Here is a 230,686-nt window from a genome sequence, read left to right as displayed (position 1 = left end):
ACGCGTACCAATAAGAGCCGTTGGAATAATTGGTGCGCCCGTTTCCAGTGCCAGACGAGCAACACCCGTGTGACCCTTGTACAAACGGCCATCAGGGCTGCGTGTACCTTCAATATGAATGCCGAACAGGTGGCCTTCTTCAAGAATGTCACGTGCGTGATTCAGAGCACCCAGCGACTTCGAACCGCCAGAACGATCCACTGGGAAAACGCCAGCGCTCGTGAAGAACCACTTCTTCAGACGGCCCTTAAGACCCTTGCCTTCGAAGTAATCCGACTTGCCCATGAAGTGGATCATGCGAGGGCACGTCAGTGGCAGCAGACCATCGTCAATAACTGCTAAATGATTCGCAGCAATAATGGCGCCACCATGCTGTGGAATGTTCTCAAGACCCTCAACTTCTGGCTTAAACCTGTGGCGTGCAATGGGGCCTAGTGTTTTCACAAAAAACCAATACAACATCGTGAGAACCTCCAGTTAGATGACGCACGGCACTATTACAGTGGTTAGATATGACTGGACTCAACAATAGCAACGATGGGGACGAAACAGGCATGGATACACACAACCATGACCAGAATCAGTCAGCAAACGGGGGCAAAGCAGTGCAGCAGCCTGCTTCCAATGGTTCTGATGATGCATGGCAAGCCTTTATGGCTGAGCACGAGGACGATTTGAACGACGTCAATAACTCTCGTGCTGCCAAAAAATTCAACCGCAAGGCGCAACAAAATGAGCGCAAAGCAACCAAGCGTGCACGTAAACAGATGATGTTGTCTGTGAATGAACTCAGCAATTCCAATTTTGTCGGGGGTAAACCCGCCGGGCCTCGTGATTTTACGGGTTCGAGTTGGCTTGATACCGATGATGTTATGGATCGTCATGGTTCGCCATTTGTGCCGCCAAATCCAGATCTCAGTGGCGTAAACCGCGGTCGCGCTGCACTGTGGGCTGTGCTCGTCGCTGGCATCGCCTTGATTCTGATTGCCGTATTGCTGCCATCGTGGGCTGGCTTTATTGGTGTGCTTGCAGCGCTGTGTGTACTCGTGGGTGCTGGTGGCTTAGTCATGACGCATAAGGGTCATGATGAAACAAAGCAAAGTTGGGATGACGACGGAGCCCGCGTATAAACGTGTGCAGAATAACCGGTCACGGACCTGGATCAAACCGGGCATGACCTAAGACAGCACTGTGCATAAACCGGGCATAACAAAAGCCGTAACAAACTTGGATTAAGCGATTGCTCAGAGTTTGTTACGGCTTTGCTTGGAGTACGACTTGTGCTGCGAGCTACTGGTGCTGCGCGGCCTTCATTTCTTGCCTCTTATAGCGACGCGCTGTGTCGATCCACGTATTGAGTAGCTGCTCTGCCTTGCCGCTGTTTAGGGCCTCTTCTGCGAGCTTGTAGCCTACCGAGAAGCGTTCAGCAAGTGAACCATCGGCAGGAACTAAATGACCATCAGCCACAATGGCTGCTGCAGCATTCAATAATGCCGTGGTGCGGAATGGCACATCTTTACCAGCAACGAGATCACGAACAGCTTCCGCATTGACTTCCGGATATCCGCCACGCAAATCATCCACAGTGACGCGCTCAAGACCGAGCTCTTCGATTGGGTCGAAGGTTTTCTTCGTCACTTCCCCATGACGGAACTCCCAAATATCGATTGGGCCCGTTGGAGCCATTTCATCGAGTCCCTCAGCTGAGGTGAACACCATGCCGCTCTGGTTGTTAGCTGCATAGACTTCAGCCATTAATGGGCTAATCTCGCGATCTGCACAACCAATGGCCAAATGATCTGGTCGTGCAGGATTCGTCAGAGGACCAAGCACGTTAAATACTGATGGCACGCCCAGTGCAGCACGAACTGGGCCCACATGACGCATAGAAGGGTGGAACGTCTTAGCGAAAGCAAACGTAATGCCAGTTTCTTCGGCGACCTTGGCCACATCTTCTGGTGTCAGGTCAATTGGTAGGCCGAGCGCTTCGAGGCAGTCAGCGGCACCACATTTCGACGATGAAGCACGATTGCCATGCTTGACCACAGTTACACCTGCTGCTGCAGCCACAATGGCACCCATCGTAGAAAGATTAACCGTGTGTGCGCCATCACCACCAGTACCCACAATATCGGTGGCCTCGGTATCAATGCTCAGTGGCACGGCATGAGCAACCATAGCTCGTGAAGCACCAGCAACTTCTGGTGCAGTTAAACCGTTGAGCTGCTGCGTTGCGAGTACGGCGCCAACAATAGCCGGATTGGCATTGCCTTTCATGAGGTCATCAACAAACCACTCGGCTTCATCGGCGTTGAGATGTTCTTTGTTCATTAGCTTCATCAACAGCGATTTCCACATGATTTGTGTCATGATGATGTCTCCTTGGCTCAATGCCGCGATTGCGGCAGTGGCCTCATTCTAACGATTTGAGCCCTAGTAATACGGACTAGTCCACATCACGAAACAAAAGAGCGGCACTCCCCTATTTCCAGAGGAATACCGCTCTTTGTTAGCAGTTCACATACTGAGATTGTTACTCAGTTCGTGGTGCTCACTGCTCGTTCTGACCGTGGCACTGCTTGTACTTACGACCCGAACCGCATGGGCACTGAGCATTGCGACCCGTGCCTGGGAACGTGCGACCATCAGCCCATGGGGACTTGAGCTCATTGCTCTTTGGACGCTTGGACGTTGGTACATCGCCATCAGCATGCGACACTGGCTTTGGACCGGTCACGTGGCCTTCACGCGTGTGATGATGAGCTTCCTTCTTCTCTTCGAGCTCTTCAGCCGTTGCCTCTTCATCAGCATCATCATCTTCAAGATCTGGATCAGCTGGTTCGCTGAGCTCCACCTTGACATCGCGATCAGCATCTTCGAGCGACGTGTCAATGCCCTCAGACTGCTCAGTTTCGTCAACAGCCTCTTCGATCTCAGTGTTCATAACATCGTCGGCGTTCACGGTAACCGATTCATCCTCGGTCACATCCTGCGTGTGAGCCACGCTCTGGATGTCCACGTTGAACATGAGCTGGATCGTCTCCTCCTTGATTGCTTCAATCATGGAGTTGAACATCTGGTAGCCCTCGCGCTGGTACTCAACGAGTGGATCGCGCTGGCCCATACCACGCAGACCAATACCGTCCTTGAGGTAATCCATCTCGTAGAGGTGCTCACGCCACTTACGATCGAGCACTGCCATAACCACACGGCGCTCGAGCTGACGCAGATCCTCATCGCTCAGTGGCTCAGCGAGCTCGTCGTACTTATCCTGTGCATCCTCAACAAGGACCTTGAGCACAGCCTTCGTAGCCTTTTCGCCCTTGAGACCTTCGCAAGCTTCCTTGAGCTCATCAGCGTTCAGCGTGCATGGATACAGATCCGAAGCTGCCTTGACGAGGCCTTCGAAGTCCCAATCACGTGGCTTATCAGAACCGCGGTTCGCACCGTTCACGTAGCTCGAGAGCGTATCGGAAATGAAGCGCTCCACGTCTTCGTGAATATCCTCGCCCTGCAGCACAGCCTGACGCTCAGCGTAAATCACCGTACGCTGCTTGTTCATCACGTCGTCGTACTTAAGCACGTTCTTACGGATTTCGAAGTTACGCGATTCCACAGCCTTCTGAGCCGTGCGCACGCCCTTCGAAACCGACTTCGACTCGATTGGCTCGCCTTCTGGCATGCCCTTAGCCATAACGCGTGCCACAAGCTGCGTGTTGAACAGACGCATCAGATCGTCTTCGAGGCTCAGGTAGAAGCGCGACTCACCTGGATCGCCCTGACGGCCGGAACGACCGCGCAGCTGGTTATCAATTCGGCGAGATTCGTGGCGCTCAGTACCGAGCACGTACAGGCCGCCAAGTTCCTTGACTTCCTCGTGCTCTTCCTTGACCTGGTTCTTAATCTCCTGCAGCGTTTCTGGCCACAGACGCTCGTACTCTTCTGGCGTCTCCTCTGGCGAGTAGCCGTCCTTCTTGAGCTTGGCATCAGCGAGGAACTCGACGTTGCCGCCGAGCATAATATCGGTACCACGGCCAGCCATGTTCGTAGCCACGGTCACAGCGCCCTTACGGCCTGCAACTGCAACCACAGCAGCTTCCTTATCGTGCTGCTTAGCGTTGAGCACCTGGTGATCAATGCCAGCAACATCGAGCAGCGACGACACAATTTCCGAAGACTCAACGCTTGCCGTACCGAGCAGCACAGGCTGACCCTTCTTGTGACGAGCAGCCACATCGCGCACGATTGCAGCGAGCTTTTCCTTCTTCGTGCGGAAGATCAGATCGTCCTTATCCTGACGAATCATTGGGCGGTTCGTAGGAATTGGCAGCACGCCGAGCTTGTACGTACCCATGAACTCAGCAGCCTCGGTCTCTGCAGTACCGGTCATACCTGCGAGCTTGTCGTACATACGGAAGTAGTTCTGCAGCGTAATCGTTGCGAACGTCTGATTCTCTGCCTTGACCTCGACGTTTTCCTTAGCTTCGATTGCCTGGTGCAGACCCTCGTTATAACGACGGCCTGGCAGAATACGACCCGTGTGCTCGTCAACAATCAGCACTTCGCCGTTCGAGACCACGTAATCGCGATCGCGCAGGAACAGTTCCTTAGCCTTAATAGCGTTGTTCAGGTAACCGATCAGCGCCGTGTTGTTTGGCTCATACAGGTTGTCGATACCGAGGAAGTCTTCGACCTTCGTAATACCTGGGTCGAGAATGCCGACGACCTTCTTCTTCTCGTCGACCTCGTAATCCTCATCACGGTTGAGCTTGAGCACGAGCTTGGCGAACTGACGGTACCAACGCGTCACGTCACCCTCAGCTGGACCCGAAATAATCAGTGGCGTACGAGCCTCATCGATCAGAATCGAATCGACCTCATCGACGATGGCGAAGTGGTGGCCGCGCTGTACGAGCTCACCCTTCTCCCATGCCATGTTGTCACGCAGGTAATCGAAGCCGAACTCGTTGTTCGTGCCGTACGTAATATCAGCGTTGTACTGCTTACGACGCTCAACTGGTGGCTGATTCGTAATAATGCAGCCTGCGTTCATACCGAGGAAGCGGTAAATACGACCCATGAGCTCGCTCTGGTAGCTTGCCAGATAGTCGTTCACGGTAACAACGTGCACGCCCTTGCCTTCGAGTGCATTCAGGTAGCTTGGCAGCGTTGCCACCAGCGTCTTACCTTCACCCGTCTTCATTTCTGCAATGTTGCCCCAGTGCAGAGCAGCACCGCCCATCAACTGGACGTCGAAGTGACGCAGACCAAGTGTGCGCTTCGATGCTTCACGTACGGTTGCGAATGCTTCCGCCATAATGTCGTCAAGCTTGGCGCCGTTATCGAGCTTCTGCTTGAATTTTGCAGTTTGGCCCTTCAGCTCGTCGTCAGACAGTGCGCTGATCTCGTCCTCCAGAGCGTTCACCGCTTTAGCAACGTTTTCCAGTCGCTTAATCTGGTGACCCTCACCCATTCGCAGGGCTTTGTCAACAATGTCTACCACATTCACTCCTCAAGTTCGGTAGTGCAAAACAGTTCAGAGCTTAGTCGACTCTTACCCCCTTCAACATATTTTTCGACCTTTTTATTCAATTATTTCCGCAAAACACACAAAACGTCCCAAATTTACTAATCTCCGCGTCTCTACGATGTCCTCAACAAATATCTCCACGAGCATCTCAACAAGCATCCACTCGAGGATCTCAATACGACTCATTCCAACCGGCACTGCATCACACATACCCTTGCTCACCGTCCCCGTTAGCTCTAATGCAGCAGCACTATCCCGCAACATGGTTCAGCTCCATACCCGTCTTAAACGCAACAAAGGGACCCTTGTGGGGTCCCTTTGCGAATTAAGTCAGACAGCTATTAATCAGCCGCGAGCTTCTTGCTCCTTCTTGACATTTTCTGCCGTGTCAATCTCGAACACACCATAGCTCCAGCCGTGGCGGTGGTAGACGACCGATGGGCGGTTCGTTGCCTTATTGACGAACAGGAAGAAGTCGTGACCAATCAGTTCCATCTCGTACAGAGCCTCATCGATAGACATTGGCTCTGCGATGTGCAGCTTACGACGAATGACAATTGGAGTATCTCCAACCTGGACCTCGACGGATTCGCCAGGACCAAGATCAGAAGCAACAGCTGCTTCTGGGCTGTTCTCCACATCGGCATCACCTTCGATGTCGGTACGCTCTTCAGCTGGTGGCACGTCAAGTTCAGCAGGAATTGGCGTGTATCCGCGACGGTGATTCTTACGACGATCACGCGTACGACGCAGACGCAGAGTCAGCTTGTCGAGCGCCATATCAAGTGCACTGTATTCTTCGGCACTTGAAGCCTCGGCACGCACGACGGTGCTTCCAGCAATCACAGTGATTTCCACACGCTTTGCAGTGTCAGCCAGACGTGGGTTGCCTTCATGGGAAACCACGATCTGCACGCGCTGCGTGTCTGGAGCAATAGCGGTCACACGATTCATCTTGCTTTCAACGACGTCACGGAACCTTTGCTTGATTTGCGTGTGGCGTCCGGTAATGACGATATCCATGTGGACCTCCCTAGACTTAAGCGGCAAAGCCGCTAGGCGGATCGCTCGAGGAGCCCCCCGAACGATGTAAAACATATTGTAGTAGACATTTCCTTTTATAGGGAGGGAAATCTGAGAAGAATCTGACAAAAATCAGAAATAGTTAAGAAAGTGAAAACGTCGACTCACTTATTAAGCAATTTCTCCACATTTGTCATCGTCTAGACTAGACTGTTCTGTTTGAGACCTCTTGATGGCCGCGACCAGCAATGGTTGAGGAACTTCCGGGCTCCATAGAGCACGATGGCGGATAACGTCCGCCCAGGGCGACCTGAGAGATAGCGCAGCAGAGAATAGACCGCCTGTGTGATTCGTCATATAGGTAAGGGTGAAACGGCGGTGTAAGAGACCACCGGGTTGCTGGTAACAGTTAACCGCATGGCAAGCCTCATCGGGAGCAAGGCCAAGTAGAAGGCAGGGCTGCTCGTCCATATGCCTTCGGGTAGGCTGCTAGAGCCTGTCGGCAACGTCAGGTCGAGATGGATGGTCATCCGTATTGCTTCGGCAATACGACAGAACCCGGGGTAAAAGAGGTCTCATTCAACTCTTTTTTATTTCATTATTCAGATCAATCTTCTGCTGATACTGCGCCACCCTATTGCGCACTTTTCGCAGCAGTCTTGCAACAGCATTTACATAGTTGCTCCTGCAGCAATGGTTCTGCAGCTATCTGCAGCAGCATTCTCATCAACGCTGTTTACACACTCTATTCTTGTTACTCGCTGCTCCTCTGATTTCAGGTATTCGAATGCACTGAATCTACGCAATCTGAGCTTTACCTAGTTTTAAGATTTGAGCGTCTCAATATGTAATATCTGCGCGTCGATTGCGCTATTGGAAACAGTTCTCGCTCATAGAACAACTTTTCGCCAATATTACTTATCGCGGAAAAGTTCATCAGCAACAGGCCTGAGGTCAGCACCACTATGACCTTTGCGTGCCCCTGCACTCCAGAAACGACGCAAACGTGTCTGTCGTTCAAGTCCTTCAGTTTTACGAGCAACCTGCTCGCCAAGCTCCCAAGCACTTTGTGCGAACGCTCCATCTTCGCGTGCTTGCTGCAGTACTTGATCAATAGCACTACGATCAACGCCCTTGCGCTGCAGTGTTTGGCGAGCTCCACGCTCCCCCATATGTTTGGCAAGGCACGTGCGTAGCAACGATTGCGCAACCGATGCATCATCAAGATATTGAATTTCGATGAGTCGATTAATAACATTCGTCACAATCTGCTCATCAAAACCACGTTCAGTTAACCGTTCGCGCATCATACCAGTGGAACGCGAGCACGAATCAAGCAATCGCAACGCTGCTTCCATACAGGCTTGCTGGTCCTGCGCATCTTGTGCAGGTACAAATGCAAATCCACCATGACGTGAGCGACGTTTACGTGGATACGATTTGCGCTTACCTGAATGTCGTGCGCCGAATCGTTGATCAGCGTGCGGCTCCTGCATATCAGTATCAAATGGTGGCTCTGCAGACGTTATATCTGCTCCCCCATTTGCTGACTGAGCCTGCTGTTGTTGCAGGAATTCTTCGACACTAATCATGGCGATCCTTATGACTTTTCCATTGCGCCATGCCATACAACATCCAGTTCATTGGATACATGACCCAATAGCATGCATGGCATGCCAGAGACTAGCATGCCATGCGCAATACGGTTGATATCTCCCACTAAATCGTGAGTGGGATTCATCAATGTTGTTCTCAAGTTTGTTTGAGAACCTGTTACTCAGCTGGCTCCTCAGCTGCACCTTCCACAAGCTGCTGATCTGGATCCAGCAAGCCGAATGCTTGCTTCACTTCACGTTCGATCTGATCGGCAACCTCAGGCGTTTCCTTCAGGAACCTACGCACATTCTCACGACCCTGACCCAGCTGGTCACCATTGTGTGTGAACCACGAGCCCGACTTCTTAATCACATCGGTCTGCAGGCCCATATCGATAATCGAGCCTTCGCGCGAAATGCCCTCGCCATACAGCACATCGAATTCTGCCGACTTGAATGGTGGAGCAAGCTTGTTCTTAGCGATCTTGACGCGCGTACGGTTACCAACAGCTTCGTCGCCAGCCTTAATCGTCTGAATACGACGGATGTCAAGACGCACCGAGGAGTAGAACTTCAGCGCCTTACCACCCGTTGTGGTTTCAGGGCTACCGAAGAACACACCAATCTTTTCACGCAGCTGGTTAATAAAGATTGCCGTCGTACCTGCCTGAGACAGTGCACCGGTCATCTTACGCAGTGCCTGGCTCATCAGCCTTGCCTGAAGGCCAACATGGCTATCGCCCATATCGCCTTCAATTTCTGCCTTTGGCACGAGAGCCGCAACGGAATCGATAACAATAACGTCAAGAGCACCCGAGCGAATCAGCAGGTCCGCAATTTCCAGAGCCTGTTCACCATTGTCTGGCTGCGACACAATCAGAGCATCGGTATCAACGCCCAGCTTGCGTGCATACACAGGGTCGAGAGCATGTTCAGCATCAATGAATGCTGCAACGCCGCCGTTACGCTGTGCGTTAGCAACAACGTGCAGTGCCAGCGTCGTCTTACCCGAAGATTCAGGGCCATAGATTTCAACAATACGGCCGCGTGGTAAACCGCCAATACCGAGTGCCATATCAAGTGCGAGCGAACCCGTAGGAATGACCTCTACGTCTTGTTCTGGGCGATCACCCAAACGCATTGCCGAACCCTTGCCGAAGTTCTTCTCGACTTGCTTCAGTGCTGCATCAAGGGCTGCTTGGCGTTTAGGATCGACAGCGCCATCATGCGCCTTTTGCTTCTGGTCATTTTTCGCCTGGGCCATGGCCGTCTCCTTAGATTTCTTCACACGTCTGTAAATGCAACGTCTTGTGTTTCCACGCTAACGCGCGTTGTTCAACGTAGCAATTGCAGTCAAGCGTTGTGCATAAACGAGCAACTTTCCACATCACGGGGGTTAAGTTGCATTCGCTCGCTGTTGCGAACTCGAGTATAGCACGCATACGAACATATGTTCGAATAATTTTCTGAGGGTTAGTGAAAGTTCAGTAATAGTTATTGGAAATCCACGGGCAGCGGTGGTGCCACATGGTCTTTACCCCATCGCTTCGAATCAGGGATATCCATTTGATCACACAACACGTTCCATACGGTTCGTGGCTCAACTCCAGCCTCTAATGCTTCTACCACAGTCATGCCATGTAATTTGGTTAATCCTTGATCATGAGCAAGTGCACGCCCATACGAACGACCAAGTACTTCTTCGAGCAAGAGCCAGAATTCACGTTCACGCATAATTGCTAACCGTAGCGCAAAGCATTACCTACTACGCACCCTTTCGCTGTGATAATTCCCACACGCTGTATTCAACACTCTCTAATCACGCATTGTTCCCAAACACACAGCTGATACTTGATGCCGTCATAGAGTTCGTCAGGCATACCGAATTCGACATTACGAATTATGCATCACGAATTTGGCATCACAAATTAGGTATAACGAACTGGGCACAACCAATCGCACATAACAAAAGCACCTCGCTACTGAGGTACTTACAGTAACGAGGTGCTTAGGATGTCTGCGTGGGCTCATCATCTTGATGAGCGTGACATTGGGCTCAGGATTCCACAGAGTCCAGATAGTCAGCGACGAGGCGCAGCATCTGTGACGTGGACAGGCCCAACGATTCAGAGATCGAAGCTAGCAGCTCGGAGCTAGCTTCCTTCTGTCCGCGTTCAACTTCGGACAGGTAGCCGAGCGAAACGCCAGCCTTCTCGCTGACCTCTCGCAATGTCTTGCGATCGCGAGTACGCAGGTCGCGCAGAACGTGACCGATCGCCTCTCGGAGCGACACCTCCTTGATATCGCCCATGATCTCGCGCTTACGCACGACAGAACGTGGCTTCGAAATTTCGGCATCTTCTTCTTGCCACATGCGGGCCAAAGCAGCTTGACGCTCATCCTTCGCCTTCTTGGCTGCACGTGCACGCAGCACTTGCTGCTGAGCGAACATGACAGCTCGGCGCTGTGCTGGCGTCAGTTCACGCATGCGAGCACTGCCGGAATGAGCCGGAGAAGGAGTCTCTACGACCTTCTGCGTCTCAATTGTTTCTTTCACTGCCATTGCTGCTTCCACGATTGCTCCCCTTTCGCTGCCTAAAACTCAATTCACTACTTAGTACAGAAACCCTTTCTGTGAAGATGCTGTGAAATGTCTCAGGTTTTCCAAAATACAGCAGACGCTCCTGTGTCTAATTATTTCTCTATTCCCTTGCAATTGCAAGCGTATTACAGAATGCGGAGATCTAATCCAGTCATCACAAATATTCGGGAACGACACGCCGACAAACACTAGTCCTGCTGGTTTATCGCCATCTGGACCAGGTCCAGCAACGCCTGTTGTGGACAATCCGATAATGCGACCTTCGTACTCTGGCTGGTCGAATAATTTTGCCGTGAGCTGTGCCATTTGTAAGGCTACTTGAGGATCCACTGCACCGTACTGTTCGAGGCGTTTCTCATCCACACCGAGCACACTATGCTTGGCTCGAATATCGTAGGTGACTGCTGATCCTAAGAACACGCGGCTAGCACCAGGAACACGCACAAATGCATCAGCGAGCAAACCGCCCGTTAACGATTCTGCACAAGCAATGTGTACGTTGTGCTCGACACACCATTGCAGAATATCTGCGGCAATTTGATCGCATTCATGCTGCAACTCTTCAACGGTGTTGAGCTGTTCAGCAACAAATGATCTCGTTTCATTGGATTCAAGTTCTACGTTGCTCATCATGCCTCTTTGCGATGTTGAAACTCACTGGGTATCTCTGCTACCACTATGGCGCAATCCCCCAACGTGTTGCACCACACCTGTGTTGTGACTTGTGCAGAAACAAAAACAACTCTGCATGGGGTAACCCCAGCAGAGTTGTTCAAGAACTAGATGTTCAGTACGTTACATGTGCCGTACGTTTGCTGTTGCGACTCAGGCCTGCTTCTGCTTGCCCCAGCCGAACGTGTTCGACAGGTACTCCCAACCCGAGTACAGGCACAGAATCAGTGCGAAGTAGATCAGCGTGTACATCAGCACCTGGTAAAGACCCAGCCACAGTGGGTGGCTCAGACCTGCGAACGACCACACTGGCAGCGTCAGCATGCCAAGGCCGATGCACTGCGTCAGCGTCTTGTACTTGCCAGCCTGTGATGCTGCAATAACCTTGCCGCCTTCTTCAATAACGAAGAAACGCATAATCGTAATGCCGATTTCACGAATGCAGAACAGCGCCGTTGCAATCCAGCCGAGTACAGGGTTACCAAGCTCCGTGAAGCATGCTGCCACAATGAGCGTGCCCAGAATCAGCAGCTTGTCAGCAATAGGATCAAGCAGCTTACCAAGCTCTGTGACCTGGTTGTACTTGCGGGCCATCCAGCCATCGATTTTGTCAGTTGAAGCGGCGATGATGAACACCACGCCTGCCCACCAGCGCATACCCATGTTGCGCGAACCCCATGGGCCAGCGTTGACATACAGGCACAGGAATACAACAACAAGGATGATGCGCAGGAAGGTCACCAGATTTGGTGGAGCATTCCAACCATCCCAAAGTGACTTTTTCTCTGATTGAGTCTGTTCCTGCACCATTCTCCACCTCATCATGAGTTAAAAATTCGCAGCTTCTCGAACTGCAAACGCATACAAGCTCCCATAATAAAACTACGATGTGTCAAAACAACACATCGTAGTTCTTATAGCACAGCGCGGAGCTTATCTTCTGCGCTCTTTCGTCGCTTATTTGCTGCTCATTCGCTGCTCATTCATTGCGTTCAGACTGCAGCAATCAGCTGAAGATTAGGCCGCTTCACTCTGCCCCGAGGTTTGCAATGAAGTGGTTTCACCCTTAATAAAGGCCAATACCTGTGGCAGGTCTTGTGGCTGCACAAGCACTTCCCTAGCCTTAGATCCTTCAGAAGGTCCAACCACGCCACGCGATTCGAGCAAATCCATGAGTCTGCCTGCACGAGCGAAACCAATACGTAGCTTGCGCTGCAGCATCGAAGTGGAACCGAACCGGTTCGTAACCACGAGCTCAGCAGCCTGCAACAGGTCTTCCATATCGTTACCGATTTCTTCGGTTGGATCTGCCTTCTTGGTATCAGCTTCCTTGGCCATCTCTTCAATATCTTCGCGGTAGTGCGGCTTGCGCTGCGTGCGCACAAATTCAACAGCACGGCGAATTTCCGATTCGTTAACCCACGAGCCCTGTACACGAATTGGCTTAGCCGATCCCATTGGCAGGAACAGTGCATCACCCTGACCAATCAGCGTTTCTGCACCAGTGGTGTCGAGAATAACTCGAGAATCCGTTGCCGACGAGGTTGCGAAGGCCAAACGCGAAGGAATATTTGCCTTGATCAGACCAGTAACAACATCAACCGATGGGCGCTGCGTTGCCAGCACCAAGTGCACGCCTGCTGCACGAGCCAACTGCGTAATACGCTGAATCGAGCTTTCGACGTCATTCTTGGCCACCATCATCAGATCAGCCATCTCGTCGACGACCACAAGCAGATATGGGTATGGAACAACCTTGCGTTTCGAACCAGCTGGTGCATGCACCTTACCTGCGCGCACTGCTTCGTTGAAGTCCTTGACGTGGCGGAATCCGAAGAATTCGAGGTCGGAGTAACGTGCATCCATCTCTTTGACAACCCATTCGAGTGCCTGAGCTGCCTTCTTTGGATCCGTAATAATTGGCGTCAGCAGATGTGGAATACCCGAGTATGCCGAAAGTTCAACGCGCTTAGGATCGACAAGAATCATGCGTACCTGTTCCGGTGTTGCGCGCATAACAATCGACGTCAGCATCGAGTTAATGAAACTTGACTTACCAGAACCAGTAGCACCTGCGACGAGCAAGTGAGGCATCTTCGTCAGGTCAGCCGTCACGAAGTGGCCTTCCACGTCCTTGCCCACACCGGTCACCATTGGGTTTGGATCGTTGAGTGCCTTGTCGGAACGCAGCACATCACCCAAGTGCACAATCTCACGATCGACGTTTGGAATTTCAATACCAATTGCCGACTTACCTGGGATTGGTGAAAGAATTCGCACATCCGTACTAGCGACGGCGTATGCAATGTTCTTCTGCAGGTTCGTAACCTTCTCGACCTTAACGCCTGGGCCGAGTTCCACTTCGTACTGCGTCACCGAAGGACCACGCAGGAAGCCGATCACCTTAGCATCCACATTGAATTCGTGGAACGTATTCGTCAGTGCCCTAATTACCTGATCATTAGCAGGCGTACGAGCAGCGTGAGGCTTACCCTTGGCCAGCAGATCAAGATTTGGCAGCTGGTATGGAGCCAGTACTGCTTCGTCTGCTTCATCTTCATCAGAGACGCCATCATCGTCACCCATGCTGACTACTTCTGGCGTCACTGTAGCAGCTGGTGCTGCGGCGGATGCAGCAGGTGCGCTGCCCAGCGTGCCCTGAGCCAGTGCTGCCGTTGGCACGATTTCTCCCGTAGCCATGTTGACTTGCTCAGCGTTCGTCTCATCGAGCGCTGCCCAAGGATCATGTTCTGGGGCCAACGTTGGTGGCATCACCATCGTTTGTGCGAGTTCAGGTGAATTGTAATTACTGTGGTGGTTTGATGGCACAATTTCCGTTTCAGCCGTTTGACCGTGCTGAGACATGGCGTGCTGGAATGCTTCATCACCTGCGTATTCGTCCAGCATTGGATCGGACTTGCGATCATGCTTGCGCTGGAACAGACGCTTATACCATGGCACCTTTGGTTCTGGTGCTTCGTCGTAATCCGTGCCGTCATGCAGTGGCACGCCTGCTGCGAATTGCAGACCATTGGAGTCCATGTAATCGTCAGAGAACTGCGAATCCATAACGGCTGTTTCCGTACCGTCGGCATTGTTCGAGGTGCCGCTCGCACGACCCGTGAGCGAACGCACACGATCTGGAATATCAGTAACATGCGTACGGGTCAGCAAAAGCACGGAGAACAGTGCCACGATCACGAACACAATAATTGCAAAACTTGGAGAAAGTCCCCATGCCAGTGGCGAGCCGATGACGAAACCTAACAGGCCGCCAGCGGAACGAATAACAGGCCACGAGAAGTGATGGTCGGACGCAGCGATGATGATGTCAACAATCGAGCACAGTGACCACAGCAGCAGGAACCAACCTAAAATCACGCGTGGGTTGCCGGAATCTTGACCAGCGTTACGCATGAGGCGGATGGCAATAATAAAGAGCAGTACTGGAACGACAACGCTGAACATGCCGAACAAGCCGGATGCGAACGTGTGCAGTGCCTGGCCGAATGGGCCGGTGACGCGGAACCATTCAGATCCGCAGAAGAACACCGATAAAATCAGCAGCACAAAGCACAATCCATCGCGGCGATATGCGGGATCGTATTCGCCTACGCTGACGCGGCGGACGCCTGCGCCGATTGCGCGAGGAAGGGCAAGGAGAATGCGCTTGCCGATCGATTCGTATGCTTCATCGTCGACTGATCGTTGTGATGAGGAGCGTGTGCTTCTCGGCGAAGAGGACGAACGTTTTGGGGAGGATGATTGTGCCATAACATTCCAGATTCTACTTGTTCACCGTCCATTTTGTATATGGGGTAATATTTAGAATTTTTTTGCGCTAGACTCGGGGGCATGACACCAGCAGAACGTGCGAGCGTAGTCGCATTTGCATTAAAGAACTGCGCGATAGAAGCAATGACGCCTTCAGAGCCGATGCTTGCTGGTCTGCAAAGTTACGAGGATGGCGATTTAAGTGCTCGTCAGCTCGTGCAGTTTGCCGACGAATATGGAGCAAGTCATCGTGATGCTGTGCTGGCACGCACAGTGTGGCTCGCCGATGAGGGTTGGGATCAGTGCGGCGGCCTTGATGAGCTGATTAGCATTCACAAGCGTCTCTACAGCGATGTGTTTGATGACGCAGGTCAGTTGCGTACTGAGCAGACTGCAAGGCGATGCAATTGTAATGTATCGTTCTTCCCTGCCGATTTTATTGAGATGGGCGCTACGAATATTGCCAGCGAAATGGCCGATATGCATGAGTTCCGTGGCCTTGATCGTGATGATTTAATTCAGGCTTTGGCTCACATTTATGATGAGCTCGGTTATTTGCATCCATTTGTTGGCGGTAATGCAGCAGTGTTGCGTATTTTTATTTCGCGCCTGACTCATTTTGCCGGTTGGGATCTTGATTGGGGCACGGTAACGCGCGACGAATATGAGCATGCGAAGCACTTGGCCTATAACGGCGACACCTCAGGCTTCTATAAGATGTTCGATCGTATTGCTCGCCCAGCAAATCTGAGCCGCATTTTCTTGGTCTCTGGTTGGGATCAAGGTCCAGCACACTGACGGATTGAGGCTCTGCGCTGTGTGCCTCAACTACGCGCCTCAGCTGTGTACTTCGCCTAAATGATGCTGCACATATTCGTCAGCATGCATATCGATAGCGTCGTAGTCACCTGCGTCAGCATGGTCAATAATGGCCATGGCATTGTCAACGAGCTCTGGGTTTAAAGCGTTGAGCCAGTGAATGCGCGGATCACGGCCGAACCAACCCATTTGCTTGCGTGCCAAGCGCTTCGTCTTTTGTGCAATATCGGCCTTGGTTTCGTCCAAGGTGCGCATGCCATCTAAGTAATCAATAACCTGCAGGTAGCCCAGAGCACGCGAAGCCGTCGAACCAAGCTCTGGTCGAATACGCTCGACTTCAGCCACAAAGCCTTCATCAAACATCTGCTGTGTACGCAGGTCAATGCGTGCATCCAAATCAGGGCGCGACAAATCAAGACCAATTTGTACCGAAGGAATCACATACCGATACCTCGGCAGATTCGCTGAAAATGGCTTGCCTGTAATTTCAATAACTTCAAGCGCACGAATCGTACGACGCACATTGCGTGAGTCCATTGCTGCTGCAGCTTTTGGATCTTTCTGCTGCAACTCTTGGAACAGGATGCCCGATCCTTCTTCTTCGGCGCGCTGTTCAAGCTTGGCGCGCACTGCTGGATCGGTTCCCGGGAACGAAATCTCATCAATTGCTGCACGTGCGTAGAGACCCGATCCACCCACGAGAATTGGACGGATGCCTTGGCTCTGCAACTCAGCAATTGTGTTACGTGCAAGGTCTTGGAACTTGGCCACAGTCATCGTTTCGGTTGGCGCAATAATGTCAATCAAATGGTGCTTGACTTGCGCACGTTCCTCGGCGCTGGCTTTGGCCGTACCAATATCCATGCCTGTATACATTTGGTAGGCATCAGCATTAACGATCTCGGCTCGCTCCCCGCGTTCAGCCAGTCGTTTCGCTACAGCAATACCAAGGCCTGTTTTACCCGACGCAGTTGGTCCCACAATCGATACGACTCGTGGGGTTTGCGTTTGGTTGGTGTTGGTGAATTGCTGTGATACGTCCATAACTTCTTACACTACAGTCGACCGCGTAACGGCTTGAGGTACGAAGCACTCAAGTCGCTACGCGAGAAATAAAAAAGATGACAACAAGCCAAACGTTAGTGGCGAACGCTATAGGTCTGGCCGAGGCTCAGATCTGGATCAGCGATCAGATTGTGGCGAGCAGCGTGCGTCACTGTTGCCGTAACAAAATCGCCAATCTGAGGCATATCGAAACCTTCTGGCACGCCAATATGCACAAGCTGACCCGTACGCTCACGGCCCGTAACACGATGCGTAGCATCATCTTTACGTCCCGAAACGCCCGTAACCATAACCTCAACGTCCTTGCCCTCGAACGACGCAAGATTCTCAGTCGTAATCTGCTCCTGTACGGCAAGCAGACGTTCCAGACGATCCTGAGCCACCTCGTGAGGCACCTGTTCCATTGCGGCTGCTGGCGTGCCTGGACGTGGAGAATAAATAAACGTGAATGCCGAGGCGAAACGAGCGCGCTTGACAATATCGAGCGTGGCTTGGAAGTCCTCTTCGGTCTCACCTGGGAAGCCCACAATAATATCGGTGGAGATCTGAGCGTCTGGCATTGCTGCACGGATTTTGTCGAGAATCGTCATGAACTTTTGCGTACGATACGAGCGGCGCATAGCGCGCAGAATGCGATCCGAACCCGACTGCAATGGGAAGTGCAGCTGGTGCATAATATTTGGCGTTTCAGCCATAGCTTCAATAACATCGTCAGTGAAAGCTGCTGGATGAGGACTGGTGAAACGCACGCGTTCTAGGCCTTCGATATTGCCGCAGGCACGCAGCAGCTTGGAGAAGGCGAAACGGTCGCCAATGCCGTAACCGTACGAGTTCACGTTCTGGCCGAGCAGCGTTACCTCTTTGGCACCCTGTTCAACGCAGCGCTGCACTTCAGCAAGCACATCACCTGGGCGACGATCGTGTTCTTTACCGCGCGTGGTTGGCACAATGCAGAACGTGCACGTGTTATTGCAGCCCACGGAAATAGAAACCCAGTTCGAAACCTTGTTAGCGCGGTCAACAGGCAGATCACTTGGGAACACCTTGAGATCGTCCACAACCTTGACCTCCGGCTTGCCAGAAATGCGGTTCTGATCAAGCAATACTGGCAAATCGCCAATATTCTTCGTACCGAATACGGCCGAAACCCATGGGGCCTTTTCACAAATGCGTTCGCGGTCGAGCTGAGCCATGCAGCCGCCAACAGCAAACTGCGCATTTGGATTGCGCTTCTTATTGAAATTCCAGTGGCCAACGGTGCCATACATGCGTTCTGCAGCATTCTCACGCACAGCGCAGGTGTTGAGCACAATTAAGTCAAGATCTTGATCTTCGATCTGCTGCTGGGTTGCTGGTACGTAACCGTCTGCTTCGAGTACGCCGGCAATACGTTCGGAATCGTGCACATTCATCTGGCAGCCGAGCGTATGAACGTAGAACACGCCCTTACCGCGATTTGCTGCTGGCTCATCGCTTGTGGCACTTTCTCGTTCTTCAAGTGTCATCATCTCTTCATCCATGCGCCTAATGCTAGCGTGCGACCGCGGACCAAGCGAGTAAACTCATGTCGCCTTTCATTATTTCTGCACGAGTTCTTCAGAACTCTCCCGTCCACGATCATCACAAAGTCGCTACAATATAGGTCGTGATATTAGATCGACAAAATCGCCTGAATTCTGCAGAACTGAGCATGCGCTTGAATCAGTTGGTAGATAAAGGTACCGATAACCCTCCAAATCAGTTGTTTGAGGTTGCGGACTTTATTAATCAGATGCAAGTGTATGAAGGTGCTATGTATGAGATAAGCACCAAGCTTGAGATTCTTGATACCGAATTCCAGGTGATGTTCGAGCATGACCCGATTCATCATATGGAACGCAGGTTGAAGTCTGTGGACTCAATTATGGAGAAGCTCGAGCGTCGAGGCCTGCCAAAGACGATTGAGGCCATTCGCAATAATCTGTTTGATGTCGCTGGTATTCGCGTGATTTGCAATTATCGCGATGATGTTTACTCTGTTTCGAATTATTTGTCGGCTCAGTCTGACATTCAGGTGCTGCGTGTGAAGGATTATATTCGTAATCCAAAGCAGAACGGCTACCGTTCATTGCATGTGATTTATGCGGTGCCTGTGTTCTTGTCAACTGGTGCGCATTACACGCCTGTTGAAGTGCAGTTCCGTACGATTGCTATGGATTATTGGGCTTCGCTTGAGCATGCGCTGCGTTATAAGTCCGATATTGATGATGACAAGTTGACTGAGCATGAGCAGACGCTGCTTGATTGTGCTCGTTCGCTGCAGAATGTGGAAACGCAAATGCAGTCGATTCATCGTGACATTAATGGTGCTCCTCAGGGCGTTGATGCTCCTGTGGAAAGGCCTCATGCTGAAGAAACTGACGATCGCAGCGATTTCTCGTGGCTGTGATCTGCACGTTGCATGCAACATCTGAAATCAGCAATGTCTGAAACCAGAAATAACTAAAACAACTTACGTTTGTTACACAAAACTGAAGGGTCCTGCTCCGTTGTGGAACAGGACCCTTCTGTTTATGGGTTAAGCGTTATTCGTGGGCTGCGATTAGTCGCGGTTGCCAACGAGGCGCAGGATGTACAGGAACATGTTGACGAAGTCGAGGTACAGGTTCAGTGCGCACAGCACAGAAATGCGCTTAATCATTTCTGGACCCTGTGCAGCGTAAGTGGCGAATGCCATCTTCATGAACTGCGTATCGTAAATCGTCAGGCCTGCGAACAGCACAATGCCGATTGCGGTGATGACCATCATGCCCGTGTTGCCTGGGAACAGGAACATTACGAGCAGCTGTCCTACGATCAGTACGATCAGACCAATGAGCAGGATTGGGCCGGCCTTGAGCATGTTGCCCTTGGTCGTCAGACCGAACATCGTCAGTGCGAAGAAGAAGCCTGCGGTTAATGCGAGTGCGAATCCAATGGTGCCTAGATCATAGGCCATGAAAATCGTGCTCAGTGTGAAGCCCATCAATGCTGCGAATACGTAGAACCAGACGCGAGCCTTAGATGCTTGCATATTCATAACACGAGCACCCAAGTAGATGGCCAAGCCGATTTGCACGATGGCAACGAGAATGATGCCAAACATGCCGGTGGCACGCAGGAATGCAACATAAGCACCCGTGATCTGCGTCAGGAATGCAACAGCTGCGGTGATGAGCAGACCAATGGTCATTTCTGCATAGGTGCGCGTTACCGAATCGTGTGTTGCACGCTCATAGGTTGCTTGCGAAGCTGCATCCATTGTGGCTTGTCCGTAAGCGTTTGGGTTTGGGGCGTATGCGGATGCCTGTGCATACTGAGGATTGTATGGCTGGCCATATGGCTGCTGCTGGCCGTAAGGCTGCTGCTGGCCGTATGGTTGCTGGCCGTAAGGCTGCTGACCCTGATATCGGTTGCCGTTGCCATTTGGTTGTGGTCCGTATGACATGACTTGTTTCCTTTTCTTAACTGTGTGGCCCTAACTTTTGCCACGTTGTAGCCATAGCGTTCTGGCGTACATTCTACGGCTTCATTGCTGTATAACTCCGAACATTAGCAACAAACTTACTGAATATTAACAGTGAAACTGCCCTATGGACTCCAACAAATCGGGGTCACCCCGTATTCCGGAAACTTTTGTCCATTTCTAGGGAAAGATAAGACATCGCTTCCTTGGCCGACTATAGTGACGATCAACCGTTTGAAGGCTTTCACTGTTATAGAGAACAGCAGTAAGACCGTAAGAACGGCCACGTTTCACCACACGAAGGAGTATGGCATGGAACCTATTAGGGCAATTCAGTATGGTTGCGGCAAGATGGCGCAATACACGGTGCGATATATGCATGAACACGGCATTCATATTGTTGGTGCCATTGATATTAATCCTGATGTTGTTGGTATGGATGTTGGTGAGTTTGCCAATATTGGGCCAATTGGTGTGCCTATTCGTAATGATGCCGATGCTGTGCTTGATGAGTGCGATGCTGATATCGCTGTTGTGACGCTGTTTAGTTTTATGGAAGACATTGAGCCAATGGTGATGAAGTGCTTGGCTCGTGGTGTTTCTGTTATTACGACTTGTGAAGAGGCTATTTATCCTTGGACCACTGCCCCAGCAATTACGAATCGTCTTGATCGTTTAGCGAAGGAGCATGGCGCCACATTTGTGGGTTCTGGCATGCAGGATTTGTATTGGATCAACATGGTTGCTGGTGTTGCTGCAGGTTGTGCATCGGTGAAGAAGATTACTGGCGCAGTCAGTTACAACGTTGAGGATTATGGCTTGGCTTTGGCGCAGGCTCATGGTGTTGGTCTTACGGCGGAACAGTTTGAGCAGGAGCTCGCGCATCCAGACACTATTGTGCCAAGTTATGTTTGGAATTCGAATGAAGCCTTGGCACAGCATTTAGGTTTGACGATTCGTTCTACGACGCAGAAGTCAGTGCCATATTTCTCGGAAACTGATGTGTATTCCGAGACTATGGGTAAGACGATTCCTGCTGGCATGTGTATTGGTATGTCTGCTGTGGTGACGACGGAAACGAATCAGGGTATCACCTTAGAAACCGCGTGCATTGGCAAAGTGTATGGCCCCGATGATGGTGATATGTGCGATTGGACGATTAGCGGTGAACCAGATTTGGAATTCCATATCACGAAGCCAGCAACAGTAGAACTGACCTGCGGCACGATTGTGAACCGTATTCCTTCTGTGCTGAATGCTCCAGCAGGCGTTCTTACTGTCGATCAGCTTGATCCGTTGAATTACATGAGCTATCCAGCCTCATGCTATGTCAATGATTAAGCCTCAGTAGCGTGTAAAAGCCGGCTTTGCAGCAATGTGTCATGCATTGTATGATCAGGGTTCTTTCCTGACTCTGGCTTTTACCTTCCCCGCGCTGCCTGCTCCTTGTGTGTGCTAAGCAGGCAGCGCTTTTGTTTCTTTTTTAAGGAGCCCGACATGGATGCCACCACACCAACACCGATGGCGGTTACTGTACAGCATTTAGTGAAACGATACGGAACGCATATAGCACTCAACGATCTTGATCTACATGTCAATAAACGCGAAATCTTTGGGCTACTCGGACCGAACGGCTCCGGAAAAACAACGGCCATCAACTGTATTTTGGGACTACTCTCCTACGATTCAGGATCGATTCACGTATTCGGGCAAGAACTGACGCCAGCGAATTATGCATTAAAACGACGTATTGGTGTGGTGCCACAAGACGTTGCCGTGTTTAACGAGCTCACCGTATTAGAGAATATTCGCTACTTCTGCTCCCTCTATATCAACGATCGCAAACAGCGCAACCAACTCGTAGACGAAGCTATTGCGTTTGTTGGGCTCGATGATTATCGCAAGTTTAGGCCAAAAGCACTGTCCGGAGGCCTCTTAAGGCGACTTAATATTGCATGCGGTATTGTGCACCGGCCAGACCTTATTTTCTTTGACGAACCAACTGTGGCTGTTGATCCACAAAGTCGTAACGCCATACTCGATGGCATTCAAGAACTCAACCGTCAGGGTGCAACCATAATTTATACGAGCCACTACATGGAAGAAGTGGAACAACTCTGCAATCGTATTGAAATTATTGATCATGGCACATGCATTGCACTGGGTACTGCAGAAGCACTCAAAAATTCTGTACAAGCTGGCGAGCGCATCGTTATTGAAGCACCAGCGCTCGCGGAGCATCCTGATTTGCAAACAAGTGTGCTTCAACGGTTGCGAGCGCTTCCCTTCGTTATTGAAGTGCAGTATGCCAATACAGAATTAACTGTTGAAGCACAGCGTGGTGAACACAATCTTGTGGATGTGCTCAGTGTGCTGCATAACGATGGCATTCCTGTAGGCCATGTCAGTGCTCGTCCACCAACGCTTAATGACGTGTTCCTTGAACTTACCGGTACAGAACTCCGTGACTAAAGCAGTGTAATCATCCTCAACGGTGAGGAAAGGAGGCGACGATGTGGCAGACATTTCTGATTACGATGAAAACCAATCTGCGTGAAAAGTCAGCGTTGTTCTGGCTGTTCGTATTCCCTATTGCGTTAGCCACGATGTTTAATGGCATGTTTGCCAACCTTGGTGAAGCCTATGACATTCATCCCCAGCCTATTGCCGTGGTACAAGACCGTGCGTATTGTGCAAATCCATTTACGCAAACCTTTATCACTGCTATTAGTCGTAATACGCAGCAACTAGAGTCTTCTTCAGCGTGCGCTCCTAATACGGTGCAGCAACGTCCGCAAACACAAACCCTGATTGACGCGCATCCTGTAGCTACTACTCATGAAGCTATTGATTTGCTGAAGCATGATGATGGCATACTCGGCTATATTCAAACCAATACCAAGGGTGAACTGTCTTTAACGATTAGTGCATCAACGGCAATCAAAGCTGAAGGTATACAAGACGCTTCTGATGTACATACAGGACTCTCCATAATTAATACGGCGCTCGCCTCGTTTAATCAGATATTGCAAGGAGTCACAGCAGTCGGCCAACAAAATCCACAACTGCTAGCGAACCCACAATTCCATGAACAGCTCATTAAGCGCGCAACAGCGTCAGTGACCCATGAGGTTACCCTAACTAATTTCAAGCCCGAAGAAGCAGCACGTTTCTTCTATGCACTGCTTGGCATGGCCGCACTCATGTCCATGAGCTTCGCCATTAACGCAGTAGCATTATGCCAAGCAAACCTCTCGGCATTAGGCCTGCGCCGATCGATGAGTCCACAACCAAAATATAGGCAACTATGCGGCATATTCCTAGCAAGTTGGCTGTGCTGCAGCATAGCGCTGATTGTATCCGTTGCTTATATTCGCTTCGTTTGCCACGTATCAGTCGGCGGACGCGAAGGCTTGGCGGTTATTTCCTGTATTGCAGCAGCCTTCCTAGCCACAGCCATGGGCATACTCATTGGCGCACTGCCAAATCTCTCACTCAACGTCAAAACAGGAATAGGCACAATGCTTGCCTGCATACTCTCCCTGTTCTCAGGACTCTACGGTCAGTTCGCCATGGAACTTTCCGATCAAATCAAACGCAATGCACCGCTGCTCGCAACACTGAATCCAGCACAACAAATAACCGACTTGTTCTATGACATTCTGTTCTACGACTCCGTTATGCCATTTCTCCGCACCATAAGCATCGTCGTCGGTATGGCCGTGATCTGCATTGCTGGCGCATCACTGATGTTGAGGAGGCACCGTTATGCACACCTATAACACTGCATTACGCGTTATGCGCTCGCATAAGATCTACATCATTATTTATTTAGTCTTTTTGTCCATCATGATGATTGGCATGTGTCAACAAATGGCATCATCTTATGCCACCAAAGTCGGTAATACGTTCACGCCAGACAAACCAATGGTATCCGTTATTGACCGAGACACTACCGATCAGCGCTGGAAGCACAGCCTCGAACAGGCGCTCGGTTCCATGGCAACCATCGTAGAGATTCAAGACACCGATGAATCCTTACAACAAGCAGTCGCATCGAACTACACCGATTTGCTAGTCATCGTGCCTCACGGATTCACCGACCAATTCCTTGACGCTATTACCAATAACACCGAACTGCCAAACGTAGAAACCGTAACAAGCTACACCTCAGCAACTGGTGCACTCACCACAATGGACGTCAACTCGTTCTTCACACAAACAGCGCTTGCGGCACAGGCGCAGCGTGATAGTGACGCATTGGTATCTGCAGCTACGGCGGCCCCGTTCAATACTGCAGAACTCAATAAGGCAATGAAACAAGCTGTTGATTTGATGACTAGTGAGAGTGCGCACCCACCGATTCGCGTCGCGCAGCAAACGCGAACGGAACAGGTGTCACAAGATGATGCGGCTCTGCTGACGTTTGGTATGTGCGTAAAATTTGGCCTCTACCCTATGATGTCGGCCTGCGCTGTTTTGTCGGCAGTGATGATGCTAGCATTTTCCAAGCGCGAGGTGCGCATGAGACTGTATCTCGGCCCACATCGTCAATGGACGCTGACGCTGCAACAATGGATTGCTTGTATTGTGCTCGGATTCATTTGCACTGCCGCCTATGTGCTGCTCAGTATGGGCATGATTCTGGTTAATGGCATGCATATCGGCTCGCTGTTCAATGCAGCAGCAGGTCATGGCGTGCATTTCATTGGCGCTATATTGGCACTAGCTATGTTCGCTATTGTTGGTGTTTCTTTTGGCGCCATGATGGCTGCATTCAATATGCCAGAAACTTTCTGCAATGGCTTAGCGAACATTTTCGGCCTCATTATTATGTTTACCTCTGGCGTTGCAATACCGCTGAGTATGACGCCAAGCTACATGATTGCGATTGGTAAAGCACTGCCAGGTTGGTGGACTTGCGCGGCTATTGATAATGCGCTTGGTATTGATACGGCAACAGCAACACACTGGTCAAACTATGCTTCGAGTCTTGCACTGGTTACGGCTTTCGCTGTGTTGTTCTTGTGCATCAGCCTTGTTGCGGCACATCTTCGTGCGAGCAAACCATCGGTTGCACAAGCCTCAGCAACACAACTGGCAATGTAATGCAACACTAGCGCGTCAGAACTAACGCAGCAATATATTACAGAAATATATTACAGAAATATTCTGCAAAAAATTGCGTTTTATACATGCGCTATTACAGCTATTACACTATGAGGGCTGCATGGAAACCAACGCAGCCCTCATTATTGTGCATCGCATACATTGCTATACCGATGAGGTTGCTATTCCGGAAGAGAAACTACCACTCCACGGCTTTCTTCTTGACCACCATATAATCGATATTTCAGATAGAATCCGTTGGTCTGTTCTGAAACCTTAAAGAAGCCACGCGTTGCTCCATATGCTGAGTATTTACAGTTCGAAGGCCATGTAATGTAATGGGATTGCGTTATTAGGGAGTATGAGTACGTATAGTAAACGCTCTCATACCAGAACAACGTTGACACTCTTTGGTAACTACCAGGGGAAAAACCACTCTGTACACCATTGTTATATCTGGAATAACCAATAATTGCTTCAGTGTTACCAAATAAATTCATGTTTGCAAACTTGGTATATATTTTTGCCGTGAAATCTGTATAGTCAAAAGGCCTATCACCAAAATGCCTCAGGTATCCATCAGCTTCATTGTAATAATTTTTAATGGGAAAATCACTCGTCTTATTTCGCGGTCCTGCTGATAAGCACATTTCGAAATGGTCTGGACCATCGTCCCAAATTCTAAATCCGCGAGTCGATCCACGAGGCATTTCGTGAGTACATCCACGCTCGAATTCCACATTAGGTGAACTACTCTGCAGAGGCTCACCATTTTCATCGACTATTTTGATTCCTGAATTATCAGCAATCGTAATGTCTTGATTACTCGTGACCTGAGTCTCAGCAACAGCAGTATTCGGCATGCCGCTCAATAGCACAATTAACGCTAAGCCTGCAGAACAGGAAACTTTTCCTATACGTTTTTTCATGATCGTTCCACCACTTTCATACCCCACCATTGGTTAGGGTTGAATTCATTGGAATTACAGTGATTCAACATGGAAAAGCACACTAGCTCACTAGTGTGCTTCCAATTGCTCACTAGAAGGTAAATTGTATTCATTCTTATTTACTTCAAGATGAACACACCATGAACTGCATAGGAAGAAATTGTAAACGTGCAGGACAGTTTACTTAGCCAAATGTTACGAAGTTCCACTGCGCAGCTGTATTACTACGGGAGCACTACTGCTAGTGCATTACTGCAATGACTCCTGAGCAGTGAGCAGCTCAATCCCCGCAGACTGCATTTGCGCGGCTGCAGCTTTGCCCATTTCAGCGCTTACAGGCAACGTTAGATCAGTCAATACGCGTGTATGATATCCACGCTGTTGCGCATCAAGAGCAGTATCTTTCACACAATGCGACTGCGCCAAACCAATAACATCAACATCAGTTATCTGTGCTTGATGCAATGCAGCATCAAGCGTATGCCCATCCTTGAGTAGTTGCTGTACTTGCTCAGGTGTTTGCATATGCTCAGTGGCGTCTTCTACACCTTCAAAACCAGAATATGCGGCACTGTATTGGCCTTTATAAAAATGGTGGTCAATAGCGAGCGCAGCAATTTGTGGATGAAGACGAGCATGAGGTGTGCAAGCTACGCCATGTCGTGGCCAACTATCTATAAAATCGGGCGTGGCTGACCAATGATTACCTGGTTTAATGTGCCAATCCTGCGTAGTGCACACATAGTCATAGATATCGCGATGCTGCTCAATAAATGTATGAATACGCTGGGCTAATGCATTGCCTCCCATAACTGCAAGTTCGCCACCCTCACAGAATGTCGGCTGCATATCTACAACAATTAATGCTCGCCTCATCCACAAATCCTTCCAAAAAGGTACGAATACCTTTTAGTATGGCAAAATGTTAGGCATCATGCGGCAAACTTTTCAGATTCTTCGCTAGTTTAAAGTCGTTGTCTGTTTGAACTCTCCTTCCACGAAGGAGTCTTTAGTTTTATATGTCATTCGGATAATGTGTTTCTGATGTTTCTTTGTTCTCGTGTAGGACTCACGCGAATCTTCAAAAACAGCATACCGATACGATTCCGGACACTCATACGTATGATCGGTAGAGAAGGTCTCTTCAATAATCTGCGTATATTTAAAAGTCAGCTTGTAATTTTGCGTCCACTCCGCGAACTGAGCATAAAGATTCTCCTGATACGATGCGCTCGTTGGAGCATATCCTAAACGAATCGTATATGGGTTTTTGTCTGCATTGTCTATCGCTATGCCGAATTGTCTCGTTACCCTCAGTTTTTTGAACGGGCTTGTTGTTGATCCGTCAGCACTGAAATACTGAATGGAATCATCTACAGGATACATAAATTGGTGTTTTCCGTCTTCTGATCCTTTTACCTTTATTTCAGGTCCTATAGCTGTACAAATAAGAAATTCTCCGTATTTTCTCGAAGAATCCGAATGCTGCACCTCATACCATTCCAAGTTGCGCTGAGTGCCAAAGGGCATCTTGCGAGAGCATCCACGTTTAGGAAAGTCTTGCGAGGGATCTTGCAATATTTTCTGCAATAGATTCATGCTGCTGGATTCTTGAGCCATAGCAGCGCTACTAGAAAATACACAACATAATGCAGCTATTGTTGCTGTTATACCTACGAAGATTTGTTTTGTTGAACGTTGCATTGTAACGCTCCTTCATATCTTTACCTACTGAAGCTCCTGTGCAGCTCTACTGCTGCATATGCGTATAGGTGCACTTCACTTCTTCGCCGATTACACATGCCCCATCAACGATTAGGGCTGTTTTTCACAAGACTACGAAGTGATTCTTCATCGACACTTACTGGTCTTCCGGCTCGGTACAACAATACTCATGCTCACTGAGTAACGAGTGAACTCCACGTAAACCACAGACAAACAAAATGAAAAGGCTAGACAAACCAGACGAGCAAAGCAAACTCTCGTCATGGGGATCACTCGTCATGAGGATCGCTCGTCATGCTGCTCAATATTCTCTTAATTACTGCGAATTCTGAGTACAGTGTTATGCACCTATTTCATGCTTCCAAGCAAAATATTGTTCAGCTTTACTCTGCCAATACTCTCGGTCTTCATCGGTTATTTCGCGAATCTTACGCGCAGGATTTCCGGCTACAATCGTGTGGTTTGCAACATCCTTAGTAACAACAGCTCCTGCACCAACAACCACATCGTCACCAATAGTTACGCCAGGGCAAATTGTGGCATGGCCACCGATCCATACGTCATTACCAATCGTGATTGGTAAACCGCCCTCGAGTTTTTGATTTCTTACTTCAGCATCTACCGGATGATACGGCGTATACAACCCGACCTGCGGCCCAATAAATACGTTGTCGCCAATCGTAATGGGCGCTACATCAAGAAAAATACAGTTCATATTGGCATAAAAATTGTTGCCCACGCGAATATTTGAGCCATAATCACAGTTAAATGGCATCTCAATAAATAGCCCTTCACCTGCCTCGGCAAAGAGTTCATGGAATAGCCGGTTTCGCTCGTCAAAAGCATCATAATCTGCACGCTCAAGTTGCTGAATAATCTTGCGTTTGCGCATATTGTTTTGAGTGGTATACGCATCGTGTGAGATATACAGTTCTCCAGCAATCATGCGCTGCCAGTTTCCCGAGGGCTCTGGTTGAGCTGCCGTTGTGCTGTGTTCGGTTTTGTTCGTCATACTTCTCAGTGTTCTCTTGATTACTGTGAAACCAAACAAAGCAGCCAGCCAATGCTATGAGCATTGACTGGCCAAACTATGATTGTTCTACGATGCGTACTGCAGCTTATTGCTTCATCAGGTTACGCAGCACATACTGCAAAATGCCGCCATTACGGAAGTAATCCGCTTCACCTGGTGTATCAATGCGCACAACAGCATCGAATTCCGTATGCGAACCATCGCTATGTGTGGCATCCACATGCACCGTATCTGGGGTCACTCCCTCATTGAGCTTGTCAATGCCCGTAATGCTATAGGTTTCTGTGCCATCTAGTCCCAGTGAAGTCGCCGACTCCCCTTCTGGGAATTGCAGAGGGAGCACACCCATACCAATCAGGTTGGAACGATGAATGCGCTCAAAGCTCTCTACAATAACGACCTTTACACCGAGCATGGCAGTACCCTTTGCTGCCCAGTCGCGCGATGATCCAGTGCCATATTCTTTACCGCCAAGCACCACAAGCGGCACCTTATTGGCAAGATAATTGCGCGATGCCTCATAAATTGTCGTTGGCTTCATGGCCAAGAAATCGTAGGTGAAGCCGCCTGGGGTAATTTCCTCACCGACTGAGCCAAGCAACAAATTACGCAAGCGAATATTGCCAAACGTGCCACGCACCATAACTTCGTGATTACCACGGCGCGAACCATAGGAATTGAAATCCTTTTGGGCAACACCATGTTTAATGAGATACTGCCCTGCTGGGCTCGAAGCCATAAACGCACCTGCCGGCGAAATATGATCGGTCGTTACCGAATCGCCCAAGAACGCGAGCACACGTGCATCATGTACATCTTGCACAGGCACAGGTTCAGCAGTCATGCCATCGAAGAATGTTTGACGACGCACATACGTGGAATCGTCATTCCAATCGAATAACTCACCTTCTGGCACATCGAGGCCCTGCCAACGCTTATCACCTTCGAACACGGACTCATAGTCATTCAGGAACATATCGCGATTGACATTTTGCGTCACTACTTGTTCAATTTCAGCATTCGTAGGCCAAATATCCCTTAGAAATACATCATTACCTTCGGCATCTTGACCAAGTGGCTCGGTCTCAAAATCAAAGGCCATAGTGCCTGCGAGCGCATAGGCAATAACCAGTGGCGGCGAAGCCAAATAGTTCATTTTGATATCTGGGCTAATACGGCCTTCGAAATTACGATTACCCGACAGTACGGCAGTAACCGTCATATCGTGAGTATGAATGGCTTCAGAAATTTCTGGCAGTAATGGACCCGAGTTACCAATACAGGTGGCGCAACCGAAGCCCACGAGCTGATAGCCCAGTGCATCGAGATCATCTTGCAGCCCAGCCTGCTGTAAATAGTCAGCAACAACTTGTGAACCTGGAGCCAATGACGTTTTCACCCACGGCTTCGGCTGAAGACCTTTGGCCACGGCATTACGAGCAAGCAATCCAGCAGCAATCATGACCGAAGGATTTGAAGTATTCGTACATGACGTAATCGAAGCAATGGCAACATCACCGTTAGTCAGTTCAAAATCACCACGGAATGCTGTGCTGACTGGAACTGGCGTACGCGTGGTTTGCTCAGTGACATATGCAGGTAGCGTCTGTTCAAACTTCTGCTTGGCTTCAGTTACACGAATACGATCCTGTGGACGCTTAGGACCTGCAATCGATGGCACCACTGTAGAGAGATCAAGCTCAAGATATTCAGAATACTGTGGCTCCACATAGTCAGGATCCTGCACATCATGCCACAGCTTGTTAGCTTGAGCATAAGCCTTCACGAGTGCCACTTGTTCTTCTGAGCGGCCCGTCAAGCGCAGATATTCCAGTGTGACTTCATCGATTGGGAAAATACCACAGGTTGAGCCGAATTCGGGGCTCATATTGCCGATGGTTGCTCGGTTGGCTAGTGGAACTTGCGCAATGCCTTCGCCATAGAATTCCACGAATTTACCGACCACGCCTTGTTTGCGCAGCATATCGGTTATGGTCAGCACCACATCGGTGGCAGTAACACCTTCTGGGATGGAGCCTTTGAGTTTAAAGCCCACAACGCGTGGTACGAGCATCGAAATTGGCTGGCCGAGCATAGCAGCTTCTGCTTCAATACCGCCTACGCCCCATCCGAGAACGCCAAGGCCATTAACCGTCGTTGTATGCGAATCAGTGCCGACGCAGGAATCGAGATAAGCAAGCGTGGTACCGTTCGACTGCTGCTTCGTCATTACGACGCGAGCTAAGTATTCAATATTGACTTGGTGAATAATGCCTGTTCCTGGCGGTACCACACGGAAGTTCTTAAATGCGCCTTGGCCCCAACGCAAGAACTGATAGCGTTCGCTATTGCGCTCATACTCGATATCCATATTGGCTTGTACAGCATCAGCCGTGCCGTACTTATCGATTTGCACCGAATGATCAATAATCATATCGGCCTGCACCTGAGGATTAATAACCTCGGGATTACCGCCAAGCTGTTGCACGGCATCACGCATCGTTGCTAAATCAACAATGCATGGCACGCCCGTGAAATCCTGCATAACAACGCGTGATGGCGTGAACTGTATTTCATGGCTTGGTTCTGCAGCAGGATCCCAATTGAGCAAGGCTTGTACATGCTCATCAGTGATATTGGCACCATCTTCATTACGCACTAAATTCTCAACAAGTACTTTGAGTGAGTACGGTAAATGATCAATGCCTGGCAGATCTGCAATACGGTAGTAACCAACCGAAGTTGAGCCTACGGCAAGTGTATCGAGCTGTGTATTACGCAACATGAAGCCGCTCCGTCCTTTTGAGTTTGAGCCATGTTTTGCGTTTACAGCCTACTTGCGTGAGATTAAGCGATGATAAGTGCGCCTGACATATGAGACAGCAGCAAAAAGCTGAGGCAATACCTTAGGCACGAGCCAAACACTCAACGCAAACAGTATGCCTGCAGCAATTACTGCCATAACAGCAGGCAGTATCACAGCACCAGTTGGCCAATGCAATTCGAAGAACTGCGAAATAAATGGAATACTAATGCCAATAGCCGCTGCTGCAGCAAAACCGAGCACGAGCAGTCCTCGCCAAGAATTCAGAGGACGAGCCACACGAGCCAACACCAGCATGCCCATAAACAGCAGCACGCAAGCACAAATCGAACGCAACGACATACGATCCACTGCATTCGTATCAACATGCCAGCCCATCCAATCAGGAATGAACCAAGCAGCCAGCAGCACTGCCAATGCTGTTGCAATGCCACATGGCAACGCGAAAGCGAAAACACGTCGCAGGAATCCTGGAATATAACGCCTCGTATTTGGTGCCAATGCCAGCAGGAATGCTGGAGCACCAATCGTTAACGCACCAATATACGAAATATGACGAGGCAAGTATGGATATGGAATTGCCGTCAGCACTACACCGAACGAGATCAATGCCGAATAAATGGTCTTGACCAAGAACAAGCTTGCAACACGTTCCATATTGGCCATAACCTGGCGTCCTCGAGCCACAACATCTGGCAGATGCGAGAACTTCGAGTTAACAAGCACCACTTCTGCCACAGCCTTCGTTGCAGGAGCAGCGTTACCCATAGCAATACCCAGATCAGCTTCTTTAATAGCCAACGTATCGTTGACGCCATCGCCAGTCATAGCCACAACATGCTGACCCGTATGCAAGGCCTGCACAATAGCCTTCTTCTGTTCTGGTAGCACACGACCCAGCACATCCACATGTTCAAGTGTTTGTGCCAGCTCATGCACATCGCTTGGCAGTTCACGCGCATCCATAGCCACTGGCTTCGTGTCGCCAGTAAGGCGAACCTTGGCAGCAATAGCACCAACAGTTACTGGGTTATCACCAGAAATAATGCGGCAACGCACACCCTGCTCGCGGAACCATGCCAGTGTGGCTTCTGCATCCGAGCGTATACGTTCCGAGCACAGCACCAATGCGACTGGCTGAGCAGTCTTATCAATTTGTGGATCTGCCTCAATACGCTGTGCCAATGCATCGTCAGATGTTGGACGCACATGCATAATCAGCAGCACACGATTACCCTGGTTGGCGTGCTCATTGACTTGTTCAAGCAGCTTCGAATAATCGCCATCGAGTGCTGAGAGCAACACTTCAGGAGCACCCATGTACCAAACGCCCCGGCTGTCATCAATGCCCATAACTGGAGTGTCATAACCAATGGCACTCCATTTGCGAGCGCTGGAGAATGGCACACGATGATCGACCACGGTTGGCTTCACGCCTTGTTCGCCAAGGCCCTCAAGCACAGCAAGGCCCGTACCATTTGGATTTTCCTCATGAGCGAGGTCCATCAATGCTTGGCGAATAGCTGCCATGTCTGGTTGGCGGAAATCAGAGGAATGAACAGCAGTAGAAACAGCGAAATCTGCTGGGTCGAGCGCAACGATGGAGCCGAACGCAATACCACCGTCGGTAATCGTGCCTGTTTTATCCAAGTTCAGGGAGTCCACGCGAGCGAGCGTTTCAACCGAGTCGAGGTCCTGCACAAGCGTAGACTTGCGGGCCAAACGGATGGCAGCTAACGCAAAGTTCAGCGAAGTCAGCAGCACGAGGCCTTCAGGCACCATGCCAACAACGCCAGCAACAGAAGAAACAACAGCCTGACGCCACTGGCCAGTCTCGAATGCGTGAGCCCAGCCGCCGACCGTGTTCATCTGCGTGCAAATGAGCAGCACACACAGCGGGACGACGAGGAACGTCATGAACTTCAGAATCGTATTAATGCCACGGTTCAGATCAGAAATATTCTTCTTATACACCTTGGCTTGAGCCGTGAGCTCTGCCGCATAACTATGCGCACCAACAGCCGTAATACGAGTTAAGGCCATACCCGAAACTGCAGTCGAGCCCGAGTAAACAGTGTCGCCCACTGACTTGCGCACGGTGCGCGATTCGCCCGTGATCATCGATTCATCGAGCTCAAGACCCCATGTTTCAAGTACTGTCGCATCAGCGGGAACCTGCTCGCCGGAGCGCAGCCACATCAAATCACCGAGCACAATATCGTTATGGGAAACGGCAATATCTTTGCCATCGCGGCGCACCATGTAATCGGAGGCCACCAGAATTGACAGCTTATCGAGCGTATGCTTTGCACGCAGCTCAGTTACAATACCGATGCCCGTGTTAATGATGATGACAAAGCCAAATACGGCGTCCTTCCATGATCCCGTAATCAGTACGAGCACCATGGCAGTGAAAATTATGCCGTTGAAGAGTGTAAAAACGTTGGCGCGAACGATGTCGGCTAGCGAACGCGAAGTTTCATCTTTGACTGCGTTCGTTTTGCCTTGCTGCACTAGTTGCTGAACTTGGGCCGTAGTAAGGCCCTGTTCAGCAACTTCAGGAAACGTATCCTGCGCTTGGCTCGGTTTCGTTTGCTCTAGCGTTTGGCTCATGGTTCATAAGCCTAGCCCACGTCCCCTGTTTGCGCAGCATAAAAAGCGAAAGATTTGGTATATTCTCAGCTGATTCGAAGGCGAAGAGCTTCCGAAAGCTAAGAGCTTTCGCAGGTAGAAAGCTTCCGGCAGCTGAGAGCTTCAGTATTCCGCTGTTAGGAGCTCAGCCCAGTGTGCTGACTGTGATGTCTTTGTCGTGCGCATCATCAGCAGCAATTTCGGTGAGCACTTGGTGCAGTGGCTGCGCATCCATCATGCGATCATTGACGCGCAAAGCGGCTGCGTACAGTGTTTCATCTTCTGGCTCGTTGACTGGATTGAGCAGCACAACAGCCACGCCTGCTTCGCGAGCATGCTGCAACGCTGCAGTCAGCGCTTCCCTATTGTTATCGGTCAGCTCGAGGCCTGAGATCATAGCTATATGCATATGCCTATGAATCACATCATCAATGCCAGCAACCTGAGCCTGCGTGAGTTCGTCACCAGTTTTGTGCTCGGTTGAAATGTAGGTGGCGTCAATGCCGTCACGTTCGCATGCCGACAATACCTGTTCATCGGCGCCACCATTTGGATTACCAATCAGGCCAACAGTTACCGTGGTGCCTCCCTGCAGTGCATCATGCGTTGGGGTTGCGTTCACACTCTGGGTGTCTCCCACAGCCTGATTACTCGGCGTGCACGCTGCTACAGCCGACAGCGTTCCGGCAGCAAGGAGCACTGCTGCAACTGCGCTTATGCCAGTGCGCAGTGCTCGGTTTGGGTTGTGTTGAGATTTATTGTTGTGTTCCACACATGCCATGCTAAACCATATTGAATCATTTACGACGCTTAGTACGTGTAAATAATGCAACGGTTTCTACGTGATGAGTCATTGGGTACATATCGAACGCGCGAATATCGGTCAGTTCGTATCCATGCGAGGTCAATGTTGCTGTGTCTCGAGCCAAGCTTGTGGCATCGCAAGCAATATAGACAACGGCCTTAGCCTTTGATTCAACAATCTGCTTACACACCTGAGCACGAGCGCCAGCACGTGGTGGATCAAGCACCACCACATCTGGGTGCTCAAAGCCTTGTGGCACATGGTGCAGTGTCTTAGCCACATCACCGCACAGTGCCGTAATGTTGTGCAGGCCTGCATGCTTAATGTTCTTGCGAGCATGCTTCACAGCCTTTGGCGCACCTTCAATGCTGAGCACGCGCGTATCGGTGTGATCGGCACCATCAACAGCACCAGCAAACACAGCCAGAGGCAATGTAAACAGGCCAGAGCCCGAATACAGATCCCAAATAACTGGGTTCGTCTTGCCCTGCAGTGCACGGCGTACCAAGTACAGCACGTGTTCTGGCAAGCGCTGTGGTGCCATGCGATGCATCTGCCAGAAGCCACCTGCATCCACGTGATACGTGAATCGCTTACCCTGCACATCAATGCATTCGGTCAGTTCGCGACGGCCCTGCATCAGATGATCATCAACAAGAATTGCATAGTTGTCGCCAACAACCTTGCTCAGCCAATCTTCATCGGCATCAGCAGACACGAATACATCGCGAGGCTCTGGCACTGCAATACGAATATGTTGGTTTGGATCGTATTGATGCGTCCAAATATCCTTATGCTTGGCAATTGCCAGCAATGCCTGGCTGGCCAATGGCATATCGTCGATTGGCACACGCACATTCGTTCCACGACGATGCATCGAAGGATGGCCTTCTGCATCGGTTACAAATTCAATACGAGTACGCCAATGCAGACCGCCAGTCAGATCTTCTCCTGGCATCTCTTCAATAGGTACTTCGGTTTCGACATGGCCAAGACGCTTCATCTGCTCAGCCACAATTGTCTGCTTCCACTTGAGCTGGCCTGCGCGGCTGACATGAATTAGATCAGCGCCACCAACGCCGCCGCCGTCCTTTAATGGACCAGCAAGCTTCCACGGAGGAGATACACGATCAGGACTTGCTTCGAGCACACGTGTGACTTCGCCCGTCCAGAATCGGTCTTCTCGTTGGTGTGGCTCATCGAGCTCAACCTCAACCAATTCGCCAGGCAAAGCAAAGCGTACGAATACAACTCGTCCATCGATGTGGCCGACGCACCGACCTTGGTCTGCGTATCGTTCTATCCACAACGTCTTCTGCACAGGAACTCCCTCCCCCGTTTCGCAGAAATACAGCCGGTCAATTATATGTTGCGGACTCAACAGAACAGCGCTCAGAAAGCAGCGGCAGATGAATAATTCAATGACAAAACGAAAGAATAACGGCGCTCAACGCGGCTGAAATGATGACACGGCGACCGAAATTACTCGGTCGAACAAGTCCACCAAAAAACAAAATGCTGATCAACAACATCTCAATCGTTGATCAGCATTATCTAAAACTGTTCAGTTGTGCACCGCTACTCTGCTGAGCTTTGCTGCTCTGCTTGAGCCTTAGCAGCTTTCTCAACCATGCGATGATGATGCAGCGGCGTGGCCACAATCAGATACGAAATCCAAATGGACAACGCCCAGAATGGAATGCCCATAATCAGACGCGTCATACCGAGCCAGCCCACATAGTTGAGCATGTACAGTGGTACCTGCACCACTAAGCGCAACGTAAACAGCGCAATCCAGAGCCATGTAATCGTGCGGTAGGCGCGATACAGCGGCTTATCGTTGCGCCAGCTAGCAAGCCACTGACCGAAGTGCTCGGTTGGCAACGTGCGCACAAACTCGACCACAAAGCCAAGTCCCGGCACACGCACGATCAGCGAAATGCTCAGCAGCACAATATAAAACGCATTCGTTAAGAAGCCGAACGTGTAATAATTGCGTGCCTCGTGACTTTGCCAAGCCCATACCAAGCAGATTGCAATTGCAGCAAGGCCGGAAACAGCGCCCATAATGGACTGACGCTGAATCAGACGAATCACGAGTTGCAACACAGCAAGCACAGCCGATGCCAGAATCGTCAATTCAAGACTGTTCGGCATGCCGAGGTTGCTCGTTACTAAGAACATAACAACGAACAGCACGCCTGGCAGCATCGATTCGATAATGCCTCGAGGACCGCCAATAGCAGTCAGAATCGAGAAATCATCATCCTCACCAGCAGATGCGAGCGAGCTTAATCCTGTACGAGGTTTCGTTACCTGATCGCTCATCGCAGCTCAGAGAACATAGGGCCGCGAGACAGCGTCGTCTTGGTCTGCGTCTCGTGGTCGGAATCCGTTGGCTTATCTGGGCGGTCGAGCGATGGCAGATCGTTCGATTCCTCGTCACCCTCTGCTGCTGCATGGCGCTCTGCTGGCGTCAGTGGTGGGTGCATTGGCAGCAGATCACGTGGAGCCAGTGGTTCCTCACCACGTTCCACAACGACGAGCGACAGGAACTTGTTGAGCGACTTGGCGTCGAGCGACTCAGGATCAGTTGCTGCCGTACCCGAGAAAATAGCACGCATCATCCAACGTGGACCATCAACACCGGCAATTCGCGTCATCACCGACTTGCCCGAAGCCACGGTCACTGGCAGCATGACTTCCTTGCCGAACACACCGTCAACAGCCTGTGCCTTCTCATTGGCATCAAGCAGATCCGTACGCACGTCGTCCCACAGCCCCAGCGTCTTAGGAGCTGCGAATGCTTCCATTTCGAGGCTCGAGTTGCCGAACGTCACAATCGTGCCTGACACCTGCCTCGTTTCACGGTTCACCTTCACGCGCAGCTGCATGCCCTGCATAAATGGCAGGTAGTATGCGCCGAGCGACAGGTAGCGGTCATAGTCTGGAACATGAGCATCCTCAATGTCCCATGGACCGTACTTCTCGCCACGGCCTTCGTACTCAGCTACAGCTTCGGTTGGGTACTCATAGGATTCTTCAGTCGTGTTATCGAAATCGTCGTTCTCCTCGGTTTCGTTCACATCCTGCTTTGCATCCTCAAGCGTCTCTTCGGCAATAGCTTCAGCTTCTTTCTTCTGCTTCTTCTTGCCAAATCCGAACAGTCCCATGAGATCCTCACTTCTGACGCATGTCACTGCGTCGTGTTCTTTCGTTGTGCACCCTCTCCCGTTCTCGCTCAACTGTATGATGATTTCTGTTCAATCACACTAACGATAATGATTGCGGGTGCGCGTATTCACCAAGCCCTAGGCTACCATCGTTTTTCAGTTTGATGGGGGTGTTCATCAATTCTTCCCATATATGGACACCACTAGTACTAACTCCAGTGTTTCCAAGGTGCCCAGAGCCTCTACCTATTACGACACTTTTCTGCAGCATTTATTCCTGCCAATATTGCTGTTGATCAGGCCGCCAACACTATTGGTGTAGTAGCTCTCCCACTGGAAGTTGACCAGCAAACCCGTCTGAAATTACCCAACAAAAAAGCACAGATACTTGATGTACCTGTGCTTTTGTGCGGTCAGTGTTCTACTGAAACGACAGAGTCATTGACTCGAACAAATCAGACGTCATACGTAATAGACAGTGGTGCGTGATCAGACCAGCGCGTGTCATACGAGCTTGCTCGATCAATAACAAAGCCGCGTGCCGATTCTGCCAGCTCTGGCGTGGCGAAGTGGTAGTCGATGCGCCAACCCGTGTTGTTGTCAAAGGCACGACCGCGGTTGCTCCACCACGTGTATGGGCCCTGAATATCGCCAGCTAAGTTACGAACCACATCAACGAACTCGTAGTCATTGATGAGCTTCGTTAAGAATTCACGCTCTTCTGGCAAGAAGCCTGCGTGCTTCTCATTCGACTTTGCGTTCTTAATATCCAGTGGCGTGTGAGCAATGTTGAAATCGCCAACAATAACGCTCTGCTTGCCACCATGGGCAGCTTCTTCCTGCAGCTTGCCCGCATGCTCAAGCAGCAGGTTCAGCATACGGAACTTCTGTTCCATCTTGACTGGATCATCAGTGTTGCCAGCATGCATATACAGATCGCACACCGTCACTACATAACCCTGTGGCGTCTTAACGTCCATTTCCAGCCAACGACCCATATCGGCTTCTGCATCGTCTCCTGGAATACCAATACGACGATCCAGCACCTCAAGGCTCGACAGCATGCCAACACCTGCACGACCCTTATAAGCGCTTGGCTGGTTCAGCGTTACCAGCTGATCAGGTTCTGCAATACGGCCTGCAGCCTTATAGTCCTCGGCATACTTTGCAAAAAATGGATCAATAACATCTTGTGGTGCACGCACCTCTTGCATGCACAGCACGTCTGGCGTGTGCTCAGCCACCCAGTGTTCAAAGCCCTTGCGTTCAGCAGCTCGAATACCATTCAGATTCGAGGTTGTAATTGTCATGCTCATGGTGACTCACACTACTCCACCTATGGGTCGACTGAAACGTAGTTCCGCTTATGGGATTGGTTGATCAACGTCAAAGGTCCTGTACTCCACTCGAGAATTAATCATGCTCATGTACGTTGGCATGAACATGGCCAATACAAACAAGTAGCGAGTGAGTAACCGTCAAATCTGGTTACTCACCCGCTACTGTTGTGCAATGAGAATCACCAATCAGTCAACTGGCGACTGCGCCGGAACCTGTTCTGCTAGCTCAGACGCATTCTGAGGTACAGCTGGTTGTGCCTGTTGCGGCACTGGCTGCTGTACTGGCTGTTGCACCGGCTGTGGCATCGGTTGTTGAACCTGCTGCATAGCCGACACAGGTACCGATTGCGGCATCATTTGCTGTGCTGGCTGTGCCACTGGTGGTTGTGTCACCATCGCCTGTGGTACGACTGGCATTTGCACTGCAGAAGCAGGAACCGTATGCATGACGACCACACGTGGATGGCGAATAAACTGACGCACGTGCGTGTAGTTATACATCTGAAGAGACGTACCAACGATTACGAGCGCAATGCCAACAATGGCAACAGCTATACCAACATGTGGTCGAATATTGGCCACATCATACGTCCCATTTCCTCCAGCAAACTTCTTCCATGTGTCATAGCAAAGGAACATATTGGCCACGCTCGAGGCAATACCCAAAATGAATGCAGCTAAATCTTTTTGAACAAGTGTCAGAACCAACGTAGCCACTACGAGGATCAGCACGGGGAATAACGTGGACATTCCATCAGTGGAGAAGGCGCTTGCCGATTGCACTCCACCGTACTCAGGTGTTGAAGTAGTTTCATTACCCAAGCTATACGCAAGATCGTTTAAACTATCCTGCACACTTTCGTAGAACGAATTAATCACATAATCGCCCTGCACAATTGGCAAGAACATACTAATTGCGACAAATGCAGAACCGAATGAAGCCAAGAATGCACCATAGGAAACAGATAATGGCTGCTTCTGGATATGCAAAGTCTGATGGCGCTTTACCGAGGACAACACCAGCGACCAAATTCCTCCAACAAACAACAGAATCATTGCTATAGGAACGAGTCGCATACCGATGCCACTGTAATAGTGGAAGGTCTCAGTATCCTCAAAATCTTCCAAGGTTGAGAAGACAAAAGACATACCAAGATAAGAGCCCACCACGCTTACTACAAACGCAGCAATACGAGCACCCAACACACTGCAGATCACAGCTGCCAGTGCCAGAACAATCAGTGCAATGGTCCAAGGCTCTCCCATCCAGCTCCACAGCGAAATGTTGCCAACTTCTTCTTCATAGAGGAATGGAATAGGCAGAGCAACCAGCAAAAGAACGAAGCCTATCACCGATGCAAATGACCCAAAATCAAACTGGCGATTGCCGATCATAAATGTACGGCTCATCACTCGCCACACCGAAGCCAAGGAATTATTCGATTGCTGCTGTGCAGATCCCACAGCAGATCCATCCACAGTTGCATGCTGCGTTGTTTGAACATGCTGTGGCTTATCAGCCGGAGTTACAGGCTGTGCCTGATTCACAGACTGTACTTGATTTACGGGTTGCGATTGATTCGTCGGCTGGGTTTGTTCAGGTGGTTGTGGCTGTGTCACTGATTGGGACGATGTGTTCTCAGGGAGCTTCGTACCACAATTAGTACAAAACCGAGCTCCATCAATCTGCTTGGTACCGCAAGAAGGACAATACATCAGAATCTAATATTCTTTCTCTCTAAAACTGAATGAAATACGTATGTACCGCTGATTTAGTGTTCTGATGGCTGCTGCTGTGCCGGCACATTCATCTGCTGCGATGCCATCTGCTGCTGAGGCTGCGATGACTGCTGCATAGCATTTAGCACATCAGTTTGTGGAGCACTACCGTGCTGAGGATCAGTAGACTGCGCATTCATCTGTTGCACCGATGGCGATAGATTGGGCATAGGCATGCTGCGCATTGCAACTGATTGAGATCGGCAAATCAGCTGACGCTTATGCGTGTAGTTGTACATCTGAATCGATACACCAACTGCTAACACAACGATTCCGATGAATCCAAGATAAAGACCACCATTAGGGTGTGCATTGGTATATTCATACGAATCCACAACAGTGAGGAACGCCCTTCCCGTATGGATCAAGGTAAGCAATGTTCCTGTGGTCGACAGAATACCGGTAACAAATGCAGCTAAATTCTTTTGAGCCAATGCCAACACCAATGTGGCAATAATCAGCAACACCAAAAGCAACAATGCCGCTTCTAATTGGTGCATTGCGGACAGATCATAGGTATCGCCAGTATCTGGAGATTCTGCCGAATAGTAATCGTAATCTGAATCGCTGCTACTGTAATCGGCACTATTTACGTGTGCACTACCAATTGGAAGAATAAAGCTGATCAGGGTGAGTACTGCACCTCCCAGTACCATCCAAGCGCCGAAAGCATACTTCAATGGATTCTTAGGATTATGCAATGCCTTATGACGATGCATTTCAAACAGCACCATTGTCATAATGCTGCCAATGAGAATAAGGATCACAGCAATCGACAGTGGGAACAGGCCAATACCCACCTTAGAGTCGAATGCTGCCACACAATACAGTGAATCGATAATCCAATATCCGCCAATAGAAGCACTTACTGCACCTAAAACAAATGCTGCAACCTGCCAATGCAAGACTCTGCTCACCAATGCAAGAATCAGAGCAATGAACAGAATAATCGCCTCATACGTTACATAATCCCAGAACGAATACCAAGGTCCAGTATCATCTGCGAGGAATGGCAGTGGCATTGCAATAAGTGCAAAAACCATACCAAGAATCATCAGTAGCGAGCCAAGATCCATCTTGTGCTTGCCAAGAGTCATCGAATAGCCCAGTGCATTCTTCGTTACTGCTGGTGTCGGATTGCTACGAGGCTGTTGCACTGCATTTTGCTGCATTTGCACAGTAACTCGATATGGTTGCTGCTGCATCTGAGGAGCTGCCTGTACTGGCGTAGATTGCGGAACAATAACAATAGGCTGCTGCTGAATAAACTGCTGAGCAGGCTGTGGCTGAGCACCTTGCATAGGAGGTGTAACAGGCTGCTGCATCTGATTCGTAGGCTGAGGCTGATACGCAGGCTGAGGCTGATACGCAGGCTGAGCCTGATATGTAGGCTGAGCCTGATTTGTTGGCTGAGACTGCTGCGCTTCTGGAAGCTTCGTACCGCACTGAACGCAGAAACGAGCTCCATCAGGCTGCTTCGTACCACATGAAGGGCAATACATTAGAATATTGTTCTTTCTTCTCTATATATAAATTGGGGCTAAATAGACTTTTAACCTTATTTATCTCTTCCCTATCTATAGAAGTAACACATCTCGACTTCCCTACTCTCACATAGAAAAGTGTGCGTCAGTACGCTTCAAATAACATTCCAAATTTAAGAATTTTTTATTAATGACGCCAGAGAAATCAAAAAGAAAAAAGCAATACAGAAGAAAAGAACCTCAGCAGAACCTCTGAGAAAACGCTCTTAGGAAATGAATCAAGGAATCCAGAAATCAGAGAGGAAGAAACGATAAGAGAGACAGAAATAAGAGAGAAGAGGAAAAGAGGGAAAGTTAAGAGAAAGAAGGTCTAGCAGGTATAACCAAAGCCCTGCATGAATGCATCGAAAGATGCAAAGCATACAAAAATCCCATTCGTTACTCGAGCGTTAGCTTGGCCGAACGGCCTTGAGTGTCTCGAATAATGAATGGGATTTTGTTATGAAGTGGAATCAGAGATCCAAACCAAGCTCCAGCTTGCCACCAGGAATTGCGTCGAGCAGGTTCCTCGTGTACTGCTGCTGTGGGTTGTTGAACACGTCATCAGTCGTGCCGTGCTCAACCAACTTGCCGTGCTGCATAACAACAACATCATCAGCAATCTGGCGAACCACTGCGAGATCGTGCGTAATGAACAGGTAGCTCAGACCACGTTCTGCCTGCAGATCGTTGAGCAGCTCAAGCACCTGATCCTGCACGAGCACGTCCAGTGCGGACACAGCCTCATCGCAGACGATAACGTCTGGGTTCAGAGCCATTGCACGAGCAATAGCAATACGCTGACGCTGACCACCAGAAAGCTCGTTAGGATAACGCTGCATCACAGCGCTTGGCAGCTTGACCAGATCAAGCAGCTCAGCTACACGAGCGTGACGGCTCTTCTTATCACCAATGTGGTGAATACGCAGAGGCTCTTCGATCGAACGATAAATCGAGTACATAGGATCGAGCGAACCGTATGGGTTCTGGAACACTGGCTGCACGTGACGACGGAAGTCGAGCAGGTCCTTGCCCTTGAGGCTCGAAATATCCGTGCCTTCGTACGTGACCTTACCGCTCGTTGGATCGAGCAGCTTCAGGCACATGTTAGCCACAGTCGACTTACCCGAACCAGACTCACCCACGATTGCAAGCGTGGTGCCACGCTTGAGCTTGAAGCTCACATCGTCAACAGCCTTGAACAGTTCCTTCTTACGAGGAAGCTTGAACTGCTTGCACAGGTGATCAACTTCAATAATCGTTTCGCTCTTCTCGAGCTTCTCAGCGTTAACCTGGTGCTCCATAATCGAGCTTGCATCTTCACCGCGGCTCTTGACCGAGATGATGCGCTGCGAAGCCAGCGAAGGAGCAGCAGCAACCAGACGCTTCGTGTATGGGTGCTGTGGGTGCTGAAGCACTTCAAGCGATGGACCAGATTCAACAACCTGACCCTTGTACATAACAACGATATGCTGAGCGCGCTCTGCAGCCAGACCCAGATCGTGCGTAATGAACAGCACTGCAGTGCCCAACGAATCGGTCAGCATCTGCAGGTGGTCCAGAATCTTCTTCTGCACGGTCACATCAAGTGCCGAGGTAGGCTCATCAGCAATGAGCAGCTCAGGACGGCAAGCCAGACCAATAGCGATCAGTGCACGCTGACGCATACCACCCGAGAACTCGTGTGGGAACTGACGAGCACGCGTTGCAGCATCTGGCAGACCAGCCTCATCGAGCAGACCAGCAATACGGTCCTCGAGCGACGAACCCGTCACATACTTCTTAGCAATGTACCAAGCGTCGTCATCCTTAACGCCCGACTTAATCAGAGCGTCAGCCACACGCCAACGGGTTTCCGAACCAGCAACCCAATCGCGCTTGAACTGAGCCATACGGCGGCTCAGCTTCTCGCCTTCGATGCCGATCTCAATCAAAGCCTTTTCAGCAGCCTCAAGCAGTGCTGGCAGCTCCTGCGAACCAATGAAGGTCTCATCGCCTTCGTTGTTCACGGTAACGTCTGCATCAGCAAGAGCCTTCGACAGCTTGGAACGCTTCTCATGGGAAACGTCCATATTGTTGGCCTTCAGAGCTTCCTTAACCTGTGTACCAATACGCCACACAGGGTTCAGGTTCGACATAGGATCCTGAGGAACAAGACCCATCTTGGCGCCACGCAGAGCGACGAAGTCCTTTGGCTTGTAGCCGGAGATTTCCTTGCCCTCGAACTTAATCGAGCCACCAACAACGTGACCAGTGCCTGGCAGCAGGCCGAGCGTTGCCATTGCGGAAGTCGACTTACCAGAGCCAGACTCACCCACAATTGCGACCCACTGGCCTGGGAATACGGTGAACGACGAGTCACGCACAGCGTGAACTGGCTTACCGCCTTCACCCGTGAAGTCAACCTGCAGGTCCTTCACTTCCAGCAGTGGACCATGCTCAAGCTGGACAGCCCTCATTGCCTCTTCAGAGGACTGAGCGCCCTCGGACTGGGAAGCTGCGTTTGTATTTGCAGTTGCTTGTGTCACTTTGTCCAATTCCTCCACGCTCACTCCGTACGGCTCTTTGGATCAAGTGCATCCTTGACAGCGTCACCAAGCATGATGAATGCAAGCACGGTGATTGCCAGTGCCACGGATGGATAGAACAGCACCATTGGATCAGTACGCAGAATCGACTGCGCCTTAGAAATATCGCCACCCCAGCTGACCGTCGTGGTTGGCAGACCGATACCAAGGAAGCTCAGTGTTGCTTCGGCCACAATGTAGGAGCCCAAAGACGTTGTTGCAATAACGATGACTGGTGCCAACGAGTTTGGAATAATGTGGCGGAACAGATTGCGCATTGGCGTAGAACCCAGGGCGGTAGATGCCGTATTGAACTCGAGGTTCTTCGAAGACAGCACAGCACCACGAGCGATACGGGCAACAGAAACCCAGCCGAACAGTGCCAGCACCAGCACGACCTTCCAGATCGAGCTCGAAGAACGGAACATCTGCAGCACGACGATTGCGCCGAGCAGCATTGGGATTGCCATGAAGATATCAACAAGACGGCTCAGCACGCCATCGACCCAGCCACCGCAGAAACCTGCGATTGCACCGATCAGTGCACCTACGAACACCACGATAATCGTCGTCAGAATACCGACGGAAATCGAAGTACGCGTACCGTACACGACGCGGGCGTACACATCGCAGCCCTGCAGATCGAAGCCGAATGGGTGGTTTGCCGAACTACCTGCCAGCGAGTTCTCCAGCGAGCAGTAGTTTGGGTTCTCCTTCGTGAACACCGATGGGAACAGTGCCACAAAGACGATGAAAACAATCAGAATTGCCGAGACAATGAACAGTGGGTTCTTGCGCAGCGTACGCCAAGCATCGGCCCACATGCTCGTAGCAGGTGCGGACTCATCGATGCTATCGACTTCGCGCAGTGGCGTCTCGTCAAGAGGAGCAACGTAGCGCTCCTGACCAGGCAGTGTTTCGATTGGTTGTAAACGATCAACAGCAGACATCGAACTCCCCTATCACGCGTAACGAATGCGCGGATCAAGAGCCGCGTACAACATATCGACGAGCAAATTACATACAACGAACACCAGCGTCAACAGAGTGACGATGGACACAACCATGTTCGCCTCTCCCTTGAGAATGCTCTGATAAGTCAGGAAGCCAATACCGTGAATGTTGAAGATCTGTTCGGTGATCATTGCACCGCCCATGAGTGCGCCAAGATCCTGACCCAAGTAGGTAATAACAGGAATCAGCGAGTTACGAAGAATGTGGCGGAACGTCACCGACGAATTCGTCATGCCCTTTGCACGAGCAGTACGCACATAATCAAGCGACACATTCGATGAAACTTCAGAACGAGCCAAACGAATAATGTAAGCCATCGAGACCGAGCCAAGCACCATGGCTGGCATCAGCAAATCAAAGAATCCAGGATTCGATCCAGCGGTCACTGGCAACCAGCGCAGCTTCACACCAAACACATACTGACCAACAAAGCCCGTAACGAACGTAGGTACCGAGATGAGCAGCAGCGAAACGATCAGAATGACCGAGTCATACCACTTGCCCTTCTTCAGACCAGAAATAACACCAAACACCACACCGAAGATTGCTTCGAAGCAGAAGGCCATAACAGCCAGCCTGATCGTCACAGGGAATGCACGTGCAATTTCGTCAATAACTGGCTGTCCTGCAAACGTCTGACCAAAGTCGAGCGACAGTGCGTTCTTGAGGAACAGCAGGTACTGCACAATAAACGGTTTATCAAGATTATATTCTGCGCGGATCTGGGCTGCGACGGCTTCATTGATTGGCTTGTCGCCGAACATTGCCTTGACAGGATCGCCAGGCAGTGCGAATACAAGCGCATACACCAACAGTGTCGTACCAAGAACCACTGGGATCATCTGCAGAATGCGTCGCAGAAGATACTTTCCCATTCATAGCTCCTTATGCCTAGACCGGCTGGCAAGCTCGAATGCCAAAACCACATCAAATGATGCTCCGGTCGCTAAATACCCCTATAGAGTACCGCAAGGGCGGAAAAAGCCCCCCTCTTGTTGCGGTAATCGAGCGAAAGGAGGGGCCCGAAGGCCCCTCCCGAAACACCCCCGTAAGCCTAGGCGTGCTTACGAAAATGTATGTTTTTCTCAGTTCTTAGTGATTTCGTTATAGATTGGCGTGTTCTGCCAGTCCATAGTGAAGCCCTTCACACCGAGTGCTGCAACACCGTCAGCATTCGAGTAGTAGAGCGGAATTGCAGGAAGCTGATCGAGCAGAATAACCTCTGCATCCTGGTACAGCTTGATCTGCTCTTCGCTGTTCGTGCAGGCCATTGCCCTGTTGAACAGGTCATCAACCTGTGGGTTCGAGTAGTCACCATCGTTCGAGCCCTTACCGTTACCCGACTCAGTGTCGTAGAGCTGGTAGAGGTAGTTCTCCATCGATGGGTAATCTGGCTGCCAACCCGTACGGAAAGCACCCTTGATCGAACGATCGGTCACAGCGTTACGGAACTCCTGGAACGTTGGCATTGGGTTCGTCGATGCGATGTTACCCAGCACCCTGTTCACAGAGTTGACGATTGCATCGAACACTGGCTGTGCGTCACCGTCAGCGTTGTAAGCGAACGTGAGCTTGCCATCGAACTTCGAAATTGCGTCAGCCTTAGCCCAGAGTTCCTTAGCCTTATCTGGGTTGTACTTCAGATTATCGGAGTTCTGCAGATCCTTGGAGTAACCAGGAATAACTGGGGACGTGAAGTCCGTAGCGACGGTACCAATGCCGCCGAGAATCTTGTCAACAATGCTCTGGCGGTCGATTGCCATCGACAGAGCCTGGCGACGCAGCACACCTTCTTCAGTGTTGGTCTCCCAGTGCTTGAGGTCAGAAGGAATCGTGAACGTCTGGCTCACAGAACCTGGCTTGTTGTAAGCAATAACGCTCTTATCCTTCTGGAACTGCCTCTTTGCCGATGCAGGAACCGTATCCATCACATCAAGGTTGCCGCCCTGAACGTCAGCGTATGCCGAGTCTGGGGACGTGTAAATCTTGAAGGTCACACCATCGTTGAGTACCTTTGCGGAACCCTTGTAATCAGCGTTCTTCTTCAGAACGATCTGAGACTGGTGATCCCACTTATCCAGCGTGTACATACCATTGCTGACTGGCTTCTCACCGAATGCCTTTGGATCCTTATAGAAGGAGTCTGGCAGTGGAGCGAATGCTGGGTAGCCAACCTTCACTGGGAACACGGAATCTGGACGAACCATGTCAACGGTGAACGTCTTGTCATTTTCGACCTTGAGGCCGGAGAGCTGCTCGTCTCCCTTGAGGCCCTTTGGATCCTGGAGCTCGTCGTAGCCCTTAATCATCGAGAAGAAGGAAGAGCACTTCTGGGCATTCTTTGCGTTAGCCGTGTAGCTCCATGCCTTCGTGAACGACTCTGCGGTCACAGGCGTGCCGTCGGTGAACTTCCAACCGTCCTTGAGCTTCACCGTGTACTGCGAAGCGTCGGAGTTTGACGTAATGGAGTCAGCGACTTCCATTACAGAATCACCCTTAGCGTCGAAACGAACGAGGTTAGCAAACAGCAGCTGCAGGACGCGGCCACCACCCGATTCGTTCGTGTCGCCTGGGATCAGTGCGTTCTGAGGCTCGGAGTTATAAGCCGTGATGACATTGCCAGAGGAAGCAGAATCAGATCCGCCACCACATCCGGAAAGCATCATGCCTAAAGAGCATGCGATCGCTGCAAGCGCGATTGCTTTCTTCTTCATAGTGTCTCCTGTCTGGTTGAGGCCCCGAAGCGGATAACTCCGGGCAGAATCCGCGGCAACCATGCCAACGGCATGGCACGATTTCTGTGTGACTATAGGTCGATTGATTCTTCTATATCATTCGCCCACAGTGCTAGCCATGTACGTTTAGGTAGCTATTCTACCTTCACAATTCCTCACCTTAAGCGGGAACTTGTTTCATTTAAGTTATCTAAATGTGGCTTTGCGCACGGCGCAATATCGCACACCTATTTTGTGCAAAACAAACTGGGAACGCTTGCAAGCACAACAGATACTATGGAATAAAACACTTGTGTGTCAAGGTTTTTGTCCAAAGCCAGAACAACATTTATACGAATTTTTTAGGCCCGCGGGAATGCTTGCGCATAACGCTGCTTCAATTGTCCAATAGACACATGCGTATATCGCTGTGTAGTTCCGAGACTTGAATGGCCTAATAATTCCTGTACTTCACGTAAATCTGCTCCTCCATCGAGTAAATGTGTAGCAGCGCTGTGACGCAGTGCGTGAGGTGAAATATCAGGCACTCCAGCACGCGCAGCTTCGCGATGAACAACCGCTCGAACAATGCGTTGATTAATGCGAGAGCCTCGAACTCCTAAGAACAACGCTTGCTCAGATTGATCTGACGCAAACCGCGGTCTTCCAACGTTTAGCCACGTATCGAGTGCTCGTTGTGCTGGTACACCATACGGCACTACGCGTTGCTTATTACCTTTACCGGTTACACGAATTGTGCGGTTCGTCATATTGACATCTGCAATATTGAGTCCCGTCAATTCGGCCACACGAATACCCGTCGCATAAAGCAGTTCGAGTATTGCACAATCTCGGATAGTGGACACTTCCCTACGTTCGTAACATAACGATGTACTGTCCGCCGCCTCGTGTTGTGCTTCAACGGCTTCTGCATCAACTTCATCCATCAGCCGTTCTGCTTGTTGTTCATTTAATACTGCAGGCAGCGGTTTTGCAGTTTTTGGAATTTGCAATACTGCAGCAACATTATGCGCGCATACGTGATGCTCGGTTGCCCATACAAAAAATTGACGTACAGAAACCGTTCGTCGAGCCAAACTCGATTTAGCAATATGTTGTGCTTCAGTTGCCATCCAATTACGCAACATATCGAGCGTAATTGTATTCCAGCTTGACGCTCCTAGCTCAGTGACATAAATACAGCAGCGTTCTACATCGCCTACATAAGCACGCACGGTATGTTCACTTAACCCACGATTTGCAATTAAAAATGTTGCATACTCATCTAATGTTTGCGCATACCATGCTGTTTGCTGACTGCTGGATTTCATATTGCTCATAGTAGAGCGCCATAATAACTGCGCTACACTAAGGGAAACAATTCCCCTGCTGCGAATATTCACATGCAGTAATAATTGCGAGACACAGTTACACTAGTACATATGGATAATGCTGTGTTGCCTTATGCGACCACAACACTACCCCACTACGAAGGCCCTCTGTGGTTTTCGAATAATTAAAAACAATAAAAAAGAACGTAACCGTTGAATGACGAAAATCCCCCAAACGTAACGAAAGTACGTATCAAAAGCTGGTGTTGAACTTTGCACAAGAATCGCAACAGAACCGGGTGCACAAAGGAGAGAATATGAATACTACTGAGCAACCGAACACGACTGATCCAGTAGTTGCTCGTGCAGTTGATTTATTTAAGCAATACGGCACTGATGACAATGCAGTTATTGCACTGAATCATATTAATGTGGAATTTAAGCGCGGCGAGCTCACGGCAATTATGGGCCCTTCTGGCTCAGGCAAGTCGACGCTTATGCATTGCATGGCTGGACTTGATACGCCTACGTCGGGCGATGTGTTTGTTGAAGGCTTGGAAGTCTCGTCAATGAACCAGCGTCAGTTGACGAAACTGCGTCGTAAGGAAATTGGATTTATTTTCCAGTCGTTTAATCTGGTGCCAACGTTAACGGCTAAGGAAAATATTCTGCTGCCATTGCAGATTGCAAAGCGACCTATTGATATGGACTGGTTTAATAAGGTTGTTGACGTGGTCGGCTTGGCTAACCGCCTTGATCACCGTCCAAGCCAGCTGTCTGGCGGTCAGCAGCAGCGTGTGGCTTGTGCTCGCGCCATGATGGAGCAGCCAAGCGTTATTTTCGCTGATGAGCCTACAGGTAATTTGGATTCGCGTTCGAGCCGTGAAGTGTTGAGCTTCTTGCAGCAGTCAGTGCGTGAATATGGTCAGTCAATTGTTATGGTGACGCACGATCCTCGTGCTGCCAGCTTCGCTGATCGTGTGCTTGTGCTGGCCGATGGTTCGATTACGAATGACATGCAGCACCCAACCTATGCCGAAATTCTTGAAGTCTTCGCTGATCGTGAGGAAGAAGAAGGCGAAGAGGAACAGCGCGCAGAGGGTGAGGCTCGCTGATGATTCGAATTGGTTTACGTGATGCCAAAGCGCATTTGCATCGCTTTGTGATGTCGATTATTGCCATTGCACTTGGTGTGGCTTTTGTTATTGGTGCATTCTGTTTCAGGGGCATGCTCAATGATCAGGTCAGCCAAATGATGGCAACGAATGCTGATGCTGATGTCTATGTGCGCAGCACGATTGTCAGTGATAAACACGAGCCAAATACCGAGGTTAAGTTCTCAGATTATGAGTCGTTGCCAGTGTCGCTGCTCAAGGACGTGCGTGATGTTCCTGGCGTGACCTATGCAGGTGACGCTCAGATGCTGACGAATATTGTGCTCGTTGGCAAGAACGGTACGGCTGTTACTACCATGGGCCCGCCAACTATGGGTATTGGCGTGAGCAAGGGTTCATGGCGTGGCGCCAAGTTAACGCAGGGTCACTGGCCAGAAGCTGATAACCAGATTGTGCTGCATTCTGGTGCTGCTGAGCAGTCGGGCTTGAAGGTTGGCGATACCACGAAGGTCGTGTTCCCTGATGGCCCTCGCGATATGAAGGTTGTTGGCACGTTCACCACCGATACGGCACAACTTGGTGCGGTTATTGTTGGCCTCGATCCTTCGCTCGTGAAACATTATGTGGAACAAGAGGGCGAATCCACCGATGAGGCTTCTCGTTTTACGGTCTATGGCAATGCAACAACGCCACTGAACGAGCAGCAACAGCAGCAGCTCGCTGATCGTATTAATAAGGCACTGCCAAAAGATAGCCACGCAATTGCCGTAACCGGTGATTCGCTGCGCAATGAAACGACAAAGACTACGCAGGATGCACTGGGCTTTATTCAGCCGCTGATTCTGATCTTCGCTGCAATTGCACTGTTCGTGGGCTCGTTCATTATTGCGAATACATTCACGATGATTGTGCGTGAATCGATGCGCGGCTATGCACTGTTGCGTTCAATTGGCGCCTCCCCTGCTCAGGTTTTTATGACCGTTGTTGTGCAGGCAATTGTGCTCGGCTTGATTGGCTCGGTTATTGGTGTGTTCCTTGGCTGGGGCATGCTTGAACTTATTGCCAAGGGCATGGGCAGCATGGGTATGCCTTTGTCTGGTTCCCCTGTGCCAAGCGTTGCCGACATTATTATTGGTGTGCTCGTTGGCATTGTGGTCACACTGATTGGTGCTTCGCTGCCTGCTCGTCGTGCAGCTTTGGCTCCACCAATTCAGGCTATGAACGAGACCGTCAACCCAGAAAAGCCAGTTCGTCGCCGTGGCGTTATTGGCCTGATCATGATTGTGCTTGGCGCCCTCGCTTGGTGGTTCGCTTATGCACTGGCTACTACGGGCACGAAGGATACGGCATTCTCTGCCTTTGACGGCTTGCATGCCGGCTGGCCGCTTGGTGTTGGTGCAGGCCTTGTAGTTATTGGCGTTATTGTTATTGGTCCAGCTATTGTGACGCCTGTTTCGAAGGTGCTTGGCTGGATTCCTGAGCATATGTTTAGCGTGACAGGCCGTCTGGCTACGCGCAATATTGCTCGTTCGAAGCGCCGTACAGCAAACACTGCTGCCGCTCTGTTTGTGGGACTTGCCATCGTCAGCTGCATTGGCGTTGTTGCAAGCTCGGTTAAGGTGTCGCTGCACGATCTTGTTGATAACAACTTGAACGCCAATTATGTGCTCAAGTCGGCTTCTATGACCACGAGTCTTCCGAAGAAGGCTATTGAAGAGGTTAAGCAGCTTGACGACGTCGACAAGTCAGCTCGTCTGGAAACGCTTATGGGCGTGAAGTATGACAACAAGATGGTTATGCCTATGACGACGAGCGCTGACTTGTTCGAGTCGATTTCCCGTATTCGCGACAGTCAGGGCGACCCGGTGCAGGCATTCAAGCAGGGCGAAGCCATTGTTGGTAAGACAATGGCTGAAGACCATGAGTGGAAGCTTGGCCAGACGATCACGTTGAAGGCTGAGAACGTTGTGGTTGATGAGCAAGCTACGGCTCAGGCACAGCAGCAGTACATGGCCGACGTGCAAGCCCGTGTTCAGGCCGCTCAGCAGAAGGCTCAGCAGCTCGCTGCCGCTGGTGATCTTGCTGGCGCTCAGGCACAGGGTCAAGAGGCTCAGAAGATTATGGAAGACGCTCAGCACGTGGATCCTGCAACACTGGTGCGTACAACGAAGAAGGTTGTGCGTGAGAACGTTCGTATTGGTGCCATTGCTAATGAAGCGCTCTATAACGACAGCATGTTCCTGCCTGCTTCGATTGCTGACAAGTTGACGCCTCAGGCCATGCGCTTGACACAGCAGATGTACGTGTTGGCTAAGCCTGGCACCGATCTGGAAACACTGCATAAGCAGCTGACCGATATTGCTAAGCCGTTCTACACGATCGCCGTGCTCGACCGCGACCAGTACAAGTCGTCGTTGAGCGAGACCGTGAACCAGGTGTTGGCAATTCTCTATGCACTGCTCGCACTGTCGGTGGTTATTGCCATCTTCGGCATCGTCAATACGTTGGCTTTGAACGTGTCGGAACGTACGAAGGAAATTGGTTTGCTGCGTGCTATTGGTACGTCACGCGGCCAGATCCGCGGCATGCTCGCCATTGAGGCAGTGATTATGTCGGTGTTCGGCACATTGCTCGGCATTATTGTTGGCGTGGGCGCGGGCTTTGTGATTCGCGCCGTGTTCTCGAATCAGGGCATGACCACGCTTTCGATTCCGTGGGCTACGCTGTTGCTCTTCCTTGCGCTGTCTATTGTCGTGGGTCTGCTCTCGAGCGTCTCCCCTGCGAGCCGCGCACTCAAGCAGCCGGTCCTTGACGCTGTGAAGTCTGAGTAACTGGCTCAGTGAGTGAGTTGCCGCGCGCTTCCCACTCATGTAACACAAAAACCCCTGCAGTTTTCGTAAGCTGCAGGGGCTTTATTATTGGCCAGTATTGTTACGTTCTGGCTTGGTATTCTCTTTTTTTATTTCTGTTAGTGCTGACTAATGGCGCCGTTCTCAATAATCGCGCGGTAAGCAGACGTGAAACGCACAATATGTTCGCCGCGCTTCGCTGATTCGAGCATATCTTGACGCCAGTTTTCTGGATCAATATGCAACGTATCAAATGTCACTTCGGTTTGCTCACCGTTCTGCTGCTTGCGCTTTTGAGCAGCCTTGTAAGCACGGTATTCATCACCGTCGCTAAAGAACTGATCGATTTCTCGATCGGCCTCTGTTCTATTCGTGCCAGATGCCACATGAGCATCAAGTGCATAAGAAATAGACATGAGGCGTTCTGCGTATTGGCGCAGCAAATAGGCCACGTCGCCGCTATTTTCTTCGACCATAGCCTTCGTACGGTTTGGATCCGTTAAGGCAACGCGTGTCATATCGCGCCAAGAGCCTGCACTTAATGCGGCTGCAATATTGCGATCGCTGCTATCAACGAGCATATTAATTAATGCTGTTGCTGCCACATGAGGCATATGCGAAATCAATGCTGCTGCACGATCATGCGTTTTGTCATCAAGAATAATCAGACGGTTATGGCTAGCACGCGTAATCATGCTGGCCACGGCCATAACGCGACGGTAATCGGTGTGATCGCAGAACGTTACAGCCCACAATGCGTTATGGAACAGATGCTCGTTAGCAGCCTTCCAGCCAGAAAGCTCATTACCGCACATAGGATGTGCACCGACATAGCAGCTTTCGAGGCCAGCCTTCTTAACTTGGTCGCGCACAATGCCTTTAACCGAACCAACATCAGTCAGCGTGGTGTGTTCCATATCAAGCGATGTCTTCAACACGTCAAGCACTTCTGGCATAGCAGCCAAAGGATTGCACAGTACGAGCACATCTGGCTTCGCTTGTGCTAATTCGCTGAGCTCGTCGAAGCACTGAATGCCGACTTCGCGGGCATGCTCATATGGGTGTTGGCGAGGGTTCCAAGCTAAGACTTCACAGCCTTCACTATTGAGTCGCAATGCAAGAGAGCCGCCAATAAGGCCTAGGCCAACAATGCCTACGCGTGCAGGAGCAGCAAGGCCGTCCTCTGCGCTGGCTTTGCTCTCTTGTTCCCATTCGTTCACGGATTCGTGATGCATGGTGTTCACCTTTCCTGCATCAATGTGCTTGGAATTACTATTTACCAGAGTAGTTCGTGTGACGATACTTGTTCATCTTCGGTATCACTGCATAAACCACCTTGCGGTAGCATCCATTCCGTTACTGGTGGCGTAGGCCGTTCCATATGCGGGTAGACGGCTAGAGTTCGCACCCAGTCACCATGCTGTAATACCTCATGCAACGTTTCGCGGAAATTCAACTCCCAAGGAGCCGAATCGAGCGTTGCAATAAAACTGTAGGTTCCCTGATGTCCTTTTATTGGACGGGAAATAAAGCTCGTCATATTGAGTCCAGCGTCTCGCAAGCAGTCGAGCAAATTGGCGAGCACACCAGGGCCGGTGACGAGCGGAATGAACGTCACAATGGACTCGAATGAGCGTGACGAATCGTGGCGCAGTTGCTCAAGCAGTTGACGTACTTGTTGTCGATGAGCCGTGACGAGGAACTCCGTACGGCCATGGCGGAAGTCTTGCACGGCCGTACCAATGCGATGCAAATGATAGAGCTCGCCGCACAGTGACGGACCTAATGCAATGGCACCAAACTGAAGATCGCGGCAGCCTGCAGCATTCGAACTTGCAGGAACGCGTTTGAGCTGATGCTGCTGAATGAACTGCATGCACTGTGCCAAGCCATGACTGTGTGCCGTAACCGTCTTGCACAAATCGAAAACACTACACTGCCGGTCTTGTGCTGCTTGCCACGTTGCTTCAGTGACATAGGCATCAAACGTAATATCAATGCCTACACGCAGAAAACCGGCCATATCATGTGCATCAATGAGCATGTCAAGGTTTGGAACAACATAGCCTTCTACATTGTTTTCCCAAGCAATTATGCCCCAGCCGTCACCGTGCTCTACATGCTGGGCAATTTGCGAAACGTATTCGCAGGCCTGCAGTTCAAGTTCAATCTCAGGCAGTGCCGTATGGAGTTGTTCAACTGCCGTCAGTGCGGCTTGTTGCGTAAACGTGCCTTCGGGTCCTAAGTAGAACAATGTGGTCATCTACTACCCTTTCCTTCGGCATGCGATAGGAAGTACCCTCGCTCTGACGAGCATAAATGATGAAGCTGAATCGTGCTTAATTATGCTTATTGTGAGGGCCAACGTGGAATGCTGCGTAATCCTGATTTGAACGCTTAATCATTGGATTATGCATGTCATGATGTACTGCTTCGTGCGGCATATCTGCCTCATCTTCATTACCGTCTGGAATATAGAACCAACGATTTGGCAGTACAGCCATAACGATTTGCAAAATAACAACGCCTAAGAACCAGATCAAGCTGGCCTCACGTGAGAGGAATGGCAATACTCCACCAGAAATAGACAGTGGAATAAGCACATCACCTTGCGATACATACACAGCAATAAAGCCAACTGTGCTCGAACACACAATGAGATGTAATGCTAAACCGGTAACGCCGCCACGCGAGCGTGCGCACCAAGCCGACATACCAACGAGCAGAAAACCAAGCACAAGGCCAATTGGAATGTTCTGTGTAGCACCAAGACGATGCACGAGTGTGCCAATAACACCTGAGCCAAAAGCAGACAAGACGGTCACACCCGCACGGCCGCCCGTACTTAAACGATGGGACCAAGGTGCTTCCGTCTTGTCAAATGCTTTTCGAGTCATGTGCTCTACTTTAGCGACTTATTGTACAAAATAAATCACTTATTGTTGGCAGCGTTGTTTGCACGGCGCTGCTTTGCACGCCACTTGTACCAATCTTCGCGGTTCAGAATGATCTTGCGAATACGGATTGCTTCTGGCGTGACCTCAACGCACTCGTCCTCGTTTGCGAAGTCCAGCGACTCCTCGAGGCTCATCTTGATAGGAGGCGTCAGCGTTTCGAGCACGTCTGCAGTTGCAGAACGCATGTTCGTCATGTGCTTAGCCTGCGTGATGTTCACATCGAGCTCGTCAGGCTTGTTGTTAATACCAACAACCTGGCCCTCATAGACCTGAGACTGTGGCTCAACGAAGAAGTTGCCACGAGCCTGCAGACGCTGCATGGCGTATGGCGTTGCAGTGCCCTGACGATCGGAAACCATCGAACCGTTCTGGCGCGTCACGATCTGGCCAGCCCATGGAGCGTAACCAGCGGAGATCGAAGCAGCAATGCCAGTGCCGCGCGTTGCGGACAGCAGTGCCGTACGGAAGCCAATCAAGCCACGGCTTGGCACCGTGAACTGCAGACGGATCCAGCCCGAACCGTGGTTCGACATGGACTCCATGCGGCCCTTACGATCAGCCATGAGCTGGGTAACCGTACCCATGTACTCTTCTGGAACATCGATTGTCGTCGATTCCATTGGCTCGCATAGCTCGCCATCAATCGTCTTCGTAACAACCTGAGGACGACCAACGGTCAGCTCGTAGCCTTCACGACGCATCTGCTCAGCGAGCACTGCCAGTGCGAGCTCACCACGGCCCTGCACTTCCCATGCGTCAGGACGATCGGTTGGAATGACCTTAATCGACACGTTACCGATGAGCTCACGATCGAGGCGGTCCTTGATCATACGAGCCGTCAGCTTGTGATCCTTGCCTTCGGTGCCAGCCAGTGGCGAATCGTTCGTACCGAACGTCATCGAAATTGCTGGATCATCAACGTGGATCAGTGGCAGTGGACGTGGATCCTCTGGGTCCACAATCGTCTCACCGATCATAATGTCGTTCACACCAGCCACTGCGACGATGTCGCCAGGGCCAGCGGACTCCACAGGCTGACGCTCAAGGCCCTGCGTACGCAGCAGCTCAGAAACGCGGAAGTTCTCGATCGAACCGTCCACACGGGACAGACCGTAGGTCTTGCCCTTCTCCAGCGTGCCGTTGTAAATACGCACGAGGCCCAGACGGCCAAGGAAGTCAGAAGAATCAATGTTTGCAACGTGAGCCTGCAGAGGTGCGCCCTCTTCGTACTCAGGTGCAGGAATGTTCGAAATAATCGACTCGAACAGTGGCTCGAGGTTGTCGTTGTCTGGCAGAGCGCCATCAGCAGGCTGATCGGTCGATGCGTAGCCAGCCTTTGCAGCGCAGTAGATAACAGGCAGGTCGAGCAGAGCGTCGAGGTCAAGGTCAATGCCTTCCTCAACAACGTCCTGTGCCAGGCCGAGCAGCAGATCGGATGCTTCGCCAACGACCTCGGAAATACGAGCGTCTGGACGATCCACCTTGTTCACGCACAGGATCACAGGCAGCTTAGCTTCGAGAGCCTTACGCAGCACGAAGCGGGTCTGTGGCAGTGGGCCTTCCGATGCGTCCACGAGCAGCACAACGCCATCAACCATCGAGATACCGCGCTCAACCTCGCCGCCGAAATCAGCGTGGCCTGGCGTATCGATGACGTTAATCGTGATGCCTTCTGGATGACCATACTTTGCAGCCAGTGGACCCGTGTACTGAACAGCCGTGTTCTTCGCAAGAATCGTGATGCCCTTTTCGCGTTCCAGATCATTGGAATCCATAACACGATCAGGCACTTCTTCGCGCTCATTGAACACATTGGACTGCTGGAGCATGGCGTTCACGAGCGTGGTCTTACCGTGGTCGACGTGAGCCACGATTGCAACGTTACGGATATCACCGCGTACTGCCATTGATTAAGCCTCTCTTCAATCAATCCTCAGATATCTTGCGATTGCCGTGCATTGTGTTTCCCTTGATAATGCACGGTGCGAGCCCAGATTGTGTAGGCCCGACAACGCTTAGAGATTTCGCGCATACTTGACATGCGCGCAAACGTAAATATGCTACGCCCGTAGGGAGACGTTCGCGAACATGCGAAGCTTTGCTCACCTACGGACGTAATTCGAGAAGTCAAGAAACGCGAAACGTTAGTCTTCAAGCTCCTGACCGGTTCGTTCTGGAAGGAACAATGCTGCGACGCAAGCAAGCACAAACGCAACAGCAAATACAATAAATGCCACCGATTTATTGCCGCCCGAAAGCGTGAGGAACCAAGGCATGAGCAGCGGCGCAATTATGGCTGCCACTCGCCCGCACGCGGCAGCAGCCCCCGAGGCTGCACCACGCAAGCGTGTCGGATAAATCTCAGGAGTTACGGCATACATAACGCCCCACGCGCCCAAGTTTGATGCCGACAGCAGGCAGCCGAACACGAGCACCTGCCAAACGGCTGTGGACTGCGAGAACAAGAACGCAGCTACGGCCGAAACGCCCAGAAACACGGCCAATGTGCGGCGGCGACCCCAGCGTTCGACGAGCCAAGCGGCCAAGAAATAGCCCGGCAGCTGCGCAATAGAAATCGCAAGCGTATAACCAAATGACTTCGTTAATGAACCGAACTGATCGGCCAACAGACTTGGCATCCACGTGAACGCACCGTAATACGAGAAGTTCACAAAGAACCACGTGGCCCAGATCGCAGCCGTAATGCCTAAGAACTTGCGACTGAACAGTTCCCTCGTACGAATACGCGGCATCGGTTTCGTCTCATGCAAGTCGCTCTGAGGACCAGCAGCACTGACACTTAATGCAGCCTCGGCTTTAGCCAACATCAAACGCTTCGTATCCCCTGCTAACTCGAAATAGCGAACAGCCTGCTCAGCCTCAATTTGGCGGCCGCGAGACTCAAGAAATCGCACTGACTCTGGCAGCTGTCTGCGCACAACAATCGCGTAGAGCAATGGCACAGCTCCAATCAGTAGCGCCCAGCGCCATCCCCAATCGCCAGAAAACGGAATAACAAAATAGCCAATCAGTGCAGCAATAATCCATCCCACGGCCCAGAACGATTCAAGAAGCACAGTCATGCGGCCACGCTGCCTGGTCGGAGAGAATTCCGATACCAACGTAGACGCCACTGGCAGCTCGGCACCTAATCCCAAACCAATGACGAAACGCGCGGCCAGCAATGCCACCAGTGACCAAGCAAAGGCCATTGCACCATTCGCGATGCCGAACACGATTAATGTGGCGGTGAAAATAGTTTTGCGCCCGAATCGATCAGCTAAATAACCGCCAAGCGCGGCACCAATAGCCATACCAATAAAGCCAATCGAAAGCACCCATGACTTCTGCGTAGCCGTCAGATGGAATACAGGGTCAGCAGCAATTGCTGTGACGACGAACGACACCAAGCCAACGTCCATAGCGTCAAACGCCCAGCCCACGCCAGAGGCCACGAGTAGGCGGCGGTGGGCTGCATTGAGTTTGAGACGATCAAGACGCTCATTACGCGTCAATGTTGCATTGTGACCAGCTGCTGCTGTGTTGGGGGTAAACGAGGACATAACTCTCCCAATAACGTTCTCTCTGCTGTCTTCATCAGACTACGAGCGGCACGCATGAGCATTAGGCCCAAGGGCCGCATGCTGAAATACAAAATGCTTCTGAGCAAACCAACGATGCTCAGAAGCATTTCAACATAAGTAATAAGTTACTAACGAGTTAGCAACGAGTTGCTGTGCAACTGTTAGGCCACAATCCCCTTGGCCACGAGTTCACGAGCCACCTCACGGTATTCGCGAGCCGTCTTGTGGTTTGGCGCGTAGTACGTAATTGGTGCTGCAGCCACATTGGCGTCAGGCAACTTAATCGAGCGCGAAATAACCGAGTGGAAAACCTTGTCGTGGAAGGCTTCATAAATACGCTGCAGAACTTCGTCGCTGTGCAGTGTACGCGTGAACATCGTGACGAGCACGCCGTACACCTCAAGCGATGGATTAATACGCATCTGCACTTTTTCAATCGACTGCATCAGCAGTGCAACACCACGCAGTGCGAAGAACTCAGCAGCCACAGGAATAATCACACCGTCAGCAGCAGTCAGTGCATTAACGGTCAGCAGACCCAGCGATGGCTGGCAGTCGATAATAATGACGTCGTACTCGTTCTTAATCTGACGCAGCACACTGGCCAAAACCTGTTCACGTGCCACTTCGGTAACGAGCTGCACTTCTGCAGCAGAAAGATCAATATTTGCCGGCATAACGTCAAGATTGTCGTACTTCGTGTGCTGAATCACTTCATGCACATCCATACGAGGATTGAACAAAGCCGTATACACCGTGTTTTCCACGGCATTCGCGTTAATACCTAAGCCAACGGTGGCAGCACCCTGAGGGTCAAAATCAACAATCAGCACTTTGCGGCCATATTGTGCCAAAGCGCCTGCAATATTAATTGAGCTTGTTGTTTTGCCTACGCCACCCTTCTGGTTGCACATAGCAATGACTTTAGCGGGCCCATGCTGAAGCAAGGCCTTAGGTACAGGGAATGTTGCGTATTCCCTTCCGAGCATATCCGTAGGCATACTGTTTACTCTATCAGTTCGTATTGCTGTTCTGGTCACTCAGCATAATCGCAGTCAGGACTACTGCAACGCTGAGGGCCAACTCTTCATGAGATCTGCAAGTTTCGTAGACTTACCGCGCACGTGGATGTGCCAACGCGTAGGTTTCGATCAACGATTCTGGACTCACATGTGTATATATTTGCGTGGTTTGCACACTGGCATGACCAAGTAATTCTTGCACTGAGCGTACATCAGCGCCACCCTGTATTAAATGCGTGGCGAATGAATGGCGCAAGGTGTGTGGATGAATTGCTCTGCCGAGTTTCGCAATCTGCGCAGCTCGCTGCAAAATCTCCCATGCCGACTGTCGAGACAGTCGCGCACCACGCTTATTCAAGAACACTGCACGTCGTTCCGGAATTGGCTTCTTTGAACGTCGTTCCAGCTGAGGCCGTGCCTGGTTGATATAGCTTTCGAGTGCTTGTGCCGCATATGATCCGAACGGTACGAGGCGTTGTTTATTACCTTTACCAGTCACGCGCAGCACTTGCGATTCCATATCAATGTCATCCAAGTTCAGGCCAACGGCTTCGCTGACGCGCGCTCCTGTGGCGTATAACAACTCAAGTAACGCACAATCGCGCCAGCCAATCGGGTCATCAGCTCCCGTAATACCCTCGGCTGGGTGAATTGCATCAAGCAACTGCTGTACTTCTTCAATAGTCAGTACGTCTGGCAGTTCTGACGCCGTTTTTGGTGCGTGCACGCTTGCTGTTACGTCCGCTTCAACAGCCGCTTCTTGAACAAAGAAACGGTGGAACATATGCATGCTGGCCACTCGCCTAGCAATGCTGCGTGTGGACTGACCGAGTCCGTTCAGCTCTCGTACATACTGTTCTGCCAGTGCCGTCGTAATTTGTGCGGGATCCTTCACGTTCTGTTCGTTCAGAAACGTAACGTAACGCTGTAAATCGGTGCGGTACGCCTGCAAAGTTGCTTGAGAAACGCCGCGCTCCACGTCCATAAACATCAGGAACCGTTGTGCCCACTCGTCTAGTGTGCGTTCGTGCATACCGGCTCCTTTCTTGTCTTGCGTTTGGCCGTGTCTACTCTACAGATCTTTTGTATTTCTGTTGTTGCAACATAACAGAAAACCCCACCTCATGGCGGGGCTTTCTAGTTAAGCAGCTTTTCTAGCTTCGTAACGCTCAGGCGTTGACTGGAGCGTTAACGTCCTCAGGCAGAGCAGCCTTAGCCTGCTCAACGATTGCCTTGAACGTCTCAGCATCGGAAACAGCGATCTCAGCAAGAGCGCGACGATCGAGTTCAATGCCAGCCAGGTGCAGACCCTGGATGAAGCGGTTGTACGTCATGCCTTCAGCACGCACAGCAGCGTTGATGCGCTGGATCCACAGCTTGCGGAAGTCAGCCTTGCGAGCCTTGCGGTCGCGGAAGTTGTAAGTAAACGAGTGGAGCAGCTGTTCCTTAGCCTTACGGTACAGGCGGGAACGCTGACCGCGGTAACCCTTAGCGCGTTCGAGAACGACGCGACGCTTCTTCTTGGCATTGACAGAGCGCTTTACACGTGCCATGTGATTTCCTCTACTTTCCTAAAGTCCTCAATATTCTGCTCGGAGCAGTTAAGCTCACTTAGCGAGCAGACCCTTCATCTTCTTGGCCTGTGGCGTGGAGAGCGTCTTGTTAGCGCTCAGAGCACGACGCTTACGAGCAGACTTGTGCTCGAGGTTGTGGCGCATTGCGCTACCGTTGTGCACGACCTTGCCCGAGCCGCTGAGGCGTACGCGCTTGCGTGCTGCGGAGTTACTTTTCATCTTCGGCATTGCTGCCCTCCTTGTGTATTTCCTTGCTCAAGGCAAGTTATTGCTTGCGTAATGGAAGCTTTATGTTCAGTCCTGAGAAGCGATTGCTTCTTTAGCTTCTGCCGCGGCCTTAGCCTGAGCTTCTTGCTTAGCTGCCAAACGAGCAGCCTGACGAGCTTGGCGTTCTGCACGCGATTCAGCGCCACGACGACGCTGCTCGGACTGCGTGTGCACCTTCTTGCCACGAGGAGCCAGCGTCATAATAATGTTGCGGCCCTCTTGCTTTGGTGCGAATTCAATCGTGCCAGATTCAGACACCTCGTCAGCCAAACGCTGCAGCAGCTCAACACCGCCGATAGGACGAGACTGTTCACGACCGCGCAGCATGATGGTGACCTTCACCTTGTCGCCACCGTTCAAGAAGCGCTCAACGTGGCCCTTCTTGACTTCGAAATCGTGATCGTCAATCTTGAGGCGGAAGCGAATTTCCTTCACTTCTGCGGTGCTCTGATTACGACGCGCTTCGCGCTGCTTCATCTTCTCGTTGTACTTGAACTTACCGTAATCAATGAGCTTGGCAACAGGAGGCTTCGCGTGTGGTGCCACCTCGACGAGATCGAGGTTCGCTTCCTTTGCCAGGTTCAGAGCGACGGAAGTTGCGATAACTCCCACCTGTTCGCCGTTCGGTCCGATAAGGCGCACCTGGGAGACGCGAATCTCGTCGTTGATGCGTGGTTCGTCGCTAATGATGACTCCAATCCTCTGCAATCCAATTGCTTAAGTGAGAGCCTCTTCCTAAAGCTTTATGCTGTCGAATCCGCACATGGGCGCACGTCAATAAACCATCAACATGGTTTACATCAAATACATACGGTGCTTATTGCACTCAAACATGCTCTGCATGTAGGCCTATGCCTTGGACCCGAGGCCATAAAAGGACTCCAGGTGGGTTTCCCACTTTCTTGATTTCTCAAGCCTCATGCATAATACCACACCCCTAGACCAATGCGTGTTGCATCAGGGGTTTGGTGACAACCCGTTCTTTACTGCTTGCCAATATGAGCAGGACGCTCTGGAATTGGCTTAATTTTTACGATTTCTGGTGCATGAATCGTCACATGCTCTGCAGGGCGTGATCCATTTGCTGCTGCATCACGATTGAGCTCAAGTGTGTGACCATCCCAGCTCTCTACATGACCAACAAAATCACGGAACTTCATGCGATGATCCGTAGCATCAATACCCAATGCAGTGCGTACAACAACACGGGCACCCGATGGAATTCTTTGTGGCAAACTCATAACTTCTACCCTATTGCACTTCGCGACGATTGCGGCAAAACACATTTACAGAGTTGAAAATGGCAGAGATGCAAACCCAGAAATAAAAAAGGGATAAAAACAGAATTACAGAGCTGACAAGAACAAACTCAGCGCCAGATGAAGCACTATATATAAGGTCGTTGCGTAGACTGACGTAACAACACCACAATGTGACCAGAAAGAAGCGAGCATGCAGCAGACGCAATCGTGTGTAGTTATGGCAGCCGGCGAATACTATGACGAGCCAATTGCGTTACACGAGGGCGACATACTCATTGCGGCTGATGGCGGGCTCGATCACGCACGTCAAGCAGAACTTGAGCCGGACTATGTTATTGGTGACTTCGATTCTGCTCAGGAATCAGAACGCACTGTGGCGGCTGAGAATGACCATGTATTGGTGTTGCCACCACAAAAAGATGATCCGGACTTACTGTCGGCACTCAAATTTGGATGGTCACTCGGGTATCGAACCTTCCATATTTATGGTGCGCTGGGTGGTCGTATTGACCACACCATTTCCGCATTGCAAATTACAGCATTAGTGGCGCAACGTGGCGGTACTGCTATTCTGCATGGCAATCGACAGCACATTACGGCACTTTGTGATGGCTCCCTGACCTTTGAAGCAACGGATCTCACAGCAATTACCAAACATGAACCTGCTTACGTTTCGGTTTTTGCACATTCTGATGTTGCTCATGATGTGACGGAAACTGGCTTAAAGTACGGACTCGAGCATGCTGAATTAAGCAATCAGCAAGTCAATGGATTGAGCAATGAGCTGCTCAATGCAACGTCAGCAACTGTTAGCGTTAACGAGGGCACATTACTCATTACTTACCCTGCTGGTATAGCCGATCCAGAACACCACGTATCGCACGAATTTGAAGGAAATCTAGGCGATTTAGACTTCTCAATTTCTGCTGCACTTCGCGTTCATTAACCCCTAATTGCGCTCAAAGAGTTATGAAATAAGACGAACAATCACACTGTTAGTCAAATAAACCGACTACTGTAAATGATGTTGGTTAACCAAAGGTTTTCGAATACTTGACACACTCGCATGCAAATACGAGATGCAAGTTTTGAAGACTGGACCCATAAGGGAGAAACTACATGACAGTGAAGATTGGTATCAACGGCTTTGGTCGTATCGGCCGCCTCGCATTCCGTCGTATCTTCGAGCTCCAGGCTCGCGGCGGCGAAGCTGCAGGCATCGAAGTCGCAGCTATCAACGATTTGACGACTCCAGCAACGCTGGCTTACCTGCTGAAGTACGACAGCACGCACGGTGTGTTCCGTCACGACGATGGCACTCCAGTCGACGTCAAGGCAACCGAAGACTCCATCATCGTTGATGGCAAGGAGTACAAGGTCTACGCCGAGAAGGATGCTAACAACATTCCATGGGTGAAGAACGATGGTGTCGAGTACGTTCTCGAGTGCACCGGCTTCTACACCTCCGCTGAGAAGTCCCAGGCTCACATCAACGCTGGCGCTAAGAAGGTCCTGATCTCCGCTCCTGCAAAGGACGATGTGACCCCTACCGTCGTGTTCGGCGTGAACCACGACATCCTCAAGGCTGATGACGTCATCGTGTCTGCAGGCTCCTGCACGACGAACTCGATGGCTGCTATGGTCAAGCTGCTCGACGAGAAGTGGGGCATCAAGGCTGGTTTCATGACCACGATCCACGCTTACACGGGCACCCAGATGCTGCTCGACGGCCCTCGTGGTACGAAGACGGGTCGCAACCTGCGCGCTGCTGCAATCAACACGATTGCTCACTCCACCGGTGCTGCAAAGGCAATCGGCAAGGTCGTTCCATCCGTGAACGGCAAGCTGCAGGGCCACGCACAGCGTATCCAGGTTCCAGATGGCTCCGTCACCGAGCTGACGACCGTCCTCGAGAAGAACGCTACCGCTGACGAGATCAACGCAGCATTCAAGGACGCTTTCGAGAACTGCGAGTTCTACGGCTACAACGATGAGGGCATCGTGTCCTCCGATATCCTCGGCGACACCCACGCTGGTGTCTTCGATCCAACGCAGACCGACGTCAACACGATCGACGGTATGACGATGGCTCGCACCGTGTCGTTCTACGACAACGAGTACGGCTTCACGTCGAACATGATTCGTACGCTGCTGTACTTCGCTGAGATCTCCGAGTGAGTATCGCTTAGCGACTAGTAACTCTCAGTAGTACTAGAAATGGCCGCTTCCGGAAGGGAGCGGCCATTTTTGTTAACTGTATATCAGTTACTCTGCGATATACGTCAACATACGTTGCGTAGTACTCGCAAGTTTATTTTTTTATTACTGTGATTGCCTCACCAGGTTGCAATTGGTCCAAACTGAGCATTCAGTACTTTGAGTAAATCATGAGGATTCACGCCAACGGACATACCTCGTTTACCACCAGAAACGAGGATTTCATCAAATTGCTCAGCGCTTTCATCAAGCACTGTGGTGTGATGCACTTTCTGGCCGAACGGTGAAATACCGCCAACAACATAGCCGCTTTCTCGCATTGCGACTTTTGGATCAGCCATTTGTGCTTTTTTCAATCCAGCAGCGCTAGCCAATGCCTTTAAATCCATATGACCAGAAACAGGCACAACGCCAACAATGCGCTCTGAACCTGCATCAGCCATAAGTGTTTTGAATACCTGATGCTCATCAAATCCGAGCTTTTTTGCGGCTTCAATGCCGTATCCATCGTCCATATGATCATTGGAATGCTCATATTCATAGACTTTGAATGGCACGCCAGCTGCTTGTAATTGCCTCAACGCCGGTGTGGAAGCTGCACCTTTCGCATGTTTATGTTTCGCCATGCTGCCCATCATAAGATCGGCTCATGATGCAGCTCCACGCTCTTCGCTACAAGGAAGCAGCCATTGCACGCACAGGAGCTGGCAGCACGAAGTGCATATTCTCCCCTGCTCCGGCAACCGTATCGAGATCAGTAAAACCGAGCTGCTGCAGATGTTCAATAACACCCTGCACCAGTGAATCAGGTACCGAAGCACCAGAAGAAATACCAACAGCCTCAGCGTTAGCAAACCACGAGTCATCGAGCTCAGAAGCATCATCCACGCGATGAGCACGCGTCGTGTCACCAAGTGCGGAAGCAGCGACTTCCATCAGGCGCACCGAGTTCGACGAATTTGCCGAGCCAACAATAACCATAACGTCAACGTGCTCAGCCACGAGTTTGACTGCAGCCTGACGGTTCGACGTTGCATAGCAAATATCGGAGCTTGCTGGTTCTTCAATCCATGGGAACTGCTGCTTCAATGCCGCGATAGTATCGGCAGTCTCGTCAATGCTCAGTGTAGTTTGCGTTAGCAGAGCAAGCTTTTGCGATTCATCGAAGTGCAGCTTTGGCACATCGTCCACATGCTCAATCAGATGCACATGCTCAGGAGCCTCGCCTACAACGCCAACTGCTTCATCGTGGCCCTTGTGACCGATGTAGACGATTTCATAGCCTTGCTTGACGAAGCGCTGCACCTCACGATGGACCTTGCCCACCAGAGGACACGTGGCATCAATAATATTCAGGCCACGACGCTTGGCTTCAGCTTGCACAGTTGGCGATACGCCATGTGCAGAAAATACAACGGGAATACCTGCTTGTGCGGCTGCATCAGGAATTTCTGCAAGCTCTTCAACGAATACTGCACCCTGATCAGCAAGTTCTTGCACTACGTGCTTATTGTGCACAATCTGACGTCGCACATAAACAGGCGGTAATCCATCCGGACGAGGCGTATGGGCTGTTTTCAGGATCGTTTGTACGGTCACGATGGCTCGATCAACTCCTGCGCAGAATCCGCGCGGATCAGCGAGCACAATACGCTTTGCCATATATCCAGGCCTTTCCTCGACGTTCATGAGACGTCTCTTGACAAAATTGCGTTTCAAGCTTAGCTAAACATCTTGATGCATGGAAGGGGTTCACCCATTACACTATGAGATTGATACCGTTCACATAACACAATGGAGTGAAATGACTACAGTACAAACACCACGAACAGGACAGCAGTTTTCGATTCACTATGGCGACTACGAAGCCGTTATTACCGAGCTTGGTGCCGCACTGCGTGTGTTGAAGTATCAAGGCAAAGATGTTGTTGTTCCAACCGACGCTAATGAGCTCGCCAACTGCTGCCAAGGCCAGATTCTGGTCCCATTCCCTAACCGTATTGAAGGTGGCACCTACGAGTTCAATGGCAAGCAATACGATCTGCCAATTGATGAACACGAGCGTAATAACGCCATCCACGGTTATGGATACCGCGCCTATTGGAAGCTTGTTGCACTGACCGAGTCTGCTGTTGATCTGACGTGGCGTATGCCAAACCTTGAAGGCTACCCATTCGATATCACCGTTGTTGCCTCGTATGAGCTCAAGGCTGATGGCCTGCACTTGACGATTAAGGTCACGAATAACGATACGAAGCCAGCTCCATGGGCTCTGGCTATTCATCCTTGGCTTGCCAATGGCATTACGAACTATGGCGATGCTATTGATGCCGATAACGCTCAGTGCACGCTGCAAATTCCTGCTGCAACGCACGTTACCGTCAATGAGAACCTGATTCCAACGGGTACTGAAGCAGTAGATGGCACGAAGTATGACTTCCGCGAGGGCCTGCAGCTCACGCAACAGCCATATGATGATGCACTTACTGATGTTGAGCACGATGCCGATGGCTGGACGACGGCACTGTTCACGCGTACTGATGGCTTGGTGACTCGTGTTGCTGGCGATAAGACGATTACGAGCTTCCAGGTGTGCACGGGTACGGGCTTCCCTGCTGAGAAGCATCCTGCTGGTGTTGCTGTGGAGCCTCAGACGGCTTATGCCAATGCCTTTAATACAAAGAAGGATCTGATTGAGCTGGCTGCTGGTCAAAGCAGCGAAACTCATCTGCAAATTGGTATTGTAGAAGGCGCACGCTGACCTCAGCAGATGAAACGTCTCGTTATTGTGCGATAATCCGTTGAGGCTTGTAGAAATCGTTCAACCAAAGGAGACCATCATGGGTATGCGTGGCCGTAAGCGCAAGGATCGCCGCAAGAAGAATGCTAACCACGGTAAGCGTCCAAACGCCTGAGTTGCATTCGCTGTAAAAAGCTAGTCTTTGCTACAAAGGGCTCGAACCAATCGGTTCGAGCCCTTTGTCTATATATGCCCAGCAATGCTCACTCACATTGCCAGTTTTTAGTACTGCGTTATGCTGCACCCCATTTGCAGATCGAACTCAGTGCTCAATATGACGATGAATAATCGTCGTATGCATGTGATTGCCATGCGTTACCTGCGTCACTTGCGTAATATGCGTCACGCTTGAAGCGACACGCCGTTCTTCGCAGCAGCGATCCAGCGTGTGCTGAATGCGCTCATACAGGCATGCTGGTGCTACTTCTGGACGCAGAATATCGCGCATGCGTTCAATAAGATGTGCTTCCATCGCATCACAACAGGATGCGTCGAAACACGCATTATCGTCACAGACGACGTCGAGCTGATCATCCTCTGCATTCATTTCTTCGAGTTCTTCGCTCATATCCGTTTCAGATGAACCGTTCTGCAAAGCGTGCATTTCAATTACGTCAGCAAGGAATTGCGGCTGAGCATTGGTTTGCTCGTTGATGGACATGGTGTTGTCGCTCATTACTCTGCTTCTCCCTTTGCCTTTTTGCCATAGCCACGTTCACGCGCATATTGTGCAAGCTCTTGCTTCAGCTGCGTACGAGCACGGTTCAGACGGCTCATCACCGTACCGATTTTGACACCCTGCTCCTCGGCAACCTGCTTATATGGCTTGCCATCAATAGCAGCGTCAATAAAAACTTGACGGCGCTCTGGTGGCAGATTATTTAATGCCTTCATAATCTCTTCAGGTGCAAAAGCGTCAAGATATTCCTGTTCTGCAGATTTCAGCTCTGAGGGAGCATGACCTGCTGCCGCATAAATATCCCAATCGTCGTATTCACCCGTGGCATCATTCGCACGCTGTGGGCGGCGCTTTGCCTTGGCATACTGGTTGAAGAATGCGTTCTTTTCAATCGTCGTCATCCATGCTTCAAAGTTCGAGCCTGGACGGAATGAGTCAAATGCCTTAAAGCCACGTTCGAACGTGTCTTGCACAAGATCCTGTGCGTCTTCGGCATTATTCGTAAATTTCATAGCCTGGCGATACAACGCGTCAACGGCTGGAAGAGCTAGCGCTTCAAAGCGTGCGCGTCGCTGAGCTTCTGATTCCACAAGGTCCGTTCCGGTGCCTGAGGCAGGAGCTGCGATCGCAGTACCCGTTGACGTAAGCGCATCCGACGGCGTCACGTCGGTATGCGAGTCGCCAGCAATGTTCTGCTGGGAAGTCTGGTCTGTATTCACAGAACTCAATATTAGTGAACGAAACTGTACATTAGCTGCACGCAATATCATGGCTTGCAGAGAACTGCACAAAAAACGGCGAGCTGAGTCAAACGCAAGGCGACGCCACACTGTGCTGTCGTCGGGCTAGAATGCCCAAGACAGGACTTTGGACGAAAAGGGATGAATTAGATGGCTTTGAGTCTCGAATCTGCGGCGTCATTACTGTTCGAGCATGGCTTGCTGCGTGAAATTATTACGCGAGATGGATGGACGCTGAATCCTGCCGATGTGGCAGATTCACAGAAGCAGTTTGCGGGGTTGACGTATTCCACGAAGGAAGTTCGTCAAGGCTCAATGCTCGTGTGCAAGGGTAATTTCAAGCCTCAGTATCTCAATGGTGTTGATGAGGCTGGTCTTGCTGCGTATGTGGCTACTGAAGATTTCAGTGAGTACACGGCTGCTCCTGGCTTAATTGTTAATAACGCTTCGCAGGCACTGAGCCTGCTGGCTGCTGCCTACTATGACTATCCGCAGGATGAGCTGACGGTTATTGGTATTACGGGCACAAAGGGTAAGACGACAACGGCTTACTTTACGCAGGCTATGTTGAACGCATTGTCGGGCGGCAAGTGCGCGCTGTTCTCGTCGGCTGAGAACTGCGTGGATGGCAAGCATTATGTGGAGTCGGATCTGACGACGCCTGAGTCGCTTGACTCGTTCCGTATGATGCGTCAGGCTCGCGATAACGGTATGGAATATCTGGTTATGGAAGTTTCCAGCCAGGCATACAAGGTGAATCGCGTCTACGGTTTGCATTTCGATGTGGCCGGCTTCTTGAATATCTCGCCTGATCACGTCTCCCCTATTGAGCATCCAACGTTTGAGGATTATCTGTACTGCAAGCGTCAGATTATTGCGAATACTTCCGCTCTCGTGCTCGGCGCCGAGTGTGATCACGTTCGTCTGCTGCTGCAGGACGCTCACTTAAACGATGTTCCAGTTACGTTGTTCGGCACTGAAGATTCCACGCTTCCGGATGACGGTCAGACAACGCCGCTTGGTTTGATTACTGTTGGCGCCGCTGACGAACGTCATGAGAATTTTGATATTACGATTTTTGGCGATGCGCGCGGCAGTATTTCGCTGGCCATGGATGGCGACTTTAACTATCTGAACGCTGCCGCTGCAATTGCATTAATTGAAGCTGCTGGTGTGCCATTTGATACCGAAGTTGCGATTCCTGCTCTTGAGCAGGTTCGTATTACGGGCCGCATGGAAGAGCTTAAGGATTCGCAATCGAATACTTATGCGATTGTTGACTATGCACACAATGGCATTTCAGTGAAGTCGTTGCTTGATTTCGTTGATATGCGTTGGGGTAAGCAAGATCCTGTGATTACGCTGGTCACCGGTTCTGCTGGTGGTAAGGCGTTGGATCGTCGTCAAGAGATGGTTGAGGCTGCTCAGCATCGTATTGACGAGTTTATTTTCACGTCTGATGACCCAGATAGGGAATCTCCACAAGATATTTGCGAAGCTATGGCCTCGTATATTACCGATGTGAATGTGAATAGCACTATTATTCTTGATCGTGCTGAGGCTATTGAGACAGCAATTCAGCAGGCTCGTGATGATAAGTCTGGTCGATTGCATGTTATTCTAGCGCTCGGTAAAGGTGAAGAGCGCTGGATTAAAGTGCAGGGACGCCATGTTGAGTATGAAGGCGATGCTCAGCTCGTAACACGGTTGTTCCAACAGCACTGATAGCTCATACAAGGAGAAACTCATGATGATTATTGAGCGCGTACCTGCTGCCACTATGGAGCAGGAAGCGCAGAACTTAGGCCTTGATTTGCCAATTGAGCAAACGGCCGTATGGGCTGATTACCAGTCGGAAGTTCCAGGACGTACGCCTTGGGGCTCGCTGCTCGTGCGCGATAGCGAACAAGAAGGCAAGATTGTTGCTGTTATTTCGCTGATTCGCATGGATACGCATGGTTATTCGTATTTGCGTGCTGGCCATGGTCCAGTGTGGCAGGAGAAGCCAACTCAGCAGCAGGAACAGCAGTTCATTGATGCACTCGTGAAGTTTGTGCGCACGAATGACCGTCATATTGCATTCCTGCGTATTGATACGTGGTATGACCATGCCAATGTCAAGCCAGTGCTGTCAACAGTGCCATACAGCGAAACTGTAGTTGTGGATCTGACCGGTACTGAAGATGACATTCTGTCTCGTATGAAGAAGCGCGGCCGTCGCGATGTGCGTAAGGCTATGCGTGAAAGCCCTGCTGAGATTCAGAATGAAACGGCTCAGGCTCTGGCTGATTTCACTGAGTACTACAAGGTTATGGTCGATACGGCTCAGCGTGATGGCTTCGCCCCTGCTCCTATGAGCGATTACATTGATATGCTCACGAAGCTTGGCAAGAATGCACGTCTCTATGCTGCTCGCGTCAATGGCGAAGTGCATGGTTGGACGATTATTACGACGCATGGTAAGTCTGCTGTGTACTACTACGCTTGCATGGCTTCTGATGCTCGTGGTGAGTTCATTCCAGATAAGATGCTGCTGCACGCCATGCTTGATCTGAACTCTGAAGGCTTCACGAAGTTCGATCTGATGGGCATTGGTAATGACTTTGCTCCTTCGCTAAAGTCGCTCAATGGCTTCAAGACGAAGTTCGCTAAGGATACGACGGTGGTTGCAGCTGGTCATGATATTCCACTGCACAAGTGCCTGTACAGCATGCTTACGATGATGAAGAGCGTTCGTGACAAGCTGCGCTCATTGAAGCATCACGAGAAGTAAAAATACAGCTAATAGTTGAGCCCCAGCAAGCGTAACAACTTGCTGGGGCTCAACTTTTCAACAGCTTTCAGGGCTCCAGACTCAGCACAACTCACTATGCTGAGCCCAGTCTCCTACTCTGAATCCGACTCAGTGCTCCGATTCCGTACCGTCGTCAAGCAGCGAATCGAGTTGATCGTCATCGGCACGCAGATCTGGGCCGAGCAGAATCGACTTAATATCGGTGGCATCGAAATCTGGGTTAGCGTCGGTTTCGAAATCGAGCTCGGCAGCATCCTCAAGCTCAGGATCTTCTTCCTTGCGAGGCAGTGGATCGACACCCGTCTGATGTGCACGCTGCTCAACGGTCATCTTGAGCTCAGGATTCACCGTTTCCTTAAGCAGCATACGAGCGTCGCCAGCCGTCACGAAACTACCGCAGATCAGCACGCCGTGACCGTAGCCCACGCCCACCTCATCTTCAGCGTCCACACGGTTCACGGCTTCCTGAATTGCACTTGGCAGATCAGCGATAGCCGTCACACGAGACTCACCGAACACGCGGTTTGCAATTTTCTCGATGTCTTCAACTGGCATCACGCGATCGCGCCACGAATTCTCAGTGACAATAACTTCGGACAGCAGTGGCTCGAGCACGCCCAGGTACTCCTCCACCTGCTTATCCTTCATCATGCCAACAACGCCAACAACCTGCTTGAAGTCGTAATTCTCTTCAATAGCTGCGCGCACTGCTTCTGCCGAGTTGACATTGTGGCCGCCATCCAAAATAATCGTTGGCGAATTACGAATCTGCTCAATACGACCAGGGATCTTCACGCCACCCAGCGCTTCAGCAACCAGATCACCATCAAGTGGTCCGTTGACTGGAATAACAACTTCTGCTGCACACAGTGCTGCGAGCGCATTATGAGCCTGATGTTCACCGAACATAGCAACTGGAACGTCTTCATACGTGCCATTTGGTGTACGCAATGTAACAAGCTGGCCGCCGACTGCTGGCATACGGCGTACGACTTCGGATTCTTCTCCATCGCGCACCAAGTGGGCATGCATTTGTGCTGCAGCCTGCTCAATAATTGGCATAACTTCCATCTCGTGAGGCTGCTTGTTAATAACAGCCGTGCACGATTCCTTAATAATGCCAACCTTTTCTTCAGCGATCTGCTCAACCGTGTCACCAAGCCATGCCATGTGATCCATATCGATTGGGCCAAGTACTGCTGCATCAGCGTCGAGCACGTTCGTGGCATCCCAACGGCCACCCATGCCAACTTCCACAATGGCAACATCCACTGGTTCGTCAGCGAACTTCCAAATAGCCATTGCCGTCAGCACTTCGAAGAAGCTCATACGAGGTGAACCTTCTTGGTCCATCTTCATATCAACGAGTGCAACGAAGTCCTTGACCTGGTTCCACAGTTCCACGAAATCTTGTTTGGAAATGCGCTGACCATCGATAGCAATGCGCTCGGTTACGCTCTCAAGATGTGGTGAGGTGTACAGGCCGGTGCGCAGACCATAGGCGCGGCAAATAGCTTCAGCCATACGAGCCGTGGAGCCCTTACCATTCGTACCCGTCACATGAATAACGCGGAACGAATGCTCAGGATTGCCGAACAAGTCGAGAATCATGCGCATACGCTTGAGATCAAGATTCGTAGTATTGCGTTCGCTTGGACGCGACATAATGCTGAGTTCAACAGCCCTGTAGGCTGCTTCAATACGCTGATCTTCTGATTCGTTTGCTTGCTCAAAGTGCTGTGCTGAAACCATGAACGACCTTTCTGGATTCATTGCCGTAATACGAGCCCGCTCTATTCTAGAGTTGTGTCTACCCTCGCCGTGAACGGGGGTATCTTCGCTCATGCTTATTACGATGGAGTTTAGTTTCCTAATGAGCACGCATGCCTATGCGCTAAGCCGATCCATACGTGCCCACTGGATTGTTCACAAAGGAGCACAATGGCTGAAGTCATCACAGCACAAGATAAAGAATATGAGGCCCGCGAACAGGCCATGGCCCCAGGCGAGGACCAGGATATGGCAGATCGTGTTAACAATCGTTCGTTGAGCCCACGTTCTGCAAAGTTCGTTGAGTTCATGTCTACCGGTTGGGACGATAACGAGCCAACGATTGAACGTTATGAGTCCGCATCGTATACGCCTGCTCGCCTGGCTAAGCTGGGCGCTGCATTCCCTGGCGAGCGCCTTGTGATTCCTGCAGGTCAGCCAAAGGTTCGTAACAACGACTGCGATTACAAGTTCCGTCCAGATTCTGCATTCATTTACTACACGGGCTTGGGTCAGGATTATGAAGCTGGTTCGGTGCTCGTGCTGAACCCTGTGGATCCAGACAGCAAGGAAGCTGCTGACGGTCAGACGCACAAGGCTGAGCTGTTTGTGGCTCCTCGTGCTAACCACTACACGACTGACTTCTTCCAGGATGCTCACTATGGCGAGTACTGGGTTGGTCCACGCGCAGGTCTGAAGGAAATGGCCGCTATGACGTGCCTTGAGACGCATGATATCGCTCAGCTCAAGGACGCTCTTGGCAAGGATGGCGTGCAACTGCGCGTTATTGAAAAGACTGATCCTGAAGTCACTGAGCTCGTGGATCAGGTGCGTGCCATGAATGGTTACGATGATAAGCCAACGAACACGGCTCACGATAACAAGCTGCTGGAATTCGCTTCTGAGCAGCGTAAGTGCAAGGATGCTTACGAAGTTCAGGAGATTCGTAAGGCTGTGGCTGCTACGAAGCATGGCTTCGATAACATTCTGCGTCGTCTGCCTTCTGTGCTCGATAAGCCTCGTTCGGAGCGCATGCTTGAGGGTGCATTCAACGCTATTTCTCGTGAAGAAGGCAATGAGGTCGGCTACGACACGATTATTGCTTCTGGCGTGCACGCTCCAATTCTGCACTGGGAGCGCAATACGGGTGTTGTTGGCGGTTCTGAGCTGCTGCTGATTGATGCTGGCGTGGAAGTCGATAGCCTGTACACGGCTGACATTACGCGTACGTTCCCAACGAATGGTAAGTTCACGGACTTCCAGAAGCGTCTGTACCAGGCAGTGCTGGATTCGCAGCAGGCTGGTTTCGAAGCCGCTAAGGTTGGCGCAACATACTCCGATATTCACCATGCATGCATGCGCGTTATTGCTGAGCGCCTGCACGAGTGGGGCATTCTGCCAGTTGATGTGGAAGAGTCGCTTTCCCCTGAAGGTCAGCAGCACCGTCGTTGGCTTGCTTGCGGTGTGGCTCACCACCTGGGTCTTGATGTGCATGATTGCGCACAGGCTCGTTATGAGTCGTACCAGGGTGCTCCTATTGAGCCTGGCATGGTGTTTACGATTGAGCCTGGCCTCTACTTCCGTGAGGATGATCTGATGATCCCTGAGGAGTACCGCGGCATTGGTATTCGTATTGAGGACGATGTGCTGATGACCGAGGACGGTCCTGAATGGATCTCCGCTGGTATTCCAAAGCAGATCGACGATGTTGAGGCTTGGATGGCTCAGATGGCTGCTGAAGCTCGCTGATAGCTTGAAATCGTTAGCCGGTAGCGAGATGCGCATGTCGTCAAATTTGCCGGTTTTACGATAACAACTACACGAGCTCACATAAAGAATGGTTCTTTATTCTTTATGTTTGCCAACTCAATTCGTTTTATGAGGCACGCTGTTGACCTAGCAGCGTGCCTCACATTATTGGAAGGAAAGGTTGATGGCGCGCACAGTTGCAATTCTTGGCGCTGCAGGACGTATTGCTAAGCTTGCCGAACCGATTCTGCTCGCGCAAGGACTTGATTTAGTGCTGTACGCACGCCATCCCCAGCGCATCAATAGTGATGTTCGTAAGAGCAGCCATGTGCACGTTGTACAAGGCGAAGCTATGGAAACCGGCAAGCTTGCTGAAGCTGTTGAAGATGCTTCTGTAGTTTATGCCAATTTCACGGGAGGCACAGGTCACGATCGCCCAAGCATTGTGGATCAGGCTGAATCCGTTGTTGATGCTATGAAATCACCAAAGCATAAGCGTTTGGTTTGGGTTTCTTCATTAGGTATTTACGATGAGATTCCTGGCATGTATGGCCAGTGGAATCGTGCCACACTCGGTCACATTCTTGTTGAATATGCCGAGGCAGCAAAAGTAATTGAAGATAGTCATCTTGACTATACGATTATCCGACCGGCATGGGTCAGCGATACTGATGAAGTGACTTACGAAATTACGGATAGTAAGGCCCCAACTCAGGCGACGGAAGTGCCACAGCTGTCGGTGGCCAATATTGTGTCGGAAATTATGAACGGCACATTCGAACTGCAAAGCTGATTGCTGTTGAAGCCTCACTGTTGTTGAAACCTCACTGCTCTTGTCGGTGAGGTTTTGTTTTATGCTGGGACGTATGCGTATTGTTTTGCAGAAAGTTTCACAGGCCCACGTTGATGTTGTTGACGAGCAAACCGGTGAAGTTGATCAATCATTTACGCCACAGCATATTGATACGGGTTATATGCTGCTGGTCGCAGTCAAAGACACTGATGGTGAAGCTGAAGTAAATTGGCTCGCTAAGAAAATTGCGCATCTTCGTGTTTTTGAAGATGCGCAAGGCAAAATGAATACGTCGTTAACCGATGTACACGGCCAAGTATTATCGATTTCTCAATTCACACTGTATGGCAATGTGCGTAAGGGAAATCGACCAAGCTTTATTGAAGCAGGCTCTCCTGCTCATGCTGAGCAAATCTGGCATGACTTCAACCACGCATTGGCCGCATATGGATTTGATGTGTTTGAGGGCCGTTTCGGTGCTCATATGCGAGTTTCGTTAACCAATGATGGCCCAGTAACGATTTTGTTTGATACCGAAACCGATATGCCGAAGAAGAGTCACTGATAGCGGGTTACCCGAGCATAACCCAAATCGTGATCAATAACCCAATCGTACATATGTAATTTGCCGTCCGGCGTTCTTGACATAGCATATGCATTAATCCAAGTGAAAGCGAAATCTGCATTAGTGCCTGCTGCTGAGATATGCTCTCCCTCACCGTCAATGCTCGTGGTTTCAGATAGTTGAACATTACAGTATTTATTGTTGGGATTGAGATCATAGGTGTAATCAAAATTTATGGTGCTGCCGTAATCAGTTTCCAACGAGACCGAGCAGGCACGGGAATCTTCATCGCATATTACTGGCCCTACTGATGTCGAGATCATACGCGCTGGATGCATAATCAGCTGCGTACCATGTCGATCTTCCTCGCAAGGATTATCGACCGGCTTGGTAATTGCCTGAGCCGGCATTGCGCATGACAGACTCACCATAATTGCTGAAGCTGCCATAGCAACTCTGAAACACCAATGTCGATTTGTCATCTGAGTTCATCCCATCCACTGCCAGCATCGCTATGCGATGAGCAGTTCCTGGCCTATAAGTAAGAGTCACCACAATGACTATCTTCTTATTAAGCGAGTTCTTATTAAGCGGTTTACGCAGAAGGTTGTCACGACGCTAACGTCATCGTGACAACCTTTGGAAAGGCTTCCAGCATCCTTAAGGTTGGACGGAAAATACATCCTGTCTACCAAGGACTCCGTATTATGTTAGAAATCTCAGGTCGTTAAATCTGATTTTGTCCAAATGCTATATCAATACGTAAGCACCGTCCTGATACCTAATCTGCCAGGTAATCTTCTGTAAATCCCTACCATGACGAACAGTTGCAGAAAAATCAATGCCACTGTGCTGTTCTACAAAGGTGTATCCAATGATTCGAATCTCTTCTCCCTCAGCAGGATTCTCGGTGTACACGAGCACTTTATTCTTAATAACAGCTTGGCCTGATTGTATTTCCGCCTTGAATGGGAAGCTGATTTGAGAACCGCGTGGAGTCTCTAACTGCGCGGTGCAGGACAGATTCTTATCACAGTCGATCCTGCTTTTTGATAGATCATTCGCAACAGCCTGAACCACTGTGCCATTAGTAGTCAAATTCGTTGGTGCAGCCTGTGCAGGGGCTACCATGGTGGTGCTTAGGAGTACTGCTGACGCGGTAACGGCAATTTTCGAAAGCATAGAGTTCATTTTCATAATGCGCCTCCTCATATGATGTGGGCATAATATGAGGCTGCTTCTTTGCCAGTAATTCTGTATATCATGGCGAAGAAGCAGCCATCTTTAGCAAAATTACAAAACGAAAAAAGGAATTACGACTCGAGAGCATTGACAACATATTTATTGCCGTCATACGTAATAGCCCAGTTGTAGCACTCCCCTTCATGCCCCTTCTGGATGGCAGTTGCCGAAACCTTAATCGTGCTCCTCTGATCTGTGATCTGATAACCAGTCACTTGTACTGCTTCGTGCACTTTGTGATTGTAATAAATCTTGAAGTGAAGAGTCCTTGACTGGATTACCGGAGCCCCTTCTTTATTAATGTGGTAACCGAATTTGAACCTTATCTTCGTTTCGGCATTCGTCTTCAGTGTCACCACGCAAGTGTGATGGGAAAAGAATTGATCGCAATCGATTGGTTCCTTAAAGAAATTATTAGTATCTGATACCAGTACATTATCTGTATCAGTTGGAACCATAGTTGTCTCTGCTTGTGCAGGAACAACCATAGCTGTACTCAGCATCATTGCGGACGCAGCCATTGCCACCCCGGACAATACCTTAGTTTTATTCATAGTGTTGGCCTCCTCTGAGACTCTCATATGCCAACCTGTATCTGTAACTCGATGCGGGAATGCTACATCGAAAAAGCAGATCAGTGAGCATTGTTAAGAGTTCTCGACCGTATTACTTATGGCTCATCAAGCTTCTGGACTTTGATGGCCTAGTAATAAGTTTGGCACAGCCTTTTAGCAATCACAAATTCAACGAGTATTCACTGAGATCAGATTGACAGAACGTATCTCTATGTGCTTGAAAATACGCCGATCCGTAGCACGAATACAATACGCAGTAGGTATTACTGACTAGACACGCGATGACTCATGGATCAATGTATGTGTCTGTTCCAGATCTAGAGAATAATTCGCGAAATTCGAATGAATAAAAGAAGATGAGCAATATGATGTTTTCAAAGATGAAACAGAAGCTCCAACGATGGAAGACAGGCGCCAAGTTTGCCAACAATTATTCCAACACCCTAAACACGAAGAATAAGCATTGGAATAGTCGAGAACTTCGCAAATTCATTCGCAAGGCAAAGCATGCTACTAGCGTTGTCATTGACACTGAGACGATTGGCACTGATGATTCACTTGAAATCATTGAGTTTGGCGCTATTCTACGTAAGAATCACGAAACAATATATGAATATGATCAGCTCATTCAGCCACATATGGCCGTGCCAAATGCTATTACGCTCTTAACAGGCATAGAACCACTAGATCTGTTATATATGCCTCAGGCGCACCAAGTTATTCCGCAGATTATTAAAGCCATTGAGCCACTAACAATTATTGGCCATAATATTGCATACGATTTAAACGCACTACGTATTGTAGGTAGAAGACTCAATATTGAGCCGAATTTTGAGCATCGCGATGATACTCTGACAATCTCACGTAGCTTATTCCCCGATTCTCCGTCACATACCTTGCAGACAGTAATGCAACTACTTGGTATAGAACGTTCGCAACAACATCGCGCTATAGATGATGCAAGAGACACGTTGGAATGTTACGAACTCATGGCTAATGAGGGCGCCAATGTATCAATTAGTCAAGAAACAATTCAAGAAATTGAGAAGCAGCGAGACATTACTCGTGCGCGAAAAACCCAAATATTCTTTAAGGGTGCATATCTTGATCAATCTGATACGACACCAAAAAATCAAGCACCCGATGGCCAGCAGATAATCACCGTGGAATGCGGTCTCGATATTAATGGTGAAGAGCATTTTCAACCACTACTATCCTCATATGGCTACGATGCATGGCTTTATGTTTGGGTTGAAGAAGGCATTATTGACACAGGCAAGAATGCAGGCTATCCAACATATTGGGTCTCACTTGATGGCAACCGTATTGGGCATATTACGAAGTACCAAATGGAGCGCCATTATGGTCAAATACCATCTACTGGCGCAGTTATGCTCGCGCATATTCGTAATCACGTTAAAGATAAAGAAAAAGGTATCTATCAGATCCGCGTTCAATTCCCATATCCAGATGAGCCTGTCGAATTAATCCGAGACGAAACCTATGTAAAGAAAGTACAAGATACAGTATCTCCTCGCTTTCAAACTGCTGCAGCAGCTGTTCCTGTTAAAGTCACTACCGTACCTGTACAAGATCGCGTGGAACAAAGGGTATTCGCCAATACGAAACCACATAAAAAGGTATTATCGACTCGGGGTGAGGTAATTGAAGTCACAGTAAATTCTCATGAGCTTGGAGCTTATGAGAATAATACATGGCTCTGGATGATCGCTCGTCCAACCGACAAAGGATTTACCTTACGTTTATCTGGAGCATTAATTGCTGAGATCGCACATGCTCCTATACAATCCATTGATCCGTCAGGTTGCGTTGTAGCGGTTCACCTAAGCAAAGAAGAAGACGTATACGCACTTCAGGTATGTGTGTAGAAACTCCTCTGACCGCCCACATACGTGTAAGCATTTTGTATCGCTGCATGTTGTAACTTACGCAGCAATTATAAAGGCTGTTTTGCAATGCACATGTGTTATGCATTGCAAAACAGCCTCAGTTTATTTTAATAACGGTAAAGCAATTATTACAGCTTGAATAGGTACGTGCTCGAAGTGCTCACTTCAACGTATACGTATCGGTGTCGAAATCAAATTCAAGAGTCCAGCTGTACGTGGTATACGTGCCATTCTTCAGCTTTGCAGTTGCATTCACAACAACCTGTTTGCCGTATCCCTCAACTGAGCACTCAACCTTCGTCACAGTCTCATACTCCGACGATTCGAAATCCGTAGTGATCGAATCGGCATTAACAGATGGCAGACCATGATAGGTAAAGTACTGGAAATTCACATAAATCGTGCTGCCGTTATCCGTGTGCAGGATGTTATTGCTGGCAGCGCCGACATAGTTTTCTGCAGTGCTCACGACCGTAGCGTTATCCGTTGCAACTGGTGCAGCATTAATAGTTGCTGCCTGAGCAGGTGCCACCAAAGAGGTGCCGAGAAGAAGTGCGGATGCAGCGAGTACGATCTTTGAAGTGGTTGTTTTCTTAATCATATAATTATTCCCTTAATTGATTTCAGATCAGTATTCAAATGCATAAAATTGTGTCTACTTTTGAGAAATAATAAATCTCTCACATAGCAGCTCAATAATGCGAATATTGAACACCTAATTAATATTTCATCTCATCAAGTGATGTTTTCACTTTGACGGCGTAGTTAAGAGTATTGCAGACGTTCACAAGATATACAAATAACCATCTCTCCATACGGACAACGTTTTCACAGTGCAGCTCTATAGGTAACTTCCACGCCTTATTTATCAATTAATTAGGCTAGATAACAACACGAAAAAGGCTGCTTCGCAATACATATTGCTATGTATTACAAAACAGCCTGAGATGAATCTCACTGACTAGTGCTATGCCAGCATCAGATGTAACCGTTTACCGAAGTGCCAGATCACCAGAAACGATCAATAACAATTTGACCGTTCACATATTTAACAGTCCAGTCTATGAAATTGCCGGTTCCACTACGGCTATTCCACGTATGTGCCCTCACATTAATATGTGAGTTATCATCTGCTATTTCAAACTTTTTTAGAGTAATTGACTCATGAGATACGGTCGAGCTACGAGCTTCAATACTCGAATAGCGCACATCGAAAGTAGCAGCACCTTCATCATTTACAGAATAATTTAAAACGAAATGAATACTGCTCAAACTATGAGTATACAAATCTACATCACAGGTGTGGGTGCTCCATGGCTCCGTCCCGCAAACGATAGTATCTTCCTGGAATGTAATTGCATTGTCATCAATGTCGGTTGGAGAAATGGTTGCTGCATGAGCAGGCACCACAGCAGAAGCACTTAGCATAAGTGCAGAAGCTGCCATTGCAATTTTAGAAACAATTGCTTTTTTATCCATAATGTTCTGATCCCCTCAGAATACCCACATGTGTTTGCCTCTGTCTGCCATCGATCCTTCGCTTACGCGATTAGCAGTCCCGCAAACTCCATGGGTTTAGCTTATTGAATACTAGAAAGCTCACCATGCGATATCGCTTTAGTGGCTTATGTAGAAGTATGACATAGCCAAAGTGTATTTGCAATTCCTTCACCAAATACCCCCCGTTTACGCTAAAAATCCGCTGCATTTACGGCGTGTTCACAAGCGCCCTCATCCGGTGGAAATGCGTCTCAATAGCAACAAAAAAGGGACCCAGCTTGAACAGCTGAATCCCTGAAAGTGGAGCCGCGGGGGATTGAACCCCGGTCCGGTAGTCGTACCTTCGGTCTTCTACGTGCATATTCTGTTAGCCAATTCGGCAGTTTTTCTGCCCCTAACAGATCACAGACGATTGTTAGCGAGCATAGTCTCAGTTAAAGTCCCTAAACTCCGCTGAAACGCCAGAGCTTAGGCAAGTCTTCTAAACGACGCCTAGCTTCTCCCCGAAGACGAAGGAGAGTAGACGGAGCGGCTGCTCACTGGTTAATCCTGGCGTAAAAGCTATCAGGCAGCGAGAGCGAACTCAGTGCGGTTAGATTTAGCACTTATTCTTTTGATGGGGGCATCACGAGCGGACCCATCGTTCTCGACACGCTTCCCCGAAGCGAACAGACCACCGTCGAAACCAATCGGCCCCTTCACTTCAAGTGAGGTACTTGAATTATCAAACATTTCCAGCACTAGGCCGGACTTCTCAATATAGTCCGCTAGTGGAACAGCCGCAAGCTATGCGAGTCAGAGCATAATTTGCGGCTGTTTTCTTACCGAAGCTTGAGTATTTCCAAACTCAGATGTAGCGCCGAATTTACTTAATAATCGGCCTCTGCGCAGCACTGACGTTAATTTCTGTCTTATCGCCAAGCACATTCGGATCGTTCAAGATCTTATCGACAACAGCCATCTTGAGCTTCAAATCAGCACTGCTACCCCACTGGATCGTAACGCCCGTATTGAGCTTCGTCGCAATTGAATCCTGTGTTGCAGCGGTCACCTCAGTTACCTGCGAACGCAACCATTCTGGCATTGCATCAAGAATAGTGACCGCATTAATAATGCCCTTATTCTTAATCGCCTTTTCTGCATTGTCGACCTCAATAACAGGAATACCTTCGACGGACTTGCCTTCAACCGTATTGAGCACACGTGCATGATTATCGACGGCAATCAGCTGATCCGTGCCCTTGATTTTCAGCATGGCTGCTGGTCGTTGAGAGACAATCGAAACTTCGAACTTGTTCGGGAACGTCTTCGTGGCATGAGCTTCCGAAACACCTGGAATGTTACGCAAATCCTGCTCAACATCGGAACCAGACACGAGCAGCAACGACTTTCCTGCTTGCGTTTGAGCAATAGTCATAATGCGGTTTTCGTTCACCCAGTCATTGGCACCCGTCACCGTAATATTCGACGACTCAAGCCTCAACACTGGCGAGAAGAACAGTAGCCACACGAGCCCCACGATCACGGCCACAATACCCGTGCTAATACCAACACGCTTGAGCACGGTCAGCAGCTCAACCTGCTTGCGTTCCTTCTGTCGACTCGTAAAGTCCAGCACTTTTGGACGCACGACCAGACCCAGCGAACGCGTTGTCTCATCGAGCGTCTTCTTGACGGCGTCTTCTGACGGCATTGTGCGGGCATCCACAAAAGAGCCCGGCTTGCTACGGTTAATCAGTTCATTTGGCTGATCATCGTGCTGCAAACCGCCTGACGAAGCCGTACGTGGCTTGCGCTCAACAGTTCCATTCAAGCGACTCAGCCTGCCCGGCTTGCTCGACTTCGCCTGATTCTTACGATCTGACTTATGCAAACGGTCGCGCAGGCTCACCAGTGATTTTGCTAAACCACTGGTCGTCTTACGATCACCATGTTGCGTTGACTGGCGAGCTGACTGAGCCTGTAGCGCGGAGTTCTGTGCAGACTTGCGTGGCACTGTCCTCTGCACAGTGCCGCTGTGGGCCGTCCTCCCCTGCGTCTTTCGCTGTCCCGCTTGTCCCCTCTGCACTGCTTTCTTTTTCTGCAGTGCTTGAGTTTGCTGCAGCGCACGATTCTTCTTCGACGTCTGACGCTTTACTTCACCCGTTCGTTGCGCACTACTCGCGGAGCGCACGGCCCTTGTTTGGCCAGTGTGCTCCTGAGTATAAGCAGATCGATTTCTGCTTAACTTCGCTGAACGAGTCAGATGCGTCTGCTCAGATGGTCGCTGAGACGACGATGACGACGATGCCGTGCGTGGCTTGCGTTGAACCATGCATTTACTCCAAATTCATTGCCGAGGTGCGCAGCAGCTCGAGCAATTCATCATCAAGCTTCGTAATATCGCCAGCACCCACAGTCAGAATCACATCACCTGGCTGTGCATGCTCAACAATAATGCCTGCAGCATCATGCATATCAACAATATCGCAAATCCAATCAGAACCTTCATGTTCTACATCTGCTGCAGCAGCCACAATCGTATGTGCCGTAACGCCAGCAAAGTCTTCCTGACGCTCACGAGCAGGGAAAATAGCCGTCACAATAACATCATCAGCCAAGCTCAGCGCCTCAGCGAACTGATGAGCGAACTCCTGCGTGCGAGAGAACAGATGAGGCTGAAACAGCACGTGAATCTGAGCATCAGCAAAACGACGACGCGTTGCCGTCAGCAGTGCGGCAATCTCGGTTGGATGATGAGCATAGTCATCAATAACCGTCACATCTTGAGCTGCGCCCTTAATCTCAAAACGACGAGCAGCGCCATGGAACGATGCAGCAGCCTGAGCAGCCACAAATGGATCCATACCAAGCAGCGTTGCAGCAATAATTGCAGCCGTTGCATTACGAGCGTTATGCAGACCAGGAATAGCAAGCTGTACTGGCAGAACCGTAGCCTGCTTGGCAATACGAGCAGGCAAATCAATGACAAAGTGCTCAGCACCATCGGTTGACGATTCATGCTCATCGCTGATCGACACATACATAGCGCCGCCCAAATCGCCGAGTTCATCTTCGCTTGCAGTGCCATACGCAATAGTGCGTGCACGCGTTGCAGGATCCATCGCACGCAGCACTTGACGTGCGCCAGCATCATCGGTGCACAGAATAACAGCCTGCTGAGCATGCGAAGCATGGTTGACGAATGCTGCGCGGTAGTTTTCGACCGTGCCATAGTGATCCAGATGATCTGCTTCTACATTCGTAATAATGGCAATGGATGGGTGGTACTTTGCAAAGCTGCCATCGGATTCATCAGCTTCTGCTACGAAAACTGAACCTTGGCCAGCGTGGCCACCATCAAGCGTCGTACCATCAGGTCCCTGAATCGAAGCACCAATGGCGTAGCTTGGATCCGCCAATTCGCCGCTACCAGCGTGCACCAACAGATGAGCCAGCAAAGCACTCGTCGTGCTCTTACCATGCGTACCAGCTACGGTCACAGCCTTCGTGCCGTGCATCAGCCAAGCCAGCATATCGCTGCGGTGCACAATCTTGGCACCCAAACGAGCAGCTTCCTGAATTTCTGGATTCTCCGGCTTAATAGCGCTCGAATACACTACCGTGTTCACACCTGCAATGTTTTCAGCACGCTGACCGAAGCGCACATCAACACCAATAGATTCCAAGCGCTCAGTACGACCGTTTGGTGCACGATCAGAACCCTGCACATTACCCTCACGCTGCTGCAGCATTTCAGCCAATACGCTCATGCCAGCACCAGCAATACCAATAAAGTGTGTACGTTCCAGTGGTGCCTGATCCTGTGCATCATCATTCAAACCGAATGCATCAATTGTTGGATCAAGCGTGACATCAATCATGCTGTGCTGTTCCATGGTCCCTCCTGACGGATTAAGGAAGCTTCACGCGATGAATCCTGACCTTGTGAATTCCTCGACTAACTGCACATATTGTCAGTCATGTTTCTGGGAATTTACTCAGTCAGGATTCGTAAACCTACGTTGTTATTGAAAGCCACCGGCGTATGACCAGCTTCATTGTGTACATACCCCGGTGGCTCTAAGCATTGTTATGCCTCGTGCTGCTCGTGTTGTTCTTGCTGTTCGTGCTGTGCAGCCGTATCAAGCACAATGCGTGCCATACGCTCTGCAGCATCACGAATGCCGTACTGCCATGCTTGCGTACCGAACGCTTCAAGCAGTGCAAGATTCGACACCAGCGGCGGAATGTGCTCACGCACCCAATCCGACGTGAACTCACTATCTGCGCACATAATGCCACCACCTGCGTCAACAACAGGCTGAGCATTGAAGCGCTGCTCACCATTACCGATTGGCAGTGGTACATACACAGCTGGCAGACCAAGTGCAGTCAACTCGCTGACCATACCTGCGCCAGAACGGCAAATCACGAGATCAGCGCAGCCGAAGGCGTGGTCAATACGTTCCAGATATTCGGCAACGTGGTAATCATGACCTGGTTCGCTCTGTTCACCCAGACCAGTTAATGCACTCGAACCAGCCGAATGTGCCACGTGTGCTTTTACCTCGGCGCTCTTGCCCTTACCAGTCAGATGCACGATTTGTGCATGAGCTAGCAGTTCCTTTGCAGCGCCCGAAACAGCCTTGTTCAGGCTGACCGCGCCGAGCGAGCCACCAGTGACGAGAATAATTGGACGGTTTGGATCCAGACCCAGAGCCTGAGCTTCTTGTTGACGCACTGCTGCACGATCTTCTTGCATACGCTGTGCAAGCTCAGCAATGGCTGGACGCAGTGGCAAGCCAACGCGCTCAATCTTCGTATCCCTGCCACCCTGCAGACCCGTGTTCGAGTATGCAGTACCGACGAATGTAGCCCAGCGAGCACCAAGCTTGTTGGCCATACCTGCACGAGCATTCTGCTCGTGAATAATAATTGGCAGACCCATCTTGTGTGCTGCGGCATAAGCAGGAGCCGAAGCATAGCCACCAAAGCCAACAACTACATCGGCTTGACGCTCCTCAAGAATCTGACGAACGCGCTTCATTTCCTTGTGCCACTTTGCAGGGAACTTGAACAGATATGCATTTGGTTTACGAGGGAATGGCACCTTCTCAATGGTGTCCAGTTCAAATCCTGCTTGTGGTACGAGATCTGCTTCAAGACCAACTGCAGTACCCAGCGTGGTGACCTGAGCCTGTGGATCGAGACGACGAATTGCTGCACCTACAGCAAGCAGTGGGTTCACGTGACCCGCTGTACCGCCGCCAGCCAGAATAATATGCTTCGATGCTGTTGCCATGCTTATCCTTTGTTCCTGTTCTCTATGCCACTGTATCGCCGTGCGCCGTCATCATTCCTAGGCTCAGCGATTGTAGAGCATCACACACGCGTTAATTCAGCATGAATCTGTGGCTGATTGCGCATTAATGAATCGGCAGTACCTGCTGCGAGCAAGCACATGACCAAGGATGAACCACCTGCAGAAACGAATGGCAGTGGCACACCCATCACTGGCAGCAGACCAATAACCACACCAATATTGACAATGGCCTGACCCATAATCCACACAGCGAAGCACAGCAGAGCAATCGAAATATAACGATCCTTCGTGCTGCGAGCAATGATGAACATGCTCCAGCCCAAAATAACGAACAGGATCAGCACAATCGTGGTGCCAATAAAACCGGTTTCCTCACCAATAATGGCGTAAATAAAGTCGTTATGTGCTTCAGGCAGATAGTTCCACTTTTCTCGCGAGTTACCAATACCCACGCCGAATAAACCGCCAGAACCCAATGCATATTTAGCATGCACGGACTGGTAGCAAATACCTTGAATATCATCGGCCGAGCACTGCGTATAGGTAGCAAGAATACGAGTCATTCGGTTCTTACTCGAGAACACGAATGCAGCAACCAGTGCTAATGCTGCACCAGAAATAGCAAGCAAAGGCTTACCTGGGAATCCGCCAATCCAGAAGCCCATCAGACCAATCAGCAGCACAATAAGACCGGTGCCCAAATCCTTACCGATCATAATGGCGCCGAAGCCAGCAACATAGCCAATAATTGGCACCTTGAATGCCATAAGGCGCTCTTTAAACGTTGCGTCCTTCGGTAGCTTCTCGAACTCTTTACGAGCTTCGATCATGGCCTTTGGCAGCCACAAGCACAGTGCATATTTCATGAACTCTGCAGGCTGGAATGTTAATCCGCCAATGCGAATCCAACCAGCATTACCCTGCACCTCAGTGCCCAGAGGCGTCAGCGTTAACAGCTGCACAAAGAATGCCAGAATCAGCACAGGCTGGCTAATGCGCTTATACAGGCTTTCCGGTAGACGCATAGCAACGAATGCAATAACAACGCCAATAACGGCGAACATTGCTTGTGAAATTGCCTTCGTCCATGGTGAAGCACCTGCAGAAACCATCGTGACTGAGGAGCTAGAGAACACCATAATCAGGCCGAAAATAGTCAGCACAGTCACTGACATACGGAAGCCGTGATAGCAGAAAATAGGGTTCAGTAAAGCGCGCCAACCATGGAATTGCTCAAAATTGGCGTGTGCTGAACCAGTTCCCTTACCGCCAGAGCCAGCACCTGCAGCACCACGATTGGCAGCAGTTGACGATGCTGCTGATGGTGCAGACGCTGACTGAGACGTACGGAAAGATGAAGTGCGGGACTTCGTAGAACGCGTTTTTCGAGGCGTAGCAGTAGGCGCAGAAGACGAAGAACGTGTACGAGGTTTACGCGTGCTCATGCTCATCCACCCAGCGGCGTGCATCATTAGCAAACTGATCGCCGCGATCAGCGTACGACTTGAACTGATCCATAGAAGCGCAAGCTGGAGCCATCAGCACCACATTGCCAGGCTGAGCGTAGCGTGCTGCAGCTTCTACAGCACGAGCCATAACCGTGTTTTTTGGTTCAGGATCAATGACGGTGACTGGCACATCTGGAGCACTCGTCTTCAGTGCTTCAAGCATTGGTTCCTGATCAACACCAATAACGGTCACGCCAACCAGACGATCGTGGTTGTCGGCAACCAGCTGCTCGAAACGACCACCCTTAGCAAGGCCGCCAGCAATCCACGACACTGAGTGATCAGCAAACGAGCCCAGCGAAGCAGCTGCTGCATGAGCATTCGTAGCCTTCGAATCATCAATAAAACGAATCGAACCTTCAGCGTTCTTATATTCAGCCACGCAAGCAATGCGGTGGCCGCCTGGATGGAACTGCTTCAATGCTTCAACGCACTTCTGCGCATCGGCACCAAAGCCGAGTACCAGAGCCAAAGCAGTTAATGCATCAGCAAGCAGATGAGGATACACAGTGCCATCTGGCTCACGCAGATGCTCGAACTCGCTAATAGGAGCCACCATAATTGGTGCATCTGGCTCGCTACCAGTCAGACCTGCATGGTCAACAATCCAACCGTCAGCAACGCCGATTTGACCCAATTCAGGCTTATCCAGCGTGAAGCCAACACGATCGCAACCTTCTGCGGTCTGGGCAGCCTGTGCAAGCTTAGTAACGCGCTCATCTTGTGCGTTGTACACAATCGTATGCGTTGCATTGTGGAACACCTTGGACTTGTCATGGGCATAGTTCTCCATGCCGCCATGCCAATCCAAGTGGTCAGCTGCAATATTCGTAATCGTGGCGCACTTCAGAGCCAACGAATCAGTGAAATGCATCTGGAACGAGCTCAGCTCGACGCACAGCACATCGTTGGTTGGATCCACTGCTGCTAACGACAGTGCGTTACCAATGTTGCCAACTGCTGGTGCCTTCAGACCGCATGCAGTCAACATTTCGGCAACCATTTCAGTCGTCGACGTCTTACCATTTGTACCCGTAATACCAATCCATGGAGCTGGCTTACCCGTGCGCTCGTTTGGCACACGCAGGTTCCAAGCCAATTCCACTTCGCTCATAACAGGGACTTGTGCCTGCTGAGCAGCCAGAATGAATGGCGTACGTGGGTTGAACACAGGAGACACGCACAGCGCATCAACATGCGTCCAATCAACGGCACCAAAATCAGATACATCAGCCTGCTCGTTGCGCTCATCAACCGTGATGACATGAGCGCCGCGATCAGCGAGCACCTGAGCCATTGCGCGTCCAGAAACGCCTAAGCCAGCTACAACAAATGTTTTATCGGTGCAATCCATTGCATTCCTCGATTCGAAACGGAGAGCCAAGTAACTTGGCTCCCCTATTTGACGGTTAAGCAGAAATAACTAAGCCTTCAATTACATAAGACCCGAGCGAGCAAGCCAGTCAGCGTAGAAGATAACAACGCCGACGATAACGAGCAGCAGCTCAACGAGCCAGAAGCGGACGACGACCTTGCCTTCGCTCCAACCACAAAGTTCGAAATGGTGGTGAATTGGGGCCATCTTGAACACACGACGATGCGTCATCTTGAAGAAGCCGACCTGAATGACGTCACTCAGGGCTTCCACAACGAACAGGCCACCCAGAATCAGGGCGAGGAACTCGGTGTGCGTCACAATCGAAAGAGCTGCGAACAGGCCACCCAGAGCGAGGGAACCCGTGTCGCCCATGAAGATGGCAGCTGGGTTGCAGTTGTACCACAGGAAGCCAAGGCAAGCAGCTGCAGCGCACAGTGCGATCGTAGCCAGATCCATAGGGTCAGAAACGGCGTAGCTGAAACCAGCGTGACCCAGACCAACAAGGTGGTAGGCCTGCCAGAATGCGATGGCGCCGAAGCCCATGAACGCAATCATCGACATACCCGAGCACAGGCCGTCAAGGCCGTCCGAAAGATTAACAGCGTTCGTCCATGCAGCCATTAAGAAGTTGACCCAGATCACGAACAGCACAATAGACAGGAATCGACCAGCGAAATCAAAGCTGACGAATGGTGCTTCGATGAAGCTCATACCCGACTGAGCAACTGGAATGCCGTTGCGCGTAGGCACCAGCAGAGCGAGCACAGCGAATACCGTAGCGAAAATAATCTGGCCAATGAACTTGCCGCGCACAGTCAGACCTTCGCTCTGCTTCTTGCGCACCTTAGCGAAGTCATCGATGAAGCCCAGCAGGCCCATCGACACCATTGCGAACAGCACAAGCACAGGCGACGACGATGGCACCGCTCCAGTGCTGAGGTAGCGGAATAACGATGCTGCGCACCAGCCCAGCACAATGGCCAACACAATAACAATGCCACCCATCGTTGGCGTACCACGCTTCACCAGATGCGACTGAGGTCCATCCTGGCGAATGTACTGGCCGTAGTTGTGCTTGTGGATCAGCTTAATCAGCAATGGCGTGCCGACTAAGGTCACCACCAAGGAAACTAGGATGCCGATGATGACGGATATCACGAGTGTTCTCTCCAATCACTGTCGTGAGTTTACGTGGATCTAGGTTCTGAAAGTGTAAACTGTTTCTCTCTGCCGAGCGGCGCGGCAATGCGTACCGCTGTGCAGCTCATCAGCATGCGGCAACGATACGCGTTACAAACCTGTCGTTCGACTCGTGACTATAGTGCGCTCACCTGAAGTGTTCAGCCCAACGCTCTGCCAGCGATGCCAGACCAGATGCATGCGAGCCCTTAAGTAACACCACGGTATTCGATGCGTCGGGGGAAGACTCGCGGCTTGTCGCAATTGCGTCAAGCATCTGCTCGGCTTCGTCAATGCTCGAGGCCACAGCAACTTCAGGAGCTGCTGCTTCGACTGCCTCAGCTGCTTCAGAAGCTTCTTCGGAAACTTCTTCAACGCCCTGAGCCAAGTGAGCAGCCAAATCCATAAGATGAGCGTCTTGAATGTTGCCCACGGCAATTACGGCGTCCACACCCTGCTCGCGTGCATAACGGCCAATTGCCTTGTGCAGCTCGTGCTCGTTGTCGCCGAGCTCAAGCATGGCACCAAGAATGGCAATGCGCGTCATAGGCTTTGCTGCATTAAAGGCCATCAGACCATTAATGCCAGCGCGCATCGAATCAGGGTTTGCGTTAAACGAGTCATCAATAAGCATGAACTCTGGCTTACCTTCGCGTGCCACAACATGCTCTTCCATGCGGTGTGGGCTAATCGAGCGCACATTCTCGAGCACCTGCACAATGCTGCGCAGTGGCAGGCCATAGTATTCAGCGACTGCAGTTGCAGCCAGTGCGTTCATCACGTTGTGCTCGCCTGGAATGCCCAAGCGCACCTGCTGGTAAGCGCCATCGGTTTGACGCAGCGTGAAGACTGCATGACCCGTTTCGTCCATGTGCACGTGATCTGCAGACACAAATGCATCGTGCTCTGCAGCGTGTTCCATGCCGAACCACGTAACCATGCCTGGAGCAAGAGCATCCATAGCAGCCACATGTGGATCATCAGCGTTAAGCACCGTCATGCCCTGAGCACGCTCGCCGAGCACAATTTCGGACTTAGCCTGAGCAATACGCTCGACCGAACCGAACTCGCCCAAGTGGGCCGTACCAACCTTGAGCACCACCGACACATCTGGTGGAGCGATTTTTGTCAGCTTGGCAATTTCGCCAACATGGTTAGCGCCCATCTCAGCAATGAGGAAACGCGTAGTTGGGCCAACCTTCAATGCCGTTAGTGGCAGACCCAGCTCGTTATTGAACGAGCCAACAGGAGCAACTGTTTCGCCAAGTTCGCTGAGCAGTGCATGCAGCAAATCCTTGGTCGTCGTCTTGCCAACCGAACCCGTAATGCCAATAATCGAGAACTCTTCTGGCTGTTCTCGACGCATCTGCAGGTTACGACGGGCCAAATCTCCTAATGCTGTCACAGTATTTTCAACCACAATTTGTGCCACAGAGCTCTCCGCAATTTCGTGATCAGTGATTGCGGCAATGGCGCCAGTTTTGCCAAGGTCTGCCACATAATCATGACCATCAGAATGCTCACCGCGGATAGCTACAAATAGCGTGCCCTCCTTAGCAATGCGTGAATCGATAACAACATTCGTTGGTTGTTGGTTCACGTCAGAGTTTGGCGCAAGGACCAGCAATCCGTTGACAGCTTGAGCAATCTGCTCCAAAGTCATGGACATCATGTTCGTAGCTCCTTGGTATTTAGGTCTTACTTCCGGGGGTTCGGAGGTTGAAGTTTGGTTTATTGGTTTTTGGTTGGGGGGGTTAACTCACTCGGTTCAATACGTCAGTCAATACGTCAGTATTGATGTGCTCCTGCAGTATGGAACTGCGTATTGAACAGCTTGAACAACTTGAACAACGTTCTGTGTTGTAGTGGCTACGATATTGACGCAACCAGTGCGTTACGTGAGGTTTGTTTGTGATTTCGCTATAAAGCTTGTTACAAAATGCTCGTGCTTAGTGGAACTCCCTTGTTACACGCAGTGCGCTACGAATACTGTTCTTTCGCACGCCAACAGCCAAGCCAATAGCAATTGCGAACGAAAGCGGACGTACCAAAGCAGGCTCTACGCCAGACTGCAAAGCCAGCGTATCGGATTCTTCAGTACGCAAAACGAATCGTGTTTGCTTCGAAATAGCGCAGCCATACTTCTCGGCTGTGATTTCCATAAACTCTTGCGCACGATCAGGCTCTGGAATGCCGTCGCATGCAATCACATCAACAGCCACCGACTGCAATGCATCTTCTTGCAACGTGTCATCATTCATCGTCACAATCAAAGCCGCTGCCCCATCTTCGGCGCAAACGGCAATGGCGCGCTGCATGCTGAGCACATCAACGGGATAGCTCAAATCAAGGAAACGCTCCAGTAATTGTGAGTCATTGGCATTAATAACACCAACTGGGTTGCCCAGCATATGCAGGAAGCGTGCGACTTCGCTGACTTCGTGTTCAAGCAACGCAGCATCTGGCCCAGTCAGTGCGAACACTGCCAACGCGTCAGAAGGATTACCTGCCATTGTGGATGCAATACGAGCGAGCTGAGCACGCGTAATATCAGCGAACATCAGTGGCATATCCACGAGCGACTTGCCATGCTTAACAAGCTGTGGCTTCATAGCCAGTGGCAACAGTGCCGAGTACGCACCGTTTTCACATGCCTCGTTAATATCAGCCAAGCTCACCTGCTGGCATGGCACATACATAGCGCCTGGAGTTACGGAAGCAACATCGTCAGCCAGAGCCGTAATGGTCACATCACCCGCATACGAAGGTACTAAATCAAATCCATGATCTGTTACCAAATCCCCTAGCGTCATGCGCTGGGAGACCGCCTCTGTGACAGCGCTCATCGACGTCTCCTGTTCCTTACTTCAGTAACTTCAGTACTGTTCGTTCATAGCTAGGCGTTACTGACCTAGCTATGACTCGCTATGCTTACTCGCTTCAATCCCATGCTACGCGTTGCACTACATACCGCTTGTTGCCTCACCATTCCGTAGGGATTGCGTCGGTACGTGGTGGCGAGTTTGGCACCTCGTACTTCTGCATCAGGAACTGGCCAATCTGTGCCGTCACAGGACCTGCTGTAACACCACCGAAGACACCCTGAGGATCCTTTAATGCCACAGTTACAACGAATCGTGGATTATCAGCAGGAATAATGGCCGAGTAATCGGAGATCATGCTCGTCAGCTTGCCGTTAGCGCCTGGAACCTCAGCAGTACCCGACTTTGCAGCCACGCGGAAGCCATTCACCGAGGCAAACTTGCTATAGCCTTCCGAAACGGATTCCATAGCGTTAAGCACATCCTTAGCCACCGACTCGTCAATCACGCGCTCGGTTTCGCCTGCTGGCTTGATTTCCGTAGTCTTGCCCTGTGCATCAGTTGTTGCCTTAATAATCGACTGTGGCTTAGCCACGCCGTGATTAGCAATAACCGAAACAGCCTTCGTAATCTGCAGTGCATTCATCGTGTAGCCCTGACCGAACAGCACCGTATTACGCGTACGACCATCCCACTGGTTTGCAGGGCGCAGAATACCCTTCGACTCACCCGGCAGATTCAGACCAGAAGGCTGGCCCACGCCGAACTTCGTCAAATACTTGTGGCGCAGGGCATCCGAATAGTTATCGGAGGCCATAATCGTGCCAACGTTCGAAGACTGTTTCAGAATGCCTGCCAGCGTCCAGTTTTCAGTACCGTGCACTTCTGCATCTTCGTACTTCTGACCTGCAATGTTAATTGTCGAAGGCACTGAGAAGTGGTCACCCATATGGTGCAAGCCCTCTTGCAGCAGGCCCGACATTGTAAAGACCTTGCCGATCGAACCAGGTTCGAACGTCTCCGACACTGCGCGAGACACATTGAGCTTGGCTTCGTCACTACCAGCCTGCACTTCATCAGTGTCAGCCAGTGCACGAATTTCGCCCGTCTGCACGTCTTCAACAACAGCAATGCCCCAAGCAGCGTTGTTCTTCTTCTGCGCTTCCTTGAGGATCTGTTCAACCTGCCACTGCACATCACGGTCGATAGTCAGCGTCACGTTCTGGCCGTTGACTGCTTCTTTCGAATCAGTCATCGTGCCAGGAATTTCTTCGCCGCCATTGCCGACCTGATAAATTTCGTAGCCGTCCTGACCCGTCAGCAGCGAGTTTTCGAGCTGCTCAATACCGGAGACACCCTTACCTTCTGCATCAACGCCGCCCAGCAGCGTGCCCATCAGTGTGCCGTTCGAGTACAGACGTTCGTTACTGCGCGTGCCGTAGACGATGCCGCCCAGGTGCAGCGCGTCAATTTTGCGCTTGACTTCTGGAGTGACATCCTTTTTGAGCACAACGTACTGTCCCGTGCCGGAAAGTTTGCCGCCTAATTCAGAGACATTCATGCCAAGCACTGGTGCGAGCAGCTGCGACACTGCCGCTACCCCACTCGTATTGAGCGGCTTACCGTCGATGGTCTGGCAGTAATCCTTCGTAGCCTTCGTGCACGCAGTTGGCTTAAATGCTTGAGCTGCTTCAGGGTTACCAATAATCGTGTAGCGCTCCACGCTCTGCGCAAGCACTGTGCCATTGACGTCGGTTATTTTACCGCGCTTAGCACTTAACACTGTTTTATAGGTACGGTTGGCCTGAGCCTTCATGGCCATTTCATGGCCTTCAAACAGCTGCACACGAACCAGCTGAGCAATAAACACAATAAGTACAAGAGCGAATGCCAAAGCCACCCAGACAGCACGCTTTATAATTTGTGTATGTCCGTAATGCGCCGTACGACGCGCGGCATTTGGTCGACCTTGAGGACGATTCATCGTTCTCCCTCTGGATGACTTGGCTTGTAGCCTTGAAGATCAATGGTGATCGAGCCATCAGCTGGTTGCATACCCATATCGTGGGCTTTCTGAGGCAAGGAGGCTTCGAGCTCATCGAGTCGAGCCTGATCTTCCTCAACGTCTTGGTTAAGCACAGTAATGTTGTGCGTAACTTGGGCAGCTTCAAATGAATTCTGCACCATTTGCGTTCTTAAGAACAGCGAGCCCAACAGGCAAGCGACTAAGAACACAACAGCAACAATGACGTGCACCATTGGAGATGACTTCGTCTTAGTCCAATTCCAAAACGCTGCAAAAGATTCCGAAAGCTTATTACGCTGTTCTGGTTTCGATCCCTTAATCAGCTCAAGCTGAGGTCGTTTCGAAATACCTGCGTAAGCACTTTTATCTTTGCGGCCTGCTGGTGCGACGCCCGAGCGCGTCAAACGTGGCTGCGGCGAGGTCATCGGCTCCTCCTATGTGCTTTACGCTTATTGTTCTGGAAATGATGGCGTGGGCCTTCATTCTCATCAAATGCTTCGTGGGTAAAAGTTGTACGCCAACGTTGTGGAATTGGTCGAGTCAGTTCTACGGCTCGCAACCTGACTGATGCGGAACGTGGGTTATGAGCAATTTCTTGCTCATCAGCCTTAATAGCACCACGCGTCAGTGCCTTGAAGAATGGCTGCGCATCATCTGGAATTACTGGCATATTCGCTGGCACATCAACGGTCAGACCCTTATTCATAAACGTCTTTACTGTGCGATCTTCGAGCGAGTGATACGACTCGACGACAAGACGACCACCAACTGCCAAATGGTTAGCAATCTGTGGCAGTGTGCGGCGGAGCTTATCGAGCTCACCATTGACTTCAATACGCAGTGCTTGGAACACACGCTTTGCAGGGTTACCAGTACCACGATGAGCACGTGGAATAACATCATCAACCAAACGGTTCAGCTGTTCTGAAGACACGAGTGGCTGCTGCTGACGCGTCGAAACAATACGGCGAGCAATCTGGCGCGCAAATCGCTCTTCGCCATATTCCTTGAAAATACGAGTCAAATCAGCCTCATCATATTCAGCCAAAATGCGCTGTGCCGTTAATGGTTGGCTCACATCCATGCGCATATCAAGTGGTGCATCATGGGCATAGCTAAAGCCACGTTCAGTTTCATCGATTTGAAGGCTCGAAAGTCCTAAATCCATAAAAACTGCTTGCACCGTAGAAATTCCGTGCGATTCTACAGCCTGAGCGAACTCATCAAATGCGGCATGTACAGGAATAAAACGGTCAGCCAGACCTTCATCCTTCATGCGCTGTGTAGCCAGCGAAAGTGCTTCTGCATCACGATCGATGCCAAGTAATGTAGCGTTAGGCGCTGCCTTCAAAAATGCCGTAGCATGGCCAGCCAAGCCCAACGTGCAATCAACAACAACTGATCCAGGAGCGTTGAGCGCAGGTGCTACGAGATTCACGCAATCGTCAAGCAATACAGGTTCGTGAATCTGCGTAATCTGATTCATCACCACTCCCACTCTGGTAAAACATCATCTGCAATATCTGAATAGCCTTGTTCCTGAGCTGCCAAATATTCATTCCAAGCCTCGGCATCCCAAATCTCGGCTCTCGTTCCAACACCAATGACTACAATTTCGTTTCCTAAATGTGCGTAATCACGCAGCATTTGTGGTACTAAAATGCGTCCCTGCTTATCTGGCGCCGTATCCACAGCTCCCGAGAGGAACACACGTAAGTAATCTCGTGCAGCTTTGTTGCCCATCGACGTCCGCTGGATTTGCATGGCAATGCGTCGGAACTCTGAGGCCGGCAGTAAATAAATGCAGCGCTCTTGGCCTCGCGCCATGACCATGCCTTCACCAAGTTGGCTACGAAATTTCGCAGGCAAAGCCAGACGTCCTTTTGCGTCAATTTTTGGGCTATACGTTCCGAGTAATAACGGGGGCATTGCCACCCCACCCATGGATTCAGTGTCCGAAAGCGGTGTTTTTGGCTGATTTTCAACGATTTGATCAGTCATCATCCACCTCCTTTTGCGTACACGAATCCTGTGTCGCGACGAACTGAGACCACTTTACCCCACCATTCACCCATTTTCCCCACCAGAACGCCTCCCGTTTCAAAAAGGGGGCATTACTAAGCCGCAGTAAGCGCGAAACGACGAGTCGCGTGGATCTATTGTGAAAGTTTCTTACGCTAACTGTTACAACAGAAAACTGACGCTACACATGCCCAAAATCGTTGTCTGTGGGGCAAAGTGGGGAACAAATATCATCTCTAAGAAAAGGTCAGCTCTATCACAAACTTGCAGCACTCCCCCAACTGTGAATCAGTGCACTGCTCAACTGCGGGAACTCAAAACGAAAAACCGTAGCAGGGATGCGCTAGAATACTTTGTCTTGAAATACGAAACAACGTTTCTGATGGGGTGTTATGTCTAACTATTCCTCGCAGCTCGAAATCGAGCAGCGTGCTGTTGATCGTGCCTACAACCGATTGGACGATCTTCGTGCTCAAGCAAGGCAACGACTTGATGCAGTACGTGCTGCTGGTTCACATGGCTCCCCTACACAACGCACTGAGCGTGATTCCTTTGCCACGATGTATGAGGATCGTCTTACACAGTTGCGTTCTGTTGAGGACCGACTGGTCTTTGGTCGTCTCGATAATACGTCTGGCGATCGCCGTTATATTGGCCGCATTGGTTTATCCGATGAACATCACGAGCCAATTTTGACTGACTGGCGTGCAGAAGCTGCGCGTCCGTTCTATGAGGCTACGCCTTCAAACCACGGCGACATTGTTATGCGCCGTCATATTACGTTGCACTTCCGCGAAGTTACTGGCGTGGAAGATGAAGTGCTTGATGTGCATTCGGCACATGTTGATGAGGCTTCGCAAAGTGGCACGCTCACTGGTGAAGGTGCTTTGCTTGCTTCGCTGAGCTCTCGCCGCACGGGCAAAATGACCGATATTGTGGCCACAATTCAGGCTGAGCAGGATGCCATTATTCGTGCTGATTTAAAGGGTGCTGTTGTTGTACAGGGTGGCCCTGGTACGGGTAAAACGGCAGTGGCTCTGCACCGTGCTGCATATTTGCTCTATACACACCGTCGCATGCTGGACCGTTCTGGTGTACTCGTTATTGGTCCTAGCTCTACATTCCTTCGTTATATTGATCAGGTGTTGCCTTCGCTTGGTGAAACGGGCGTGGTGTCTCGCACTATTGCCGATCTGATTCCAGGAGTGACGGCAACACGTGTTGATGAGCCATACGCAGCAAAGATCAAGGGCCAAGCTCGTATGCACGAAGCTATTCGTAATGCTGTTGCTGGTCGTGAACGCGTTCCACAGCAGTTGCCGGTCATTAGTATTAATGGCATTCGTATTGCTATGCGTGCTGAAGATATTCGTGAAGCTATTCGCGATGCACGCCGTACGCGTCAGCCTCATAACAAGGCTCGTGAAACATTCGTCCGCGAAATGCTAGAGACGATGCGCCGTCGTTATGTCGATGAGCTCGATTACGCACCAGAGGCTGAAGAGCTGCGCGATATTATGTCGCAGCTGCGTATGAACGATCAGCTGCGTATTACATTGAATTTGGCTTGGCTGCCTATGAATGCGCAGTGGCTGCTTGACCAGCTGTTCTCCAAGCCAGAACAGTTGCATCGTTATGCGCCTTGGCTCAATAAGCAGCAGGTTCAGGCTCTGGTTCGTCCAAAGGGATCCGAGCTGACGGTTTCTGATATTCCGCTGCTTGACGAGGCCCTCGAATTACTGGGACCTGATCCTCGTGAAGCAGCTCGCGCCGCTGCTCGTGATGCTGCTCGTCAGCGCGATGAGCAGTTTGCTCAAGAGACACTGGCTCAGGCAGGTATTGGTTCTGGCATTGTATCGTCGTCGATGCTCGTTGACCAGATGCAGGGGCTTGATGCTGAGTTAACTGCTCAGCGTGCTGCTGCTGATCGTGAATGGACCTATGGTCACATTGTTGTTGATGAAGCGCAGGAACTGACGGCTATGGATTGGCGCATGCTGATTCGTCGTTGCCCTTCGCGTTCGTTCACGATTGTTGGCGATGTGGCACAGACCAGTGCTTTGGGTGGTACTCGTGACTGGGCTCGTACGATGGATCGTCTGTTTGGTCCTGAGAATTGGTCGTTGAATGAGCTGACGATTAATTACCGTAACCCTAAGGAAGTGTCGCAGCTTGCTGCCGAGTTTGCTGAGCGTGAGGGCCTGTATGTTTCTACGGTAAATGGTGTTCGTACGATGCCTGATTCTGTGAAGCACGAAGTGTGCGATGATCAGCAGGCATTGCTCAAGGCTACGGGTCAGCAGGCCGCGCAACTCGCTTCGGAGTTTGTGCAGGCTGATGGCACTGGTCGTGTGGCTGTTATTACGCCTATTGCGCTGCATGATGAGGTTCAGGCTAGCGTCAAGCAGGCATTGCGTTCAGCTATGACGGATTCGCAAATGCAGCAGCTCGAACAGGGCGACGCATGGGATCATCAGGTCAGCGTGGTTGGTGCACAAGATGTTAAGGGTCTGGAATACGACGCAGTTATTGTTGTGGACCCTGGCATGATCGAACAAGAGGCTCCTTCTCGACTGGTAGCTGCCTCTGATTTGTATGTCGCTTTGACGCGTCCAACGCAACGACTGGTTATATTGCGGACACGTGCTGACGAGAAAACCATTACCGTGTAAGTTAGTGTGCATGCCAAAAGCACTTCTCCTCGAAAATATTCATCCCCTTGCCGCCGAAGCGTTGAGCAAAGACGGTTTTGACGTGGTAACTATGAAGGGCGCATTGAGCGAAGATGAACTCATTGAGGCTCTTGATGGTGTGGACTTACTCGGTATCCGTTCGAAAACAACGGTTACGCCAAAGGTCATTGACGCATGCCCTCAGTTAACAGCAATTGGCTGCTTCTGCATTGGTACTAATCAGGTAGATCTCAGCTATGCTGCTAATCAGGGTATTGCTGTATTTAATGCGCCATACTCGAATACGCGCTCTGTTGTGGAACTCGTTATCTGCGACATTATTTGCTTAATGCGTCGTATTCCAGCGCATACACATTATCTCAAGCATGGCGTCTGGGATAAGTCTGCTACGGGCTCGCATGAAGTGCGTGGCAAAACACTTGGCATTATTGGTTATGGCAATATTGGCTCGCAGCTTTCTGTGCTCGCCGAAGCCCTTGGCATGCGCGTTGTCTTCTACGATTTGGAAGAAAAGCTGGCACTCGGCAATGCTCATCGCTGTGAAACGCTTGATGAGCTGCTTGAGCAGTCTGATGCTGTAACACTGCATGTTGATGGACGTAAGTCGAATACTGGTTTCTTTGGCGAGCATCAGTTTGCACAGATGAAGCAGGGCGCTATTTTCATTAATGCTTCCCGCGGCTTTGTTGCTGATCTTGTTGCATTGAAGAAGTACATTGACAACGGTCATATTGCTGGTGCTGCTCTTGACGTCTACCCTACTGAGCCAAAGGCTAAGGGTGATCCATTTACTTCTGAATTAGCCGATGAAGACAATATGGTGCTCACACCTCATATTGGTGGCTCCACTCTGGAAGCTCAGAAGAATATTGGTACGTTCGTAGCCCAGCGTCTGTCGGATTACTGGTTCAAGGCTTCTACGATGCTCAGTGTCAATCTGCCACAAATTACTGTTGGTGATTGCAAGAACGAAGCTCGTGTGGCTCATCTGCATAAGAACCTGCCAGGTATTCTGGCTCAGGTTAACCAGCACCTCGGCGCACAGGACATTAACGTTTCTGCTCAGTCGCTCGGTACTGAAGGTGAAATCGGTTATGCCGTTATGGATGTTTCTGCTCCACTGAGCCAAGAAACTATTGAAGCGCTCGAAGCCATTCCAGGCACGATTCGCGTTCGAGTCATGCAATAACCACCACAATACGTATAGCAAGAACCCCGCTGTAACATCAGTATTCGTTACAACGGGGTTCTTTGATTATGCGATTACTCCGTACTTGCTTAAGTGGTACCCGCTTGAACAGTTAATATTCAAACGATTCTTGCTTGAGCAATACCTACTTGAGTAGTACTTGTTTTAGCGATGCATTGTCCGTGTTGAACGCGAATTACTTATTCGCCTTCTGTTCATCTTCGGCGCGCAAATCGTCAATAGCACGCTGGAAATCATCAAGGTTCTTGTAGTTCTGATAAATGCTTGCGAACCTGATATAACCCACGACGTCAAGTGCACGCAGTGGCTTCAAAATTGCTTTACCAACAACATCCGATGGAATAGTTGCTAAACCTTGTGCACGCAGGTCTTCTTCGACTTGCATACCAAGACGCTTTAAATCTTCTTCTTTAACAGGCCTGCCGTGGCATGCGTTGCGCACACCAGCAATAATCTTCTCGCGGTTGAATGGCTCAACATCACCAGAACGCTTCTTCACGAGCAGCGTGGTTGTTTCCATCGTGGTGAATCGATTATTGCAGTGCAAACATTGACGACGACGGCGAATAGAAAAACCGTCTTCGCTAATGCGCGTATCAATTACTTTTGTTTCAGCGCTGTGACAAAAAGGACAATGCATACATATAACAATAGTCTGTACAACGCCAACACCTGTTTATTGCTCAATAATGGGCACTTGGAGCTGCTGTCCGGCAATGATGGTCGCATTTGGTAGATGGTTCATTGTTGCAATTGTATGGACGACTTCAGAGACATCCTCAGCACCATCGCTCACCTGCTGCGCGATACCCCATAATGAGTCACCAAGTTGCACAGTATAACTTACCGTTGCTGTGGCACGTTCGGCATGTGCTGGCTCAGCATCCGCCACAAAAGCGTTGAAACCAAAGGCAATTGCGCAGATCATAACTGCGATCGCAATGTATTCCATAACCGTAAAACGCGACCGCTGTGTTCTGCTTTGGCTCTCTCCAACCCGCATTGGTAAGGCTTTCATAACTGAACCCTTTCGAACATTTGTTCGTCTTCTCAATGCACCCCATATTCGCACATTTGTTCGATTGAGTCAAAGCTTGATTCGAACATCTGTTTGAAATTCAATGATTTTCGCGGTATGCTTAGGCGTGTTGCAACGAAAGGATCAATCATGAGCACAAACAACGCCACTCAGCCTCAAGAGCGCGAGCCGTTGACTACTCGTCAACAAGTTGTGTTCGATGCGATTCAAGACTTTATTGAGCGCACTGGTTTTGCACCAAGTATGCGCGAAATTGGTGAGGCTACTGGGCTGAAAAGTACATCGTCTGTACTGCACCAACTCAATGTATTGGAAGCCAAGGGCTATATTCGTCGCGATAGCAATAAAGGCCGCGCCATTGAAATAATTGGTCACAAGCCGAAGCCACGTGTGGAAACTACGGTTGCCGACATTTCTGTTGCCAATATGCCATCACTAGAGCAATCATCTGATGTGCCACTTGTTGGCGCCATTGCAGCCGGTGTTCCTATTACTGCCGAACAGCATGTTGAAGATGTTATGCGTCTTCCAGTCAGGCTCACTGGCACTGGTAATTTGTTCATGCTCGAAGTACATGGTGATTCCATGATCGATGCCGCAATTTGCGATGGCGATTATGTTGTTGTGCGAGAGCAGCACAATGCTGAAAATGGCGATATTGTTGCAGCTTTACTTGGTGATGAGGCCACAGTAAAAACATTTCGCAATGACAACGGCCACATCTGGCTCATGCCACATAATCCAAGCTATTCCCCTATTGATGGAACGCATGCACAGATTATGGGCAAGGTCGTCACCGTACTGCGTCGAATTTAAATCAGCACTTCCACCCGTCACAGTGGTCCTCTTATAACAGCGATCCGCGTATAGCGATGACCACTCATAACAGCGATTCACATATAACAGTGATCCGCTCATAACAGTGATCCGCTCATAACAGTGATCCGCTCATAACAGTGATCCGCTCATAACAGTGACCCGCTTATACACAAATAGATGTTTCACAAATTTTGCGTGAAACATGATGTGCAGGGTTGGAAGCAAACCACGTCTTTAAACAACAAATGCCACTACGAACCAAATCGTAGTGGCATTTGCTTATACGCTTTATGCGGTTACTGCAAACAGCAGTCCCCTGCCGCGCTTATCGACTATCAGAAGCCGAACTGAGCAGCAGTCTCCTTCAGCGTTGCAGCAGAACGCTTCAGAGCCTCGAGCTCGGAATCGGACACTGGCGTGTTGATGCGGGAGTTCACACCGTTGCGGTTGAGCAGCGTAGGAACAGACATGCACACATCGGAGATGCCGTGGAAGTCGCTCAGCAGCGTCGACACAGGCAGGATGCGGTTGGTGTCGTTCATGATGGACTCGATGATGTCCACGCCGGACATAGCGATTGCGAAGTTCGTTGCGCCCTTACCGTTGATGATCTTGTAAGCAGCGTTCTTCACTTCCTGGTGGATCTGCTCGCGAACCTCAGCATCGAATGGCTTCTGGCCTGGCAGTGGCTGCCAATCGGTCATTGGAACGCCACCGATGGTTGCGGACTGCCACAGTGGGACTTCGGAGTCGCCGTGCTCACCAGCAATGTAAGCGTGAACGTTCTTGACGTTGACGCCCGTGTGCTGAGCAATCAGGAAGCGAAGACGAGCGGAATCGAGGTTCGTACCGGAGCCGAACATCTGCGTTGCTGGCAGACCCGAGAGCTTCAGGGAAACCTGCGTCACGATATCCACTGGGTTCGTGATCAGCATGTAGATTGCGTTTGGAGCAACCTTCACGAGGTTAGGAATGATCGACTTCATGATGTTGATCGTTGCGCCTGCAAGATCCAGACGGGACTGGCCTGGCTTCTGGCGTGCGCCAGCCGTGATGACAACCATATCTGCATCGCGGCAAATCTCAGGATCGTCAGATCCATCGATCGAAACGGTTGGGTAGAAGCTGGAGCCGTGCTGCATATCGAGCACTTCAGCCTCAACACGATCCTTTGCAATATCCTCGAGCACAATCTCGCGTGCCACGCCGCGCTGAGCTGCAGCGAATGCGAGTGTGGAACCGACGGCGCCTGCGCCGACGATAGCAAGCTTCGTTGGCTTAATTGGTGATTCTGCCATGCTTTCAACCTCTCACAATGAGAACGCGCATGCGTGAACATGCTTTGCGCTCTACTTTGTTTCTATGGTTGCAAATCCCTACGTTTATAAGGGATTGCACAAATACTCATTGATCACTGTAATCAATTGCGCAGACCTGTAGCCAGATTGCTGAACCGTTTCAGCGATACGCCGAGCATGTTCATGTCATTATTCGGCATCAGGAAGCGCCTGATCCATAATCGCTGCAGCGAGGCGGTCATCAACCGAAGCTACAACAGCCATGCCGTCATCACGGTAATCAATCGAATGTAACTGGCCGAACTCACGAATACGGTTGACTAATGAACCTGCTGTATACGGCAGAAGCGCTGTAATTTCAACGTCTGGACGCGGCAGCAGTGACTCAACTTGCTCGCGAAGCGCAGTCAAACCCTCCCCCGTTGCCGAGGACACCACAAAAGCGTCGGGCATTAATTTGTGAATTCGCTCACGTTTTGGCTCATCGATAAGATCGGCCTTATTAAAGACGACAAGCGTAGGAATACCAGCCACGCCATCAATGTCCTTGAGCACATCGTTGACGGCGTCAATCTGCGAGAACGGATCTGGATGAGAACCGTCCACAACGTGCACAATCAAATCAGCTTCAGCAACTTCTTCGAGTGTTGATTTGAATGCTTCAACAAGCTGCGTTGGCAGGCGGCGTACGAATCCAACCGTATCGACGTAGGCGTAACGGCGGCCGTCCTCAGCCTTGGCACGGCGCACAGCCGTATCCAGCGTTGCGAACAGTGCGTTCTCTACGAGCTCCGACGAGCCCGTCAGACGATTCGTCAACGACGACTTTCCTGCGTTCGTATAGCCGACCACAGCCACGGTCGGCAAGCCAGTGCGACGCCTCGAGCCGCGCTTAACCTGACGAGAAGGCGCCATTTGCGCAATCTGCTTGCGCAAACGGGCAATACGCGTACGAATAACGCGGCGGTCCATTTCGATCTTCGTTTCACCTGGGCCACGCGAACCAATACCAGCGTCAGCACCTGCTGCACGACCACCGGCCTGACGCGACAGTGCCGCACCCCAACCACGCAGACGAGGCAACATATATTGCAGCTGTGCGAGCTCAACCTGAGCTTTACCCTCTCGAGACTGCGCATGCTGAGCGAAAATATCGAGAATAACTGCCGTGCGGTCGACGACTTTCACGCGTGTCACATCTTCGAGTGCACGTCGCTGGCTTGGTGGCAAATCCGCGTCAACAATAATCGTATCGGCCTCGTTCACAGCCACAATGTCAGCAATTTCGCGCGCTTTACCCGAGCCAACATAGGTTGCGGCATCTGGCTTGGCACGATGCTGCAGCACACCATCTACAACTTGAGCTCCAGCAGTTTCTGCGAGCGCGGCGAGCTCTCGTAACGATTCTTCTGCTTGAGACTGCGTCGTCTCGCGGCTCGACCACACGCCAACGAGCACTACGCGTTCAAGTCGAATCTTTCGATATTCAACTTCGGTAACGTCTTGGAGTTCGCCCAAGCCGGTGACATGTTTCAGTTCGTTTCGTGACTCGCGTTCGCGCCAGAGCTCGTCATTGTGCTCGGCATAGTATCCCGACTCAGTTTGTGTGTCGAGAAGCACGTCTGAGCTTGAGGTCAGCACGCCTGCATCGTTCGCGTTGTGTTGCTGCTCGGTCGACTCAGTCGGCTTGTTCTGCTGCTGCGTTTCGACCACCCCTTTCTCGTTGTGCGCGTTAAACTCGTATCGGTTTATTATCATCGTTTTGGAAGACTTTTTGTGGGCCTGCTGAAGTAGTGATATTTATTTCCCATGCTGCAGCACATAGGTATGCTCACGTTGGATTGATCGGCAGGTACGTATGGCACAGCATAATGCACAACAGCACACAGCAAAAGCATCTGGCGGTGAGCAATATTTCAATGCCACGCCTTCGTCTCCTGATGTGCGTGTGGCTCATGAATTTAGCGTGCGTGATCACGATGTTACGGTGCAAACTTCGCATGGTGTGTTCTCGGCTGATCGCGTTGATTTAGGTACGCGCGTGCTGCTGCGTCATGCGCCTGAGCTGCCAGCAACGGGTAACTTCTTGGACCTGGGTTGTGGCTGGGGTCCTATTTCTCTGGCTATGGCATTAGATGCACCTGAGGCTGCTATTTATGCCGTTGATGTTAATGAGCGTTCGATTGATTTGACGAAGGCGAATGCTGTAGCTAATAACTGCTCGAATATTCATGCGGGTAAGGCTGAGGATGTTCCTGCTGATATGCAGTTTGACCGTATTTGGTCGAATCCTCCTATTCGCATTGGTAAGGATGCCTTGCATGAGCTGCTCATGACTTGGTTGCCAAGACTGACGGTGGACGGTTATGCCTACTTGGTTGTGCAGAAGAACTTGGGTGCTGATTCGTTGATGCCTTGGTTGGCTCAGCAGCTTGGTGAGCACTATGAGGTTTCGAAGTATGCCAGCTCGAAGGGCTACCGCGTTATTGAAGTGCATCGTTTGGCTGCATAGTGCTGTCCAGCCAATAAGGCGTTACGGCATTACGGAAACCCAGCAATGCAGCAATGCAGCAAATCCGGCAATAAGCCAATCAGGCGATGAAATTTTTTTGTAATGCACTGTGTTGCATGAATAAAGCGTTCCAACATGAGGAGAAGCTAAGTTAACTGTGGGCATGAAATTTGAGTATCCGCAAGAACTGCCCGTAAGCGCAGCAAAAGATGAGATTGCGCATGCTATTGAGCATTCCCAAGTGGTTATTTTGTCTGGCCAAACAGGCTCTGGTAAAACCACACAGCTGCCAAAAATTCTGCTCGAGATGGGCCGTGGCTCGCATGGCAAGCAGATTGTACATACGCAGCCTCGTCGTTTGGCTGCTCGCACCGTTGCTGAGCGTATTGCCAGTGAGCTTGGTGTTGGCTTAGGTGATGAGGTCGGCTATCAGGTTCGTTTTACTGATGAAAGCTCAGCTCATACGCGTCTGCGTGTCGTAACCGATGGTATTTTGCTCGCACAGATTCAGCGTGATCCAAAGCTGATGCGCTATGACACGATCATTATTGATGAGGCTCATGAGCGCAGCTTGAATATTGACTTTTTGCTTGGCTATTTTACGGCACTGCTCCCCGATCGTCCAGATCTGAAGCTCGTTATTACATCAGCAACAATCGATTCGGTAAAGTTCCAGAAGCATTTCGAAGAAGCACTGCATAAGCCAGTTCCTGTTATTGAAGTGTCTGGCCGCACCTACCCTGTGCAAATTGCCTATGAACCACTGGGTTCAGCTCCTGCCCTGATGAATCATGTGCCGGGATTTGTTGATGGTGTGCGCCCAGGCGACGATTCGTATGGCACGGACGATGCTGCTGATGATACTGATATGCCAACAGCTGTGGCTCGTGCATGCTCGGAGCTGCTCATTATTTCGTCGCATACGAATGGTCCTCGAGACATTCTTGTGTTTGCCTCCGGCGAGCGCGATATTCGTGAATTTGAGCAGGCACTGCATCATCATCTGGGTCCTCGTGCCAGCGATATGCGCCGCTCGGATGCGGTTGAAATTATGCCGTTGTTTGCTCGTTTAAGTGCGAAAGAGCAGCATCGTGTGTTTGAGCCACATGCTCATCAGCGCATTGTTATTGCTACGAATGTTGCCGAAACATCGTTGACCGTGCCGTCGATTCGTTACGTGGTGGATCCTGGTATGGCACGTATTTCGCGCTATTCGAAGTCTGCTAAAGTGCAGCGTCTGCCGATCGAGCCTATTTCTCAGGCAAGTGCCGATCAGCGTTCGGGCCGTTGCGGTCGTGTGGCTGACGGTATTGCTATCCGCCTGTATTCTCGCGAAGATTTCGAGTCCCGTCCGCGCTTTACGGAGCCTGAGATTTTGCGTACGTCACTGGGCGCTGTGGTACTGCACATGCTTTCGGTGGGCGTCGCTTCGTGCGCTGAAGATATTACTGATTTTGGATTTATCGATCCGCCAGATATGAAGGCCGTGTCTGATGGCTTCAACGAGCTGACTGAGCTGCGTGCGATTAAGCGTAAAGATGGTCGCACTACGTTAACGCATATTGGTCGTCAGTTGTCGCGACTGCCTATTGATGTGCGTTTGGGCCGCATGATTATTGAGGCTGCTCGTTCTACAACGCCAAATACGTTGGCTGCTGTCATTGTTATTGTCGCGTTCTTGAGCTTGCAGGATCCTCGTGAACGTCCTGATGCTGCTCGTGACGAGGCTGATCGTATTCATAACCGCTATGCCGATCAGACGAGTGACTTCTTAACTGCGCTGAATATTTGGGATCGTGCGTTCCAAATTGATGGCGAAATGTCGAATCGTGCACTGCGGCATTTGTGCAAGGACGAGTATTTCAACTTCTTGCGTATGCGTCAGTGGAAGGATTTGGTTTCCCAGCTGCGTCAAATGTGCCATGAACTGAAGTTCAAGGTAGGCCAGCCATTACCTATTTCGCGTCCTTCGAACGATATTCGTGCATTACCGATTAATCAGCAGGCTGCTCATAGTCTGATGTGCTCGTGGGATAGCGAAGGTATTCATACGTCAATGCTGGCTGGCTTGCTTTCCATGATGGGTATGCAAGTGGTGCATGAACCTAAGGCTTCTGATTTCACTGGTCTTAAGGGTGCTGCTCGTGCCAAGGCTATGAAGCGTGCACAGAAGATGGCCAAGAATGACTATCAGGGTGCTCGTGGTACAAGGTTTGCTATTTTCCCTGCATCGGCTTTGCATAAGCAAACGCCTTCATGGATTATGACGACGGAGCTTGTGGAAACGAGCCGTTTGTGGGCACGGTATTGTGCGCAAATTGATCCTGTCTGGGCTGAAAAGCTGGCTGGTAATTTAACGCGTACGACGTATGCCAATCCACATTGGTCTGCTTCGCGCGGTGCGGCTGTTGCTGATGCCAAAATTCTGCTGTACGGCTTGCCTATTGTGGCACAGCGTACTGTGCAATGGGGTCGCATTAATGCGCTCGAAGCACGTGATCTGCTGATTCGTCAGGGTCTCGTTGAAGGCGATATTCAACAGCGCTTCTCGCATGATGACTTTATTCAGCACAACATCAATGTGCTTGAGGACGCTGCAGAAGATGCAAACCGTACGCGTCAGGTTGCACAGACGGTCAGTGATGAAGATCTCTACGATTTCTATAACCGTATTCTGCCAAACTCGGCTGTTTCGGTTGCCGATCTGGCGAAGTGGTGGAAAACCGCATATAACGAGAATCCTGAACTGCTGAACTTTGATCCAGATCAGGTAGAACGTTTGCTCGATCAAGATGCACCAAGTCTTGATGACTTCCCTGATCATTGGCATACGGTTGGCTCTGATGGTCGCGAAATCAATTTGCGCTTGAGCTATATCTATGACACCACTGCCGAGAATGATGGTGTCAGCGTACATATTCCAATTAGTGTGCTGTCGCGTATTAGTGCTGAGCAGTTTAGCTGGAATGTGCCTGGTTTGCTCGATGAGTTGATTGTGGCATTAATTAAAGCACTGCCAAAGGCGTTGCGCGTGCAGTTTGTGCCGGCTCCTGATACGGCTCGTCGTATTCGTGTATGGATTGATGAGCATTATGACGCACTACCAGGTGCTCATGAGTCTGCCGATCAACAGTGGCCTGATATTAGCCATGTATTTACGCAGGCTGCTATTGCTACGGTTGGTGCGCAAATTCATCCTGAGGTACTTGAAGGTCTGATGGATCGTTTGGCACCGTATTTGCGCATAACGTTTGTTGTTGAGCAGCCTCTGCCTCAGGGTAAGGGTCATCGCAAGCATGGTCGTGGCCGTGTCAAGGTGCTGGGCCGTGGCAAGAATCTGCAAGCTTTGCAGCATAAGTTTGCTCAGGCCGCTCAGGCTAGTGCACGTCAGGTGGTGCAGCGTCAGGCACAGCAAGCTGCTGATCAAGGCCGTATGGTTGCTCAGGCAACACTGTTGCAGAAGGCTGGTGCTACAACAGCATCGCGCGCTTCGATGCTGTGGAAGGCCGCACTGGATCAGCTGCGTATGCCAAGCGAGCGTATTTCTTCGCGTTGGCTTGGTACAGAAGCGTTGATGCTGGCTGCTGCCCCATATAAGTCAACCAAGGATCTCGTTGAGGATTTGCAGTTGGCTGCTGTGAAGCGTCTTATGCCAAGTATTGCCAAAATTCAGAACGATGAGGCATTAGCTGAGGCCGTTGCTGATGTGGCACAGATTTTCGAAGACACCGTGTATGGCGTAGCACAAGATGTTATTCAGATTCTGAAGCGTCATGCTGAAGTCGAGAAGGCTGTTTCTGGTCCTGCTGATTTACCGATGTTAGCTGTTTTGCAGTCGATTCGCGAACATGTCAGCTCGCTTGTGCACGAAGGCTTTATTGGCGCCGCTCCCCCAGAGTCATTACCACGTATTGAACGCTACTTGCATGCTGATTTGATGCGCTTGCAGAAGGCTAAAACCGATCGTAATCGTGATGTGCGTTGGGCTTGGGAAGCCGATGAGGCAAAGCAGCTCGTGGATAAGGCATTGGCTAAGGCCAAGGCTGAACCAGCTGGTCCTAAGCGTGACGAAATGATGGCTAAGGCACAAACAGCTCGTTGGATGCTCGAAGAGTTTTATGTATCGTTGTGGGCTCAAGAGCTCGGTACTGCTCAACCAGTCAGTATTCAACGCATCACGAAGGCTTTGCGATAGAGAGGGTCGCCATTGGCACAAGCAACGGGGTCGAAGCGACCACAGAAATCAACAAATAACAATCGCAAACGTAAGTCGTGGTGGAAAACGGCGAGCGCTGTTGAACGAACGCGAGTGCTGCTGATTACGGTACTTTCGGCAATACTGGCCGTCGTACTCGTCGTTTCGTGCGCGCAGTTTGTGCACTACCGTATTGAAGTGCAGCATGCGCAGACGGTGCAGCATGAGCTCGAAGAGACCTACGATTTTGATCCGGGCAATATTATTTCGGACGAGGCGTTCTTTGATGGCGATTCGATGAGCGCTACGGAAATCCAGACGTTCCTCAACGACAAGGGCGCGGCCTGCTCGGGTGACCAGTGCTTGAAGTCGAAGTGGTTCGATACGGAACCGCGACCAGCCAACGAGTACTGCAAGAAAATTGATTTGCGAGGTCAACAGACGGCTGCAACGATTATTGCTGCAGCAAGCGAGGCCTGCTCGGTTTCACCAAAGGTGCTGCTGACTATGCTGCAAAAAGAGCAGCATCTGGTGAGTGCCACGGATATTAGCGATTTCCAGTACAAGTCGGCTATGGGTTTGAGTTGCCCGGATGATGCTGATTGTGATCCGGCGTATGCGGGATTCTATAAGCAAGTTGCGGGATCGGCCGAGCGATACCAGTACTACGTGCAGAACGAGCAGAAGTATGGGTATCATGCAGATTCGCTGAACTATATTCAGTACAATCCGAATGCGGCATGCGGTGGTTCGCAGGTGTGGATTGAGAATAAGGCTACGGCATTGCTCTACATCTATACGCCGTATCAGCCAAATCGTGCTGCGTTGCAGGCTGGCACGGGTGAAGGCGATCAATGCTCAACCTATGGCAATCGTAATTTCTCGATTATTTATTCGAGCTGGTTCGGAGATCCTCGCAAGAAATAACGAGGTAGCTCAGTACGAATAGCGGTACAACAGGTACCACGGAACTCACAAGAGGCGGCGCTGATTATTCAACGTCGCCTCTTGTTCTATGTCGCTTGGTATTCAAGCGCAGTGTTCTTAAGCTGATCTCTTAAGCCAATCTCAGCAGACTATCCCTGAGATCGATCTCTTCAGATGCTCGGCTCGAAGCAGACTGCTTTAGAGCTTAGCTAAGTAACGCTGCAGCTCAAATGGCGTAACTTGGCTGCGGTATTCTGCCCATTCCTGACGCTTGTTACGGATGAAGTAGTTGAACACGTGCTCACCGAGTACATCGGCCACGAAGTCTGACTTCTCCATAATCTTGACTGCTTCTTCAAGCGACTCTGGCAGTGGCTGAATGCCCATGGCCTGACGCTCTTGATCCGTCAGCTCCCATACGTCATCACTCGTTGGCTCACCCAATGTCATCTTCTTTTCGATGCCATCAAGACCAGCAGCCAGAATAACCGAGTAAGCCAGATATGGGTTGCACACCGAGTCCAGTGCACGATACTCAATGCGTGCTGAGTTACCCTTGCCTGGCTTGTACATTGGGATGCGCAGCAGAGCCGAGCGATTGTTATGGCCCCAGCAAATATAGCTTGGTGCCTCGTTGCCACCCCACAGGCGTTTATACGAGTTGACATACTGATCGGTAACAGCACTAATTTCTGCAGCATGTGCCAGCACACCGGCAGCGAATTGACGAGCTGTCATCGACATATTGAACTCTTGGCCAGCTTCATAGAATGCGTTGGCATCGCCTTCGAACAGGCTCAAATGCGTATGCATGCCGGAGCCTGGTGCATTAGCCAGTGGCTTTGGCATGAAGCTTGCATGAATACCGCGTTCCAGAGAGATCTCTTTAACAACGGTACGGAACGTCATAATGTTGTCGGCAATCGTCAGTGCATCAGCGTAGCGCAAATCGATTTCATTCTGACCTGGACCACCTTCGTGGTGCGAGAACTCTACCGAAATACCCATTTGCTCGAGCATGTTAACCGTTGCGCGACGGAAATCCATGCCTGGGGAACGTGGCACATGATCGAAGTATCCACCCTCATCAATTGGCACTGGAGGCTGTGACCAGTCCTCTTGCTTCTTGAACAGATAGAACTCAATTTCTGGATGAACGTAGAACGTAAAGCCCTTGTCTTTAGCCTTCGACATAGCGCGCTTGAGCACATGACGAGGATCAGCTAATGATGGCTCACCATCAGGCGTTAACACATCACAGAAAATACGAGCGGTTCCCTGCGGACCACCGCGCCAAGGCAGGATTTGGAATGTGGATGGATCTGGTCGCAGGATCATATCGTCCTCTGACACACGCGTCATGCCCTCGATGGCAGACCCGTCAAATCCAATGCCCTCTTCAAATGCTGCTTCAAGCTCTGCGGGCGCAATGGCTACTGATTTCAGCGTACCCATAACATCCGTAAACCACAGTCGGATGAAACGCACATCGCGCTCCTCCACTGTACGGAGTGCATATTCCTGCTGTTTATCCATAGTGTTCATGCAAGCAGCCCAATGTTACGAAATGATTTACCACACTCGCTCACGGACAAACTTTCACATTCTTCAATGCCGCGATGCTTTGCACGAGTATCTTGCCATCATCACAGGGAGGAATGAGGCAAAGTATTTGCTGCACCACAACGAGCCACATTAGCGGTAGATGCGCCAGTTGCGCACACAATGCTGCAAGACCAGCGCCTACAGCAGGACCGGTTACTGCGCATACGATTGTTTTAAGCACGGTAATTGGTTGCCCAGTCGCTGGTGTGGGCAGCACAGCAATACTGAACAATTGTTGGACAATACTCACCTGTAGCTGTGGATTGCGGTATCGCAAAACAGCAATATGCGCATACTCATGCAGTACTGTGCACGTTGGCATCAGTGCTGCTACTACAAGCAGTTGCGACACAAATGGATTCGCATACGGTGAGCATTGAAATACCGTACCGAGTACAAGTAACGGAAAAAAGGGAAGGTAGCAATGACCCGCAACCCGGAGCAACGTTGCACGTATTGATTGCGTTGATACTGTCATTGCATACCTTCCCGCTCGGAGTGATCAAGGTATTATTGCGCTGCGACTGGCTGCACCTGCTTCTTTTGCTTCACGATGGAAGCGACCAGCAGGACAACAAAGCTCACAACAATGCAGCAGCCCATTAAGCCGTAGGTTGTTGGGCCATTGGTTACGCCAAAAGTAAGGCCTAGGGAGCCACCATCGAGCACTGACGTTGTGTCCATGTACATGGCTCCGCCAAGGAATTCTTTACGCACACCACCTTGTCTTGGTGTTGTTGCCAGAGCAAAAACAAACCAACCTAATACGGTAAGCATCCATAACGCCATGCCAGCGCAGATTGAAGAGAACACCAGTTTAAGATTACGCATTTCGAATTCCTTTTCGATACGTTGTTATGCCAGAAATTGAGTAGACCACGATGGCTGAAACCATTACGGCACCTGCTGCAATAAGGGCCCAGGTTGGGAGCTGAAGCAGGCTCACCATGGAGACTGCCACGATTGCCACCAGCAACATTGCGGCTAAGCCGAGTAATGCATTTGCAGGATTATCTCGAGCCATTGGGAAGATAATGCCGACCATAGTGCAGCTCATGATGGCAGTAAGTAATGCACCATAGGAGCATGCATAGGTCATCATGCTGCAGCCACCCCACGGCAGCAACACGACTGTAACAGCAATCCATGCCAGGGTTGCCACAATAATCTGCGAGCCAATCATGCATACATAGGTGTAGGCGCATGAGCTCTGGTGGCGCTGCCATGGTATACAAATGCCATTTGCGAATTGAGACAGACCCGCAAATGAGAACAGTACCGTTGCATAGAGTGCCGCTTCGCTATGGCCTGTGAACACTGCCCCAACTACGCAGACAGCACACAGTGCCACGCTCATCAGCATATCTTTTGAGCGAATAATATATGCAGCAAATAATGCTAAGTCGCTCTTGCTGACCCATGGGATTGGGCAAGCCACATACACCGACTGTGCACTAAATTGCTTGGGTGCAATCACCAAGCTGATAATCAGCAAAGTTGATGCACATACTGCTCCTGCCAGAACACTCACTCCATTACCGAAGCGTAGTGACAGATCGGAGAACAACGAGAGTACCGACCATGTTGTTGATCGTTCTGTCCAATGCTTCTGAATCTGCATAGTCATGGCGAATGTTGAGCTATAAAAAGCGAAGCTCATCATTGCTATAACAATGGTGCCCACCATGCCGGTGTAACGAGAAAGTCGCAGCAGGGCCATGATGCGCGCAATGCAGTTCCAAACGAAGTACAGCAAACTATAGGCCACAACTGATGGGATTATAATTTGCGCAATAGCAGTAGAAACTGCAGCAATACCACCCTGTCGAATCATTGTGAACAAGAATGCGAGCAGTCCTATAAATACGCAAATACTGACCACGGTGAATTCGCAAGCTAACAGTGTTGCACTGCGCATCTTGCCCGTAATAGGTAAATGATGCAACAGCTTGGCAGCGCCATCTGCCTTGGCAAACGTCACTTTGACCAGCAGGAAGCCCAGTAGCACAAACAATACACTGTTCATCAAGTACAGATTCATCAAGAATGGCCTCAGCCAATCTGCATCGAATACACCTTGCATAAATTGGTCCGTCAGCAGTGCAGCGAACACAAGCCATAACCCGCCGAGTACAACCAGACCGATTCGAACCGACTTCATCCTGAGTGCTCCGTAGCTCAGTACAGTGCGCACGCAAAACTTCATCAGTAAACGATAGGTCAGCCCAAATTGGCGAAGGCTTAATACATGCGATGTCATCAGATTGCCTTCTCCATCACTGCAGTACGGTACCAATTTGGAATACCACCAAATTGTTCATTAATCTGTTCATATGGAAGAGGTGTTTGCAATGCCCCATTCCACATCAATGCGATCGCATCGCAGAGCTCTTCCAGCAAGGCAAAATCGTGACTGCACAGCAGTACCGAGCAACCCTGTGCTCGTAACTTTTTAAACTCTTGAATGCATACGTACCAAGCGTCAATATCAATGCCATTAAGCGTTTCATCCACAATCGTCAAAGGACACTGCAGTAAGAATGCACAGCTCAGCTGCGTCTTCTTCTTCATGCCATGTGAATAGGTTTCAATAAGTCGACGCTCCGCTCCAGCCATACCGAATTGTGCAAAATATTCGGCGACTTCGGCTGCCTCGACTCGTGTGCCATATAGCCTGGCCATGGTTTGTATATATTCAAGTCCAGTTAAAAACACGGGGATATCGTCATTACTACCCACGTGCATAATCGCTAATTTTGCCTGCTGAGAAGAGCACGGCGAACCTTGGAGTTTCATGCTGCCCTGTTGCATTTCAAGCATGTCACAGATCAGATTAATTAATGTTGTTTTACCCGAACCGTTAGGGCCAATAAGACCCATAATCGTCGATTCTTCAACATGTAAATCAACATTCTTTAAGATCGTGCCGGACTTAGAATATCCGAATGACACATCGTTAATATGCAACATAATTCATCAAACCCCAAGAATTTCGAACTCTTAATTGGTACAGTGCACTCTGAGCTCGAAGCCGAAATCTACCCACACGAAGCCTCCGGTGAAGGTGCCGTGACCATTGGTGATACACCAAACGGACATCGCGCAAGCAAGAGCAAAGCCAATAGTCATGAGCACAGCAAGCAGCACTAAATACCAAGCGCCATAGCGCTGGCTCACCCATAAATTAGGATTTAGTAGCTTAAGAAGTAGCCATCGAGTTCGGTCCTTCATAGTTATTTCTCCTGATTTTGCGCATAATTGCAGCACAAAAATGCTGTCAATATGCGGTTTGTTGAGGGTTTCCGGTCAGTCGTTGATCCGGTCATTTCACTGTATAGGGGTACCCCCTTTACACTATCTTCAAATATCAATATTCGAGACCAAATTCTTGATAATCAATACAAATAAAACAAAAAGGCCAAGCAGCATGCTTGGCCTTTCAACGATTTCGAGCTTGCTACCCGATCAGAAATTACTCATACGAACTTTCGTTTTTATATGAATAATCATATTCATTTATATTTAGCTGCGCGCTACTTTCAGAGCCTCAGGCAATGTAAATGCCTTGGTATAGAGCGACTTACCAAGAATCGCAGAATCCACACCCAATGGTTCGAGTGCCTTCAGATGTTCCAGATCAGCGAGCGCCGAAATGCCACCGCTGGCCGTAACTCGAGCATTCGTCGCCTGAGCCACCTCAGTGAGCAGGTCCAAGTTTGGCCCAGTCATCATGCCATCACGGTTGACATCGGTAACCACATATCGTGAGCATCCAGCTGAGTCGAGCAGCTCCATCATCTCGAAGAGATCGCCGCCCTCTTTGACCCATCCACGTGCGGCAAGCGTATGCCCACGTACATCAAGGCCAACAGCAACCTTGTCACCATATTTGGCAATCTGCTCGGCCGTCCAGTCAGGATTCTCAAGTGCAGCCGTACCAATATTGACGCGCGATGCTCCTGAATCAATAGCCTCAGCAATCGAAGCATCGTCACGCATGCCACCTGACATTTCAATATGAACTTGGTCGCCCAATTCTTTAACAATTGTGCGCAGCAGCGGCCTGTTATTGCCCGTACCAAATGCTGCGTCTAAATCAACAAGATGAATCCACTCAGCACCGAGTTCCACCCACGTGCGCGCAGCCTCGAGCGGTGAGCCATAATCCGTTTCCGATCCCGATTTTCCCTGCGTTAGGCGCACAGCCTTACCGTCGCGCACATCAACTGCGGGCAGCAATGTTAATGCCATGCCGTTCTCCTTAATCGTGAGTGGTTACTCTCTTTTTTACAACTTTTTATTCCTGTTTATTTGTCAGTGGCTGTTACAGCACACTGACCCAGTTCCTCAGTAATTGAGCACCAGCTTGGGCTGATTTTTCTGGATGGAATTGTGTAGCAAATAATGGGCCTTGTTCAAAAGCGGCGACGAATCGGCTACGGCCATACGTGCACCACGCCGTTGTTATATTGTTGCCGCAATCGATATTGTGCTGCGTAATATCAGCTGGAGCAATCTCATGTGCTGCATAGGAGTGCACATAGTAAAAACGCTCCCCTTCTATGCCACGGAACAGCACAGAATTTGGCTCAGCCTCTACAGTGTCCCAGCCCATATGTGGCACTACATCAGCATCAAGCAAGCGTACTGTGCCATTAACTAAGCCAAGGCCCTCAGCCAACGTTGGCTGTGGTTCTTCGATTGTTTGATGTTCAAGCGACTGCGCAATGCGATCAATTTCTTGTTGTGCTTGTGTATTTTCTTCGCCGTATTTGAACATAATTTGTTGGCCGACGCATACACCAAGCACAGGGCGGCCTGCACGCAGACGATCAAAAATAACGCGATCTCCTGCTGCAGCTTTCAGGCCTTTCATGCAGGCCGCAAATGCACCAACGCCAGGAACGACTAAACCATCAGCCTCAAGTGCGGTGTGATAGTCCGAAGTCAACGTTGCATCAAGACCAAGGTTTAGCAGTGCACGCATCATCGAACGTACATTGCCAAAGCCGTAATCAAACACCACCACTGAGGTCATAGGTGTTCCTTTCCGATTTATTCGATTGAGGAATTGCCTCCACGGCCATAGCGCGTGTGAGCCGAAATAATGGCCAATGCCTGATCCCTTGTCAGATCACCTGACGAATGGAAATGCACGCCAGAAGACTTGAGCTCATCAAGCGTGGTAATGCCAAGCATTAAATCTTCAACAAATGGTGGCGTCGTCGTGAACAGCAGCGGTGGCGCATACTGTTGACCTGCTTCACCTTCGAAATACATCGTGGCTTCGAGCTTGTCAGCACGGTTCACGGCGAGTACGGCAACTAGGCCAGACACCACAGTCGTCAAATCCTTGGCAGCAGCTTCCGGACCATCACCATCAAGATTGTGCAGAATAGCAACCGAGCCTTCAGTTGCATCCACACAATCGGCAGCAATATCAGCCAACTGGCAGAATGCGGCCAGCAGTGAGGCACTCGTCAGACGAGTCACCAGCACAGCCTGCTTAGCTTTATTGCCCAGCAGTCCCTGCAGTTCATCTTCGAAGTTCACCTGTGGTTCCTCGCTAGTCGAGGAATCAATCTGCTGATCAGCGGCCTCTGCGGCAATGGATGCGGCAGAGTCGGCAACCGACGCAGCTGAAGCATCGGCAGCAGTCTCAGCGGCCGAATCTAAATTTTGAAACTCCTGCTCAAGTTCAGCGAACGCAGCTTCAAGATCTGCATCATGAAACTCGTTGAACTGATCGTCGTTAGTGTTCTCAGAACGAGACATCACAGCGCTCCCTTAGTGCTTGGAATACCGTCTACGCGCGGATCCAGCTCAATAGCAAATCGCAACGCACGAGCCAAAGCCTTGAACTCAGCCTCAGCAATATGGTGCGGATCACGACCTGCAATAACGTGCAAATGCAAACAGATACCAGCATGAATCGCAATTGATTCCATAACGTGGCGTACGAGCGAACCCGTAAAATGACCGCCGATCATGCAGTACTCGAAGCCCTCAGGCTCGCCCGAGCACACGCAATATGGTCGACCCGACACGTCAACAACAGCTTTGGCCAGTGCTTCATCAAGCGGCACCGTGGCATCGGCAAAACGGCGAATACCACGCTTGTCGCCAAGCGCTTGACGCAGTGCTTCACCAAAAACAATGGCTGTATCTTCAACCGTATGATGCGCATCAATATCCGTGTCGCCATGAGCGCGGATCGTCAAATCAATAAGCGAGTGCTTACCCAAAGCCGTCATCATATGGTTAAAGAACGGCACTGAAGTTTCAATGTCGGTCTTACCAGTGCCATCGAGATTCAAGCTGAGCTCTACGCTCGACTCGCTTGTTTCGCGCACGATTGAAGCCGTACGTGCCACTGCTGGCCTCCTTCATGTTGGAATGTCAGTATCTGTTAGGCAGTATAGCCCGTCATTTGTTCTGCAGCTCGTAAACTTGCTGTAAGAGCTGCGCGGAATTGCGCCATTTCTTCATCGGTTCCCATGCATACGCGCAACCAGCCTTCAGGGCCAACCACGCGGATCAGCACACCGCGCTCAAGCATCTGCTCAAAAATGAGCTCACGCTCTGCCAAATGGCCGCCGAACAAAATGAAGTTCGACTGCGATGGCATAACCTGCAGAGCCTTACCCTTATAGGTTTGCGTCGTCAGCCACTGTGCCGTTTGCTCACGCGTTTGACGCAAATGATTGACTTCAGCAAGCTGCTCATCCGTGTGATCAAACGCAGCCAAGGCGGCAGCCTGTGTGATGGCCGACAAGTGATATGGCATACGCACAATGCGCATACAATCGATAATGCCCTTGTCAGCTGCCACATAACCCACACGCGAACCCGCAAACGCAAAAGCCTTGCTCATCGTGCGGCTGACTGCCAAGTTGTGATAGTCGTTGACGAGCGTTGTTGCCGAAGGAGTGCCTGGATCACGGAACTCGATATAGGCTTCATCGACCACGACAATCGGATGCGTTCCCGGCTGTGCACCAGCCACCGTTGCGCTCTGGCTTGCCTCGAGAATCTGCTTGAGATCTTCGATTGGCAATGGCGTACCCGTTGGATTATTTGGGCTCGTCAGCACCACCATGGCAGGCTGAAGCTCATGCATGGCTTGAATGGTATCCACAACATTGACCGTGAAGTCATCGTTGCGAGGAACGGTTTGCCAAGCCGTAAACGTATCGCGCGCATATTCGGGATACATCGAATAGGTTGGCGCTGGTGCTAGCGCAGTACGACCTGGGCCACCGAATGCCATAAACAGCTGCAGCATAATCTCATTCGAACCATTGGCGCCCCACACCTGCGCAGGCTGCAAGCGCGCATCAGATTCGGCCTTGAGATAGTCACAGAATGCCTGGCGCAACGCTTCGTGCTCGCGATCAGGATATCGGTTCACACTACGAGCTGCTTCACGAATGCGCTGCGCAATTGATTCGACCACATCGGCCTTAGGCGCATATGGATTCTCGTTGACGTTCAAGCACACAGGAACGTCTAACTGAGGAGCACCATATGGTTCTTCACCAATCAGATCATTGCGCAGTGGCAGATCAGTTGGAATTGCCGGCTCCCCTGCATTCGCATCTGCTGCTGCATCCATTAACGCATTCGTTTCTGCTGTCACTTCAGACCAGCCTCCGTCTCTTGTGCATCAAGCGTTTCCTTGTTATATGGGTCGTCTACAAAACGGCTCAATACACTCTCACCATGCGCTGGCAGATCTTCCGACACTGCAAACGCATTGACGCGGGCAGCCAGTTCCTTCAAGCCCTCGCGCTCATATTCAATAACTTCAACAGGCTTCATAAACGTGTGCACGCCAAGGCCCGCAGCAAAGCGAGCCGTGCCGCTGGTTGGCAACACGTGATTCGAACCCGACATGTAATCGCCGAGCGGTACTGGCGAGTAGTTACCGCGGAAAATAGCACCAGCATTACGAATACGTGCAATAACCGCATCTGGGTCGGCTGTTTGCACTTCCAAGTGCTCGGCTGCGTACGCATTCGCAGCGTCAATGGCTTGGTTCAGATCGTCGGTCACAATAATGCCCGACTGCTGGCCTGACAGCGACGTGTGCACTCGTTCAGCATGCTTCGTGCGAGGCACGCGAGTTTTCAGTTCTTCCTGCACGGCGTCAGCAAGTTCGGTACTGTCCGTAATCAGCACGGAACCAGCCAGTTCATCGTGTTCCGCTTGGCCGATCAAATCTGCCGCAACCCAGCCCGGCTTGGCAGTTTCGTCCGCAATAATGGCGATTTCTGTTGGACCAGCGACGGCGTCAATACCAACAATGCCTGATACGAGGCGCTTTGCAGTGGCCACGAAAATATTGCCAGGACCAGTGATTTTATCGACTGGCTCACACAACACTGGATTTGCTGGATCATCTGGATCAGTTGCACCATAAGCAAACATGGCAATAGCCTGAGCACCGCCAACGGCATAGACTTCATCAACGCCGAGCATGGCACACGTAGCCAGAATCGTACGGTTTGGCCAGCCATCAGGATCGTTACGGTTTGGTGGCGTAGCAATAGCCAGCGAATCCACGCCTGCAGCCTGTGCAGGTACGGCATTCATAATGACTGAGCTTGGATAGACGGCCTTTCCACCAGGCACATAGAGACCAACGCGCTGCACTGGAATCCAACGTTCAGAAACGCGAGCACCATTGGCTAAATCTGTGTGGAAGTCTTCTGGCACCTGGTTGGCAGCAACGGCGCGAGCACGACGAATCGACTCTTCAATAGCTGCTTTGACTTCTGGGTCGAGGCTGGCAATAGCCGCTTCCATAACGTCAACCGGTACCCGCAAATGTTTTGGAACCACATGATCGAAGCGGTCTGCATATTCACGCAATGCCTTGGCACCATTGGCCTTGACGTTATCGAGGATTGGCTGTACCAATTCCGTGGCCTCATCGGTGCCCATCTCAGCTCGAGGCATTGCCGCGAGCATCTGTGCACGGGTGAGGGACTTGCCGCGTAGATCTATGACGCGCATGATCGTTTGTTCACTCATACCGCATCATCGTAGCAACGTTTCTCAGTAAATGATGTATAAATTGTCAATATGCGTCACATCTTGAGAAACGGGGGCATACAGGTAGTTTTTCTTTGCTATTGACGCTTCTCCAGTAATAAAAAAGAACCAAGCAGATTTGGAAACCTGCTTGGTTCAACGAAATATCAGACGGACTCAATCGAGTGAGGGCCGAACAGAATCTTAATTTCGGCGAACAAACTCGTATCCCTCTTCACACGGAAGCGGTCACCCAACGTCAGCACGCGAGCGTTATCCTGATCATCCATAACAGCAATTTTGACTTCGCTGTAGCCAGGATGGTTCGTCAGCGTCTGGCCGAGCTCGTTGAGACGCTGGCGGTTGAGCGCACGCACTGGCAGTGTAATAACCAGCGGACGCGAGTCCTCATCTTCCAGATCAGCAACTTGCATTTCGGTGGCACGCAGCGAAACGGTTTCATCACGCACATCCACAGTGCCTCGAATCTGAATAACCGTATCGACGGCCAAGTCATTAGCGTTAGCTTCATACACCTTACCGAACAGCATGCACTGAATCGAGGATTCCATATCCTCAACCGTGATCAAAGCCCAAGCGTTACCACGCTTCGAAACCTTGCGCTCCACATGCGTAACCAGACCAGCGATAGTCACCTGCGTACGGTCTTCCATAGCAGGAGCACGATCGATGAGCTTTGCAATCGACATTTCACGCAAGCCAGCCAGTACAGACTGCATGCCGCTTAATGGGTGGTCAGACACGTACAGGCCCAGCATCTCGCGTTCGAAGTTGAGCTTCGTCTTCTTATCCCACTCATCAACATCTGGAATGTCAATGCGCACGTCGCCCATGGCATCGGTGTCTTCTGTACCGTCAATATCGGCGAACAGATCAAACTGGCCTTCAGCCTGCTTGCGCTTAATGTTGACATACGAATCAATAGCAGCTTCGTGAATCTGGAACAGCGCACGACGGTTTGGCTCAATCGAGTCGAATGCGCCTGCCTTAATCAGCGATTCCACAAGCCTACGATTCATGGCGTTCAGTGGCACGCGCTGAATGTAGTCCATGAAGTTCACGAACTTACCCTTGGCAGACGAGCGTTCCTTAATAATCTCCTGCACTGCGGCTTCGCCGACGTTACGCACAGCGCCAAGGCCGAAACGCACAACGTCACCAACTGCTGCGTACTCGTACAGCGATTCGTTAACGTCTGGAGACAGCACCTTAATGCCCATACGACGAGCTTCGCCGAGGTAGAGAGCCGTCTTATCCTTGTTGCTCTTGGCGTTCTGCAGCAAAGCAGCCATGAACTCGACTGGGTAATGAGCCTTGAGATATGCCGTCCAGTACGAGATCAGACCATAAGCAGCCGAGTGAGCCTTATTAAACGCGTAGCCTGCGAATGGCAGGAACACGTCCCAAACAGCCTGTGCTGCTTCTTCGGAGTAACCGTGGTCCTTCATACCCTTGAAGAATGGGACCTTCTCCCTAGCCAGCACTTCAGGCTTCTTCTTACCCATGGCTCGACGCAGCACATCTGCCTTACCAAGCGAGTAACCTGCAAGAATTCGAGCTGCGAACTGGATCTGCTCCTGATAAATAATCAGACCGTAGGTCTCTTTCAGAACTGGTTCCAGAGCCTTCTCAACTTCAGGATGAATTGGCTCGATCTTCTGCAAACCATTCTTACGCTTTGCATAGTTCGTGTGCGAATCCATACCCATTGGGCCTGGTCGGTACAGTGCAATCAATGCCGAGATATCTGCGAAGTTATCTGGTCGCATCATCTTCAGCAGCGAGCGCATGCCGTCGGAATCGAGCTGGAACACACCCAGCGTCTCACCACTGGAAAGCAGGTCGTACGTGGCCTTGTCGTCGAGTGGAATCTTCGTATATTCAATAGGCTCTTTGCCGTTGTTCTTAATATTACGAAGCGTATCGTGGATCACTGTAAGGTTGGAAAGACCCAAGAAATCCATCTTGACGAGGCCAAGCGTTTCACACGTGTGGTACTCGAACGTCGTCGTGATCGTACCATCAGTACGCTCAAGCAGTGGCGACGTATCGGTAATAGGCTTCGAACCCATAATCGTTGCACAAGCGTGCACACCAGTCTGACGAATCAGGCCTTCAATGCCCATAGCCTGATCGGTAATGCGCTTAACATCTGGATCCGAATCGTAGAGCTCACGATATTCGCGGGCTTCGGCGTAACGCTTGGCGTCTGGGTTGAAAATATCCTTAATGGCAATATCCTTGCCACCCGTCTGAGACGGTGGCAGTGCCTTCGTCACGCGGTCGCCCATCGAGAATTCGTAGCCCATAATTCGAGCCGAATCCTTCAAAGCCTGCTTCGTCTTAATCGTACCGTAGATAACGCACTGTGCGACCTTATCGTGGCCATACTTATCTGCCACGTATTCGAGCACGCGCATACGGCCTTCAGGATCGAAGTCGACATCGATATCAGGCAGCGAAACACGTTCTGGGTTCAAGAAGCGTTCGAAAATCAGGCCGTGGCGCAATGGGTCCAAATCGGTAATACCCATAGCGTAAGCGACCATAGCGCCTGCTGCCGAGCCACGACCAGGGCCGACCATAACGTCGTGGGACTTGGCCCAGTTAATGTAATCAGCGACGACGAGGAAGTAGCCGCAGAACTGCATCTGGCAGATCGTACCGCATTCGTAATCAGCCTGCTTGCGTACCTCGATTGGTGGGTTACCGTCGTAGCGCTTTTCCAAGCCTTCTTCGACGCGGCGCAGGAACAAGCTCGTCTCATCCCAGCCTTCTGGGCAGTCGAATTCAGGCATGAAGGCGCCATCTTCGTGATCGTCGAAAATAACGTTGCAGCGATCAGCGACTTCAAGTGTGTTATCGCAAGCTTCTGGCAGTTCCTTGAACAGCTCACGCATTTCTTCTGCTGGACGCAGGTAGTAACCTTCACCGTCGAACTTGAATCGACCTGGCTCATCAAGCGTGGAGCCCGAGTTAATGCAGAGCATAGCGTCCTGAGCGGAAGCGTCTTCTGGCATCACGTAGTGGGCGTCGTTCGTAGCCAGCAAAGGAGCATTGAGCTTCTTAGCAATAGTCAGCAGATCCTTGGTGACATTGTGTTCAATGGCCAGATTGTGGTCCATGAGCTCAATGTAGAAGTTTTCGCGACCGAAAATATCCTGCAGCTCGCCTGCTGCACGCAAAGCTTCGTCGAACTGGCCTAAGCGCAGACGCGTTTGAATAATGCCAGATGGGCAGCCAGAACCGCAGATCACACCATCGGAGTAGGTCTGCAGCACTTCTTTATCCATACGCGGATAGCGCATGACGCGGCCTTCGAGATTAGCCACGGAGCTAGCCTTCATCAGGTTGACGAGGCCTTTGTCGTTTTCTGCCCACAACGTCAAGTGGGTAATCAGACCGCCGCCGGACACGTCGTCACGGCGCTGATCTTCAGTACCCCAGTGCACGCGGGACTTATCAAAACGGGAGGTTTCTGGCGTGACATAAGCCTCAATACCAATAATTGGCTTCACGTCATTCGACACTGCCTCGTTCCACAGCTCATAGGCGCCATGCATATTGCCGTGGTCGGTAATGCCGACTGCGCTCATACCGAGTTCTTTTGCGCGATGCACCATATTTGGAATTTTGGAAGCACCATCGAGCAAGGAATAATGCGTGTGATTATGCAGATGCACGAAGTCGGCTGTTTGTGTCATGCGTTCCAATGTACGTGTCGAATTCGACTCCGAGCAAGAGTGAAATGAGAAGATTTTGTATAGGCCTCAAAGAAAGGCCGAGAAAAGGGCGATAAATGCGCGAATTTATGGTATGAGCTCCTCAGCTGCCGACACGCCGTGCCCTCGTCGACATGCGTACAACGCTGTTGCGGCGATGTATGCCAATCCCCTAGCGTGAATGCTTAAGGAGGTGAATCATGCAGTGGCAATGGCAACAGCAACGGCAACAGCAACAACAGCTACAGCAAAAACAAAAGCTTCAGAAACGGCAACAAGCACAACGCTCGTGGTGGCGATTTACTGCGCTTGCACTGCTTATCACGATTGCCGATGGTATAGCCGTGATCGGGCTAGAAAGGCTTGTTGCAACGGATCCTGCGCATCCGTTGATGTTTGGCCCAGCGCTGTTGCAGCTTGGCTGCGTTGCAGCGTTCTGGCCATGTTGTGCTGCAACAATGGTGTTGTTGCTCATTGCTGCAGCAACGGCAGCGATCAGGCGTCGGCGAGCTCGCGCTGCTGTTGACGCTGGCGCATCACATCAAGAGCATGATCCAGATCCGCCGGCAACGTGCTCCTCACCGTAGTCCACACATGGGTGCGTGGGTGGCGGAATTCAAGCTGAATAGCGTGCAGCCACTGACGGTCTAAGCCGCAAGCTTCGGAGAGCTTTGGATTAGCGCCATACATTGGATCGCCCACGAGTGGATGGCCAATGGAAGAAAAATGTACACGAATCTGGTGTGTACGACCAGTTTCGAGGTTAATGCGAGCCAGCGTTGCTTCGCCGAAGCGCTCGAGCACATCCCAATGCGTAATGGCATGCTTGCCAAGTGGTGTAATGCAGAAGCGGAAGTCACTAACCTTGGCGCGTCCAATAGGAGCATCAATCGTGGCTTTATCTTGTTTGAGGTTACCCTGCACTAGTGCTTCGTAGGTTTTGACGACCTCATGCTCGGAGAACTGACGACGCATTTCTTTGTATGCCAGCTCAGACTTGCACACGAGCATCAGGCCAGAGGTGCCAACGTCAAGACGTGACACAATACCTTGCCTGCCAGGAGCGCCATAGGACGTAATATGCACGCCACGGTCGAGTAAGCTGCCCAGCACCGTTGGACCAGTCCATCCAATAGAAGCATGAGCTGCTACGCCAACTGGCTTGTCAACAACAACGACGTCGTCATCTTCATAGACAACAGCCATATCGTGAGCAATTGGTTCGACCTTGTGCTCTGGCTCTTGCTCGATGATCTCAATCATGTCACCAGCAAGCAGCTCCGAAGCTTTATCAACGTCACGGCCCAACACATGGGCAGCACCGGAGGTTACGAGCTCTGCAGCCTTTGCACGTGAAAGGCCTGTCATCTTAGCTAATGCCACATCAAATCGTTTACCGATTAGCATGTCTGGTGCCGGCAACAGCCGTGTGCTCATAACTTATACTCCCCCTCTAGGTGCATCTGAAGTAATTCAATCGTATGCGTAGCAGCCGATTGCAAAGAAACGCTACGAATTACTTGGTAGAGGCCGCCTGATTGGACTGCGTCTGTTCACTCGTATCTGCAGTGCCGTTGACTTCGTGAGCGTCAGAGAACTTAACGTTGCACAGGATCATCAACACAATGCCAATGCCTGCAACCATGAGCTCAATATCGGCCACATTGCCTACGGACCAGCCGTAGTTCAAGAAGTCAACAACAGCGCCGTTGAGTACATCCGTGGCGTTGATCACGCGGTCAATAAGATTGCCGAACGCGCCAGCGAATGCCAGAGACAAAAAGACAGTCCACAGCATTGATGTAGTGCGCCATGCAAGAACAATTAAAACAATGCATGCCGCAATTGCGAATAGCGCAATAATCCATGTATGTGACGCTAAGAATCCGAGTGATGCACCTGGATTAAATACGAGTGTGAGGCGTAACAACGAGCCCAGCACAGGAACAGTACGTCCATCAGATAACGCGGTCAGCGCCCACAACTTAGTCAGTTGATCAAGCACAATAGCAACAATGGCGATGCATGCAAAGACGGCCGCGCGTCGTGCACGCGGCCGTCTTGCTGAACTAGCGAGTTGAGTCATAGGCTCTTGTCAGTCAGTTGTTCTTATCTTCAACCGAGCTGTAGTTGTTCGTATCCGAAACCTGAGCCTGCAGCTGCGACAGGAACTCGGTCAGGCGCGAACGGTACTCCGTCTCGAACGTCTTCAGGCCCTGGATGTTGCCCTGAATGACCTTGGCCTGCTGCTCGAGGTTCTCGCGAACCTGAGTTGCATAGTCATCTGCAGCGGAGCGGGTCTTCTTGTCGTAGTCGTTAGCACGCTGCTGAGCTTCTGCTTCGTAAGCGTCGACTTCGTTGTGACGATCGACGACGTACTGATCAGCTTCGCTCTTCTTCTGCTGTGCGTACTGATCGCCCTCAGCCTGCTTGCGCTCTGCATAAGCGTTTGCATCGTTAGCCTTGGAATCAGCGTAGTTATCAGCTTCGCTCGTCTTCGTTGCTACATAGTTGTTAGCTTCGTCAGTACGATCTGCGAGGTACTGGTCAGCTTCCTGGTGCTTGCTCTTCGAGTAAGCGTCAGCATCAGCACGAGTCTGCTCGGAGTACTGGTCTGCATCGTTGTGGACGCGTGCCTGGTACTCATCAGCCTCAGAGCGCGTACGCTCAGAGTAGTTGTTAGCCTTCGTGACGAGGTCTTCGTACTTGCGCTGAGATTCTTCAGTGATCTCGCGAGCCTTGGCCTTGCCCTTGTCAACGTACTGATCGTGCAGCTGCATTGCCAATGCAAGCATTGCGGTTGCGCGCTCTGGCTCAGAGTTAGCTGCTGCTGCAGCGCCCTGAATCTTCTGGAGGCTGCCCGTCTCAGTTGCTGGCTCCATCTTGGAGACCTGGTCGCGCAGCTGCTCTTCACGCTGCTTCGACTCAGTGAGCTGCTGAGAGACTTCCTTAAGGTGCTGCTCGAGCTGCTGAGCACGAATCGTCTGCTCGTTTGCAGTTTCGAGCTCGTGACGCAGACCCTCGGAATCAGCACGGAACTGATCGCGCTGCTTCGTGACCTCGGCGAGCTGTGCTTCGAGCTCACCCTTCTTCGAGTTCTTTGCGGTCTGAGCCGTCAGCTGATCAATCTGAGCCGACAGACGCTCGACCTGACCCTTGAGCTGCTCGTTCTGGGAAGTCAGAGCCTTGTTGCTCTGCTCAACTTCCTGAACCTTAGCCTGAGCAGCTGCTTCACGCTCCTGAGACTCCTTGAGTGCAGCCTGAGCCTGCTCCTGCACCTTAGCAACAGCCTTCTGAACATCGTTCGAAGAAGCAGCCTCAGCAGCAGCCTTAGCCTGCGACTTCAAGTTGTTGTTCTCAGCCGTCAGCGACTCGACTTGAGCGCTGAGCTCAGAAATCTTTGTATTGAGAGCAGAAACTTCAGGACCGAGTGCCTGAGTGGACTGTCCACCTGCGACTGCTGACTTACCGAGTGCTTCGACGGTCTCGGTTACCTGGTCGAGAAAATCGTCGACCTCGTCAACGTCGTAACCTTCCTTAAAACGCACAGTTTGGAAGGTGTGCTCCCTAATATCTTTTGGCGTCAAAAGAGCCATGAATGTGTCACCTCTCTTCGGGGCATAGCCTCGCTAGTTGGTCTTAATAAGAGACTGTATCACGAAGCCTTCTAATTAACACTATAAAAAGCGCTTTCTTTGGCCGATTTACCATTAAATGATGATGCGTAATACTATGAGCGCAAAATACAGCACTAGAAAACTCGTATCAAAATAAATTGGCCCAAGTGGGATCGGCTTGATATATCTGCGTAGCCATCGTAATGGTGGTTCAGTCAGCTGATACACAATACGCACAAGCGTTGAGGCAATACCTCGAGGCGTCCAACGCGTGAGCGCCATAACCCAATCAAGGATCATGCGGATGAAGAGCACCGCGATATAAGCCTCAAGCAGCCAATCGATGATGCGCAGCATAATGTACAACAAGCCAAACAGCATGCCCATAAGACTACAAAAATACATGGGACATGAGGAGTATTCTCACAAATCACCTACAAACTTTGTCACTAAGCGTACGGCTTTAAGCGTCTCTATTGTTGTAAGCAGCTATCAATGATTCGAAACCGATCGAAGGAGTACGCCATGGAGATTGATCCTATTCTTGACTACTGCAAAGCCACCTATGGCACACTCCCCGACCGACCTTGGATGAAGTATCCAGACTATCTCGTCTTCCGTCATGCTGATACGGGCAAGTGGTACATGCTGATTATGGAAATTTCAGCACAGAAGCTTGGGCTTGCTAGTGACGAACCAAAATGGGTAGCCAACCTCAAGTGCCCACCGACGCAAATTGATGATCTTGTGCAAAAGCCTGGCATTCTGCATGCATATCACATGAATAAGAAGCATTGGATTTCGGTGCTGCTGGATGGCACAGTCGCTCAAGCAGAAATACAAGATCTTATAGATCAAAGTTACGAACTTACCGAGTGAGAAAACCCACAGAAAACAAGAAAACCTCCGGCATAAAACCAGAGGTTTCTTCGTAAGTGAGAGACATTACCGAAATGGTAATGGGAACGACGAATCAGTCAGCGAACAGCTCAGAGTCGAGTTCGTCATCCTTGCTGACAATGTTCACCGATGGTGGGCTCAGCAGATAGACGCGCTTCGTAACGCACTCCAGCGATCCCTGCAGACCGAACACAACGCCAGCCGAGAAATCGATAATGCGGTAAGCGTCAGCCTGTGGAACACCCGTCAGGTTGAGCACGACTGGCGTGCCGTCGCGCAGTGCACGGCCAACCATCTGAGCATCCTTGTATTCCTTCGGATGAATCGTAGTAATACGAGTCACTCGATTCTGGAATGGCTTCGAAAGCTTATACGAGGACTCCGAAGAAGTCGACGTCGTAGCGATTGGCTTCACGTCTTCTTCAGCGGTGTACTCAGGCTGTGCAATGTTGTCTTCCTGATCGAACGACTCATCGTCCTCATCAACAACATCAGACATGCCCAAGTAAGACATTGCGTTCTTCACAAATCCAGCCATACCAATGGATCCTTTGCAGTCAGCGTTTCAATCAACGCAGGAAGTCTGGGATATCGAGCTCACCCATGTCGTCATCATCATCGTTCGTGTACGTCGTGTTGCCAAAGTTCAGAGACTGCTCGTTGTTCTGAACTGGGGCGCTTGGCTGTGCCTGAAAAGGCACGGTTGCTGGCTCTTCGTGAGCGACTGGCTGCTGCATAACAGGAGCTGGAGTCACAGGAGCTGGCGTCACTGGAGCTGCAGCAACTGGCGTTTCTGCAGTGTGAGGAAGCTCTGGCTTGGACTGGTTGTCAGCAACGAGCAGATCAACGTTAGCTGGCTCTTCTGCGTTCTTATCCCTGTCGAAACCTGCTGCGATCACGGTCACGCGCATTTCGTCACCGTAAGCATCGTCGAGAGCAAGACCAAGGATGACCTGTGCTTCAGGGTGGATGTACTGACGAATAAGCGTTGCAGCAGCGTTGATCTCCTGCAGCTTGAGGTCCATTGGGCCAGCGATGTTGATGAGCACGCCCGTAGCGCCTTCGATGCTCTCTTCGAGCAGAGGCGAGCTGATAGCGATTTCTGCAGCCTTCGTAGCGCGATCGTCGCCGAATGCGGAACCAACACCGAACAGAGCAGAACCAGAATCCTTAAGGATCGAGGTGATGTCCTGGAAGTCGACGTTGATGTATGGGTTCTGGCGAATCATGTCGGTGATGCCCTGCACACCTGCAAGCAGTGCGGTATCAGCCGTACGGAATGCGTCAACAATGCCGATCGAGTTGTCGGACAGCTCGAGCAGACGATCGTTAGGAATGACGATGATTGCGTCAACTTCCTTGCGCAACTTCTCAATACCGAGCAGAGCCGAGTTAGCACGCTGAGGACCCTCGAAGCTGAATGGTCGAGTTACGACAGCGATGGTCAGTGCGCCCTGCTGGCGTGCTGCCCGTGCCACGATTGGAGATGCACCAGTACCAGTGCCGCCGCCCTCACCGCAGGTGATGAACACCATATCGGCGCCCTTAACGGCAGCTTCAATCTCTTCCTGATGATCCTTTGCTGCCTGTGCACCCTTCTCAGGATCTGCACCTGCACCCAGGCCACGATTCGTCTTATCACTCAGCGAGATCTTGGTCTCTGCGTCAGAACGCATCAAATCTTTTGCATCGGTATTAATTGCAACGAATTCAACATTCTGCAAACCCTCTGCAATCATGCGGTTAATAGCATTACCACCTGCACCGCCAACACCGACAACCTTGATGTAAGTCTTGTCATTCAATTCGGTCTCTGGCTGGGTAATCTCGCTCACCATTGTCTCCTGTCACTCACGGTCTTGCACCACTGTAACGCACAAGCATGAATATTTGCTGGAAAAAACGACACTAAATTCTTTAAAAGGGCACTTCGTGCCCCCTTCAGGGGTATCCAGTCGTTATTTCAGCATCTCTGCGCGCAAAACGCAATTCAAATTTCAGTAACTTGCATCCATCGGATCATCACCGAAGAGGGCTTCACGCTCATCATGCGTTGTAGAACGCGAATCGAGCCAGCCATACGGCAAATGCACCTTCTTAGCGAAGCGCACTCGTCCTCGAGGAGCATCCACAATTCGAGGAGCAAGCGTTGCATCAAGATCAAGCGTGTCAATAATGCGCTGCATGTCTGCAAGGGATTCACTTTCCATAAAGGCGCGGCGCACACCGCCACCTACTGGGAAGCCCTTCAAATACCAAGCAATATGCTTGCGCATGTCATGAACTGCCATTTGCTCATCGCCATCGTGGAACTCAGTCATAAGCGTTGCGTGACGCATCATGACTCGTGCCACTTCACCAAGCGTTGGATTGACGCGCTCGTCAGAGCCAGCAAAGGCGTTCTTAATATCAGCGAAGATCCAAGGACGACCCTGGCAACCACGACCAATTGCTACACCTGCACAACCGGTCTGCTCCACCATGGCCATAGCGTCTGAAGCACCCCAGATATCGCCATTACCAAATACTGGTACGTCGAGCTCATCTACAAGTTCGGCTATACGAGTCCAATCAGAATGACCGCCATAATATTCCGCAGTAGTACGGGCGTGTAGCGTAACCGCCTTGCAGCCTTCCTCCTGCGCAATATGGCCAGCTTCGTGGAAGGTTTCGTGCTCGTGATCAATACCCACACGAATCTTTGCCGTAACTGGAATACCAGCCTTGTCACACACGCCAACAACGCGTGAAACCACATCAGCAAAGAGATCAGTCTTCCATGGTAGAGCCGAGCCGCCACCGCGACGCGTCACCTTTGGGACTGGGCAACCGAAATTCAAATCAACATGGTCGGCCATATTATTGTCGACGACCATTTGTGCTGCCTGCTCCATAATGGATGGATTCACACCATAGAGCTGCAACGAACGAATACGTTCAGAAGGAGCGAAACGGCAAAGACGCAATGCCTTAGGGTTCTTAGCCACCAGTGCTCGTGCCGTAATCATTTCTGCAACATAGAGTCCGTGAGGACCATATTCTTCGCAGATCACGCGGAATGGCCAATTCGTAACTCCTGCCATTGGCGAGAGAATAACTGGCGTTTCTACATGCACTGAGCCCAAGTCCACGGCATTCAGCTTCGCTGGTGCCTTTGCTGGCAACTCCTGTTCGCTGGTACGTGGATCAAAATGTGTGGTCTCATGGGCCGTGCGCAGCACGGTCTCTTCAGCATGTTTGCTCAACTTGCTCCCCTGCTATCGAGAAAAGAGATTTGGGTAATACACGGATTAACGCAACCGTATGCGTTGCCACGTATTTCACATTGATGTTGTACCTGATGAAATACCGTAAGCCATGGCCGTTCCTCCGACCATGGCTTACTACTATATGTTCACATTCGCTCTACAAAATAGCGATTTTGTTCTGAGCTATTGCACCAATACGTGGCTCAACTTGAATCAGTACAGACCGCCAGCTTCAGCGATGTGCACGGACTCTGGCCATTCCTTGCCGCCAAGAGCCACTGGCTTAAGAGGCACACGCGTGTGCTTGTCTTCGATGCGTGCACGCACGTAATCGGCAACCTTATCGAGTGCCACGCGCTCCTGCTTCATCGAATCGCGCTCACGCACGGTCACAGCCTGATCATCAAGCGTATCGAAATCAATCGTGATGCACAGAGGCGTACCAATCTCATCCTGACGACGGTAACGACGGCCAATAGCACCGGATTCGTCGTAGTTGATCATCCAGTCGTTGAGGCGCAGATCTGCAGCGAGGTTCTGAGCCACTTCCTGCAGCTCAGGCTTCTTGCTCAGTGGCAGCACAGCAGCCTTGTAAGGAGCCAGACGTGGATCAAGACGCAGCACGGTGCGCTTGTCAACGCCGCCCTTCGTGTTTGGAGCCTCATCAACGTCATAAGCATCCACGAGGAATGCCATGAGCGAGCGCGACAGACCAGCAGCTGGCTCAATGACGTATGGGATGTACTTCTCGCCAGTTGCCTGGTTGAAGTATGCAAGATCCTCGCCCGAGTGCTCAGCGTGTGCTGACAGATCGTAATCGGTACGGTTTGCAACGCCTTCGAGCTCGCCCCAATCGGAGCCCTGGAAGCCGAACTTGTACTCGATATCGACGGTGCGCTTCGAGTAGTGAGCCAGCTTCTCCTTTGGATGCTCGTAGTGACGCAGGTTCTCTGGCTTGATGCCAAGATCGAGGTACCACTGCGTACGAGCGTCGATCCAGTACTGGTGCCAGTCTTCGTCCTGGCCTGGAGCCACGAAGAACTCCATTTCCATCTGCTCGAACTCACGCGTACGGAAGATGAAGTTGCCTGGCGTAATCTCGTTACGGAAGCTCTTACCCGTGTTAGCAATGCCGAATGGTGGCTTCATACGGGACGAGGTCATAACGTTCTTGAAGTCAACGAAAATGCCCTGTGCCGTCTCTGGACGCAGATAGTGCAGCGAGTTCTCGTCCTCAACTGGGCCGAGGTTCGTGCGCAGCATCATGTTGAAGTCACGTGGCTCAGTCCAGTTACCGCGAGTACCGCAGTTAGGGCACACAATATCCTTGAGGCCGTTTTCTGGAAGCTGGTCGTTGTGCTTTTCTGCATACGACTCAATGAGCTTATCTTCACGGTTGCGCTTGTGGCAGGTCAGGCACTCAACGAGCGGATCGTTGAACACGGAGACGTGGCCCGAAGCCACCCACACCTGCGATGGAAGAATAACCGAGGTATCAACGCCCACAACATCTGGACGCGTAACAACCATCGAACGCCACCATTCGCGCTTGATGTTGTCCTTAAGGGCTACGCCAAGTGGGCCATAATCCCATGCTGAACGCGTGCCACCATAAATCTCACCGGCAGGAAAAACGAAGCCCCTGCGCTTAGCGAGGGAAACGACTTCATCAAGTTTACTAGCCACAATGCACCTTCTGGGTTGAACGGTTTGGGGTTTTGTATCAACGTCTCAGCCTATCCTCACGTTCTGACGCAATGCCGGTTATGTATGTCTTGCGTCACAGTTTGGTGCATTTGTTCATTCTGTGAGCACAAGCTGAGCTTTCAGCTCGATTCCGTCCAGTTGTGCCATTACGTTCAAGTCCTGCAGGGGTGCCGCCTCAAGCGGCTGAGAATGGCTGTGATGCCTAACCCTTAGAACCTGTTGGCTAACACCAGTGTAGGGAGCACGATTTATGAATTTGCCGGCACAGCATCCACTTCGTCAAGCAATTGCCCAGGCTGTTCAGGACGTTAAGTCGCAGTCGCCTATGGCCCCATCTTTTACGAATTTCGTCACGATGAATTTTGTGGCCAATGCTCAGCTTGCTTGTGGCGGTAGCGCAGCAATGAGTTTTATTGCTACTGAATTCGATGCCATCGCCGCTTTGGCTAAGTCCGCTTATATCAACGTTGGTACGCTACTGCCAAGTTATAGTGATGCGCTGCATGCGATTACTGCAGATCTCAACGAGTCCGCGAAGCCGTGGGTGCTTGATCCGGTTGCTGCCGGCCTTGGTCAAACGCGCACCGATATTTTGACTGATATGCAGCACAATCCGCCAACTATTGTGCGCGGTAATGCGTCAGAAATTATTGTGTTGGCTCAGCTGTGGGGTTTGGATTGCGGTTCATCGTCGCATGGTCCTGAAGGTGTTGAGTCTGCCGACGATGTGCAGTCAGCAATGGAACCAGCCCGTCTGCTCGCTCGTTTTATGGCTGAACATACGCCGTCTGGCCAGGCTGCTGTTGCCGTTTCTGGTGAAGAAGATTTGATTACTGATGGCACGCAGACGTTCCGTTTACATGGTGGCAGCCCGCTTATGACGAAGATTACGGGTGCCGGCTGCTCGCTCGGTGGCGTTACGGCAACCTATTTATCAGTCGCTTCCCCACTCGTTGCTGCTCTGGCTGCCAGCATGCTCTATAACGTTGCGTCCGATGCTGCCGCTCAGGCGCTGGACGCGCTCAATCAGTGCGATTCGTGCGCTCCGGTTCGTCAGGCTCTGCCGGCAGGTCCGGGAACGTTCCAAGCGTTGTTCCTTGACGCACTTGCCGCAGCCACTGCTGAGCAGGTTAGTGCTGCTGAGATTTCGGAGTGCTGAGTAGTGCAGCACGCTGTCAGAAGTTCACTGGACTGCAGTCCGTTGTTCACAGTTGCTTCGTTCATCTGCAGTTCAGTTGACTTCTGTTGTATTTTTCGTATTGCGACTTGGCTTTCCAAGCGTGCAATCAATGCGTCCCTATTACCTCAATGGAGCAGGTGAGTAAATAATGAATATATTTCCATACCGATCGATGCGCGATTGCTTTGATTTGCGCTTCTATTTGGTACTCGGCCCAGATGATACGAATGGTCGCGATGTAGCTGATGTGGTACGCGATGCTTTGCGCGGTGGTGCTAGCTTCATTCAGTTGCGTGCTAAGCATGCTGATGTACGCGAGATCGTAGATATGGCCGAGCGCATTGCTGCTGTTATTGCCGAAGAAGGCAAGGATCAGAGCGTGGCATTCGTTATTGACGATCGTGTGGATGCTGCTCTTGAAGCTCGTGCCAAGGGTATCAAGGTTGATGGCGTGCATATTGGTCAGGACGATCTTGATCCTCAAATGGCCCGCCATCTCTTGGGTCGCGATGCAATTATTGGTCTGAGCGCTAAGACTGAGGATGATGTTCGCCGTGCTGAAGCGCTGCCATTTGGCACTGTTGATTATTTAGGTGCTGGTCCTTGGCATGAAACCAGCACAAAGCCAGATTGCATTCTTATTGATGACCATGGTGCGCGCCATACGCTTGCTGCAGCTTCGATTGATCATTTGCACTCGTTAACGCGTTTGCCAATTGTTGTGGGCGGCGGCGTCAAGCTCAACGATATTGACACATTGGCTTGTTCTAAGGCTGACGGTTGGTTTGTTATTACGGCTATTACGAAGGCTGAGGATCCCGAGCAGGCTACGCATGAGCTCGTTGCCGCTTGGCAGCAAGTGCGTGGTGATCAGATGCATGATCATCCAGCAGCAGAGCTGCGTCGTACAACGCTACCTGCAGCAATGAGTGTGGCAACAACGGATTCGTCAGGTGGCGCCGGCATTCCAGTTGATTTGAAGACGATGATGGCTTGTGGCGTATTTGCCGAATGCTGCGTTTGTGCTATTACAGCACAGAATACGAAGGGTGTCACGCATATTGAAGAGCTTTCCCCTGTTGCAATTCGCAAGCAGATTGATGCTGTGTTTGACGATATTCCACCTCAGGCCGTCAAAATTGGCATGGTGCCAAGTATTGAAGGCATTACCGCTGTAGCCGATGCATTGGAGGCCAATAAGGCCGTCAATATTGTGGTAGATCCAGTTATGGTTGCCACGAGTGGCGCCAAGCTTATTAACGATGATGCTATTGCTACGTTGACGTCTCGTCTGTTCCCTATGGCTACGTTGATTACGCCAAATCTGCCGGAAACTCGTGTACTGCTTGAGACAATTGGTTCTGACCTAGTTCCAGAATCGGAAGACGATATGGAGCAGGCAGGTCACCTGATTGCTGAGCACTATAGTTGCAACGTGCTCGTCAAGGGCGGCCATGGTTTGGCTGATGCCAATGATTTGCTCGTGCGCACGGATGGTGCCACGCAATGGTTCTATGGCGAACGCATTAACAATCCGAATACGCATGGTACTGGCTGCACGCTGTCGTCTGCAATTGCTGCCAACTTGGCTGCTGGTGCAAGCCTTGAGCAGGCTATTGAGCAAGCGAAGCTTTATGTTTCTGGCGCTTTGAGACAAATGCTTGATCTGGGCTCTGGTTCGGGTCCATTTGATCACGCCTGGCAGTGGCGCTAATGCTGTAGCCGGCCGCTCGGCCGGAGAAATCAAGAAAACCAACAGAAATGAGCTGAACATGAGCGAGCCGATCCAAGCACGCGTTCCTGTTGATGAGCACAGTCATAAGCGACTCAATACGGTTGCGGCCGTGTCGATTGCGCCGAGCGGCGTGGCTGATGAGCGCGACGGCGTGCGCGACGAGCTGAGTGCCTACGTTGCGCAAGTTGTGGCCACGATTCGTCAGTCAGGCTTGCCGAACGAGACGAACGCAATGTTTACGAATATTGAGGGCGATCTCGATGACGTTATGCGCGTTGTGCGTGACGCAGCGGCCGTACTCGCTGAACAGGGGTATCGAACCGAAGTCAGTCTGAAACTCGATATTCGTCCTGGCTATGAAGGTCAGATTGTAGCCAAGCATGAGCTCGTCAACGAATTACTCGAGCAGTAATCGAGTATTCGTTGAACAGGAATCGACTGTAAGTGTGCATGGCAGCAGCCCAACACTTGTGCGTATACCGTACGAGTTACGAGCGCTATTTCGTTAGAAGCTTGTATTTGTTGGGGTGCTGCCATAGACTTCAGTTCGTATTTAACGTTTCTGGCCTTGCTGTGCGCGGACTCCTCACCTTGCCGAATGAACGCACGCGGCCGCGAGCACGCGTTTCGTGCAGAAAGCAAGGTGTCACGTGGATCAACGCGACGTAGTAGTAACTTCTGGCTCAGTTTCGGAGCCATCCTCCCCTTCTCTGGCATCTCGTCTTAAGCTCAATGTTTGGGCACCTCCAACGCTGACGATTATTGCGCTGCTGGTTATTTGGCAAGTGTGGGTTACGGCTGCTCAGGTTCCGGCGACACTACTCGCTTCTCCCGCATCGATTGTGCGCGCAATTGGTCGCAGTTGGTCGACGCTGTGGCCGGCAACATTGATTACTGCTGGCGAAGGTTTTGCTGGTTTCGTTATTGCTGCGGCGCTTGGTATTCCGCTTGGTGTGCTGCTGTTCCGCTGCAAGGCTGCTAATGCTGCGCTGTTCCCTCTGTTGGCTGCCGCGCAAACGTTGCCAATTATTGCTATTGCTCCACTGTTCTTGATCTGGTTCGGTTTTGAGCCAGTTGGCAAGGTCATTATTGTTGCGATTTTCGCAATTTTCGCGATTGTTGTGCAAACAATTCGTGGCTTGGATCGCGTGCCTCATTTCTATGATGATGTGGCACTGACCTGTGGTGCAACGCGTACTTGGACGCTCTGGCACGTTGACCTGCGTGTGGCTGCTCCTCAAATTTTTGGTGGTCTTCGCATTAGCGCTGCTTATGTGTTCGCAACTGCTGCAACAGCTGAATACTTGGGTGCGCGTCGTGGTCTCGGTATCTTTATTCAGGCCGCTTATAATTCGTTCCGCACGCCTCTTATTTTTGCTGCCGCGTTCATGATTATTGCCATGACCGGTGTGCTTATGTTGCTTGTTCATATTGCCGAAAAGCTGCTTATTGGTAGCGCTCAAGACAATATTGATCCCGATGCCGAAGAGTAATTTCTAGCCCTGTTTGTATTTCAATTTTTCTAGTTTTAGTTCTGTTTTGCCTCGCATAACCGTTGAAAGGATGCTATGACGAACCGATTCTCACACCTGCGCACGGTGATGATCTCACTCGTTGCTGCAGTGAGTGCTCTGCTTATGCTCGTTGGCTTAGGCGGCTGTGGTCATGCTCAGCAGTCCACTGCTAGCTCCGCTAAGTTAACGCCAGTAACGTTCATGTTGTGGTGGACGCCAGATACGAATCATATTGGCGTTTACACAGCTTTGAATAAGGGCTACTACCGCGATGCAGGTTTGGACGTGTCGATTGTAGCTGCAGCTCAAGCTGGTAGTGAGCAGGCTGTGGAAAACGGTGCTGCTGACTTCACGCTTTCTACTATGACGAATCTTGCTAACTACTCCACGCAGGGTGCTCATTTGAAGGAAGTACTGCAGGTGCAGCAGAAGCCAAGTGCTATCTGGTGCTCGCTTGCTTCGAATACTGCTATTAAGAGTCCAAAGGACTTTGATGGTAAGACATTCGCTACGTTCGGTTCGAGCGAATCCGATGCTGTGGTGCGCGAAATGATCCGTCACGATGGCGGCAAGGGCAACTTCGACAAGGTCACTGTTGGCACGAGCACGTTCCAAACGCTTGAATCGGGCCGCGCTGATTTCGGTGGCTTCTATGACACGTGGGAAGGTGTGCAGTCGCGTATGAATGGCCCTGCACTCAACTGTTTCACCGAGCCTGATTACGGTATTCCTGGCAACGCTGACACAATCGGTCTGGTCACGAGTGACAAGCTCATTAAGAAGGATCCAGAGCTCGTTCGTAAGTTCGTTCAGGCTACGAAGAAGGGTTATGAGTACGCATATGCTCACCCTGATGATGCTTCGGAGATCTTGGTGCACGAAGCTAAGGATGCCAATCTTGAACTCGACATGGTCAAGACGAGTATGAAGACGATCACCGATGGTGACTACTGGGGTCCTCGCAACGATTCCTCGTTCGTCTTCGGTACGCCAGATACTGCAGGCGCTCAGCAGTACTTCGACTTCCTTGCCAAGAACGGTGCTTATGAAGATGCTGATGGCCATACGCTGACCAAGGCTCCTCAAGCTACTGATGTCAGCACTTCAGAATTCCTGAAGTAATACAAACCACTGAACAGGAGCTCACACTGTTCTAGCGCAAGACCACAAAGGGCGTTGTCCATAACTTCTCGAGTTATCGGCAACGCCCTTTTTGTATATGTTGACAGTCGTAATGCTTGCAGCCATACTGCTTCATCAGTTGATTCTTATGGGATTATTTGGGTACTTGAGTGAGTGTCAGCATGCCTGCATCGCGCATAGCATTGCGCATATTGTCTACGCGCTTATCTGCATCAGGTACCTTGTCATCATCAGAGACATCTCCCACAATTAATTTCGCTTTGGTAAAGCTGTCGAATTCCTTGGCGCTAGCTGGATCATTATTCACTCGCAACAGTGGAACCGCGCTTATTGAAGCAATGCCTTTATCACCAAGTACAACCTTGTTGAACTCAACATTTGATGCTTCCAAATTATTTACTAAGTCATATTCAACAGTATTTGGGTTCACGATAACAAGCGTTCCCACTCCACTCTCGCATGGCTTCCATTCCGTTATTGCTTTATATGGATCGTGACCTTCATACGAGAAATATTGCAGAACTGGGCATTGATCAGAAATGATATACCCATACGAATCTTTGCCTGTATAGAGTGTTCCGTGGAGTTGATATACCTTCCCGATTGCAGTTGAGAATTCTTCGGCGTCACTATCGTCCTCTCCTAATAACGATGCGCCATAATCATACGGTTTTTGCGTAAATTCGTATTGCACGCCAGCTTCAGAAACATAGGTATTACCGATGATGGCAGTGACGCTATTGGCACTTGTTGATCCACAGCCACTTAAGCACAATAAAGTTGTTAATGCTGCAGCAGTTACGCTGATTATTATCCCCTTCTTCATGGTCCCTCCTTTGGAGCCAAAAAGATATTGTCTTACCTCAATACGTTCGCCGTTGAACTCGTTCGAGATATCCCAACATAATAAACGTCATATAAATGAAAAATCTCCTATCTTCCACATCTCACAAGAGACATGAAAAATAGGAGATCTCCATTGAGGTTGTTCTACAACCTAATGCTCAATCACTTCTTAACGCCACCAAAGCGACGATCACGATGAATGTAATCATCGATTGCACGCCACAGTACTTCACGGCCGCAGTCAGGGAACAGCTCTGGCACGAAGTCAAGCTCTGCATAGGCTGCTTCCCAAGGTAGGAAGTTACTCGTGCGCTGCTCACCCGAAGTACGAATAACCAGATCGCAGTCTGGGATATCTGGGTTATAGAGATGCTCAGCAACCATCTTCTCGGTTACGCGGTCACCAGAGATCTTGCCGTCACGCACTTCACGAGCAATTGCTGCACAAGCATCAGCGATTTCTGCACGACCACCATAGTTAATGCAGAACACTACGTCGATTACCTTGTTGTTCTTCGTAATCTCCATAGCGTCTTCAAGCTCGTCAATAACGGACTTCCACAGCTTTGGCTTACGTCCGCTCCAACGAACACGCACGCCCCACTCATTCATCTGCTTCACACGGCGGCGAATAATGTCACGCGAGAAGCCCATGAGGAATCGCACTTCTTGTGGGCTGCGCTTCCAGTTTTCCGTAGAGAACGTATAGAGGCTTAAATAGCGCACACCAGCTTCAATTGCACCTGCAATTGTGTCGAACACAACAGGTTCTGCGGCCTGGTGGCCATCCGTACGAATAAGTCCGCGCTGCTGAGCCCAGCGACCATTGCCATCCATAATGACACCCACGTGACGTGGCACTGCCTTCTTTGGGAAGTCTGGAATGATGCTTGGATCAGAGAAAGGTGCTGCTGGAATATTCAGCGACGTGTAATCAACGTTCTCAAAAGCCATGGTTTCCAATGTACCAAGGGGACTGTTCACTGACCACACTGCTGTGCTTACTGCATAGGGTCTTGCAACGAATTATTGCAATCGCATCGAGCGCACTGGACGTTCGAGAATCTGTTCAGCCCATGCTTCTACATGAGTTGTTGTGCTCACGAGTAACTGGTTGCGATCAAGCGCATTCCAGTCTCCTGCAAGCAGGGCAATGAGTTGTAGTCTCTCCCCTTCTTGCAAGCGACGAGCATCTGGCGTTCGATCAGCGGCACACATAACACCGCCAGCTCGTACGGAGAAATATTTCAAATCAGTCGTTCTGCCGCACACAACGCACGAGTCAAGTCGTGGCGTCCAACCTGCTAGTGCAATGGCACGTAACACATACGAATTAGCGATCAGTTCTGGCGCATGCTTGGCGGTAGCTAACGCATTTAACGCACCAGCTAACAGCATGTATTGAGCACCTACTGGTTCATGTTCTGTGGAGGCAAGATCAGAAATAATCTCAACAATGACAGAAGCTGCAGTAAAGCGATCGTAATCAGCGGTAATTGGGGCGGCATATGAAGAAATCGACTCGGCCTGACGAATCGAGTCGAATGTGCGACCCTCGTTGAGCAGTAAATCGGCACGCATGAACGGCTCGAGACGCGCGCCAAAGCGAGACTTCGTACGACGAACGCCTTTGGCGACGGCTCGAACTTTGCCGTGATTGCGAGTCAACAGCGTAATAATACGATCAGCTTCGCCGAGCTTCGTCGTGCGCAGCACAATGCCTTCGTCTCTGTATAACGCCATAGTGATCCGATTCTACTTAGAACAGGAACAGGCCCCAGAAGGCGAAGAACTGCATAATCGAGAGCATGGCAATAACGGTGATCCAGAACAGGACCTTACCAAACTTACGGCTCGCAATAACGTGGTTGGACTGTGCCTGAGCCACGAGGTTCTGGTCCGGCACAATCTTGCTCTGCTTGCCGCAACGAATACTACGCACGCGCAGATAACCGCGCGTATCGGCTGCTTCGATCATGCGCATAAAGACGCGCGACCAAATCCAAACGGCAATAACGCACACCACCTGAATAAACGGCCAGCTCCAGAACATCATGCCTGGATCCTCTTGCGGTGCGTCACCCCAAGCGAGTTTGACGACGCCCCAGACGACTTCGCCGAATCCAGCGAAGAACAGAATAAGCGTGGCCATAGTGCCGACGGTGACCCAGAGAAGCGTGCGCCCGAAGCCGTTGCACAGGCCCAGCACTGGGCGGCGCTTATCCTTTGGCTTCGTTAGCTTGATAATCCACTTGACAAGAGCCATAATCCAGCAGACGATTGCGGCGAGCAACATAATGAACATCAGGCCGAATACGAACGTGGCGTAAATTGTCATACCGCGACGGGCATGCAAATCAAGCGGCACGGCAATCGACTGATACAGTGGCGAGCCAGCAATTGGTTCACTTGTTTGCTTCAGCCCGCGCGACGTACCAACAGCCCAGTCGATAACGTCGTTGACGTAGTCGTCAGCGAACGGTGTATTTGGCATGGATTCGTCGCCCAAACGCAGCACGTGGTTAGCAACTGGATAGCTGCGAACCGTAACGTTCCAATTGTGTGCGCGGTGAGCGTTGGCCCAGATTTCCTTAACTCCCTGGACCTGTGCGGTCATCACATCTTTAGAACCATAGGCCACCAGCGTTGGAATCGAATAGGCTTGTGGATCCATTGGGTTGATGTCCATGTTGTGCACGCCATACATACCCAAATCGAACGAGAAGACTCGGCGCACAATTGACTGGTAGCCATCGTTAGCACCAACAATCGCGAAGTCCTGTGCTGCAAGGAAGGCAATAGCTTGACGCGGTGCGAACACCATTGGGCTGAGCAGCACTTGGAATGCAATGTTGTGATCCTGCTGCAGTAAGTAGCTTGAAATCCACGTACTTTCTGAGGACGCGTAAATACCAACATTATGTTCGTTGACATCGGGGCGATTACGCAGCAAATTAATCGTCTGATCATAAGCTGCTGCGGAGCCCGGATAATCACGCGTAATGTCGTTCGTTGACCACACTGGCTTATCAATCACTGCAGTGACGAAGCCTGCTGATGAGAGCGCTGTGGCAATGTCGCCGTAGGAGTTATCACAGGTGCCATAGCCAGCACCATGCATAAATACAACGCCAGGCAGATTCTTGCCGGCATCTTTTGGTGCGCGAATTAAGACTTTAATCATCTGGACTTCGCCAGTGGATGGTTGCTTCGCCTCTATGGTTTCGTAGTGCGACGCAACCTTGTATGTATTGCGCTGTGGCAGAGTCTTACCCGTGGTGTTGTCAAACGTCACAGCCGTATTCGGTGTTAACGTATCCAAGGTTTGGCCTGCTGGCTCATAGTTCCATGGGATGCGCGTTTGAATCGAAACGAGAATGAGCATGGCCATAAGCATGATGAAAATTGCACCATTGACCATGAGACGGCGTATTGGTGTCCAAGCTGGGCGTGTAGCAGATTGTGCTGATGGCTCCACAGGGGCTTGGGCGCTCATATCTTCTCACTCTCTTATCTGGTTCGTGTGCATGGCCTTGGCTCGTTGAACTGAGCAATGAGCCAGAAGCATGCGTTATTGAAACAGCAATAGTCAAATTGTAAGACGCACTATTACCGTACCAATAAGTGAGCCGCCACGAAGGCGGCTCACAAAGTTCAACAGGTTACTGTATCTGTTGCTGGTTGGCTGATCAGATCTGCGTTACTGGCAGCACCACTGGCGTGCCCTCTTGATCCATCGAAGCAGCCATCTCGTTGGCGTACTTGAGCAGCGTCTCAACGATCTGATCTTCTGGCACAGTTTCCACAACCTTGCCCTTAATGAAGATCTGGCCCTTGCCGTTACCCGAAGCAACACCCAGATCAGCTTCACGAGCCTCACCAGGACCATTCACGATGCAGCCCATAACAGCCACGCGAATAGGTGCCGTAACATCCTTCAAGCCGTCGGTCACAGCATTTGCAAGTTCAATAACATCAACCTGTGCACGGCCGCAGCTTGGGCAAGAAATAATATCGAAGTGACGCTCACGAAGACCCAAGTATTCGAGGATCTTGCAGCCGACCTTCACCTCTTCGACTGGAGGAGCAGAGAGCGAAACGCGAATCGTATCGCCAATACCTTCAGCGAGCAGAGCGCCGAATGCGAGGCACGACTTAATAGTGCCCTGCCATGCAGGACCAGCTTCGGTCACGCCCAAGTGCAGTGGCCAATCGCCCTTCGAAGCGAGCAGACGGTAGGTTTCCACCATCGTGACTGGATCGTGGTGCTTCACCGAAATCTTGAAGTCATGGAAGCCGACGTCCTCGAACATGCGAGCTTCCTTCAAAGCGGACTCCACCAGTGCTTCTGGCGTTGGACCGCCGTACTTTGCGTAGAGTTCCTTATCAAGCGAGCCAGCGTTCACACCAATACGCAGCGAAATACCTGCATCGGTTGCAGCCTTGCAGATCTCAGGGCCAACTTCGTCGAACTTACGAATGTTGCCTGGGTTGACGCGCACAGCAGCGCAGCCTGCGTCAATAGCCTGGAACACATACTTGCTCGAGAAATGAATATCGGCAATCACTGGAATTGGCGACTGACGCACAATAGCCGACAGTGCATCAGCATCTTCCTGCTTTGGCACAGCCACGCGCACAATATCGCAGCCAGCAGCAGTCAACTCAGCGATCTGCTGCAGCGTTGCACCAATATCAGCAGTACGAGTGTTCGTCATCGACTGCACAGAAATTGGAGCACCGCCACCGACTGGCACATTGCCAACCATAATGCGACGCGAAACGCGGCGCTTATGCAGAGGGCTTTCGCTGATATTTGGTTCACCAGTTTTTCGGAATCCGTTGTTTAGAGCTGTATTCACAACGCCTTCTTCGTATTGCAATGGCGCACAAAAGCGTGCGCCATCAGTGTTCTCGTACAAATTCTCTTGGGGGAATTACGCATGGTGATGCTGCCCAGCATCGCATAACGTGCGAATTCGTATCGGTTTAAATAGTCTTCATGCTTGCTTGGCAATGAGCTCGTTAGCACGCTCTCTTGCTTCGTGCTCGAGTGCCACCATTTGTTCAACAGACTCGAACAAAGGAGCGCTACGCAACTCACTATCCATGTCATCAAGCACAGCACGAACTGTGTCCACAATGCCAAGATACGGCAGGCGGCGGTCTAAGAACGCATGCACTGCCTGCTCATTAGCAGCATTGAGCACAGCCGTATGCTTTTCAGAAGCTTCAAGGCAATGACGGGCAAGGTTTACTGCAGGGAACGCTTCGTTATCCAGAGGTTCAAACGTCCACGTTGCAGCCTTTGTCCAATCACAAGCCGCTGCTACATTACCTAAACGGTCTGGAGCAGACAAGCCCAGAGCGATAGGCAGGCGCATATCCGGCGGCGAAGCCTGCGAAATTGTTGCGCCATCAACAAACTCAACCATCGAGTGCACAATCGACTGCGGATGTACCGTCACATCAATGCGCGATGGTGGCACATTGAACAAACGACTTGCTTCAATCACTTCAAGTCCCTTGTTCATCAGCGTTGACGAATTAATCGTCACCACAGGACCCATGTTCCACGTTGGGTGGTTCAGGGCCTGCTCAGGAGTGATATCAGTCATCTGATCACGCGTCATACCGCGGAATGGACCGCCCGAAGCAGTCACAATCAGCTTGGCCACTTCAGCATGAGTGCCAGCGCGCAGGCTCTGCCAAATAGCCGAGTGCTCAGAATCCACAGGGTTAATCTGTGCTTTGCGAATCTGCGCATCAAACAGCAGATGACCACCAGCCACAACCGACTCCTTGTTAGCCAAAGCTAACTGAGCGCCCGACTGCAAAGCAGCAATCGAAGGTTCCAAGCCGATTGAGCCCGTAATACCATTCAGCACAACGTCTGCGTCAGAACCAGCCATGTCCACAACGGCCTGCTGGCCTGCTGCGACCTTCGTAGCCGTTGCACCAGCTGCGGCCAGAGCTTCACGAAGTGCTGGCAAAGCCTTTTCGTTTGCTACAACCACATATGGCACATGGAATTGTGCAGCCTGCTGGGCCAACAGTTCCACATGAGAGCCACCTGCGGCAAGACCTGCCACCGTGAACTCTTCGCCATGACGGCTAATAACATCCAGTCCTTGCGTACCAATCGAGCCCGTTGAACCGAGCACGATGACACTGCGCTGCTGCATTACTTACCCCTACTTCTCTTGTTCGTCGTCATCGCCAAACGATGGGAATGACAGATCTGGAATATCCATATCAAGATTTGGCACATGGAAATCAGACATCGTAGGGAACATATCAATATGATGAGGCTCTGCAATGTCGGACTGCTGCTTCACGTCGCTAGTCGAGGAATTCACATTCTGATCTGCAGCGACTGGAGCGGCGGCAGAAGCGGAAGCTGGAGCGGAAGTCTGCACTGGCGCTGGCGTCTGCACAGCAGAAGCCTGAGCAGCCTTGGCAGCAGCCGCAGCCTTAGCCGCGCGCTCAGCTGGCGTTTCCGTACGTGGAGCTGGCGTAATTGGCTGAATCTGAGCCATCTTGATCGACTCGCTAACGTGAGTGAGCTTTGGAGCTGGCGTCGAATCATAATCACGCTGCGTCTGGCCGAACGAAGGAGCCGTAGTTGGCTTCGACGAAGCGGCGTGAGCTGGCGTGTGCTCAGGAACGTGCTCTGGAGCAAACGATGGTGGCACTACGTGGCCAATAACCTGCGTTGCCTCGCCATCCGACGGTGCGGCAGCAGAAGCCGAACCAACTGCGGACGTAGCAGCATCACCAGCAGCACCAGCACCAGCAGCTGCAGCGGCAGCCATCGACTGGGACGTAGCGAAAATAGCCTGCTCAGCCTTCTGCAGAGCGTCAAAAGGCGTCTGCTCCTGATCAACTGCATCCAGAGGCGATGCATGATGCGATGCCATAGGAGCCGAAGCAGCAGCGTTCTGATGTGCCATCGATGTCAGATCGATTGGCTCAGTCTTTGCTGAAGCAACCTGTGCAGCATCATCTGCATCAGGAACGTTTGCAAACAGCGAATTTGGCTCGTTCAGCGATGGCTTACGCGTCACGCGTTCGGCCGTTTCTGGAGCCTGCATACCCGTGTTCTTGCCGTACAGGCGTGCAAACGATTCCAGACGGCTCAGCAGCTCAACGCACGAGTTCAGGAAGAAGTCCACCTGACGCTCGTCGTAACCCTTCTTACCGCGGCGCTGCGTAAACACCGTGTTTGCCACGCTCGTAGCCGTAACGCTTGGCTTCACAGCCTCAAACGATGCTGGATCATCTGAGGTGTTGTCGTTACTCACTTCTTCCTGCAGTTCAATTTCTGCAGAATCAAGAATCGAATCGACGAGTGCGTCAACCTGCTTGCGATCGTACGAAGGCATACGAGGTGCACCTGGAGCGAAACGCTCGCCCTCTTCACGCTGTGCGTGCGAATCGAGCGTACGGAACAGGCGCTCAGTCTGTGCCTTCCAGGTCACGCGACCGTTCGTCGTAATTTCAATATCGGTGATCTTGTCGGCAACGGCTTTGGCCAGACGGTTCAGCGTCTGATCGACCTTATCAATACGGTAGCCGCCCTTGACTAGATCAAAAGAAGCATTCTGAATATCACCGAGCATCAGGCTCATACCTGGCTGCTCGTAACGCATGTGTGCCTGCTCAAGGAATTCGTCAACCTGCGCTGGGTCATAACCCCACTGACGCTTCTTGACGCGAGGCAATGATGGCATAGCCTCGACTGAATCTCGTTCATCAAGCTGAGACGTCTGCTGGTCTTGAGACATCATGGCCATACGCGATCCGTCCTCCCCTTGCCGTGTAGGCAACGTTCATTTTTGCAATACACTATCCACCACCCTACGTCGTTGTTACGACGCCGTGGCTTATATACAGCCCTTGAAGAATAACAGTTGCCAGTTTCTTGCGAATCGATTAACAACCGTTTTCGCTGTCCAATAGTTTTGGACTGTATTCTCCATTTCTACCTTATTTTGAGCTGTTTTATTTCTGTTTTCACCACACTTGCACTATGTTTCACGAAGCGTTTCACGCACATATTTAAAAAAATTCTCAAAAAACGCGTGCGAAATGGTCGAAGTGTGGTAAGGTACTTACCGCAGCACATTGCAGAACATGTGTTCGGGCGATTAGCTCAGTTGGTTAGAGCGCCACCTTTACACGGTGGATGTCAGGAGTTCGAGTCTCTTATCGCCCACCTTTTAAAATCGTTGAAATTCCAACGTTTTAGGCAGTCTTCGGACTGCCTTTTCTCGTTTCTGGACGGTTTTTGGCAAGTTTTGGCAAGTTTTGGACAGATTCTAGACAGATTTTGGACAGAAAAAATTTGCGGATAAACGAAACCCCTCATGTATCAACGTCATGACACATGAGGGGTAAAAAGACTAAATTACTTATGCTTCCCACACTACGTAAGTTAGAAGTGGGCTATATGTTCGCTCAGCGACCCTTGCCGAATGGGCGCAGATGCACACCATTCCAATCGGCGCTTACGGTCAGTGGCGAAGAAGCATTCATACCAGCAGTCTGGGCTGCTGCCTGCACCACACCGGAGCTAGCTGCACCTGGGCGACCTGGCTTTGGCGTCAGAACCCAGAATGGGCCATCTTCACCGAGCACAGCGTTGGCGTCCACAATCGTGTTGGAGAGTTCATCTTCATCGTCGCCATCACGCCACCAGAGGATTACGCCGTCAATCGCGGCATCGTAATCTTCGTCGACTAGTTCCTCACCCGTCAGCTTTTCAATATTCTGACGGACAGACTCATCCACATCATCGTCCCATAACCATTCTTGGATGAGGTCTCCTTGCTGGAATCCGAATTCTAGAGCGTTGTCAGATGCTGTTTGGTTCACGTGGCTTAATATAGCAAACTAGTGGAACAGCTCATTTTATAAGCTCAAAATATCTGCATTTACTGCACACAACGTACATATCTCTTGGGTGCACTGAACTCACGTATTGCAAGGGATTCGCGTTTATGTGCGATCACTGCACCGTGCACTGCGGCAAAGAATCGCCCTGACCCTTACCAATAGCAACAACAGCCTTATAGGCTTCATCGAGCGTGCTCACGCGTACGTCGCGCAAGCCTTCTGGCACATGGCCCACAACTTGGCTGCAATTATCAGCAGGAGCTAAGAACCACTTGGCACCCGATTCCTGGGCACCTACCATCTTGAGATCAATACCGCCAATTGGGCCCACTTTGCCCTCAGCATCAATAGTGCCCGTTCCAGCAATAATCTGGCCGTTCGCTTCGTTTTGTGGCGTCAGCTTATCAACAATGCCGAGCGCATACATCATGCCAGCCGAAGGACCGCCAATATCTTCAATATGTAGCTTGACCGAAACACCACTCGTATTCACACCCAAATGCTTAGCAAGTGCGAGACCAGCCGCTACTGCAGCCTGCTGCGACTCGTTCATCTGAGAGTCAGATTCCTTCTTGTATTCGTCCGCCGTCTGCCCCACTGGCACCACGACTTCTTGCGGAATCACTTCCATACGCTTAACGAACCACGCCAGAATAACTTCTGCTGAATTCGTTGGGTATCCTGGCACACCAGTTGCATTCACTGTGGTCAGCAACAGCTCACCACTCGTTGGATACGTTTTGGCGCCATCAATAGAAATCACTGCATGATCGCCCTGCTTGCCGAGCACATTTTGCGTTGGCCCCGGCATTTGGATTGCGTATGGACTTGGCAGGAACAACATCACAATCGCAAGAATTACAGCGAACAGTCCCGTGAAATATTTGAGTGGTTTGCCCTGAACATAATGGCGCAAACGGTTCATCAGACCCTTGTGGTCGTTCGTCTGCTGCTCACTGTGCTCAGACGTCTGTTCCTGCGTTTGCACTCGTTCCTCGATCCTGCAATGTTCTGTTACGTCGTTTATTCTACGTATTTATTTCTGTTCATGCGAGACTGTGGGAATCAATGACCCTATTGCACTGTTGTATCTATCAGAGTGATTGGGACTTGAGTCTCTACAGAAGTAAAGCATCTGTCCCAATATTATGATGTGAACAGAATAAGCTGCGTATGCAAATGCAGAGGAAGGTGGCATGTGCATGGACGAGAATGCATTGCGACAGTGGCTCATTGAATGCTTTGGCCCTATTCAGGGAGAGATGGCTTGGAATCAGGTAGCAAACTTACCGGAAGATATTAAGCAGCAGCTGCTGCAGCAGGATCCTTCGCAACTGCCTGACCCATCTCAGGTTCAGGCCATGATGCAGGCATTCGGCGCGAGCGGTTTGGGCTCATTCTCCGGTATGCAGCAAGTGGTTGAAGATGGCCCTATTAACGTGAAGCTTGCTAAGTCGTTGGCTTTACAGCAGGTTGCTTCTGCTGGTAGTGATTCCTCGGTCAGCATGGTTGAAGGCCAAGCACTGCGTTCAGCTATGAGTGAGGTGAACCTGTGGCTGGATTCGGCAACGAATATGAATCCTGTTGAAGGTGCTGCTCAGGCTTTGACGCGAGCTGACTGGGTTGAAGGCACGATTGATGCCTGGGCCAAGTTCGCTGGTCCTGTTGCCGAATCGATGAATGACGCTTTGACGTCTGTTATTGGTGAGCGTCTTGGTGACTTTAATGGCGAGATTACGGGCATGTTTGCTGGTCCTGTGCCTATTCCGATTCCAGAAGGCATGAATGATCCAAAGCAACTGCTCAAGATGTTCGCTAATACGTCGTATGCCATGCAGCTGGGTCAAGCAGCAGGCTCGATGGCACTCGAGGTGCACGGTAGCTACGATCAAGGCATTGCTCTGCTCAAGAATGCTGCTGGTGGCTTGGTCATGCAGAACGTATATGACTACGCCAAGGATCTGGAACTCGATTCCCGCGAAGTCACGGCTTTCTTGGCACTGCGTGAGGCTGCTTATGCCCGCCTATTTGCTAATGTGCCTTGGCTTATGTCTCGTTTCGAAGCCCTGATCGGCAAGTATTCGCGCGGTGTGACGATTGATCTTGATGCTATGGAAGAGCAGCTGCGCGATGTTGCTGCTATGGATCCTGAGTCGCTGAGCGGCGCTGTGAACCTGACGAATGTTGGTTTGACCGACTCCCCTGAGCAGCGTGAGGCTATGGCTTCGATTGAGTCGCTGCTAGCTCTTGTTGAAGGCTGGGTTGACACAGTTGTATGGCGTGCTGGTATGGCACATCTGCCACACATCGAGCAGCTGCGTGAGATGACGCGTCGTGAACGTGCTGTTGGCGGTCCTGCTGAGCGCACGTTTGAGTCGCTGATCGGCTTGGAGCTGCGTCCGAAGCGCGTGCGTGAAGCTGCACAGCTGTGGGAGTCGCTGACGTTGCAAGAAGGCGTTGAGTCGCGAGACGAGAAATGGTCTCACCCTGATCTGCTGCCTCAGCTGCCTGCCGAACAGAAGGATTCGAACGAAACTGAATCCAAGAACAACGAAGAGCAGGCAATCGACTGGGATTCCGAACTCTCTAAGTTGCTCGAAGAAGATGCAGAAAGCCAGCAGAACTTGGAGAACTCAGCAGATGCTGATGTTCAAGAGAATGCTGATGCTCAAGATAATTCTGCAGCTCCAGAACAGTCTCAGCCATCAGAAGATGCTGAAGATCCTGAAGCTCCAGAAAACCCTGAAACTCCAGAAGATCCTGAAACTCCTGAAGATCAGGCTCCTTCACAGGAAGCGTGACGGCGTGCGATATTGCGTTGAAGACTCGTCTTTGCGCTTCGCATAGCTGAAGTGCAACGAGTCTTCGGCTCGCGTCACACCAACGTACAGTAAGCGACGTTCCTCTTCGAGGGCGTCGCTTTCTAGATTCTGACCGAATGGAATCAAACCTTCCGAACATCCAATGATGAATGCATGCTTGTATTCCAAACCCTTCGACGCATGAATCGTGGAAACTGTTACAGCACCAGTTGTAGCCTGCAGAATTTTGGCCTGCTGCTGCTCTTCGAGATCTTCGCGTTCTACATCGCTGAGTGCCGTATATTGCCAGCCCGCGTCGCTACGCACCATCGTGCCTAGGCCTTCTTGGTGCAACGCATTGACCACAATATGCTGCTGCGCATTAATGCGCGTCAGCACAACAAAGTCGTTTGGCGAAGCACCGCGGTTCACAAGTCGGCGAATCTGTGCCGCAATTTCGCGCGCTTCTTGCTCATCAGTTTCGAAAGTACTGTGGGTCACACGACCGGAACCTTTACGCACTGCTTCCAAGCGCAAATACATACTTGGGTCTTCTGCCCTACGCAGCACAGCATTAGCACACCGTACAATACGATCAATTGATCGATAATCCGTGGCCAACTTAATATCAGCCTGCAGTGGGTTGAATTCTTCACTGAACTGCTGCAAATACCAGCTGGTTGCTCCAGCAAACGAGTAAATCGTCTGGGCAGGATCACCCACCACGCAGACGTCCGTATTGGTATCACCAAGCCAAAGCTTCATTAAACGGTGCTGCAGTGGCGAAACATCCTGATACTCATCGACCGTAAGCCATCCAATATCTTGACGAATGATTTTGGCTGCTTCCTCGTAGTCTTCTATAACATGGCAGGCCAGCAACAAAATATCGTTGAAATCAATCTGGTTGCGGTTTGTTTTCTCTCTTTCATACAGCTCATACAGCGTAGCGAATCGTTGCGCATCGAACTGCTCTGGCAAATGGCGATGCATGACTGAAGCGACGCGCTCATAGTCGTCTGGAGCAATAAGGCCAACCTTGCACCAGTTAATTTCTGCAGCTAAATCGCGTACAAGCATTCGATCGGGATGCGATTCATTCGTTAAACGCTGCACTGCTGAAGCCACAATGTCATTGAGATCATCACTGACCCATGGCATCGGTGCATCGGAAATAATTGGCCAGACCTCACGTAATTGATGTAATGCTGCCGAGTGGAATGTTGCCGCTTGCACACTACCTGGCACATTAAGCTGCGTGAGTCGATTACGCATTTCTTGTGCAGCTTTTACCGAAAACGTCACAGCGAGTACGCGATTTGGTTCCCACGCATGGGTTGCACACGCATAGGCAATACGGCGTGTAATCGTACGAGTCTTACCAGCACCTGCAACTGCAGAAATACGCACTGCTCCATTAACACTCTGCGCGGCAGTGCGTTGTTGCACATCAAGGCCTTCGAGCAGCTCAGATGGTTCATAGTGTTTTGGTGCTGTTTCCATGTTCGTCATTGTGCCACGTCTCGGCTTGTGACTCGAATGATCACGCGTGGCGCTGAGCTGAAACTCCACCATGTCTCCATATTTTCTTGGGATACTGTATTACATTGGTACTGTGAGCAAAATGAATGACTACAAACTTGCGGCAATGGCTTCGTACGCCATGCCGAACCTCAGTGTTACTGGCGTAGGTAAAACAGGCCAAGAGAACGACACTGATGAAGAGGCCGGTATTAAGCAGGCGCTGATTCAAGATGCAGCCGGTCGTATGTACAACGTGTATGTGTCGCAAACACGCGCAGGTAAGAAGCGTCTTCGTGGCCGCGCTCAGGCCGCCATTATGATTGAGCGTTCGCGTGAAATGTACGGTTTAGGATTCGATATTGACCATGCCGTAGCATTCCGCGCATCTAAAGACGATGACGATATTTCTAGGCCAAGTGTGCTGTTAACTGCACACCCTGATGGCATGTCACGTCCACTTTCTTTGCTGACTATTGATGATTGTGCCAGCATTGGTACCGCAATTGGTGCTATTCATAAGCTGCGCCCACGGTTTGTGGTCGAAGCGAAGTACCCTGCATTTGCAACAAAGCGTATCCAAGGCCAGCTCACATCTTGGATCCGCAATTTGAAGGCACAGGGCCATGTTCCAGCAGAAATCACTGATAGCTGGGCTCGCATTATGAATACCGAAGGCATGTGGAACTTTGAAACGGTTCCTGTGCACGGCGGCTTCTCTGATGGTGACATTCTGTTCGACGGCTCGATGATTACCACGATCACGAACTGGCAGGAACTGCAGATTAATGATCCTGCACGTGATTTGGCTTGGATTTTCTCGAAGCTTGATGAAACGCATCGTAATGCTGTGTTGACGGCTTATGGCCGCATTCTTGGCAACCGTCTTGATGATCTAATTATGCTGCGTGCCAACCTCTGGGTGCAGATGGGTCAGGTCGGCGAGTTCATTGGCGCTTTGAAGACTGGCGATAACACGCGCATTATGCAGTTCAAATCGCAGGTCGATCGCTTGGCACATCAGATTGCTGTGTCGAGGCACCACGTGCAGGCTCGTACGGGTCAGCTTGCTGATGATGATACGAATACGTTGACTGTGAATACGCTGCTTGAAGCTCGTGCTAATCAGCAGCACAAGGCACAGGCAATGGCTGCTGGCATGCGTCCTCATACGAATTCAGCAGTTATGGATGCCACGGTCAGCCGCGAAATTACACCATCGAATACGCAGGATCATTTCGACGATACCTATTCGTCGGATGCTACAAACAATCCTGATGCAACGGGTGGCATGCATGTGGTGCTTGATGAGACTGGCGAAGCTAGTGTGACGGGTGCAACCGAAGTGCTGTCTGCTCCTGTTATGCCAGGCTCCCCTGTTGCTTCGGTCTCACCTGCTGCTTCTGACGACACGGCAAGTGCATCGTTCCGTTTCAGCACTGGAGACGGCGAATACGTTCAGGTGTCTGATATTACGGGCGAAGTTGTGGCTGTGCACCCATCATCTGATACTCAGGCCAAGGTCAACAAGGTTTCTACGAATACGTCGCAGCACAGGGTTTCCGTGAACTCTGCAGAAACAATTGCTGCTGCAGCTTCGATGGCTCAGGATGCTGATAAGGCCAAGAGCAAGAAGTCCGATGCTGAGACGCTGTTGATTCCGCTGCTTGAGCGTGAGGAGCGCGCACTGCGCGACGCACAATCTGGTCTGAAGCGATAAATACGCGACTACCACTACCGATAACTACGGTTTTATTACTACTGGTAAGGAGTAACGCATGGAAATTGAAATTGGCATTCAGAATGTTTCACGCGCCGTTACGTTCACGACTGATGCAACTGAGCAAGAGGTCAGCAACACGATTAACGATGCTCTGAGCAAGCACGAGCAGATTGTGCTTAAGACCAATGATGGCCGCACGATTATTGTGCCAGCCGATTCGCTCGGCTACGTCGTCATCGGCGCTCAGGCCAAGCACGTTGTCGGCTTCGGCAACCTCTGAGTTGTAGCTCACTCAGCTCACTTCTGGAACGCGGTTAGATCACAGCGATCGAGCCGCGTTCTGCTATTTGTGCGACCGTTTCGTCATCGGTGACGTACTCGCCTAGTTCATTCGGCTTACCTGCGCCATGCCAGTCCGAACCGCCCGTTACGAGCAAATGGAACTGACGAGCCAGACCCAGCAAACGCTGACGTGCTGCTTCAGGATTACCGCGATGCCACACTTCCAAACCATCAAGGCCTTGATCAGCGAGCGCCTTAATTGCCTCATCACTTAACACATGCGTATTGCGTCCAGGATCAGCAGCATGAGCAATTACAGTAACGCCGCCTGCTGCCTTAATCGCTTCAACAACTTGCGAAGCCGTTGGCGACGGTGTTGGCAAATAGTACGGGCTCGACGATGACACTGCCCCAGCAAATGCTTCACTACGATTCTGGTAGACACCAGCTGCCACAAGAGCATCGGCAATATGTGGACGACCAATTGTCGTGCGCTTACCTTGGCGCACCTGAGCCATAACGTCATCCCACGAAATTGGCAGATCCTTGCTCATGAGCGCGACCATACGCTTCGTACGCTCGAGCCTGCCCTGCCTCGTCGCTTCAAACAGTTCACGAATATGTTGCGCATGCGGATCGTATAAATAGGCCAGCATGTGCACAGAGACACCATGGTCATGTGCTGTAATTTCCGTGCCGCGAATCAGCGGCTGGCCAATCGTTCGCGCAGCCTGTTCCGCTTCCTGCCATCCCGCAGTCGTGTCGTGATCGCAAATTGCCACGCCGTGCAGGCCTTTTTCTCTCGACAGCCTCACGAGTTCCGTTGGTGTCTCGGTACCGTCCGAGAACACAGTATGGCAGTGCATATCCCAGCCAGTTTTCGGTGCTTCAGTCGGTATTGTGTACTCGCTCATACTTGCTATGGTACGCATGAAACTTGTGAAATGCTGCACTTTATGCTGCAGCTCACAACTTTTCTGGGTTTTACTGTGATTATTATTGATTTCTGTGATTGGTGTTGAGCTCAACATGCACACTAGTGAGCACGTTTCTAGATGCAATTGTTGAACTATGTATCGTTGGCATTATTGAGATTGCAGCGGTAACAGCAGCAAACACAGCAATAATTCTAAGGAGCTTTCGATGAACGAACAGTCGGAACTGACTGAACTTGAGCCGCGCGGATGGCGACACAGCGCTGTCTGGACGTACCTGATCATGCTGCTAGCAACGGGTACAGCGCTGGTTGTGTCTTTTATTCTGTCTGCAGAGACGTTGCAGATGGCTCGTGAACCGCATCAGTTGTTGTCATGTGATGTGAATGCTGTGCTGTCGTGCTCGACGGTGGCACAGTCGTGGCAGGCTGAAATTGTGAAGTTTGGCGGTTTGAGCTATCCGAATGCGTTCTTTGGTATTGCTGCTGAATCAGTGTTTGCCACTATTGCTGTGCTCGGCTTGGCTAAAGTGAAGATGCCTCGCTGGTTTGCTATCTGCACGTGGCTTGGTGGTTTGGCTGCTCTCGCCTACTCATACTGGCTGACGTCGCAGTCGATGTTCGTTATTCATGCCATGTGCCCTTGGTGCATGGTGCTCATGTTCTCTACGACGATTCAGTTCATGGCCTTAAGCCATGCCACGGTTACGGTGCAGTGTCTGCCGCGTAAGGCTCAGGGTTTGCGCAAGTACTACCGTTTGAACTTTGATCTGATGGTTGATGTGCTCTGGGTTGTGGCATTGTGCGTACTCATCATCGTTGTTGAGGGCCCAATGCTATTCGCTCACTGATCGCTTGTTTGAGCTCAATCGGGCATTCATACCTTCATCGTTCGGTAGCAAAAAGGCTACATGCGGATTCCTTTGGGAGTAGTTGCTCCCGTTGGAATGGCATGTAGCCTTTTGCTATTGCAGTTTACTATTGCAAATACTGCAATCAGAGGATCTCGATCGATTCAATCATGATTGGCTCGAGAGGACGATCCATACCGTCGGTTGCCGTAGCATCGATGTGGTCCACAACCTTCTTCGAAGCCTCATCAGAGACCTCGCCGAAAATCGTGTGGTGGCCGTTGAGCCATGGCGTTGGAACGGTCGTGATGAAGAACTGGGAGCCATTCGTGCCGTGAGGCTTGCCATCCTGGCCGAGGTGCAGGCCAGCGTTGGCCATTGCCAGCAGGTATGGCTTGTCGAACGTCAGTTTTGGATCGATTTCGTCATCGAACATGTAGCCAGGGCCGCCCGTACCCGTGCCGAGTGGGCAACCACCCTGAATCATGAAGTCCTTGATCACGCGGTGGAACGTCAGGCCATTGTAGAAGGCCTCGTTCGAAGGCTGGCCCGTGAATGGGTCGGTCCACTGCTTCTTACCCGATGCAAGACCGAGGAAGTTCTCCACAGTGTGAGGTGCCTTCTCATCGAACAATGTAATAGCGATGTCACCTTCAGAGGTGTGCATAATAATGTTGGTCATACCTCGTAAATTACCACCCCTACTTCCGAAAAGCTGGGTTGATACTCAAAGACTGCTGAATATCGATCTCAATATGTGGGTTATGAATACTGCAGGAGCACGTCAAGACGGTGCAGGAATGCGGCCATATCTTGGCGATAGGTCTTGGTTCCTGGCTCGAATCGCCATGTTCCATCACCATTGTCATAGCCTGCAACAATACCCGTAATGCCGAGCCAGCGAATGCAATCGGAATGTGGTGTCGATTCGTCTACATCAGTAAAGTCTCGACGCTGATTTTGCGTATCGCGGCCTGAGTATTCCATCAAGCGATGCAAGAATGCTGCCATATCTTGGCGATAAACCCCAGTCATTGGCTCATATCGATAGCCGTCCTTGCTCTTATATCCTGTTGCAATACCTGCATGTGCAAGCCACAGAATATCTTCAGCATGTGGCGTGGTCTTACTCACATCTTTGAAATGACGCCAGTCTTCCTCAGTAGGCTTCCACGTCATTGCATCGCCAAGGTTATTCTTCTTGGCCACACGACGAAGGAATGCAGCCATATCCTGACGGCATACAACGCTCATTGGTTCGAAACGCTTCGCGTTTCCCGTAGTGTCATAGCCTTCAGCAATTTTGTTATTGAAAGCCCATGCAATATCTGCAGCATGAGGCGTCCACTGCTTCACATCGCTGAATACATCACTATGTTCGTGAGTGAACGCAATCTTAGCGTCCCAAGCCTCGTCATCGTCCAATGCATACTGATAGCTCACTGTTGAAGGATACGAATCTGGAATAAGCACGGAACCAATTAAGGTGCCGCCTCGTATATTGCTAATCTTCGATACATCAACATGAGGAGAAACCTTGAAAAGATCTATTTGTTCCTGAGCCACCGGATACACACGCTCTGGATCGCTGACCTGACCCTGGCTAAAGATATTTGGCGCCATGGCAAGATTAATGCTCAGCAGAGGATTCTTATCTACAACGAGAAGGTCAAGTCCACGCTGAGAGCCATCAGACCGTACATGGACCTGTGGCAAGTCCAAACAGGTGATTTTATTGTTCTCTATATCGAGCCAATCAAGCTCTGGCAGAGCTCCCACGTCCAGAGTAGACAAGTTATTATCACTCACGGTCAAGGACTGGAGTTTCTGATTCTGCGAGACATTCAACGATGCTAGCTGATTCAGGCCAATTTTAAGACTATCAAGCACCGTATTGTGCGACAGATCAACTGCGGCCAGCTTATTGTTCGTTGCATCAATGCTGCGCAACTTTTCATTGTGCGCTACATCAAGCGTGGATAAGTTATTCGTATTAACTTCCAGTATCTCCAAATTCGGCTGATTCGTCAGATCAATCGAAGAGATTTTATTGTGGCCTAATTCCAGATTTTGCAATGTTGTAAGCGCCGCAATATCAATTGATTCCAACTTGTTATTAGAAACGCATAGCGTGAACAGCTTTGTGTTCTTGCTCACATCAATGCTGGCTAGCTCATTTTGTGCAAGTATAAGCTCTTGCAGGTTCTGATTCTGCGTAACATTGATTGAAGACAGCGAATTCCAGCCCACATCAAGTTTGAGCAGCTCTGGATTGTGAGTAGCATCCAATGTCTTCAACTTATTCTGGATAAGCTGAAGATCGGTTAACTTCGTATTGTTCGATACATCAATATCCGATAGCTTATTACTGGTCAGATTTATCCTCTTCAGATCTGGATTATGACTTAAATCCACTTCTTCAATTGAATTAAAGCCAGCAAGAAGCGATTGCAGTTTCGGGCATTTGGTCACATCAAGCGATGTCAGCAGATTCGATTCAATGGCCAATGTAGTTAAATTTGGATTGTTCGTTATTATCAGATCTTTGATCTGATTGTCAGAAACAACAAGGCTTTCGAGTTTATGATTCTTCGAAGCATCAAGCGTATTACGGAGCTCGCTGTAACACACATTTATCGATTTCAAATTCGGTACAAATTCAATGCCCTGCAACGACGATAATGCTGGTCCACTATCTGTGTCATACCGAAAGTCAGTGACCGCTTCTCGTTCTGCTTGGGTAAGCGTCCCATCATGTTCTGTATCCCAGTTCTCTTCAACAAATGTGCGGAACGCTGGATCTGGGAAATTGGTTTCATTAATTGCAATGTCACCTGTTGGTTCATCTGCTAAAGCGATTCCGGTGCACAGCGGAGTGGCTACCGTGGCTAAGACTGCAGATGCTGCAATTGCAATTTTCTGTATGCTGCCCTTCACAGGCCTCACCTTCTCTCATCAGTTGGGAGAATGCTTATATAATGTTGCGAACCTCAATACAAGGCTCACCAACAACATACCCCCTTCACACCCGAAAAAGCGAATCAATATCTAAAAAGAGACTGCAGTATTGAGACACTTCTCGTTCAATACTGCAGTCTGTTGTTATGAAGAGTCGATAGCTACTTCTTACTTCTTGACGAACGTATCAAGACGATGCAAGAAAGCAGCCATATCTTGGCGATACACCGTAGTCATTGGCTCATAACGCCACGTATCATCGGCGTTCTTATATCCTTCTGCAATACCAGCACCGCCTAGCCAGCGAATATGCTCAGCATGAGGTGTTGCATCAGTTACATCCGTGAAAGCTTTCGCTTCCACTGGCGTATCATCGCCGGTAAGTTGCACAAGGCGATGCAAGAAAGCGGCCATATCCTGTCGGTATACCTTAACTTCTGGTGCAAAATAACGGGTACCATCTGGACCCTCATATCCTGTTGCAATTTCGAACTTAGCGAGCCATAAAATATCTTCAGCATGAGGAGTCCACTCATGTACATCAGTAAAGAGTAGCCAATCCTCTGCAGCTGGATGCCATGCATCTGCAGCAGTAATGCCAATGTTTACGGCAATACGACGAAGGAATGCGGCCATATCCTGTCTATTGACATGCCACATTGGTTCAAAACGCGATGATCCATCCGTGTCAACAAAGCCGTGAGCAATTTTATGTTCTGAAACCCATTGAATATCCTCATGATGCGGCGTTGTTGTGTTCACATCCTTGAAGCTATATCGAGGCTGATCAGTGAACATAACTCTGGCATCCCACGTCGTTCCATTTGAAATGTATTGGTACGTTACTGTTGATGGATACGAATCTGGGACCAGCGTATTGCCAACAATACGACCGCCGCGCACGCCAACAACACTGTCCATAATCATCAGTGGCGCTACATCACGAAAATCAAGTTGCTTTTCCGATGTGTAGTAGGCGGCATCTGGATCTGCAAGATCTCCTCTATGGATTTCTCCTGGAATCCCAGCAAGATCAAGATACAGCAGTGGATTCTTCGCTACCGTAAGTTTTTTCAAGCCTCTTGCTACTCCACTACTATCTTCATGCTTCTGAGGTAAGAACAGACTCGTCAGATTATTGTCAGTAATATCCAGTTCAGCAAGATTCGGATTTTGTGTAGTGTCTAATGAAGTAAGCTCATTGCCACTCACTGAAAGTTCAGTAAGTCCTGGATTATGAGAGACATTAATAGACGTCAATCCAAGACCATCTGCTGACAGTTCCGTAAGCCTCTGGTTGTGTGATACATCAATTGAAGAAATCTTGGTATTGCTGATATCGAGAGATTGTAATTCTGGGTTATGAGAGACATCAAGAGACGTCAAACCAGTCGATCTCACCGCAAAATTACTCAGAATAACAAGCTGAGAAACATCTACCGTAGGCAGAGGATTATAGTCCACGATTACATCGCTCAGCGACTGAATATCACCAAAATTAATTGACTCAAGCTGGTTTACAGTAGCATACAAAGAATGCAGATGAGTATTCTTCGATATATCTATACTCGATATGCGATTTTCAGAAACATTCATCGTCTCGAGCTCAGGATTCTGCGAGGTATCTATAGCTGATAAGTTATTGTCACTTGCTGAAAGAGAGTAAAGATCTGGATTACGAGAGATATCTAAGCCGCTTAACTGATTACTATCAATACTCAAGTTTTGTAGCTGTGCATTACTCGCAATATCCAAACTCGATAATTGATTCATGCTGAGATTGAGATTCTGAAGCACAGGGTTTCCCGTAGCATCAAAAGACGATAGCGCATTCGATCTAGCATCGATCATAGTAAGTTGCGGACATTGCGATGTATCGAGTGACGAAATCTGATTCTCTGACGCAATAAGAGCCATTACATTTGCATTTTTCGATACATCAAGAGACGTAATTGCATTATCAGAAACATTTACAAACACAAGTTTCTGGTTCTGTGAAATATCGATATTATCTTGAAGGTTGTTACCCATAAGATACAAATTTCTTACTTCTGGGAAGAACTCAATACCCTTCAACGAAGTTAATTGATATCCTTCTTCTTCCGAGACATATCTCAATTCTGTTACAGACTCACGCTCTTCTTGCGTAAGAATGCCATCACCCTCTGTATCCCATTCTTTTTCCACATAATTGCGGAATACCTCATCTGGGAAATTGGTTTCATTAATTTCGATATCACCGGTAGGTACTTCAGCAATAGCAGTTCCAGTGAGGAATGGAATGCATGTCATACTCAGTGCAGCAGTTGCTGCAATTACTACATTTTTTACACTGCCCTTCATTGGACTCACCTTCTCTCGAACATAGGGAGAATGTTGCATTAGTGTTTACAGCCTGCAATAGGCTTAGCCCCTAACATACCCCCTTCACAATCGCAATCACGAAAGTTTGTCCGTTATTCATTTTGTGAGATAGAAAATAATCAGGAATCTTTTTCTGTTATTTCAAATCGTAGAAATAGTAAAAAAGCTGTGCTACAGCGTGAATTCTTGCGCTATAGCACAGCTCTATAAAACTGTGACGTGATCTTACGTTATAGCAATGTCACTGTTGCAACAAGTGTTGCATCGCCTGTGAGTTGAATAGCATTATCAGTTACATCAACACGCAGCAAACCACCACGAACAGTGATATTCCAGTGGCTAATACCTGTTCGGGTATAGAGAGCAACTGCTGTTGCACAAATGCCAGTACCGCAAGAGAGCGTCTCACCACAGCCGCGTTCATAAACACGCATCGTGGCTTCGCCCTCATCAAGATGTTCATCCATACTGTCGATGCGCACGAACTCAACGTTCTGACCATCAGGCAAGACCGGCTTCACGAGTGGAGGCTGCGTCAGATCAAGCTCGTCAATAACAGGTAACGATGATTCTGCATCTTCAATAACAGCAACCACATGTGGGTTGCCCATATCAACAAACGTGCCCTGTGCTTGACCAGCTTGGCCCATAATTTCGACGGTATAGGCATTGCTCTCCACTGCACGTGCAGCGCCCATCTCAACACGGAACACATGCTTGCCCAAGTCAAGCTGCTTGCCGAGTGAAGTGAGTACTTTCACACCAGCACGAGTACCAAGTAACAATGGTTCATCGGACTCAATCAGATGCTCATGCTGAGCAAAGAGTGCCGTTGCTCTTGTTCCATTGCCGCACATTTCTGCTACGGAACCATCAGCATTGCGGTAGTCCATAAACCACTGCACATGCTGGGCTTCGCACTGCTCGAGTACGTCAGCTGGAAGATCTCGTACAAATTCTGGCTTAGTTACGCGAATCACACCATCGGCGCCGATGCCGAAGTGACGATCGCATAAATCCATAACTTCGCGCTCAGTAACGTTACATGTACCTTCTGCGTCAACATATAGCAGAAAGTCATTGCCCGTTGCATGCGCTTTCATTAATGTTTGAGGCTTCGTCATGCCGCCGATTGTAACCGATGATTCGTGGAAACCCTTGGAATTAGGCGTATTGGTGAACGGTTAATTATGAAACACTCTGCTGCGTGCAGCATGGCGAGTAGGCTAAAAACCGCATGAGTTGCGCATGAAGAGCGCATTTACGTAACGTTCAGGAGGTTCACATGACGTCATCCGCTCCCATCGGTGTTTTCGATTCGGGTTTAGGTGGCCTGTCTGTAGTTCGTCAGATGCGTAAGGATCTACCTAACGAGCATATTTTGTATTTTGGCGATTCCGCCAATGCTCCATATGGCACAAAAACTCCTGAGCAGGTTCGCGATTTATCGTATGCCATTGTGGAACGCTTCCAAAAACAGGGTGCTAAAGCCATTGTGATTGCTTGTAATACGGCAACCTCTGCTGCAGTGAATGATCTGCGTGAAGACTTTGACTTCCCGATTATTGGTATGGAACCAGCATTGAAAGTGGCTTGCGACCGCGGTCATGGCAAGCGTCAGCGCATTATTGTGGCTGCTACCCCACTGACGTTGCGTGAGCGCAAGTTTGCTGATTTAATGCAGCGCTTCGAATCGGACCATACGATTTACCGACTGCCTTGCCCTGACCTGGTGGAAATTGTTGAACATGATCAGCTCGATAACCAAGAACTTGTCGATGCCACGTTGCGTCGTTATTTGGCTGATTTTGATTTGAATGAAATTGATTCAATTGTGCTTGGTTGCACGCATTTTGTGTTCTTCCGTGATGCATTCGAGCGCTTGGTTCCCGAGCACACGGCCATTATTGATGGCAACGAAGGCACCGTGCATCATCTGCGTGTAGTACTTGAATCGCTCGGCAAACTTGCGCCTGAAGATGAAACAGGCACTGTTACACTAGCAAACTCGGATACATCAGCACATATGGCTGATCTGGCACAGCGTTTACTGAACCGTTGACACTGGTGCCTGAGTTGCTACTGACGGTTAAGCAGAAATAAAAATGCTCCATACAATACCGCAGCACAACTGAACAGAACAAATTCCACGAATCACAAGGAGGACACCATGGCAAACGCAACTGCCAAAACTGCACTCATTGATGTTGGTGGTGGATATCGAGCTGTGTATAGCTGCGGTGTTGAAGACCGCTTAATGGCCGATGGTATTGAGTTTGATCATGTGTACGGTATTTCGGCCGGCAGTGCCAACTTGGCCTCGTTCTTGGCACGCCAGCAGACGCGTGCGTACACGTTCTATACGCAGTATGCAAACCGTAAAGAGTATGCGGGCATGCATGAGTTCGTGCACAATCACAACTTTGTGAATTTGGATTATGTCTATAGCACGCTCAGCAATCATGATGGCGAATATCCGCTTGATTACGAGGCTTTTGTACGCAATCCAACGAAGTTTACTGTGGTGGCCTGCAATGCCATTGATGGTTCGGCCAAGTATTTCGATAAAAGCGATGTAAGCTTCGATAACTTTGATGTGTTGAAGGCAAGCTCGGCTGTGCCAGTGGCCTGCGAACCATACATGGTGCATGGCATTCCGTATTACGACGGTGGTATTGCCGATCCTGTTCCTGTGCAGCGCGCACTTGATGATGGCGCTGACAAGATTGTTGTGGTGCTTACGCGTCTACCTGAGCCTCGTGAAGCCCATGCTGACGAGCTGTCTTCCCGCGTGCTCAAGCGTATTAATCCTGTGGCCGGCGAACGCCTGGCTATGCGATACAAGACCTATAACGATGAAGTTGCTTTGGCTCGTGAATTGGAAAGCCAAGGCAAGGCCATCGTCATTGAGCCACATGATATTCATGGTCTGTCTACGCTGCATCGCTCGTTTGAGGGTATTGAAGCGATGTATCGCGAAGGCTTCGCTGATGGTGCTCGAGTCGCTGAATTCCTAGCTCAGTAGCGGCTTCGCTTGTTGCGCCGTCAGCACATACCGAGCATACATTCAGCATTATTGCGGACTTGCTCTCTATAACGTTCCAGTAGAACGTTGCATGGCCTGCCCTGCTGCCCTGTCTTGGGCTCTGGCATATATGCAATGAAGAACGTGAATTGTTGAACTACTGGAGGAATGATGCAGGAGCGCAATCTCGAGCAATCCGCAGATGCTGCTTTGGTACAACCTACGTTCAGCTCTGCTGCCGATGTGCAGCAGCAGGCTGAGCGTATGCGCGAATACTTTGTTTCTGGTGCTACGCGTGATATTACGCATCGTAAGCAGGCACTTCGTACGATGAAGGCTTGGCTGAAGTCTCATGAAGTTGAAGTGCTGCAGGCATTGCATACCGATTTGGGTAAGTCGGCCTATGAGGGTTACATTACCGAGCTCGGTTTGGTCTATGAAGAGATTGATACGATGCTCAAGCATTTGGCTGAGTGGTCGAAGCCATATACGGTGAGCTCGCCTATGCCCGTGTTCCCTGCTACTTCAACTGTGGTGCCAAGCCCATATGGCGTTGTGCTCGTGTTGAGCCCTTGGAACTACCCACTGCAGTTGGCTCTGGTGCCAATGGTGGATGCTATTGCTGCTGGTAACTGCGTAGCTTTTAAGCCAGCTCGTGAATCAGCTGCTACGTCAGCCCTGCTCGTGCGCATGGCTGCTGAGGCCTTTGACTCTCGTTTCATTTGCGGTATTCCAGGTTCTGCTGGTGCTAATGAGTGGATTGGTCAGACGCAGTGGGATTACATCATGTTTACGGGTAGCCCAAGCGTTGGCAAGCTCATTATGACGCATGCTGCTCAGTTCTTAACACCTGTGACGCTGGAACTCGGCGGCAAGAGCCCTTGCATTGTGACCGAGGACGCCAAGCTCGATGTTGCTGCGAAGCGTATTGCTTGGGGCAAGGGCATTAACTGCGGCCAGACTTGTGTGGCTCCTGATTATCTACTCGTGCACGAGTCAGTGGCTCGTGAGCTGGCAGAACGCATTGCTCACTACTGGCAGCAGTTCTATGGTGTTAATGCACTCGAGTCGGATATTTGGCCTCATATGATTTCTGAGAAGCACTTCGACCGCGTTATGGGCTTGATTGAGCAGCATAATCCAAAGGCTCAGGTGTTCTGCGGCGGTAAGGGCGATAAGGCCACGCTGAAGATTCAGCCAACGATTATGACTGGCGTTACACTCGATGATCCAGTTATGGGAGAAGAGATCTTCGGCCCTGTGCTGCCAATGATTACGTACTCGACGCTTGATGAGGCCTTCGCAATTGTGCGCAAGATGCCACATCCATTGGCTTGCTATGTGTTTACTGAGTCGAAGACTACGAAGCAGCGCGTTGTTAACGAGCTGCAGTTCGGTGGCGCCACGATTAACGATGTGTGCCTGCACTTGACGAATAACAACATGGGCTTTGGTGGCCTTGGCAACTCTGGTATGGGCGCTTACCACGGCAAGGTTGGCTTCGATACGTTTACGCACTACAAGTCGACGCTGGATCATGGCACCTGGGTGGATCCTGATGTGCGCTATCCTCCATTCACGCCGCAGAAGAAGCAGCTGGCTCGTACGCTTATGAGCTGAGTCGGCACCGCACGCTGCACAATACAAAAAGAAACTGGTCGTCACCTTGCAACTCCGCAGTTGCTCGGTGGCGACCAGTTTTGTATACGTACGGTATTGTGTATGAGCACCTTGTGTATAAGCACCGCATTGCGGCGCGACTACTCAGTTTTCACACAATGTTTCACAGTGCGATGTTCGTGATTTTTGAAGCAATGTATCGGCGCTGCCATTCTAGGCATTGATACGTTTGTGTTGCATCAGACAGTGCACGATGCTGCTCCGTATCAGCAATGCCATAGCGCACAATTAAATCGGCAAGCCTATGGCGTTCCGATGGGAACAGACGCTTATCAATTGACATCGTGTCGTAGCTTGGCTGCCTGAACTGCGGACCTAAAGCGGTTCGCATTGCAGCCATAGCCAAAAATGCCACATCAAAGCGCACATTATGGCCTACGAGTTTATCGTCACCCACCCAATGCACAAAGTCACCAATAACATCACCGATTTCTGGGGCATCGCGCACCGTATCGAGTGTTATGCCAGTGAGCTGCTCCACTTTTGGAGAGATCTGCTTATTTGGACGAATGAGCTGCGAGAATTCCTCTGCAACACGACCATTGCGCACACGAACGGCACCGATTTCCAGAATATCTTCATAACGTGGGCTAAATCCTGTTGTTTCAAGATCAAGAGCCACATAGTCCGTTGGTAACTGTGGCGATAGCAATCGCCTAGCCGTCATTATTTCCGCTCCTCGCTGCCCGGACCAGAACGCCATACTTCACCGCATGCTCGCCTACTCCGAGAGTATGTACGAATGTATCAGTGGTTCTAAGCATACCTATTTCACTCGCATGCGGTAACCAACTTGCGCGAACATTCAGCAAATTATTACGTTTCGCAAGACGAGCACCAGCGAAAAATGGCATAGCACAGCCACAGCATAGGCCTGAAAACAGGCTACAGCGGTGGCTATAAGGCAAATGTAAGAGCAGCCTTAACACAGAATCCAGATCAGACTTCAGAAGCGATCTTCGTCGTCAATATACGACGTCGTTTCGCCAATAGCCTGAGCCAAGCTCTCACGCGTTGCTTCAAATGCCTCAGCATGCTCATCAACTAAGTGCTGGCAGTACTCATCGAGTTCGCGACGAGGCAGCACCAAACGCATTTGATACCATGCGCCGTTACCGTGGCACGACGTACTCAAACCCTCGTCAAAGAATCCGAACTGCTCGTAGTAGCTCTTCAGACGTTCACGGCACGTCAGCACGAGGCCCTTACGACCGCTAATTGCCGAGTCGAGAATAACGCGGCGCAGCAGGTAGGCTGCACAACCGTGGTTCTGGTAAATAGGCGCCGTATCGACACCGAGCAGGAACTGCCACTCGCCCTCTTCTTCATGCACGTTTGGGTCCGTGAACATTTCGTCGGTTAAGTCAGTCTGATTCGTCGCTGGTCCGTTAATGAAGCTCATGAGCGTACCTTCTTCAACCTGCGCTGGGAAGGTAGCGTCGATGTCATCGTCATCAGTATTGATCATGAGCCAGAAGTGATCTGGGTAGCATTCGATACGGCCTGCGAGCACTTCAGTGTCCGCTGCCTCGAGCGGCGGGAAACAAGCTGTTTCCATCGTCGCGAGCGCATCCAAGTCATCCATGGTTGCGTGTCGAATGAGCATGCTTTTTGCACTCTTCTCTCAGGGACTCGAGCTAGTCCAGTTACTCTTTTTCCGCTCGGAAATCCTGTGTAAGGGATTTATACAACCAAGACACTGTAGAAGACCTTACAGACACGAGCCCCCGTTGTCTCACTTTTGTGGGTCACACACGCCGCGTCATAATCACATAAATAACTCCTGCAATACCCGCAATTACAATCAGAACGAGCATAATGCGTTCGGCGCGCGTAAACAGCTTGCCCTGAGCGTCTTGCGTGTTTGCACGGTGCCTTGCGAACACAAACAGTGGCGTACCGATGGCGTATACAATGCAGGCAGCCATCACATAATCAAGGCCTGCCACAATCGCAGCATAGAGCATGTAGAACGTGCCGAGCACGCCGATAACAAGACCGTGCTTGCGCGTGAAGCGTGCATTAATTGGCCATATGTGATCCCTGCGGGAGATACGCCACAAGTACATGGCGCAGCAGAGGTAGCAAGGAATCGAGAGTACCGACACAATCGAAATCATCAGGTTCCATGCGCTGCCTTCAATGTAGTGGCAAGCGATGCACAGGAACTGGCAGATCAGCACCGTGTACAGCATGGAAATGCGTGGCGTGCCATTGCTATCGGTTTGTGCGAGGAACGATGGCATCAGACCATCGCGTGCTGCATTCAGTGGCATCTGACTCAGCATAAGCAGCCAGACGAGCATGGCGAACAGCACCGAGACAATAACGCCAGCATTGACGATCCACTCGCCCCATGCGCCGTAGATCTGGCCCAGAATTGCAGCAACCGAAGGTGAAGGCAGCTTGGCCAGTGCAGGCTGTGCGTAAACGCCAAGTGGCAGCAGCGAAACAAGCATATACAGCACAAGAATGCTAATGAAGCCAATTGTCGTTGCGCGGGACACATCACGCTGGCTACGTGCATTAGCAGACACAACAACCGCGCCTTCCACACCGTTGAATACCCAGAGTGTGACGAGCATCGTTTGGCGTGACTGTGCATATACCGAGCTCAAATCAAATGGTGCTGGCTGACCCGATGGCGTCCATCCCCAGAAGCCGTGGACGAACTGTGGCATGCGGAACAGCACAATCATTGTGACAACGAATAATGCCAGTGGGATCAGCTTGGCAATTGTGCCAGCGACGTTAATGCGTGCGCCGGAGCGAATGCCGAGGCGGCCCATGAAGAATGTAGCCCAGAGCACGAGCGATTGCACAAGAATTGCTGGAATCGTTGTACCGCCCGTAAAGACGCCTGGGAAGAAGAAATCAAGTGTGCTCGTAATCAGAATGCCGTAGGCCACCAGTGAGACGGTGTTCGTTGCCCAGTAGCCATAAGACACCAGGAAGCCGACGAATCGACCGAATCCGTGATACGCGTACGAATACAGACCATCGCTATATTCTGGTCGCACTGCGGCGAGTACGCGGAATGTGTCGGCAATAAACCACATACCGAGGCCGGTAATAATCCAAGCCAGAATTTGGCCACCTGCTGACGCATGCATTGCCATATTCTGAGGCAACTCAAATACGCCACCACCGACCATTGCCGAAATAACGACTGCGGTAAGTCCTAATAGCCCAACCTTACCTGCTGCACCACTATGCTTATGCTCGTTGGATTCCATGGTCTGACTTGCTGCTGCTGCAGCGATGTTCGAGTTGTTTTGCATTGGTGCTGACTCGTTCATGTCACCTCCGAAATCCTTGTAGTGCAGATATAACGTATTCCAGTAGACCACGTTAAACGTTTTCAAACGCGCCATGTCGCGCACAGCTGACCAATGCCGCTGCGTATTTTGCACACATTTTCATCAAGATGGAGTTCCGATCCAGTTTCGGACTCTGTTTGGTATGCAACACCTTACATTGCCATAATTCCCAATACGTCTCAGGGATTTTCGTTCATGTTGTGGTTGCCAAACGTTCAGATTTTGTAAATACCACGTTCACATACTTCGCTATTACAAAAATTTTACTTACAATAGATCACAGTTGAGAAACGCACTATACTGCGAGTTCAAACTGATTATAGTGAGAAGAACAGCGAGATTGAGGGATAGTTATTCTTCAACGATATGCCTAATTATGGGGACGTAAGGCATAGGGAAGGTACAACTTTTATGGAGTTCGCACCATCAAATCAGCCAATGGGCCATACATCGCGTGTATGGCCGTTGTTAGTTAAGGGCTTTGCCGCAACGGGCGCAGCAGTTATGCTCGGCTCGATGGGCATAGGAACAGCTAATGCTGCCCAAACAACAACACGTCAAAATTTCTTAAGCGAAGCACCTCAGGGTCCTTATGCTCTGGATGACGATACCCATATGGCTCCCGTCGGTGCAGAAGCCCAAGCATTGCGCACACGCTTCCTGTTTGCACAATTACTGAACGCACAGCTTCCATCGCCAACGCTTGAAGAGTGGAATGAGTACGAGCTTGCTCGTTTGGCTGACGAAGCCTATCTGATTACGAACGCACAGACCGAGCGTGCGGAAAAGGCTGCTAAGCAGCAAGAAGATGAGCGTGCTCAGGCCAAGTCAGCAGAGGAAGCCAAGCAGAAGGCGCAAGAAGAAGCCAAGCAGAAGGCTCAGGATGAGGCTGTTGAGCAGGCTAAGAAGCAGGCATATGAACAGGCCCAAGCTGAGGCAAAGGCCGCCGCTGAAGCAGAGGCTAAGGCAGCTCAAGAAAAGGCTGCTGCCGAAGCCGCTAAGCAGCAAGAAGAAGCGAAGCGTCAGGAAGCATCTGACAAGCAAAATGATGCGCTCAAGACTGACGCTTCCCCTGCAACTGATCAGGCAGCTTCGTCACCAGAATCCGGTAGCGGTAGCAGCAATGCGCAGGTTAGCAGTACTCCAACTCCTGTAAATACAACGGAAATTGCAAACGCCAAAGCGCAAGAAAAGTTGCAGCAGATTAGCGCTTGCATGTCTGTTCATCTGCACAACAAGAACGAAGAAGCACGTAAGCAGGCTGAAGAACAGCGCGAGAAAGATCAGCAGCTGGAAGACGAGCGCATTGCAGCCCCATTGAATGAGGGCTGGGCCTCTGGTCTGAACGACGTGCTTGATGTTGATGCACTGTCGGTTGACGTGGAAGCTCAGAAGGCTAAGGAAGAGCGCGCGAACCAGGATCCTGTTGAGCAGGCTAAGCAGGAAGTTGACGAAGCACTGAAGGTGTGCACTGCTGAAGTGAATACGGCAATGCGTTTGGGTCAGCAGTATTCGGCAACGTCCTCGGCTCGCGGCGGCAGCTCTCCTCATTCAACAACATGGGCTCTTATTCGTAAGCTCTACGCACGTGGCGACCGCTCGCATGTTTCGAGGCCACACGGCAATGGTGGTGATTCCGGCCGTAATGCTTACGCATTGGGTAACTGCACATGGTATGCCTACGAACGCCGTAAGGAACTGGGCATGCCAGTCGGCAGCTTCTTCGGTAATGGTGAGCAGTGGGCTAATAGTGCCAGCAAGCTTGGCTATAGCGTTTCGTCGAAGCCTACGTACGGCGCCATTGCGGTGTTCGGCCGTGGTGACTTCGGTGCATCGACTCAGTATGGTCATGTGGCCATTGTTGAGAAGGTTAATGCCGATGGCTCGATCATTATTAGTGAGATGAACGTGACGGGTTACGACCAAGTGTCTACGCGCGAATTCACCGCGTCGGAGGCCTCGAAGATTACGTACATTCACTAATCCGAAGAGTCACTCGACTCCCCGACTCAGTTTTCCTGCAACACTTTCCTACACAACTTGATAACTCACGCACCAATGGTGAATTTCACTACTGGTGCGTGATTTTTATTGATGTGCATCGGTTGCATATGGCAGATGCATGAACTCAGGCACCTGATACCACTTCACTGGATACCCAGCGCCATGCGCGCAGAACACAGAATCTGGCGTGTGTTCAAGATCCGATTCCGCATCATAGGTGCTTTGTTCCAGAATCTCCTCAGCGTTATGAGCTGGTCGATATCCATCAAAAACAAGCGTTAAACGGCCACGACCATGCGTGTACTGCGAAACAGTGAGCGCATAATCCTGCAAGCCAACGGCTGGTGCAACACCGCGGACCAAAGCCATATCGGAGTTACCTGCCCCTGCCCCAGCCGAGGCAGAATCCGAATCATCGCTACTGTCGAACGAACCGCCCATGCGCTGCACATCAGCCATAGCACGACCAACATTCTCAAGCGGCACTTCAATCGAGAATCGCAGCCATGGTTCCAGCAGTACGCAAGCCGAACGCTCCTTGAGCTCCATCAGCGCCTGACTAATTGCGCGATATGTCGCCTGACGGAAATCACCGCCCTCGGTATGCTTCAGGTGCGCACGAGCAGCAACCAGCGTCATTTTCACGTCAGTCAGTGGCGAACCAGTCAGCACACCCAAGTGCTCACGTTCCACGCAGTGTGTCAGAATTAAGCGCTGCCAATTGCGGTCAAGCTCGTCTTCATTCAATGCGCTAGCCACTTCAATGCCACTACCCTCAGGTAATGGTTCCAGCAGAATATGCGCTTCTGCATAATGACGCAGCGGCTCAAAGTGACCCACACCTTCTTGTGGTTCACTAATCGTCTCTTTATAGAGCACCGAGCCAGGTCCGAACGACACTTCGAGGCCAAAGCGCGAGCGCAATAGCTCTTCAATAACTTCCAGCTGCACGCGACCCATCAACTGCACATGAATCTGTTCGAGACGTGTATCCCACACCACATGCAGCAGCGGATCCTCGTCGCCAAGCGTATTCAGCGCGGTCAAGCACTTATGAATATCCTCATCGCCCGGCAGCAGAGTATAGGTCATTACTGGCTGTAAAACCGGCGCAGGCGCATTGGACTCGAAGCCTAAGCCCTCACCTGGGAACGTCTGCGTCAATCCCGTCACCGCAGCAACTGTGCCAGCTGCAACTTCTTGCACCGTTGTATATTTCGCGCCCGAATAGGCACGCACTTGATCGACCTTGTCTTGCCAAGCCTGGCCGTGCAAATCGGTGCCCTCAAGTTCCGTTTTCGCACGCAGCACGCCGCCCGTGACTTTGAGCCACGTCAGACGATTGCCTGAAGCATCGTGAGAAATACGTACGACGCGAGCGCCAAACTCGTCTGGATACTCGGGTTCCGTTACAAGTTCAGCAAAGCCGTTCAGGAACTCCTGAATACCCTCGAGCTTCAGTGCCGAGCCAAAGAAGACAGGGAATAGCGAACGATCAGCCACCATCGTGCGAATCGTGTCAGTCTGGATCGCACCTGTTTCTAAGTATTCGTTCATGGCTTGCTCGCTGAGCATGGCCACTTCTTCGAGTTCTGCAGATGGAGTACCCAGAGGCTCATTCTGATCTGCAGCTCGGTCCGTGCCCCCATTCACATCCGCATCTGCTGCCTCACCTATTCCGCCGCGCATATCATGCAGCAGCGTTGTGGCCCTTGCGCACGAGCTTGAAAGCTGATGTTGCAGCGCCTCAAGCACAGTCTGTTCGTCGGCGCCCGGCATATCCATTTTGTTAACGAATACAATCGTTGGCACCGCGTAGCGCTCGAGTAGTCGCCACAGCGTTTCCGTATGCCCCTGCACGCCGTCCGTTCCGCTAATCACAAGCACGGCATAGTCAAGCGCGGCTAGCGTTCGCTCGGTTTCGGCTGAAAAATCAACGTGGCCTGGCGTATCGAGCAGCGTCACCTGCAGTGGTTCTTGTGTTTGCTGTTGTTTCTTTATTTCTGTTGCAGCATCAGTAGGTGTTATGTGCAGCACTGCTGGTTCGGTGAAAATCGTAATACCACGTTCGCGTTCAATTGCATCGGTATCGAGGAACGCATCACCATGGTCTACACGACCAAGTGTGCGCACTGCTCCTGTGGTATAGAGCAAGCTTTCTGACAATGTTGTTTTACCAGCATCTACATGTGCCACAATGCCTGCTACAACGCGTTTCATGAACGCCGCTCCCCTGCTTTCCTAGACGATGGCGGTACTGAGCGTGAGTTTAGCAGCAGCTATGCGGCAACCTGTGCGAACTCTATTTCCAAACCATAATCTGTTAAGGAAGCATCCTCAGCCCATTGCTGCCAACTTTGCTGTTTACCGTTAGCCTCCCATTGCACGTGCTCAACCTTGAGATACGGCAATGTATCACTGTCACCTAGTTGGGCTCGAGTGAGCTGATGCAGCAGCGTGGCTCGAGACAAGGTAATTGTGGATACGGGCACTTGTTTAAACACAGAGTCAGTATAAGGATTTAAGAATGGTGTGCCATCCAACGCTAAGAATTGCAAGCTTGTGCAACGACTGAACATGCTCGTCGTGTCATAGAGTGACTTACTGCTCAGAGGGTTCGCATTGAGATCGGTAAGCTTTTTACAACTCAGGAACATACGTGCGGTGTCACGGAGTCTTGGCGCATATATGTTCCAATGCACTTGTGTTATGCCAGATCCTTTAAACATGTCAGCTGCATAGACCCATTGGTTCGCTGTTTTGTCGGCATCTGAGCAATTGATGAAGGCTTTCTTCAGATTCTTCGTATGCGCGAACATCTGCGAAGAATCTTCTATGCGATTAAACGGAATATTGAAATTCTTACTATTTGTGGTTGCTGCTCCATAGAACAGGCCGAACGCATTAATGCTATGCTCGCCAAAATCGCATTCTGAAAAATCAACAAATTGTAAGTTCGTTCCTGCAAACATCTGGCTGAGATGAATAACACTATGCGCATCAGGGAGCTTATCGAATTTCAGATTACCAATATTGCGCACGGCAGTCAGCGATTCAAAGCCTAAGAACATGTCTTCAAGCTGGTGCTCATTATGGATAGTCACAGCGTGCGCGAACCTCACAAAACGTACTTTCGCGCGTATGGAATCCATACGAGGAATATGCTTCGTAAATACTGGTGTACCCATTGCAACCTCTGCATCTTGCTTTGGAGCAATGATTAATTCCTGGCCTTCCGCATCGATGTACCAAGGCGTGCCGCCCCAGTTACCTTCCATCGGATCAAGTGAGCCATTATCGTTTGCTGGAGACTCATCAGTGGTATTCGTTGCTGAGGTCTCGTCATCACTCGTAGTATTCGCTTTCTTATTAATGCTCTGATTGAAGGTCACTGATATTGCTGGATCGATGGTGGTGTTATCAGCCCATTGATGCCAAGTTTTTGGCTCATCACCAACGGACCATACCACTGCGGTATCGTTCAGTAACGGTAACGTGTTCGTCTCGTTATAAATCGAAGTAATGTGCAGATTATAGAGATGATTCACTGAGGCCTTAGTGAGCGTAATAGTGTGCAACGTGCGCGAGACACCAGCAAAGAGTTGGTCGTGGTAGCCGACCACAAAATGCATATTGCGCATGGAAAGTGTTTCCAGTTTATGGCAATCCGAAAATGCTTCGTCCGCTTCAGAGATCGAGCTACTTTGCATGCCATCGAGATCTATTGACTTCACGCTACTCAACGTGAACATGCGGTTCATCGTTGTAATGTTTGGTGCGTATAGCTTCCAAACTACGGTTTGCAAATCCTCGCAATTCTTAAACATTTCCGTCACATCAGTCCACATTGTTGCCGGGGCAGCATTGAGTTCATCCTCAATAACAACGTTGTGGAGTTGAGAGCTATGGAACATACCAAGTGCGCACCCGATATGTGCAAATGGAATATGCATGCGTTGAATATCGGTTACTGCGGATTCAGCAAACATAGCCGTAGCATCAATAACATGGTCATGCAGTTGCATCTGAGCAAAATCAACTGAAGTCACTGCAGTGCGACCAAACATGTTACGGAAACTGACCCAGCTGCGCGCATCAGCAAGTTGGTCGAACGAGATCCGATCGATATGTTCTACAGTTTTGAGATGTTCAGCCGAGAAAAACAGCTGATCAAGAGCATTAGGATCCTGAATGGCAACACGATGCGCAAATTGCACAGTTTCCATATTTTGCTTCGTTGCCTGTTCTGAGTCATCACCAGTTAAGAATTCTGCAGTATTCCAGTCCACAACAGCATCAGCATCTGGAGCAATAACCAGCGTTTTTGTTGAAGGATCATAGGTCCATGGCACACTGCCCCATTCACCCGAGGTTTTTGGTAGTGCATTATTGGCTACGCGTGACTGCTCGGCTTTGAGATAATCCCATTCACTGAGCTTCTCTTGTGCATCGGCATCAGCATGAGCATTGTCATACACATGTGTTCCATCGTCATTTGCTTGGGCTGTTGTACCGAATGCTTGGGCTGCTGTATCTGTTGCGGTTTGCGCGGATGCACTGTGTGTCAACAGGCTCGTCACAGTAAGGGCAACAGTCGCTATAAGAGCACAGCTGCAGCGTACAGCACGTAATTTGTTCCGTATTGACATTGTTACCCCTTCCCCATTTCGCGCTCGGTCTTGCAATAAGTACCGACGGCATTGGTGTTGGTATTGGTACTTCTAGAACTCGTACTCGCGTAACACTTATTCATCCGCTATGCGATGCAGCATCATAAGATCTGTATCGTCATAGTCATCGTCAAGGAGCCATTCTTCTAACGTTTGTTGCTTCTGCTCAGGCTCTATTGCATTCTGCTCTATCCATTCCCATTCATCGTCTGCATTCCGTTCAAACGGGAATGCATAATAGCGATTCTTATTGCTCACGTCATAGAGCTGATTGAGAAATTGATGCGGCACTATGAAATCTTCTACAGGAGCTTTATAGAGAAAATCTTTAGAATCTTGAAGCTTATAAATATTGATATGAGGCAGGAAATTCTGCAGCGAAACAGAACGTAAGCTCCTACAGTTCGCGAACATCGCAGTGACCAGCTCAAGTTTTTCTGATTGAAGAGCATCCAAGTTCACTGCAGTTAACGATTTGCAATTATTAAACAGACTCTTCGCACTTCTAATATTTGGTCCACGAAGCTTCCATTCGATTGATTGTAGAGCTTCATCGCCGTCAAACATTCGATCAATAGCAGTCAGACCTGGCGCCACAGTTTCTTTACCCTCATGCGTCAGACTAATTTTTTGTAGCTGCTTCATATCGCTAAACATGTCATGTGCTTCAATAACATGATCGAATGGAAAATTTAGCTTGCTTAAATCTACTGACTTTGCTCCTCTGAACATATCGTCAGTAATGATGCGACGGCCACCGAAATCAAGCTGAGAACAATCGATATTTTGAATATTGGTTCCCTCAAACATCGAATTCAGCCAGATAATGGCATCGCTTTTCATTCGTTTAATTGTTTTCAGGTGTTGCAATCCCTCAATAGTGGTGAGATTCTCTGCACCTTTAAACATTTCACGTAAATAGCTTGGATCATCAATCCATATATCGTGCCGAATACGAATGGTCTTTGTTAGACGCAATGCTTCGAAATCTCTAGGATCCCTCCTCAGGAATTTACCTGGATTCTCACCAACATTCGTATCGTTATAGGTCGCCACATCCATAACTTTGTTGCCTTTATAGAAGTTCCAGGCAACATTGCCCCAGTGACCATAATTACTCGGTATTACGTTCGACGTATCTGATGTATTTCCACTAGTCTCATCAGAATCAGTGTGGTTAACTGCGGACTCACTTGTGGTTGCAGCATTGGTTTGCGAATCAGATACGTGCTGTACTACGGTTGCCTGTGCTGATGTACTAGGCGCTATCGTTACTATGACAAACAGTAAAGCTAGCACTCCTCGATGGAGTCGTCCATGAGCTTTCATGACTTGTCCTTTCCGAGCACACACATTTTGCTATGCCATCCGCTGCTGTTTGCAGTCGAATGCTTATGCCAAGTACTTGTGCTGCTTTGGAACATGGTTACTTCCCTACTCGCGTGAAAGTAACATTTTCTCGGTCAAACAGTGATCTATCGGTAGCCCATGCGGCCCAATTCTGTTGTTTGCCTTTGGCTTCCCACATCACACTGGTGTTGCGCACATATGGCAACGTCTCATACTTATATGTTTTATTACGCAGCCCATAGGCAAGACTCAGCGTCCGCTTCGACACCGTAAGTTTGCGTACTGGTGAGGTGTTGTACATGGCAAACGCATCAACAATACCTTCGGATTTCTCGGGATAGTTCTGTAGCGATACTTCCTCAAGATGGTTGCAACCAACGAAGAGCCGTTGTGCGTTCTGTATCTTAAGACTTTGCATGGCATCAAGATTGACTTGCTTTAAGAGATTGCAGTATTCGAATGCGGAATCGATATATTTCAGATTTGGCATACGTTGCTGCCATACCACGTCTTCAAGCACTATATCTGCTTTGAACATTGACCTCGCTGATGCAGTGACTGAGAACAATGGCGTGCTCTCACAATTATTGAGTATCGCATGCTTCAGTCTGCGCATATTCGCAAACATGGAATCCATGTTGTAAATCAAATGATATGGAAGCCTAAAATCTTTAAGTGTCTCTATGGTGCTACCCGCATACATGCCTTCAGCGTTAATACCGCAAGCCCCCATATACATCGGATCACGGCACGTATCGAATCTACTCAAATCAACAGGTTTAAAGTTTGCTCGCGTAAGATTCGTTCTTGCAAACATATAGGCAAAACTCACATATTGCACGTCTGGTGCAAGATAATCGAAGTGCAACTTACCCAAGTTGCTGACAGAGTGAAGACGAACTGCGCCATCAAACATATGTTCTAACTGATTTGGCTCGCTGATATATATGTTGTTGCAGAACACAGCCTGCGTCATCTCTTGCTTTATTATTCGTTCTTTATCATTGCCCTCAAGAAAAATACCAGGGTTTTTATCGACAACAGTTTCGTGATCAAGCGCTATATACAACGAATATGTCTGCTTCTGTGTATTGCGCACATAGAACCAATACACACCACCCCAATACCCAGTCTGTGTTGCGTTTACATCACTGAGGTCCAACGTACTTGGGTCAATCTCATCCAGATTCACTTCATCCAGATTCGTTCCATCTAGGTTGGCTTCATCTCGATTATGTATATCGGTGCCTATCCCCGCTTGCTGATGTAAAGCGATTGATGCTTGTTCTCGCGTCGTAAGGGATTTTTGTCCCGCATAGGCATTGGGAACGGTAGCAGCAGATGCGCAACACAAAATAACGAGGATACTGGCAATAATTGGTATCCAGTGAAATCGCCGCATATGGTTGTTCGTAATCATCTGAAGTTCCTTTACCAATCTGCAATCACATGAAGTCTTGGTTTGTTGCGAGTACTGTTACAGAACTCGCGTGAACGTAAGTATCTCGGTATCTTCGAGTGCTGTATCTTCCATCCACTGTTTCCAGCTTCGTGATTGTCCTTTAGCGGTCCATAGACTCTCAGCATTGTCCATGCATGGCAGAGCCCATGAGGGATCATATGGATTGTGGTAATTCTGGTCATAGAGGTATCGCAAGGTTGCAATCGACATAGTCATAGCACGCACATCGTTATCGTCTAAGAACATTGATCCGACCTGCATACTTGCGGGAGTAATTGGCAGATCCTGGAAATTCACCTCTTGTAGGTGATGGCATCCTTCAAACATGCCCGTCATGCTTTGTTGTTGAGATCCCTGCGTACTCAAAAAATCAACGCTGAGTAACGAGAAGCAATATTTAAACATCTCGTTCATATTGATCATATTGGAAGCTGACATATTCCAAATGACCTGTTCTAACGCAGTACAGCCGTAGAACATTCCTTCAGCATTGCGAACGCCAAAGTTGCTCTCCGACAGTTGACTGTCAAAATCTATGTACAGTAGGTTCGGCATTTCTGCAAACATGTAGTACGCATCTTCAATATTGCCCCATGGAAGATGGAAATATTCAAAGGTATTAGCATGAGATCCTCTAAACATTTCTCGTGCAATAATTCGTCGGTTTCCTATTTTCCATCGTGCAAAATCAGTATGAAGCTCGGCCGTATAAGCAAACATGCTCGTCAGATCAAGAGGCTGCGTTGCCGAAATCTCACTGAGCTGTATACGCCAAAGATTTTCTACTACGTTGAGACTGCAAGCACCTTCAAACATATAGGCCAGTTGTGATGCATCTGTAATAGTGACCTTATGCATGAATCGCACAGTTCGCATGTCCATTTTTGTTGCAAGTTCGGCATCGTCAGCAGTAAGGAACGGGCCATCGTTATCTACTAGAGTTGCATCCTTCTTCGGAGCAATGCTCAGCACTTTTGATCTTGTGTTATAGGTCCAGTCAACACCACCCCAGTTACCTTCTGTAGCAGGACCATCATTATGAGTTTGTTCCGCATCAAGCGCTGCTAATGCTGCTGTGGTGTGATGCTGTTCAAGTTGATATTGATTGGTAGAAGACAGCTCAGTCTCATACGCTGTTGCGAACCCACTCGGTACCATGGCGCCAAAAACCATGGCGATTATGAGTGCCGCAATTCCTAGTACCAGTTTTGCTCGTCTCATGCGGGTACTTATCAGCAGCGGTCTGCAATGAGATCGTGCTCTTCGTAAGTCACTATCCATCGCTATCTCCTCTGATACCAATAGGCTGCATCCCTGCATCTGCTCAATTTGAGTCAAATTCCCAAGGCGTCACCAATTTTCAGTCATTGCCAACATTCAGTCATCGCAAATACTGAGTTACCATCAATACTCAGCCGTCACCAATACTGAACTTTCACCAATATTCGATTCTTCATGAATATCTGATGCAGTATTGGTACCGGTATAGTTTGCGTGCATGTGCGATATCCAACGTCGGACTCGCTTAACATTCATTGTAGTAGCCGTGAATACCCGGTAAAAGTTTGATCTGTAGTAATGAGCACTCAGCATCCACGTTTGTTCTATACGTTTGTTTTACATATTCATTTGAAGTACGCAGAACAAGGTTGAACCTTGTCATATATGGCAATAGAGCAGTTAGTGAGTATGAGACCTCTGTTTGGCAGGAAGTCTCATACCCACCGACTCACTCATGCATTATGTGCCTAGTTCACCGCGGAATATACCGTGTGAAATCTATACCGCTTTGTGCACTAATAGAGGTATCGTTCTTCCATCCTTCCCAGGTTCTGCGCATATAGTAGCCGTTCCACAGAACGCTAGAATCATAGATGTCTGGCAATGAGGCACAATCCGTATGTTCGAACTGCTGATACAGCTGATCGAAGGTGTATTTAGAGAACGATATCTTCTGTATTGCTGTATCACGAAAGATATTGTTATAGTCCTCTGGATCGTAGCTCGTCAGCATAGTATCTATTAATCGAACTGTGTCTAACTTTCTACAGCAATAGAACATATCGTCCATTATCTGCACTGACGTAGCCGCCATACCATTCAAATGTGCGCCGACGAGCTCACGACAGTATAAGAACATGCTACGAAGATTTGACAAGCGCGGCGAGGCAAGTTTCCAGTTCACGCTGGTCACACTTGAATGTGCAAACATCTCCTCTGCGGTAGTCAAGTACATTGCTTTACTTCTATCCGGCCCAGCAATCTCAACATGGTCTATGCCTTGCGCCTGGCTAAACATACGCTCTGCATTCGTTACGCGTTCATATGGAATATGGAAGCTATCAACGTTCGTAATTGTTGCTCGCTCGAACATACCGCGTGTATTAATGGTATGCTTCCTGAAATAGACTTTGCTTAAATCAAGTTTCTGCACATGAGTTCCTGCGAACATGTTTCTCATTGACAGTGTGCATCCTGTATCGGGAATCTTGCCAAAATCAATGTTTTCAAAACCTTCTACAGATTCTAAGTTGCCAAAATTGGAGAACATTGCTTCTAACTGATGAGCTCCATGAATACGCACAATGTGGGCAAAACGAACAGTTTTCGTTAGATCCCTAAGCTCATCAATATGCTGGTTATCAAAGCTGAACATAGGTGTTCCGAAAGCAACATCTGCACTCTTGTCCGGTGCAAATACCAATTCTCCGGTTGTGCGATTCAAGGTCCACGGTGTACCGCCCCAGTCACCATTGATAACAGAATTCTGTTCTGACCAAGTTTGACCGCTCTGCGATTGAGGTGCTGCTTGTGCAGTATCTGAACTGTCAGCATGCTGCGGCTCTACTGCTGTAAGAGGTTCAGTAAGCGCCGCTTGACTACTTATCATGAATCGAGCAGAGCTTTCATCAGAGAGAGCAATAGCCTTGGCCCAAGCTTGCCATGACAAGGACTTATTCTCAGCATTCCAACGCACATTGGTCTTCGCAATATGAGGCAGCATATTCGATCCCAGCGCTTTATTGTTCACTGTATAGAGGTATTTCACTGCTGCTTTTAACAAGGTAATCGAAGTCAGTTGCGCAGTATTGGCAAACATATCTGTTGAAATACCAGCAAGAAAATGCGTTCCTGTAAGGTCTACTGTTTTCAATTTGGAACAATCCGTGAAAAGCTGGCTGCTGTATCGCATAGCAGAGCTTTGCATGCCATTCAGGTCTGCTTCTTCTAATGCTCCACATCGTGCAAAGGCCCACGCTAGTCTTTCCAGATTCGGCGTAGCAAGCTTCCAAACCACTTTGCGCAAATGGTCGCAATTTTCGAACATACCGTAGGCATCAGTAAACCATTGAGCAGTTTTGACACCAGATCGTCCAGCAATATTTATGCGCTCGAGGTTACCTGCGCGCCAGAACATATCGCGTGCAGTGCCTATACGCTCAAATGGAATATTGAAATCTGTTGTGGCTACTGTTGTAGCCTGCGCAAACATAGAGTTTGCGTTAATAATATGGTCGCCAAAATCCCACTGAGAAAAATCAACCGATTGTATGTTGGTCCCAGCGAACATATACGACAAATCGATCCAGCATTCCTTCTCCTTTGGGAAGTATCGCTTGACCTTAAGATTATGAATGTTTTGCACCGTTGTCAGATTCCGAGCATTTCTAAACATTGAAGCCAGCTGACTTGGATTCCAAAGATCAATAGTGTGATCGATTCGCACGGTTTCTACTTCGCTCTTGGTAGCGAGTTCACCGTCATTCTTGGTTAGGAATTCTGCGGTACCGTATACCACATGCGTGTCACCCTGAGGGGCCATTACCAGCGTTTTTGTTGCCACATCATAGGTCCATTCAGCACCTCCCCAATACCCATGAGTTTCTGGCGCTGCCCCATGGGTTTGCAGCGGTTGCAACATTGCTTCTTGATGATCTTGATCAAGCGACTGACCAGTTTCATCAGGGTTATCAGCTAATACATCCTGCATTGCGTCATTATGCTGCGAAACTGTTGTATCTTGTGCCGATGCCGCTCCAGTCACTGAGCTCATCAGCATACACATACTTGCAGTTACGAGTGCGCACCATTGGCGCCAACCACGAATCCTACTCATCGCTGTATCCCCTTTGGGCATCGCAATACTAGGTAAAGTCATGCTGTACTATGCATGCCAATTTCACTAGTTTGCTACTGATTGTTCATACCAACGCAATATCCGAAGTCGAATTTGCTACAGCCCATTATATGTAATATGAAGCTTAGGCAAAAACTTGTGCCCATCAATGATTCCCAACTGCAAGCATCTATATCGGGGGTACTCATAGTAAAGGCTTACTCCAGCAGTAGAGACTGATCCCAGTAGTACAAGGAAGTTCCGCAGAGCAGCAAAAAGCTCACCGTAGCAGCAGTACTACTACGGTGAGCTTCAATGAAATAAACCAGAAGAATTAACTAGAAGAAATGAAGAGGTACTCCTTTCTTACCTACTCATCAACTGCTCAGCAAACTACTCGGCAAACTTCTCAGCAAACTGCTCAGCAAGCTGTAAGGCCAACTACTAGGCAAGTTTGAGATTCATCGTTGTGTCTGCGCTGATCGTCTGATCTGCAGCCCATTCGCCGAACGTTCGTGGTCCTTCGAGACCGTAGACACCCCACTGAGCATCCTTCTGATCGGTACGTGGCAGCGAGCTATAGCCATGTGCGTCAGCCTCATAGAGGTTATCGAGCGAGGCCTTTGGCAGGATCAGCCAGCTCACCTTATTTGCATTCTCGAACATGCCCATGGCTTCTGCCTTAGAGAGATGCGAGAAATCAGAACTCATCATCCATGCGTCTTCCAGGTTCTCGCAGTTACGGAACATGTACTGAGCGCTCTTCACATGCTGAGCCTTAACGAAATCGAAGTTGATGCGCTTCACACTCTTGCAGCCATCGAACATCTCATTAGTCTGCTCAAGGTTTGGAGCTTCAACATTCATATAGAGCGACGTCACATTGGTGCAGTCCTTGAACATTGCATTAGCAGACTTCAGTGCAGGAGCTGGAATAGGACCAGAGAAACCGCCATAGGTCACCTCAGTGAGATTGGTGTTCTCAGCGTACATTGCGTCTGCAGTCACAATATGATCAACAGGAAGATTCGTCAGATTGAGGTACTTACTTGTGGCGCCCTGGAACATACCAGAAGCATTAATGTCATGGCCGGCCATGTTAATACCCGCAAAGTTTGCATCTTCAACAGCCGTGTACTTGAACATGTCCATAAACGACACAGTCTTGCCTTCTGCTACCTTCTCAAAATTCAGAGAATTCAAGCCCGTTACTGTCTTCAGATGCTTTGCATCTGCAAACATAGAGGTCAGTTGCTTAGCATCTTCAATAGTTACGCCATGCAGATGAACCGTTTCCATTTCAAACTTTGTGGCCTGCTGATCTGCGCCGTCCGTCAGGAACACCTCAGTGTTCTCTGGTACGAGTGTTGGCTTGCCATAGCCGCCAAGTTCGAGTGTCTTCGTTGCAGTGTCATAGGTCCAAGGAATTTTGCCCCAAGTGCCCGAAGTTGCTGGATCAGCATCAGGATTCACAATCGAAATTGTCTGAGACGGCATCGGTGCCGCATTAGCAGAAGTAACACCCACAGCAAGGCCCGACAGTGCCAAAGATCCAGCAAGTGCCAGAGCCGAGAAACGCTTCATAGTCTGAGTATTCAGCATAATAATTGTTTTCCTTTCAGCAACGCTTCAGCCCTTGCGCTACGGTGTCTTACTCGTATGCCAGTTATCACCCCGATCTCGGGCGCCATTGGAATTGCGTTCCCGAGACACTGCATACCATTCGTTAGACCCGTAAAGGTGCCGACGATTGCTTATGTAATTTATTGTCCCCCTCAAAATTCAAAAACGATAGGCATACTCATTAATATTTACCCTCGTATGTGGAGCCCTTCACTCCGTTTGAATTTTGGTTTTTGTGTTCATTACTGAGCACATGATTTACTCTATGCCAGAATCATCTTCACAAAATATACTTCTCGAATTCTGGACATCAGATACGACGTAATCTTACGAAACGTCAATAAACAGTAGGCATTCGAGTTTCCCTCGCTCGAACGTACTGTCTCCCCTTTCTTGGTCTTGGAGTGATTTATCTTAGTTTATCAACAAATCGCAGCCAATTTCCCCAAATCACAAACACGTTACGTACAGTACATAATTATTTAACTTAACAATTAATTCTTTATAGATACGAACACCTTAAGCGGTACAGAATTGGCACTGCAGTGTATACAAAAATTAAAAAATGTCATTTTTCTTGAACAACTCAAACGGCGGTAGCAGAACGAGCAGCAGAGACTACGAAAATAATAAAAAAGCTCACCGCAGCATAACTCCTGCGGTGAGCTCAACACGTCGCCACTGTCAATATCAGATGTCGCCGTAATAACTCGTTACCATCGTCAAATTAGGCTTATATTCATACAAATTAAGCATCTAAATCCAATGTACGATTGCCATCAGTTTGATATGCTGCCCACTCAGCAAATGTCAGATACTGATCGAGGCTCTCATCGTACCATCGCAAAGCTGGCTGCGCATCGATTCTCGGCAGCCTACCGTTATCCCCGTAACGATACAGTTTGCTCAGTGTTTCTTTATCAATAGAAAAATGTTTGATTTTAGGCGCGTTAGAGAACATGTTGATGGCTCGGAAGCCTGAGCTAAACTTGCTGCCACCCAACAAGGCATGCTCCAGCGACGTACAGTCTTGGAACATTCCTCCAGAATCAAGAATGTTCTGGCTTTTCAGATTATTCAAGTCCGCACTCGTCAATGCTGTATCACCAAAGAACATATTGTAGGTGCCGATTACATTTGGTGCTTCAATTCGCCAATCTACTTCCGAAAGGTTTTTGCAGTCCATAAACATTTGATTTATGGCGGAGAGCATCGGTGCTTTTACTACTGTATCTGGATAGCCAACCGTTATATTTTTTATGCCAGAGCAAGCAAACATATTACTTGCACTCAGCAGATTTTCCCAAGGTAAACCCTTCATCGCGAAATCCGCAATGGGGTTGCCATAAAACATGCTATTCGTCTTGAGTGGCCTCTTACCGAAATTTACTCCAGTAAAATCAACAGAACTTACCCTGGTTCTGCTGAACATAGAAGAGAGATCCACTACATCTTCTTCAGGAAGTAGCTCGAGCGAGAGTTTACCTAAACCTTCGACTTCTGAAAGAATAGGACAGTTGCTAAACATGGATTTCAACACATTTTTATTGGCTAGTTTGACTCTATGTGCAATAACAACTTTTTTCACATAAGTCTTCACAAACCATTCCTGAATACTTTTTTCAGCGTCTTCCATAAATGGCGAATCGCCAGATGTGGAATCCCGATCTGGAGCAATAATCAAGACTGCATGTTTAGCGTCATATATCCAATGGGTATCACCCCAATCGCCACTCCAGGACTCAGTATTAGCAACAGCTGTATCAGCAAGCGCAAGCGTATGAGTACGGTTCGCCGTTACCTGCGCATCAGTGGACGCGAGCTCGTAATTATCTTGAGTTACTTCATCAGCCTGCGCTGTACTCAGACCGACTGTAAAACCCGTTACTGTAAGCGAACTAGCAAGTGCGAGCGCTGCCATTCGCCGGGTAACACGTGATAGCGAGATCATTGTTTTCCCTCTGTTACTCCATTTTCATTCGCTTATTACCGTTCATGCTGTGCCATAGTCCGTATTGTGGCGCCATTGTGGCCCTTGCAGTTGCACTTTGAATCGGTATGTGTTGCTTATAACAACACGTCGTTCTCAACATCAGATTTTCAAGAGATTGTGCAATACCCTATTAGAGTTTGCTCGTTACCTCAGTGTAGAACACAGTACCTGGTTCATGAACATAATGCCCTACATACGGGCACTATGCCTCAGTATTGTGTCTCGGCACTGTGGCTCAGCACTGTTGCTCATCACTGTTATTCAGCACTGTGGCTCAGCACTGCTCCTGTTTTGGTAAATCCAATTCCAACTCATAATCCTGATCAGGCTGGTACATTGCCCAATCAGTAATAGACATTTCCAGCCCACTATCTTTATCTTTCCATTGGTACCGTTGGAACTGTGGATCGTCGTCTCTCGGTAGCCCGTGCCTAGCAGCTTTATAGATTTCGGCAAGTGCACTCTTATTAATGACAAAATGGTTTATAGGTGCGTAATACATCGTATAGGAGGCACGACCTGCCGTGAACTTAGTGCCTTTCATTTGGAGACTGGCCAGCCTGTAGCATTCGCCGAACATTTCGGTGATACAGGCTAATTGGCTGCTCTTTAAGTTATTGAGATCAATGCTTTCTAGCATGCCATCTTTAGAAAACATGAAGTCCGCATCTTTGAGATTTGGCATAGTTACATTCCACTGTACGTGGGTAAGAAACGGGCAGTTCATGAACATAGCTGTAGCTGTGTCGATTGACGGTGCCTCGACTACTTGATCCGGATACCCGATCAACACACTTGATATTTTGGCACCATTAAACATTGACCATGTAGAAGAGACCTTTTCCCACGGTAGACCTGCCAAATGTAACTCTATAGGTTCTTTTGCATAGAAGTTCAGTTTAAGGAACATATACGATGGATTAAATTTCGAACAGGTACTGAAATCTGCTCCAGTAAAATCAACATTTTGAACCTTGGTTCTCTCGAACATTTGATATAGCCTTGGATTACTTCCCTTTTTAAGGTTCTCGTAGGATATGTTGCCAAGTCCTTCAACCTCTTCGAGATGTAAGCAACCCTCAAACATTGATGCAAACGAAGACTCACTGGTTGCCTTAAGCTTGTGCGCAATAACAACTTTTTCTACTGTTATTCTGATTGCCCATTCCAACGACCCCTCCTTGCCCTCTAAGAAACGAAAATCTGGAGCCGTAGAATCTGCATAAGGAGCGATCGTCATCGTCTCATTTTTGTTGTTCAATAGCCAATACGTTTCACCCCAATATCCTTCTATGTAGTGATTCTCTTCTGTAGAGTCTGGGTCCTTCTGTTGTTGCAGTGCTTCATCGAGAATTTGATGTGCTAAAGCAACATCGTTTGCATCTGCATCGGCGTCAACATTGATGTCTGTACTGGTATTGACATTGGCATCTCTATTGACTGCCATGGTATGGACGCCAAGCCCTGTTGCTGCAGGGAGTTCATCAGCATTTGCTGAGCTCACACCAATAACGCCAGCAAGTATGAGCGAACTTGTAGCGGTAAGTGCTGCTATTCGTTTGGTAAGCCGTGCCAGTGATGTCATTATTGTTCCTTCTTGTAATGCTCGTGCGCTTGCTGCTGTTTATGCTGTGCTGTTGCACATGCCGTGCTGGTTTGCCAAGCTTTTGCAGTCACATTTTGTCTGATTATGCGCTGCCTAAAACACAAGCTATTCATAGCATCGCGCAATACCCAATTCGGATTTGCTTACTATCAATTATAGATAATGAAATACGCTGCTGAGCTACAACAGGACCTCATAATTGAGGGACTACACACTATGCAGATTGAGTTGGCAGTCCTCTTCAGGTTTGTATGTAGCCCAATCAGTAATGCTCATTGTCAGATTCAAAACATCATCTTTCCAAGCAATCTTGGGATCTCCTTCTCTTGGCAAGGTTTGAGCTGATCCCAGTGCATATATTCGAGCAAGTGCACTCTTGTCAATAGAAAGATAATGCATAATCGAGCCGCCAAACATCCAGCCCACGCAAGCATTTTCAGAGAATTTACTGCCTAGCAGGGAAACTCTGTCAAGACTTCGACATGCTAAGAACATGTCCCTAACAAAAGATAATTTCTGACTCTTCAGATTACTGAGATCAATATTTTGCAAACTGGTAGCACCATAGAACATGTACCCCGCATACTGCAGATTAGGTGCAATCATATTCCACTGCAAAATAGAGAGACTATGTGAATTGGTGAATATATTATTGGCGTCAATAAGCTTTGGTGCTTCAACTACTCGTCCAGGATATCCAACGGTGACATTCTGCAATTGAGTATCTCTGAACGTACCGTACAAGCTCGAGACCTTCTCCCAAGGAAGACCTTGTATTGTCAACGTAGCAGCTTGAAGATTTTGAAAGGTGCTGCACAAATCAATACTGCGAACATAGCTAAAGTCCACTCCAGTGAAGTTAACACTACGAACTTTTGTATCTTTGAACATAGCGGCGAACGTCACGCCTTCATACCATTTCATGCGTTCAAGAGATAAATTATTCAGTCCCTTGACCTCTTCTAGATTCGGGCAGCTTTCAAACATGCATGCCAGAGAATCCGGACTATAAACAGTCAATTTATGTGCAAATACAGCTTTTTTCGTTAAAGTCTTCACGGCCCACTCTATTGTTCCTTTAACAGGAAGCCTCATAAACGGGCACGCTGGAGTCTCTGCCTCCTGGTCTGGGGCGAAGGTAAGTATTCCTCGAGATGCGTCAAAGTCCCAAGGTGTTGGACCCCAATCACCACGTAAACCATTGCTGTGTGCAGTGATTAGGCCATCGGATGCATTTCGTGATGTTGCTTCAGACAATGATTTTGAAGCCCGTTGCGCATCTCGATTGTTTTGTTGTTGCATTGCTTCTTCGATAATGTGCTTTGCTTTAGCAATATTCTTAGCACTGTCAGTCTCATCAGGATGAGTAGCTTTTCCAGTCTCATCAGAATTGTTAGCCTCAGTAGCATTGCCAGTATCTACAGCAACACTGGTTTGATGAGACAAAGCCACATGCGAACCAGAATCTGTTGTTCGTATTACAACAGCTTGTGTTGAACTCACACCAAGAACAAAACTTGTCAAAGTGATTGAACTCGTAATCGCGAGCGCTGTCAATCGTTGTGTAAGCCGCATAAACGAAACCATTCATTTCCCCTCTCATAGTGCTAAGCGCTTGCTACCGTTCATGCTGTGCTGTTGCTCATACTGTGCTATCGCTCCAGCTGTTGCAGTCACATCCTGTTTGGTTATGTGCTGTTTGTACCGCAAGCAACTCATAGGATTTGCAATACCCAAATCGGGTTTGCGCATTACATATTGTACGAATTGTGATGAAATTGTGAAACTCAAGAAGCCTCAATACGGACATATAAAGTCACATCACATAAAGATTGCCCATGGCACTACAAAGAGAAATCAAAAATAGAAATCAAAAGGAAAGTTCAAAGAGACGTGCCAATCGAACGGCAACTCGAGCAAGAAAAACGGGTCGCCCCGCGAGGGAGCGAACCCGCAACAGTAGAAATAAAACTCAGGCGAATACCTCGAGATGACCCGTCGAAGTGTCGGACCAGCCTGAGTTACGAGCGATTCAGAAAATGCTCACTCAGTTACTTGGCTCCGTATCTTCAGAGACATACCACCAAGCAAGTTCCTTAGCGTTGACCCAAATGGACGTGGTTTGACCGTTTGCCAACACAATATCGATAACAGCTGGAGATCCGCCATCCACACTGCCGGCAAGATCATCCATCACGCGATTCGGATTCACTCCAGGAGCCAACGTGAACGGTGTCGCTGCAGACGCCACGTGTAATTTGTAATTCATAGGAGCCTCCTTGATGAGTGATCGCAATCATAGAAGTCGTTCAATCGCGACCATCATAAGGGGCCAAGCATGAGAGTTCGCTGACGGGTGGAAACTAGCAGTTTATTACTGTTACTTCACCCATTTTTATTTCTTGCTGCTCCCATACTGCAGAGCAGTTTATATTTTCTTTTTATTCCTGTATTCACCCCAGGTGGCATAAATTCACGCACCTCTCAAGACCCAAGCATCAAACCGCAATGAGCCGGATCTTTAAGCTGTTGAATCATCTCTTCTGCAACTGGGATTGACCATTCATACCAATGCTTCATGCCGTGAGAGGCCTTATCCCCTGCTACGAGCATGACAGCTTCGCGGTCGGGGCCAAAGCAGAACAGAATGCGATAAATATGGCCGTGATACTTTGCAATTCTGAGCTCTTTAAGTGCATGCGTGGTACTGCCTTCTATGAGCTTGACCAATGGCATGCGCAGCTGAGGCCCTTGCAAAGCAAGCTCATGTAAAGCCATATCAACACGATTTCGTGAATCTTCATCGAGTGAATCAAGCCAATCTTGTATTCGACTCAAGTCCAACTTACACATAACAATCCTTAGAATTGCATCAAAGCGGCTAGCATACGCCGTTAGATGGCAGCCATATCTGTGATTTTAAGTCGATTTTTCTAAATCCACTCAAAACTTCGCAATGGATAATTAATAACATTGGTTAAAAATATCCGTGCTAGTACTTTCAAATAAAACCCTATAGATATGTTCATGTTCTGAATTCACTAATACACATTTATATTCTGCAATACGATTTGCAACTCTCTTTGGAATACACTTATCTTTAGGGATTATCTCCGCTCTTGCGGGCTGGGAATTAGCTTCCTTCACTCTTAATAGACTTGCTATCCCCGATGGTGCAGCGTTCTCGTAGCTGGGAATTAGCTTCCTTCACTCTTGATAGACTTGCCATGCCATGCAATGCCCTTGGGTATGCGCTGGGAATTAGCTTTCCTCACTCTTGATAGACTTGTGATAACCCAAGTCAGTGGCAACAGTTTGCTGGGAATTAGCTTTCTTCACTCTTGATAGACTTGTCACAAAAATGTCACGCGTGACAAAAGTGTTGGGAATTAGCTTTCTTCACTCTTGATAGACTTGAATTGCCAACCAACAGTATGTAGACCGCGCTGGGAATTAGCTTTCTTCACTCTTAATAGACTTGTCAACAGCAAACGCTGACTGATGAAGTCGCTGGGAATTAGCTTTCTTCACTCTTGATAGACTTGAACGGCTACGACTCCGTCGGTGAAGCTCGCTGGGAATTAGCTTTCTTCACTCTTGATAGACTTGCATCGTGGACGCTATCGCAGACGCTAAGGCTGGGAATTAGCTTTCTTCACTCTTGATAGACTTGAGCCATGATCGATGCAGTAGAACCAGCTGCTGGGAATTAGCTTTCTTCACTCTTGATAGACTTGTGCACGTTGCGCGCCATCTGCCACGTGTGCTGGGAATTAGCTTTCTTCACTCTTGATAGACTTGGAGCGTCAGCCAGCGTATCCACGCCATCGCTGGGAATTAGCTTTCTTCACTCTTGATAGACTTGGCGTATCGCTAATCCTGGCAGTGATATGGCTGGGAATTAGCTTTCTTCACTCTTGATAGACTTGGAGTCCGAACAGCATAGGGGTGTCACTGGCTGGGAATTAGCTTTCTTCACTCTTGATAGACTTGATAGCTGGTCAAGAGTGAAGAAATTCCAGTCTTTTCCTCACTTTTTACGTTTAAAAAAGTAACAGTAACTCTGGCATTTCGTCGTTATCTTCCTCAGTTCCATTACAAAAATGAACTGCCTTCGACCACTGATTATCGCTCACATGCAATATTCGAACTTTCCCATGCTCCGGTATATTTGCTAAAACTTCTTTAACTGTTGTTCGATTACCACTTTGCGTAGGAGCGTATCTCGCATATACAGAAAATTGCACCATCAAATACCCCATGTCCAGCAGTAAATGTCTGAACTGCGTCGCAGCGCGCCTTTGCGCCTTCGTTTGGACCGGAAGATCAAACATAACTACACACCACATTCCACCGCTCTCTTCATCTCTCTTCATTGAATTCTCCGAATCTTGGAACGGATAATGACTTTATTCTTCCCTCGCAATACAAGCCGAATTGCTGAGCAAACTCAGTCAAGGAGCTTGGTATAGTGCTACCTGACTGTGCAAATTGAAGATTTGTTGCATTGACGAGATGCTTCTTTACTAAAGGGTCTTCTAAAGTCGCTGTTTCAGGCAACTGATATACCTCATGATCAATAGCTGGCCTATATGGCTCAATCAAATCATCGGCTAGGCAATAATAGTTAGACCTATTGTGGTGGCTCACTCCGAATACTGGCGATAATCCAGCCGTTATTATCGCTCTAATCACATGGCCGCGAAGAACTGCATATGCATAGTCCAATAAAGAATTTTTCCCAATACCAGATCCAGGTTTTCTCCTGAATCCGGATTCAAACACTCTAGACCAGTAGAACCGTGCCGCCGTTCCTTCTGCATTGGAGATATCACCCGACCGCACCTGCTTGGCGAGCTCGAATAATGTTCCTGCTTGCTCATCACCAATCAATTCGAGACAATGAGCCTGTCCATATATTTTTGCTTGGATTATTTTCTTCCACGCATTCTTTTGTCTAGGTAACGACATAGAAACTTGTGCACGATGACGTTGCGTAACAATCGTGGGAGTATCACACCAACTATGCAATGCAGATACAGGTATGCCTCTCCAGTCACAGATTAAAACGCTAACACCATATTGCGCCAATTCATACAATAATGCAGTTGAGCAGTTTGACCTCTGTCCGACTAGAAGAACTGCGATTTGAGCTAGTGGAATCTCACTCGTTTCCCCAGTCTCATACTGGGATACAAGGAGGCGCCCGCGAGCATATTTCAACCGGCCTTCCAAATTAGTACAGTCAATCACTCTCCAGGCGCCATTTTGCATGATTGTTACCCTCCTACTGCAGTTCCCAAGAAACCGGGAGATGGGCTTCTGAAGTTATACGCTGATCACCTAACGCATTGCGGCGTAGAATCCGAGCATGGTGCTCTGCCACGACGCCAAATGTTGGCCGCCATCCATTACCAAGGATTTGGCATACTGATTTTTCAACGTTTTCGATATTCTGCAATCCCTCTGAAGCAAAATACAGAGGACGTAGCTTCAATCTTGCAGCTTCTGGCATTCCAACGAGAACCCATTTATTTGCAATGCCTGGATTAATACTCGAGTCAGGCCTTGCAAAATCCAAAAAGTCACCAATCTGGCTTTTCTCTGCTTCTCCAAAGTGCAGCTCAATCACATCATTAATTAAGAGATATCCAATGTACTCAGCATCTCCTCGTGCAACTGCTTGAGTAGTTTTCGGATCCGCATACCTCATGGAAATACTCTGCGGAGGTAATGGGCACGTGAACAAATCATCATGGCGGTACTTGAGAAGGTCTGTTTGGAATACTCGAATCATGCCGAAGAATTCCTTCCTCTTACCGTTCTTCTGGGTTTTCCAGCAGCGGTAAACGCGGGCGTGGTGAATTGCAGATCCGATATCTGCTGAACCTTGCTGCACTGCAATTTGGGCAGCTGGACCTGCGAAGAATTCAACATTATCAGCCGGCCCAAGGTGATGACCATTTACTTGAATAGTACGATCAAGGTTTTCTGGCAGGCCTTCTTTCTCATCGTAATCAGGCAGACGTGTTAGAGCGCAGTATTGTGCAGGCGTCGCTGAACGTCGAATAGTTTCCGCATCAATAGCATCTCCTAGAGGAATCTTCTTCAATGCGTGAATCGTTGCATCGTGCGCAATCGAATTACCAAGCGCAAGACGCTGCGGATACAGCACATGTACTCGATCAGCATCTAACGCATCATTTAATAAATTAACAAGCGAATTCATTGAGCCCAGCCATGCTTGGAACAAGTGGTATCCACGCGCGGATTCTGTAGGATAATTACGCCAATCTCCAAACACGACGTCTGGAGTATTCGTAATCATCTGCGAACGCCTTAAGTTATCTCGTTCAGTAAGAATCTGAGCAACTCCTGGCCTCATCATGGCGATAACTGCTGCATCAATGGCATGATGACGTCGATCAAGACGCGTCTTCGTATGACTATGAATGAAGTGAATTCGTCCTTCAATGCCCGAAGCTTTTCGAGCAGACGCGGTAATGCTTCCTCTGAATACACCTACCTTTGTTGCATCTGGTTGTGCATCGTTACTCCGGTTGAAATGCCAGTCAATGCGTCGGTGTAATTCGTCAGCCATCCATGCAACAGATTCAATTGACCTATTATCAATAGGATCATCTAGCTCAGTTTGCTTTAATCGCGAGATAATTGACTGTTTGAAATTCGTAGCTTCGCGCCCACGATATTCAAGCGGATTAATGTTGAACATCTTGACACGATTGATGGCATCTTTCAGTGATACACCGCGTTCTTTTGCACTATCCGTTGTGCACCATACGGCAAATGGCGTATTGCTCTTTGCACGGTTACAGTACTCACATACAGCTGCAAAATTATTGCGTGTATTCGTGGAGCCAGTTCCGCGTCGTGGAACAATATGATCCATCTCGCAATCGAAGAACGTAATAGTTCGGCCGCAATAGAGACACTTCCCATTCTGACGAGTAATGGCTTCGAGCCGTCGAACATCATATTCACGAACTGTATCTACACCAAGAGAAGCAAGCTGCTGCTTAATTTCATCACGATACTTCGTTCGGTCAGCAATCGAACGCTCATATTTGTTCTTCATATCGCGTGCAGTCTTCGTAGAATTAAAGCCTCCGCGCACATGTTCAATCTGAATCGATGCTGGCTTGCCCCATCGTTGTTCAATATTCATCAGATAGCGGTTTACGATCTTCAGTACACGATCAACAGCAGGATTACCAATTGGCGCACCAATTGCAGGTTGAGCAGGACGCCAATCATCAGAAATATTAAATAGGACCTTCCTCGCCTCATGCAAATCATCTGCAGTAGTCAGCATTCGCTCGGTAAGCGCTTTCAATGTTTTTGCTGAATATGCAGCACGACCAGCTGGAAGATCCACGGTATCTAGCTTTGCCAAAGTATCGTCGTCAAGCTGCTCAATGAAATCAATAGCCTCTGCATAGCGTAGTTCATCACGAACCTTGTCAATATCCACGGAATTAGAAAGCAGCTCAATCATGGCTTCGCGAGCATCATCATTATTCGTATCCCACCACTGCTGAAGACTCTTGCGTAGCTTTGAGTCTTTAAGAGCAGCAATACGCTGCGTTGTTACAACGACTGGAGGTCGGGATGATACTCGGTCTTCACCATCTTCGGTCTGCTTGCCAACGCCCTTAAGATTATGCCGAGTAATTTGGAGCTGTTCTGCAACGTCACCCCAAGTGACCTTATCTGAAGTTTGCTGCATTAAGAATTCATAGACATGCTGCTTTTCTTCAACCGTCAGAGGTCGCTCAGCACCATTTTCTGCAATCCTAATATTCGTCAGCATATTGAGAATGCGGTAGCGCTGGAATGCAAGTGATGCCTTCAGAGCACGTTTCTGCGATGGGTCAAGTGGATCAGAGCCAACGCGTTCTGTTGCTGAACCCTTAGGCGACTTAGCAGCAAAAACAAGCCGAATAAGTTCTCGAATTTGGTCTTCTGGAATACGCTGCGTAGAGAGAATTTTACGCACTTCATAGGCATTATCAGTCTGCATTAAGCGCTGATGAATAAGGCCTTCACGGTCGCCGATTTTCTTAGATCCAGTTGAAGTCCTTACACGGATTGGGCGTCCATCGTTATAGTCGAGTACAGCACAAATCAGCTGAGCAGGAGTTGCATCTTCAGGCAATTCCTGACCGCCACACTGTTGCTCAGCTGCTTCACGCAATTCAAAATACTGGTTAGACTCTGGTAACTGTACATCCAGCAGATTTTCAATCGCCATATACGGATTACGCCAACCGCGGTGATTAGCAATATGGCGCATTGCAATTGAAATAGCATCCTGACGATCTTCATCATCTTCGATATACGCAGTTGCTGCCTGGTCACGGACTTTCCAAGCCTCGAACCAATCCAATTCGTCGGCTTCATAAACTGGATAGTTGTGGCTGATGAGCCAATTGTCTAAGGCTTTCAAACGCTTAACACGGTTTCGGCGCATACGACGTGTACGCCTTGCAATACCAGCTTGTTGCCTTCTACTATCTGCAGTTTTCTGCGACTGTGGATCCACACCACCATCATGGATAACGCTTTGTGCATTTAAAATACGCAGAGGATTATCGTCTGAATCAACTTCAATTGCAGCGAGTCCTACAGAATTTAAACCGACATCAATACCAACTCGATATCGAAGATTTTTCATCGCTAACTCCCTCTTTGACTTCGTCGTCTTAATACTTTACATAGTGTACACCACCATTTAGGGGGCATAGGAAGAAGAGAATAAATTTTTAGCAAAACGACTTTATTTTTATAAAAGAACGTTGAATTTTCAGCTGCCTCATTACAGATTCAATCTCAAAATAAAAAACGGGGAGGGATGAACCCTCCCCTGCGAAATAATTCGCTTAGCATTCAAGATGACTAACGAGGTCATCCTTACTGGGAATTAGCAAGATTCAATATACCAGTATTACCCCCTAATTTCAAATTACATCGTGAAACATCTTGTGGAATTACGTTCGTACTGCATAGGAAGCATCAACTGCACTGTTATTTAGGTACATTTGAGCACATCATCCTATCGCAAATTTGCGTTAGCTACGCGTACCAAAACCGAGCAGTATTTCTCGGGCTGCCGTTACATCAATAAGACGCGGTGTATTGCCAGCAAATCGCTCATGCACTACTGCATCAATATTCGAGAGCAGCTCGTCTTGCGAAATGCCGTAATCAGAGAATGGGTGAAGGCCTAAAGTCTCATCACGGAATTTCTGAACTGTGCTGCATGCAATTTCAGCAATTTGTTCGTCAGTGCTCTGCTCCGGATACTCTGCTCCAAAAATCTGGCCGATTTCGCGAACCTTTTGCAGACGAACTGGTGCAACGAACTTCATCACTGCAGGTAATGCATAGCCGACAGCTTCGCCGTGCACAATGTGGTATTTCGATCCCAACACATGTGCAATGGAATGCCCTGCGATGGTGCCGCAATTATTGAGCATCCATCCTGCGAGCGCTGAAGCTACTTGCACTCGTTCACGTGCATATCGGTCTTGTCCGTTGTGCACAGCAGTTGGAAGATATTTGGCAAGTAGGAACATAATCTTTTCGCAAATTGCATCCGTCACGGGACTTGCAAGTACAGAAAGGTATCCTTCTGCAGCATGGCAGAATGCATCAAGGCCACAGGCAATAGTTTGCTTTTGTGGCAAGGTCAGAGTCAGTTCCGGGCACAGCACTGCGTATTCGCTGACTGCAGGGTCTGCGAGTACAGCAAGCTTCTGGTCATCGCTCGTCACAATCAGCGCATTCGATAGCTCACTACCAGTACCCGATGTTGTTGGTACTGCAATCAGGCCTGGGCATGTACGCATAGGCTGTTGTGGATTGGTGTAATCGAGGATATTACCGCCATTAACGCGCACAATATTGATGCCGCGGGCCACATCAATTGAGCTACCTCCGCCTATTGCAATAATGCAGTCAGCCTCATGCTCACGAAATGCATCGACGCCCGCACTAATGGTTGAGGCAAGTGGATCTGATTGTACTTGGTCGAAAACTGCTACATCTGTACCAGCATCACGTAATGCTGCAATTACCTGTGTTACGAGCGGCATGGTTATAACAAACGCATCGGTAACAATAAGTGGCCTTGTATACTCTGCTGTGCTCAGAATCTCGGTCAGTGTTGTACTGAGATCGCTGGTGCACACGACTTTAACAGGCTGCAATAATTTGATATCCATACAGCTTCCCTTAGAACTCTTTTATCAATAAGACAATCGATTGATTATTCGCCAATAGCAGCTGCTGCAGCATCAGCGTTTTGGCAGAATTCGCGAACCTTCTCAATGTCCTTTTCCATGTATCCGCCGTCGTACTTGATACTCGTCTTGGTTAATGAGTCGACGCCATAAGGGTGGCACTGCGTAATAGCTGCTGCAACGTTATCTGGGCCGAGGCCGCCAGCCATAATGACTGGCTTGCCGCATTCTTCAACAATGCGCTTATCAATAGCCCAATCATGCGTTTGACCACTTGCGCCAATACCCGTGTCAGGAGCTAGACCAGAATCAGTCAGAATGAAATCGCAATACTTGGCGTATTCCTTGGCACGATCTACAGCGGACTCGTTATCTACAAGTACTGCCTGCATGAGCTGTGTATGTGGTGCTACTTCACGCAGTCGCTGAGCAAAATCCTCATCGGCTGCATAACCATCGCCTGCAATATGCAGAATATCTGGTTGTATTTCTTCGGCTAACTCCAGCATCTCCTCTGGGTCGTTGGTCAACATGATGGCTACTGACTTCACACCGCGGCGAGCGCATTCATCAAAGATGCGATGTACGCGTTCCAGTGGCACGCGATGTGCAGGAACGCCGCCATTCTGCATTGGTACAAGTCCAATATGATCAGCGCCAGCATCCATGGTCTGTACAGCTTCGTCGTACTGAATCAGCGAGTAGATTTGCTTCATAACCTTCATAGTTCTTCTTCCTTCTTTGCAATGAGAACATTGATGGGTAAAAATGGGGGTAAATTCTGCGCTACTGCTAGGCAAGCAGTGCTAGCTTCATACGAAGCCGATCCACAGTTAAATCTGGGACCGCTTTAGTGCATTCGAGTGCAACGCTTGATGCTGCCTGAGATATGCGACCAAGTTCTTCCAGATCTCGTGCAGGATTATCGAAATAGCTCCATGCAATAGCAGCCATACCTGCATCTCCAGCACCGTTTGCTGTAGCAATTTTGGTTGGGAATGGCGGCACTATAACAAATTCATCTGTTACAGATGATTCGTTCTGCACTCTTCTTGCGCAAAGCATGCCACGTATGCCCATGGAAATACAAACAGTTGCTACGCCTCGGTCCAGTAATGCAGTTGCTGCCGCTTGTGCTGATTCCTCGTCTTGCACAGCAATGCCAGTGAGCTCTTGAGCCTCGAGGTGGTTAGGCTTGAGCACACCCATATGTGCCAGTACATGGTCGAAATGATGCGCTTTAAAAGTGGAAACGGTGTCTCCTAGTAGCGGCACAGTTACATGGTCGCCAAGCCAAGTCAACGTGTCTTCTGAGAGATTAGCTTCAACAACGCAGAGTGCAGCATTATTGATAAAGTCAATTCTCCTCTGCAGAAACTCTGGCGTCATTTCTTCGCAAATACCCATATCGTTTACGGCTATCTGCATATCCCCTGTCTCATCTGTGATAAACAGATAAGTCGAAGTACGACGATCATTAATGCATTCGGCATGACTCAAATCAATATGATTCACTGCACATGCAGCAGCAAGTGCTGCACCATTTTCATCGCCGCCATACACAGTCACCAGTGACACTGGGACTCCAAGATGGGCGAGATTCTGCGCAATATTCTGCCCTACTCCGCCAGGCGAGAGCGTAACCATGCCTGGATTCGAGTCTCGTGACACGATTTTGAGGCCTGGACGTCCGCAGATATCCATATTCATGCCACCTATAACCACAACATATCTATCTTGCGTTATGTCATAGTTATCTTGTTGTTCCCAGTCCGATACCGGATCGGCATACGGATGAACTGCATGAATCGGGGGCTCATTAAGCCATTTCTGGCTAATATTTCGCTCGACCATTTGCACTCCTTCGTGCGTGAGATGTAATACAACTCAGGTCAATAACAAGATCACATCTTCGTTGATGTTCTCTTATTTATTACAACCAAAATACATAGTAGTCTCTTCTTACTAATTGTTTGGCTGCGCGATTCTTATTTCATGCAGAATTTCTGCCAATTGAAATTAGAACAGCATATAGCTAGAAATCAACTTCGCCACAGAAAAATCGTATGCACTATCGAAATTACTCATGCTCAAACTAACAGAATGGCAACAATAAAAACATCACCAGAGTAATCACAATGATGCGTCACTCATTAGGAAAAGCAATAGGGCTTGTATGCAATACATACAAGCCCTACCGTTGTTAATTATTTGCTAGCAAGCGCTAATAGTTCAGCACTTCTCCACTGCAACACCAAGCTCTTCGCCTGGCGCAACTTCCATGGAGTCTGCCAGCGTCTCTGCGCTGATCAGATCGCGGAACTGCTCGACCTTAGCAACGTCGGTTGCTGGCACGGTCAGCTTCAGTGCAATGTGATCAGAGACGTCAAGGTCTGCTGCTTTACGAGCATCCTGCACGGCGCGGATGACGTCGCGAGCATAACCCTCAGCGAGCAGATCATCGTTAAGTGCCAGATCGAGCACCACAAAACCGCCCGTTGGCAGAATCGAGGAAACCGTCTCAGCGCTCTTAGCCGAGTCAGCTTCTTCAATACGCTTCGAAAGGTCGTACTCGTTTGGCTCGAGTGCAATAGGACCATTTGGCGTATCCATAATTGGAGCACCAGTCTCGGCATCGGTGTGCCACGAACCAGTCTTCGAAGCCTTAATGACGAACTGCACCTGCTTGCCCAAACGAGGACCAGCAGCGCGAGCGTTAACCTTGAGCTCGTCAATAATCTTCAGACCATGCGAAGCTGCTTCGTCGAGCGTCAGCATCTCAATATTCTTAACGTTGAGCTCGCCTTCCAGCAGTGGGATGTAGCCGAGAATTGCAGAAATGTCATCGGCAACCACAGTCATGTTAGCCAGTGGCTGACGCACGCGCATCTTAGCCGACTTACGCAGCGACAGTGCCGTAGACACAATCTCGCGCACCTTATCCATTGCAGCCACAAGAGCGCCATCCTCAACAAGAATCTTGCCAAGTTCGGTGTCTTCGCCCGACTTTGGATCAACCAAGTATGGCCAATCACCCAAGTGCACGGACTCTTCGCCCGTCAGGCCACGCCACACAGCTTCAGCTTCCATTGGAGTCAATGGAGCAAGCACGCGCATGAAGCACTCAAGCACGGTGTACAGCGTATTGAATGCGTTCTCATCCTCGTTCCAGAAGCGTTCACGCGAGTTACGGATGTACCAATTCGTCAGCACATCGATGAAGTCGGCTGCTTTGGCACATGCATCGGCGATAGCGAATTCGTCGAGATCTGCAGAAATTCCAGAAACCATCTGGCGAGTACGCGCCAACAGATAGCGGTCCATCTGAGGGAGACCTGGAACTTCGTCAGCAGACAGCAGACGAGCGTCGTAACCGCGACCGCCGTTTGCTGCGTTGGCGTAGAGCGTGAAGAAGTAGTACGTGCTCCAAACCGGCAGCATAATCGAACGGACGGTGTCGCGGATGCCCTCTTCGGTGACAATCAAGTTACCGCCGTGCAGAATTGGCGAGCTCATCAGGAACCAGCGCATAGCGTCGGAACCGTATTTATCGAAGACGCCGTTGACATCTGGATAGTTACGCAGGTGCTTACTCATCTTCTGACCGTCGTTGCCGAGCACAATGCCGTGGCAGATGACGTTCTTGAACGCAGGCTTGTCGAACAGAGCCGTTGCCATAACGTGCAGCAGGTAGAACCAGCCACGCGTCTGGCCGATGTACTCAACGACGAAGTCACTTGGGAAGTGCTCCTCGAAGTACTCCTTGTTCTCGAATGGGTAATGGAACTGTGCGAATGGCATCGAGCCTGACTCGAACCAGCAATCAAGCACGTCGGTGATGCGGTGCATCGTCGACTTACCCGTTGGATCATCTGGGTTTGGACGCGTCAGCTCGTCGATATATGGACGGTGCATGTTGATGTTGCCGTCGTGATCGCGAGGGTAATCGCCGAAGTCAGCCTTCAGTTCGTCGAGCGAACCGTAGACGTCGACTCGTGGGTAGTTAGGATCGTCCGAAACCCACACTGGAATTGGGCTTCCCCAGAAACGGTTACGAGAGATCGACCAGTCACGTGCGTTAGCGAGCCACTTGCCGAACTGGCCATCCTTAACGTTGTCAGGAATCCAGTTAATCTGCTGGTTCAGTTCCAGCAGACGAGGCTTGATTTTTGTGACTGACACAAACCAACTCGACACAGGCTTGTAGATCAGAGGGGTACCGCAGCGCCAGCAGTGTGGGTAGGAGTGCACGTAGCTCTTCTCCTGGAACAGCACAGCACGCTGTTCCTCAGGAATCGAAGCCAGTGGACCATCGCCAGCACGCAGGTTACGCAGAATTGGCAGGTTAGCATCGAAGACGCTCATGCCCTCGTAATCTGGGACTTGGCTCGTGAAGCGGCAGCCGGCATCGAGCACGTCGCAGCTCTTGATCTCGTGAGCCGTCAACGTATTCATATCGTCTTCGCCGTATGGAGCCTGGTGAACGATGCCCGTACCCTCGGCCGTATCAACGTAGTCAGCCGTGAAGATCTGGTAGGCGTTAGGACCAGGCACGCCACCTTCAGCGCGCGCTTCGTCGTTATTGAAGTACGGGAAGACTGGGTAGTAGCGCCAGCCGACCATATCGCGGCCCTTGAGCTCGCGCACGACTTCGTAGTTCTCGCCGAGTTCCTTCGTGTAGGAACCGAGCAGAGCCTTCGCCAAGTAGAAGCGCTTACCTGCGAACTTACCCTCAGTTGGAGCGACCTCAACATAGTCGATGTCTTCACCAACAACGAGTGCGAAGTTCGTTGGAATCGTCCATGGAGTCGTCGTCCAGAACACGGCATAAGCGTCAGCCTCATCCTGCAACTTGACTGCCACGGAGACGGTCGTATCCTGACGATCCTGGTAGACGTCGGCATCCATGCGCAGCTCGTGTGCACTCAGAGGAGTCTGATCCTTTGGGCAGTAAGGCAGCACGCGGAAACCTTGGTATGCAAGGCCCTTGTTGTAGAGCTGCTTGAATGCCCACATAACCGATTCCATGTAAGGCAGATCAAGCGTCTTGTAGCCGTGATCGAAATCAACCCAACGGCCCTGACGATCAACGTAGTCGTGCCATTCGTTGACGTACTTAAGCACGGACTTGCGGCTTGCCTCGTTGAACTTATCGATGCCCATAGCTTCGATCTGATCAACGGAATCAATGCCCAGTTCCTTCTGAGCCTCGAGCTCTGCAGGAAGACCGTGCGTATCCCAACCGAATACACGGTTGACGAGATGGCCCTTCATCGTCTGGAAACGAGGAATAACATCCTTAGCGTAACCAGTCAGCAAGTGGCCGTAATGAGGCAGGCCGTTTGCAAATGGAGGACCGTCGAAGAAGACGAATTCGTTGCTGCCGTTCTTACCGGCAGGGTTCTTATCCAGCGAGCGCTGGAAGGTTTTGTTCTTTTGCCAGTAGGCCAGCACGTCTTGTTCAAGATCTGGGAAGCTTGGGTTTGGTGCAATGTTGGCACCTTGTTCACCAATGGCTGCCTTTGGGTAGATGTGCTGGGAGTTGTTGGCGCTTTCAGGCGTTGCAGCCTGCTGTGATGGCTGTGATTCGCTCACCATGGCTCCTCGTGTAGTAGGGACTTCACCACCACGAGGACGACGATCCTGCATTGTGCGCAGTGACCACCGCGGTACCACCTCGTTTGCCGAATAGTACGATTCGTGCTATTCGACCGCTTGCGTTGGGCTGTTTCGGGCCTACCCGTCGGTTCTACTAAGTGCTTGCGGTACGTGCTGAGTTGCTCGTTTGCATACTCGTTTGCATACTCGTTGGAGTATGAGCTTGCAGCACGTTGTTTGCACTGTTCTTCCGATAGCTCCCCGTTGATGGCGGATCATCGCTATTGTGCGCGGCTAGTCTATCACCAGATAACCCCACCGCACAGAATCTGTTTCGTTTATGGAGTGACTACGAATAATGCTGCAATACTGATGTGGTTCGGTATTGCAGCATTACTCTTGGCTAGGTTTGTGACACGGTTTCGAACTGACTGTGTTGGTCTAGCCTAAGTAGGTTCTACGCAGTGTTGGTCTACTCCGAGTAGGTCTTATGCGGTATTGGCTACTCCACATAAGCCTTGTGTAGCGTTGCACTACTCCAAATAGGTCTTACGTAGCGTTGCGATGTCGTCGTCGGTTAAGCCGATTGGACCTTGCAGGTAACCGAGCAGTCCGCCGTATGGTTCTGCGGTTTGCATCATCGTGTCGAAGTACACCGGTGCGGCAACCAAGAACTGTTCAATATCAATATGAATATGCTTTGGCAGATACTTCTGTGCACGTTCAAGCATTACTGGCGTTTGACGATCCATATAGAGGTTCGTCTGCAGATAATCATCGCGAATCGTTTGATCATCAACGCCGAGTGCAGCCAGAATCAATGCTGCTGCAATACCCGTACGATCCTTACCCTGCGTGCAATGGAACAGATAAGAACCCGGTTTATTGACGAGCAGGTTCATAATCTCAGTCCAGCAAGTTTGGCTTTCTTCCGAGTTCAGCAGCTGTTCGTACAAACTGCAGATGAATGAGCCCGGCTTGAAAATAACGCCGCGCAGCTGGGCAATGAGTTCACGTCGCTCGGTGAATCCTGGGATCTCGTAAAGGTCCCACGTTGAGAGCAGACGATCGCGTTCTGCTTCACGCTCTTGACGTGTACGCAAATCAATAATGTTCTGCACGCCAATCGTCTTTAAGGTAACGAGATCCTCATCGCTAGCGTGATGCAGGTTTGCAGAACGCAGCAGCATACCGGACTTAACGATGTGACCGTCTGTCGTGGTAATACCGCCTAAATCTCGGCAGTTCTTAATACTCGTGAGTTCCAGCTTCTTGGAGACTTCACGGTACTGAGCATGGTTGATGCCAGCGAATTGGTCGCTGGCATCAGAATGTTGGTTGCTGAATTTCATATGTTTATTATCGCAGGGTGCTGGCGTCGTCTGTCCAAGTTTCATCAAGTGCTTGTGCTTCGGCGAGCTTGTCGTCGAGCTGTTCTTGTGACTTTGATGGCTTGTGCTCAGCAGAATCGTTTACTTCGGTTTCTTGTACGATGTGCTCCATGTCCTTGACCTTCTGTGGGTCAATGGCTTCCAAATCTTCCATTGGCATAGCACACGCTCCTTTTCAAACTGAAACGGAACTTCGTCCGCTATCAGATGCTTTGATCAACCGTTTTGCTGGTAATTTCAAAGGAACTCACCCAGTCAATACTTTGACTAGATGAGTTCGTAGGTGAAAAGTACTGATTCACAAATTGTAGCGAATCAGATGAGGCTCGATCAGTGGTTGCGGCCAGTCTCTTCAGCTTCAGCAATTTCGTGCTTGTCATCGCGCTCTGCACGAGCGGACTCCCAGCCTTCCTTTGCATCCTTAACCTTGTTCATCAAATCCTCGCCTGCAGCCTGGAACGAATCACGCTTCTCAGCAATGCGCTGTTCCATCTCTTCGAACTTTTCCTTGTTCAGATCCACCATCGTGAGCCTCTTTCCTTTGTTTGTTGATTCCATTAGAGGCTCTGAACCTTATTGCATTCTGAGAGTATTCCGAGAATACCGAGAATCTGGCCACTGGAACGCTACGTAGCATCAACAGAAATAAAGAGAAAACCAACCAGCCTAAACCCCGCAGCCATAAGCGGAAGCTCAGCCAAACAGAGCACAGGAAAAACAAATAAATAGATCAACAGAAAATCAAAACAACAGAAAAGCAGAGAAACTTCTAAGCAACTAAACAATCAAACCGCAGAGCAGTAAAACAATTATGCAATTAAACAGCTAGACAGATAAACAGCAAAACAGCTGTGCAAATAAACAATTAAACAGTTGAACAATTAAACAATTAAACAATTAAACAGCCGTCCAACGAAATAGCTCAGCAATGAACCGATAAGACGACAAAATACAGCGACAAAGCATATAAAAATGCTCCGCGAGGTGACCTTTTGTAAGTCACGTCGCGGAGCAGTTAGAAGGCTCAGACTGAATCAACAACTGCGAACTGGCAGGGATACCAATCAGCACAATGCCAATCGGTGCAAAACCCGTCATTCGAACTGCCTATCGACGAAGATCGCAGCTCTTGGAACGCAGTTTTGAATTCAGCGCATGCTACTACTCAAGTTCCACAGAACCCGTGTAGAGCTGGTAGTACTCGCCCTTGAGCGCGAGCAGTTCGTCGTGCGAGCCGCGCTCAATGATGTTGCCGTGATCGAGCACCATGATGACGTCCGAGTTGCGCACGGTCGACAGACGGTGAGCAATAACGAACACGGTGCGGCCCTTCATCAGGTTATCCATACCCTGCTGGACCACAGCCTCGGTGCGCGTATCGATCGAGCTCGTTGCCTCATCGAGGATCAGAGCTGGCGGATCGGCGACTGCTGCACGAGCAATCGAGATCAGCTGGCGCTGGCCCTGAGACAGACCAGAGCCGTCGCCCGAAAGTACGGTCTGGTAACCCTCTGGCAGCATGCGGATGAACGAATCAGCATTCGTCAGCTTTGCAGCGGCGATGCATTCTTCGTCGGTGGCGTCGAGCTTGCCGTAACGGATGTTGTCCATCACGGTGCCCGTGAACAGGTTGACGTCCTGCAGCACGATGCCGAGCGAGTGACGCAGATCTGGCTTCCTGATGTTGTTAACCGAGATGCCGTCGTACAGGATCATGCCCTGCTGAATGTCGTAGAAGCGGTTGATCAGGTTCGTGATCGTCGTCTTACCAGCGCCAGTTGCACCGACCAGAGCGATCTTCTGACCAGGCTTTGCGAACCACGTGATATCGTGTAGCACAACCTTGTCTGGGTTGTAGCCAAACACGACGTCAGTAAAGCGTACATCGCCGCGCATCAGCGTCAGGCGACCGTCAGGCGAAGTAATAGCTTCTTCGCGAGCGTTCTGGGCAACCTTTGCTGCCTTAGGACTCAGCTTCTTAGCAGCCTCGAGCGAACGCTGGCCGTTATCGGATGGCTCACGCTTCCAAGCCCAGTGGCCCGTGACGTGATCAACCTCAGTCATCGTGCGGCCGTCTTCGCCAAGTTCAACGTTGACGAGCTGAACCGTACCCTCATCAGTTTCTGGCTCAGCATCCATCAATGCGAAGATTCGCGAAGCACCTGCCAGAGCCATCATGACCATGTTGAACTGCTGCGACACCTGGCCGATTGGGTTAATGAACGAGCGGGACAGCGTCAGCAGCGAAATAATCGTACCGATGGAGAACGTTGCGAAACCGCTCAGGCCGAAGTTAGCCCAACCGTTAATACCTGCAAGACCACCGAAAATAGCCGACAGCACGTAGAGCAGATAGCCCAAGTTACCAATAACTGGCATCGTGACGTTGCCGTAGGTGTTTGCCTTTGCCGAAGCAACGAAGAGCTGATCGTTGCGATCATCGAATTCAGCCTGCATAGCGTCTTCGTGGTTGAAGACCTTAACGACCTTCTGGCCGTTCACTGCTTCTTCAACGAATGCGTTGACGTCGCCAAGCACCTGCTGCTGGCGCACGAAGTAGCGGCCAGAGCGGCTGACGAGAAAGCGAATCACGAACACAAGGCCGAACGTGAAGACGAGCACGAAAATCGTGTATGGAACACTCAGCCAAAGCATGGCAACGAGTGCAGCCAGTGCCGAAATAATCGAGCTGAACATCTGTGGGAACGACTGGCTAATGGCCTGACGCAGCGTATCCGTATCGTTCGTGTAACGGCTCATCAAATCGCCGTGTTCATGCGTATCAAAGAAGCGGATTGGCAGCGTCTGCATGTGCGAGAACATGTCGTCACGCACAGTCTTAAGCACGCCCTGTTCCACGCCGACAAGCAGGTACTGGAACAGCCACTGGCAAATCGTACCAACGGCGTACAGGCAGCCCATGAGCACCAACGCCTCGATCAGTGGCGTCCAGTTTGGGTTGGTCTGGCCGACGATTGGCAGAATGTAGTGATCAATCAACGTCTTCAGGAACAGAGCCGATGCGGCCTGTGCTGCTGCCGAAACAATAATGCTCAGCACGACGATGATGACACGAACCTTATAGTGCCAAATGTACTTAAACAGTCGCTTTGTGGTTCCCTTGGCTGCCTTTTGTGGACGGCCCATGGGCTTGAGCTGAGGTTCTTGACTTGGCTGCTGTGCGTCATCGTTGAGTACGACGTCATCACTGATATCAGCCACTGCTGCTGTTGCTGAACTCATCGAGCCTCACCTCCCTGCTGTTCGTTGGTTGCTGCATCGGTTGCGGATGCTGCCTTCTGGCTGTCTGCTGCTACGAGTGGCGTATTTGGCAGATCGTTTGAGCCGCGCTTATCTTCCATAAGCGTTGCTTCTGCAGTGGCTTCGCTCTTGCGGAGCTCACCTTCTGCCGCAGCGTCGCCGTTCTGCTCAGCCTGCTTGATTTCGCTTGCAAGCTCGTCGACCTTACGCTGAGCAGCTTCAGTTTCCTGCTCGTGGTAATCGCGTGCTTCAGCATCGAGATCTTCATCAGCATGCTGCTGAGTCTGCGACTCATAGATATTGCGATACTCTTCGCAAGTCTTGAGCAGCTCTTCGTGAGTACCCTGATCGAGCACACGACCCTCATGCATAACGATGATGAGATCAGACTCTTCAACCGATGCAAGACGCTGAGCGATGATGATCTTCGTTGTATCAGGAATCTCGTGCATGAATGCGTTACGAATCGACTTATCGGTCTTCGTATCAACTGCACTCGTGGAATCGTCGAGGATCAGAATCTTTGGCTTCTTCAGCAGTGCACGAGCAATGCACAGACGCTGACGCTGGCCACCAGAAACGTTCGTACCACCCTGCTCAATGTAGGTGTTGTACTTGTTAGGGAATTCTTCGATGAAGCCATCGGCGCATGCCAGCTGGCAAGCGTGACGAATCTCTTCATCGGTAGCCGTTGGGTTGCCCCAACGCAGGTTCTCTGCAATCGTGCCCGAGAACAGCACGTTCTTCTGCAGCACCATGGCGACTTCATCTCGCAACGACTCAAGTTCGTAATCGTGCACATCGAGACCACCGACTTTGAGGCTACCGCCTGTTACGTCGTACAGTCGAGGAATCAATTGAACAAGAGACGACTTAGCCGAGCCGGTGCCACCGACGATGCCCACGGTCATACCCGAGCGGATCGAAAGGTTGATGTCGTCGAGCACAGGCTTCTCGGACGTGTCAGAGTAGCGGAACGAAACGTGGTTGAACTCGATGGAGCCGTCCTTGACGGACGTGACAGGCTGGTCGGACTCGGTGACCGTCGACTGTTCGGTGAGCACTTCGCAGATTCGCGAGGCGGAAGCGCGGGAGATGATGACGAGCACGAAGATCATCGAGAGCATCATCATAGCCATCATGATCTGCAGTGCGTAGGTCGTCAGAGCTGTCAAATCGCCGGTCGTCAGGCCGTAAGCGGCGTTGTTGCCCGAGGCGACGATTTCCTTGGCACCGAACCATGCGATGAGGATCATCGAGACGTACATGCACAGCGAGAACAGAGGGCTGTTCATACTCAGCAGCTTCTCTGCCTTGACGAAGTCCTTGTAAATGCGCTCGGAAATGCGGCCGAACTTCTGGTCTTCGTGCTGCTCGCGCGTGAACGACTTGACGACGCGCACACCCTGCAGGTTCTCGTCGACGACGTTGTTGAGTTCGTCGTACGTGTGGAAGACGCGCCTGAAGATTGGGTGCACGAGCACAGCCATACCCATCAGGCCAATGCCGAGCACAGGAATGCAGGCCAGGAACACCATAGAAATGCTTGGGCTAATGCGGAACGAGAAGATCCAAGCGACGATGAGCATAACAGGAGCACGCATGCCGACGCGGATCAGCATCTGGTAAGCGTTCTGCACGTTCGTCACATCGGTGGTCAGACGCGTAATAATCGAGCCTGTGGAGAAGCGATCAATGTTCGTGAAGCTGAAGCTTTGCACCTTCTTGAACAGATCGTGGCGCAGGTTGCGAGCGAAGCCCGACGAACCGATTGCGGCGTACTTTCCGGCGAGGAAGCCGCAGACGAGCGAGATGGCGGCCATGATGATCAGGATGATGCCGAACTTCCAAACAACAGGCATCTTGCCAGGGGTAATACCCTGATCGATCAGAGCGGCGATGACTGTTGGGATGATAATTTCGAGAACACCTTCGAAGACCACGAACAGTGGCGTCAGCAGGCTGGCCTTCTTGTATTGGCGCAGCGAACGAAGCAGCGTGCGAATGATGTGCTTCGGCTCGAGCTGGGGCGACTGCGTCGATGGAGCCAGTTGCGTATCAGATGATTGCACTGACGATTGGACTGACTGTGCCGGCTTTGCAGCGTCGGTCATTTGCGCCTTCCTTTCTGTGTAGTTGTGCGGTTCATTACGTTGGGTTGAAAAGTCTTGGATTAAGCGGGCCCTCGGATTATGCAGGACCTCGGATTAGGCGGGGTCTTGTGCAGACTGTTCGTCTTCGGAAGCTACATGCTGCGGATCAGGAGAAAACTCACTGTTCAGCAGATTGCTTTTCATGCGTTGCAACGATTCGTGAATATAAATGCGCTCATCGTGGCTGAATCCTTGGAGCATGATTTCTTCCATTTGATTAGCGTTCTGCTCGATGCGCTTAGTGATTTCTCGTGCTGAATCCGTTAAGACGATTTTGCGAAGACGAGCATCGTGATCCACGCTTTTACGCTCAATCAAGCCCTTCTTCTCCATAAGCGACAGCACTCGGGAATCCGTGGAGCGCGTGATGGAGAAAACACGATCGAGTTCATGCTGATACACATCGTGATCTTCGTTATGGCTTAAATAAATCAGCAACTGAACATTAGGCGCACTGAGATGCTGTACTTCAGGTGGCATCATGGCGCTTAACGTACGCCGAATCAAATTATGAAGCGAACGCACATCTAAACCAAGATGCATAGCGTCGCACATATAGGTACGTCCTTCCCACAAGTCTCTATTCTCAGAAGTTCTTCTCTGCGGAGTTTGTGGCTTCAGCAATATTCCGAAGTCGTTATGCTTCGCTTGGTTCGTTCGCGAACCAGTCCCCAACTTCTCTTCTCTCTCAGCCGTTGTGAGCGGCCACTGACCGATTATTCAGTCATCTCTCTCAAGCCGATGCTTCGACTTTTACTCTCAGCTGTCTCTCTCAGCCTTAATTTCTGCGATCTTTACTATCTGCAGGGACTGCAAGCTCTCTACTTCTTGCTGCCCTATCTCCTTGTGCTGCTCACCCTTGATGTGTGTGCATATTGGCATGAACCAACATGGACTAGTGGGAGCTAGCGGGCTAGTAGGAACTAGTGGAGGCTAGCGTGAGCTAGTGCGGTACCGGCGTAATACCGGTGTATTACCGGTATTACACCGGTGTCGGATGCCTTATATTTCAAGGGGTTTGCGCTGATTATCAGTGCAGAATTAACTCGCATTCGGGGATTACGAATTCATTATAAAACATACGATATACAACAGTTGTGTAATACAACAATCTCTGTTGTGGTGTTGGTCTCGAAGAATTGGCACACTGCTACGGGGCGCGGATTGCGTAAGCGTGTGTGCTGCCGTTTGGGAAGCGTTGTGCCGTAACGAAATTTGCGATACGTCACACACGGTTAAGGGAAAATCGTTCGTAACCGTGTGCTGTTTTGCACACTGTTACGAAGGCTACTCGCGTATCAGTGAATACGCTTATGTAAGAATCCGCGAAAAACTGGCGATTATTGAGTACTGCAGCACACGCTTACCCAATCACAGTTGCGTAGCAGTGTGAGCAAAACAAAAGCCCAGCACATAGGTGCCGGGCTCATAAAAAAACCGCCGCCCAAAATGGACGGCGGAAAGGACGCTAGGTGGCTACTCCCAGCGAAGTATTATTGATGCGACTTGCGCAGTTGCTCAGTGCTTCTCGTTGAGCTCAATGAAGCGCAGGAAGTCAGCAGCCTGCATGCGGACAGCCTCGATGTCGCCTGCATCGAAGACCCAGTCACCGGACTTGAAGGCGTCGTCTGGAACAGACAGGCCAACCTCGACTGGGAAGACGCGCATACCGTTGTCCTCGAGCAGATCGCCGAGCTGGATGCGGCTGAACATGCCCTTGAAGCCACCGACAGAGGTGATAGCAACTGGCTTGCCATTGATTGCTTCCTGACGGTTGCCCGTGGTCAGCCAATCGAACAGGTTCTTCACTGCGACTGGAATGTTGTGCTTGTACTCGGAGATGAAGCACCACACAGCGTCAGCCTCAGCGAACTTGTCGCGGATAGCGAGTGCTGCATCTGGATCTGGGAAGTTCTCGTCTGCGTTCAGCAGAGGCAGGTCCTTGTAATCCACCTCGATGATGTCTGCGCGATCGCCCAGAGTCTGAATTGCTTCACGAGCCAGCTGAGCCTCGAAGGAGTTTCCATCGAGCGAGCTTTCAACAAATGCAATCTTTGGCGTTGCCATTATGATCTCCATTCCTCAATGCATCGCAATCTCAACCGACCCGCAATGCAACCTGACGTGTTCTGAGATCAATAATCGGCCACATTTTGCGGTTTGGAGTCCATAAATGCCATAGGTGAACAGCTCTAAATTCACAGGAAACTTTATATTGCAATGATTCCGCGGGGTGCAGCATACAACATCTGACATTGTTCAGATGACACTCAGAAAACTTTCAGAACAGCGGACAAGAACCGATACAAACAGCCAATCATCACTCAAAAACGTCCACTGCCGCAGGTGCGAACGTAATTGCTAATGCAGTTACGAACGCAGCCACGGTAGTGGACGTTTCCCTTATATAGCCTTGGTATAGCTCTACAGAGTCTTTAGCTAGCCTCTATATAGTCTCTAGATAGCCTCTATAACGCTTCAGTCTGCGCTTTGATAAGCAGGCACCGCGTGAAGCGCTGCTTCTTCGCTCTGCTCTACTGAGCTGAACAGGTCTTCGCGCTCACGCTGAGCCTTCTTAGCAGCAGCGATCATGAGCTTAATACGGTTGAGCTGGTTGGCTTCTGAAGCGCCTGGATCGTAATCAATCGACACAATATTGGCCATTGGATGCAGACGGCGAATCTTACCGAACATGCCGCGACCAGTCACATGGTTTGGCAGGCATGCGAATGGCTGAGCACAGATCACGTTCGGGCAGCCCGATTCAATAAGCTCAAGAATCTCAGCCGTTAGCAGCCAGCCCTCGCCTGCTTGCACGCCCAGTGAAGTCACATCGGCTGCCTTATTGGCCAGCTCTTGCATTGGCAAATCATTCGTGAACTTACCATTCGACGTATCAATAGCACGACGCACTGGAGCCAAATACATATCAATTGCCTTGCGCATAGCGGCGTAAGCAAAGGAATTGCCACCAGTGCCCAAGTGCTCTTCGTTCCAATCACGCACATAAGGACGTGTGGTCATGAACTCCACAATGCCAGGCACAACAGCTTCGCAATCCTGCGATTCAATAACGTCAACCACGTGGTTATTGGCATCTGGCTGATACTTAACGAGGATCTCGCCTACTACGCCAACGCGAACCTTGCGTGGGATATCACGCAATGGCAGCTCATCGAAGCTGCGCACAATAGCCTTGGCCAGCTTGGCATATGGTAAATAGCCCACGCCAAATACGCGCTTTGCTGTTTCCGAAGAACCGTGGTTTTGCAGCGTCTCACGAATAATCGTGTCCCACTGCTCATACAGACGGTTAGCCGAACCTGGCATTACCTCATATGGACGCACACGATACAGGCACTTCATCAAGAGATCACCAAGAATCAGCGACTTAGCCACACGATGGATCAGTGGCAAAGTGAGCTTAAATCCTGGATTATCTTCCAAGCCCTGCGTCGATACAGCAATCACAGGAATCTGTGGGTAGCCAGCATCAACCAAAGCCTTACGAATCAAACCGAAGTAATTCGTAGCACGGCACATACCGCCCGTTTGCGTAATAGCGAGCGCCGTCGTTTCTGGATCGTACTTGCCGCTTTCGATGGCTGCGATCAGCTGGCCAACAACCATAATTGCTGGATAGCAAGCATCGTTGTTGACGTACTTCAGGCCCGTTTCTACATCGCTATGGTCTGCAGTGCGCAGGATTTCCATGTTGTATCCGCTGGCACGTGCTGCTGCTTCCACGAGCGAGAAGTGGATTGGGCTCATCTGTGGAGCAACAATCGTATGCGTCTTGCGCATGTCCTTCGTGAACTGGGCCTTGTTGGCATAGTTTGACATCGTTGCCTTATTGCGCAGGTCTGCTGACTTCGAATCAACTGGCTGCTGACCGGTTGGCGTCTTCTGGCCAGCTACTGACTTCTGACCAGCTGCCTGCTGTGCCATCACTGCATTGAGCATGGCTTGGCGTGCAGCAGTTGGAGCTTCAGTTCCAGTCTTGCGGAACGTTGCAGCCGTGTTCGAAGATTCGGCCATGCTCGAAGACTCGGCCGTGCTTGAAGACTCGACTGTGCTCGAAGATTCAACCATGCTAGAAGATTCGACCGTGCTCGAAGATTCAGCCGCGTTCGAAGCTTCAGCCGCGTTCGAAGCTTCAGCTTGAGCGTTCCTCTCGCGCTCTTCGACAGCGGCCTTCAGCGAGCGCAGACGGATCTTTGCTGCACCAAGGTTGGAGACCTCGTCAATCTTGAGCATCGTATACACGTCTGCCTTGTCGGCAAGAATCTCAGCAACCTGATCAGTTGTAATAGCATCAAGGCCACAACCGAACGAGTTGAGCTGGACCATTTCGAGGCCCGGATAGTTGGCCACGAAATTAGCAGCCGTGTACAGGCGGGAATGGTAAGCCCACTGGTTCGTTACGCGCAGTGGCATCTTCGTGAGCTTGCGATCACCAACGTGACGGAAGCCCTCTGCGTTCTTCAGCTTCGGATCCTGCTCCCCTTCTGCCAAGTATTCAGACAGGTTGAGCTTGGCATGTGGATCAAGACCAGATACCGAATCTTCGGAAAGTACGACCATACCGAGGCTGCAGATCGTTTCAGGAATACCGTGGTTGACTTCTGGATCAACATGGTATGGGCGTCCTGCCAGCACAATGCCACGGCAATCGTGTTCTTTCATATAAGCGAGCGCGTGCAAACCTTCCATTTGCACGTCGTGCTTGAACACCTTGTTTTCGGCATAAGCAGCAGCAACAGCCTGCTTTGCTTCCTCAAGCGTGACACCTGCCCATGCGAACTCATCAGCAATGCGCTGTGGCATAAGCTCGTGGTTCGACAGATTAAAGTATGGGCGCATGTAGCGCACGTTCTCATCGCGCAGCTCTGGCATATTGGCGCCAATAACCACAGGATAGTTTGCTACGACTGGGCAGTTGTAGTGGTTATCGTCGTGGTCGACGAGATGCTCTTCGAAGCTCACGCATGGGTAGAAAATCGTGTTCAAACCCTTGTTGAGCAGCCACTTAATATGACCGTGCACAAGCTTTGCTGGATAGCAAATATTCTCGGAGGCAATTGACTCAATACCGGTTTCGAACAGTTCATGGTTGGAACGGCCAGAAATCACAACCTTGAAGCCGAGGTTCGTCAGCAGTGTGAACCAGAACGGATAGTTCTCGTACATGTTGAGCACACGTGGAATACCAATGGCGCCACGTGTTGCCTTCTTATCGGTCAGACGACGGTATGCGAATGCGCGCTTGTACTTGTAATCAAACAGGTTTGGACGATCACTGCGCTTGCGCTTGGCATCACCACCGCGTTCGCAACGGTTGCCTGTAATGTACTTCGATCCATCTTGGAACGTTGTAATCGTCAGCTTGCAGTGGTTCTGGCACAGCTTGCAGACGTCACGCTGCGTTGTCATCGACAGCTCATTCAGAGCATCACCGAGCACAATCGTAGAAGCCGTATGTTCTACGCTCTCACCCGTTGCAGGATCCACAATATGTACGCGATGCTCATGCACAGCATCATGATCAATGCCTTGCGAATCAGTGTCATCAGCAACATCGTCATAGTGCATACGAGCCGTTAATGCGGCACCATAAGCACCCATCAGGCCAGCAATATTAGGACGCGTAACTTCACGCTCAGTCAACAGCTCGAATGCACGCAGCACAGCATCATTGAGGAATGTGCCGCCCTGTACAACAACGGTGTTACCGAGCTCGCCCGAGTCTCGCAGCTTAATCACCTTGTACAGTGCATTGCGCACAACCGAGTAGCACAGACCAGCTGCAATATCCTCGATAGAAGCGCCTTCTTTTTGTGCCTGCTTCACCGACGAGTTCATGAACACGGTGCAGCGCGAACCCAGATCCACAGGATTTGTCGAGTTCAAAGCTGCCTGCGTGAACTGCTCAATCGTCAGGCCCATCGATAGTGCAAACGTCTGCAAGAACGAGCCGCAACCAGAAGAGCAGGCCTCGTTCACAGCAATCGAATCGATAACACCATCGGTAATGGCCAGATACTTCATGTCCTGACCGCCGATATCAATAACCGACGTCACGCCAGGACTGACCATTTCAGCACCTCGATAATGTGCCATGGTTTCCACAACACCTTCATCGAGATTCAAACCAGTCGTAATCAGGCCCTCGCCATAGCCCGTTGCACACGATCGCGCAATCCAAGCCTGTTCTGGCAATGCCTGTTCAATACGGCGCACAATATCAACAGCGGCCTTGAGTGGCGATCCCTCGTTCGATGCATAGCTCGACCACACAATCTCGCGATCATCATTCACGAGCGTGGCCTTAATCGTTGTAGAACCCGCATCAATACCAAGGAAGTGCGGACCAGTAGCACCCTCAAGCGTGCCAACATGTACATGCTCTTGATGATGGCGTTCGTTGAACTGCTGGCGGTCCTCTTCAGTAGCAAACAGTGGTGGCATCGTTTGCGTATTGACTGGCATCGAGTTCAAATGATCAAGTGCCGCAATAATTTCCGCCGTCGTACGAGGCTGGAAATGCTCAGCATGTTCCAGCATGTCTGGCTGGCCCACGATTAATGCAGCACCATAAGCCACATACAAATGGGCGTCAGTTGGCGTAATGAACTCGTTGACTTTGCCATCGAGCGCACGGCGGAATGCTTCACGCAGCTCAGACATGAAGAACAGAGGACCCCCCAAGAACACAACGGTGCCATGAATTGGTCGTCCTGCAGCCAAACCTGCAATCGTTTGCGTAGCTACAGCCGTGAAAATCGAGGCGGCCAGATCTGGCTTAGCTGCACCATCATTAATTAGCGGCTGCAAATCCGTTTTTGCGAATACGCCACAGCGCGATGCAATCGGATACAACGTCTGATACTGCTTGGCCATATCGTTCAAACCAGATGCATCCGTATCAAGCAGCGTACTCATCTGATCAATAAACGCACCCGTACCGCCGGCACACGAACCATTCATACGCTGCTCTGGCGTTGGCTTTAAATACGTGATTTTGGCGTCTTCGCCACCGAGCTCAATAATGACATCAGCCTGAGGATACTGCTCATCAATAGCCGTTGTTTCGGCCATCACTTCTTGGACGAAAGGCACATGTAGTGAATCTGCCAGTGCCAGACCACCCGAGCCCGTAATTGCTAGGCGCACAGGTTCTTGTGCTTTGCCGAGTTCCTCAAGTCGCGCTTGAATATCAACAAGCAGTTCCTGCATAGTCGCGCGAACGTTCGCATGATGACGACGATAATCACTGAACAGTGCCGTCTCCAGTGCATCTGACTCATCCAGTACAACCGCTTTGACTGTGGTCGAGCCGATATCAAGGCCAATACGTATCGAGCTCTGTGCAGTATCGCCTTCCGCAGGCACTGTTTCTTGATCAACTGCAGTATTTGACTGATTTTTGTCTACTGCTTCAGTACCCGCTCGTTGCACTCGCTGCCCCCTCTTCGCAGGTCGCCGCCTCACTCATCAAAGGCATAGCGCTGTCTGTTTCTTCTCTCTTGTACGAAACTCTTTGAAAAGCATAGTCCAAACGCCGCAATTTCACGGCGATTGGCTCATACTGCATTACGAGAACACCAGCAATGACGCTAGGAATTGCCATTGCTGGTTCATTCAGAAATCAACATAAGAAACGTAACCGAAATCAACGTACGCTAGATCCGTCATCGTTGACCACAGCATGTTCGGCCTCGTTTGCCGTCATTTCACTGACGAATTCCCTATTTTGTGCGAGACGCTCGCGATTTTTTCTGACTATCATGACGATAGCTACCACCGCGAGAGCGATGAGACCTACCGCAGGTAAGAAGGTCGTCAACAATACAAATAATGCTCCCAAAACCATATAATATCCCTTCTCTTATTTGTGCAGCTACTATCAGGGATGCTCCTCTGACGCATGCTGTTGGTACTACAACAACTTCATTGCAGTAGCTTTCAGTGTATGGTCGGGATATAAAAAATCAGCCAACATGTCCATAGAATGACGTGTTGGCTGGAAATATTTTTGACGTGTTTCAGCTGGCGCTACCCTCGCCAGCACTGCGTTCCTTACCGTAGATTTCTGGAATGAAACGCTCTTGGTCGTGCAGCTTTGGCCAAATCTTAACCTCACCAGCAGCGAGCGAAGCAGGCACATCAATAATGCGCTGGTTCTTAGAGCCACGGAACTGCAGCAGTGAATCGTGGAGTTCCTTAATGTAACGGCCGTCAACAAGAATATCGATTTCTTTGAGCAGCTCAAGCTTGTCTGGGCTCTCGCCTGGTCGCATGAGTTCTTCCCAGGTGTAGCCGGTCCAGCACCAAATATCCTTCGTGTGACCGAACTTTTCGCGAATCTTACGAGCAAGTGGCAGCAATACGCCCGTGTTTAGTAGTGGTTCACCACCAAGGAATGTAATGCCCTGAACGAATGGTTCGCTCAGATCTTTCATAATCTGCGCTTCAAGCTTGTCATTGTATTCATGACCAGCTTTGAAATCCCAGATGGATGAGTTGTAGCAGCCGACACAGTGGAATGGGCAGCCCGAGACGTACAGCGAAACACGAATGCCTTCACCATCGGTCATAAGGAAGCGCTTGTAGTCAGCAATCATGTTGTGGCTCATGCGGTTAGTCCACTGGCCAGCGCGCGGATTGTTGGCGCTGCGCGTTGGAATGAACGGTCCGCGCTGCGTTTCGGTTGGGGCGAAGTCTTTGAGAGGCATAACGGGTTCCTTGCAATAAGACGACCACAGCCCGGGGCGCTAAGCGCTCACCGGGCCGTGGGTGTTGGCTGTGATCAGCGAACGAGAGTGTTACTTGGTTTCTTCAAACCATTCACGATTCGTACCATCGTCGAGCGTGACATGGCCCGTTTCACCGGACATGTGCTTGACGCGGTGTGCGATCTCTTCGTGGCGACCGTGCACCATTGGACGCTGCACTGGGTTGCCAAGGTAGCCGCACGTACGCTTCGTCACGTTGCACTTGTCTGGGTCCGAGTTGCCGCACTCTGGGCACTTGAAGCCTTCTTCAGTTGGCTCGAAGTCGCCTTCGAAGCCGCACTCGAAGCAGTGATCGATTGGCGTATTCGTACCCAAGTAGCCGATGCCGATGTTGTAGGCGTAATCCCAAACGGCCTCGAGTGCCTTTGGATTGGCCTGCAGGCATGGGAACTCGCAGTAGTTGATGAAGCCGCCCGATGCGAGGTATGGGAAGTCCTTCTCGTAGTCGAGCTTCTCCATAGGAGTTGGCTGCAGCCACACTGGGTAGTGGAACGAGTTCGTGTAGAAGTCGTGGTCGGTAACGCCTGGAACTTCGCCGAACTTCTCGCGATCCATACGGTTGAAGCGATCGGTTAGCGACTCAGCTGGCGTGGAATACACCGAGTAGTGGTAACCCTCTTCCTTGCACCACTGCTTGCACAGCTCGTTCATGCGGCGCACGATCGACAGAGCGAATTCCTTGCCCTGTGGATCCCAGCCGTGATCGCGCATCCAATCCTTACCGAAGAACATTGCCGTGGCTTCGTACAGGCCGATGTAGCCCAGTGACACGGTTGCACGCTCGTTACGGAACAGCTGATCAACGTTGTCGTTTGCGCCGAGACGGCCGAATGCACCGTAACGGAACAGCGTTGGAGCGTTAATTGGCGTTGCCTGCTTGCAGCGCATAATACGGAACTGCAGAGCCTGGTGAGCCACATCCATACGCTCCTCGAACAGCTTCCAGAAGCGTTCGAGATCGCCGTGCGATTCAAGAGCAATACGTGGCACGTTCACGGTGACCACGCCGAGGTTCATACGACCATCTTCGACGTCTTCGCCAGTCTCAGGGTCAATCCAACCCTGCAGGAACGAACGGCAGCCCATAGGAGCCTTGAACGAACCCGTGATCTTCACGATGTTGTCGTAGAAGACGACGTCTGGGTACATACGCTTCGTGGAGCACTCGAGCGCGAGCTGCTTCATGTCGTAGTTTGGATCGCCTTCGTCAGCGTTTACGCCATGCTTAATCGTGAACACGAGCTTAGGGAAGATTGCCGTGTGACGATCCTTGCCAAGACCGCGAATACGGTTGAGCAGAATTGCGCGCTGGATCTCGCGAGCGAACCACGATTCACCCAGACCAAAGCCCACGGTCACGAATGGCGTCTGGCCGTTCGAAACACGGTTCGAGTTGATCTGGTATTCCATCGTCTGCATAGCGTCATAGATGGCCTTACGCGTCATAATCTTTGCGTAGACCTGGCGCAGCTGCTCAAGTTCAGACACTTCAGTGTTGAATGGCACATCGTCTGGCAGTGGCTCACGGTTCTCGAAGTGCAGCCATTCTGGCTCCCTCTGCTTCAAACCGCGCACCATATCTTCAGCCACGTTAATTGGCGTCGAATCTGGGATCATGGCTTCTGCCATGTTCAGGTTCTTCTCATAGTCACGCTTGGCGTACTCTTCAAGCATTTCATCTGCACGGTTCACAGTCTGGCCGCCATACTGATCGCCTGCGATGTCCTTAATGATCTGCGTAATCTGCGTGGCAGCGGTGCCAATGGACTTTGGAGAATCCATCATGGCGTTGCCCAGAGCAAAGCCATGGCGCAGCATATCGCCGAAATCAGGCAGAGAGCAGTTGCTCATTGCCGTGAATGGCGAATAGTCAGCATCGTGGAAGTGGATATCACCCTTAAGATGAGCGTTTGCCACAGTTTCTGGCAGCATGGCGAAAGCCGAAGCCTTCGACACAGCGCCAGCCAGCAGATCGCGCTGCGTTGCGTAAACATTCGAATCCTTGTTGGCGTTCTCACGGACGAGCGACTCATCCTTGTTAATCAGACGGCTTACGGCTTCGTTAATATCGGTAGCCTTGGCGCGCTCAATGTCCTTGTTCAAACGGTACGTCGTGTACGTACGAGCCACTTCATAGAGGTGGTGCTCAATCAGAGCATGCTCTACAAGATTTTGAATATCTTCAATCTTGGCCGGACCGTTATAGCGTGCCTTGATCTCGCCTTCAACTTGATTTGCGATACCGCGAATCAGGTCATCCTCCTGTGGCCCGACTTCCTTATCAAGATCAGCGAAAGCCGACTTCACAGCAACAACAATGTTGACTGGATCGAAGTCGACAACACGGCCGTCACGCTTCTCAACAAGCACGCGTGGGGCAATTGTTGAGACTGTTTCGGTCGCGGCGCCGTTCAGCGTCTGAGTATCCATTCCTGTTCCTTTCCCATGGGCCACTGCGGCCCGGTCCATGTGTCACGAGGCTCCTCACAGCACTGGTGACAGATAAGTACTTTACCCCTAGATCGACCACTACATCTAGTGCATTTTTCACCCCGTTGGACTAGATGTCGTGTTTTTTGGCTTATTTCTGCCAAAATTACATTGGTGTGATTTATCTTACTTTGTTGTTGTTCGCCTTTCGCCCAAGCACCTCATTCATGGCGTGTTTTGGCTCGATTTATGAGATGTCGGAATGCCAAATCGCCATTCATTGCGCAACACGCCGAGAGGCTGTTCGACACTCGACTCCATTGTGTTGCCATAAGTCCATTTGTTGATGGATTCTAGGCACTATGAGATGGAATGACGCCTACGCAATGCCCCCATATTCTGGGGGTTCTCAAGCTGCATTACCTATGGACGATGCAGCATCTAACCAGGCACAAGCGCGTCCGCAAGAAATTCCCGCGCTTGCACGAGACACTACGGCCGAAAATCCTTGGCCGGTGAGCTTGTTGAGCCAGAAGTACCATATGGCCGTTGAACGTTGGCCTTCGGTTTGGGTTGAAGGTCAGATCTCTGAGATCAATGCTCGTCGAGCTTCTTCGGTCTACATCACACTGCGCGATAACACTCAGGATGTGTCACTGTCAGTGAATGGTTTTGGCATGTTTGCACAGATGGCCCGCAACTTTAAGCAGGGCGATCGCGTGGTGATTCATGGCAAGGCTGATCTGTGGATTAAGCAAACGCGTTTAAGCCTGCGCGGTGATGATATTCGCCGCATTGGTGCTGGCGATCTCAAAGAGCGCATTGAAGAGCTGCGTCGCAAGCTCAAGGGCGAAGGCCTCTTCGATGCTGATCGCAAGGTTCCGCTGCCTGAGTTCCCGCACACTATTGGTTTAATTTGTGCGCCTCAGGCTCGTGCTGAAGGCGATGTTATTACCAATGTCAATTTGCGCTGGCCAACGGTGAATTTCCGTATTGTACATACGCACGTCCAGGGCGCACAGTGCCCGCCTGAGGTCATTGCTGCTATTGAGCAGCTGGATGCCGATCCAGACGTTGACGTCATTATTGTGGCGCGTGGCGGCGGTAGCTTTGAGGATTTGATCGGCTTCTCTGATGAAGGTGTTGTGCGTGCTACTGCAGCCTGCGTTACGCCAATTGTCAGTGCTATTGGCCACGAAGATGATTGGACACTTATTGACCTTGCTGCCGATATGCGTGCTTCCACGCCAACTGACGCCGCTAAGCGTGTAGTGCCTGATGTTCATGAGCAGACTCAGTTGATTAGCTCTGCTATGGCTCAGATGACGATGCGCTTGCAGGCTCGCATTGACAACGAAACG

General features: G+C 50.1%; 178 protein-coding genes, 1 tRNA gene, 2 other RNA genes, 2 pseudogenes, 1 CRISPR repeat array and 1 riboswitch (2 of these 185 cut by a window edge). Of the genes and pseudogenes, 43 read left to right on the top strand and 140 right to left on the bottom strand.

The window, feature by feature from the left end; all coding sequences use genetic code 11:
- A protein-coding gene (locus tag D2E26_RS01705) for a lysophospholipid acyltransferase family protein (RefSeq protein WP_125962968.1) crosses the window boundary here: on the bottom strand, positions 1 to 462 show its 5' portion. 255 nt of this gene lie to the left of the window's left edge; the window shows 462 of its 717 coding nt (coding positions 1-462); its start codon is at positions 460 to 462; its stop codon lies beyond the left edge, outside the window.
- Between the two features lie 50 nt (positions 463 to 512).
- Between D2E26_RS01705 and D2E26_RS01700 the strand changes: the two genes are divergently transcribed.
- On the top strand, positions 513 to 1,130 hold the full coding sequence (locus tag D2E26_RS01700; RefSeq protein ID WP_125962967.1) for a hypothetical protein: 618 nt from the start codon (positions 513 to 515) through the stop codon (positions 1,128 to 1,130).
- A gap of 160 nt (positions 1,131 to 1,290) precedes the next feature.
- Here D2E26_RS01700 and trpD read toward each other — a convergent pair whose 3' ends face one another.
- The 3 genes from trpD to hpf all read right to left on the bottom strand — a co-directional run bounded on the left by trpD (position 1,291) and on the right by hpf (position 6,553).
- A complete protein-coding gene (gene trpD / locus D2E26_RS01695) occupies positions 1,291 to 2,370 on the bottom strand; it encodes an anthranilate phosphoribosyltransferase (protein ID WP_125962966.1) in 1,080 nt (359 codons plus the stop codon).
- Between the two features lie 181 nt (positions 2,371 to 2,551).
- Positions 2,552 to 5,503: a preprotein translocase subunit SecA gene (gene secA, locus D2E26_RS01690; protein ID WP_125962965.1), complete on the bottom strand. Its 2,952-nt coding sequence runs from the start codon at positions 5,501 to 5,503 to the stop codon at positions 2,552 to 2,554.
- A gap of 372 nt (positions 5,504 to 5,875) precedes the next feature.
- The gene (gene hpf / locus D2E26_RS01685) at positions 5,876 to 6,553 is read right to left on the bottom strand and encodes a ribosome hibernation-promoting factor, HPF/YfiA family (RefSeq protein ID WP_125962964.1); all 678 of its coding nucleotides are present in this window, start codon (positions 6,551 to 6,553) and stop codon (positions 5,876 to 5,878) included.
- Between the two features lie 220 nt (positions 6,554 to 6,773).
- Here hpf and rnpB point away from each other — a divergent pair.
- Positions 6,774 to 7,135: RNase P RNA component class A (gene rnpB / locus D2E26_RS01680), an RNA gene on the top strand.
- A gap of 332 nt (positions 7,136 to 7,467) precedes the next feature.
- Here rnpB and D2E26_RS01675 read toward each other — a convergent pair.
- The 7 genes from D2E26_RS01675 to D2E26_RS01645 all read right to left on the bottom strand — a co-directional run bounded on the left by D2E26_RS01675 (position 7,468) and on the right by D2E26_RS01645 (position 15,100).
- Positions 7,468 to 8,145 carry a regulatory protein RecX gene (locus D2E26_RS01675; RefSeq protein WP_164515821.1) on the bottom strand — a complete coding sequence of 226 codons (678 nt, stop codon included), beginning with the start codon at positions 8,143 to 8,145 and terminating at the stop codon, positions 7,468 to 7,470.
- A gap of 181 nt (positions 8,146 to 8,326) precedes the next feature.
- The gene (gene recA, locus D2E26_RS01670; protein ID WP_125962963.1) at positions 8,327 to 9,412 is read right to left on the bottom strand and encodes a recombinase RecA; all 1,086 of its coding nucleotides are present in this window, start codon (positions 9,410 to 9,412) and stop codon (positions 8,327 to 8,329) included.
- A 230-nt stretch (positions 9,413 to 9,642) separates the two neighbouring features.
- Complete coding sequence (locus D2E26_RS01665) at positions 9,643 to 9,882, bottom strand: DUF3046 domain-containing protein (protein WP_125962962.1); 240 nt, start codon at positions 9,880 to 9,882, stop codon at positions 9,643 to 9,645.
- 322 nt (positions 9,883 to 10,204) lie between these two features.
- Complete coding sequence (locus D2E26_RS01660) at positions 10,205 to 10,711, bottom strand: helix-turn-helix domain-containing protein (protein ID WP_125963370.1); 507 nt, start codon at positions 10,709 to 10,711, stop codon at positions 10,205 to 10,207.
- A 51-nt stretch (positions 10,712 to 10,762) separates the two neighbouring features.
- Positions 10,763 to 11,380: a CinA family protein gene (locus D2E26_RS01655; RefSeq protein WP_125962961.1), complete on the bottom strand. Its 618-nt coding sequence runs from the start codon at positions 11,378 to 11,380 to the stop codon at positions 10,763 to 10,765.
- 195 nt (positions 11,381 to 11,575) lie between these two features.
- A complete protein-coding gene (pgsA, locus tag D2E26_RS01650) occupies positions 11,576 to 12,232 on the bottom strand; it encodes a CDP-diacylglycerol--glycerol-3-phosphate 3-phosphatidyltransferase (protein WP_125962960.1) in 657 nt (218 codons plus the stop codon).
- A 207-nt stretch (positions 12,233 to 12,439) separates the two neighbouring features.
- On the bottom strand, positions 12,440 to 15,100 hold the full coding sequence (locus tag D2E26_RS01645; RefSeq protein WP_420897197.1) for an FtsK/SpoIIIE family DNA translocase: 2,661 nt from the start codon (positions 15,098 to 15,100) through the stop codon (positions 12,440 to 12,442).
- Between the two features lie 177 nt (positions 15,101 to 15,277).
- On the opposite strand from D2E26_RS01645, the gene D2E26_RS01640 reads away from it, so the two are divergent.
- Positions 15,278 to 15,994: a Fic family protein gene (locus D2E26_RS01640; protein ID WP_125962958.1), complete on the top strand. Its 717-nt coding sequence runs from the start codon at positions 15,278 to 15,280 to the stop codon at positions 15,992 to 15,994.
- A gap of 39 nt (positions 15,995 to 16,033) precedes the next feature.
- Here D2E26_RS01640 and miaA read toward each other — a convergent pair whose 3' ends face one another.
- Both miaA and miaB read right to left on the bottom strand, forming a co-directional pair.
- Entirely contained in the window at positions 16,034 to 17,059 is a 1,026-nt protein-coding gene (miaA, locus tag D2E26_RS01635) for a tRNA (adenosine(37)-N6)-dimethylallyltransferase MiaA (protein ID WP_125962957.1), read from the bottom strand.
- Positions 17,060 to 17,154: 95 nt separating this feature from the next.
- Positions 17,155 to 18,600 carry a tRNA (N6-isopentenyl adenosine(37)-C2)-methylthiotransferase MiaB gene (gene miaB, locus D2E26_RS01630; RefSeq protein WP_125962956.1) on the bottom strand — a complete coding sequence of 482 codons (1,446 nt, stop codon included), beginning with the start codon at positions 18,598 to 18,600 and terminating at the stop codon, positions 17,155 to 17,157.
- A 125-nt stretch (positions 18,601 to 18,725) separates the two neighbouring features.
- Here miaB and D2E26_RS01625 point away from each other — a divergent pair, with 125 nt between their 5' ends.
- Entirely contained in the window at positions 18,726 to 19,508 is a 783-nt protein-coding gene (locus D2E26_RS01625) for a GTP pyrophosphokinase (protein ID WP_420897184.1), read from the top strand.
- 153 nt (positions 19,509 to 19,661) lie between these two features.
- On the opposite strand, the gene D2E26_RS01620 is transcribed toward D2E26_RS01625, so the two are convergent.
- Positions 19,662 to 20,546, bottom strand: coding sequence for a Bax inhibitor-1/YccA family protein (locus D2E26_RS01620; protein WP_125962955.1), 885 nt, complete (start codon positions 20,544 to 20,546; stop codon positions 19,662 to 19,664).
- Positions 20,547 to 20,876: 330 nt separating this feature from the next.
- Between D2E26_RS01620 and D2E26_RS01615 the strand changes: the two genes are divergently transcribed.
- From D2E26_RS01615 to D2E26_RS01600, 4 genes are all read left to right on the top strand, one after another.
- Positions 20,877 to 21,905, top strand: coding sequence for an NAD(P)H-dependent amine dehydrogenase family protein (locus tag D2E26_RS01615; RefSeq protein ID WP_125962954.1), 1,029 nt, complete (start codon positions 20,877 to 20,879; stop codon positions 21,903 to 21,905).
- Between the two features lie 156 nt (positions 21,906 to 22,061).
- A complete protein-coding gene (locus D2E26_RS01610) occupies positions 22,062 to 23,036 on the top strand; it encodes an ABC transporter ATP-binding protein (RefSeq protein WP_125962953.1) in 975 nt (324 codons plus the stop codon).
- Positions 23,037 to 23,077: 41 nt separating this feature from the next.
- A complete protein-coding gene (locus D2E26_RS01605) occupies positions 23,078 to 24,346 on the top strand; it encodes an ABC transporter permease (protein WP_125962952.1) in 1,269 nt (422 codons plus the stop codon).
- Entirely contained in the window at positions 24,333 to 25,673 is a 1,341-nt protein-coding gene (locus tag D2E26_RS01600; RefSeq protein WP_125962951.1) for an ABC transporter permease, read from the top strand. The genes D2E26_RS01605 and D2E26_RS01600 overlap by 14 nt, the downstream gene beginning before the upstream one ends.
- 182 nt (positions 25,674 to 25,855) lie before the next feature.
- Here the strand turns inward: D2E26_RS01600 and D2E26_RS01595 are convergent, their stop codons facing one another.
- The 19 genes and pseudogenes from D2E26_RS01595 to D2E26_RS01510 all read right to left on the bottom strand — a co-directional run bounded on the left by D2E26_RS01595 (position 25,856) and on the right by D2E26_RS01510 (position 51,082).
- Positions 25,856 to 26,632 (bottom strand): hypothetical protein, encoded by a 777-nt coding sequence (locus D2E26_RS01595; RefSeq protein WP_125962950.1) that lies wholly within the window; start codon positions 26,630 to 26,632, stop codon positions 25,856 to 25,858.
- A 240-nt stretch (positions 26,633 to 26,872) separates the two neighbouring features.
- Positions 26,873 to 27,499 carry an isochorismatase family protein gene (locus D2E26_RS01590; RefSeq protein WP_125962949.1) on the bottom strand — a complete coding sequence of 209 codons (627 nt, stop codon included), beginning with the start codon at positions 27,497 to 27,499 and terminating at the stop codon, positions 26,873 to 26,875.
- 84 nt (positions 27,500 to 27,583) lie between these two features.
- Complete coding sequence (locus D2E26_RS01585) at positions 27,584 to 28,327, bottom strand: hypothetical protein (RefSeq protein WP_125962948.1); 744 nt, start codon at positions 28,325 to 28,327, stop codon at positions 27,584 to 27,586.
- A gap of 361 nt (positions 28,328 to 28,688) precedes the next feature.
- Positions 28,689 to 29,360, bottom strand: a complete 672-nt coding sequence (locus tag D2E26_RS01580; RefSeq protein ID WP_125962947.1) for a sugar O-acetyltransferase — start codon at positions 29,358 to 29,360, stop codon at positions 28,689 to 28,691.
- 106 nt (positions 29,361 to 29,466) lie between these two features.
- Entirely contained in the window at positions 29,467 to 32,166 is a 2,700-nt protein-coding gene (gene acnA, locus D2E26_RS01575; protein ID WP_125962946.1) for an aconitate hydratase AcnA, read from the bottom strand.
- Positions 32,167 to 32,214: 48 nt separating this feature from the next.
- Positions 32,215 to 34,818 carry an HAD-IC family P-type ATPase gene (locus D2E26_RS01570; RefSeq protein ID WP_125962945.1) on the bottom strand — a complete coding sequence of 868 codons (2,604 nt, stop codon included), beginning with the start codon at positions 34,816 to 34,818 and terminating at the stop codon, positions 32,215 to 32,217.
- A 163-nt stretch (positions 34,819 to 34,981) separates the two neighbouring features.
- Positions 34,982 to 35,617 (bottom strand): type 1 periplasmic-binding domain-containing protein, encoded by a 636-nt coding sequence (locus D2E26_RS01565; protein WP_125962944.1) that lies wholly within the window; start codon positions 35,615 to 35,617, stop codon positions 34,982 to 34,984.
- A gap of 16 nt (positions 35,618 to 35,633) precedes the next feature.
- A complete protein-coding gene (locus tag D2E26_RS01560; protein WP_125962943.1) occupies positions 35,634 to 36,962 on the bottom strand; it encodes a class I SAM-dependent RNA methyltransferase in 1,329 nt (442 codons plus the stop codon).
- 257 nt (positions 36,963 to 37,219) lie between these two features.
- Positions 37,220 to 37,969 carry a DUF3159 domain-containing protein gene (locus D2E26_RS01555; RefSeq protein ID WP_125962942.1) on the bottom strand — a complete coding sequence of 250 codons (750 nt, stop codon included), beginning with the start codon at positions 37,967 to 37,969 and terminating at the stop codon, positions 37,220 to 37,222.
- On the bottom strand, positions 37,966 to 38,814 hold the full coding sequence (locus tag D2E26_RS01550) for a DUF3710 domain-containing protein (RefSeq protein ID WP_125962941.1): 849 nt from the start codon (positions 38,812 to 38,814) through the stop codon (positions 37,966 to 37,968). The genes D2E26_RS01555 and D2E26_RS01550 overlap by 4 nt, the downstream gene beginning before the upstream one ends.
- Positions 38,815 to 39,269: 455 nt before the next feature.
- Complete coding sequence (locus tag D2E26_RS01545; RefSeq protein ID WP_125962940.1) at positions 39,270 to 40,130, bottom strand: exodeoxyribonuclease III; 861 nt, start codon at positions 40,128 to 40,130, stop codon at positions 39,270 to 39,272.
- Between the two features lie 210 nt (positions 40,131 to 40,340).
- Positions 40,341 to 41,774: a hypothetical protein gene (locus D2E26_RS01540; protein ID WP_241218821.1), complete on the bottom strand. Its 1,434-nt coding sequence runs from the start codon at positions 41,772 to 41,774 to the stop codon at positions 40,341 to 40,343.
- Positions 41,775 to 41,804: 30 nt separating this feature from the next.
- Positions 41,805 to 41,870, bottom strand: a pseudogene (locus D2E26_RS07640) (zinc-ribbon domain-containing protein); the annotation flags it as partial.
- A gap of 56 nt (positions 41,871 to 41,926) precedes the next feature.
- Positions 41,927 to 43,435 (bottom strand): zinc ribbon domain-containing protein, encoded by a 1,509-nt coding sequence (locus tag D2E26_RS01535; RefSeq protein WP_125962938.1) that lies wholly within the window; start codon positions 43,433 to 43,435, stop codon positions 41,927 to 41,929.
- A gap of 494 nt (positions 43,436 to 43,929) precedes the next feature.
- Complete coding sequence (locus tag D2E26_RS01530; RefSeq protein WP_125963368.1) at positions 43,930 to 45,915, bottom strand: dipeptide ABC transporter ATP-binding protein; 1,986 nt, start codon at positions 45,913 to 45,915, stop codon at positions 43,930 to 43,932.
- Between the two features lie 89 nt (positions 45,916 to 46,004).
- Entirely contained in the window at positions 46,005 to 46,973 is a 969-nt protein-coding gene (locus tag D2E26_RS01525) for an ABC transporter permease (RefSeq protein WP_125962937.1), read from the bottom strand.
- Positions 46,974 to 46,985: 12 nt separating this feature from the next.
- Complete coding sequence (locus tag D2E26_RS01520; RefSeq protein WP_125962936.1) at positions 46,986 to 47,912, bottom strand: ABC transporter permease; 927 nt, start codon at positions 47,910 to 47,912, stop codon at positions 46,986 to 46,988.
- A 210-nt stretch (positions 47,913 to 48,122) separates the two neighbouring features.
- Positions 48,123 to 49,751 (bottom strand): peptide ABC transporter substrate-binding protein, encoded by a 1,629-nt coding sequence (locus D2E26_RS01515; RefSeq protein ID WP_125962935.1) that lies wholly within the window; start codon positions 49,749 to 49,751, stop codon positions 48,123 to 48,125.
- A gap of 362 nt (positions 49,752 to 50,113) precedes the next feature.
- Complete coding sequence (locus tag D2E26_RS01510) at positions 50,114 to 51,082, bottom strand: tyrosine recombinase XerC (protein ID WP_125963367.1); 969 nt, start codon at positions 51,080 to 51,082, stop codon at positions 50,114 to 50,116.
- Between the two features lie 317 nt (positions 51,083 to 51,399).
- Between D2E26_RS01510 and D2E26_RS01505 the strand changes: the two genes are divergently transcribed.
- Both D2E26_RS01505 and D2E26_RS01500 read left to right on the top strand, forming a co-directional pair.
- Complete coding sequence (locus tag D2E26_RS01505; protein WP_125962934.1) at positions 51,400 to 52,197, top strand: ABC transporter ATP-binding protein; 798 nt, start codon at positions 51,400 to 51,402, stop codon at positions 52,195 to 52,197.
- Positions 52,197 to 55,028 (top strand): ABC transporter permease, encoded by a 2,832-nt coding sequence (locus D2E26_RS01500; RefSeq protein WP_125962933.1) that lies wholly within the window; start codon positions 52,197 to 52,199, stop codon positions 55,026 to 55,028. Before D2E26_RS01505 ends, D2E26_RS01500 begins: the two co-directional genes overlap by 1 nt.
- A 137-nt stretch (positions 55,029 to 55,165) precedes the next feature.
- Here the strand turns inward: D2E26_RS01500 and D2E26_RS01495 are convergent, their stop codons facing one another.
- The 11 genes from D2E26_RS01495 to D2E26_RS01445 all read right to left on the bottom strand — a co-directional run bounded on the left by D2E26_RS01495 (position 55,166) and on the right by D2E26_RS01445 (position 65,691).
- Positions 55,166 to 56,281: a prephenate dehydrogenase gene (locus tag D2E26_RS01495; RefSeq protein ID WP_125962932.1), complete on the bottom strand. Its 1,116-nt coding sequence runs from the start codon at positions 56,279 to 56,281 to the stop codon at positions 55,166 to 55,168.
- 41 nt (positions 56,282 to 56,322) lie between these two features.
- The gene (locus tag D2E26_RS01490) at positions 56,323 to 57,309 is read right to left on the bottom strand and encodes a prephenate dehydratase domain-containing protein (RefSeq protein WP_125962931.1); all 987 of its coding nucleotides are present in this window, start codon (positions 57,307 to 57,309) and stop codon (positions 56,323 to 56,325) included.
- A 76-nt stretch (positions 57,310 to 57,385) separates the two neighbouring features.
- On the bottom strand, positions 57,386 to 57,943 hold the full coding sequence (locus D2E26_RS01485; RefSeq protein ID WP_125962930.1) for an alcohol dehydrogenase: 558 nt from the start codon (positions 57,941 to 57,943) through the stop codon (positions 57,386 to 57,388).
- Between the two features lie 35 nt (positions 57,944 to 57,978).
- Positions 57,979 to 59,910, bottom strand: a complete 1,932-nt coding sequence (typA, locus tag D2E26_RS01480) for a translational GTPase TypA (RefSeq protein ID WP_125962929.1) — start codon at positions 59,908 to 59,910, stop codon at positions 57,979 to 57,981.
- Positions 59,911 to 60,147: 237 nt separating this feature from the next.
- Entirely contained in the window at positions 60,148 to 61,566 is a 1,419-nt protein-coding gene (locus D2E26_RS01475) for an MFS transporter (protein WP_125962928.1), read from the bottom strand.
- A 182-nt stretch (positions 61,567 to 61,748) separates the two neighbouring features.
- Complete coding sequence (locus tag D2E26_RS01470) at positions 61,749 to 62,588, bottom strand: ParA family protein (protein ID WP_125962927.1); 840 nt, start codon at positions 62,586 to 62,588, stop codon at positions 61,749 to 61,751.
- Between the two features lie 112 nt (positions 62,589 to 62,700).
- Entirely contained in the window at positions 62,701 to 63,642 is a 942-nt protein-coding gene (gene xerD, locus D2E26_RS01465) for a site-specific tyrosine recombinase XerD (RefSeq protein ID WP_125962926.1), read from the bottom strand.
- A 136-nt stretch (positions 63,643 to 63,778) separates the two neighbouring features.
- The gene (gene rplT, locus D2E26_RS01460; protein ID WP_125962925.1) at positions 63,779 to 64,162 is read right to left on the bottom strand and encodes a 50S ribosomal protein L20; all 384 of its coding nucleotides are present in this window, start codon (positions 64,160 to 64,162) and stop codon (positions 63,779 to 63,781) included.
- 54 nt (positions 64,163 to 64,216) lie between these two features.
- Positions 64,217 to 64,411 carry a 50S ribosomal protein L35 gene (gene rpmI / locus D2E26_RS01455; protein WP_125962924.1) on the bottom strand — a complete coding sequence of 65 codons (195 nt, stop codon included), beginning with the start codon at positions 64,409 to 64,411 and terminating at the stop codon, positions 64,217 to 64,219.
- 66 nt (positions 64,412 to 64,477) lie between these two features.
- Entirely contained in the window at positions 64,478 to 65,158 is a 681-nt protein-coding gene (infC, locus tag D2E26_RS01450; protein WP_125962923.1) for a translation initiation factor IF-3, read from the bottom strand.
- 275 nt (positions 65,159 to 65,433) lie between these two features.
- Positions 65,434 to 65,691 carry a DUF6725 family protein gene (locus tag D2E26_RS01445; RefSeq protein WP_125962922.1) on the bottom strand — a complete coding sequence of 86 codons (258 nt, stop codon included), beginning with the start codon at positions 65,689 to 65,691 and terminating at the stop codon, positions 65,434 to 65,436.
- A 211-nt stretch (positions 65,692 to 65,902) separates the two neighbouring features.
- Here D2E26_RS01445 and D2E26_RS01440 point away from each other — a divergent pair, with 211 nt between their 5' ends.
- Together D2E26_RS01440 and gap are read left to right on the top strand one after the other, a co-directional pair.
- Complete coding sequence (locus D2E26_RS01440) at positions 65,903 to 66,658, top strand: thiamine diphosphokinase (RefSeq protein ID WP_125962921.1); 756 nt, start codon at positions 65,903 to 65,905, stop codon at positions 66,656 to 66,658.
- A 173-nt stretch (positions 66,659 to 66,831) separates the two neighbouring features.
- Positions 66,832 to 67,890, top strand: a complete 1,059-nt coding sequence (gap, locus tag D2E26_RS01435; RefSeq protein WP_125962920.1) for a type I glyceraldehyde-3-phosphate dehydrogenase — start codon at positions 66,832 to 66,834, stop codon at positions 67,888 to 67,890.
- Between the two features lie 158 nt (positions 67,891 to 68,048).
- Here gap and ybaK read toward each other — a convergent pair whose 3' ends face one another.
- Entirely contained in the window at positions 68,049 to 68,555 is a 507-nt protein-coding gene (ybaK, locus tag D2E26_RS01430) for a Cys-tRNA(Pro) deacylase (RefSeq protein ID WP_206432051.1), read from the bottom strand.
- Between the two features lie 46 nt (positions 68,556 to 68,601).
- The gene (locus D2E26_RS01425; protein WP_125962919.1) at positions 68,602 to 69,591 is read right to left on the bottom strand and encodes a 4-hydroxy-3-methylbut-2-enyl diphosphate reductase; all 990 of its coding nucleotides are present in this window, start codon (positions 69,589 to 69,591) and stop codon (positions 68,602 to 68,604) included.
- A gap of 142 nt (positions 69,592 to 69,733) precedes the next feature.
- Between D2E26_RS01425 and D2E26_RS01420 the strand changes: the two genes are divergently transcribed.
- Together D2E26_RS01420 and D2E26_RS07635 are read left to right on the top strand one after the other, a co-directional pair.
- Positions 69,734 to 70,690 (top strand): aldose 1-epimerase family protein, encoded by a 957-nt coding sequence (locus tag D2E26_RS01420; protein WP_125962918.1) that lies wholly within the window; start codon positions 69,734 to 69,736, stop codon positions 70,688 to 70,690.
- Positions 70,691 to 70,769: 79 nt separating this feature from the next.
- On the top strand, positions 70,770 to 70,844 hold the full coding sequence (locus tag D2E26_RS07635; protein WP_420897196.1) for a 50S ribosomal protein bL37: 75 nt from the start codon (positions 70,770 to 70,772) through the stop codon (positions 70,842 to 70,844).
- A gap of 147 nt (positions 70,845 to 70,991) precedes the next feature.
- Here the strand turns inward: D2E26_RS07635 and D2E26_RS01415 are convergent, their stop codons facing one another.
- The gene (locus tag D2E26_RS01415; protein WP_125962917.1) at positions 70,992 to 71,405 is read right to left on the bottom strand and encodes a hypothetical protein; all 414 of its coding nucleotides are present in this window, start codon (positions 71,403 to 71,405) and stop codon (positions 70,992 to 70,994) included.
- Positions 71,405 to 72,034 carry a sigma-70 family RNA polymerase sigma factor gene (locus D2E26_RS01410; RefSeq protein ID WP_125963365.1) on the bottom strand — a complete coding sequence of 210 codons (630 nt, stop codon included), beginning with the start codon at positions 72,032 to 72,034 and terminating at the stop codon, positions 71,405 to 71,407. Before D2E26_RS01410 ends, D2E26_RS01415 begins: the two co-directional genes overlap by 1 nt.
- 264 nt (positions 72,035 to 72,298) lie before the next feature.
- On the opposite strand from D2E26_RS01410, the gene D2E26_RS01405 reads away from it, so the two are divergent.
- Together D2E26_RS01405 and D2E26_RS01400 are read left to right on the top strand one after the other, a co-directional pair.
- The gene (locus D2E26_RS01405) at positions 72,299 to 73,873 is read left to right on the top strand and encodes a UDP-N-acetylmuramoyl-L-alanyl-D-glutamate--2,6-diaminopimelate ligase (protein WP_125962916.1); all 1,575 of its coding nucleotides are present in this window, start codon (positions 72,299 to 72,301) and stop codon (positions 73,871 to 73,873) included.
- Between the two features lie 22 nt (positions 73,874 to 73,895).
- The gene (locus D2E26_RS01400) at positions 73,896 to 74,921 is read left to right on the top strand and encodes a lipid II:glycine glycyltransferase FemX (RefSeq protein WP_125962915.1); all 1,026 of its coding nucleotides are present in this window, start codon (positions 73,896 to 73,898) and stop codon (positions 74,919 to 74,921) included.
- A 129-nt stretch (positions 74,922 to 75,050) separates the two neighbouring features.
- Here the strand turns inward: D2E26_RS01400 and D2E26_RS01395 are convergent, their stop codons facing one another.
- On the bottom strand, positions 75,051 to 76,607 hold the full coding sequence (locus D2E26_RS01395; RefSeq protein WP_241218855.1) for a bifunctional folylpolyglutamate synthase/dihydrofolate synthase: 1,557 nt from the start codon (positions 76,605 to 76,607) through the stop codon (positions 75,051 to 75,053).
- Between the two features lie 276 nt (positions 76,608 to 76,883).
- Here D2E26_RS01395 and D2E26_RS01390 point away from each other — a divergent pair, with 276 nt between their 5' ends.
- The 3 genes from D2E26_RS01390 to dtd all read left to right on the top strand — a co-directional run bounded on the left by D2E26_RS01390 (position 76,884) and on the right by dtd (position 79,819).
- Complete coding sequence (locus D2E26_RS01390) at positions 76,884 to 78,461, top strand: aminopeptidase P family protein (RefSeq protein WP_125962913.1); 1,578 nt, start codon at positions 76,884 to 76,886, stop codon at positions 78,459 to 78,461.
- 184 nt (positions 78,462 to 78,645) lie between these two features.
- Complete coding sequence (locus D2E26_RS01385) at positions 78,646 to 79,254, top strand: NAD(P)H-binding protein (RefSeq protein WP_241218820.1); 609 nt, start codon at positions 78,646 to 78,648, stop codon at positions 79,252 to 79,254.
- Positions 79,255 to 79,327: 73 nt separating this feature from the next.
- Complete coding sequence (gene dtd / locus D2E26_RS01380) at positions 79,328 to 79,819, top strand: D-aminoacyl-tRNA deacylase (RefSeq protein WP_125963364.1); 492 nt, start codon at positions 79,328 to 79,330, stop codon at positions 79,817 to 79,819.
- On the opposite strand, the gene D2E26_RS01375 is transcribed toward dtd, so the two are convergent.
- The 3 genes from D2E26_RS01375 to D2E26_RS01365 all read right to left on the bottom strand — a co-directional run bounded on the left by D2E26_RS01375 (position 79,813) and on the right by D2E26_RS01365 (position 81,615).
- Entirely contained in the window at positions 79,813 to 80,268 is a 456-nt protein-coding gene (locus tag D2E26_RS01375; protein ID WP_125962911.1) for a hypothetical protein, read from the bottom strand. The two genes, dtd and D2E26_RS01375, sit on opposite strands and share 7 nt — an antisense overlap.
- Positions 80,269 to 80,569: 301 nt before the next feature.
- Complete coding sequence (locus tag D2E26_RS01370; RefSeq protein ID WP_125962910.1) at positions 80,570 to 81,016, bottom strand: hypothetical protein; 447 nt, start codon at positions 81,014 to 81,016, stop codon at positions 80,570 to 80,572.
- A 116-nt stretch (positions 81,017 to 81,132) separates the two neighbouring features.
- Positions 81,133 to 81,615: a hypothetical protein gene (locus D2E26_RS01365; RefSeq protein WP_125962909.1), complete on the bottom strand. Its 483-nt coding sequence runs from the start codon at positions 81,613 to 81,615 to the stop codon at positions 81,133 to 81,135.
- Between the two features lie 377 nt (positions 81,616 to 81,992).
- Here D2E26_RS01365 and D2E26_RS01360 point away from each other — a divergent pair, with 377 nt between their 5' ends.
- The gene (locus D2E26_RS01360; protein WP_125962908.1) at positions 81,993 to 83,525 is read left to right on the top strand and encodes a 3'-5' exonuclease; all 1,533 of its coding nucleotides are present in this window, start codon (positions 81,993 to 81,995) and stop codon (positions 83,523 to 83,525) included.
- A gap of 181 nt (positions 83,526 to 83,706) precedes the next feature.
- Here the strand turns inward: D2E26_RS01360 and D2E26_RS01355 are convergent, their stop codons facing one another.
- The 15 genes from D2E26_RS01355 to mraZ all read right to left on the bottom strand — a co-directional run bounded on the left by D2E26_RS01355 (position 83,707) and on the right by mraZ (position 101,208).
- Positions 83,707 to 84,147 carry a hypothetical protein gene (locus tag D2E26_RS01355; protein WP_125962907.1) on the bottom strand — a complete coding sequence of 147 codons (441 nt, stop codon included), beginning with the start codon at positions 84,145 to 84,147 and terminating at the stop codon, positions 83,707 to 83,709.
- Between the two features lie 407 nt (positions 84,148 to 84,554).
- Complete coding sequence (locus D2E26_RS01350; RefSeq protein ID WP_125962906.1) at positions 84,555 to 85,025, bottom strand: hypothetical protein; 471 nt, start codon at positions 85,023 to 85,025, stop codon at positions 84,555 to 84,557.
- 319 nt (positions 85,026 to 85,344) lie between these two features.
- Positions 85,345 to 85,743, bottom strand: a transfer-messenger RNA (tmRNA) gene (gene ssrA, locus D2E26_RS01345).
- A gap of 168 nt (positions 85,744 to 85,911) precedes the next feature.
- Positions 85,912 to 87,360 (bottom strand): cell division protein FtsQ/DivIB, encoded by a 1,449-nt coding sequence (locus tag D2E26_RS01340; RefSeq protein ID WP_125962905.1) that lies wholly within the window; start codon positions 87,358 to 87,360, stop codon positions 85,912 to 85,914.
- A gap of 4 nt (positions 87,361 to 87,364) precedes the next feature.
- A complete protein-coding gene (gene murC / locus D2E26_RS01335) occupies positions 87,365 to 88,924 on the bottom strand; it encodes a UDP-N-acetylmuramate--L-alanine ligase (protein ID WP_241218819.1) in 1,560 nt (519 codons plus the stop codon).
- 194 nt (positions 88,925 to 89,118) lie between these two features.
- Positions 89,119 to 90,330 (bottom strand): undecaprenyldiphospho-muramoylpentapeptide beta-N-acetylglucosaminyltransferase, encoded by a 1,212-nt coding sequence (murG, locus tag D2E26_RS01330; protein WP_125962904.1) that lies wholly within the window; start codon positions 90,328 to 90,330, stop codon positions 89,119 to 89,121.
- An 80-nt stretch (positions 90,331 to 90,410) separates the two neighbouring features.
- Positions 90,411 to 91,796 (bottom strand): peptidoglycan glycosyltransferase FtsW, encoded by a 1,386-nt coding sequence (locus D2E26_RS01325; protein ID WP_125962903.1) that lies wholly within the window; start codon positions 91,794 to 91,796, stop codon positions 90,411 to 90,413.
- Positions 91,783 to 93,213 (bottom strand): UDP-N-acetylmuramoyl-L-alanine--D-glutamate ligase, encoded by a 1,431-nt coding sequence (gene murD / locus D2E26_RS01320; protein ID WP_125962902.1) that lies wholly within the window; start codon positions 93,211 to 93,213, stop codon positions 91,783 to 91,785. Before murD ends, D2E26_RS01325 begins: the two co-directional genes overlap by 14 nt.
- Before the next feature lie 81 nt (positions 93,214 to 93,294).
- A complete protein-coding gene (gene mraY, locus D2E26_RS01315; protein WP_125962901.1) occupies positions 93,295 to 94,395 on the bottom strand; it encodes a phospho-N-acetylmuramoyl-pentapeptide-transferase in 1,101 nt (366 codons plus the stop codon).
- Between the two features lie 169 nt (positions 94,396 to 94,564).
- Complete coding sequence (locus D2E26_RS01310; protein WP_125962900.1) at positions 94,565 to 96,088, bottom strand: UDP-N-acetylmuramoyl-tripeptide--D-alanyl-D-alanine ligase; 1,524 nt, start codon at positions 96,086 to 96,088, stop codon at positions 94,565 to 94,567.
- 277 nt (positions 96,089 to 96,365) lie between these two features.
- Positions 96,366 to 97,262, bottom strand: a complete 897-nt coding sequence (locus D2E26_RS01305) for a UDP-N-acetylmuramyl peptide synthase (protein WP_241218818.1) — start codon at positions 97,260 to 97,262, stop codon at positions 96,366 to 96,368.
- 136 nt (positions 97,263 to 97,398) lie between these two features.
- On the bottom strand, positions 97,399 to 99,222 hold the full coding sequence (locus D2E26_RS01300) for a peptidoglycan D,D-transpeptidase FtsI family protein (RefSeq protein ID WP_125962899.1): 1,824 nt from the start codon (positions 99,220 to 99,222) through the stop codon (positions 97,399 to 97,401).
- Positions 99,219 to 99,689, bottom strand: coding sequence for a cell division protein FtsL (gene ftsL, locus D2E26_RS01295; RefSeq protein WP_125962898.1), 471 nt, complete (start codon positions 99,687 to 99,689; stop codon positions 99,219 to 99,221). The genes D2E26_RS01300 and ftsL overlap by 4 nt, the downstream gene beginning before the upstream one ends.
- Positions 99,686 to 100,750, bottom strand: a complete 1,065-nt coding sequence (rsmH, locus tag D2E26_RS01290) for a 16S rRNA (cytosine(1402)-N(4))-methyltransferase RsmH (RefSeq protein WP_125962897.1) — start codon at positions 100,748 to 100,750, stop codon at positions 99,686 to 99,688. Before rsmH ends, ftsL begins: the two co-directional genes overlap by 4 nt.
- On the bottom strand, positions 100,750 to 101,208 hold the full coding sequence (mraZ, locus tag D2E26_RS01285) for a division/cell wall cluster transcriptional repressor MraZ (protein WP_125963361.1): 459 nt from the start codon (positions 101,206 to 101,208) through the stop codon (positions 100,750 to 100,752). The genes rsmH and mraZ overlap by 1 nt, the downstream gene beginning before the upstream one ends.
- A 470-nt stretch (positions 101,209 to 101,678) precedes the next feature.
- Between mraZ and D2E26_RS01280 the strand changes: the two genes are divergently transcribed.
- Complete coding sequence (locus tag D2E26_RS01280) at positions 101,679 to 103,958, top strand: HelD family protein (protein ID WP_125962896.1); 2,280 nt, start codon at positions 101,679 to 101,681, stop codon at positions 103,956 to 103,958.
- 10 nt (positions 103,959 to 103,968) lie between these two features.
- Positions 103,969 to 105,168 (top strand): phosphoglycerate dehydrogenase, encoded by a 1,200-nt coding sequence (serA, locus tag D2E26_RS01275; RefSeq protein ID WP_125962895.1) that lies wholly within the window; start codon positions 103,969 to 103,971, stop codon positions 105,166 to 105,168.
- Between the two features lie 196 nt (positions 105,169 to 105,364).
- Here serA and nrdR read toward each other — a convergent pair whose 3' ends face one another.
- Positions 105,365 to 105,829, bottom strand: coding sequence for a transcriptional regulator NrdR (gene nrdR / locus D2E26_RS01270; RefSeq protein ID WP_125962894.1), 465 nt, complete (start codon positions 105,827 to 105,829; stop codon positions 105,365 to 105,367).
- A gap of 36 nt (positions 105,830 to 105,865) precedes the next feature.
- Positions 105,866 to 106,207: a LysM peptidoglycan-binding domain-containing protein gene (locus tag D2E26_RS01265; protein ID WP_125962893.1), complete on the bottom strand. Its 342-nt coding sequence runs from the start codon at positions 106,205 to 106,207 to the stop codon at positions 105,866 to 105,868.
- 117 nt (positions 106,208 to 106,324) lie between these two features.
- On the opposite strand from D2E26_RS01265, the gene lexA reads away from it, so the two are divergent.
- The gene (gene lexA / locus D2E26_RS01260; protein WP_478213035.1) at positions 106,325 to 107,044 is read left to right on the top strand and encodes a transcriptional repressor LexA; all 720 of its coding nucleotides are present in this window, start codon (positions 106,325 to 106,327) and stop codon (positions 107,042 to 107,044) included.
- 338 nt (positions 107,045 to 107,382) lie between these two features.
- Here the strand turns inward: lexA and D2E26_RS01255 are convergent, their stop codons facing one another.
- Together D2E26_RS01255 and hflX are read right to left on the bottom strand one after the other, a co-directional pair.
- On the bottom strand, positions 107,383 to 108,345 hold the full coding sequence (locus D2E26_RS01255) for an L-lactate dehydrogenase (protein ID WP_125962891.1): 963 nt from the start codon (positions 108,343 to 108,345) through the stop codon (positions 107,383 to 107,385).
- 189 nt (positions 108,346 to 108,534) lie between these two features.
- Positions 108,535 to 109,986 (bottom strand): GTPase HflX, encoded by a 1,452-nt coding sequence (gene hflX, locus D2E26_RS01250; RefSeq protein ID WP_420897195.1) that lies wholly within the window; start codon positions 109,984 to 109,986, stop codon positions 108,535 to 108,537.
- A gap of 217 nt (positions 109,987 to 110,203) precedes the next feature.
- Between hflX and D2E26_RS01245 the strand changes: the two genes are divergently transcribed.
- From D2E26_RS01245 to D2E26_RS01235, 3 genes are all read left to right on the top strand, one after another.
- Complete coding sequence (locus tag D2E26_RS01245; protein ID WP_125962889.1) at positions 110,204 to 110,857, top strand: class I SAM-dependent methyltransferase; 654 nt, start codon at positions 110,204 to 110,206, stop codon at positions 110,855 to 110,857.
- A gap of 163 nt (positions 110,858 to 111,020) precedes the next feature.
- Positions 111,021 to 115,052, top strand: coding sequence for an ATP-dependent RNA helicase HrpA (hrpA, locus tag D2E26_RS01240; RefSeq protein WP_125963360.1), 4,032 nt, complete (start codon positions 111,021 to 111,023; stop codon positions 115,050 to 115,052).
- A 12-nt stretch (positions 115,053 to 115,064) separates the two neighbouring features.
- The gene (locus D2E26_RS01235) at positions 115,065 to 115,979 is read left to right on the top strand and encodes a hemagglutinin (protein ID WP_241218817.1); all 915 of its coding nucleotides are present in this window, start codon (positions 115,065 to 115,067) and stop codon (positions 115,977 to 115,979) included.
- Between the two features lie 198 nt (positions 115,980 to 116,177).
- On the opposite strand, the gene D2E26_RS01230 is transcribed toward D2E26_RS01235, so the two are convergent.
- From D2E26_RS01230 to D2E26_RS01150, 17 genes are all read right to left on the bottom strand, one after another.
- Positions 116,178 to 117,515: a glutamine synthetase family protein gene (locus D2E26_RS01230; protein ID WP_125962888.1), complete on the bottom strand. Its 1,338-nt coding sequence runs from the start codon at positions 117,513 to 117,515 to the stop codon at positions 116,178 to 116,180.
- A gap of 49 nt (positions 117,516 to 117,564) precedes the next feature.
- Positions 117,565 to 118,062, bottom strand: a complete 498-nt coding sequence (locus tag D2E26_RS01225; protein WP_125962887.1) for a hypothetical protein — start codon at positions 118,060 to 118,062, stop codon at positions 117,565 to 117,567.
- A gap of 32 nt (positions 118,063 to 118,094) precedes the next feature.
- Positions 118,095 to 118,415, bottom strand: coding sequence for a hypothetical protein (locus D2E26_RS01220; RefSeq protein ID WP_125962886.1), 321 nt, complete (start codon positions 118,413 to 118,415; stop codon positions 118,095 to 118,097).
- Complete coding sequence (locus D2E26_RS01215; RefSeq protein ID WP_125962885.1) at positions 118,408 to 119,745, bottom strand: hypothetical protein; 1,338 nt, start codon at positions 119,743 to 119,745, stop codon at positions 118,408 to 118,410. The genes D2E26_RS01220 and D2E26_RS01215 overlap by 8 nt, the downstream gene beginning before the upstream one ends.
- A gap of 98 nt (positions 119,746 to 119,843) precedes the next feature.
- Positions 119,844 to 120,536 carry an ATP-binding cassette domain-containing protein gene (locus D2E26_RS01210; RefSeq protein WP_241218816.1) on the bottom strand — a complete coding sequence of 231 codons (693 nt, stop codon included), beginning with the start codon at positions 120,534 to 120,536 and terminating at the stop codon, positions 119,844 to 119,846.
- A gap of 48 nt (positions 120,537 to 120,584) precedes the next feature.
- Positions 120,585 to 120,815 (bottom strand): hypothetical protein, encoded by a 231-nt coding sequence (locus tag D2E26_RS01205; RefSeq protein WP_125962883.1) that lies wholly within the window; start codon positions 120,813 to 120,815, stop codon positions 120,585 to 120,587.
- Between the two features lie 291 nt (positions 120,816 to 121,106).
- A complete protein-coding gene (gene priA, locus D2E26_RS01200) occupies positions 121,107 to 121,835 on the bottom strand; it encodes a bifunctional 1-(5-phosphoribosyl)-5-((5-phosphoribosylamino)methylideneamino)imidazole-4-carboxamide isomerase/phosphoribosylanthranilate isomerase PriA (protein ID WP_125962882.1) in 729 nt (242 codons plus the stop codon).
- 73 nt (positions 121,836 to 121,908) lie between these two features.
- Positions 121,909 to 122,622: an imidazole glycerol phosphate synthase subunit HisH gene (locus D2E26_RS01195; RefSeq protein WP_125962881.1), complete on the bottom strand. Its 714-nt coding sequence runs from the start codon at positions 122,620 to 122,622 to the stop codon at positions 121,909 to 121,911.
- A 17-nt stretch (positions 122,623 to 122,639) separates the two neighbouring features.
- Positions 122,640 to 123,359, bottom strand: coding sequence for a hypothetical protein (locus tag D2E26_RS01190; protein WP_125963358.1), 720 nt, complete (start codon positions 123,357 to 123,359; stop codon positions 122,640 to 122,642).
- The gene (gene hisB / locus D2E26_RS01185) at positions 123,359 to 123,958 is read right to left on the bottom strand and encodes an imidazoleglycerol-phosphate dehydratase HisB (protein ID WP_125962880.1); all 600 of its coding nucleotides are present in this window, start codon (positions 123,956 to 123,958) and stop codon (positions 123,359 to 123,361) included. The genes D2E26_RS01190 and hisB overlap by 1 nt, the downstream gene beginning before the upstream one ends.
- Before the next feature lie 35 nt (positions 123,959 to 123,993).
- Positions 123,994 to 125,199 (bottom strand): histidinol-phosphate transaminase, encoded by a 1,206-nt coding sequence (locus D2E26_RS01180; protein WP_125963357.1) that lies wholly within the window; start codon positions 125,197 to 125,199, stop codon positions 123,994 to 123,996.
- A 20-nt stretch (positions 125,200 to 125,219) separates the two neighbouring features.
- Positions 125,220 to 126,602 carry a histidinol dehydrogenase gene (gene hisD / locus D2E26_RS01175; protein WP_125963356.1) on the bottom strand — a complete coding sequence of 461 codons (1,383 nt, stop codon included), beginning with the start codon at positions 126,600 to 126,602 and terminating at the stop codon, positions 125,220 to 125,222.
- Positions 126,603 to 126,787: 185 nt separating this feature from the next.
- Positions 126,788 to 130,345 (bottom strand): DNA polymerase III subunit alpha, encoded by a 3,558-nt coding sequence (gene dnaE, locus D2E26_RS01170; RefSeq protein WP_125962879.1) that lies wholly within the window; start codon positions 130,343 to 130,345, stop codon positions 126,788 to 126,790.
- 513 nt (positions 130,346 to 130,858) lie between these two features.
- Positions 130,859 to 131,800, bottom strand: a complete 942-nt coding sequence (locus D2E26_RS01165; RefSeq protein ID WP_125962878.1) for an RluA family pseudouridine synthase — start codon at positions 131,798 to 131,800, stop codon at positions 130,859 to 130,861.
- A gap of 79 nt (positions 131,801 to 131,879) precedes the next feature.
- Positions 131,880 to 132,449, bottom strand: a complete 570-nt coding sequence (lspA, locus tag D2E26_RS01160; protein ID WP_125962877.1) for a signal peptidase II — start codon at positions 132,447 to 132,449, stop codon at positions 131,880 to 131,882.
- A 13-nt stretch (positions 132,450 to 132,462) separates the two neighbouring features.
- Positions 132,463 to 133,959 carry a DivIVA domain-containing protein gene (locus tag D2E26_RS01155; protein ID WP_125962876.1) on the bottom strand — a complete coding sequence of 499 codons (1,497 nt, stop codon included), beginning with the start codon at positions 133,957 to 133,959 and terminating at the stop codon, positions 132,463 to 132,465.
- A gap of 114 nt (positions 133,960 to 134,073) precedes the next feature.
- Positions 134,074 to 134,361: a YggT family protein gene (locus tag D2E26_RS01150; protein WP_125963355.1), complete on the bottom strand. Its 288-nt coding sequence runs from the start codon at positions 134,359 to 134,361 to the stop codon at positions 134,074 to 134,076.
- A gap of 144 nt (positions 134,362 to 134,505) precedes the next feature.
- Here D2E26_RS01150 and D2E26_RS01145 point away from each other — a divergent pair, with 144 nt between their 5' ends.
- Positions 134,506 to 134,859, top strand: coding sequence for an MmcQ/YjbR family DNA-binding protein (locus D2E26_RS01145; RefSeq protein WP_125962875.1), 354 nt, complete (start codon positions 134,506 to 134,508; stop codon positions 134,857 to 134,859).
- A gap of 94 nt (positions 134,860 to 134,953) precedes the next feature.
- Here the strand turns inward: D2E26_RS01145 and D2E26_RS01140 are convergent, their stop codons facing one another.
- From D2E26_RS01140 to D2E26_RS01125, 4 genes are all read right to left on the bottom strand, one after another.
- Positions 134,954 to 135,418, bottom strand: a complete 465-nt coding sequence (locus D2E26_RS01140; protein ID WP_125962874.1) for a cell division protein SepF — start codon at positions 135,416 to 135,418, stop codon at positions 134,954 to 134,956.
- A 31-nt stretch (positions 135,419 to 135,449) separates the two neighbouring features.
- On the bottom strand, positions 135,450 to 136,715 hold the full coding sequence (gene ftsZ / locus D2E26_RS01135; protein WP_420897183.1) for a cell division protein FtsZ: 1,266 nt from the start codon (positions 136,713 to 136,715) through the stop codon (positions 135,450 to 135,452).
- Between the two features lie 162 nt (positions 136,716 to 136,877).
- On the bottom strand, positions 136,878 to 138,125 hold the full coding sequence (gene dusB, locus D2E26_RS01130) for a tRNA dihydrouridine synthase DusB (protein ID WP_125962872.1): 1,248 nt from the start codon (positions 138,123 to 138,125) through the stop codon (positions 136,878 to 136,880).
- Positions 138,126 to 138,341: 216 nt separating this feature from the next.
- Positions 138,342 to 139,817, bottom strand: coding sequence for a glycine--tRNA ligase (locus tag D2E26_RS01125; protein ID WP_125962871.1), 1,476 nt, complete (start codon positions 139,815 to 139,817; stop codon positions 138,342 to 138,344).
- Between the two features lie 171 nt (positions 139,818 to 139,988).
- Positions 139,989 to 140,093, top strand: a riboswitch (TPP riboswitch).
- Here D2E26_RS01125 and thiM point away from each other — a divergent pair.
- From thiM to D2E26_RS01100, 6 genes and pseudogenes are all read left to right on the top strand, one after another.
- Positions 140,086 to 140,994 (top strand): hydroxyethylthiazole kinase, encoded by a 909-nt coding sequence (thiM, locus tag D2E26_RS01120; RefSeq protein WP_125962870.1) that lies wholly within the window; start codon positions 140,086 to 140,088, stop codon positions 140,992 to 140,994. (Overlaps the previous riboswitch by 8 nt.)
- A 169-nt stretch (positions 140,995 to 141,163) precedes the next feature.
- A pseudogene (locus D2E26_RS07595) lies at positions 141,164 to 141,805 on the top strand (thiamine phosphate synthase); the annotation flags it as partial.
- A gap of 84 nt (positions 141,806 to 141,889) precedes the next feature.
- Positions 141,890 to 142,729 carry a bifunctional hydroxymethylpyrimidine kinase/phosphomethylpyrimidine kinase gene (thiD, locus tag D2E26_RS07590; RefSeq protein WP_338142128.1) on the top strand — a complete coding sequence of 280 codons (840 nt, stop codon included), beginning with the start codon at positions 141,890 to 141,892 and terminating at the stop codon, positions 142,727 to 142,729.
- 58 nt (positions 142,730 to 142,787) lie between these two features.
- Positions 142,788 to 143,162, top strand: coding sequence for a thiamine-binding protein (locus tag D2E26_RS01110; protein ID WP_125962868.1), 375 nt, complete (start codon positions 142,788 to 142,790; stop codon positions 143,160 to 143,162).
- 298 nt (positions 143,163 to 143,460) lie between these two features.
- Positions 143,461 to 144,243 (top strand): ABC transporter permease, encoded by a 783-nt coding sequence (locus tag D2E26_RS01105; RefSeq protein ID WP_125963354.1) that lies wholly within the window; start codon positions 143,461 to 143,463, stop codon positions 144,241 to 144,243.
- Between the two features lie 75 nt (positions 144,244 to 144,318).
- Positions 144,319 to 145,386: an ABC transporter substrate-binding protein gene (locus D2E26_RS01100; protein WP_125962867.1), complete on the top strand. Its 1,068-nt coding sequence runs from the start codon at positions 144,319 to 144,321 to the stop codon at positions 145,384 to 145,386.
- A 154-nt stretch (positions 145,387 to 145,540) separates the two neighbouring features.
- On the opposite strand, the gene D2E26_RS01095 is transcribed toward D2E26_RS01100, so the two are convergent.
- The 7 genes from D2E26_RS01095 to D2E26_RS01065 form a co-directional block, all read right to left on the bottom strand.
- Entirely contained in the window at positions 145,541 to 146,233 is a 693-nt protein-coding gene (locus tag D2E26_RS01095) for a hypothetical protein (RefSeq protein ID WP_125962866.1), read from the bottom strand.
- A 182-nt stretch (positions 146,234 to 146,415) separates the two neighbouring features.
- Entirely contained in the window at positions 146,416 to 147,207 is a 792-nt protein-coding gene (locus D2E26_RS01090) for an isoprenyl transferase (RefSeq protein WP_125962865.1), read from the bottom strand.
- A gap of 72 nt (positions 147,208 to 147,279) precedes the next feature.
- Positions 147,280 to 147,996 (bottom strand): DNA repair protein RecO, encoded by a 717-nt coding sequence (gene recO, locus D2E26_RS01085; RefSeq protein WP_125962864.1) that lies wholly within the window; start codon positions 147,994 to 147,996, stop codon positions 147,280 to 147,282.
- A gap of 16 nt (positions 147,997 to 148,012) precedes the next feature.
- Positions 148,013 to 149,749, bottom strand: coding sequence for an alpha/beta hydrolase family protein (locus D2E26_RS01080; RefSeq protein ID WP_125962863.1), 1,737 nt, complete (start codon positions 149,747 to 149,749; stop codon positions 148,013 to 148,015).
- 193 nt (positions 149,750 to 149,942) lie between these two features.
- Positions 149,943 to 151,115 (bottom strand): flavodoxin-dependent (E)-4-hydroxy-3-methylbut-2-enyl-diphosphate synthase, encoded by a 1,173-nt coding sequence (ispG, locus tag D2E26_RS01075; RefSeq protein ID WP_125962862.1) that lies wholly within the window; start codon positions 151,113 to 151,115, stop codon positions 149,943 to 149,945.
- 138 nt (positions 151,116 to 151,253) lie between these two features.
- Positions 151,254 to 152,438: a 1-deoxy-D-xylulose-5-phosphate reductoisomerase gene (dxr, locus tag D2E26_RS01070; RefSeq protein WP_125962861.1), complete on the bottom strand. Its 1,185-nt coding sequence runs from the start codon at positions 152,436 to 152,438 to the stop codon at positions 151,254 to 151,256.
- Positions 152,439 to 152,447: 9 nt separating this feature from the next.
- Positions 152,448 to 153,986, bottom strand: a complete 1,539-nt coding sequence (locus tag D2E26_RS01065) for a DivIVA domain-containing protein (RefSeq protein WP_478213037.1) — start codon at positions 153,984 to 153,986, stop codon at positions 152,448 to 152,450.
- A gap of 411 nt (positions 153,987 to 154,397) precedes the next feature.
- On the opposite strand from D2E26_RS01065, the gene D2E26_RS01060 reads away from it, so the two are divergent.
- Positions 154,398 to 154,471 (top strand) — tRNA-Val (locus D2E26_RS01060).
- A gap of 242 nt (positions 154,472 to 154,713) precedes the next feature.
- Here the strand turns inward: D2E26_RS01060 and D2E26_RS01055 are convergent.
- Together D2E26_RS01055 and D2E26_RS01050 are read right to left on the bottom strand one after the other, a co-directional pair.
- Positions 154,714 to 155,130, bottom strand: a complete 417-nt coding sequence (locus tag D2E26_RS01055; RefSeq protein ID WP_125962859.1) for a DUF3052 domain-containing protein — start codon at positions 155,128 to 155,130, stop codon at positions 154,714 to 154,716.
- 133 nt (positions 155,131 to 155,263) lie between these two features.
- A complete protein-coding gene (locus tag D2E26_RS01050; protein WP_125963353.1) occupies positions 155,264 to 156,076 on the bottom strand; it encodes a YlbL family protein in 813 nt (270 codons plus the stop codon).
- A 277-nt stretch (positions 156,077 to 156,353) separates the two neighbouring features.
- On the opposite strand from D2E26_RS01050, the gene D2E26_RS01045 reads away from it, so the two are divergent.
- The gene (locus tag D2E26_RS01045; RefSeq protein ID WP_125962858.1) at positions 156,354 to 157,952 is read left to right on the top strand and encodes a zinc-dependent metalloprotease; all 1,599 of its coding nucleotides are present in this window, start codon (positions 156,354 to 156,356) and stop codon (positions 157,950 to 157,952) included.
- Here D2E26_RS01045 and D2E26_RS01040 read toward each other — a convergent pair.
- Complete coding sequence (locus tag D2E26_RS01040) at positions 157,938 to 159,455, bottom strand: ATP-dependent helicase (protein WP_125963352.1); 1,518 nt, start codon at positions 159,453 to 159,455, stop codon at positions 157,938 to 157,940. The two genes, D2E26_RS01045 and D2E26_RS01040, sit on opposite strands and share 15 nt — an antisense overlap.
- Before the next feature lie 121 nt (positions 159,456 to 159,576).
- On the opposite strand from D2E26_RS01040, the gene D2E26_RS01035 reads away from it, so the two are divergent.
- Together D2E26_RS01035 and D2E26_RS01030 are read left to right on the top strand one after the other, a co-directional pair.
- On the top strand, positions 159,577 to 161,193 hold the full coding sequence (locus D2E26_RS01035) for a phosphotransferase (RefSeq protein WP_241218853.1): 1,617 nt from the start codon (positions 159,577 to 159,579) through the stop codon (positions 161,191 to 161,193).
- A gap of 58 nt (positions 161,194 to 161,251) precedes the next feature.
- Positions 161,252 to 161,476 carry a DUF3107 domain-containing protein gene (locus D2E26_RS01030; protein ID WP_125962857.1) on the top strand — a complete coding sequence of 75 codons (225 nt, stop codon included), beginning with the start codon at positions 161,252 to 161,254 and terminating at the stop codon, positions 161,474 to 161,476.
- Positions 161,477 to 161,510: 34 nt separating this feature from the next.
- Here the strand turns inward: D2E26_RS01030 and D2E26_RS01025 are convergent, their stop codons facing one another.
- Entirely contained in the window at positions 161,511 to 162,392 is an 882-nt protein-coding gene (locus D2E26_RS01025) for a PHP domain-containing protein (protein WP_125962856.1), read from the bottom strand.
- 229 nt (positions 162,393 to 162,621) lie between these two features.
- Between D2E26_RS01025 and D2E26_RS01020 the strand changes: the two genes are divergently transcribed.
- Positions 162,622 to 163,263: a vitamin K epoxide reductase family protein gene (locus D2E26_RS01020; RefSeq protein WP_125962855.1), complete on the top strand. Its 642-nt coding sequence runs from the start codon at positions 162,622 to 162,624 to the stop codon at positions 163,261 to 163,263.
- 145 nt (positions 163,264 to 163,408) lie between these two features.
- Here the strand turns inward: D2E26_RS01020 and D2E26_RS01015 are convergent, their stop codons facing one another.
- The 4 genes from D2E26_RS01015 to dapF form a co-directional block, all read right to left on the bottom strand.
- Positions 163,409 to 163,945: a peptidylprolyl isomerase gene (locus tag D2E26_RS01015; RefSeq protein WP_125962854.1), complete on the bottom strand. Its 537-nt coding sequence runs from the start codon at positions 163,943 to 163,945 to the stop codon at positions 163,409 to 163,411.
- Positions 163,946 to 164,025: 80 nt separating this feature from the next.
- Positions 164,026 to 166,200: an S-layer homology domain-containing protein gene (locus tag D2E26_RS01010; RefSeq protein WP_125962853.1), complete on the bottom strand. Its 2,175-nt coding sequence runs from the start codon at positions 166,198 to 166,200 to the stop codon at positions 164,026 to 164,028.
- A gap of 189 nt (positions 166,201 to 166,389) precedes the next feature.
- A complete protein-coding gene (locus D2E26_RS01005; RefSeq protein WP_164515819.1) occupies positions 166,390 to 168,564 on the bottom strand; it encodes an S-layer homology domain-containing protein in 2,175 nt (724 codons plus the stop codon).
- 251 nt (positions 168,565 to 168,815) lie between these two features.
- Positions 168,816 to 169,709 (bottom strand): diaminopimelate epimerase, encoded by an 894-nt coding sequence (dapF, locus tag D2E26_RS01000; RefSeq protein WP_125962851.1) that lies wholly within the window; start codon positions 169,707 to 169,709, stop codon positions 168,816 to 168,818.
- A 161-nt stretch (positions 169,710 to 169,870) separates the two neighbouring features.
- Here dapF and murI point away from each other — a divergent pair, with 161 nt between their 5' ends.
- From murI to D2E26_RS00985, 3 genes are all read left to right on the top strand, one after another.
- A complete protein-coding gene (murI, locus tag D2E26_RS00995; RefSeq protein ID WP_125962850.1) occupies positions 169,871 to 170,647 on the top strand; it encodes a glutamate racemase in 777 nt (258 codons plus the stop codon).
- Between the two features lie 108 nt (positions 170,648 to 170,755).
- The gene (locus D2E26_RS00990; RefSeq protein WP_125962849.1) at positions 170,756 to 171,610 is read left to right on the top strand and encodes a patatin-like phospholipase family protein; all 855 of its coding nucleotides are present in this window, start codon (positions 170,756 to 170,758) and stop codon (positions 171,608 to 171,610) included.
- A 171-nt stretch (positions 171,611 to 171,781) separates the two neighbouring features.
- Positions 171,782 to 173,230: an aldehyde dehydrogenase family protein gene (locus tag D2E26_RS00985; protein ID WP_125962848.1), complete on the top strand. Its 1,449-nt coding sequence runs from the start codon at positions 171,782 to 171,784 to the stop codon at positions 173,228 to 173,230.
- Positions 173,231 to 173,393: 163 nt separating this feature from the next.
- Here the strand turns inward: D2E26_RS00985 and D2E26_RS00980 are convergent, their stop codons facing one another.
- The 3 genes from D2E26_RS00980 to D2E26_RS00970 all read right to left on the bottom strand — a co-directional run bounded on the left by D2E26_RS00980 (position 173,394) and on the right by D2E26_RS00970 (position 176,664).
- On the bottom strand, positions 173,394 to 173,957 hold the full coding sequence (locus D2E26_RS00980) for a 3'-5' exonuclease (RefSeq protein WP_125962847.1): 564 nt from the start codon (positions 173,955 to 173,957) through the stop codon (positions 173,394 to 173,396).
- A 279-nt stretch (positions 173,958 to 174,236) separates the two neighbouring features.
- Positions 174,237 to 174,875 (bottom strand): GNAT family N-acetyltransferase, encoded by a 639-nt coding sequence (locus D2E26_RS00975; protein WP_241218815.1) that lies wholly within the window; start codon positions 174,873 to 174,875, stop codon positions 174,237 to 174,239.
- A gap of 163 nt (positions 174,876 to 175,038) precedes the next feature.
- Entirely contained in the window at positions 175,039 to 176,664 is a 1,626-nt protein-coding gene (locus D2E26_RS00970) for a basic amino acid/polyamine antiporter (RefSeq protein ID WP_125962845.1), read from the bottom strand.
- 357 nt (positions 176,665 to 177,021) lie between these two features.
- Between D2E26_RS00970 and D2E26_RS07545 the strand changes: the two genes are divergently transcribed.
- Positions 177,022 to 178,593, top strand: coding sequence for a CHAP domain-containing protein (locus D2E26_RS07545; protein ID WP_241218814.1), 1,572 nt, complete (start codon positions 177,022 to 177,024; stop codon positions 178,591 to 178,593).
- Positions 178,594 to 178,698: 105 nt separating this feature from the next.
- Here the strand turns inward: D2E26_RS07545 and D2E26_RS00960 are convergent, their stop codons facing one another.
- The 30 genes from D2E26_RS00960 to nrdD all read right to left on the bottom strand — a co-directional run bounded on the left by D2E26_RS00960 (position 178,699) and on the right by nrdD (position 229,325).
- Entirely contained in the window at positions 178,699 to 180,834 is a 2,136-nt protein-coding gene (locus D2E26_RS00960) for an elongation factor G (RefSeq protein ID WP_125962844.1), read from the bottom strand.
- A gap of 59 nt (positions 180,835 to 180,893) precedes the next feature.
- Positions 180,894 to 183,182, bottom strand: a complete 2,289-nt coding sequence (locus D2E26_RS00955) for a BspA family leucine-rich repeat surface protein (RefSeq protein WP_164515818.1) — start codon at positions 183,180 to 183,182, stop codon at positions 180,894 to 180,896.
- A gap of 177 nt (positions 183,183 to 183,359) precedes the next feature.
- Positions 183,360 to 184,613, bottom strand: a complete 1,254-nt coding sequence (locus D2E26_RS00950) for a BspA family leucine-rich repeat surface protein (RefSeq protein ID WP_125962842.1) — start codon at positions 184,611 to 184,613, stop codon at positions 183,360 to 183,362.
- 97 nt (positions 184,614 to 184,710) lie between these two features.
- The gene (locus D2E26_RS00945) at positions 184,711 to 186,054 is read right to left on the bottom strand and encodes a hypothetical protein (RefSeq protein ID WP_125962841.1); all 1,344 of its coding nucleotides are present in this window, start codon (positions 186,052 to 186,054) and stop codon (positions 184,711 to 184,713) included.
- Positions 186,055 to 186,111: 57 nt separating this feature from the next.
- Complete coding sequence (locus D2E26_RS00940) at positions 186,112 to 187,377, bottom strand: BspA family leucine-rich repeat surface protein (RefSeq protein WP_164515817.1); 1,266 nt, start codon at positions 187,375 to 187,377, stop codon at positions 186,112 to 186,114.
- A 472-nt stretch (positions 187,378 to 187,849) separates the two neighbouring features.
- Complete coding sequence (locus tag D2E26_RS00935; RefSeq protein WP_164515816.1) at positions 187,850 to 190,141, bottom strand: BspA family leucine-rich repeat surface protein; 2,292 nt, start codon at positions 190,139 to 190,141, stop codon at positions 187,850 to 187,852.
- A gap of 516 nt (positions 190,142 to 190,657) precedes the next feature.
- Positions 190,658 to 191,815 (bottom strand): BspA family leucine-rich repeat surface protein, encoded by a 1,158-nt coding sequence (locus tag D2E26_RS00930; protein WP_125962838.1) that lies wholly within the window; start codon positions 191,813 to 191,815, stop codon positions 190,658 to 190,660.
- 769 nt (positions 191,816 to 192,584) lie between these two features.
- The gene (locus tag D2E26_RS00925; protein ID WP_164515815.1) at positions 192,585 to 193,757 is read right to left on the bottom strand and encodes a BspA family leucine-rich repeat surface protein; all 1,173 of its coding nucleotides are present in this window, start codon (positions 193,755 to 193,757) and stop codon (positions 192,585 to 192,587) included.
- Between the two features lie 346 nt (positions 193,758 to 194,103).
- Positions 194,104 to 195,414, bottom strand: coding sequence for a hypothetical protein (locus tag D2E26_RS00920; protein ID WP_125962836.1), 1,311 nt, complete (start codon positions 195,412 to 195,414; stop codon positions 194,104 to 194,106).
- A gap of 228 nt (positions 195,415 to 195,642) precedes the next feature.
- Positions 195,643 to 197,022, bottom strand: a complete 1,380-nt coding sequence (locus D2E26_RS00915) for a hypothetical protein (protein ID WP_125962835.1) — start codon at positions 197,020 to 197,022, stop codon at positions 195,643 to 195,645.
- A 460-nt stretch (positions 197,023 to 197,482) separates the two neighbouring features.
- Positions 197,483 to 197,704: a hypothetical protein gene (locus D2E26_RS00905; RefSeq protein WP_125962834.1), complete on the bottom strand. Its 222-nt coding sequence runs from the start codon at positions 197,702 to 197,704 to the stop codon at positions 197,483 to 197,485.
- A gap of 215 nt (positions 197,705 to 197,919) precedes the next feature.
- Positions 197,920 to 198,288, bottom strand: coding sequence for a type II toxin-antitoxin system RelE/ParE family toxin (locus tag D2E26_RS00900; RefSeq protein WP_125962833.1), 369 nt, complete (start codon positions 198,286 to 198,288; stop codon positions 197,920 to 197,922).
- Positions 198,289 to 198,560: 272 nt separating this feature from the next.
- Positions 198,561 to 199,428: direct repeats of the CRISPR family, unit length 36 nt; unit sequence GCTGGGAATTAGCTTTCTTCACTCTTGATAGACTTG.
- Positions 199,429 to 199,478: 50 nt separating this feature from the next.
- Positions 199,479 to 199,811: a CRISPR-associated endonuclease Cas2 gene (gene cas2, locus D2E26_RS00895; RefSeq protein WP_125962832.1), complete on the bottom strand. Its 333-nt coding sequence runs from the start codon at positions 199,809 to 199,811 to the stop codon at positions 199,479 to 199,481.
- Positions 199,798 to 200,709: a type II CRISPR-associated endonuclease Cas1 gene (gene cas1, locus D2E26_RS00890; protein WP_125962831.1), complete on the bottom strand. Its 912-nt coding sequence runs from the start codon at positions 200,707 to 200,709 to the stop codon at positions 199,798 to 199,800. The genes cas2 and cas1 overlap by 14 nt, the downstream gene beginning before the upstream one ends.
- A 13-nt stretch (positions 200,710 to 200,722) precedes the next feature.
- Positions 200,723 to 204,130: a type II CRISPR RNA-guided endonuclease Cas9 gene (cas9, locus tag D2E26_RS00885; RefSeq protein ID WP_125962830.1), complete on the bottom strand. Its 3,408-nt coding sequence runs from the start codon at positions 204,128 to 204,130 to the stop codon at positions 200,723 to 200,725.
- 394 nt (positions 204,131 to 204,524) lie between these two features.
- Positions 204,525 to 205,679, bottom strand: coding sequence for an iron-containing alcohol dehydrogenase (locus tag D2E26_RS00880; RefSeq protein ID WP_125962829.1), 1,155 nt, complete (start codon positions 205,677 to 205,679; stop codon positions 204,525 to 204,527).
- 44 nt (positions 205,680 to 205,723) lie between these two features.
- Positions 205,724 to 206,422: a phosphoribosylanthranilate isomerase gene (locus D2E26_RS00875; protein WP_125962828.1), complete on the bottom strand. Its 699-nt coding sequence runs from the start codon at positions 206,420 to 206,422 to the stop codon at positions 205,724 to 205,726.
- Between the two features lie 67 nt (positions 206,423 to 206,489).
- A complete protein-coding gene (locus D2E26_RS00870; RefSeq protein WP_125962827.1) occupies positions 206,490 to 207,551 on the bottom strand; it encodes a PfkB family carbohydrate kinase in 1,062 nt (353 codons plus the stop codon).
- Between the two features lie 378 nt (positions 207,552 to 207,929).
- Positions 207,930 to 211,295 carry a mupirocin-resistant isoleucine--tRNA ligase gene (gene ileS / locus D2E26_RS00865; protein ID WP_125963348.1) on the bottom strand — a complete coding sequence of 1,122 codons (3,366 nt, stop codon included), beginning with the start codon at positions 211,293 to 211,295 and terminating at the stop codon, positions 207,930 to 207,932.
- Positions 211,296 to 211,828: 533 nt separating this feature from the next.
- Positions 211,829 to 212,647, bottom strand: coding sequence for a tyrosine-protein phosphatase (locus D2E26_RS00860; protein WP_125962826.1), 819 nt, complete (start codon positions 212,645 to 212,647; stop codon positions 211,829 to 211,831).
- A gap of 7 nt (positions 212,648 to 212,654) precedes the next feature.
- Entirely contained in the window at positions 212,655 to 212,846 is a 192-nt protein-coding gene (locus D2E26_RS00855; protein WP_125962825.1) for a hypothetical protein, read from the bottom strand.
- A gap of 170 nt (positions 212,847 to 213,016) precedes the next feature.
- On the bottom strand, positions 213,017 to 213,211 hold the full coding sequence (locus tag D2E26_RS00850) for a hypothetical protein (protein WP_125962824.1): 195 nt from the start codon (positions 213,209 to 213,211) through the stop codon (positions 213,017 to 213,019).
- A 636-nt stretch (positions 213,212 to 213,847) separates the two neighbouring features.
- On the bottom strand, positions 213,848 to 215,833 hold the full coding sequence (locus D2E26_RS00845; RefSeq protein ID WP_241218852.1) for an ABC transporter ATP-binding protein: 1,986 nt from the start codon (positions 215,831 to 215,833) through the stop codon (positions 213,848 to 213,850).
- 92 nt (positions 215,834 to 215,925) lie between these two features.
- Positions 215,926 to 218,061, bottom strand: a complete 2,136-nt coding sequence (locus tag D2E26_RS00840) for an ABC transporter transmembrane domain-containing protein (protein WP_125962822.1) — start codon at positions 218,059 to 218,061, stop codon at positions 215,926 to 215,928.
- A gap of 93 nt (positions 218,062 to 218,154) precedes the next feature.
- A complete protein-coding gene (locus tag D2E26_RS00835) occupies positions 218,155 to 218,655 on the bottom strand; it encodes a MarR family winged helix-turn-helix transcriptional regulator (protein WP_125962821.1) in 501 nt (166 codons plus the stop codon).
- A gap of 963 nt (positions 218,656 to 219,618) precedes the next feature.
- Complete coding sequence (locus D2E26_RS00830; RefSeq protein WP_241218813.1) at positions 219,619 to 220,167, bottom strand: NADPH-dependent FMN reductase; 549 nt, start codon at positions 220,165 to 220,167, stop codon at positions 219,619 to 219,621.
- Between the two features lie 411 nt (positions 220,168 to 220,578).
- Positions 220,579 to 225,492: an acyl-CoA dehydratase activase-related protein gene (locus D2E26_RS00825; RefSeq protein ID WP_125963346.1), complete on the bottom strand. Its 4,914-nt coding sequence runs from the start codon at positions 225,490 to 225,492 to the stop codon at positions 220,579 to 220,581.
- A 280-nt stretch (positions 225,493 to 225,772) separates the two neighbouring features.
- Entirely contained in the window at positions 225,773 to 225,973 is a 201-nt protein-coding gene (locus D2E26_RS00820) for a hypothetical protein (protein ID WP_125962820.1), read from the bottom strand.
- Positions 225,974 to 226,145: 172 nt separating this feature from the next.
- Positions 226,146 to 226,835, bottom strand: coding sequence for an anaerobic ribonucleoside-triphosphate reductase activating protein (gene nrdG / locus D2E26_RS00815; protein ID WP_125962819.1), 690 nt, complete (start codon positions 226,833 to 226,835; stop codon positions 226,146 to 226,148).
- Positions 226,836 to 226,925: 90 nt separating this feature from the next.
- Positions 226,926 to 229,325 (bottom strand): anaerobic ribonucleoside-triphosphate reductase, encoded by a 2,400-nt coding sequence (gene nrdD / locus D2E26_RS00810; RefSeq protein ID WP_125962818.1) that lies wholly within the window; start codon positions 229,323 to 229,325, stop codon positions 226,926 to 226,928.
- Positions 229,326 to 229,687: 362 nt separating this feature from the next.
- Here nrdD and xseA point away from each other — a divergent pair, with 362 nt between their 5' ends.
- A protein-coding gene (xseA, locus tag D2E26_RS00805) for an exodeoxyribonuclease VII large subunit (RefSeq protein ID WP_125962817.1) crosses the window boundary here: on the top strand, positions 229,688 to 230,686 show its 5' portion. The gene runs 336 nt beyond the window's last position; only the first 999 of its 1,335 coding nucleotides appear in the window; the start codon lies at positions 229,688 to 229,690; its stop codon lies beyond the right edge, outside the window.

It is taken from the genome of Bifidobacterium dolichotidis, from assembly GCF_003951975.1.
GTDB lineage: Bacteria > Actinomycetota > Actinomycetes > Actinomycetales > Bifidobacteriaceae > Bifidobacterium > Bifidobacterium dolichotidis.
This window is presented reverse-complemented; position numbering and strand designations above follow the sequence as displayed.

Bases quoted from the DNA above. Each gene is read 5' to 3' on its own strand.
- D2E26_RS01700 (WP_125962967.1), top strand. From the start codon at position 513: ATGACTGGACTCAACAATAGCAACGATGGGGACGAAACAGGCATGGAT.
- trpD (WP_125962966.1), bottom strand. From the start codon at position 2,370: ATGACACAAATCATGTGGAAATCGCTGTTGATGAAGCTAATGAACAAA.
- hpf (WP_125962964.1), bottom strand. From the start codon at position 6,553: ATGGATATCGTCATTACCGGACGCCACACGCAAATCAAGCAAAGGTTC.
- D2E26_RS01675 (WP_164515821.1), bottom strand. From the start codon at position 8,145: ATGATTAGTGTCGAAGAATTCCTGCAACAACAGCAGGCTCAGTCAGCA.
- recA (WP_125962963.1), bottom strand. From the start codon at position 9,412: ATGGCCCAGGCGAAAAATGACCAGAAGCAAAAGGCGCATGATGGCGCT.
- D2E26_RS01665 (WP_125962962.1), bottom strand. From the start codon at position 9,882: ATGCGTGAACGTGAATTCTGGCTCTTGCTCGAAGAAGTACTTGGTCGT.
- D2E26_RS01660 (WP_125963370.1), bottom strand. From the start codon at position 10,711: ATGGCAGTGAAAGAAACAATTGAGACGCAGAAGGTCGTAGAGACTCCT.
- D2E26_RS01655 (WP_125962961.1), bottom strand. From the start codon at position 11,380: ATGAGCAACGTAGAACTTGAATCCAATGAAACGAGATCATTTGTTGCT.
- pgsA (WP_125962960.1), bottom strand. From the start codon at position 12,232: ATGGTGCAGGAACAGACTCAATCAGAGAAAAAGTCACTTTGGGATGGT.
- D2E26_RS01640 (WP_125962958.1), top strand. From the start codon at position 15,278: ATGACACCAGCAGAACGTGCGAGCGTAGTCGCATTTGCATTAAAGAAC.
- miaA (WP_125962957.1), bottom strand. From the start codon at position 17,059: ATGGACGTATCACAGCAATTCACCAACACCAACCAAACGCAAACCCCA.
- miaB (WP_125962956.1), bottom strand. From the start codon at position 18,600: ATGGATGAAGAGATGATGACACTTGAAGAACGAGAAAGTGCCACAAGC.
- D2E26_RS01620 (WP_125962955.1), bottom strand. From the start codon at position 20,546: ATGTCATACGGACCACAACCAAATGGCAACGGCAACCGATATCAGGGT.
- D2E26_RS01615 (WP_125962954.1), top strand. From the start codon at position 20,877: ATGGAACCTATTAGGGCAATTCAGTATGGTTGCGGCAAGATGGCGCAA.
- D2E26_RS01610 (WP_125962953.1), top strand. From the start codon at position 22,062: ATGGATGCCACCACACCAACACCGATGGCGGTTACTGTACAGCATTTA.
- D2E26_RS01605 (WP_125962952.1), top strand. From the start codon at position 23,078: ATGTGGCAGACATTTCTGATTACGATGAAAACCAATCTGCGTGAAAAG.
- D2E26_RS01600 (WP_125962951.1), top strand. From the start codon at position 24,333: ATGCACACCTATAACACTGCATTACGCGTTATGCGCTCGCATAAGATC.
- D2E26_RS01595 (WP_125962950.1), bottom strand. From the start codon at position 26,632: ATGGTGGGGTATGAAAGTGGTGGAACGATCATGAAAAAACGTATAGGA.
- D2E26_RS01590 (WP_125962949.1), bottom strand. From the start codon at position 27,499: ATGAGGCGAGCATTAATTGTTGTAGATATGCAGCCGACATTCTGTGAG.
- D2E26_RS01585 (WP_125962948.1), bottom strand. From the start codon at position 28,327: ATGCAACGTTCAACAAAACAAATCTTCGTAGGTATAACAGCAACAATA.
- D2E26_RS01580 (WP_125962947.1), bottom strand. From the start codon at position 29,360: ATGACGAACAAAACCGAACACAGCACAACGGCAGCTCAACCAGAGCCC.
- acnA (WP_125962946.1), bottom strand. From the start codon at position 32,166: ATGTTGCGTAATACACAGCTCGATACACTTGCCGTAGGCTCAACTTCG.
- D2E26_RS01570 (WP_125962945.1), bottom strand. From the start codon at position 34,818: ATGAGCCAAACGCTAGAGCAAACGAAACCGAGCCAAGCGCAGGATACG.
- D2E26_RS01565 (WP_125962944.1), bottom strand. From the start codon at position 35,617: ATGGCATGTGTGGAACACAACAATAAATCTCAACACAACCCAAACCGA.
- D2E26_RS01555 (WP_125962942.1), bottom strand. From the start codon at position 37,969: ATGAGCGATCAGGTAACGAAACCTCGTACAGGATTAAGCTCGCTCGCA.
- D2E26_RS01550 (WP_125962941.1), bottom strand. From the start codon at position 38,814: ATGGGACTGTTCGGATTTGGCAAGAAGAAGCAGAAGAAAGAAGCTGAA.
- D2E26_RS01545 (WP_125962940.1), bottom strand. From the start codon at position 40,130: ATGAGCATGACAATTACAACCTCGAATCTGAATGGTATTCGAGCTGCT.
- D2E26_RS01535 (WP_125962938.1), bottom strand. From the start codon at position 43,435: ATGTATTGCCCTTCATGTGGTACGAAGCAGCCTGATGGAGCTCGTTTC.
- D2E26_RS01530 (WP_125963368.1), bottom strand. From the start codon at position 45,915: ATGAGGGCTGTCCAGCTTGAGCATGGTCCACTGCTGGAAGTGAAGGAC.
- D2E26_RS01525 (WP_125962937.1), bottom strand. From the start codon at position 46,973: ATGTCTGCTGTTGATCGTTTACAACCAATCGAAACACTGCCTGGTCAG.
- D2E26_RS01520 (WP_125962936.1), bottom strand. From the start codon at position 47,912: ATGGGAAAGTATCTTCTGCGACGCATTCTGCAGATGATCCCAGTGGTT.
- D2E26_RS01515 (WP_125962935.1), bottom strand. From the start codon at position 49,751: ATGAAGAAGAAAGCAATCGCGCTTGCAGCGATCGCATGCTCTTTAGGC.
- D2E26_RS01510 (WP_125963367.1), bottom strand. From the start codon at position 51,082: ATGAAATCCAGCAGTCAGCAAACAGCATGGTATGCGCAAACATTAGAT.
- D2E26_RS01505 (WP_125962934.1), top strand. From the start codon at position 51,400: ATGAATACTACTGAGCAACCGAACACGACTGATCCAGTAGTTGCTCGT.
- D2E26_RS01500 (WP_125962933.1), top strand. From the start codon at position 52,197: ATGATTCGAATTGGTTTACGTGATGCCAAAGCGCATTTGCATCGCTTT.
- D2E26_RS01495 (WP_125962932.1), bottom strand. From the start codon at position 56,281: ATGCATCACGAATCCGTGAACGAATGGGAACAAGAGAGCAAAGCCAGC.
- D2E26_RS01490 (WP_125962931.1), bottom strand. From the start codon at position 57,309: ATGACCACATTGTTCTACTTAGGACCCGAAGGCACGTTTACGCAACAA.
- D2E26_RS01485 (WP_125962930.1), bottom strand. From the start codon at position 57,943: ATGACTCGAAAAGCATTTGACAAGACGGAAGCACCTTGGTCCCATCGT.
- typA (WP_125962929.1), bottom strand. From the start codon at position 59,910: ATGGCAGTACGCGGTGATATCCGTAACGTTGCAATCGTGGCTCACGTC.
- D2E26_RS01475 (WP_125962928.1), bottom strand. From the start codon at position 61,566: ATGTCCTCGTTTACCCCCAACACAGCAGCAGCTGGTCACAATGCAACA.
- D2E26_RS01470 (WP_125962927.1), bottom strand. From the start codon at position 62,588: ATGCCTACGGATATGCTCGGAAGGGAATACGCAACATTCCCTGTACCT.
- xerD (WP_125962926.1), bottom strand. From the start codon at position 63,642: ATGCACGAACGCACACTAGACGAGTGGGCACAACGGTTCCTGATGTTT.
- rplT (WP_125962925.1), bottom strand. From the start codon at position 64,162: ATGGCACGTGTAAAGCGCTCTGTCAATGCCAAGAAGAAGCGTCGCGTC.
- rpmI (WP_125962924.1), bottom strand. From the start codon at position 64,411: ATGCCGAAGATGAAAAGTAACTCCGCAGCACGCAAGCGCGTACGCCTC.
- D2E26_RS01445 (WP_125962922.1), bottom strand. From the start codon at position 65,691: ATGAGTTTGCCACAAAGAATTCCATCGGGTGCCCGTGTTGTTGTACGC.
- D2E26_RS01440 (WP_125962921.1), top strand. From the start codon at position 65,903: ATGCAGCAGACGCAATCGTGTGTAGTTATGGCAGCCGGCGAATACTAT.
- gap (WP_125962920.1), top strand. From the start codon at position 66,832: ATGACAGTGAAGATTGGTATCAACGGCTTTGGTCGTATCGGCCGCCTC.
- ybaK (WP_206432051.1), bottom strand. From the start codon at position 68,555: ATGGCGAAACATAAACATGCGAAAGGTGCAGCTTCCACACCGGCGTTG.
- D2E26_RS01425 (WP_125962919.1), bottom strand. From the start codon at position 69,591: ATGGCAAAGCGTATTGTGCTCGCTGATCCGCGCGGATTCTGCGCAGGA.
- D2E26_RS01420 (WP_125962918.1), top strand. From the start codon at position 69,734: ATGACTACAGTACAAACACCACGAACAGGACAGCAGTTTTCGATTCAC.
- D2E26_RS01415 (WP_125962917.1), bottom strand. From the start codon at position 71,405: ATGAGCGACAACACCATGTCCATCAACGAGCAAACCAATGCTCAGCCG.
- D2E26_RS01405 (WP_125962916.1), top strand. From the start codon at position 72,299: ATGGCTTTGAGTCTCGAATCTGCGGCGTCATTACTGTTCGAGCATGGC.
- D2E26_RS01400 (WP_125962915.1), top strand. From the start codon at position 73,896: ATGATGATTATTGAGCGCGTACCTGCTGCCACTATGGAGCAGGAAGCG.
- D2E26_RS01395 (WP_241218855.1), bottom strand. From the start codon at position 76,607: ATGTCGCGTCCAAGCGAACGCAATACTACGAATCTTGATCTCAAGCGT.
- D2E26_RS01390 (WP_125962913.1), top strand. From the start codon at position 76,884: ATGGCTGAAGTCATCACAGCACAAGATAAAGAATATGAGGCCCGCGAA.
- D2E26_RS01385 (WP_241218820.1), top strand. From the start codon at position 78,646: ATGGCGCGCACAGTTGCAATTCTTGGCGCTGCAGGACGTATTGCTAAG.
- dtd (WP_125963364.1), top strand. From the start codon at position 79,328: ATGCGTATTGTTTTGCAGAAAGTTTCACAGGCCCACGTTGATGTTGTT.
- D2E26_RS01375 (WP_125962911.1), bottom strand. From the start codon at position 80,268: ATGGCAGCTTCAGCAATTATGGTGAGTCTGTCATGCGCAATGCCGGCT.
- D2E26_RS01370 (WP_125962910.1), bottom strand. From the start codon at position 81,016: ATGAAAATGAACTCTATGCTTTCGAAAATTGCCGTTACCGCGTCAGCA.
- D2E26_RS01365 (WP_125962909.1), bottom strand. From the start codon at position 81,615: ATGAATAAAACTAAGGTATTGTCCGGGGTGGCAATGGCTGCGTCCGCA.
- D2E26_RS01360 (WP_125962908.1), top strand. From the start codon at position 81,993: ATGAGCAATATGATGTTTTCAAAGATGAAACAGAAGCTCCAACGATGG.
- D2E26_RS01355 (WP_125962907.1), bottom strand. From the start codon at position 84,147: ATGATTAAGAAAACAACCACTTCAAAGATCGTACTCGCTGCATCCGCA.
- D2E26_RS01350 (WP_125962906.1), bottom strand. From the start codon at position 85,025: ATGGATAAAAAAGCAATTGTTTCTAAAATTGCAATGGCAGCTTCTGCA.
- D2E26_RS01340 (WP_125962905.1), bottom strand. From the start codon at position 87,360: ATGGTTCAACGCAAGCCACGCACGGCATCGTCGTCATCGTCGTCTCAG.
- murC (WP_241218819.1), bottom strand. From the start codon at position 88,924: ATGGAACAGCACAGCATGATTGATGTCACGCTTGATCCAACAATTGAT.
- murG (WP_125962904.1), bottom strand. From the start codon at position 90,330: ATGGCAACAGCATCGAAGCATATTATTCTGGCTGGCGGCGGTACAGCG.
- D2E26_RS01325 (WP_125962903.1), bottom strand. From the start codon at position 91,796: ATGAGCACGCGTAAACCTCGTACACGTTCTTCGTCTTCTGCGCCTACT.
- murD (WP_125962902.1), bottom strand. From the start codon at position 93,213: ATGGATTGCACCGATAAAACATTTGTTGTAGCTGGCTTAGGCGTTTCT.
- D2E26_RS01310 (WP_125962900.1), bottom strand. From the start codon at position 96,088: ATGATGTCCATGACTTTGGAGCAGATTGCTCAAGCTGTCAACGGATTG.
- D2E26_RS01305 (WP_241218818.1), bottom strand. From the start codon at position 97,262: ATGAGCGCTGTCACAGAGGCGGTCTCCCAGCGCATGACGCTAGGGGAT.
- D2E26_RS01300 (WP_125962899.1), bottom strand. From the start codon at position 99,222: ATGAATCGTCCTCAAGGTCGACCAAATGCCGCGCGTCGTACGGCGCAT.
- ftsL (WP_125962898.1), bottom strand. From the start codon at position 99,689: ATGACCTCGCCGCAGCCACGTTTGACGCGCTCGGGCGTCGCACCAGCA.
- rsmH (WP_125962897.1), bottom strand. From the start codon at position 100,750: ATGAATCAGATTACGCAGATTCACGAACCTGTATTGCTTGACGATTGC.
- mraZ (WP_125963361.1), bottom strand. From the start codon at position 101,208: ATGGGTGGGGTGGCAATGCCCCCGTTATTACTCGGAACGTATAGCCCA.
- D2E26_RS01280 (WP_125962896.1), top strand. From the start codon at position 101,679: ATGTCTAACTATTCCTCGCAGCTCGAAATCGAGCAGCGTGCTGTTGAT.
- serA (WP_125962895.1), top strand. From the start codon at position 103,969: ATGCCAAAAGCACTTCTCCTCGAAAATATTCATCCCCTTGCCGCCGAA.
- nrdR (WP_125962894.1), bottom strand. From the start codon at position 105,829: ATGCATTGTCCTTTTTGTCACAGCGCTGAAACAAAAGTAATTGATACG.
- D2E26_RS01265 (WP_125962893.1), bottom strand. From the start codon at position 106,207: ATGAAAGCCTTACCAATGCGGGTTGGAGAGAGCCAAAGCAGAACACAG.
- lexA (WP_478213035.1), top strand. From the start codon at position 106,325: ATGCTTAGGCGTGTTGCAACGAAAGGATCAATCATGAGCACAAACAAC.
- D2E26_RS01255 (WP_125962891.1), bottom strand. From the start codon at position 108,345: ATGGCAGAATCACCAATTAAGCCAACGAAGCTTGCTATCGTCGGCGCA.
- D2E26_RS01245 (WP_125962889.1), top strand. From the start codon at position 110,204: ATGGCACAGCATAATGCACAACAGCACACAGCAAAAGCATCTGGCGGT.
- hrpA (WP_125963360.1), top strand. From the start codon at position 111,021: ATGAAATTTGAGTATCCGCAAGAACTGCCCGTAAGCGCAGCAAAAGAT.
- D2E26_RS01230 (WP_125962888.1), bottom strand. From the start codon at position 117,515: ATGGATAAACAGCAGGAATATGCACTCCGTACAGTGGAGGAGCGCGAT.
- D2E26_RS01225 (WP_125962887.1), bottom strand. From the start codon at position 118,062: ATGACAGTATCAACGCAATCAATACGTGCAACGTTGCTCCGGGTTGCG.
- D2E26_RS01220 (WP_125962886.1), bottom strand. From the start codon at position 118,415: ATGCGTAATCTTAAACTGGTGTTCTCTTCAATCTGCGCTGGCATGGCG.
- D2E26_RS01215 (WP_125962885.1), bottom strand. From the start codon at position 119,745: ATGAAGTCGGTTCGAATCGGTCTGGTTGTACTCGGCGGGTTATGGCTT.
- D2E26_RS01205 (WP_125962883.1), bottom strand. From the start codon at position 120,815: ATGAAGGACCGAACTCGATGGCTACTTCTTAAGCTACTAAATCCTAAT.
- priA (WP_125962882.1), bottom strand. From the start codon at position 121,835: ATGGCATTAACATTGCTGCCCGCAGTTGATGTGCGCGACGGTAAGGCT.
- D2E26_RS01195 (WP_125962881.1), bottom strand. From the start codon at position 122,622: ATGACCTCAGTGGTGGTGTTTGATTACGGCTTTGGCAATGTACGTTCG.
- D2E26_RS01190 (WP_125963358.1), bottom strand. From the start codon at position 123,359: ATGTCTCGTTCTGAGAACACTAACGACGATCAGTTCAACGAGTTTCAT.
- D2E26_RS01180 (WP_125963357.1), bottom strand. From the start codon at position 125,199: ATGGATGCAGCAGCAGATGCGAATGCAGGGGAGCCGGCAATTCCAACT.
- hisD (WP_125963356.1), bottom strand. From the start codon at position 126,602: ATGCGCGTCATAGATCTACGCGGCAAGTCCCTCACCCGTGCACAGATG.
- dnaE (WP_125962879.1), bottom strand. From the start codon at position 130,345: ATGACACAAACAGCCGACTTCGTGCATCTGCATAATCACACGCATTAT.
- D2E26_RS01165 (WP_125962878.1), bottom strand. From the start codon at position 131,800: ATGAGCACACGGCTGTTGCCGGCACCAGACATGCTAATCGGTAAACGA.
- lspA (WP_125962877.1), bottom strand. From the start codon at position 132,449: ATGACTCAACTCGCTAGTTCAGCAAGACGGCCGCGTGCACGACGCGCG.
- D2E26_RS01155 (WP_125962876.1), bottom strand. From the start codon at position 133,959: ATGGCTCTTTTGACGCCAAAAGATATTAGGGAGCACACCTTCCAAACT.
- D2E26_RS01150 (WP_125963355.1), bottom strand. From the start codon at position 134,361: ATGCTGTTTGGCTTGTTGTACATTATGCTGCGCATCATCGATTGGCTG.
- D2E26_RS01145 (WP_125962875.1), top strand. From the start codon at position 134,506: ATGGAGATTGATCCTATTCTTGACTACTGCAAAGCCACCTATGGCACA.
- D2E26_RS01140 (WP_125962874.1), bottom strand. From the start codon at position 135,418: ATGGCTGGATTTGTGAAGAACGCAATGTCTTACTTGGGCATGTCTGAT.
- thiM (WP_125962870.1), top strand. From the start codon at position 140,086: ATGAATTTGCCGGCACAGCATCCACTTCGTCAAGCAATTGCCCAGGCT.
- thiD (WP_338142128.1), top strand. From the start codon at position 141,890: ATGCATGATCATCCAGCAGCAGAGCTGCGTCGTACAACGCTACCTGCA.
- D2E26_RS01110 (WP_125962868.1), top strand. From the start codon at position 142,788: ATGAGCGAGCCGATCCAAGCACGCGTTCCTGTTGATGAGCACAGTCAT.
- D2E26_RS01100 (WP_125962867.1), top strand. From the start codon at position 144,319: ATGACGAACCGATTCTCACACCTGCGCACGGTGATGATCTCACTCGTT.
- D2E26_RS01095 (WP_125962866.1), bottom strand. From the start codon at position 146,233: ATGAAGAAGGGGATAATAATCAGCGTAACTGCTGCAGCATTAACAACT.
- D2E26_RS01090 (WP_125962865.1), bottom strand. From the start codon at position 147,207: ATGGCTTTTGAGAACGTTGATTACACGTCGCTGAATATTCCAGCAGCA.
- recO (WP_125962864.1), bottom strand. From the start codon at position 147,996: ATGGCGTTATACAGAGACGAAGGCATTGTGCTGCGCACGACGAAGCTC.
- D2E26_RS01080 (WP_125962863.1), bottom strand. From the start codon at position 149,749: ATGAGCGCCCAAGCCCCTGTGGAGCCATCAGCACAATCTGCTACACGC.
- dxr (WP_125962861.1), bottom strand. From the start codon at position 152,438: ATGCAGCAGCGCAGTGTCATCGTGCTCGGTTCAACGGGCTCGATTGGT.
- D2E26_RS01065 (WP_478213037.1), bottom strand. From the start codon at position 153,986: ATGCCATCATTGCCTCGCGTCAAGAAGCGTCAGTGGGGTTATGACCCA.
- D2E26_RS01050 (WP_125963353.1), bottom strand. From the start codon at position 156,076: ATGAACCGTTTGCGCCATTATGTTCAGGGCAAACCACTCAAATATTTC.
- D2E26_RS01045 (WP_125962858.1), top strand. From the start codon at position 156,354: ATGGACGAGAATGCATTGCGACAGTGGCTCATTGAATGCTTTGGCCCT.
- D2E26_RS01040 (WP_125963352.1), bottom strand. From the start codon at position 159,455: ATGGAAACAGCACCAAAACACTATGAACCATCTGAGCTGCTCGAAGGC.
- D2E26_RS01035 (WP_241218853.1), top strand. From the start codon at position 159,577: ATGAATGACTACAAACTTGCGGCAATGGCTTCGTACGCCATGCCGAAC.
- D2E26_RS01030 (WP_125962857.1), top strand. From the start codon at position 161,252: ATGGAAATTGAAATTGGCATTCAGAATGTTTCACGCGCCGTTACGTTC.
- D2E26_RS01025 (WP_125962856.1), bottom strand. From the start codon at position 162,392: ATGAGCGAGTACACAATACCGACTGAAGCACCGAAAACTGGCTGGGAT.
- D2E26_RS01020 (WP_125962855.1), top strand. From the start codon at position 162,622: ATGAACGAACAGTCGGAACTGACTGAACTTGAGCCGCGCGGATGGCGA.
- D2E26_RS01015 (WP_125962854.1), bottom strand. From the start codon at position 163,945: ATGACCAACATTATTATGCACACCTCTGAAGGTGACATCGCTATTACA.
- D2E26_RS01005 (WP_164515819.1), bottom strand. From the start codon at position 168,564: ATGAAGGGCAGTGTAAAAAATGTAGTAATTGCAGCAACTGCTGCACTG.
- dapF (WP_125962851.1), bottom strand. From the start codon at position 169,709: ATGACGAAGCCTCAAACATTAATGAAAGCGCATGCAACGGGCAATGAC.
- murI (WP_125962850.1), top strand. From the start codon at position 169,871: ATGACGTCATCCGCTCCCATCGGTGTTTTCGATTCGGGTTTAGGTGGC.
- D2E26_RS00990 (WP_125962849.1), top strand. From the start codon at position 170,756: ATGGCAAACGCAACTGCCAAAACTGCACTCATTGATGTTGGTGGTGGA.
- D2E26_RS00985 (WP_125962848.1), top strand. From the start codon at position 171,782: ATGCAGGAGCGCAATCTCGAGCAATCCGCAGATGCTGCTTTGGTACAA.
- D2E26_RS00980 (WP_125962847.1), bottom strand. From the start codon at position 173,957: ATGACGGCTAGGCGATTGCTATCGCCACAGTTACCAACGGACTATGTG.
- D2E26_RS00975 (WP_241218815.1), bottom strand. From the start codon at position 174,875: ATGGATGACTTGGATGCGCTCGCGACGATGGAAACAGCTTGTTTCCCG.
- D2E26_RS00970 (WP_125962845.1), bottom strand. From the start codon at position 176,664: ATGGCGCGTTTGAAAACGTTTAACGTGGTCTACTGGAATACGTTATAT.
- D2E26_RS07545 (WP_241218814.1), top strand. From the start codon at position 177,022: ATGGAGTTCGCACCATCAAATCAGCCAATGGGCCATACATCGCGTGTA.
- D2E26_RS00960 (WP_125962844.1), bottom strand. From the start codon at position 180,834: ATGAAACGCGTTGTAGCAGGCATTGTGGCACATGTAGATGCTGGTAAA.
- D2E26_RS00950 (WP_125962842.1), bottom strand. From the start codon at position 184,613: ATGAAAGCTCATGGACGACTCCATCGAGGAGTGCTAGCTTTACTGTTT.
- D2E26_RS00945 (WP_125962841.1), bottom strand. From the start codon at position 186,054: ATGATTACGAACAACCATATGCGGCGATTTCACTGGATACCAATTATT.
- D2E26_RS00940 (WP_164515817.1), bottom strand. From the start codon at position 187,377: ATGGATAGTGACTTACGAAGAGCACGATCTCATTGCAGACCGCTGCTG.
- D2E26_RS00930 (WP_125962838.1), bottom strand. From the start codon at position 191,815: ATGCTGAATACTCAGACTATGAAGCGTTTCTCGGCTCTGGCACTTGCT.
- D2E26_RS00925 (WP_164515815.1), bottom strand. From the start codon at position 193,757: ATGGCAGCGCTCGCACTTGCTAGTTCGCTTACAGTAACGGGTTTTACA.
- D2E26_RS00920 (WP_125962836.1), bottom strand. From the start codon at position 195,414: ATGACATCACTGGCACGGCTTACCAAACGAATAGCAGCACTTACCGCT.
- D2E26_RS00915 (WP_125962835.1), bottom strand. From the start codon at position 197,022: ATGGTTTCGTTTATGCGGCTTACACAACGATTGACAGCGCTCGCGATT.
- D2E26_RS00905 (WP_125962834.1), bottom strand. From the start codon at position 197,704: ATGAATTACAAATTACACGTGGCGTCTGCAGCGACACCGTTCACGTTG.
- D2E26_RS00900 (WP_125962833.1), bottom strand. From the start codon at position 198,288: ATGTGTAAGTTGGACTTGAGTCGAATACAAGATTGGCTTGATTCACTC.
- cas2 (WP_125962832.1), bottom strand. From the start codon at position 199,811: ATGAAGAGAGATGAAGAGAGCGGTGGAATGTGGTGTGTAGTTATGTTT.
- cas1 (WP_125962831.1), bottom strand. From the start codon at position 200,709: ATGCAAAATGGCGCCTGGAGAGTGATTGACTGTACTAATTTGGAAGGC.
- cas9 (WP_125962830.1), bottom strand. From the start codon at position 204,130: ATGAAAAATCTTCGATATCGAGTTGGTATTGATGTCGGTTTAAATTCT.
- D2E26_RS00880 (WP_125962829.1), bottom strand. From the start codon at position 205,679: ATGGATATCAAATTATTGCAGCCTGTTAAAGTCGTGTGCACCAGCGAT.
- D2E26_RS00875 (WP_125962828.1), bottom strand. From the start codon at position 206,422: ATGAAGGTTATGAAGCAAATCTACTCGCTGATTCAGTACGACGAAGCT.
- D2E26_RS00870 (WP_125962827.1), bottom strand. From the start codon at position 207,551: ATGGTCGAGCGAAATATTAGCCAGAAATGGCTTAATGAGCCCCCGATT.
- ileS (WP_125963348.1), bottom strand. From the start codon at position 211,295: ATGGTGAGCGAATCACAGCCATCACAGCAGGCTGCAACGCCTGAAAGC.
- D2E26_RS00860 (WP_125962826.1), bottom strand. From the start codon at position 212,647: ATGAAATTCAGCAACCAACATTCTGATGCCAGCGACCAATTCGCTGGC.
- D2E26_RS00855 (WP_125962825.1), bottom strand. From the start codon at position 212,846: ATGCCAATGGAAGATTTGGAAGCCATTGACCCACAGAAGGTCAAGGAC.
- D2E26_RS00850 (WP_125962824.1), bottom strand. From the start codon at position 213,211: ATGGTGGATCTGAACAAGGAAAAGTTCGAAGAGATGGAACAGCGCATT.
- D2E26_RS00845 (WP_241218852.1), bottom strand. From the start codon at position 215,833: ATGGGCCGTCCACAAAAGGCAGCCAAGGGAACCACAAAGCGACTGTTT.
- D2E26_RS00840 (WP_125962822.1), bottom strand. From the start codon at position 218,061: ATGACCGACGCTGCAAAGCCGGCACAGTCAGTCCAATCGTCAGTGCAA.
- D2E26_RS00835 (WP_125962821.1), bottom strand. From the start codon at position 218,655: ATGTGCGACGCTATGCATCTTGGTTTAGATGTGCGTTCGCTTCATAAT.
- D2E26_RS00830 (WP_241218813.1), bottom strand. From the start codon at position 220,167: ATGGCAACGCCAAAGATTGCATTTGTTGAAAGCTCGCTCGATGGAAAC.
- D2E26_RS00820 (WP_125962820.1), bottom strand. From the start codon at position 225,973: ATGGTTTTGGGAGCATTATTTGTATTGTTGACGACCTTCTTACCTGCG.
- nrdG (WP_125962819.1), bottom strand. From the start codon at position 226,835: ATGCCTCTCAAAGACTTCGCCCCAACCGAAACGCAGCGCGGACCGTTC.
- nrdD (WP_125962818.1), bottom strand. From the start codon at position 229,325: ATGGATACTCAGACGCTGAACGGCGCCGCGACCGAAACAGTCTCAACA.